The following is a 229,312-nucleotide window of genomic DNA, read 5'->3' on the forward strand; positions in this document are numbered from 1 at the left end:
ACGGCAAGGCGGTGCGCTGCCAGGTAGGCGCTCACGGCACCGGCAGAGTTGTTGCTGACGACCGCCACGGGGAGGCCGGCTTGCCGGGCAGCGACGACGACTTCCCGGCCGTATGGCGTCGGTTCGGCGGTCTCGACGGCCTGGCGCTCAGCCGCGCACAGTGCATCCTCTACCGCCTGCGTGACCTTCTGGTCGCCGGCGGCCCCGATGCGGCGTAGTACCTCAAGCGGGTCCGGTTCGCTGGCGAGATCCGGCGGGACTTCGATGCCGCGCCGGTGCAACACCTCGACCAGTTCCGCGGCGACCCTCGGCGCTGGATAGCCCGCGAAGACGCTGCACACCGGCCCGTCGAAGTCGAGGAGCACGGCACCGACTTCGTCGAACAGCCGGCCAAGGTCGGCGTTCATGCGTCGTACCGGTAGGCGATGGTCGACCACACCGAGTCGAACCACTGGCGCGACGCTTCCACGAACTGCGTGCCGTGGGAGGCATCGTCGTCGGTGACCGCGTAGTGGAAGAGCGGCACATCCTTGCCCATCAGGTCATAGATCGCCATCGGTTCACCCTTGATCGACACGGTGCGCTCAACGACCGGATAGAAGCCGTAGAAGACTTCGTCGCCGTTGAGGATGTAGAGCTTGAACAGCGGGGATGCCCGGTGCATCCGTACCTCGACCGTGGTTGAGCGGATGAGCCCGAGGTCGCCCAGCTCGGTGACCTGGTCGATGATGCCGTCCGCTGCCCGGCGGGTGATCCGTTCCGCTCGCTCGCGTACGGCCGGATCGTCGACCTGGGTCTCGGCTCGTGCGGGGAGTGCCATGGGGACGGTCATGTCGGAGATCAGGACGCGCACGGTGATCGTCTCTGGTGTCAGTCGCCCGACCCGGACCTTGTCGAGCGCCTCAGCGAGCGCGTCCCTCAGCGTCTCCCCGGAGAACCCGGCGAAGTCGATGCTGACGTGAGGTCGCTCGAATGCGGCTTCGATGTGGGGGCGCAGCTCGACGGCCCGCTGTGTCTGAGCGCGGACGAAGGCGCCGCTTCCCTGCCGGGTAACGATCAGTCGTTCTGCCCGGAGCAGGTCCAAGGCTCGCTTGACGGTTTCTCGTGCGACGCCGTAGCGCGCTGCTAGGTCGGGCTGTGACGGCAGCTTGTCGCCGGGGGAGAGCCGGCGCGTGAGGATGGCGGCTCGCAGCTTGTTCGCGATCTGTTGCGACGCCTGCTTCGGGTCATCAGGGTCCAGCTCACCGAGGAAATCAAGGTTCTCGCTCACAGGTTCAGACTAGCCCTGACTAGCCAAGTAGGGAAACTTCCTCGCCGCGCCCTTGACTTGGCTAGCCAGGCACAGCTACCTTCTAGACCTTGCTTGACTAGCCAGGTGCGACAAGCTGGCGAACGTCGAGTCAGGCGGGCAACTCCGTTGGATTCGCGCTACGCGCGGTGAGACCGATCAAGATCAAAGGAGACCAGAGATGCGGAACATCCCGGTGAACCTGGCTGGCTTCAAGCTGCGGGTGGTGGAGGAGCCGTCGATCAAGGCGGATCAGGACGGCAAGGTGATCACGGCTTACGGCACGAGTGACCCGCTGTACACGGTGGCGGTGTTCGCGAAGCCCCTTGCGACCGAGGACGGCTACCGGGGCAAGGGCGAGGAGCTTCGGATCACGCTCTCGGCGGACCCGGGGCAGGTGGAGGAAGGCGACCTGGTGGAACTGGTCGGGGCCACGGTGTCGCACTGGGAGCGGGACGGGCGGTCCGGCTTGACGTGGAAGGCGCAGGGCCTCAAGCCGGTCATGCGCTGAGGTAGAAAGCCTCGCCGCCCCGCCCCTGTCTGGTGGGCGACCCGTTCGAGTCGGGTCGGGGCACTTTCGTTCGGGAATGCGGTCCTTGCCGTCCTCATTTCCGGGCGTCTCGTTCGTTGAGAATTCCACAGTGGATACAGCCTTGCCTGAAACAGGTTGAATGACGCTATTCGAGAATCGAAAGGAGGTTGTCATGTCGGACTTCGAGTTGATCCTTGTCGGATTGCTGATGCTGTCAGTTTCCATCAACGTCGGATTGGTTCGCCGCGAAACGCGTCGGTGGAGGCGGGTATGGCGGCTGACCGGTCGGGAGTGACCGCCGGCCGGTGGTTTCTATCCGTCCCTCGGGTTCGTGCTTCCCGGGGGCGGGTGGTGTCCACCGATCGTGTGGGCTCCCGGGCGGAAAGGGGCAGGGGATGGATTTGGTGCCGGAGGTCGTGAAGTCGTGGACCGGCAGGGCTCGGTATGAGGCGCTGGTCGGCAACGTGCAGGGGCTGGCGCTGCTGCTGGACGGGGTGAACAGCCTGATCAAGGCGTGTGAACCGCCGCCGGGGACGCTGTACCAGTTCGCGGCCCGGATCGAGGACCTGGAGGACGCGCACAAGCAGGCCGTGGAGACGCTGCGGGCGTTCCACCTGCGGGTCAAGACGTACGAGGCGGACCTGATCGCCAAGCCGTGGAAGGTGAGTTGATGTCGTACCGGATCAGTGACACCTACGACGGCGTCGACCAGGCTATGCGGCTGCTGCGACGGTCGATGAAGGGAATGCCGGAGCGGTACCGCTACATGAAGCACTACGACGAACTGCGGCGGGCGGTGGCGGTGCTGTTGATCCTCCTGGAAGACGCGACCCCGTGGATGGAGGAGACGGAGAAGGCGAAGCGGGCAACGACGCTCGCGCGGAAGATGCTCGACACGGTCCGCTGACCGTAATTGTTCGACGGGAAGGCCCGGATTGGTGATCCGATCCGGGCCTTTCCTTGTCCCGAAACACAACTTGACGAAATTGCATTCGGACTGGTGAGAGAAGGTGCGAGAGATGGGTAAGCGCGTTCAGGGTTGGGAATGGCGTGTGGCGGGTTGGGCTGCTCGGCACCCGGGGTTCGTAGCGACTCCGGCCGCTGCGGCTGCCTCCCTGGTCGAGTTCGGGCCGGCGGCGACCGGTGGTGTGGTCGCGGGTGCGGTGGCGGCCGGTGTGGGCTGGTACCGCGGTCACCCGGACTCGTGGTCCCGGTGGGCCGCTCCTCGGCTGCGGGCTGTGCGTCGGCGGTGGCTGTCGCGGGCCTACCTCGGCCCGTGGTGGGGTCGAGTGACGGAAGCGTGCAACCTGGTGACCGTCCACCGGACGACCGGCGTGATCAACCATCCTCGGATCATTCGGGTGCGGTCGCACTCCCCGTCCACTGAGACGGTCTACGTGCGGCTGCTGCTCGGGCAGACGCCGACGATGTGGGAGGAAGCCGCTGACGCTCTTGCCGTGGCGTTGCGGGCTGAGCGGGTCGGCGTCGAGCGGGTGCGTCCCCAGGTCATCGCGCTGGTCGTGCAGCGGTCGGAGCCGTTCACCGAGGCGATCATCCCGCCGGACCTGCTGGCTGACTCCGAGGCGGTCGACCTGTCGCGGGTGTACCTGGGCGAGACCGAGCACGGCACCGACTGGTACGCGCCGCTGATCGGGCAACACTGGCTGATCGGCGGGGCCACCGGCTCGGGGAAGAACTCGGTGACCTGGATGGCGCTGCGGGCGTGCGCTCCGCTGATCCGTGACGGCCTGGTGCGCGTGCACGTGGTCAACCCCAAGGGCACCGAACTCAACGCCCTCCAGCCGGTGTCGCACCGGTACGCCGAATCCGACGGCGACATCGTGGAGGTCATCCAGGGCTTCTGGGCCACGATGCAGGCACGCAAGAAGGTTCTTGCGGAGCAGGGCCAGCGGACCTTCACCATGTCGCGGGAGACTCCGCTTGACGTCCTGGTCGTCGACGAGCTGGGCGCGGTGACCGGGTACGGCGACCGGTCCCTCACCAAGGGCGCACAGGCGGCGTTGCCGCTGATCCTGTCGCAGGCTCGGGCGCTGGGCGGCAGCGTGATCGGCGCGCTTCAGGAACCCACCAAGGACGTCATCCCACAGCGTGACCTGTTCTCCCTGCGGGTTTGCCTGCGGACCACCTCGGCCGGACACGTCGACATGGTCCTCGGTGAGGACATGCGGCGCCGGGGTGCGCTGGCCGACGAGATCCCCAACCACCCGAGCACGGCCGGCATCGGCTTCGTCGTCAAGCAGCGTTCCCGTACCCCGGTGCGGGTCAGGGCCGCCTACTGCGACGACACCGACATTGCCGACCTCGTCCGGGTCGCCGGCTGGCCGGTCTCGGAACTGGCCACGGCGGGGAAGCGGTGAGCGACATGGGGCGCGACGACAAACCGGCTCGGCTGCCTCGTCCGGTCCGCCGGCTCAGTAAGCGTCTGGATGTGGCGCGGCAGCTTCACGACCTGGAGCAGGACGCCGCGCTTGACATCGTGGACATCGAACGGCTCCGGGTGTCCGTGACCCGCTCGCTGTGGATCTTCCTGGCGGTCGGGTCGGTGTTCACCACCACCGGCGTTCAGGACTTCCTCGCCGGGCACCTCACCCCGGCCGACCCGGTCTGGTGGGGCTGCTGGGGCGTCGAACCGTGCCTCGTCGGCATCCTCATCACCGTGCTCCGGTGGGAAGCCGCGATGATCGCACGCGGCATCGACATCGACTCCGGGGCCGTCGACTGGCTGAAACGGTTCCTCCTCGGCTCGACCCTCGTCATGAACGTCGTTCCGGCGCTGTGGCCTCGGGAAGGCGGCATCAGCGCGGGCATGCTCGCGGCGCACATCATGGTGCCGGTCCTGGTGTTCTTCCTGGCCGAAGTCATGCCCATCGTGCAAGCACGCTGCACCCAGGCACGCCGCGCGATCACGCTCACCAAGCCTGAGGCCAGCGCGACCGACACCGTCGACCAGGTCCCGGCCGTCGCGGTTGAGACCCCGACTCCTCCGGTGGAAGCTCCGGCCGTCTCCGCGTCCGTGGTTCCGCCACCGATCACCCCGGTCGAGCGCGTGGCCGTCTCGGTGATGCCGGAGGCCGTGATCTCCTCCAACCCGATCACCCAGGCCGTACCGGAGCAGACCCCGGCACCGGTCCCGGCTCCGGCTGTCGAGCTGGATGGGCTGGGCATCCCGGCCGGCATGCAAGCGCAGATCCGGCAGCTCGTCGCGGACTCCACCGACCCGGTCACGGCCGTCGACGTCCAACGCGCCACCCGGCTGCCGCTGCCGATCGCGGCGCGGGTCGTCGACCGGCTTACCCCGGTCACCGCCAACGGCTACGCGCACTGACTCGCGCCTCTTCTCTCACTCGCTCCGGCCCGCCGTGCTCCACACCTCGGGGCACGGCGGGCCTGTCTCTGGAGGGATTCCATGCCATCACCACCGCACGCACCTCGACCGGCGCACGGCTACGACGCTGAGGCTGCGCTCACCCGGTGGATGCGCTCGCCGGCCTACAAGGAATGGCGGGCCGGCGTCGAGAGCGTCAAGGGCTGCCTCCAGCCTGTCCGGCTCACCGGCAAGTGGGAAGTCCGGCACCTCGGCACCGGTGACCTGATCGCATCCCGATACGGCCGGGTGTGGGCCTCCTGCGGCACCCGCCGCGCCGCCGTCTGCCCCACCTGCGCCGACCGGTACGCCGCCGACGCCTGGCACCTCATCCACGCGGGCATGAACGGCGGCAAGGGCGTGCCCGACACCGTGGCCCGATCGACCCGGCTCTTCGTCACCCTCACCGCCCCGTCCTTCGGCGCGGTGCACAACCGGCCCGGCAAGCGGCCCTGCTCTTGCGGGCGCTGGCACCCGGAAGGGCATCGACTGCTGGGCAGCCCGATCGATTCGGGCGCCTACGACTACACGGGCGCGGTGCTGTGGCAGGCGCACAGCGGCCAACTCTGGCACCGGTTCACCATCGCCCTACGCCGGGCCGTCGCCGCCGCTGGCGGGCTCACCGTCCGCGCATCCGGGGCACACCTGCGGATCTCCTACGCCAAGGTCGCCGAGTATCAGGGCCGGGGCCTGGTCCACTTCCACGCGGTCATCCGTGCGGACGGCCCATCCGGCCCGGACTCGTCACCCCCTGCCTGGCTCACCCCTGACGTCCTGGCCGACGCGGTCCGTTCCGCGGCTTCCTCCGTCGAGCTGGACACCGCCCGACCCGACGGGACCACCCTTCCCCTGCGGTGGGGAAAACAGGTCGACGTCAAGGACATCACCGCCACCGACATCGACGTCCTCAACGGCGACGACGACGGCGACCAGGTGGTCAACGACACCCGGCTTGCCGGCTACATCGCCAAGTACGCCACCAAGGGCACCGGCGCGACCGAGACCGGAGACCGGCGCATCCGCTCACAGGGGCACATCGATCAACTGCGGGTGTCCGGCCATCACCGAGCCATGATCCAAACCGCGTGGGACCTCGGCGGCCTCGACCAGTACGCCGATCTCAAGCTGCGCCACTGGGCGCACATGCTCGGCTTCCGGGGCCACTTCCTCACCAAGTCCCGCATCTACAGCACGACCTTCAAGAACCTGCGCGCTGAGCGCCGCGCGCACCAGCTTCAGACCGCGCTCACCGAAGCGGGCCTACCCGCCGATGCCGAGGTCCTGGTCGTCAACGACTGGCACATCCTCGGCATCGGCTACGACTCCCGCGAGCAACTCGAACTCGCCGAAGCCATCGGTGACCGCATCCGCGCCGCACGGAAGAAGCACGCACCAGAAAGGGGAGGGGATTCCGATGGCTGAGGTCTGGTCGGTGGAGGACGTGGCTCAGTTCCTGCGGGTCCCAGTGGCGACCGTCTACCGCTGGCGGAAGGTCAACTACGGTCCGCCGGCTGCCCGAGTGGGGAAGTACCTGCGGTACGACGCGGCCGACGTGCGGGCCTGGTTCAAAGCTCAGGCGGCGGCATAGATGGCACACATCGAAGATCGCTGGTACAAGACCATCCGGCACCCCACCGGGCGGACCGAGCGGGTCAAGTCGGAGCTGTTCGGTACGGGCCACCGCTACCGGGTCCGGTACATCGCACCGGACGGCCGGGAGCGCAGCAAGTCGTTTCCCGACCGGGCCAAGCGGGACGCTGAGGCGTTCCTTGTCTCGACCGAGACGGACAAGCTCCGGGGCTCTTACGTCGACCCGGTTGCCGGGCGGATGACCTTCATGGAGTACGCCGAAACCTGGCTCCGGACGCGCTCGTTCGACGAGTCGACCCGGGAGAGCACGGAGTTCCGGGTACGGAAGCACCTGCTGCCGTTCTTCGGGTCTAAGCAGCTGGCGGCGATCAAACCGGGCCACGTTCGGGAGTGGGATGCCGCGATGGTCGGGAAGCTGGCTCCGGCGACCCGGGCCGTCGTGTTCGCGCACCTTCGGACCATCCTCGGCGCGGCAGTCGACGACGAACGGATCGCGAAGAATCCGTGTTCGGCAAAGTCGGTGAAGCCGCCGCGACCGGTTCAGCGTCGGGTGGTGCCGTGGCGGTATGACCAGGTTTCGGCAATCCGCGGTGGCCTCGCTGAGCGGTATCGGCCGATGGTCGACCTGGGCGCCGGATGCGGGCTGCGTCAGGGGGAGATCCTGGGGCTCGGCGTCGACGACATCGACTTCGAAGCGGGCTGGGTGCACGTCTCGCGTCAGGTCAAGCTCGTCCGGTCCCGGCTGGTCTTCGGGCTACCCAAGAACGATCGTGACCGCCGGGTGCCGCTGCCTGATTCCGTCGCCCTGGTCCTGCGGCAGCACGTCGACGACTTCGCCCCGATGAAGCTCACCCTGCCGTGGGAGAACCCGGCCAGCGACGAACGGGCCACGGTGCCGCTGCTGTTCACCACTACCCGGCGGGGTGCGATCAACCGGCGCACCTTCGACGACAAGAGCTGGCGACCGGCTGTCGTGGCGGCCGGCATCACGCCGACCCGGGCCACCGGGATGCACGCGCTTCGCCACTTCTACGCCTCGTCGCTGCTCGACGCGGGGGAGAGCATCAAGGCCCTCGCGTCGTACCTCGGCCACGCCGACCCCGGCTTCACGCTCCGGGTCTACACACACCTGATGCCGGCCAGCGAGGAACGCACCCGGAACGCGATCGACAACCTCTTCGCGTCGGGAGAGAAGCCCTGACGGCCTGGCGACGGCCTACAGCGGTTGTCGCCAGGCTCCGCCCCAGGTCAGCGGATGTCTCACCGTCATAATCCGGCGTACAGGTCGACTCGTCCGTCACCCACCAGCTCAGAGCCTCGATCAAGGTTCTGAGCTGGTCTTGTTGGCGCCGTTGGTTGACTTCGGTCATCGTCGGGTGGCTGGTTGACGGCCTGGAGGCGGCCTGAGCGGGGGTGCCCTCGTCCTGGCGCGCGCTGTCCCACCGTGAAGGCTCCCGGGACGGACGTGATGGGGCTCTGGCGCGTTGCCGGCGGCGGTAGGGCTGTTGCTTTACACCTGATTCCCACCAGATGCTTGACGTGATCAGAGCGAGAGGGCGGGCCGCTTGCTTGCGATCATCCGAGTTCTGTCATGCGCCGTGTCGGCTCGGCTTTGGCCAGTGCCTTCCACTGTGCGAGTTCCTGTTCGTGCGAGCCCTCGCTGGTCGCCTGGCTGACCACAGCAGCGGCGTTCGGGCCGACGGTGCTGCCACGTGTCAGGAGGGTCAGAGGCCAGGCAGGGGTGCTGGGCTCGCCCCGGTCGAACGCGTACCAGTCCAGGGGCCGTTGAAGCTCCATGCCCGCTCGTGCTGGTCGACCAGCTCGTCACCGGGATGAAGGAATGAGTAGGGGCGGAAGATGAGGTCGATCTGGATCGGGATGTCGTCGTCGGGTCGATCTCGTACCCCCGCTCTTCGCGCGTCGGATCCTGCGACTGGCCCTCGCGGAGGACCACGACGTAGGTACGCGGCCGTGGGAGTCGTCCTGTCTCCAGCGGCGGGTCGAAGTCCTGGACCTCCGTGACGTGCACCAGGGTCGGCGGTATCCCGACGCGGCAGTGGTCGCCGGGCTGGAGGCCCTCGGCCGGCGGGTCTGTCCGGAAAAGCTCGTTCGTCCACTCGTGGCTCTCCGGGCTAGGTGGGATGGCCACATCGCCTGGCTGTGGGTGCACTCGCAATCTGCTATCTACCGTTGCCCTGGTCTCGGCGCATAGGACGCGGGTCAGGTACGCGCGTGAGATGCGATCATCCGCGCAGAACCACGAGCAGCCCTGAAGCAACACCGGGGCATCCAGAATCGCAGTAGAGCCGCCACGTCTGAGTTGACTCGGGCACCAAACCGGGCCTGGCCCGTGTCCAGCACGCTGCTTTCAGCGGATGGCTGGACTCGGAGCAGGTGGTCACGTCTGGAAATGGCTGGTGATGCCGTCCAGGGTGGTGATCAGGTTGTGCTGGAAGGTCTCCTCGGCGTTGAGATGGGCGCCGTCGACGACGAGCCGGGCGATGGTGGGGTAGCGACCTGTTTCGAGCATGCGTGTCAGGTAGGGCCCGAGGGCGGCCTGCCAGGCGGACACGTCGGTGCCAGTGGAACGGGCGGTGCGTCGTTCGGTGACCTCGCTGCGGAGCGCCCCGATGACGAACGCGTTGAGGGCGCCCATGGCCCGCTGGAGGTCGTCGATGCCGCGTACGCCATGGGCCCGGCTGAGCGCCGCTGCGGTCGACTCGCCCACGGCGAGCGCATGAGGTCCCAGGTGCGGCCTTGCGCCGAGCAGGTCGGCGAACCACTCATGCTCAAGAGCGGCTGCGCGGGTCCGGTGGACGATGGCCAGTACCGTGGCGCGCCACTCGGAGTGCTGACCGGCCTCGGCGATCTGGGCATACACGGCGTCGACCATCAGGTCGAGCAGTTCGGATCTGTTGGTCACGTAGTCGTAGAGCCGCATCGGACCGACACCGAGCTCTTTGGCGATCTTGCGAACCGACAGGCCGTCGAGACCGTGTGCGTCGGCGAGCCGGATAGCCGTGGCGGCGATCTTTGCGCGGCTCAGCGGCACCGGCGCCGCTCGCGGCTGAGGCTCGGGCCGTTCCCAGACGGGCAATGGCGCGCTACCGTACGGCGTATCCATGAGGTACAGCGTACGGTAACGGAGATGATGATGCGGATCGCGATCGCCGGCGGTGGTCTGGGCGGCCTGACACTGGCTCGAATCCTGTACCGGCACGGCATCGACGCGGTGGTGTACGAACGCGATCCGATCCGATCCGTGCGATCGCAGGGCGGATCGCTCGACCTGCACCCGGAGTCCGGGCAGCGGGCCCTGGCCCAGGCGGGCCTCGCCGGCCGGTTCCGGTCCGAGGCGCGGCCGGAGGGCGAGGAACATCGCATCCTCGACCCGGCCGGACGCACCCTCGTGCACCACACGCCACAACCCGGCTCATTCTCCGGACGCCCCGAGATCGACCGCGCCGCACTGCGCGATCTTCTGCTCGATTCGCTCCCCGGTGACACGGTGGCCTGGCAGCACCGGCTCGTCGCGGCGGCGCCGCGACCCGACGGAGGCTTCGGGCTGACGTTCGACGGTGGCCGCCGTGCCGACTGCGACGTCCTCATCGGCGCGGACGGCGCGCGCTCGGTCGTCCGGCCGCTGCTCACCGACGCGAAACTGTCCTACGTGGCCACGTTGGTGGAGCTGAGCATCAGCGATGCCGACCGGCGCCACCCGGATCTCGCCGAGTTGGTCGGCCCCGGGAACCTGTGGTGCATCGGCGTGAACCAGATCCTTGCCGCGCAACGCCTCGGCGATGGCGGCATCCGAGTCGGCATCTCCCTCCGCGCGGACGATCGGCACCTGGACACCTACCGCAGCAAGCGCGCTCTGCTGGACATGTTCGACGGCTGGGACTCGAATCTCACCGCACTCATCGAAGCCGGCGACAGCGCGCCGACGCCTCGGAGGATCGAGGTGCTGCCCATCGGCACACGTTGGGCACACCAGGCGGGCGTCACCCTCATCGGTGATGCCGCGCACCTCATGCCACCGGTTGGCGAGGGTGCCAATCAGGCCATGCTCGACGCTGCCGAACTCGCCGGCGAACTCGCCGCCAACCCCGCCGGCCCGGACTCGGCGATCCAGGCGTACGAGGAGGCAATGTTCACCAGAATCCACCCCATCGCCGAAATGTCCGCGCGAGTCCAGGCAATGATGCTGTCCCCCACCGCGGCCGACGACATCATCCGCTTCTTTACGCCACGGTCCACCGAGCCGGCACCCGCGGATTGACAACGCGCAACGCAGTCGGCCACGCCCTTGTAGACGCTCCTGCCGTGGAGGGTCGGAGCTCGCTCATCCGCTATCTGTCAATTGACCTACAACCGTGGCCCGGCCAGGCCCTGGACGGATTCAGCGAACTCGCCGCCCACCTGCGCCGCGCGGCAGGCCGCGCCCGAGCCCGGACAGACCCTGCGCGCTGTCTGCCTCGCCTACCTGTAGTTCGCGACTGAGGGCCCTGCCCTGCACCAGGCCGTGCGTTCCGTTTGGCGCGGTCGGAGGTGCCGCTGCCCTGGCGGGTGACGATCAGGCGCTCGTCTCGCAACTCTCGTAGGGCGGCCTTGATCGCCCGCGGGCGACGTTGAACCGCTGGACGAGGTCGTGTTGCGACGGCAACTCTCTCGCGAGCGTGAACTTCCTGTCTTGGCCTCCTCGAGGTGTCACACACCCGATGCGCGACATGATCTTCAAAGAAGCCGCGGAGGCCCTCCGGTTCGGAGACCGAGGCGCGCAGCGCGGCCCCCGGAAATGAGGAAGCGGGCAGGTGCGTCCGGCCTCTAGGCTCGCTCGGATGGCGACCCCGGTGCGTTATCGATCCCCGGAGGAGGACAGCGGCAGGTGGCTCGCTTTCCCGTTCCGGCGCGGCGACATCGTCATCAGCACCCGATCGAAGAGCGGCACCACCTGGATGCAGATGATCTGCGCGCTGCTGATCTTCCAGACCGCCGACCTGCCGGCGCCGTTGGCGCAGTTGTCCCCCTGGCTCGACTGGCTGACCGCTCCGCAGCGGCAGGTGTACGACCATCTCGCCGCCCAGGAGCATCGGCGTTTCATCAAGACGCACACGCCGCTGGACGGGGTGCCGATCGAGCCGCACGTGTCGTACATCGTGGTGGCGCGGCATCCGTTGGACATGGCGGTGTCGTTGTACCACCAGGGCGAGAACATCGACCGGGAACGACTGCGTCAGATCACCGGCGAACCGCAGTCCGGCGATGCACCGCCGGCACGGCTTCCCCTGCGTTCCTGGTTGGTGCGGTGGACCGAGCGTGACAGCGATCCGCAGGAGGCGTTGGACTCGCTGCCCGGTGTGCTCTGGCATCTGACTGATGCCTGGCGACGCCGGGAGGAGCCGAACGTGCTGCTGGTGCACTACGACGATCTCCTGGCCGACCTGGGTGGATAGATGCGGCGGATCGCCGCGTGGCTGGGTGTCGAGGTGCCAGCCGAGCGGTGGGCGACACTGGTGGAGGCCGCCACGTTCGGCGCGATGCGCGAGCGGTCCCAGGCCCTGGTGCCCGATGCCATGGGGGTGCTCAAAGACCATCAGGCCTTCTTCCGAAGGGGCCGGTCGGGTGCGGGACGAGCACTGTTGAGCACCGACGAACTCAGCCATTACCACCGGCGCGCGGCCGAGATGGCCCCACCGGACCTGTTGGCCTGGCTGCACCGGGAACGTTAACCCGAGGGCTGGCTGGCCGGTGCGGGGCTTGGCCCGGTGCGGCAGTCGGAAGCCCGGACCTCGATGGCGCTCGGCTTCCGGGCCGCTTCCGCGATCCGCGGAGCAGAACCGCCGCGACGGGCAGCAGGCATAAGCATTGCGTCGTAACGTCGGTTGATGCGTGACACGAGGCCGGCCGGGGTGGCTGACCGCTGCGAACATCCGACCCCTCTGGCGTCGGGCCGAGACGCCGACGTCTTCGTCATCGACGACCGACGCGTCCTTCGCCGCTACCGGGAAGGTGGAGACGTGGCGGCAGAGGCCGCAGTCATGGCCCACGTGGCGAGTCACGGTTTCCCGGTGCCCAGGGTGTACCAGGCGCGGGGAGCCGATCTCGTCATGGAAAGACTGGACGGGCCCACCATGCTGTCGGCATTCCTCGCCGGTGAGCTCGACGCCACGGAAACGGCCACCTGCCTGGCGGATCTGCACCGTCGGCTCCACGCGCTGCCGCCCCGGCTCGGTCAAGGCGAGGACGACCGGATCCTGCACCTGGACCTGCACCCGGAGAACGTCATGCTGACGTCACGGGGGCCGGTCGTCATCGACTGGCGCAACGCCACCGAGGGACCGGCGGACCTCGATGTCGCGCTCTCCGCGATCATCATCGCCCAGGTGGCCGTCGAGGAGGCGCATCCGCTGGCGTCGCCGGCCGCAACGCTGCTGGCCGCCTTCGTCGACCGCGTCGGCGGCCGCGTGCTGACCACGCTGGACCAGGCCGTGGCGATGCGGCGCGACGACCCGGCGCTCACCAGCGGCGAGCGGGAGCGGCTCGACGCCGCTGCCGCCCTCATCACCGGTCGCTGCTGGAGCCGGCAGCCGAGAGGCGCTGCCCGTCCGGGCGCATAGGATCCGGCGATGACCGATGAGCCGTCGGAACCCGGCCCGCCGCCCGCCGGTCGGGAGCCGATGCGGCGGCCGCCCAGCATCGTCATCAGCATGGTGCTGCTCGCGCTCTGGTGGGCGTACACCATCGTCGTGGCCGTCGCGTTGCTCGGCGAGGTCGGCGGCGCGGGAAACTGGCTCGCCCTGGCCTGTTGCACGGCGGGGGCCGCAGCCGTGCTCCGGGGGCTCTGGCACGGCGGCCCGACGGCGTGGCGGGTGGTGCACGGGTTCGCCGCGACGGTCGCGGTCGCGTTCCTGGTCGGGGCCGGCATCATGCTGCTCTACGGGCCGCGCCTCGGGTCGCTGATCACGCCCCCGGTCGACCCGGCCTTCGTCGCGGCGACGACGGGCGGGCTGCTGGCGGTGCTGGCGCTGTTGGTCAGCGGGATCCTGGTCCGTACCCCGCCGGCCCGCGCCTGGTGCGGCCGCCGCTGAGCCCTCACCCCCGCTGGCGAGGGCGTCCGTGCCGACGGGTGGAGCGCGGCGCGAGATCCACGACGCCGCCGGCACGACACCGGTGGGAGCGTTAGTGCCCTCGTACGACGGGTAGTCGGCGAGCGCTCCTGACAAGTGGCGGGGAGGTCGTATGACGGCGACCAGTGCCTTCTTCGAGCAGTTGGCGGATGTCGGTCACGATCCGCGGTTGTGCAAGGTCCGTGGCACAGTCCGGTTCGACATCCGGGAGGGGGACCGGATGGAGCAGTGGCTACTGGACATCGATCATGGACGCCTCCGGGTGACGCAGAGCGACGGTCCGGCGGAAACGGTCATCACGGTCACCGCCGACGTCGCGGAGGCGATGTCGCGGGGTGAGATGAACGGCCTGGCCGGGATCGCCCGGGGGGAGATCATGGTCGACGGGAACCTCGCGTTGGCGATGCGGATCGGGCGGCTGTTCCCGGTGCCCCCCGCCTCACGGCAGCAGGCCGTCTCCGGTCGCGGGGAGTGACCCGGTGAAGGACATCCCGGGCACCGTGTCGTGCATCGACGGCAGCACCTTCATAGTCTCGGATTCCAGCGGTGACGTGGAGTCGTCACCCGCGACCCCGGTCGGCTTGTTCGCCGCCGATTCGCGTTTCCTGTCCCGATGGGTGCTCACCGTCAACGGCGAGCGGCTGACCGCCCTGTCGGTGGACGACAGCCAGTACTACGAGGCGGCGTTCTTCGTGGTGCCGGGCGGGCAGACCGACTACGTGGAGGCCGACGTGTCGGCGATCCGGCGGCGGCGGATCGGACCGGACCTGACCGAGTCGCTGACGCTGTTCAACTACGGCGAGAAGGAGATGGACCTCGACGTGCGGCTGGAGGTGGCGGCCGACTTCGCCGACATCTTCGACATCAAGTTCGACGTCCGCCAGAAGGCCGGCAGCCACTACCTCCACGTGGGTCCGGACGAGTTGCGTCTGGGCTACCGGCGCGGCACGTTCCAGCGCGAGGTGTCCGTCTCGGCCAGTGAGCCCGCCGACTTCGACGAGGGCGGCGTTCGCTTCACGCTCCGGCTGCCGCCCGGCGCCCGCTGGTCGACGGAGCTGCGGGTGGTCATGCGGGCGCTGCGTCCGGACGGTGTCGACCTCCGTGCCGCGGTGCGCGCGCTGCGCCCGGACCCCGCCACCCTGCCGACGAGCGTGCGGGAGTGGCTCGCGGAGGCCCCGAAGCTGGACACCGACAGCAGCGCACTGCAACAGGTGTACCACCGCAGCCTGGTGGACCTGGCGGCGCTGCGCTTCGCCCCGCTCTCGCTCGGCGGCGCGGCCGTACCGGCGGCGGGGCTGCCCTGGTTCATGACCCTGTTCGGTCGGGACAGCCTGTTGACCTGCCTGCAGACCCTGCCCTTCACCCCGTCGCTGACCCCGCCGACGCTGCGGATCCTCGCCTCGTTGCAGGGCGCCCGGACCGACAACGTCCTGGAGGAGGACCCCGGCCGGATCCTGCACGAACTGCGCTACGGCGAGTCGGCCGCGTTCGAGGAGCAGCCCCACTCGCCGTACTACGGCACCGTAGACGCCTCGCCGCTGTTCGTGGTGCTGCTCGACGAGTACGAACGGTGGAGCGGCGACACGGCGCTGGTGATGGAGCTGGAGCAGGAGGCCCGGGCGGCCCTGGCGTGGATCGACCAGTACGCCGACCTGACGTCCACCGGTTACCTCTGGTACGAGCGGCGCAACCGGCTCACCGGCCTGGAGAACCAGTGCTGGAAGGACTCCTGGGACAGCATCTCCTACGCCGACGGCCGGCTGCCGGGCTTCCCCAGGGCCACCTGCGAGGCACAGGGCTACGCCTACGACGCCAAGAAGCGGGCGGCGCGGCTGGCCCGTACGTTCTGGAACGACCCGGCCTACGCGGACCGGCTGGAGAGCGAGGCGGCGGCGCTGTACGACCGCTTCAACCGGGACTTCTGGCTCGACGACCGGGGTTACTACGCGCTCGCCCTCGACGGCGACGGCACTCCCGTCGACAGCCTCTCCTCCAACATCGGGCACCTGCTGTGGAGCGGCATCGTGCCGCCGGAGCGGGCGGCGCGGGTCGCCGAGCACCTGATGGGGCCGGCGCTCTTCTCCGGCTGGGGAGTGCGGACCCTCGCCGAGGGGCAGGGCCGCTACAACCCGCTCGGATACCACCGCGGCACCGTCTGGCCCTTCGACAACTCGTTCATCGCCTGGGGTCTGCGCCGCTACGGATTCGCCGACGAGGCGGGACGCATCGCCGAGGGCGTCATCGACGCCGCCACCTACTTCCAGGGCCGGCTGCCCGAAGCCTTCGGCGGATTCGACCGCCACACCACGCGGTACCCGGTCCGGTACCCCACCGCCGGCAGCCCGCAGGCGTGGTCAAGCGGAGCGTCCCTGCTGCTCATCCGGATCATGCTCGGCATCGAGCCGCACGAGGACCATCTCGCCGTGGCCCCGGCGCTGCCGCCCGGTTTCGACCGGCTCGCACTGCTGGACATCCCGGGCCGCTGGGGCAGGGTGGACGCGTTCGCCCGGCACCGCTTCGACCAGCCACGAACCAACGGCGGCGGGCCCGATCCGGGTCTTTCCTGAGCCATGATGCCCGTGCCGCAACCGGGGCGACCGATCCGGGCACAGCATGTCGGGTGCGCCAACCTCCCGCGCGCCTAGCGTTGCTGTTCGGAACGGGAAGGAGAACCGGGTGCTGGAGCGGCTCAACCAGGCCATGGAGCACATCGAGCGGCACCTCGACCAACAGATCGAGGTGGCCGAACTGGCGCGGATCGCGGTGACGTCGGAGTACCACTTCCGTCGGATCTTCTCCGCGCTGGCGGGCGTCGGCCTGTCCGAGTACATCCGGCGGCGGCGGCTCACGGTCGCGGGCGCGGAGGTGCTCGCGGGGGAGCGGACGCTGCTCGACGTCGCGGTTCGCTACGGCTACGGCTCCACCGAGGCGTTCGCCCGGGCGTTCCACGCCGTGCACGGCGTGGGCCCCGGCGAGGCCCGGCGTACGGGGGCGGCGTTGCAGTCCCAGCCCCGGATGTCCTTCCGACTCGTCGTCGAAGGGAGCAGCAGCATGCGATACCGGATCGTGCACAAGGACGGGTTCCAGCTGGTGGGTCGCAAGGCCCGGGTGCCGCTGGTGCACGAGGGGATGAACCCGGCGATCGTCGCCTTCGTCAAGGGCATCCCGCCGGAGACGGTACGCCGGATCGAGGCCCTGTCCGACCAGGAGCCGCAGGGCGTCGTCAACGTCAGCGCCGACGTGGCCGACAGCCGCGCGGAGGGCACCGAACTGGACTACTGGTACGGCGTGGTGACGGGCGCGGACGCGCCGGAGGACCTGGACGCGCTGCCCGTGCCGGCGGGCGCCTGGGCGGTCTTCGAGACCTCGGGGGCGTTCCCGCAGGCGGTGCAGTACCTGTGGCGGGACGTGTTCACCCAGTGGTTCCCGTCCAACCCGTACCGCAGCCGGCCGGGACCGGAGATCTCGCGTACCCGGCTGTCGGCGGACGGCACGCAGGCGGACGCCGAACTCTGGATCCCGGTCGAGCCCGTCACCGACTGACACCGGGGGCCCTGTCGGAGACCGGCAGGGCCCCCACCTATGTAGATTTTCGATATAGTCCGGCCGTGCGCATCACCATCCCGGTCGCGCGGGTGCTCGCCGCGCTGCTGGCCGAACCGGACGTCGAGCGCTACGGCCTGGACCTGATCGCCATGACGGGCCTGCCCAGCGGCACCCTCTACCCGGTGCTGCACCGGCTCCGGTCGGCCGGGTGGCTCACCGCCGAGTGGGAGGCGGTCGACCCGTCCAGCGTGGGCCGGCCGGCGCGGCGCTACTACCGGCTGACGGTGGAGGGGGTGGCCGCCGCCCGGCGCGCACTGGCCGAGCTGCGGGCCCTGGCCCCCGACCCCCGCCCGTCCAGGGGCGGCATCGAGCCCACCGGGGCGCCGGCATGGTGAGCCGTCGCGTGGCCGCGATGCTGCTCGCGGTCGCACGGCGCCGCTGGCCGATCGAGCTTCGCGCCGACCTCGGCCAGGAGTGGGCCGCCGAGCTGCAGGTCCTCGCCGAGCGGGGACAGCGGGTGCGGATGTTGCGCTTCGCCGCCAGCCTGGCCGTACGCCGCTCCGGCGTCGACGCCCCCGACCGCGCGCCGATCGCCCGCCGACTGCTCCGGACGACCCTTCCGCTGCTGCTCGCCCCGTCGGCTTGCGTGGGGGTGGTCCTCGTCAGCCTGTTCGCGATGAACGTCGTGGTCGAGTGGCTGAGCTGGCGGGTCGGGTGGGCGTTCGACCTGCAACTGCCGATCGCCACCGTACTGACCCTCGGCGGAGCGGTGGGGCTGGCCGTGTGCGCGGAACGGCTGGCTCGCGGCGGCGCGCCCGCCGGAGGCTGGCGCGTGTCCGTCGGCATCGTGGTCCCCGTCGCGCTGACCCTCGCGGCGGCCGGGCGAGCCGTGATCGAGGACGCCGACGCGCTGGCCCGCGTCGCGCCCGGGCTGGTGCTCTGGCTCGCCGGGCTGGCCCTGGTCCTACGGGTGACGACCAGGCTGGCCGGGCGCGGCCGGGTTCGGCTCGCGTGGTGCGTCGGCGTGCTCGGCGCGATCGTCGTGGCCGACCTGGCGACGGTCGTCGCCGTGTTGAGCCACGTTCCGGTGGGCACGGGGACCGTCGTCGACGGGGTGCCGCAGGGCGTGGACCCCACCTTCGCGCCGCTGTGGCTCCTCGCCTGCTACACCGACTCGGCGCTCGGTCTGCCCGGACCGATCGAACAGGAGATCTTCCTGATCACCGACGCGGTCCTCCTGGAGCCCCTGCTCTACCTCGCCTGCACTCCCTACGCGCTGGCCTGGGCGATCCGCGTCGCCCGAGGCGGGCCGGAGCCGGCCGCCGACCACGCCGTCCCCGAACCGGTCGTCCGTCCGTCCTGACCCGACCGCGAGGCGGGGCGACCGGTCGCGGCCGGCCGCTGCCAAGCCCGGCCCGGCCCGGGCCGCAGGTCACACCGCCGCCGCGCGGATCTCGTCCAGCACGCCGCGTTGGAAGGCGCGGGCCTCGGGACCGCTCGGTGGCGGCCCGCCAGCCCGCGCCGCGATCGACCGTTCGATCAGGTCGGCGGTCGCGCCGCCGGTCGGGTCGGCAGCCGCGTCGCCGTCGGTCGCGTCGACCGGCCGGCCGCCGCCGGCGAGCAGCCGGCGGCCGGCGTCGACCTTCGCCAGCCAGACGCCGTGGCGGACCTTGACCAGGGAGCGGCAGGCGCCGAGCACCGCGTCCTCGGCCCCGGGGGCGGGACCGTCGCCGGGCGGGGTCGGCAGGGCCAGCCACCAGCGCAGCGCGTCGGTCAGCAGGCGGCGCAGGTCGGCGGGCGAGAGGTCGGCGAAGGCCTCGGCGGCCGGCGGCCCGAGCAGGGCGTACCCGCACTGGTGCAGGATGCTGCGGTCCAGGCCGTACCAGAACAGGCCGTCCTCGGCAGGCCGGTCGGCGGCGGCCCACGTCGCCCGGAACGGCATCCGCGCCCCGGTGTTCAGCTCGACCTCGAACCCCGGTTCCGGCGTGCCGGAGCGGGCGACCTCCCGGCGGTACACGACCAGCTCCAGCCCGCGCGCGGGGCACGGCAGCGCCTCGTGCCGCAGCCGCGCCACCAGCTCCTGCCTGCGACCGAGGTCGAGGGCGTCGGCGCAGACCAGCGCCACGTCGACGTCGCTGCGTCCCGGCTGGTACGCGCCCAGCCCGACCGAGCCGGCCGCGTACGCCCCGACGAGGTCGTCGCCGAGGACGTCGCGGGCGGCGGCGACCAGATCGGCGAGGTAGCGGCGCAGGGGCGGGTCGAGGTCAGTCATCGGACTCGGCCCAGGCCGTCCCGGCGGGCAGGAACCACGCGCTCGCCCCGGTGTCGAGGGCGTGCGCGACGGTCAACCGGGCGTGCCGGTCGAGCGCGGGCAGCCGGTCCGGCGGGAACCACTCCACCGCCACAGACTCGTCGTCGTTGACCCGGGCGGTGCCGGCGACCAGCCGGCAGTGGAAGCCGAGGTTGAAGAACTCGCAGCGGTCGCCGTTGGGGTAGGTGTGCGGGTGCGACACGACGCTGCTCAGGCGGACCGGCTCGACCTCCAGGCCCGTCTCCTCCCGCACCTCGCGGACCACCGCCGTGGCCGGCTGCTCGCCCGGCTCGACGATGCCGCTGACCACCGACCAGCGCCCGTCGTCGGCGCGCCTGCCGAGCAGCAACTCGCCGGCGTCGTTGCGCACCACCGCGCTCACGCTCGGTAGCTGGAGCAGGTCGTGGCCGACGCGCTCGCGCAGCCGCAGGATGTGGTCCGGAACGCCCATCCGGCGACCTTAACCCGCCCCTCGTCCGGCGGATCGCCCCGCGTCACCCCGACAGGCTGATCTCCCGGGCCACCCGGGCGTACTCCCTGGCCAACTCGGCGTCGATGCGGGCCATCCGCTCCTCGGTGAGCACCACCGCCGCGTCGCGCGCGGGCCGGCTCTCCAGCATCCGCCGCCGCAGGCCGGTGGGCGGGTGGCTGGAGAAGAGCGATGCCTCGTCGCGGACGGAGAGCTGACGCAGCCGCGGCAGCCGGTCGGCCGCCGCCGACCGGGCCTCGGCCGCCGCCGCCCGCCAACGGTCCGCGCCGTGCCCGGCCCGCGCCTCCCGGCGTACGGCGAGTGCCGTCGACCCGCTCGCCAGCGCGACGTCCAGCAGGCCGGTCGCGCCGACCGACCCGGCCACCCGGGCCGACAGTTCGTCGGCCAGGTACTCGGCGCGCTGGCTGTCCCGCAGCGCGACGCTGAGCAGGACCAGGTGCGCGCCGAACAGCAGCCGGGACAGCACCCAGCCGAACGCCTTGCCCAGCGCCTCGCCGACCATCTCCACCAAACCGACGGCGGAGACGGTGTCCACCGGGCGGACCAGGTCCGCCGCCGAACCGAGCATGGTGAAGGCGGGCTGGCTGAGCAGCATCCGCCGGGGGTCGCCGTTGACGAAGTGGCCCAACTCGTGGCCGAGCAGCGCCACCCGCTCCTGCGGGCCGAGCACGCCGAAGTACGGCAGGCCCAGGCAGAGCACCCGCCGCCGGCGTACCCCGACCAGACCCGCGTACGCGTTCAGGTCGCCGTCCACCCCGACGACGTCCGGCACGGGCGCGCCCACCGCCGCCGCCACCTCGTCGATCAGGGCGTGCAGCTGCGGTGCCCGCTCCCGGGTGACGACCTCCAGGTCCGGGTCGAGCCGGCCGAACCGGGGCCGCAGCGCCACGGCCAGGCCGAGCAGCGCGACGCCGGGCAGGACCGCCAGGTTCGGGAACGGGAACGCCACGATCAGCCAGATGCCGGTGACCGCGAGCGCGCCCACGCCGCCGATCAGCACCAGCGACGCGGCGGCGGTCAGCAGCCCGGCGCGCCCCCGTCCGTTCGCGTCGAGCGGTCGCCCGACGAGTCGGACGTACTGGCCGCGGGTCATCCGGAACGCGAGCCGGTAGGTCCACCTGTCCACCCAGGCCCAGCCGAACTCGGGGCGCCGCCGGCGGTCGTCGTACGCGTCGAGGTTCCACTCGCAGTCGGGGCACCAGGGCGCGGCGTCGCCCAGCGACACCGTGCCGGACCCGCACGCCGGGCAGTCCGTACCGGACATCGTGTCGATCACGACGCCCGATCCTGCCCACGGCTGCCGCCCGCCGGAACCGGCCGTTCAGCCGATGCCCACCGGACGCGGGTGCGACGGCTGTCGGTTGCCGTGCGGGGCCGTGCGGTGTGCGGCCCGGCCCTGTCGCATCGGGTCAGTCGGGGCACGACAGCCGTTCGAGGGCGACCGGGCCGGCGTCGGCGGGCACGGCCAGCGCGAAGCACGCCGCCGAGTCGGCCCGCTGCCAACCGAAGACGGACGCCGCCGTCTTGGCGACCCGGACGCGGAAGACCAGCCGGACGGTCGCCTCCGCGCGGGGCCCGTCGCTGCGTACGGTCAGCACCTCGACCCCGTCCACCGCGTCGGCGGCCTGCCGCAGCGTCGACTCCCCGGCCGTCGGGTCGGCGAGCAACCGCGCGCGGGCGAGTTGTGCGGTGGCGGTCACCTCCCGCTCGGCCCGTTGCTCCAGCCGCTGCTGCGACCGGTCCCGCAGCAGCGGCAGCCCGATGGCCGTCCCGACCACCGCCAGCCCGATCGCCGGCACCGCCACCGTCAGTACGCGCCGCAGCCACACCGATGTCCCACCCCCGTGTCGCACGGGGCGATTGTGCGGCACGGGCCCGCCCCGCGGCTGCCCCGTCGCGGGCCGGCGGGGTGGGCACCGCGCACCCGACCGGCCCTGTTTTCGCAGTTCCAGCCCCTGACGGCGGGAGCACGTCTACTGTGGAGAACGTCGGCGACTTGTGGTGTTCCGGTGGCGGCCGGGTGGTTCGCGGTGCACAGTGATCCCATGAGCGACAGCGGAAGCGGTGGGCACTTCTACTGGTGCACCCGGCACCACCGGGTCGAGACCGACGCCGACGTGTGCCCCGCCAGGCACGTTCTGGGGCCGTACGCCTCAGCCGCCGACGCGGAGAACGCCCTGCAGACGGTGCGGGAGCGCAACGACGCGTGGGAGGCCGAGGACGCCCGCTGGGCCGGGGAGGACAGATAGGCGGCGCGGGATGGCCCGCGCCGAGGTACTTGGTGCTCCGCGAGGGCGAGAGCACGTCCCCAGGAAGGGAACCGAGATGGCCGAAGCACAGCAGGCCACCACCCGCCCGGCCGCCAGACGTACGACCGCCAGGAAGACCGCCGCGGCGGAGCGGACCGCGGGTGGTACGCGGACCGCGCGCCCGTCCGCCACGACCACGGCGGCGAAGAAGGCACCGGCCAAGAAGGCGACGGGCGGCGCGGGACGGGCCCCGGCGAAGAAGACCACCGCCGCCAAGGCCCCCGCGAAGAAGGCCCCCGCAGCCAAGGCGCCCGCGAAGAAGGCCCCCGCGAAGAAGGCGGCGACCGGGGTCGCCGCCGCGGCGAAGAAGACGACGGCCGCGGCGAAGAAGACGACCGCCACCGCCGCGAAGAAGGCTCCCGCCGCGGCGAAGCGGACGACGGCGGCGACCAGGAGCACGGCGGCGAAGAAGGCGACCTCGGCGAAGACACCCGCCCGGCAGGCGGCGACGAAGGCCGCCACCACGGCGAGGAAGGCGACCGCGCCGGCGAAGAAGGCCCCCGCTGGCGGAACCGCCCCCGCCCGCAAGGTGACCTCGGCGGCGAAGAAGACCACGACGGCGGCGAGGAAGACCACCACCTCGGCGGCGAGGAAGACCACGACGGCGGCGAAGGCCCCGGCGAAGAAGGCGACCGCCAAGAAGACGACGCCGGCCAGGAAGACGGCCGCGACCCGGCCCACCGGCGGCGCCCGCAAGGCCGCCGCGACGAAGGCCCCCGCCAGAAAGGCCACCGCGACCTCCTCGGCCACCACCCGCAAGGCGGCGGCGAAGCAGGCCCCGGCGAAGAAGACGACCGTCGCCAAGGCGCCTGCCAAGAAGGTCACCGCCCGCAAGGCGCCCGCCCCGACGACCGCTGCCCGGGCCACCGCTCCCCGTGGCGTGCGGGCGAACGCGCGCAGGGCGACCGGCTGACCGCGACGCGGTGAACGGCGCTCGCCGGGAAGCGGATCATCCGCCACACTGTCAGGATTGACCCCGTGGTGATCCGACGCGTACTCGCACCCCGCATCGACTTCGGCGCGCTGCGCCGCGAACTGGGACTGCCCGAGGGGTTCCCGGCCGCGGCGCAGCGCGAGGCCGACGCCGCGGCGGCCGCGCCGCCCCGGCCCGCCGCGGACCGCACCGACATCCCGTTCGTCACCGTCGACCCCGCCACCTCGCGCGACCTCGACCAGGCGATGCACCTCGCCCGCCGCCCCGGCGGCGGCTACCGGGTGTCGTACGCGATCGCCGACGTCGCCGCGCACGTCCGCCCCGGCGGCGCGCTGGAGGAGGAGACCTGGCGGCGCGGACAGACCGTCTACCTGCCCGACGGCACCGTGCCGTTGCACCCCGAGACCCTCAGCGAGGGCGCGGCCAGCCTCCTGCCGGACGTCGACCGGGCCGCCGTGGTGTGGACGATCGACCTGGACGCCGACGGCGACACCGTCGGGGTCACGCTGGAGCGCGCGCTGGTGCGCAGCCGGGCCAAGCTGGACTACGTCGGGGTCCAGGCGGCCGCCGACGCCGGCCGGCTGCCCGACCCGATCGCCCTGCTGCCCGAGATCGGGGCCCGGCTCACCGCGCGCGGTCTGCGCCGGGGAGCGATCAACCTGCCGCTGCCCGAGCAGGACGTGGAGGCGGAGGGGGACGGCTGGCGGCTGGTGCTGCGCGGGCCGGTGCCGATGGAGGAGCACAACGCCCAGATCTCGCTGCTGACCGGGATGGCCGCCGCCGACCTCATGCTCGCCGGGGGCATCGGCCTGCTGCGTACGATGCCGGCGCCGAAGTCCGAGGCGGTGACGCGGCTGCGGGCCGCCGCCGCCCCGCTGGGCGTGCACTGGCCGGACGGGGCCGGCGCCGGCGAGGTGATCGCCGGGCTGGACCCGTCGCAGCCCCGGGCCGCCGCCTTCGTCGACCAGGCCGCCGAGCTGATGCGGGGCGCCGCGTACACGGCCTTCGACGGCGCGCCGCCCGAGCAGCGGGAGCACGGCGGGGTCGCGGCCGCGTACGCCCACGTCACCGCGCCGCTGCGGCGACTGGCCGACCGCTACGCCACGGAGGTCTGCCTGGCGCTGCACGAGGGCCGGGCGGTGCCCGACTGGGTCCGCGCGGCGCTGCCCCGGCTGCCCGAGGTGATGGCCACGACCGACCGGACCGCCTCGGCGGCCACCCGGGGCGCGATCGAGCTGGCCGAGGCGGTGCTGCTCCAGCACCGGGTGGGGGAGACCTTCGACGCGGCGGTGCTGGACGTCGACGCGGCCCCGGACGGGAAGGCCCGCCCGGGCCGGCGGCCCGGCGGCACCGTGGCGCTGGACGACCCGCCGGTGCGCGCCCGCTGCCTCGGCGAACTGCCGCTGGGCGAGCGGGTGCGGGTCCGGCTGGTCACCGCCGACCCGGTCGCCCGCACGGTGGCATTCGAACTGGCCTGACGCTCCGTCCCGCCGCGCTCCCGCCCCGTCGTTCCGGGCTCCCGTCCTGCCGCGCCACGCTTCCGTCCCGCCGGCCGGTGCCGCCGCGCCGCGCTCCCGCCCTGCGGCGCCCGTGCCGCCGTGCCATGTTGGGCCGGGCGGCGGCGTGTGCAGCGGGGATTGTCACAGCGCCCACCGGTGCTGGCGGGCCGCACGGTTTGCGAGGATGGCGGCATGGCTTACGACGCGAGCACGCTGCCCGACGTGTCCGGGCTGACCGTCGGCATCATCGGCGGCACCGGCGACCAGGGGCGGGGACTCGCCTACCGGTTCGCCCGGGCGGGCCAGACCGTGCTGATCGGGTCCCGATCCGCCGAGCGGGCCGCGCAGTCCGCCGAGGAGATCTCGGCCCTGCCCGGCGTGCCCGCCGAAGCCCGGGTGACCGGCGCCGACAACGAGGAGGTGGCCCGGAGCAGCGACGTGGTGATCATCGCGGTGCCGTGGGACGGGCACGCCGCCACCGTCGCCGCGCTCGCCGAGCCGCTCGCCGGCAAGATCGTCGTCGACTGCGTCAACCCGCTGGGCTTCGACAAGCAGGGCCCGTACGCGCTCACGGTCGCCGAGGGCAGCGCCGTGCAGCAGGCCGCCGCGCTGCTGCCCGACTCCCGGGTCTGCGCCGCGTTCAACCACGTCAGCGCGCCGCTGCTGGCCGACCCGGAGATCGACCGGATCGACCTCGACGTGCTGATCTGCACCGAGGACCGCGAAGTGGTGGGCGTGGTCGCCGCGCTCGCCGCGCGGATCCCCGGCATGCGCGGCATCTACGCCGGCCGGCTGCGCAACGCCCACCAGATCGAGGCGTTCACCGCCAACCTGATCGCCATCAACAAGCGCTACAAGGCGCACGCGGGCATCCGCGTCACCGACCTCTGACGGCGGGCCGCGTCCGTCGCTTCAGATCTTGGTGGGAAACGGCCCCTCCAGGGGCCTGTTCCTGCCAAGATCGGCAGCCCCGCCTGGTGGGACAGGAGCCAACGGCCTGTTCGCGCGTCTCAGCGGGTGGCGGCGGTAGCGGGGGTCCGGAGGACCGACGGTGAGGGCGTTCTCGTCGAGGCCGTTGTAGACGACCAGATCGGTGTCGGCGAACGCGAAGCCGAGTGCGAGGCTGCCGTTGGCCAGGTCGCCCGTCGCGCCCCGCCACTCCAACAGCGCGACCTCGCGCAACCGGCGGCCCGGCAGGGCGGCCAACCCGGGCAGCGGCTCGGCACGCCAGGCCAGCCGGAAGTCGTCGGAGGCGGGCCAGGCGACCGGGCCGCCCGGGGAGACCGAGTTCCAGGTGATCGAGAGATCATCGAACTTCTGGTGGTTGACCTCCACCTGCTCGCCGGCGAAGTCCAGCAGCACCGGACAGTCCGCGAACCACTCGTCCTCGTCCAGGTCCCAGACCAGCCAGACGCGGGTGAGCGTACGGCCGACCAGCGCGGCGAGCCGGGCGCCGTGCGCCGTCTCGATGTCGGGCCGCGCGTGCAACCAGGTCGGCTGGTAGCCGGGGATGCCGAAGTCGAACACCGGACGATTGTGGGCCACGAGGCAGGCGGGTGGGAGGGGCGGTGGGCGCCGGTGCCGCGTACCGCCCCTCCCACCCGGACGCCGGTCCCGCGGCGTCCGGGCGGAAGTCGGCCGGCCGGTGTCAGAAGGTGTGCTCGGCGGCGGGGAAGTCGCCGCCCCGGACCTCGTCGGCGAACCGCCGGGTCGCGTCGGTCAGGGCACCCGCCAGGTCGGCGTAGCGCTTCACGAAGCGCGGGGCCCGGCCGGTACGCAGACCGGCCATGTCCTGCCAGACGAGCACCTGGGCGTCGGTGTCCGCGCCGGCGCCGATGCCCACGGTCGGGATCGGCAGCTCCGCCGTGATCCGCTTGGCCACCTGCCCCGGCACCATCTCCAGCACCACGGCGAACGCGCCCGCCTCGGCCACCGCACGGGCGTCGGCGATCACGTCGTCGGCCGCGTCGCCGCGCCCCTGCACCCGGTAGCCGCCGATGGCGTGCTCGCTCTGCGGGGTGAAGCCGATGTGCGCCATCACCGGGATTCCGGCGCCGGTGATCGCGGCGATCTGCGCCGCGCAGCGCCGGCCGCCCTCCAGCTTCACCGCGTGGCAGCCACCCTCCTTCATGAACCGCACGGCGGTGCGCAGCGCCTGCGTCGGGCCCTCCTCGTAGGAGCCGAACGGCAGGTCGCCGACGACCAGCGCGTGCCGGGTCGCCCGGACCACCGCGCGGACCAGCGGGAGCAGCTCCTCGGCGGTCACCGGCACCGTCGTCTCGTAGCCGAAGACGTTGTTCGCGGCCGAGTCGCCGACCAGCAGCACCGGGATGCCGGCCTGGTCGAAGATCGAGGCCGTGTACTGGTCGTACGAGGTGAGCATCGGCCACCGCTCGCCGCGCTCCTTGGCGGCGACCAGGTCGCGGGTGCGTACCCGCCGGGTGGCCGGGCCGCCGTAGAGGGCGGTCACCTCGGGCGGGGTGGACTCCACCATGACTCTCTCCTTCCTCGAGGCCGCGTGCGCGGTCCCCGGGTTCCGCCGCGATCGTCGCACCCGACGACCGGCCCGCGGCAGAGCGCAGTGGAGGATGTCACTCCCGGGCCGCCGCCGGCCCGGGAGCGACCGGCTCAGCCGTCCTCGCGCCACCGGTTCGTGATCGGCAACCGCCGGTCCCGCCCGAAGGCCTTCATCGAGATCTTCGCCCCTGGCGCGGACTGGCGGCGCTTGTACTCGGCGGTATCCACCATCCGCAGCACCCGGTCGACGACGGCCGGGTCGTGGCCGGACGCGACCAGCCCGTCGCGGCCCAGGTCGCCGTCGACGTAGCCGATCAGGATCGGGTCCAGCACGTCGTAGTCGGGCAGCGTGTCGCTGTCCAGCTGGCCCGGGCTCAGCTCGGCGCTCGGCGGCTTGCCGATGGAGTTCTCCGGGATGGGTGGGGTCTCGCCCCGGCGGGCGGCATCGGCGTTGCGCCACTTCGCCAGCCGCCAGACCAGCGTCTTCCAGACGTCCTTGACCGGGTTGAAGCCGCCGACCGAGTCGCCGTAGAGGGTGGAGTAGCCGACCGCCAGCTCGCTCTTGTTGCCGGTGGTCAGCACCAGGTGCCCCTCCTGGTTCGACAGCGCCATCAGGATCACCCCGCGTACCCGCGCCTGGAGGTTCTCCACGGAGACCCCGGAGAGCGACATGTTCGCCAGGAAGGTGTCCACCATCGGCTGGATCGGCTCGACCCGGTAGTCCAGCCCGGTCCGCTTCGCCAGCTCGGCCGCGTCCTCCCGGCTGTGCTCGGAGGAGTGCTGGCTGGGCAGCGACACGCCGACCACCCGGTCGGGCCCGAGGGCGTCGACGGCCAGCGCGGCCACGACCGCCGAGTCGATGCCGCCGGAGAGGCCCAGCACCACCGAGGGGAACCGGTTCTTGTTGACGTAGTCGCGCAGGCCCAGCACGAGCGCCTGCCACACCTCGGCCTCGTCGGCCACCGGGGCGATCGTGCCGCCGGTGGCGGCCGGCCCGGCGGGCGTCGGCGGGATGTCCCCGGCCTCGGCCCGCACCACGCGCATCCCGTCCGCCAGCACCTGCTCCGGTCCGGCCGGCTCGCCGGCGGCGGGCAGCTCCACGTCGTGCACCAGCAGGTGCTCGACGAACTGCGGGGCCCGGGCGAGCAACGCGCCGTCGGCGCCCACGATCATCGAGTCGCCCTCGAAGACCAGCTCGTCCTGCCCGCCGACCATGTTGACGTACGCGATCAGCGCCCCGGCCTCGGCGGCCCGGCGCTGGACCAGCGGCAGCCGGACGTCGTCCTTGTTCAGCTCGTACGGCGAGCCGTTGACGCAGAGGACCAGGCCGACCCCGGCCTGACGGGCGGCGGCGAACGGACCGCCGGCCTGCCACAGGTCCTCGCAGATGGTCAGCGCCACGTCCACCCCGCCGACGCGGACGACGGTCAGCGCGTCGCCGGAGACGAAGTAGCGGTCCTCGTCGAAGACACCGTAGTTGGGCAGGTGGTGCTTGAAGTAGGTGGCGACGATCCGACCGTGGTGCAGCAGGGCCGCCGCGTTGCGGGCGCCCCGACCGGGCTCCGCGTCGCCGCTCACCTGCGGCGGGCCGTCGGCGTCCAGGTAGCCGACCAGCACCGGCAGCGCGCCCGACCCGTCGGCGTCGAGATCGGCGGCGAGGCGTTCCAGCGCGGCCTTCGACGCGGCGACGAAGGACCGGCGGAAGACCAGGTCCTCGACCGGATAGCCGGTCAGCATCATCTCCGGGAACGCGACGATCTGGGCGCCGCTGTCGGCGGCCCGGCGGGTCCACTCACGGACCAGGCCGGAGTTGCCGGCGAGGTCGCCGACGGTCGGGTTGACCTGGCACAGGGCGAGACGCAGGGTGGGCATGTCCTCATCTTGCCCCAGCCGTGCGGGCCCGACACGCGGGGCGGGGCGAGATCACGGGAGCCACGGGACAGGACGGGACGCCCGCCGGCCGGTCGCGTAACGTCGGCGTAACGAGGCCGGTGGAGACTGGTCGGTCAGGCCGGGTCGACCCCCCGGTCGCAGGTGCGCAAGGTGTCGCGAGGGGTGGAAGTGGACCGTCAGCAGGAGTTCGTCCTCCGTACGCTGGAAGAGCGGGACATCCGGTTCGTCCGGCTGTGGTTCACCGACGTGCTGGGCACGCTCAAGAGCGTGTCGGTGGCCCCCGCCGAGCTGGAGGCGGCCTTCGAGGAGGGCATCGGGTTCGACGGCTCGGCGATCGAGGGCTTCGCCCGGGTCTTCGAGTCCGACATGGTGGCCATGCCCGACCCGACGACCTTCCAGGTCTTCCCGTTCGAGGGCGGGGTCAGCGGCGAGAGCGCCCGGATGTTCTGCGACATCCTGCTCCCCGACGGCGGCCCGTCCTGGGCCGACCCGCGGCACGTGCTGCGCCGGGCGCTGTCGAAGGCCGCCGAGAAGGGCTTCACCTTCTACACCCACCCCGAGATCGAGTTCTTCCTGCTGGAGAACGGCCCGCTGGACGGCTCGGTGCCGATCCCGGTCGACACCGGCGGCTACTTCGAGCACACCACGCACGCCGTGGCCCGCGACTTCCGCCGGCAGGCCGTGCTGGCGCTGGAGCGGATCGGCATCTCCGTGGAGTTCAGCCACCACGAGGTGGCCCCCGGCCAGCAGGAGATCGACCTGCGCTACGCCGACGCGCTCACCACGGCCGACAACATCATGACCTTCCGGCACGTGGTCAAGGAGGTGGCGCTCTCCACCGGCGTGCAGGCCACCTTCATGCCCAAGCCGTTCACCGACCAGCCGGGCAGCGGCATGCACACCCACCTGTCGCTGTTCGAGGGGGAGCGCAACGCGTTCCACGACGCCGGCGACCCGATGAAGCTGTCCAAGGTGGCCCGGGCGTTCATCGCCGGGCTGCTGGTGCACGCCCGGGAGTACACGGCCGTCACCAACCAGTGGGTCAACTCCTACAAGCGGCTGTTCCCGCAGGCGTTGCCGGACCGGGTCACCGAGAGTCCCGCGTACGTCTGCTGGGGTCACCTGAACCGGTCCGCGCTGGTCCGGGTCCCCGCCTACGGCAAGCCGAACTCGGCCCGGGTGGAGGTCCGCTCGCCGGACTCGGCGGCCAACCCCTACCTCGCCTTCGCGGTGCTGCTCGGCGCCGGGATGAAGGGCATCGAGGAGGGCTACGAGCTGCCGCCGGGCGCCGAGGACGACGTGTGGTCGCTGACCAGCGCCGAGCGGCGGGCGATGGGCTACGAGCCGCTGCCGGAGAACCTGTCCGAGGCGATCGACGTGATGGCCGGCTCCGAACTGGTCGCCGAGGTGCTCGGCGAGCACGTCTTCGACTTCTTCCTGCGCAACAAGCGGGCCGAGTGGGAGCAGTACCGCCGCGAGGTCACCCCCTACGAGCGGCAGCGCTACCTGTCGCTGTAGGTCTGTCCTCCCGGGCCGGAGCGGGCTCCCGCCGCTGGCGCGGTGCCGCTATCGTCTCGGTCACCGCGCCGGCATCCCCGCCGGGCGCAGAGTTCGGGAGGCAGTCGGTGCTGGAAGACCTGCTCAGCGGAGCCTGGCAGAGCGTGGTGTTCGGGGTCGTCGGGGTGGCCCTGATGGCGGCCGGGTTCGGGCTGGTCGACATGCTCACCCCGGGCAGGTTGCGGGAGCTGATCTGGGTGCGGCGCAACGGCAACGCCGCGCTGCTGCTCGCCGCCAACCAGCTCGGCATCGCCGGGATCGTGTTCACCGCGATCCTGACCAGCTACAGCGACTTCGCCAAGGGGCTCGCCTCGACTGTCGTCTTCGGCCTGGTCGGGCTGGTCATCATGGCGCTGGCGTTCTTCGTGCTGGACCTGCTCACCCCCGGCAAGCTCGGCGAGATCATCTGCTCGGACGAGCCGCACCCGGCGGCGCGGGTCAGCGCCGCCACGCACTTCGGCGCCGCGCTGATCGTCTGCGCCTGCATCGCCTGAGCCACTCCGTCACACCCCCGTCGTAGGTTGCGGGGGTGAACCGGACGGACCGTCTCTACGCCCTGGTCGAGGAGCTGCGCGCCGTGTCGCCACGGCCGCGCAGCGCCCGCTGGCTCGCCGACCGCTTCGAGGTGAGCACCCGCACCATCGAGCGGGACATCGGCGCCCTCCAGGAGTCGGGCGTGCCGATCTGGGCCGAGCCGGGCCGCACCGGCGGCTACGCGCTCGACCGGGCACGCACCCTGCCGCCGGTCAACCTCACCCCCGTCGAGGCGGTCGCCATGGCGGTGGCCCTGCACCGGATGCGCGGCACCCCGTTCGGCGCCGCGGCCGGCACCGCCCTGCGCAAGCTGATCTCCGTGATGCCCGCCGCCGACGCCACCGAGGCGCACCGGCTCGCCGCCCGGGTGCACCTGATCGGCGACGGGCCGGTGACGCCCGTCCCGGCCGCCGTCGCCGACGCGGTGCGCGCGCGGCGCGTGCTGCGCATCCGCTACGCCGACCGCGCGGGCGCCGGCTCGCTGCGTGACGTGGAGCCGCTGGGCTACCTCGGCAACCCCCGGCACTGGTACCTGCTGGGCTGGTGCCGGCTGCGCGACGGCATCCGGGCCTTTCGCGTCGACCGGATCACCTCGGTCACCGCCCTGGCCGAGCGGGTGCCGGAGCGCGAGCTGGCCGCCGACGACCTGGACATCCCCACGGAGCGGGTCCGCCGGCTCAGCCTGGTCTGACACGGGACAGCGCGGTCCTCCCGTGCACGGCATGCTGGCTCTTCCGTATGTTCCGCAGGAGGTCACCACGTGCCCGACGCGCTCAGCTACGCCGACGCCGTACGCCTGTTGGGCGGGGAGAAGAGCAGGTTCGTCGACTGGTTCGACAAGCTGACCGGCTGGTCGCTGCTCGGCGCCTCCGCAGCCGGCGCGCCGGACGCGTTGGGCATCTTCGACGCGAAGGCGGAGTTCGTCCGGCTCGGCCACGAACTGGTGCGCGGCGTGTCCGAGAAGCGCTCCGGGCTGTCCCGGTACGGCCGCACGCAGCGCCTGGAGGCGGCGCACGCCGTCGTCGCGGTGACCGCCTTCTTCGAGGTGCTGAGCGAGATCGACCTGCCCTTCGACGTGGCGAGCGCCCGGATCAGCAAGGCCGAGCAGTTGTCGTTGGCCGGCTCAGGAGCGGTGCACGAGGCGGCCCTCACCGACGCGTTCTTTGCCACCGCGGCGCCGCTGCCCGGGCCGCAACTGCCCTATCCCGCGTTCCGTCAGGCCCTGGTCGCCTACTACGACGGGCTCGTCGGCCGGCTGCTGCACCTCCTGCGCGGCCTGGCGGTGTGGGAGGCCGCCGACGGGTGGCGGCGACAGGCGACGGAGGAGGGGCTGCTCGGGCTGCCCCGCGCCGCCGTCGACCGGCACCGCGATCTGCTGACCCAGCTTGCGGTGGACTTCGTCGAGGTGTCGTTCTGGATCGGTCTGTACGAGCACGAGGCGACCCGGACGCAGGTCCGTGCCCTCTCGGTGGGGCTGGACGAGATGCGGCGGACCCTTCGCGCCCTCTCCACGGGACGCCCGCCCGACGACCGCCGGGCGGCGCTCGCCGCGGCGTACACGGGCGAGTTGGGACGGCCCATCATCTCGTCCGGGGACGTGCCGACCGGGCTCACGGTGCCGACGCTCGGCCAGGCGTACGTGCCACCGCTGTGTCGGATCGAGGAGTTGCCCGCCCACGCGCGACCGAGTGACGAGGCGTGGTGGGATGGGCGGAGGCTGCGTGACGACCTGTGGCAGTCCCTGGTCGTGCACCTCACCTCGCCGAACGCCACCCGCGCCCCGCTGCTGGTGCTCGGCCAGCCGGGCTCCGGCAAGTCGGTGCTGACCCGGGTCCTCGCCGCGCAGCTGCCGGCCGCCGACTTCATGGTGGTGCGGGTGGTGCTGCGGGACGTCTACGCCGCCGGGGAGCTCCAGGACCAGATCGAGCAGGCGGTCCGCAACGACACCGGCGAGCGGGTGGACTGGCCCGGCCTGTCCAGGTCGGCCGGTGACGCGCTGCCGGTCGTGCTGCTCGACGGCTTCGACGAGCTGCTCCAGGCCACCGGGGTCAACCAGTCCGACTACCTGCGCCGGGTGGCGGCCTTCCAGCGGCGCGAGGCCGACCAGGGGCGGCCGGTGGCGGTGCTGGTGACCAGCCGCACCAGCGTCGCGGACCGGGCGCAGCCGCCGCCCGGCACGGTGGCGGTTCGGCTGGAGCCGTTCGACGGCGAGCGGGTACGGGCCTGGACTGCCACCTGGAACCGGGTCAACGACGGGGCGTTCCGCGCGCTCGGCGTGCAGCCGCTGGAGCCGGCGACGGTGCTGGCCCACCGTGAGCTGGCCGAACAGCCGCTGTTGCTGCTGATGCTGGCGCTCTACGACGCCGAGGGCAACGACCTGCGATCGGCCGGCGAGCTGCGCCGGGGCGAGCTCTACGAGCGCCTGCTGCGCAGCTTCGCCCGCCGGGAGGTCATGAAGCACCGGCCGGGCCTGTCCGAGCGGGACCTGGACCGGGCGACGGAGGACGAGCTGCGCAGGTTGTCGATCGTGGCGTTCGGCATGTTCAACCGGGGCGTCCAGTGGGTCACCGAGAACGACTTCGAGTCGGATCTCGCCGCGCTGCCGTTCCTGGGCAGCCGTCCGGCGGCCGTCGCGACCGACGGACACCTGCGTACCCCGCTGCGACCTGCCGAGATCGTCCTGGGCCGCTTCTTCTTCGTGCACCGCTCACAGGCGATGCGAGACGAGGCCCGGGCCAGCACCTACGAGTTCCTGCACGCCACCTTCGGTGAGTTCCTGATCGCCCGGACGACCGCGCTGGTGCTCGACGACCTGGCGGCCCGGGAGGCGAGCGCCCTGCTGGGAGCCACGCCGCCGGACGACGACCCGCTCCACGCCCTGCTGTCCTTCGCGACACTGACCGGACGCACCCCGATCGTCACCTTCCTCGTCGAGATCCTGACGTCGTGGGGCGAAAGCCGGCGGGACGCCCTGGTCGACATGCTGCTGCGCCTGTTCCGGGCGGCGCCTGGTCGGCGACCGGCTCGGCACTTCGAGTCGTATGAGCCTCGGCAGTTGTCGGTTCCGGCACGCCACGCGGTGTACGGCGTGAACCTGCTCGTGCTGCTGCTCGCCGCGAGCGGGCAGCTGCGGGGGACCCAGCTCCATCCGGACGGCGACGACGGGGTGTCCGGGTGGAACCGACAGGCTCTCTTCTGGCGTTCCCAGCTCAGCCACGGCGAGTACGACAGCCTCCTGAGCGTCGTGCGGGTCAGCCGGACGTGGACAGGGACCCGACGAGATTTCGTCCTCTCTCTCGGGGAAGGCCGGGACGAGTCACCGCCGCCGGCGGACGATCCTCGCTGGTTCATCGCCGGCTCCAGGGACGACAGCCCCGCGGAGGACGCGGCGAGCTACTACCTGACGACCGGAACCGACTTCGCCCTGCTCGCCCGGGCCGCGCACTTCGAGTGCGACCCGGTCCTCGACACGGCGCTGCACGCGCTGGGGCCGCTGGGCGATCCGCTCGATACGGTCGACGGCTTCTGGACGTTCGCGGACGGCGACCGGTCGGGAGCCCGGCTCCTGCTCGACGTGTCGCTCCTTCCGATCCTCGGCGCACGGGTTCCGCAGCGGGAGCGGGAGCGGGCCTACGAACGCCTGCTGGCCACGGTGGACGAGGAGGACGAAGTACCGCAGCCGCCGGTGGCGAGGTTCGTGCTGGATCGGATCTCGACCGACCACGAGTTGTCCGCCGAGTTCGTCGTCGATGTGCTGCGTCGTCTCCAACGGGACGCGACGATCGTCGGCTCCCTGCTGACGTCGGCGGCCCGCTGCGTCCTTGCCTTCCTCGGCCGCGACCCGCAGACCGACCTCGGGCTCGGTGAGCAGGTCGACGGCCTGATCGCCGGCGCGCAGTGGTTCGCCGCCGCCGGCGGCCGTCGGCTCGACTGGCTGAGCATCGACACCGCGGAGCTGGTGGTCCGCACCTACGAGGCGGGCGTGCGGCGGTATCCCGTGTCGGTGGCCGAGGTGGAGAGCTTCCGCACCCGGCACGGTTCCCGCCGCCCCGACCTGGTCGACCGGTTGCGTCCGCTCACCGACCCGACCGGGTAACGGTCGGCTCCGTCGGAAACACCGACAGGACGCTGTCGCGGACGGGGCGGAGGCTGACTCCTGACGGCGCCGGCCGGACGGCCGGCGTGCGAACGGGAGGCGACACATGTCCACGATCACCAGCGGGGTCAACTGGTTCGAGGTCGGCACCGACCGGCCGGAGGAGACCGGGCGCTTCTACACCGACCTGTTCGGCTGGGCGTTCAGCGAGCAGGGGACGCCGGAGGCGTCGTACCGGGTGGCGGAGCCGGGACCGGAGGGATCCTTCCAGGGGGCGGTCCGGGACACCGGCGGGACGAGCCCGAACTACGCGATCTTCTATGTGCAGGTGGCTGACGTGGCCGACGCCGTCCGGCGGGCGGAGGGGGCGGGCGGCAAGGTGCTGGTGCCGCCGAAGTCCAACGACGACGGGCTCACCTTCGCCCACCTGGCCGACCCGGCCGGCAACCACTTCGGCGTCTACGCCCCGCCGCCGGGGGCCTGAGCCGCACCGGCCGGGGCCGCCTGACCGGCCGCGCCGTCCGCCGGAGGTGCCGTCGACGTACGCCTGACGGTCGACGTCCCAGCCCGACGCGGTCGACGGCACGGTCAGGACGGGCCCGGCCGACAGCACGGGCGGTGGCACCGTCCGCCCCGGCCGGGTCGCCGGGGCGGACGGCGTACGTCACTTGCCGGCCGGTCCGCCGTGGCCGCCCCGGCCGCCCGGGCCGGGCAGGACGCCGGCCTCGGCGGCGGCGGTGACGGCGTCGGCCTGCTCCTGGGTGAGCTTGCCGTCCTCGACGGCCTGCGCCAGGCGCTCCTTCATCGCGGCCTGCCGGTCGGCGGGGTCGCCCTTGCCGGGCCGGTCGCCCTTCTCGGGACGGTCGGCCGGCTTGTGCTCCTCGCGCAGCTTCTCCAGTGCGGCCGTCACCTTGTCGGTGTCGACGCCCAGCTCCGCGGCCAGCTTCCCGGCGAACTCCGCCTGCCGGTCGGCCCGCTGCTGCTGGCGGTCGCCGTCCTCGGCGGCGCCGGTGCTGGCAGCCGGCGTCGGGGTGTCGCCGTCCGCGGCGAACGCGACCGTCGGGGCGGCGAGGCCCACGCCGAGTACGCCGGCCGCGGCCAGCCCGGCCAGCAGGTGCTTCTTCCTCGTGGTGCGGGGCATGTCGTCCTCCAGCTCGTCGATGGGTGGTGCGATGACCTCACCGACGGTGACCGGCAGGGCTGAGGGGATGCCGTGGCGACCCTGTCAGCGAGCTGGCAATCCGGGCCGACCGACCGGACAAACGGGTTGCATCGGCGTGCGCGGGCGGCGAGGGTAGGCGGTCGGCAGGGCCCCGCCGGGGCGGAGCAGGTGACGGAAGGTGACCCTCGTGACGACGTCCGCGAAGATCAGGGAAGTCCCGCTGACCGGGGCGGGCGGCGGCCCGTACGGCATCACGGTCGGCCCCGACGGCGCGCTCTGGCTGACGCTGGTCCATGCCGGCGGCATCGCCCGGATGGACGCGGGCGGCGAGCTGCGCACCTGGTCGGTGGCGGCCGACAGCCGACCGTTGATCATCACGCCGGGCCCCGACGGCGCCCTCTGGTTCACCCGCTCCGGCGACGACCGGATCGGCCGGATCACCACCGACGGCGAGCTGAGCGCCGTCGAGCTTCCGGCCGGGACCGGCCCCTGCGGCATCGCCGCCGGTCCCGACGGCGCCCTCTGGTACGCGGCCATGAGCGCTGACGCGATCGGCCGGGTGACCGTCGACGGGGAGCAGACGCGGTTCCCGTTGCCGGTGAGCGGCGGCTTCGCCTCGATGGTCGCCGCCGGGCCGGACGAGGCCGTCTGGTTCACGCTCAACCAGGCGAACGCGGTGGGCCGGATCGGCATGGACGGCGCGGTGACCCTGCACGCGCTGCCGACCGAGGGGGCCGCGCCGGTCGGCATCACCGCCGGCATCGACGGGGCGCTCTGGTTCGTCGAGATCGGCGCCGGTCAGCTCGGCCGGATCACCCCGGACGGGCGGATCACCGAGTACCCGCTGCCGGACCGGTCAGCCCGGCCGCACGCGATCGTCGCCGACCCGGCCGGCGGCTGCTGGTACACCGAGTGGGGCGGCAACCGCATCGGCCACGTCGCCCCGGGCGGCGCGATCACCACCCACGACCTGCCGACCCCGGCCTCCGAACCCCACGGCCTCACGGTCGCCCCGGACGCCACGGTCTGGGCCGCCCTGGAAACGGGCGCCCTCGCCCACCTGACCCCCGGCCCCTGACCCCCCGCCCCTGACCCCCCGGCCCTGACCCCGGCCCCTGACCCCCGCCCTGACCCGGTGATCATGAGGTTGGCGGTGCGGAATGTCGGTATCGCTGCTGCCAACCCCATGATCGCCGGGGCATGCGGGGGCGCGGGGGCGCGGGGCATGCGGGGGGCGCGGGAGGGAGTGGGCGGGTCAGCGGACGGCGGGGGTGACCGTGAGGGTGCCGGTTTCCGTGTCGAGGGTGGCCTCGGTGCCCACGGGGACGGTGAGCTGGCCGGGGCCGTGACCGATCGGGAGGCCGCCGAGGACGGGCACCCCGAGGTCGCCGAGGCGCTCGGAGAGCACGTCGGCGACGCCGACCGACCAGCCGTCCGCGCAGTCGGTGAACTGGCCCACCGCCACGCCGGCCAGCCCGTCGAGGGCACCGGCGCGGCGGAGCTGGGTGAGCATCCGGTCGACCTTGTAGGGCGGCTCCTGCACGTCCTCGACGAGCAGGATCGCGCCGGTCAGGTCCGGCATGTCGGGGGTGCCCAGCGACGCCACGACCAGGCAGAGGTTGCCGCCCAGCAGCGGGCCGGTGGCCCGGCCGGGCACGCGTACCGCGAAGGTCTCCTCCTCGGCGACGGCGCTCACCGCGACCGGCTCGGTGGTCATCAGGGCGGCGTGCAGCGACTCGGCCGAGCGCAGCGGCGTGCGCTCGTCCAGCCAGGCCGCCCCCGGGCCGTGCACGCCGGCCAGCCGGGCGCCCCGCCAGAGCGCGAACTGCAACGCCGTGATGTCGGAGAACCCGGCGACCACCTTCGGGTCGCGGCGTACGGCGGCCATGTCGATCGCGTCGACGATCCGCTGCGCGCCGTAGCCGCCCCGGGTGCAGATCACCCCGCGCACCTCGGGATCGGCGAACGCGGCGTTCAGGTCGGCGGCGCGCAGTTCGTCCGCGCCGGCGAGGTAGCCCTGCCGGGCGTACGCGTTCGGCGCCAGCACCGGCCGCAGTCCCCAGCCGGTGAGCAGCTCGACGCCCCGGGCCACCCGTTCCGGCCGGGTCGGCCCGGAGGGCGACACCAGCATCACCGTGTCGCCGGGGCGCAGCGCCGGCGGTCGTACGGCGGTGGCGGGCGTCGTGCGGGCGGGGTCGGACACAGCGGCAGAGCCTAGTCGCGTACGTGCGGCGGCGGGCACGCACCGGGCCACCCGTCGCCGCCGCGCCGGTGGAGGCGTTCCGGGTCCGTCCGGGCCACCGGCTAGCCTCGACGTCGTGGCTACCGCGTTGGTGATCGAAAATGACCCGACCGACGACGTCCGCCGGCTGGGTGAGTGGCTGACCGAGGCGGGCCTCGACCTGTGGGTGGTCCGCGCCCACGCCGGTGACGAGATCCCCGCCGACCTGGAGGGGTACGCCGCGCTGGTGGTGCTCGGCGGCGGGCTGCCGCCGTACCCGCTGCCGGACGGGTCGCCCGCCGCGTCCTGGCTCCCGGCGGTGGAGGGGCTGCTGCGCAAGGCCGTCCGGCACCGGGTGCCGACGCTGGGCATCTGCCTCGGCGCGCAGTTGCTCGCCACCGCGCACGCCGGCGAGGTCGTGCGCAGTCCGAGCGGCCCGGAGGTCGGCCCCTGCGTGGTCGGCAAGCGGGACGCCGCCGACACCGACCCGCTGTTCCGTTACGTCCCGCTGATCCCCGACGTGTTCCAGTGGCACTCCGACGAGATCACCGAGCTGCCCCGCGGCGCCACCCTGCTGGCGGCCTCCACCCGCTATCCCCACCAGGCGTTCCGCCTCGGCGACCGGGCCTGGGGATTGCAGTTCCACATCGAGTGCGACACCGCCATGATCGCCGACTGGGCCGCCGACTCGAGGCTGCTGGCCGAGCTGGGTTACGACCCCGACCTGGTGGTGGCGGCCTGCCACGACGTGATGGTCGACGTCGAGGAGGTCTGGCAGCCGTTCGCGGCCCGGTTCGCCGCGCTGGCCCTGGGCGAGCTGGACGACGCCGAGCCCCGCCGCAGCCTGCCCCTGCTCGGGCAGTGATGAGCCGGCCGGCCAGGGCCGCGGGACGGCTCGCCCGCTACGGCTTCGGCACCGACGGCGGTGCCGGCGCCACCCGCGCCGCCGACCTGCTCGGCCCGGACGGGCTGGGGCTGTGGCGGCCGGACGTGCAGGAGCCCACCGACGACCGCGCTTCGGAGCTGCTCGCCGCGCTCTCCCGGGCCGCCGATCCGGACCTGGCGCTGCGCCAGCTGCACCGCATCGTCGAGGCCGAGCGCCGCACCGCCCCGGAACAGGCCGCGTCGGCGCTGCTGGCGGCGCTCGCCGACGATCCCGGCCTGCGCCGGCGGCTGGTCGCCGTCCTCGGCGCCTCCTCCGCGCTCGGCGACCACCTGGTCGCCAACTCCGATCAGTGGCCGGCCCTGCGCACCGCCCCGGACGGGCTGGCGCCGACCGCCGAGGGACGGCTCGACCTGTCCGGCGACGGGCAGCCGGTGGCGGTGCTGCGCAGGGCGTACCGGCTGGCGCTGTTGCGGATCGCGGCGGCCGACCTGACCGGCGGCCGGGGCCTGGAGCAGACCATGGCCGCGCTCTCCGCGCTGGCCGACGCGACCCTGGCGGCGGCGTACGAGATCGCGGTCGGCGAGCTGCCGGAGGGCACCCCCCGGCCCCGGCTCGCCGTCGTGGCGATGGGCAAGTGCGGCGGCGACGAGCTGAACTACGTCTCCGACGTCGACGTGATCTTCGTGGCCGCCGAGGACGACGACCTGGCCGCGGCCACCACGGTCGCCACCCGGCTGATCCACGTCTGCGGGCTGGTCGCCTGGCCGGTCGACGCGGCCCTGCGGCCGGAGGGCAACCGGGGGCCGCTGGTGCGGACGCTGGCCAGCCACCTCGCCTACTACCGGCGCTGGGCGCGCACCTGGGAGTTCCAGGCGCTGCTCAAGGCGCGGCCGGCGGCCGGCGACCTGGCGCTGGGCCGGGAGTGGATCGACCAGCTCGCCCCGCTGGTGTGGCGGGCCGCCGAGCGGCCCGAGGCGGTCGAGGACGTCCGCGCCATGCGGCGCAAGATCATCGACAACATCCCGCCGAAGGAGCTGGAGCGCGAGATCAAGCGCGGCCCTGGTGGGTTGCGCGACATCGAGTTCGCCGTGCAGCTGCTGCAACTGGTGCACGGCCGGGGCGACGAGTCGCTGCGGGTGCCCGGCACCATCCCGGCGCTGCGCGCGCTGGTCGCCGGCGGCTACGTCGGCCGGGCCGACGGCGAGGCGCTGCTGCGCGGCTACCGCTTCCTGCGCGGCGTCGAGCACCGCCTCCAGCTCCAGGGCCTGCGCCGCACCCACACCGTGCCGACCGAGCCGGCCGCGCTGCGCTGGCTGGCCGCCGCGCTGGGCCACACCGCCACGCCGGGCCGCAGCGCCGTCGAGGAGTTCCGCGCCGAGTGGGTCACCCACGCCGCCGAGGTACGCCGCCTGCACGCCAAGCTGCTCTACCGGCCGCTGCTGGAGTCGGTGGCCCGGGTGCCGGCCGACGGGCTGCGGCTGACCCCCGAGGCGGCCCGGCACCGGCTGGAGATCCTCGGCTTCGCCGACCCCGCCGGGGCGCTGCGTCACCTCCAGGCCCTCACCGGCGGGGTGAGCCGCACCGCCGCCATCCAGCGCACCCTGCTGCCGGTGCTGCTCAGCGAGTTCGCCGACGCCCCCGAGCCGGACCGCGGCCTGCTCAACTACCGGCAGGTCTCCGACTCCCTCGGCAGCACCCCCTGGTACCTGCGCCTGCTGCGCGACTCGGGGCCGGTGGCCCGCCGGCTGGCCCGGGTGCTCTCCTCCTCCCGGTACGCCGCCGACCTGCTGGCCCGCGAGCCGGAGGCGCTGCGGCTGCTGGCCGAGGAGAGCGAGCTGACCCCCCGGCCCAGCGCGGTCCTCTGCGAGGGCTTCGCCGCCGCCGCGGCCCGGCACGCCGACCCGGTCGAGGCCACCCGGGCCATCCGCGCGCTGCGCCGCCGCGAACTGGTCCGGATCGCCTGCGCCGACCTGCTGAGCCGGGCCGGCTCGCTGGCCCCGTCGCCACCCCGGCCCGACGGCGGGCGCGCGGCGTTGGGCCTGACCGACGTGACCGCCGTCGGCACCGCCCTGGCGGACGTCACGGACGCCACCCTGGCCGCCGCGCTGCGGGCCGCCCGCGCGGCCCAGCCGCCCGTGCCGGGGCTGCGCTTCGCCGTCATCGGCATGGGCCGGCTCGGCGGGTACGAGTCGAACTACCTCTCCGACGCCGACGTGCTCTTCGTCTACGACGCCCCGGCCGGCGCGGGCGACGGCGCGGCCGGCGCCGCCCGCGCGATCGCCGAGGAGCTGCGCCGGCTGCTCGGCATGCCCGCGCCCGACCCGCCGCTCGGCGTCGACGCCGACCTGCGCCCGGAGGGCCGGCAGGGTCCGCTGGTGCGCAGCCTCGCCGCGTACGCGCAGTACTACGCCCGCTGGTCGAAGGTGTGGGAGGCGCAGGCGCTGCTGCGCGCCCGGTTCGTCTGCGGCGACGCCGACCTCGGCGCCGAGTTCGCGGCGATGGTCGACCCGGTGCGCTACCCGGCGGAGGGGCTGACCCGCGAGCAGGTGGTGGAGATCCGCCGGATCAAGGCGCGGGTGGAGCACGAGCGGCTGCCCCGGGGCGCCGATCCGACCACCCACACCAAGCTCGGCCGGGGTGGCCTCGCCGACGTCGAGTGGGCCGTGCAGCTGCTCCAGCTCCGGCACGCGGGGGCGATCCCGGCGCTGCGCGGCACGCGTACGCTCGACGCCCTCGCGGCGGCCCAGGACGCGGGCCTGGTCGATCCGACGGACGCCGTCGAGATGGCGGCCGGCTGGACGCTGGCCGCGCAGGTCCGCAACGCGCTGATGCTGGTCCGCGGCCGGGAGGGCGACCAACTGCCCCGGCACGGCGTCGAGCTGGCCGGGGTGGTCCGGCTGCTCGGCCGGGACGACCCCGGCGAGTTCCTCGACGAGTACCTGCGCACCGGCCGCCGCTCCCGCGCGGCGATGGAACGGGTGCTCGACTCCTGAGCCCGCCGCCCGGCCGAGCGGGCCCGGCCGGGGCGCTCGCCCCGCCGGTCGGCTCCGGGGCGGGGGCGGGTCCCGCCGCCGGCGCGGACCTCAGACGCGGCGGTGCACCAACACCACGTGGTCGACCAGCTCGCCGGTCTCACCGTTCGGGCCGGTGGCCTGCCGGCGCGGGGCGTCGAGCCGCTCGGTGTCCCACCGGTCGGGGTCGAGGTCGAGCGCGGCCAGGGTCTCCTGCGGGGTGGAGAAGCGGGCGTGCGCGTGGTCGTGCCGCCCCCACGGCGGGGCCTCGCCGTGCTCGACGACGAGCAGCCGGCCGCCGGGGCCCACGGCCCGGGCCGCCGACCGCAGCAGCTCCGCCCGGGGGAACTCCAGCGGCGACTGGAGGAACTGCGCGGAGACCAGGTCGTACTCGCCCGGCGGGAAGGTCCGGGTGAGGTCGTGCCGGCGGAACTCGATGCGGGAGACGACCCCGGCGGCGGTCGCCTCCTCGGCCGCCCGGGCCAGGGCGGTCTCGGAGACGTCGACGGCGGTCACCCGCCAGCCCCGCCCGGCCAGCCAGATCGCGTCGCCGCCCTCACCGCAACCGAGGTCCAGCACGGTGCCGGCCGGCAGCGAGCTGGCGACATCGACCAGGATCGGGTTCGCCCGGCCGCTCCAGACCCGCTCGTGCCGCCCGTAGTGCTCCTCCCAGAACCGCGCGGTCTCCTCGTCCACGTCGGGGTGCTGCCGCCCGTCGTGTCCGGTGGCCGCCGGGGTGTCGTCGTGCCGGTGCTCGCCGGTCGTCGCGTCGTGGTGCACGTCGTCCTCCTGCTGCGCTGCCTGCGTACCTGCCACGTCGATCGTGGCGCGGCGGCGGCGCGGGAGCAAAGAATGTTGCCGGATCGGCAAAAGTTGGGCAGCCGTCCCCGGTGCCGCAGGTGGGTGACTGGTCAGCTGCCGAGCCGGTACTGCCCGGCGCGCGGCACGGTCACCGCCGTCCAGTCGCCGGCGGCGGCGACCGTGGCCCCGCCCGAGGCGGTCAGCCAGCGGCTGTGCCGCACCCGGACCGGCACCGTGCCGGCGGCCGGCGCCCGGAACGTCACCGAGGCGCCGTCGTGCGCGACCAGCTCGGCCGGCGCCCCGACGATCGGGGCCGGGTCCGTCACCGCCCAGACCCGCCAGTGCGGGCCGGACCAGACGGGCGTCAGGTAGGGCAGCCCGCCCGCGACCAGTTCGGCCTCGGCCCGCCCCACCCAGGACAGCGGGGCGCCCGGCACCGCGACGAACTGCACCGCGTTGTCGGTGAGCCAGTCCCGGTAGCTCGCGGCGGTCAGTGGCACCCCGGTGCCCGCGGCCCCCGGCACGGTGGTGAAGAAGAGCGGGTTGCGGTCGATGTCGGCCTGCCGCAGCCAGCCCCGGGCCAGGGGCACCTCGCCCAGCCTCGCCGCCTCCCAGTAGTTGCGGGTCGGCGGCACCTCCACCCGGCCGGTGAGCCGCTGCCCGTCGAGGAACGCCCGCAGCGGCGCGAAGTAGGCCGCCCGGCTGGTCGGGTCGTCGACGCTGCGCAGGTCGGCGGGGGGCACCGGCGGCTGCCACCAGCACACCGCCGCCAGCAGCGCGGCCAGCGCGACGCCACCCCGGACCCGCGTGCCGCCCCCGACTCCGGTCCGCCCGCCCCCGACGGGGCGCGGAGCGGACGACGCGGCGAACCGGGCCAGCCACGCGGTCGTCCGGGCCGGGGGGCGGGCGGCGGCGGCCAGCAGGGGCAGGGCGAACATGACGGCCAGCCGGGTGGCGTTCAGCCCGACCGGGGTGTGCACCAGCGCCGCCGCCAGCACCCCGGCCGCCGAGAGCAACGCCCCGACCCGCACCGGCCGGTAGCCCACGAGCGCGGCCACGAGCAGGCTGGTCAGCACGGCGCGGACCGTGTCGGTGCGGCTGATGTTCATCCAGCCGCCGTCGCCGAAGAGCAGGGCGGTCAGCCCGAGCGGCAGCGCGGCGGCGACGCCGAGCACCAGCCCGTCGGCGTACCTGCGGGTCAGCAGGAGCGCCGCCCCGGCCAGGCCGACGAAGAGGCCCGCGACCGGGCTCGTCGCGGAGGCCAGCAGCGCACCGGCCGCCGCCAGCCCGAGCCGCCCGAACCGCGCCCCCCGCTCCGGGCCGGCGTCTGCCTCAGCGTCGGCGGGGCCCCGGGGGAGGGTGAGGGCGAGCAGTGCGCCGAGGCCGAAGGCCACCCCGAGGCCGTACGTCACCCGGCCCGAGACCAGGTTGCCGGCGATGGTGAGCACCCCGACGAGGCTGCCGAGCAGCGGGCGGGGCACCCCGGTACGCACCAGCAGCGCCGCGAGCGCGGTCGTCGCCGCCACCAGGGCCAGGGCGCCGGTGACCCGCACCCCGAGCAGCGCCATCACCGGCTGCGAGAGCAGGCTGTAGCCGAACTGCTGCACGCCGCCGTACCAGCGCAGGTCCACCGGGGCGAGGCCGTGCGCGGTGAAGAAGTCGGCCCGCGCGACCTGCGCGGCGAGGTCGGAGCCGGTCGGCGGGAGGGCGACGAGGACCACGCCGAGGAGCACGGCGGAGACGGCGGCCACCGCCACCACCCGACTGCGCCGCATGCCCACCTCCGTACCGCGACCACCGTACTGGCAGCATGTCGGGCGTGCCTCACCACCTCGCGCGCTGGCTCGGCCTCGCCGGCTCGACGCTGCTCGCCGTGGCCGCGTTCCTCGGCGGCGCGTTCCCCGACGGCGACCTGCGCCCCACCCCGGTCAGCATCTGGCAGGGCCCGTACGGCCCGCTGATCATCGCCACCTGGGCGGTCGGCACCGGCGCGATGGCGTACGCCTGGTGGGCGCTGCGCGACCGGGTGCCGTCGACCCGCTGGGCGCTGCTCACCGTCGGGCTCTGGCTGCTGCCGCTGCTTCTCACGCCCCCGCTGGGCAGCCGGGACGTGTACGCGTACGCGTGCCAGGGGGCCAGCTACTCCGCCGGTCTCAACCCGTACGAGCAGGGTGTCTCGGCGCTGCCGTGCCCGTGGCTGGACACCATCTCCTACATCTGGCGGGACACCTCGGCGCCGTACGGGCCGCTGTTCGTGCTGCTCGCCGGGGCGGTGGTGAAGGCGACCGGGTCGCTGGTCGGCAGCATCGTGCTGTTCCGGCTGCTCGCCCTGGCCGGAGTGGGGCTGACCGCGGCCTGCCTGCCGGTGCTGGCCCGCCGCTGCGGCGTACCGGCCGGCCGGGCGGTCTGGCTGGCGATGGGCTCGCCGCTGATCGGGGTGCACCTGATCTCGGGGGCGCACAACGACGCGTTGATGGTGGGGCTGCTCGTCGCCGGGCTGGCCGTGGTGGTGTCCCGCCCCGGCCGCCCCGGGCCGCTGCTCGGCGGGGGAGTGCTGCTCGGCCTCGCCGTCGCGATCAAGGTGACCGCGCTGGTCGTGGTGCCGTTCGCGGCGCTGGCCGCGATCGTCGGGGCGTACTCGATCAGGGCGCTGGTGCGCGACGGAGGGTGGGTGGTCGGCGGCGCGGTCGCCGCCGTGGTCGGCGCGACCCTCGCCACCGGCCTCGGCTTCGGCTGGGTGACCGGGCTGGAGCAGGGCGGCCTGGTGATCGCCTGGACCTCGCCGCCGACGGCGGTGGGGCAGACCGTCGCCTACCTCGCCGCGCCGTTCGGCTGGCACGGCGACCCGCTGCCGGCCACCCGGGGGATCGGCATGGCGGCGCTGGCGCTGGTGCTGCTCTGGCTGTGGTGGCGGGCGCGCACCCGGGAGCCGATCTGGCACGCGGGCCTGGCGCTCGCCGCCACCGTCGCGCTCGCCCCGCTCTACCACCCCTGGTACTGGACGTGGCCACTGGCCGTGCTCGCGGCCACGGCCCGGCGCACCGGGTGGTTTGCCGTCGTCGCGATCGTCTCGTCGTTCCTGGTGCTCGCCGACGGCACGGGGCTGCCCCGGTACACCAAGACCGTCGGGGCGCCGCTGATGACGCTGTTCGTGATCGTGGTGGTGGTCCGCTTGGTACGGTCGGCCCGGGCGGCCCGCCGGCCGGCCGCCGTGGACTGAGGAGAGGGACGCCGGTGACCGCTCCCGGCGCTCCGCCGGTCCCGCCCGGCACCCCGCAGCCGCCCGGACCCCCGCCGCCGCCCGAGGGCCCGCCACTCCGGCCTCTGCCGCCGTCCCCCGGTGCCGCCCGGTCCGCCCGCTGGGCCGGCCTGGCCGGGGCGGTGCTGCTGACCGTCGCCGGCTGGCTCGGCGGCGCGCTGCCCCGGGCCACCGGTGTTCCGGGCCCCGGCGGGGGGCCGTGGGCGGTCGCGCTGTGGCTCGTCGGCACCGCCCTGCTGGTCGGCGCCTGGTGGGCGCTGCGCCGGGGCGCGCCGTCGACGCGCTGGGCGTACCTGACGGCCGGGCTGTGGGCGCTGCCGCTGCTGGCCGCCCCACCGCTGGGCAGCCGGGACGTCTACTCGTACGCCTGCCAGGGCTGGGCGTACGCGCACGGCGTCGACCCGTACGCTACCGGCGTCGCCGAGGCCGGCTGTCCCTGGGTGGAGTCGGTCGCGCCGATCTGGCGGGACACGCCCGCGCCGTACGGGCCGTTCTTCGTGCTGCTCGCCGCGCTCGCGGTGACTCTCGGCGGCGGCCTGGTGGGCGCGATCGTGGCGTTCCGGCTGTTGGCGGTCGCCGGGGTGCTGCTGGCCGCCCTCTGCCTGGTCGGGCTGGCCGGGGCCGCCGGCGTGCCGACCCGCCGGGCGGCCTGGCTGGCGCTGGCCAGCCCGCTGGTCGGGGTGCACCTGATCGCCGGCGCGCACAACGACGCGGTGATGCTCGGCCTGCTGATGCCGGGCCTGCTGGTGCTCGTCCGCCGCCCCGGCAGGCCGGGGCCGCTGCTGCTGGCGGGGGCGCTGCTCGGGCTGGCGGTGACCGTGAAGGCGACCGCCGTGGTGGTGCTCCCGTTCGCGGCGCTGGCGGCGGTGCTCGGCCGCTACACCGTCCGGGCGCTGCTGCGCGACGCCGGCTGGCTGGCCGGCGGGGCGCTCGGCGCGGTGGCGGTCACCTCGCTGCTGTCCGGCCTCGGGCTGGGCTGGGCGGGCGGGCTGAGCCGCAGCGGTGACTCCGAGCAGTGGACGTCCCCGCCGACGGCGGTGGGCTTCGTCGTCGACTACGCGGGCGGGCTCGCCGGCCGGGAGCCGGGCGCGGTGCCGGCGACCCGCGCGGCGGCGCTGCTGCTGCTCGCGGTGCTGGTGGCGGCGCTGTGGTGGCGGGCCTGGTCGGGGCTGCGCCGCCTCAACGACGTCCGGCAGCGGGTGGCCCGCCTGGACGCCGCCCGCCCCCGGGCCGCCCTGCTCGGCGCCGGCCTGGCGCTGGCCGCCACGGTCGTGCTGGCCCCGGTCTTCCACCCCTGGTACGCCACCTGGCCACTGGCGCTGCTCGCGGTCGCCGCGAGGCGGACCACCTGGATCGTGGCGCCCTGCGCGGCGGCGGCCTTCCTCGCCCTGCCCGACGGCACCAACCTGGCCCGGTTCACCAAGGCCCCGGGCGCGCTGGTGATGACCGCGCTGGCGCTCGGGCTGGCGGTGTGGGGCCTGCTCCGGCTGCGCCGCACCGGTGCCGCGCGTCCGGGCTGAGGACCCCGTTCCGGCCGGCGGGGCCGTGCCGGCGGTGGCGGGGCCGTGCGGCGCCGCCCCCGCCGGGCGGGTTCGTGCGCGCGTTCCGGCCGGTGGGGCCGCGCGGCGTGCTTCGGCCGGCGGGCCGCGCCGCGTGCTTCGGCCGGCGGGCCGTGCGGTGTGCCTCGGCCGGTGGGTCCATGATCAGGGGATGAGCGCAGCCGAGGAACCGTTGCCGGGCAACGCCACCGCCGGCGTGGTGCGCGTCGGCGACACCGTGCGCCGCCCGGTCGGCCCCTGGAGCGACGCGGTGGACGCCCTGCTGGAGCACCTGCACGCGGTGGGATTCTCCGGGGCTCCCCGACCGCTGGGCCGGGACGCGCGGGGCCGGCAGGTGCTGGAGTACGTCCCCGGCGAGGTCGGCGCGGCGTCGGGCACGTACCCGGCGGAGGACCTGTTCACGATCGGCCGGATGCTGGCCGAGCTGCACGAGGCGCTGGCCGGGTTCGTCCCGCCGGCCGGCGCGGCGTGGCAGCGGCTCATCCCGCCGGACCGGGAGGAACTCGTCTGCCACAACGACGTGGCCCCGTGGAACCTGATCAGGGCGGACCGGGGCTGGGTGCTGATCGACTGGGACGCCGCCGCGCCGGGCTCCCGGCTCTGGGACGTCGCGTACGCCGCGCAGAGCATGGCCGGCCTGCGCCCGGACCGGCCGGTGGCCGAGTCGGCGGCCCGGCTGCGCGCCTTCGCCGACGGCTACCGCCTGGACGAGGCGTCCCGCCCGGCCCTGGCCGCTCTGCTGGGCCGTCGCGCCCGGGCGATGTACGACCTGCTGCGCGAGGGCGCGGAGGAGCGGCGCGAGCCGTGGGCCCGGATCTGGACCGAGGACGGCCCGTACTGGCTGGCCACCGCCGACCACCTCGACGCCCACGTTGAGACGTGGGAGACCGCCCTCCGCTGACCGCCCTCCCACCACCGCGGCTGCGCCTCGCCCACTGCGGAGGCCGGGCTTCGCCACTCACCGCCGAGGCGGTGGCGGGTGGAACGCCATGGTTGTCAAAACTCTCCGATGACAGCCATGGCGTTCCACCCGCCGCGCGGGTGCCGCTGCCGCTGGTCTAAGGGGCACGCTCGGCGGTGCGCCCGCAGGTCGGGCAGCGGTCGCCGCTCGCGACCGGCCCCGGTCCGCGCCGGCGCTTGCGCAGGGCGATCGTCAGGGGCAGCAGCGCGGGGCCGGCCAGGCAGACCACGACGGCCGTCGCGGCGAGCACGGGCCAGCCCGGGTTGGGCGCACCGCGCATGTTGCCGTCGACCGCGCCGCCCAGCGGTCGCAGGAAGAGCAGGCCGACCGGGGTCAGCAGCACCAGCAGCGCCCAACCGCCCCGATGGTCGGCCCGCAGGGCCAGCCCCGCCCCGAGCAGCAGCACCACGAGGAGCAGAACCACGGCGGCACCGGGCAGGATCTGACTCGCCGTCCAGCTGTAGTAGCTGAGAAAGAGGTCGTTCCGGGGCAGGACGTTGACGCTCGCGAGGCCGGTGGCGGCGATGGCGATCAGGGGCGCCGCCCGTACCGACGCCGGCAGCCGGTCGGGCAGGCCCAGCGCCACCAGCCCCAGCCCGACCTGCGGCAGCAGCACGAACAGCGGCGGGCGGGGCAGGCCGGCGAGGGCGGCGACCGGCACGACCGCGACGGTGGACAGCAGGGCGAGAGCCACGGCACGGCGGGTCCAGCGGCCCGGCGCCACCGCGTGCGCCACCGCGGCGAGCAGCCAGGCGGCCCACACGCCGATCCCCAGCGAGACGAACGGCCCGGCGTTCGGCACGCCCCACTCCGCTCGCGGCGGGTGCAGTTCCAGCACCGACCAGACCGCCGCCAGGGCGGTCGCGGTGAAGAAGGCGAGGACGGCGGCGAGGCGTACGCCCGGGATCAGGTCGGCGGCCCCGGCGGCCCGCAGCCGCTGGCGGAGGCCGCCGCGCAGCAGGTCCGCGGCGTCCGCGGGCGAGGGCCAGCGCCGCTCCGGGCCGGCCAGGTCGAGGTACGTGCCGACGATCTCCGCGCCGCGCGCCCGGCGGTACTCGGCCGGGTAGGCGCGCAGCAGGCGGTGGTAGCGCCGCTCCAGCTCGCTCATGCCAACCCCCCGGCGGTACGCGGGGCGAGCGGCCGGGCCGCGCGGGCGCGCAGGCGGACGGTGGCCGCCTCGACGTTGCGGCGCATGCGCTCGGTCTCGGCGGTCAGCGTGGCGTCGCCGGTGGGGGAGAGGCGGTAGTAGCGGCGCAGCCGGCCGTCCACCACCTCCTCGCGGTCGACCTCCACCAGGCCGGCGTCGACCAGCCGGTCGAGCGCGCCGTAGAGGGTGCCCGGCCGCAGCGACACGCGCCCGTCGGAGAGGGCGGTGACCTCGCGGATCAGGCCGTATCCGTGCATCGGCTGGCCGGCCAGTGCGGTGAGGATCAGGAAGGTGGGTTCGCGCAGTGGTGTGTCCACGCCCCGCAATATAATGGACACGAAGGTATGTCGGCGTCCGTTACACGCCGAGCGGAGGAACGTTCCGGCCCGCACCGCCCGGCGGAGGGTCGGTGCGGCGGGCGCACAGACGGAAAGGCCCCGGGCGGACCCGGGGCCTTCCTGTGGTTCTCCTGCCGCGTCAGCAGTCGAAGTGCGTCAGCAGTCGAAGTACATGGCGAACTCGTGCGGGGTCGGGCGCAGGCGCACCGGGTCGACCTCGTTGGCCCGCTTCCACTCGATCCAGGTCGAGATCAGGTCGGGCGTGAACACGCCACCGTCGAGCAGGTAGTCGTGGTCGGCCTCCAGCGAGTCGAGCACCGCCGACAGCGAGCCCGGCACCTGCTTGACGTCGCCCCACTCCTCCGGCGGCAGGTCGTAGAGGTCCTTGTCGATCGGCGCCGGCGGCTCGATCTTGCTCTTGATGCCGTCCAGGCCGGCCATCATCATCGCCGAGAAGGCCAGGTAGACGTTGGCCGACGGGTCCGGCACGCGGAACTCGACGCGCTTGGCCTTCGGGTTGCTGCCGGTCACCGGGATGCGGGTGCAGGCGGAGCGGTTGCGCTGCGAGTAGACCAGGTTGACCGGCGCCTCGAAGCCCGGCACCAGCCGGCGGTACGAGTTGACCGTCGGGTTGGTGAAGGCCAGCAGCGACGGGGCGTGGTGCAGCAGGCCGCCGATGTACCAGCGGGCCATGTCCGACAGGCCGGCGTAGCCGGTCTCGTCGTAGAACAGCGGCTCGCCGTTCAGCCACAGGCTCTGGTGGGTGTGCATGCCGGAGCCGTTGTCGCCGAAGAGCGGCTTCGGCATGAACGTCGCGGTCTTGCCGTTGGCCCAGGTCTCGTTCTTCACGATGTACTTGAAGAGCTGGAGCTGGTCGGCCGCGTGCAGCAGCGTCGAGAACCGGTAGTTGATCTCGGACTGGCCGGCGGTGCCCACCTCGTGGTGCGAGCGCTCCACGGTGAATCCGCTGTCGACCAGCCGGCGCACGATGCTGTCGCGCAGGTCGGCGAGGTGGTCGACCGGCGGCACCGGGAAGTAGCCGCCCTTGTACGCGGTCTTGTAGCCGCGGTTGCCGCCCGGCTCCTCGCGGCCGGTGTTCCAGGCGCCCTCGATCGAGTCGATGTAGTAGAACGACTGGTGCGCCGAGGTCTCGTGGCGGATGGAGTCGAAGATGTAGAACTCCGCCTCCGCGCCGAAGTACGCGGTGTCGGCGATGCCGCTGGCGGCCAGGTAGGCCTCGGCCTTCTTCGCCACGTTGCGCGGGTCCCGGCTGTAGGCCTCGCGGGTGAACGGGTCGTGGATGAAGAAGTTGAGCGCGAGGGTCTTCTGCGCCCGGAAGGGGTCGATGAAGGCGGTGGCGACGTCCGGGAGCAGGAGCATGTCCGACTCGTGGATCGCCTGGAAACCGCGGATCGACGAACCGTCGAAGGCCAGGCCCTCGGTGAAGAAGGCATCGTCGACAGACTCGACCGGCAGGTTGAAGTGCTGCATCACGCCGGGCAGGTCACAGAAACGTACGTCGACGAACTTCACGTCCTCGTTCTTGAGGTATCGCAGGAGTTCCTCGGGATTGGCGAACACACGTCCTCCTGGCACGTCCACGGGTGGCTAGGCTCTTGGCGACGCTATGGCGGCGCGGTTGCCCGGCCATGTCTTGAGTGTTTCTGCCGTGTTACGTCCCTCGCGGAGCGTCATCCGCGCCGCTCGGGCGGGCCGGACCGTGCGACGGGACACCCCCGGCTGTGCCATTCTATTGACACTTGCTCGCTTTCGCCCCTTTTTGCTGCCCGGTTGCGGGCGACCGTCCCCGATCCGTCCGTACGCCCTGGATACCCTTGACCGTTGTGACCAAGCCGCATGATCGCCCCGTACCGCCCGCGACGGATCCCGCCTTCACCCCGCCCAGCCTGGGGCGCCGGTTCGGCGCGCTGGTGATCGACTGGGTGCTCTGCCTGCTCGTCGCCGGTGGGTTCGCCGACCCGGTCCGCGACGGATGGGCGCCCGTGCTGGTGCTGATCGTCGAGTACGGCTTCTTCCTCGGGCTCTTCGCGCAGACGCCGGGCATGTTCATCACGAAGATCCGCTGCGTCGCCTGGGTCGACGGCGGTCGCATCGGGGTGGCCCGGGCCCTGCTGCGCGGCCTGCTGCTCGCCCTGGTCGTCCCGGCCCTGCTGATGGACGGCCACCGTCGCGGCCTGCACGACCGGCTGGCGGGCTCCGTCGTCACCGACGCCCCCCGCCCCTGACAGACGGCAAGAGCCGGGCCCTTCGCACGGGCCCGGCTCTTCGCGTACGCGTCGGGGGTCAGCGACCGCGCGTCTGGCGGAACGCGCCCCGCGCGGGTCGCATGTTCTTCGGGATCGCGCCCTTGGGCATCTGCGGGCGGGCGGTGAGCGCCTTGAGCCGCTTGTCCAGCGAGTTGACGTCCTTGCCGCTGAGGTTGCGCGGCAGCCGCATCAGCGTCATCCGCAGCTTGCGGATCGGCAGCTCGCCCTCCTCCTGGCCGATGACGTAGTCGAAGAGCGGGGCGGAGCCGATCACCTTCGCCAGCCGCCGCTTCTCCTGGCCGAGCAGCCCGCGCACCCGCTGCGGGTTGCCCTCGGCCAGCAGGATCACGCCGGGCCGGCCGATGACCAGGTGGACCATGTCCATCTGCGTGGTGGAGCTGACCGCCGGGGTGACCCGCCAGTCGCCCCGCATGCTCTCCATGATCTGGGCCGCCGCGCCGGGCTGCCCCTCGGCGGCGTTCATCATCGCCTTGTTGGACCGCAGGTTGAGCACGATCAGCAGGCAGAGCAGGGCGAACAGGATGCCCAGCGGCAGCCATAGCCAGCCCCAGATCAGGACCGCGACCACGGTGAGCGCGAGCGGGATCAGCACCGCGGCGGCGGCCAACGGCGCGAACCACCGGTCCTGCTTGGCGGTGAACTTGAACACCATCCCGATCTGCTTCAGCCGCTGGCCGAACGAGACCTTCTCCTGGGGCTTTGCCATGCCGCAGAGTCTAGTGGTCGCCGCACGTCGCGTTGTCCGCGGCCGGGCTGAGTACCTTACGCCGCCGTACCGCCGACGAGGGGCGGGAGTAAGGAGGGCAGGCGGGCGAAGATCGGGCGGCGGACCCATGCCCCCGGGGCGCCTTCGCGCGCAGAGTCGGAGTCGACAGCCGAAGACGACCGCAGGGAGCCCCACATGTTCGGCAACGACGCAGACTTCATCCTCTCGATCCACCGTACGCACGCCGCCGAGCTGCACGCCGAGGCCGCGGTCGACCGGCTCGCCCGGGCCCTGCCGCGCCGCACCACGCGCGACTGGCTCAGTCGGCGGCATCACCCGGGACGCGCCGGCGACGCGCGTCGGTGAGCGGCCCCGCGCCCCCGGCGGTCGCCACCGACCCGCCGGGGGCCGACGGCGTGCGGGCCGGCCGTGGACGGGACGACGGCGTGCGGGCCGGCCAGCGACAGGCCCGAGCGTGCCGATCACCCGCCCCGCGCCCCGCGCCAGGTGCGCTCCGCTGACCGCCCGGTCAGCGGAGCCGGCGGCGGCGAGGGCCGTGGCATGCTCGGAGCCGTGACCGTACGCGCCGCCAGCACCGTCCTCGTGGGCCGTCAGCGGGAGATCGCGGCCCTGCGCGACGCCCTGGGCCGGGCCCGCGCCGGGGAACCGACCACGGTCCTGGTCGGCGGCGAGGCCGGGGTGGGCAAGACCCGGCTGCTGGAGGAGTTCGGCCGGTCGGCCACCGAGGCCGGGGCGCGGCTGCTGGTCGGCCAGTGCCTCGAACTCGGCGAGGCCGGGCTGCCCTTCGCGCCGTTCGCCGCCGCGCTGCGGGCGGTGCTGCGCCGCGACGGCCCCGGCGTCTTCGACGGGTACGAGGCCGAGTTCGCCCGCCTCCTGCCGGAGCTCGCCCGGGGGTCGGCCGGCGTCGCCGCGCCCGCCGTCGCACTCGTCCCGGACGCTCCGCGCGGTTACCTGTTCGACCTGGTCGCCGAGCTGTTCCAGCGGCTCGCCGCCGGGCAGCCCCTGGTGCTGGTGATCGAGGACCTGCACTGGGCCGACCGGTCCACCCGCGACCTGATCGCCTTCCTCGTGCGCGCCGCCCGCCCCGCCCGGCTGCTGCTGGTCTGCACCTACCGCACCGACGAGCTGCACCGTGGTCACCCGCTGCGGCCCTTCCTCGCCGAGCTGGACCGGGCCCGTGGTGTCGAGCGGATCGAGCTGGGCCGCCTCGACCGGGACGGCACCGGGGCGATCCTCGCGGACCTGCTCGGCGTCGAGCCGCTCGCCCGCGCGGTCGACGACATCCACCAGCGCACCCAGGGCAACCCGTTCTTCATCGAGGAGCTGGCCGCGGCCGGCGGCCCGGTCGGCTGCGGCACCCTGCCCGAGACACTGCGCGACCTGCTGCTGGCCCGGGTGGACCGGCTGCCCGACGCCGCCCAGCGGGTGCTGCGGATGGCCGCCGCCGGGGGCACCCGGTTCGCCCACCAACTGCTCGCCGAGGTCGCCGGGCTGCCCGAGCCGGAGCTGGAGGACGCGCTGCGCGCCGCCGTCGCCGCCCAGCTCGTGGTGGCCGACCCGGAGGGCGACTACGAGTTCCGGCACGCGCTGGTCCGCGAGGCCGTCCACGACGAGCTGCTGCCCGGCGAGCACGCCCGGCTGCACGCCCGCTGGGCGGCGGCCATCGAAGCCCAGCCGCACCTGGTCGCCGCCGGCCGTGCCCCCGCCGAGACGGCCCACCACTGGTACGCCGCGCACGACCACCCCCGGGCCCTGGTGACCGCCCGCACCGCGGCGCGCGCCGCCGCCGACCGGTACGCGTACGCGGAGCAGAGCCGGCTGCTGGAACGGGTGCTGGAGCTGTGGGAGCTGGTGTCCGACGCGGCCGACCGGCTCGACATGGACCACCTCGCGGTGCTGGAGGAGACCATCGCCGCCGCCACCACCGCCGGTGACTACCAGCGCGCGCTCACCCTCACCCGGGCCGCCCTCGCCGAGGTGGACGTCGAGACGGAGCCGCTGCGCGCCGCGCGGCTGCTGGACCGGCGCGGCCGGATGCTCGCCATGCTCGGCAAGAGCGACGGCGCGGCCGAGCTGCGGGAGGCGTACCGGCTGTCCAGCGGGGCGCCGGACGGGCCGGAACGGGTCCGGCTGCTCGCCGACATCGCGGCGCAGCTGTTCCGGCTCGACCCCGAGCAGGCCGGGACGCTCGCGGCGGAGGCGGCGCAGGCGGTGGACGCGCTCGGCGACGACCTGGAACTGCTGCCGACCCGGATCGCCATCCTCTGCCGTACCGAGCCGTCACCCGAGCGCCGCCTGGCCGGGCTGCGCCTGGCCGAGGACCGGGCCCGCGCCGCCGGCTCGGCGCCGGCGTTGGTGAGCGCGCTGGTCCACCTCTCCGACGTGCTGTTCGAGCTGGGCCGGTACGCCGAGTCGGCCGACGCGGCCGCCGCCGGGGCGACCGAGGCGCGCCGGGTCGGCGTCAGCCGCTCCACCGGCGCGTACCTGCTGTCGAACCAGGCCGAGGCGCTGATCGCCCTGGGCCGCTGGGACGAGGCCGACGCCGCCTGCGCGGAGGCGGCCCGGATCGACCTGCCGGGCGTGTCCGGCCTGCACTGGCTCCAGCTCCGCGCGGGGCTGCGGCTGGCCCGGGCCCACCCCACCGCCGAGGAACTGGTGGACCGTGCCCTGGCCTTCCTGGCCCGGCCCTACCTGTGGCCGAACCACCGGCTGCCGCTGCGGGAGCTGCGGATCGAGGCGGCGCTGGCGGCCGACGACCCGGCCGGCGCGGTACGCGCGGCACACGCCGCGCTGGCCGACGAGCGCCTGCCGCAGCTTCCCCGGGAGGGCTGGCCGGTGCTCAGCGCCGTCGCCCGGACCGCCGAGCGGACCGGGGACGCCGAACTGGCCGGCGCGGTGTCCGCACTCGCCGCCGGCCTGCCGGCCCGCCACCCGGCCGAGCGGGCGCACGCCGCCCAGGTGGCGGCCCTCCTGGCCGTCGGCGGCGAAGCACTTGCGGCGTGGCGTACGGCGGTCGCCGCGTGGCGCACCGACGGGCAGCCGTACCCCCTCGGGCGGGCGCTGCTGTCGCTCGCCGAGTCGGCGGCCGCGGCGGGGGAGCGGGACGAGGTGGCGGCGGCGGTCGCCGAGGCCGCCGCGATCGCCGACGGGCTGGGCGCGGCACCGCTCGCGGCGCAGGCCGCCACCCTGGCCCGCCGGGTCGGCCTGCGCGGGGCGACCCGGGGGCGTCCCGGCGCGGACCGGCTCACCCTGCGCGAGCGGGAGGTGCTGCGGCTGGTCGCCGAGGGCCACAGCAACAGCCGCATCGCCGAGCGGCTCTTCATCTCGCCGAAGACGGCCAGCGTGCACGTCTCCCGGATCATCGCCAAGCTCGACGTGAGCAACCGCGTCGAGGCCGCCGCGTTGGCCCACCGCCTCGGCCTGCTCGGCGAGCCCACCACGCCCCGCTGATCCTGTCCCCCGGCGGGTGCCAGTCGAGGGCGACCGGCCCGGTGGGGCGTGGGACCAGGGCGAAGGAGCCGGTCAGGGGCGGGGCAGGTAGATCCGCCAGCCCGGGACGGTGACCAGGTCGAGCGCCGCCGGGTCGGCGCGCCGGCGCTCGTCCAGGTGGGCCGCCAGCGGTGAACCGGCCGGCGCGACCCAGCCCGGCGCCGCCGACTGCCGCACCGCCCGGCGGTACGGCAGGTACCGGTCGTGTCCCGGGCGCAGGTCGTCGTCGACGACCGCGCAGAGCACGTCCTCGCGGGTGGCGAAGGTGAGCCGGTTGCAGGTCCAGTAGCCGCCGTACACGTGCCGGACGCCCCGCTGGCGCAGCGCGGCGACCAGTTCGGCGTGCCGGGCCTCGGCGGCGCGGGCGGTCGGCGCGGCGTCGACCGCGCCGGCGGTGGCCACGGCGGCGGTGCCCAGCGTGGCCGCGAGCAACACGGCCGCCGCGATGCCCGGCATGCCCCGCCACCGCGCTCCGGCCCCGGCGCCACCGCGTGTCCGGACGCTGTCCGCCCCGGCAATTCCTGCCCCGGCAATGCCTGCCCCGGCCGTGCCCGTTTCGGCCAGGCCTGGCCCCGCCGTGTCCGTGCCGGCCGTGACCGTGCCGGCCGTGTCCGTGCCGGCCGTGTCCGTGCCGGTCGTGTCCGTGCCGGCCGTGCGCGGTCGGAGTGCGCGGCGGGCGGCCGACCAGAGCGGCCAGAGCAGGGCCGGAACGGAGATGAGCAGGCAGGACAGGTACCGGGAGCTTTCCACCGGGGTGCGGCCGGCGGCGCTGCTGACGGTGTAGACGGCGAGCGTCGCGACGGCGGCGGCCACCAGGGCGAGCCGGACCGCCCCGCCCACCGGGGCCGTCGCCACGATGGATCTTGGACAGTTGTCGTCGGCCCTGAACGGTAACTGTCCAAGATCCCCGACGGGTGGGCGCAACGCGCGCCAGGCCGAGAGGGCGGCCGCGAACAGCAGCAGCGGGAGGGCGACCGCCCACCACAACTGGCCGGGCGTGCAGTGGCTCGGGGAGCAGAAACCCATGCCCAGGGGCGGGCCGAGCACCAGCCCTCCGTGCAGCCGGTCCGTCCAGCCGGCGGGCTGCCCGGAGCCTCCGGCGGCGAGCACCGCCGCGATCGGGTTGCGCCCCGCCGCCAGGCTGTGCGCCAGCAACGGCCCGGCCCCGACGAGCGCGGCGGCACCGAGCAGCGCACCGGCCCGGCCGCGCAGCTCCCGCCGGCCGTACGCGAGAAGCACCGCGCCGGTCGCCGCCACGTACGGCAGCACCAGCGGGTCCACCCAGACCATCAGCCCGGCCAGGAAGCCCCACGCCGCCCAGCGCGGCAGTCGGCGCCCCGGCCGGCCGGCCGCCAGGTCGTACGCCAGCACGGCGAGCGCCACCCCGGCCGCGTTCATCTCCGGGTACCCGCCTCCGGCGATGAGCTGGTTCTTCACCACCCGGTCCGAGCCCAGCGCCAGCAGCGCCACGACGAGCAGGGCGAACCAGTGGTCCCCGGTCAGCCGCAGCGTCAGCCGCCAGGCGAGCACGACGAAGACCGCGTACAGGGCGAGGGTGGGCAGGCGCAGCCCGAGCGTCGACGGGCCGACCAGCGCGAACACCGGTGCGGCCAGGTACGCCTCCAGCGTGCCCATGTAATTCTGGCCGTAGAACCAGACGGGGAACTCCCGCCCCTGGGCGATGTGCAGCGCGGCCAGCCCCATGGTGGCCTCGTCGCTGTTGGTCGGCGGCGCGTCGTGCAGCAGCAGGCCGAGGCGGTAGCCGGTCCCGGCCACGACGGCGAGCACGGCGAGGACCGTCGGCAGTACGGGTCGCCGGTCGGGCGGGAGCGCGGGACGCGCGGCGCGCCACCGCTGGCGTACGCCGACGGTCATCAGCCGATCATGGCAGTTGACCGCCGGCCCGTGGCCGAACGACCCCGGCGCGTCGCCGGGTGGATCAGCCGGCGGTGACCGGAAGGCCCTCGCGGGCCTCCAGCGCCTGCCGGTAGAGCCGTCCGGCCCGGTACGACGAGCGCACCAGCGGCCCGCTCATCACGCCCGCGAAGCCGATCTCCTCGGCCTCCTCGCGCAGCTCGACGAACTCCTCCGGCTTGACCCAGCGGGTGACGGGGTGGTGCCGGGGGGTGGGGCGCAGGTACTGCGTGATGGTGATCAGCTCGCACCCGGCGTCGTGCAGGTCGCGCAGCGCCTGGGAGATCTCGGCGCGCTCCTCGCCCATGCCCAGGATCAGGTTGGACTTGGTGACCAGCCCGTCGGCGCGGGCCTGCCGGATCACGTCCAGCGACCGCTCGTAGCGGAAGGCCGGCCGGATCCGCTTGAAGATCCGCGGCACGGTCTCGACGTTGTGGGCGAGCACCTCCGGCCGGGCGCCGAAGACCTCGGCGAGCTGCTCGGGGACCGCGTTGAAGTCGGGGATCAGCAGTTCGACGCCGCAGCCGGGCTGGAGGGCGTGGATCTGCCGGACGGTCTCGGCGTAGAGCCAGGCGCCACCGTCGGGCAGGTCGTCGCGGGCCACCCCGGTGATGGTCGCGTAGCGCAGGCCCATCGCGACCACCGACTCGGCGACCCGGCGCGGCTCGTCGGCGTCGAACTCGGCCGGCTTGCCGGTGTCGATCTGGCAGAAGTCGCAGCGCCGGGTGCACTGGTCGCCGCCGATGAGGAAGGTGGCCTCCCGGTCCTCCCAGCACTCGTAGATGTTGGGGCAGCCGGCCTCCTGGCAGACGGTGTGCAGCCCCTCGCGCGAGACGAGCCCGCGCAGCTGGGTGTACTCCGGCCCCATCTTGGCCTTGACCTTGATCCACGGCGGTTTGCGCTCGATCGGCGTCTCGGCGTTGCGCGCCTCGATCCGCAGGAGACGCCGCCCCTCGGGGGCGGGCGTCGTCGTGCGCGCTGCCTGGCCGGTCGTCGGCGCGGAGTGCTCGATCGTCACAAAACCGAGCCTACGCCCGACGGCCGCCGTCGATGTAGCGCGGGCGACCGGCGTCACCCCACCAGTCTTGTGACGCCGGACACCGAGGCCGGGAAAACCCCGTCACAGGAGCCTGGTGGGGCTGCTAGCGTGCCGGGCAGAGCTGTGACGGAGCCGAGTAGCGCCCCGACCCGCCAGTTGAAGAGAGCCGCCGGTTGCTGCGAGGCGGTCTGGCACCGGGCGCGCGAAGACCCTCCCGAGCTGCGGGAAGAACGGCGGGTGGCCGGCGCCGCGCGACTGCGCGGACGGGCCGCTCCCCGCCCAGTAGAGCCCGCCCGGCTGGCCCCGGTGAAAAGGCGACGAACGAGGCCCCCGCACGCGGGGGCGAAGGTGTGGTGGCACCGCGAGGTTTCCCGCTCGCCCACACCTCCCGGGGCTGAGGCGATGCTTCGCCGCCCCAGGGCGGCGCAGGCGTTGCGATCGATCGAGGAGCAGCCCGCTGTGCAACGCATCCTTTCCACCCAACTCTCCGCCCATGTCGGCGTGCCCGTCCGGATCGCCGGCTGGGTGCACCGCCGCCGGCTGCTCAAGTCGGTGGCCTTCCTGATCGTGCGGGACGCCGCCGGTCTCGCCCAGGTGGTGGTCACCGACCCGGCCGTGCGCGCCGAGGTGGAGCAACTCACCGAGGAGACGGTCGTCGAGGTCACCGGCACGGTGGTCGCGAACCCGACGGCCCCCGCCGGGGTCGAGCTGACCGCGCCGGCGGTACGACCGCTCGGCCCGCCCGCCGTACCGCCGCCGTTCGACCTGTACCGGCCGGCGCTCACCGCGAGCCTGCCCACGCAGCTCGACCACGCGCCCGTCGCGTTGCGTCACCCGACCCGGGCGGCGGCGCTGCGCGTCTCGGCGGCGGCGGTGGCCGGGTTCCGGGCCACGCTCGACGCCCGCGACTTCGTGGAGATCCACACCCCGAAGGTGGTCGGCTCGTCCACCGAGAGCGGGGCGAACGTCTTCGCGCTGGACTGGTTCGGCCGGCCCGCGTACCTGGCGCAGTCGCCGCAGTTCTACAAGCAGCTCATGGTCGGCGTCTTCGAGCGGGTCTACGAGGTGGGTCCGGTGTTCCGGGCCGAGCCGCACGACACCGTCCGGCACCTGGCGCAGTACACCTCGCTCGACGCCGAGCTGGGCTTCGTCACCGACCACCGGGACGTGATGGCCGTGCTGCGGCACACCGTGGCCGGCATGCTCGACGCGGTACGCGAGCGGGCCGGGGCCGCGCTCGCCACCCTCGGGGTGTCGGCCCCGGACGTGCCGGCCGAGATCCCCGCCGTGCACTTCACCGAGGCGCTCAGGATCGGGGGAGCGCCGGTGGACGAGCCGGACCTGGCCCCGGCGCACGAGCGGGCGCTGGGGGAGTGGGCGCGGCGGGAGCACGGCTCGGAGTTCCTCTTCGTCACCGGCTACCCGATGGCGAAGCGACCCTTCTACACCCACCCGGACCCGGCGCGGCCCGCGTACTCCAACGGGTTCGACCTGCTCTTCCGAGGGTTGGAGCTGGTGACGGGCGGGCAGCGGCTGCACCGGCACGCCGACTACCTGGCGGCGCTCGCCGCCCGGGGCGAGCCGGTCGAGCCGTACGCCGGCTACGTCGACGCGTTCCGGCACGGGATGCCGCCGCACGGCGGTTTCGCCATCGGCCTGGAACGCTTCGTGGCCCGCCTGACCGGCGCGACCAACGTCCGGGAGGTCACGGCCTTCCCCCGCGACCTCCACCGCCTGACCCCCTGACCCCCACCCCCCTCACCCCCGGTCCCCACCCGTCGATCATGAGGTTGACGGCGAAGTCGATCTCCTTCAGTGCCGCCAACCTCATGATCGACGGCGGATCCGGGGGTGGGGCGGGCCGGGGTGGGGTGGGGTGGGGGTCAGGTCGGGCCGAGGAGGTCCCAGAGGTTGCCGGCGATGTCTCGGAAGACGGCGACCCGGCCGTACGGCTCGGTGCGCGGCGGCTTCACGAACTCGACGCCCGCCTCGACCATCCGCCGGTGGACGGCGTCGAAGTCGTCGACCTGGAGGAAGAAGCCGACCCGGCCGGCGACCTGGTCGCCGACCGATCGAGCCTGCCGGTCGCCGTCGGCGCGGGCCAGCAGCAGCCCCGTCTGCGCGCCCGGCGGCCGGACGACCACCCAGCGCTTCGGCCGGCCGTCGTTGGTCAGCGACGGGGAGTCCTCCACCAGCTCGAAGCCGAGCACCTCGGTGAAGAAGTCGATGGCCGGGTCGTACTCGGCCACGACGATCGTGACCAGGTCGATCCGCACCGGTCAGGCCGTGACGAGGGTGGGCAGGTGGCGCTCGACGACCGGCAGCACGTCGGCCACGGTGACCGGGCGGCCCAGCTCGGCGGTCAGCGAGGTGACCCCGGCGTCGCGGATGCCGCAGGGCACGATCCGGTCGAAGTGGCCCAGGTCGCAGTCGCAGTTGATGGAGAAGCCGTGCAGGGTCACCCCGCGGGCCACCCGGATGCCGATGGCCGCCACCTTGCGGGCCGGGCCCCGGTCGTCCTCCGGCACCCAGACCCCGCTGCGCCCCTCGACCCGGCCGGCGGTCAGCCCGAACTCGGCGCAGACGTCGATCAGCAGCTGCTCGGTGCGGCGGACGTAGGCGACCACGTCGACCGGGTCGGGCAGCCGCACGATGGGGTAGCCGACCAGCTGCCCCGGGCCGTGCCAGGTGATCTTGCCGCCCCGGTCCACGTCGACGACCGGGGTGCCGTCCATGGGGCGGTCCCACGGCTCCGTGCGCTTGCCGGCGGTGTAGACGCTCGGGTGCTCCAGCAGCAGCACGGTGTCGCCGCGCTCGCCGGCCACCACCGACTCGTGCAGCCGGCGCTGCTCGTCCCAGGCGGCCTGGTAGTCGAGGACACCGGCGCGGACGGCCGTGAGGCCGGAGGTCGTCGTGGTCACGCCGCCAAGCCTAGACCCGTACCGGCCGGTCACCATCGGTGACGCGGCTCACGGCGGGACCCGGCGGCGGGTGGGCGCCCGCGCTCGGCCGGGGCGACGACTCAGCCCTGCGGGACCCGCCACAGCCACACGTCGTCCACCCGCTCGGGCGGGCCGAGCAGCGCTGTCACGGTCCGCCGGATCGCCTCCTCGTCGACCGGCCACTTCGCCCCGTGCACCTCGTCGGGCAGCACGATCGTCTCGATCCGCCAGTGCCGCAGGTCGGCGCGGACCTCTTGGACGCTGCCCTCGGTGATGATCGGCACGAGCCCGGTCCGGCCGGCCTGGTCCACCAGCGCGCCGAACGGGCGCGGCGGCGGGCCGATCCGCCCCCGGCCGTCGGGGCCGCCGGGGCCGAGGAAGAAACCGGAGGGGATGGCGAACTCGCCCTGCCGGTGCGCCAGGGCGTACGCCTGCCAGCGCTGGCCGTCGGGGTAGACGTCGAGGGTCAGCGGCACCGGGGTCAGCACGCCGCCGGGGGAGACGTGTTCCCGCCACGTCCCGGCGGTGATGAAGCGCGGGACCGGTTCGCGTTCGATGGTCAGCAGCGGCGTCGGCACCAGCGGCAGCAGCGCCAGCGCGAACCCCGCCCACCAGGCCAGCCGCGCGGGTCGGCGCCGGGGCGGATCGGCGCGGAGCTGGTCCACGGCGTACGCGAGCAGCACCCCGATCACCGGCGCCACGACCAGCGCCAGCCGGGCGGGCAGGGCGGCGTTCACCACCGGCAGGTGCCCGAGCAGGTCGAACGGCATCGGCAGGTCGAAACGACGCCCGTCGACCTTGGCCACGGGCCCGAACGACAGCACGGTGAAGACGACGGCCGTCACGCCCAGCGCCCAGAGCGTCGCCCGGCGGGCCGCGTCGGCCCGGCGCCACAGCGCCACGAAGCAGGCGACGGCGAGCAGCAGCAGCGGAATGCCGAAGAACGAGTTCTCCTCGGTCGGGTTCGGCGCGAGCTGGGTGCCCAGCCCCACCTCCCCGGCGATCGACCGGCGCGGGTACGCCGCGTACGCGACGACGTCCTCGGAGTGGATGATCGCGTCGAAGCCGGTGCCGTGGAAGCGCTGCGGGCCGGCGAAGTGCAGCCACAGCGGGTACGCCAGCAGCACCCCCGCGACGACGGCGGTCACCCCGAGGCCGCGCAGGAAGGTCGGCAGCACGGCGCGGGCCTCGGCGCGGTGCACCGGGTGCAGCGCCCAGGCGGCGACGAAGACGCCGAGCGCCAGCGCGGTGAAGAAGAGCCCCTCGGCGGCGATGGAGAAGGAGACGGCGACGAGCACGCCGAGGATCGCGCCGTCGCGCAGCGGGTGCCGGGAGCGGCGCAGCGCGAAGGTCCGCCAGATCAGCAGCGGCACCAGCCAGCCCGCCGTCCAGTTCAGATGGGCGTTGGCATGCGAGACCATGCCGGGGGAGAAGCCGACGAACAGTCCGCCGACGGCGGCGGCGAGCGGGCTGCGGAGCAGGTGCCGGGAGAGCAGCCAGTACCAGGCGAACGCGGTGGCGGCCAGGTTGAGCGTGAGGATCACCAGGAACGTGGCCGGCGGCCCGATCAGGTACGTCAGCGGCGCGAAGACCACCGCGTACACGGTGATCGAGGTGTTGACCGCGAGGTTCACCCCGTCGGGGACGTTGACCAGGTAGGTGAAGAGCGGGTTGTCGCCGTGGGTCACCGCGTGGCCGCCGAAGGCCAGCAGCCACTCGAAGAGCGCCTGGTCGCTGGAGTTGACCGTGATGGCGCGGGTGTTCGGGCCCTGCCACAGCCCGCTGGTCACCCAGACGGCGAGTGTCAGCGCGACCAGCGCCACGATCAGGTCGGCCCGCCGGTGGCGGACGACGCGGGGCGGCGAGGCCGGCGAAGGCGCCAGGGACGGGGAGGTCGGCACGCAGCGGACGTTACCAACCGCACCGGGGCAGGCCGGTCAGGACGCACATCCTCCGGACGCGGAATGTGTGACCGTGCCCCATGTCACAGCATCGACACATCGACGTAACGTCGCGGCAATTCGCGGGTGACCCAGTTCACACCCCGTCCCCAGGAGGCCCCCGTGCGCCGCTCCCCGTCCCTGCTCTCCCGGCTGACCGGCGCGGTCGCCGGGATGGTCCTCGCCGCCGCCGCGGTGGCGACCGTCGCCGCCCCCGCCCAGGCCGCCACCCTCACCCAGGTCACCAACTTCGGCTCCAACCCCGGCAACCTCGCCATGTACGCGTACCGGCCGGACAACCTGCCGGCAGGAGCCCCGGCCGTCGTGCTGCTGCACGGCTGCACCCAGAACGCCGCCGGCTACTTCGCCAACTCCGGCTGGCAGAAGTTCGCCGACCAGTGGAAGTTCACCCTGATCGTGCCGCAGCAGTCCAGCGCCAACCAGCCGCTGAGCTGCTTCAACTGGTTCGTCGAGCAGGACATCGCCCGGGGCTCCGGCGAGGCGCTGTCGATCAAGCAGATGGTCGACCACGCCAGGAACAACTACGGCACCGACGCCCGCCGGGTGTTCGTCAGCGGGCTCTCCGCCGGCGGGGGAATGAGCGCGGTCATGCTGGCCACCTACCCGGACGTCTTCGCCGCCGGCTCGGTCGTCGCCGGCCTGCCGTACCGCTGCTCGCCGCCCGCCTCCACCAGCACCTGCCAGTACAGCGGGGTGAACAAGACCCCGCAGGAGTGGGGCAACCTGGTCCGGGCCGCGTACCCCGGGCACACCGGCCCGCGCCCCCGGGTCGCCATCTGGCACGGCACCTCGGACTCCACCGTCGTACCGGCCAACGCCACCGAGCTGCGCGACCAGTGGACCAACGTCCGGGGCGTCTCGCAGACCCCCACCAGCACCGCGTCGCTGCCCGCCAACACCAGCCTGGAGGTGTACGGCAACAACGACGTCCGCCTCTACCGGGTCTCCGGCATGGGCCACGGCACCCCGGTCGACCCGGGCCCGGGGGCCGAGCAGTGCGGCACCGCCGCCGCGTACATGCTGGACACCATCTGCTCGGCGTACCACGACGCGGTCTTCTTCGGCCTGAACGGCGGAACGGGCCCCAGCCCCACCCCCACGGCGAGCCCCACCGTCTCCCCCACGGCGAGCCCCACCGTCTCCCCCACGGCGAGCCCCACCGCCTCCCCGACCGCGAGCCCGACCCCGGCACCGACCTGCGTGACGGCCAGCAACTACGCGCACGTCGCCGCCGGCCGTGCCTACCAGTCCGGCGGCTACGCCTACGCCAACGGCTCGAACCAGCGGATGGGCCTCTACAACACCTTCTACAGCAGCACCCTCAAGCAGACCGGCCCCAACCACTGGGTGATCGGCTGCTGATCCCGCACCTGCGCGCCGCTACTCGGTGAGGGCGGCGCGCAGGGCGGTGGCCAGGGTCGGATGGCGGTAGGTGAAGCCGGCCCCGGTGAGCACGCCCGGGAGGACGCGGGTGCTGGTCAGCGCCTCGTGCGCGAAGCCACCCAGCGCCACCTTCAGCGCCAGCGCCGGGATCGGGACGATCGCCGGTCGGCGCAGCTGCCGGGCCAGCTCCCGGGTGAACTCGGCGTTGGTCACCGGGGCCGGTCCGACCAGGTTGACCGGCCCCACGAGGTCGTCGCGGTCCAGCACGAACCGCGTGGCGTCCAGCCAGTCCGCCATGGAGATCCACGGCAGCCACTGCCGGCCGCTGCCGAGCCGGCCGGCGATGCCCAGCCGGAACGGCAGCAGTTGCGGCTTGAGCAGCCCGCCGTCGCGGTGCAGCGGCAGCCCGATGCGCAGCCGCACGACGCGTACGCCCGCGTCCTCGGCCGGCCGGGTCGCCGCCTCCCACACCCGGCAGACGTCGGCCAGGAAGCCCTCGCCCGCCGGGGCGTCCTCCTCGACGGCCCGGTCGCCGGTGTTGCCGTACCAGCCGACCGCCGAGGAGTTCAGCAGCGCCCGCGGCCGGTCGGCCTGGGGCAGCCCGGCGATGGTGATCGCCAGCGTGGTGGTGGTGTCGACCCGGCTGGACCGGATCAGCTGGCGGTACCCGTCGTTCCACCGTTTGTCGCCCACGCCCGCGCCGGCCAGGTTGACCACCGCGTCCGCCTCCGCCACCACCGCCGGGTCGAGCTGCGCGGCGGACGGGTTCCACCGCCGCTCGTCGCGGCCGCGCGGCGGCCGGCGGACCAGCCGGGTGACCTGGTGCCCGTCCGCCGTGAGCCGGTCGACCAGCCGGGTGCCGAGGAAGCCGGACGCGCCGGCCATGAGGATCCGCATGCCCCATCTTCGGGTACGCAGCCCGGCGCGGCTGCGCCGAGCGGTCATCCCTCGGCCGGGACCGGGCGGAGGTCGGCCATGAGTCGTTCGACCTCCGCGAAGGCGTCCTCGGGCAGCGGGCCGAGGGCGAGGGTGTCGAAGTTCTCCTCGGCCTGGGCCACCGTCCGGCAGCCCGGGATCGGCACCGTCCGGGGACTGCGGGCGAGCAGCCAGCCGAGCGCGCCCTGGGCGAGCGTACGGCCGTCGGCGGTGAGCGCCGCCCGGATCCCCTCCACCCGGGCCGCCCACTGCGGAGTGGGCCGGCCGTCGGTGAACCAGACCAGCCACTCCGGGGCCATCCCGCGCACGTCGTCCCGGCCGACGGCCCGCGTCGCGCCCGTGAGCAGCCCCATCGCCAGCGGCCCCCGGTTGAGGGCGGCCACGTCGGCCGCGTCGCACACCGCCAGCATCCGGGCGTTGTCCCGCAGCACCGACTGGTCGTGCTGGATCGCGGCGCAGTGCGGCCCGGCCGCCGCGAACGCCTCGGCCGACGCCGGGTCGTCGGTGCTCCAGCCGTACGCCCGGATCTTGCCCTGGGCGACCAGGTCCTCCAGTGTGCCGACCAGGTCGAGCGCGGCGGGCACCGGCAGGTCGTTGATGTGCAGCTGGTAGAGGTCGACGTGGTCGGTGCCGAGCCGGCGCAGCGACTCCTCGAGGCTGGACACCGCGTAGTCGGGGCTGGGGTCGGTGCCGGTCCACCGCCTGGTCGCCTCGTCGGCACGGTTGCCGAACTTGGTGGCGATCACCGCCCGGTCGCGGCGCCCGGCGAGGGCCCGGCCGAGGACGCGCTCGCTGTGCCCGGCACCGTAGTTGCTGGCCGTGTCGAAGAGGGTCACCCCGAGATCCAGCGCGGCGTGGACGGTGCGGACCGACTCGTCGTCGTCGACCTCGCCCCAGCCGAACGGCTGCCCTCCGTCGCCCCACAGTGGCCCGCCGATCGCCCAGCAGCCCATGCCGAGCGCGCCGACCTCGATCCCGCTGCGACCCAGAGTTCGTGTCGTCGTCATGCCCCACAGCGTTCAACCTGGAGTGCGCTCCAGGTCAAGTACGCTGCCGCAATGAGCGGGTACGCACCCTCCGAGGCGGCGCGGCGCAGCGGCTTCAGCCTCGACACCCTCCGGTACTACGAAAAGATCGGGCTGCTCAGCGGGGTCGGGCGCACCTCGGGCGGGCGGCGGATCTTCACCGACGACGATCTCAGCTGGCTGGTGCTGTTCCGCTGCCTGCGCGACACCGGCATGCCGATCGCCGAGATGTCCCGCTACGCCGAGCTGGCCCGCGACGGCGACCACACCGCCGGCGAGCGGAAGGCACTGCTGGAACGGCACGCGGAGCGGGTCGAGGAGCAGATGCGCCTGCTCCAACGCCAGTACGACCACCTCCGCGAGAAGATCCGCTTCTACGAGCGGCTGCCGGGAGCGTCCTAGCCGGCGGCGGCCACGCGGGCCAGCACCGGCGTGAGCGCATCCAGCGCGTCCTCGCGTACGACGAAGCGGGTGACGCCCCAGCGGCGCCGGTGCGCGGCGACCGCCGCGACGATCTCGTCCTCGGTGCCGATCAGCACGAACGGCGTCGCGAGCAGCTCGGCGACGCTCAGCCCGATCCGCTCGGCGGTCGGCGCGGCGGCGGCCTCGGCGTCGTCGGTGACGACGACGTGCTGCACGAGCGACTCCAGCACCGGCGGCTCGGCCCGCCCTACCGCCCCGGCGGCGACGCAGGCCAGTTGCGCCTCGATGTCCGCCTCGTGCCAGCGCACGTCGTGCCGGTGGCCGTCAGGCAGCGTGCGCCCCAGGCCGGACAGCCCGACCACGTCGGCGTGCGCGCCGGCCCAGCGCAGCATCGCCGAGTTCGCCGTGCCGAGGGTGAACGGGATCCGCCGCTGCACCGGGCGCGGGGCCTCCAGCCGTGCGCCCCGCACGACCAGGTCGGGGGAGTCGACGGTGACCTCCTCGCCGTCGAGCAGGGCGCGGACGGCCTCGGCCACGGCCAGGCAGCGGCGCACCCGCCCGGCGACGTCGGGGCGCTCCCGGCCGACCGCGAGCCACTCGGCCGGGGTGTGGCCGGCGCCGAGGCCGAACCGGGCCCGCCCTCCGGAGAGCAGGTCGAGGGAGGCCACGTCCGAGGCGAGCAGCATCGGCTCGCGGACACCGGCGTTGGAGACGTACGAGCCCAGGCCGATCGTCGAGGTCACCGCCGCCGCGGCGGCCAGCGAGACGAAGGGGGACGCCGCCGAACCCGGATGGTCGGCGGTGAACAGGGTGTCGAAGCCGGCCGCCTCGGCCCGCCGGGCCAGGTCCAGCCAGCCCGGGCCGTCGGACGGGACCGCCTGGAGAGAGAAGATCGCCATGCGCCCACCCTGCCGGGCCCGGGCCCGCCGACAAAGCCCGACGGCGGCGATTCTGCTACCGGCAGACCTACCCGTCCTGCGGCGGGAGGGGGACCCCGAGGAGCCCCTCGGTGCTGCCCGCGGTCAGCGCGTTGAGCGCGTGCACGAGCTTCTTCTCCTCGTAGACGAAGTGCGTCTCGAGCAGCGCGGCGAGAGTGTCCAGCTCGGCCCGCACCTCGTCGGGCGGCGCGGCACCGCCCGACAGTTCCTCGATGCGGCGCAGGGCCTCGGCCACGATGTGGTGGTCGGCCTCAAGCTCGCGCAGCACCGGGGCCAGCTCGGGCACCTGCTCGGCCAGCACCCGGAACGCCCCGGCGTCCTCGCCGGTGTGGTGCCGGGTCAGCGCCGCGCAGAAGGCCAGGCAGTGGGTCCGCAGGTCCCTCGGCCGTACGTCGGGGTCGCCCACCCCGTCACGCAGGCGGGCGAGCTCCTCGCGGAGCCAGAGGTGGATCTCGATCAGTTGGTTGCCGAAGGCCCGCAGGCGCTCGTCGGGCGTGAACGGAGGCATGTGTTTTCCATGCTGTCCCGCGCCTCCATGCCCTCGGCGGTCTCCTGGCCGGGTGCACCGCGACGCTGCGGCCAGCCTACGACAGCAGGCGCGAGGACACGTGCCCGTCAGGGCCGACGGACGGGCCGGATGGTGACCAACTCCTCCAGCCCGACGAAGTCGGTCGGATTCGTGGTGTAGAGCGACAGGCCGTTCGCGTGCGCGATGGAGGCGATCATCAGGTCCGCCAGCCGGCGGCGGGTGGTGCACCCTGCGTCCAGGACCGCACTGGTGACCAGGCCGAAGGCCCGCGCGGCCTCGGCGTCGAAGGGCAGCGGCTCGAACACGGCCTCGGCATGCTGGAGGACGCTGGTCCGCCGGGCCCGTTCGGCGCGGTCGTCGGTGTGGTTCGGGCCGGCCGAGAGCTCGGCGAGCGTCACTGCGCTGATCACCATCTCCTCTGGCAGGTCCTCCGGGCCGAGGGCGCCGAGATGGATCACGACGTTCGTGTCGATCAGGCCACGGACCGGTGCCTCACCACTCACGGCTGAACGGGTCCTGCTCGACCGACGAGTCGATGTCGGCGCGGAACCTCTCGCCGTCGAGCACGGGGGCCGTCGCGAAGGCGGCGAGCACCTCCGCCCGCGGGACGAACGTGCGCCGGCGGAGCGGGATGAGCTTTCCGACGGGGGTGCCGTTGCGCGTGATGACGAAGGACTCGCCGGACTCGACGTGCCGCATGATCGCGCCCGAGTCGTTGCGCAGCTCGCGCTGCGTTATCTCCCGGTGAGCGTGCTCTGTCACGGCGTAATCCTAGTCGGCTGTGCTACGAGGTGCTACACGACCGACGCCGCGGGCCGAGGGGCGTGACATCGGGGTGGGCTGGCAGGTCATGTCGACGGCTCGTCCGGGGTGGGCTCGCGCCAGCGGCCGCGCCAGGCGGCCTCGTGCGCCTCGTGGCTGGTCTTCTCCTCGAAGACCATCTCGCGCAGGGCGCGCCGGGAGTCCGCCATGACCACCGCCTCGACGGCCACCAGCCCGATGCAGATCGCGGTGAGCAGGGCGAGGGCGGCCAGCCCGGGCAGCCGTTGGCCGACGGGGATCCCGGCGGCGAGCACGAGCACCGTGCCGACCCTCGTCCAGGAGACGGTGCCCAACGTACGGAACTGGAAGAGCATGTTCGCGCCCAGGTAGCAGATCACCCCGCCGAAGAGGAGCAGGACGCCGGGGCCGTGCGTCGGGTCCCCGACCGGCACCTCGGGGTCGGCGACCTGGTGCACGATCTCCTCGGCGCCGAGGGCGAACAGGATGATCCCGGCGATCATCGGCAGGTGCATGTAGGCGTACGCGTCCCGGGCCATCGAGACCCGGGGCCGGCCCTCGGCGGCGTGCAGGGCGATCCGGGCGGCCGGTGCGATCACGTCGTAGTGCGCCCACCAGAGCGCGGCCGTGAAGAAGATGCCGAGCACGGCCGCGGCGACCGCCGGCCACGTCGGAGGCTGACCCAGCAGGTTGCTGCCGACGCCGACGGAGATGACCGACTCGCCCAGGGCGATGATCAGGATGAGGTCGTACCGCTCGGTCCAGTGCTCGGCGGAGGTCACCATCCAGCCCCAGGCGCCGGCGACCAGGCCCATGCCGTACTGGAGCACGACGACGCTGACCCAGAGCCCGTCGCGCAGCATCGCGGCCCGCTCCGGGTCTTCGACCTGCGGCGGGATCAACGCGGCGGCCATGAGCAGCAGGGTGCTGACCGCCATCTCCGGGGAGTACTTCAGCAGCAGCCGCCGCTCCCCGGGTCTCTCCCGCGCGACGTGCCAGTACAGCGCCAGGTGCACGCCCCGGATCACCACATAGCTGAGCGCGACCACCATCGGCCCGGCGGCGACGTCGGTCGCGTCGCTGAACGCCTGGGGGAGCGACAGCGCGAAGCAGAACAGCGCGGCCATGCCGATCACCATCAGCACCGGGACGAAGCCCTCACCGAGCCGGACCCGGGTGGCGACCACGCAGTGCACCACCCAGCACCACCAGAGCACGGCGAGCACGAGTAGGGCGTGCCCGAGCTGCCAACCGGAGATGTTGGCGGCGGTGGCCCGGGTGATGATGAAGAACGAGAAGACGAAGACGAGGTCGAAGAAGACCTCGAACCGGTCGACCCGGGCGCCGGGGGCGATCGCGACGGCCGGTCCCAGCCGCTCGCGCCACCGGATGACACCCACCCAACCACTCTGGCAGCGCCCCGTCCCCGCCGGGCCGGAATCGCGCCAGCCCGGCGGCGCGCGGGCCGGGCGGCGGGCGAACCAGGCGACGGGCGGGCCGGACGGGCGGCGGGAACCAGAACGGCGTGCAGCCCGGCCGGCCGGGCGGGCCGGACGGCGAAGGGCGCCCCGGTCGGTGACCGGGGCGCCCTTCGTGCCGTCGCGCGGGACTACAGGCCGAGCTCGGCCTCGAAGTTGCCCGACTCCAGCCGCTCCTTGACCGCGACCAGGAAGCGGGCGGCGTCCGCGCCGTCGATCAGCCGGTGGTCGTACGACAGGGCCAGGTAGACCATCGACCGGACGGCGACGACCTCACCCAGCTCCGGGTCGTTGACCACGACCGGACGCTTGACCACGGCACCCGTGCCGAGCATCGCCGACTGCGGCGACGGCACGATCGGGGTGTCGAAGAGGGCGCCGCGGCTGCCGGTGTTGGTCAGCGTGAAGGTCGCCCCGGCGATCTCGTCCGGGCTGATCTTGTTGGTCCGGGTGCGCTCGGCCAGGTCGGCGATCCGCTTGGCGATGCCGCCCAGGTTCAGGTCGCCGGCACCGTGGATCACCGGCACCATCAGACCCCGCTCGGTGTCCACGGCGATGCCGAGGTGCTCCGAGTCCGGGTAGGTGATCGTGCCGGCGTCGAGGTCCATGCTGGCGTTGACGATCGGGTACGCCTGCAGCGCCTCGACCGCCGCGAGGGCGAAGAACGGCAGGAACGACAGCTTGACGCCGTGCCGCTGCTGGAACGACTCCTTGGCCCGCGCCCGCAGCTTGGCGACCTTGGTGACGTCCACCTCGACCACGGTGGTCAGCTGCGCCATCTCGTGCAGCGACTGCTGCATCCGCTTGGCGATCGTCGCGCGGATCCGGGGGAGCTTCTCGGTGGTGCCGCGCTTGGCGCTCGGCTGCGGCTTGGCGGCCGGCTTGGCCGGGGCCGCCGCCGCGGCGGGCTGCTGCGCCGGGGCCGGCGCGGCCTTGGCGGCCTTCGCCTTCTCCGCCGCCTCCAGCACGTCCTGCTTGCGAATCCGGCCGCCGACGCCGGTGCCGTTGACCGAGGAGAGGTCGACGCCGTGCTCGCTGGCCAGCTTGCGCACCAGCGGGGTCACGTAGCCGGCGGCCTCCTCGCCGCCCTGGGCGGGCGCCGACGGGCGCTGCGGGGCCGCAGCCGACGGCACGGCCTTCTGCTCGGCCTGCGCGGGCTGCGCCGAGGTCTCGGCCTCCGCCGACGGCTCGTTGTACGACATGCCCGGGGTCGGCTCCTCGACCTTGGGCTCCGGCTTGGCCTCGGCCTTCGGCTCGGGCTTCGGTTCCGGCTTGGCCTCGGGCTTGGCCTCCGCCTTCGGGTCGGGCTTCGGCTTCGCCTCGGCCGGGGCGGCGCCGGCGGCACCGATCACGGCCAGGTCGGCGCCGACCGCGGCGGTCTCGTCCTCGGGAACCTTGATCTCCAGGACCGTGCCGGCCACCGGCGACGGGATCTCGGTGTCGACCTTGTCGGTGGAGACCTCCAGCAGCGGCTCGTCCACCTCGACGGTGTCGCCGACCTGCTTGAGCCAGCGGGTGACCGTGCCCTCGGTGACGCTCTCGCCGAGGGCCGGCATCTTGACCGGGGTGCCCTCGCCCGACGGCGCCGGCGCGGCCTTCTCCTGCGGCTCCTCGACGGCCGGCTGCTCCGCCTCGGCCTGCGGCTCCTCGGCGGCCTCGGCGGCCTCCTCGGCCGGCTCCTCCTGCTGCGGGGCGGTCTCGCCGCCGCCGGTGGACTCGCCCTCGCCCGCGATCACGGCCAGCTCGCTGCCGACCTCGGCGGTCTCGTCCTCGCCGACCACGATCCGGCTCAGCACGCCCGCCGCCGGGGACGGGATCTCGGTGTCGACCTTGTCGGTCGACACCTCGAGCAGGGGCTCGTCGACCTCGACGGTGTCGCCCTCCTGCTTGAGCCAGCGCGTGACGGTGCCCTCGGTGACGCTCTCACCGAGCCGGGGCATGGTGACCGATACCGGCATCTTCAAAGACTCCTTCATTCCCCTGGTGGGATCATCGCCCGTCGCCGGACGCCGCGGTTGTCGTGATCAGGCGTGTGCGTGCAGCGGCTTACCGGCGAGCGCCAGGTGCGCCTCGCCCAGGGCCTCGTTCTGCGTCGGGTGGGCGTGCACGAGCTGCGCCACCTCGGCCGGGTACGCCTCCCAGTTGTAGATGAGCTGCGCCTCGCCGACCATCTCGCCGACCCGGGCGCCGACCATGTGCACGCCGACGACGGGGCCGTCCTCCACCCGGACGAGCTTGACGAAGCCGGCCGTCTTGAGGATCTGGCTCTTGCCGTTGCCGCCCAGGTTGTAGTTGTAGGTCTTGACCTTGTCGGCGCCGTACTGCTCCTTGGCCTTCGTCTCGGTCAGGCCGACCGACGCCAGCTCCGGGTCGGAGTAGGTGACCCGCGGGATGCCGACCTCGTCGATGACGGCCGGGTTCTGGCCGGCGATCTCCTCGGCCACGAAGATGCCCTGCTGGAAGCCCCGGTGGGCGAGCTGGAGGCCGGGCACGATGTCACCGACGGCGTAGACGTTCGGCACGCTGGTGCGCAGCCGCTCGTCGGTCAGCACGTAGCCGCGGTCCATCTTGACGCCCTGCTCCTCGTAACCGAGGTCGGCGGTGTTCGGGCCGCGGCCGACGGCGACCAGCAGCAGCTCCGCCTCGACGGTGTCACCGCCGGCGATGGTGACCTTGACGCCCTTGTCGGTCTTCTCGACCTTCTCGAACGGCTTGCCGACCTTGAAGTTGATCTTCCGCTTGCGGAACGCCCGCTCCAGCGCCTTCGAGGACTCCTCGTCCTCGGCCGCGACCAGCCGGGGGAGCGCCTCGATGATCGTGACGTCCACCCCGAAGGACTTCCACACGCTGGCGAACTCGACGCCGATCACGCCGCCGCCGAGCACGATCGCCGAGGCCGGGACCCGGTCGAGGGTGAGCGCGTGGTCGCTGGTGATGACCCGCTCGCCGTCGACCTCCAGGCCGGGCAGGCTCTTGGCGTACGAACCGGAGGCCAGCACGACGTTGCGGCCGGTGTAGCGCTTGCCGTCGACCTCGACGACGTTCTTGCCGACCAGCTTGCCGTGGCCCTCGACGATGGTGATCGACTTGTTGCCCTTGAGCATGCCCTGCAGGCCCTTGTAGAGCCGCGAGATCACGCCGTCCTTGTAGGCGTTGACCCCCGCCATGTCGATGCCGACCAGCTCGGCCTTCACGCCGAACTGCTCCGACTCGCGGGTCTGGTCGGCGATCTCGGCCGCGTGCAGCAGCGCCTTGGTCGGGATGCAACCGTTGTGCAGGCAGGTGCCGCCGAGCTTGCCCTTCTCGACCAGCGCGACCTTCAGGCCCAGCTGGACGGCGCGCAGGGCGGTCGCGTAGCCGCCGCTGCCACCTCCGAGGATGACGATGTCGAAGGTTGCGTCGTTCGGCTCGCTCACGTCCAACTCCCAGGTCGCGTCGCTGCTTCGGGGGTCACGGCGGGGCAACACGGGCACACCCCACCTCGGTCATCTTGTCACCACCGCCCGCCGCCCGCGTAGTGAGGTGCCCAACGACACGTCCGTGACACGTACGCTTGGCACTGGCTTCGATGACGTACCTGAGGGGGAGACGCTCGGTGGGACTGTTCCGGCGACGCAAGAAGACCCGGGCGGTCAGCCTCGACCGGGCCGCCGACCGCGCCGACCTGGAGCACCTCGAGGGCTTCGTCCGCAGCCGGCGCGGGGTCGAGGCGTACATCGAGCCGCGGACCACCGTCACCGAGACCACGGTCATGCTGATCGCCGACGACGGGGAGTGGACCCGCCGCCGCATCGACGGCCCCGACGGCGCCCGCCGCTTCGCGTACCGGATGGGCATCCCGGTCTACGACGTGCGGCTGATGGGCTACCCGCAGCGGATGCGCGACTACAACGAGCGCCGCAAGCGCCGCCCCGAGCTGTTCTGACAGTGAGGATGTATGTGAGTCAGTGAGGATGTATGTGAGTCCCGTACCGGTTGGTCTGACCCTTGCTCTGACTGACTTCGGGTCTTTAACCGGATCTGTCGACCGTGCCGGTACGGGACTCACGTGCACTCACCGGACGCGGCGGTTGTGACCTCATAGGAGCCTGGCCAGAGGCCCCGTCACTGTCTTGTCCATCCTCGCCCGGCTGGTGCGTGCCGCCCCACCCGGTCGACGGAACAGGACGGACACCCCCACCATGACACAGCAACTCCTCAAGGTCACCGGCGGTGTGGACACCCACCGCGACACGCACACGGCGGCGGCGGTCGATTCTGTGGGCCGGGTGCTCGGCTCCGCTCAGTTCGAAGCCACCACGGCCGGATACTCGGCGTTGCTGGGGTGGCTGCGCTCGTTCGGCACTCTGGTGCTGGTCGGCGTCGAGGGCACCGGCGCCTACGGCGCGGGCCTGGCGCGGCACCTGCGTACCGCAGGCGTGCGCCTGGTCGAGGTCGACCGGCCGGACCGTAAAGCCCGCCGCTGGCAGGGCAAGAGCGACCCCGTCGACGCCGAGGCCGCCGCCCGCACCGCCTTGGCCGCCCGCCGCACCGGGGTGCCAAAGGACCGCGACGGGCAGGTCGAGGCGCTGCGGAACCTGCGCGTGGCCCGACGCAGCGCCGTCACGGCCCGCGCCGACACGCAGCGGCAGATGAAGACCCTGATCGTCACCGCGACCGAGTCGGTTCGGGCTCGGCTGCGCCGGCTACCGGTTCGCGAGCTCGTGGCCACCTGCGCGCAGGCCGCCCCGCAGCTCAACCAGGCCGGCGACCCAGGCACCGCCGTCATGATCGCGCTGCGCAGCCTCGCCCGCCGTCACCAACAGCTCACCACCGAGATCACCGAACTGGACGCGTTGATCGCACCACTGGTCACGGCGATCAACCCACGGCTGCTCGCGGCCAAGGGCATCGGCCCTGAGGTCGCCGGTCAACTTCTGGTCACCGCCGGCGACAACCCCGACCGGCTGCGCAGCGAGGCCGCGTTCGCCATGCTCTGCGGCGCCGCACCACTCCCAGCATCCTCCGGCCGCACCCACCGGCACCGCCTCAACCGCGGCGGCGACCGCCAAGCCAACAGCGCCCTCTGGCGCATCGTGATCACCCGCATGGCCACCGACCCCGACACCCGCGCCTACGTCGAACGCCGCACCAAGGACGGCCTAAGCAAGAAAGAGATCATCCGCTGTCTCAAGCGCTACGTCGCCCGCGACGTCTACGTCCTGCTCACCCAATCAGATGATCTTAAACTGGCCGCTTGACAACCATAGGAGCATCCGGAAGCGTCCCGGCGTCCGCGCCGGCCGGGTGGAAACGGCGGAGGGCCCCTCGTCGCACGAGGGGCCCTCCGCCGCGTACGTCAGCCGTTGGCGGCGACGTCCTCCACGAGGTGCAGCAGCGTGCGCACCGGCACGCCCGTGCCGCCCTTGGTCCAGTAGCCGGTCGGCTCGCCCGAGTGGTAGCTCGGGCCGGCGATGTCGATGTGTGCCCAGTCGACGTCGGAGCTGACGAACTCCCGCAGGAACACCCCGCCCTGGAGCATGTGCCCGGCCCGGTCCATGCCGGCGTTGACCTGGGAGATGTCGGCCACGTCGGAGTCCATGCCCTTGCGCACGTCGTCCGGCAGCGGCATCAGCCAGGCCGGCTCGCCGACCGCGTCGCCGGCGGTGCGCACCCGCTCGCACAGCTCGGGGCTGCCCATCACGCCGGCGATCCGCTTGCCCAGCGCGACGACCTGCCCGCCCGTGAGGGTGGAGGTCTCGAAGAGGTAGTCGCAGCCGTCCTCGCAGGCCCGCGCCATCGCGTCGGCCAGGATCATCCGGCCCTCGGCGTCGGTGTTGAGCACCTCCACCTTCTTGCCGTTGTACATGCTGATCACGTCACCCGGCCGGTACGACCGCCCGGACGGCATGTTCTCCGCCATCGGCAGGTACGCCGTCACGGCCACCGACGGCTTGAGCGCGGCGACCGCCAGCATGGTCGCGGCCACCGCGGCGGCGCCGCCCATGTCGGACTTCATCTCCCACATGCCCTGCGCCGGCTTGATCGAGATGCCGCCGGTGTCGAAGGTGATGCCCTTGCCGACCAGCGCGACCCGCTTGCCGTTGCCGCCGCCGGCCGGGGTGTAGCTCAGCTTGACCAGCCGCGGCGGGGCCTCCGAGCCCTGCCCGACGGCGATGATGCCGCCGTACCCACCGGCGGCCAGGGCCGCCTCGTCGAGCACCTCGACCGCCAGGCCGGCCTCCCGGGCGGAGTCCGCCACCGAGTCGGCGAAGGACGGCGGGCGCAGCTCGTTCGGGGCGGTGTTGACCCAGTCCCGGCTGCGCCGGACCGCGTCGCACACCACCTGGGCGCGGGCGATCTCGGCCCGGGCACCGGCGTCACCGGCGTCCGGCACGGCGACGAGCACCTCGGCCACCGGCTCACGCCGGGACGGCTGCGGCCGGGTCTTGTAGCCGGCGAAGCGGTAGCCGCCGAGCAGCGCGCCCTCCGCCACCGCGCGCAGCGCCGCAGGCGCGTCGGCGTCGTCGGGCAGCGGCAGCGCGAGCGCCACCCGCGGCGCGCCCGCGAGGGCCCGTACGGCCCCGCCGGCGGCCCGGCGCAGGGTCTCCGGGGCCGGGGCGGCGCCGGTCGGCTCCGGGCCGAGCCCGACGGCGGCGACCACCGGGGCGGTCACGGTGCCCAGCGTGGCCAGCTTGATCACCTCGCCGGGGGCGCCGGTCGCGCCGAGCAGGGCCAGCGTCTCGGTCAGCTTTCCGTCGAAGGCGGCCGCGATGCTCTCCGCGCCGCTGGCGAGCAGCAGGGTTCCGGCCAGGCCGGTGGTGGCGTCCTGCTCGCCGGTCTGGCTGTGCAGGCCGATCACGATCGCGTCGACGGCGAGTTCGGCGGGGTCGGTGTCGACCAGGCTCAGGGTGGTGCTGGGCGATGTCACTGAAGCTACTCCGGGCGGGCCGGGCCGGTCGCGTCGTCGCGTACCGGCGATGGAGGTCTCCGGCGGAACGTACCCGTCGGAGGTCGGGGCTGTCCCGCCGACGGCTCCGACGGGTCCCGCCGATGCTAACCAGCCGCCCAGCTCCCGGTAAGTTCCCACCCATGACCGACGTGACCTCCGACGCCGCCGCGACCCGGCTGCGCCGTTCTCCGCTGCACGAGCGGCACACCGCTCGCGGCGCCAAGTTCGCCCCGTTCGGTGGCTGGGAAATGCCGCTGGAGTACGCCGGGGGCGGGGTGCTGAAGGAACACACCTCGGTGCGGACCGGGGTGGGCGTGTTCGACGTCTCCCACCTGGGCAAGGCTCGGGTGACCGGGCCGGGCGCGGCGGAGTTCGTCAACGCCTGCCTCAGCAACGACCTGGGCCGGATCGGGCCGGGCCGGGCGCAATACACCCTCTGCTGCGACGACGCCACCGGCGGCGTGGTGGACGACATCATCGCCTACCTGCACGCCGACGACCACGTCTTCCTCATCCCGAACGCCGCGAACACCGCCGAGGTGGTGCGCCGGCTCCGCGCCGCCGCCCCGGCGTCGGTCACGGTCACCGACGAACACGAGGCGTACGCCGTCCTCGCCGTGCAGGGCCCCCGCTCGGCCGAGCTGCTCGGCGCGCTGGGCCTGCCGACCGGGCACGACTACATGAGCTTCTCCACCGCGACGCTCGACGGGGTGGAGCTGACCGTGTGCCGCACCGGCTACACCGGGGAGCTGGGCTACGAGCTGGTGGTGCCGGCGGCCGACGCGGTCGCGGTCTGGGACGCGCTCTTCGCGGCGGGCGCCGACCTGCGCGCCTGCGGGCTGGCCGCCCGGGACACCCTGCGCACCGAGATGGGCTACCCGCTGCACGGTCAGGACCTGTCGCTGGAGATCACCCCGGTGCAGGCCCGCTCCGGCTGGGCGGTCGGCTGGGACAAGCCGGCCTTCTGGGGCCGCGACGCGCTGCTCGCGGAGAAGGCCGCCGGTGCGGGGCGTACGCTGCGCGGCCTGGAGGCGGTCGACCGGGCGATCCCGCGCCCCGGCATGACGGTGCACGTCGGCGACGCGCAGGTCGGCACGATCACCAGCGGCACGTTCTCGCCCACCCGCAAGCAGGGCGTCGCGCTGGCGCTGCTGGACACCGCCGCGAAGCTCGCCGACGGCGACGTGGTGGAGGTCGACATCCGTGGTCGCCGCGCCCGGATGCGCCTCACCCGTCCCCCGTTCGTGACCCCCTCGGTCAGGTGACCCCGCCCCGGCCCTCCGGTCAGACCGGGGGGTGGGGGCGTTCACCGGCGTCGAGGACGGCCTGGGTCCAGCCGCCCTCGATGACGCCGGTGCCGTCGAGCACGGCCCAGTCGACGACGTCGGTGGCCTCCACGACGACCGGTGAGCCGATGCGCACGGTCGGGTCGGTGTTGGCGTCGCAGGCGCTGGCGGCCACGATCCGCTCCGGGGTGTCCCACGAGGTCACCCCGGCCCAGACCAGCTCCGGGCCGTCGTCGCCGGGCAGGCCGTACTTCACCACGAGCTGTGTCTCCGGCGGGAGCTGGCCGGCGAGGAACCGGGCCCGGATGTCGCCCAGCCCGGCCCGGGCGGTGGCGACCGCCCTGCTCATCGCGTCGCCCGCCCGGGCGTAGCGCACGTCCGGCTGGATGCCGGCGAAGAGGGTGGCGCAGGCGGCGGCGTAGTAGCGGCCGTCCGGCCCCGGATGGCCGGCGGGCGGGCGCAGGCTGAGGAACGAGTCGGCGTCGGGGTCGGTGGCCGGGTCCAGCTCCAGGCGCAGCAGCACCGGCGCCGTCGCGCCGTGCTGTTCCGGATTGCCGTACGCCACGGCGATGTCGTGCCCGGTCACGGTGGCCAGCACCGGCAGCTGCACGAACGCCGGCACCTCCTCGCCGGAGAGCCCGTCGGTCCAGTCCCGCAGCAGCCGCCGGGCGGCCCCGGTCATCACCGCGCCCCAGGCCCGGGTCAGGTGGTCCGGCACGCCCTGGGTCTGCAACTCCAGCAGCCCGAAGCGGCGCAGCCCCTTCGTGGTGAACCAGAGCCCCTCGGCGTCTGAGGAGTAGGGCACCAGCACCCAGTCGACCAGCCGGATCCGCCCCTGGGCGTCGGGCAGCGAGCGCAGGGCCGTCGCCGGGTCGAGGAACTGCAGGCCGAACACGTCCACGACGTCGCCGTCGACGGACTCGGCGACGGCGGCGGCCACCGCCCGGGCCGCCCACTCGTGGGCCGGCGGCCAGCCGGGCCGGTACTCGGCCTGCACCACGACCAGGTGGCTCGCGGCGGCCAGCCGGGCCAGCTGCGCCTCGGTGGCGCCGAACGCGGTGAGCAGGTCCGGCGGCAGCTCGGGGAACTCGGCGATCGGCCGGGTGTCCACGCTCATCAGCGGGCTGTCGAGCATGTGCCGCGCCAGCCCGTGCACCGGCTCCGCCAGCCGGCCGGTGAGCCGCGCCACCGCCGTCTTCGCGCTCACCTTCGGCAGCCCCGTCATGGGCACCAGGTAGGTCGCGCTCAGCGACTCCGGAACCGGTACGGGCAGGAAGTCGTCCGTGATGAGCATGTCGTCCCCCGGTTGGCCGCGCCGGTGCTGTCGTGGGAGAACGCTACCCGTCGCGGTGTGCCCCGTTCAGCCGGACAGCACCACTCCCAGGTAGACCAGCGTGGTGACCACCTCCACGGTCGCGCCGAGCACGTCGCCGGTGACGCCGCCGAGCCGGCGTACCACGTGTCGCAGCAGCCCCACCGCGACGGCGAGGGCGACGGCGACGGCGAGCGGCCCCTGCCACGGGCGGCCCGGCACGGCCGCGAGCGCCGGCAGCGCGACGGCGACCGCCCCGGCGGCCAGGGCGACCGGCCCGACGGTGCCCGCGACCAGCGCGCCGAGCCCTTCCGGGCGGGCGGCCGGCACCCCACGCCGGCAGGCCACCGCCACCCCGAGACGGCCGGCGGCGGTCGCCGCGACCACCGCCGCGAGCGCCGCAGGCCACGACCGTCCCGCCAGCTCCGCGAGGGCGGCCGTCTGCACCAGGAGTACGACCACCAGCGCGACCACCCCGAACGGGCCCACGTCCGGCTTCTTCATGATCTCCAGCGCGGCCGTTCCCCGCCGGTAGGACCCCAGCGCGTCCACGGTGTCGGCCAGCCCGTCGAGGTGCAGCCCCCGGGTGAGCAGCGCCCCGGCGCCGACGGTCACCGCCGCCGCGACCAGCGGGGGCGCGAGCGCACCCGGGAGCAGCAGGACGCCGGCGAGGACGACGCCGAGCAGTACGCCGACCGCCGGGGCGAGTGCCATCGCCGTACCCGCCACCGACCGGTCGATGCGGCCGGCGCGCACCGGCAGGGTGGTGAAGGTGGTCAGCGCCAGCCGCGCCCCGTCGGCGAGCCGCGACTCAGCCGGCACGCCGGCCGGACGGGTCCACCGGCTCCGTGTCCGGCCCGGTGCCGTCCGGCGCACGGAAGTCGGGTTCCGTGCTGGTCGGTCCGGGGCCGGCGGGCTCCGGCTCGCGGAAGTCGGGTTCGGTGCTGGTCGGTCCGGGGCCGGCGGGCTCCGGCTCGCGGAAGTCGGGCTCGTCGGTGTCCGGCTCGTCGTCCTCGCCGCCGCCGAGCGACGGGTGGGCCGGCAGCGCGGCGGCCAGCGCCAGCACCGAGCGCAGCAGCGGCAGCGCGGCCAGCGCGTTCGCGCCCTCACCCAGGTCGAGCCGCAGGTCGAGCAGCGGTGTCAGGCCGAGCACGTCGGCACCGAGCCGCACGGCGGGGTGCCCACCGTCGTCGGCCAGCAGGCACCAGTGCCGGGCCTGCCCGGCCAGGTCGCGGGTGACCATGGCGGCGGCCACCCCGACCGGCCCGTCGAGCATGACCGGCAGCCGGCGGGCGGTGGCGCCGAGCAGGACGCCGGTGGCCACTGCGACGTCCCCGCCGCCCAGCTCGGCCAGCACGTCCTTGGCGCTGCGCGGCGAGTTCCGGGTGCGGTGCAGGGCGTCGCGTACCGCCGCGCACCGCCGCATCCAGGCCGCGTCGTCGATCTCGCCCGAGTCGGTGACCACCCGCTTGAGCACCGCCGGCGCCTCGGCGCCCGCCGTCGCCACCAGCACCGCCGCCGCGGCGGCCTCGGTGCCGGCGCCGCACGCCCCGAGCACCAGCAGTCGTACGCCCGCGTCGGCGGCCTCCTCGGCGAGCCGCCAGCCGTACCGCAGGGCGGCCTCGACCTGCTCTCCGGTCAGCGTCGGCTCGGCCTCCATGGGCGCGGACGCCGGGGCCTGGACCACCTGGAGCTCGGCGCCGCTCTCGGCGGCCAGCCGGGCCAGCGCCCCCCGGCCGGCGCGGGCCTGCCGGGCCCGCCGCGCCGATTCGCCCGCCACGGTGCCGGCGGCGGCGTCGCCGAAGTGGTCGCCGTGCAGCAGCAGCACCCGCACCTGGCCCCACGGGGCCGGCGTGGCGGTGCCCTGGGTGGCGGCGGCGAACCCGACCGCCCGCTCCAGCACGCCCAGCCCCGATCCGGGCAGGTCCAGGGTGGCGAGCCGCTCGATCGCCTGCGGGCCCGCGTACTCGTCGGGCATGGGCAGTTCCATGCCGGGCTGGATGACCAGGCCCGTGGCGACCATCGGCAGCGCCATGGTCGGGGCGGCCCAGGCGGTGCCGTCCGGCTCGGCGCCGCCGGCGGCCCCGGGGGCGGCCGGGGGCGGCGTGCCGGGGGTGAACACGGCGGGGGAGGGCTCCGGCTCGGCCCGGCCGACGGCGGGGGCGACCATGGCTGGGTCGGCCTGCGCGGGACCGGCCTGCGCGGGCACGGTGGCCGGCTGCGGGGCGCCCGGCTTCAGCCAGGCCGCCTGGCCGGCGACCACGAGGACCACGGCGTCGCAGGCGTCGGCGACCGCCCGGTTGGCCGCCCCGAGCGCGTCGGTGAAGGCCCGGCCGAGCGGGGTGGTGGGCACCAGGGAGAGCCCGACCTCGGGGCTGACCAGCACCAGCCGGGCCGCGCAGGAGCGGACCGCCGCCGCCAGCTCGGCGATGGTGGCGGTGTCGTCCGCCGGCTGGTGGGCCGGGTCGAGCAGCACGGTCGCCCAGCCGCCGAGGTCGTCGACGAGCAGCGTCTCGTTCGGCCCGGCGGAGGCGATCACGTCCGCGAGGCGGCGCGGATCGTCCGCGGTCTCCTCGGTGGTCCAGGTCTCCGGCCGGCGGGCGCGGTGCGCCGCCAGCCGGGCCGCCCACTCCGCGTCGTCGGCGGGCGCGTCGGCGGCGGTGGCCACGTAGCGGACCGTCGGCGCGTCGGCGACCAGGGACTCGGCGAACTCGGACTTTCCGGACCGGATACCGCCGAGCACCAGGACCGTGTTCCACCCGTCAACGGACATGCCCGTACTTTAAAGCCAGCACCCGGGCGCGGCCCCCCCGGAGGTGCGTGGTGCGGCCGGCTCTCACCGGGTGAGCGGTTCCGACCGGCCGGCCAGCAGCCGGACGCCGGCCCAGACCGACCAGCCGGCGAAGGACGGGACCAGCACGAGCAGCGACAGCGCGCTGACCAGGGCGCCGAGCCACCCCAGCGCGGGCGCGACCATGCCGAGGTAAAGGCCGACGGGCACCCCGAGCAGGCCGGCCCCGGCGGCGGCGCCGAGGGCCCCGAGTGCGGTCGGGCCGCGCCCACGGAGCAGCGCCCCCGCGCCGCTGTGCAGCAGCCAGCCGCCCGGGGCGAGGCCGGCGACGAGGGCGACCGCGACGGCGAGCCGGTCACCGGCTCCCGTGGCGCCGACGCCCAGGCCCAGCGCTCCGGCGGCGACCGGCCCGGTGCCGGCGAAGAGGGCGACCAGGGCCGCCAGCAGGTGGCGCCGGGCGCCGCCGCCGCGCTGGCGGGCCCGGTGGAAGCAACTCGCCGCGACCGCCGGCAGCATGCCGCAGGGGGAGACCAGGAAGAAGAACTCGGCGCCGTCCTCGCCGATCACGGGCTCCAGCGCGAGCGCGGCCACCATGACGACCGGTACGGCGAGCAGCCCGGCCCCCGCGCACGCCGAGACCGGCCAGCTCAGCGGCGGGTGCGCCGCCCGGGCGGCCAGCCGTTGCTGCCAGGCCAGCACGGGCAGCTTGACCAGGGTGTCGAGGGCGTACCGGTAGCGCAGCGGCGGCGGCGTGTCGAGCAGCACGGCGAGCGCCTCCTCGCGCCAGCGGGCCCGGTCGGCGCGGGGGAGCAGCGTGGCGGCGGCGGCCAGTACGCCCGCCAGGAGCCGGTTCGTCAGCCCGCGCACGACACGCTCCCGGCGGCGCTCGCGGGACCGGCCAGCCGGCGGCCGCGGCGGGCCCGCTGCCGCGCGTCGGCCTCGGCGAGTGCGGCGCGTGCCTGCCCGACCCCCTCGCCGGCCGGGTGCGCCGGCCCGCCGGTCAGCCGGTAGTAGCGGCGGCGGGGGCGGCCCTCGGCGCGCTGGTCGATGAGCTCCCACCGGCTGTCGACCCAGCCGGCCGCCTCCAGCCGGGCCATGATCGGGTAGATGGTGCCGGGCGGCAGGCCCGTCGCCTCCACGATCTCCAGCCCGTAGCACTCGCGCCCGGGGTCGGCGAGCAGGGCGCGCAGCACCAGCTGCACCTGCAGGGTCAGCCTCATACTCGTACTCTATATAGGGTCGGCGCGCCTGTCAGCCCCCGTCCGGTCGAAGGGCGGGCACCACGGCCCCGGAGGCCGGGGCCGGTCGATCAGCCGGCGCCGACCCCGCGGCGGGCGGGGCCTACCGGGGGGTCTGGTACTGGAAGTCGTTGGGGTTGACCGCCGCCGGCTTCGGGTCCTCCTGCCAGGCGCCCTCCCCGGGCCGGGCCACGAGGGCGTCCAGCAGGTCCTCCCGTTCCATGTGCGCGGCCCCCACGATGCCGCCGCGTACCGCCATCGCCCGCAGCGCCTCGGTGTCCTTGTCGTGCAGCGGTTCGTCCATCGTCGCCTCCTCCAGGCCCGTCGGCGGTCGGCGACCGCCCCGTCGCGCGTCAGGAGGCCCATACCCGGACAGGAGCCAAGGAACCCTGCGCCGCCCGGGCGGCGGTGCCCGCCGGACGGATGTCGGGCCGCCCCGCGCGCGGCCGACTACGCTGGCGGGGGTTCGTCCCACGGGACATCAGCGGCGAGGGGAGACGCGGCATGGCGTGGAGCTGGCGGTACGAGGGCGCGAACGGTGAGTCGGTCGAGGGGCCGGCGGAGTCGTTCAGCAGCCAGGCGGACGCCGAGTCCTGGATCGGTCAGGCCTGGCGGGAGCTCGCGGCGTCCGGCGTCACCTCGGTCGCGCTCGTCGAGGACGACCGGGTGGAATACCGCATGAGCCTGCTGCCTCCGGCGGAGTGATGGCCGGCGACCGCCCGGGGGGCGAGCCGCTGGTGCTCGGCGTGCCCCGGGCGGCGTTCCGGCCGAGCCCGGTCTTCCTCGCCCTGGTCGCGCTCTTCGTGACCAGCGGGGTGCTCACCTGGAACGGGTTCGGCAACGTCCGGCTCGACGTGTTCCTCTTCGTCGTGTCCGGCTGGCTGGTCTCGCTCTGCCTGCACGAGTACGCCCACGCCGTCGTCGCGTTCCGGGCCGGCGACCGCAGCGTCGCCCACCGGGGCTACCTGACGCTCAACCCGCTGAAGTACAGCCACCCGCTGCTGTCGATCGCGCTGCCGGTGGCGGTCGTGCTGCTCGGCGGCATCGGCCTGCCCGGCGGGGCGGTCTGGGTGGACCGGCACGCCATCCCGGGGCGGCTGCGGCACACCCTGGTCAGCCTCGCCGGCCCGGCCACCAACGTGCTGTTCACGCTGGTCCTGGTGCTCGCCGTACGCCTCGGGGCGGTCGACGGCGGGCCCGTCGAGTTCTGGGCGGCCGTGGCGCTGCTGGCGTTCCTCCAGCTCACCGCGAGCGTGCTCAACCTGCTCCCGGTGCCCGGCCTCGACGGCGGCAACATGATCCAGCCGTGGCTGAACCCGCAGTGGCGCAGGATGTACGACCTGTTCGCCCCGTTCGGCTTCATCCTGCTGTTCGCGCTGCTGTGGAACCCGCGGATCGGCGGCTGGTTCTTCGACGCGGTGTTCGCCGTCGGCGACTTCCTCGGCCTGCCCCCGTGGCTCTACGCCCTCGGCCTGGACCTGATCCGCTTCTGGCAGGGCTGATCCGCGCCCCCCGCCGGCACGATCCGGTGGCGGTCCGGCCCGACGGTCCGGCCCGACGGTCCGGCCTGGCGGCGCGGCCGCTGCCAACGTGGTCCGGTGGCGTGGGTGGTGCGGTCGCGGCCCGGCCGGCCGTGTTGCGGGCCGGCCGGGCCGCGACGCGTCACGGACGCTCGGCGGGAGACTCCGTGCGGGCCGGGTCGCGCTCGATGATCGGGTCGATGATCTCGTCGATCGCCTTGAGCAGCTCGGCGTCGAGCTTCACGCCGGCCGCCTTGACGTTGTCGTGCACCTGCTCCGGGCGGGAGGCGCCGACGATCGCCGAGGAGACGTTCGGGTTCTGCAACACCCAGGCGACGGCGAGCTGCGCCATGCTCAGCCCGGCCTGCTCGGCCAGCGGCTTGAGCCGCTGCACCCGGGTGAGGACCTCGTCGGTCATGAACCGGGAGATGAAGCCCGCGCCCGACTTCTCGTCGGTGGCCCGGGAGCCGGCCGGCGGCGGCTGGCCCGGCAGGTACTTGCCCGACAGCACGCCCTGCGCGATCGGCGACCAGACGATCTGCCCGATGCCCAGCTCCTCGCTGGTGGGGACGACCTCGGACTCGATGACCCGCCAGAGCATCGAGTACTGCGGCTGGTTGGAGACCAGCGGGATGCGCAGCTCGCGGGCGAGCCGGTGGGCCTCGCGGATCTCCGACGCCTTCCACTCGGAGACGCCGATGTAGAGCGCCTTGCCGGAGTGCACGACGTCGGCGAAGGCCTCCATCGTCTCCTCCAGCGGGGTGCTGTGGTCGTACCGGTGGGCCTGGTAGAGGTCCACGTAGTCGGTGCGCAGCCGGCGCAGCGAGCCGTTGATCGACTCCATGATGTGCTTGCGGGACAGGCCCCGGTCGTTGCGGCCCGGCCCCGTGGGCCAGTACACCTTGGTGAAGATCTCCAGCCCTTCGCGCCGCTCGCCCTCCAGCGCGCGGCCCAGCACGTCCTCGGCGCGGGTGCCCGCGTACACGTCGGCCGTGTCGAAGGTGGTGATGCCGACGTCCAGGGCGGCCCGGACGCAGGCGAACGCCGCGTCCTCCTCGACCTGCGAGCCGTGGGTGATCCAGTTGCCGTACGAGATCTCGCTGACCATCAGGCCGGAACGGCCCAGGTGACGGAATTCCATGAGTCGACCCTAGCCCGTTCGGATCATGCCCACCCCTCATGGCGGACCTCGGTGTCGCTCAGAGCACGGGGCTGGTGTCGACGAGCAGCCGCTCGATCTCGGCGACGACCTCGTCGCGGTCGCGGTGCACCGGCTCGATCAGCGGCTCCCCCCGGCGGTCGAGCGCGCCCCAGCGGCCGGTGCCGTCGCCGACCAGGAACGCGACCGGGTGGACGACCAGCGCCGGATAGGTCGGCGCGACCAGCACCTTCCCGGCCCGGTTCACCACGCCGCGCCGGCCGGCCACCTCCACCACGGCCAGCCCCTCCTCGGTGAAGCCGTCGACGTACCGGCCGTCGGCCAGGACGGTGGCGAACCCGTGGTGCCGGGTGGGCACCACGATGCGGCCGTTGCGGTCGACCGCACCCCAGCCGTCGCGGCGGACCACGGCCACGCCGCGCTGGAACGGGCGTACGTCCGCGAAGCCGTGCGGCACCACCACCTCGCCGGTGGCGTCGATCGCCACCCAGCCGGCGTCGCCGCCGTCGGACACCCAGGCCAGCCCGTCGGAGAACGAGCGGACCACCGGGTACGACGGTTCGAGCACCGTGGCGCCGGTGCGGTCGACCAGCGACCACCGCTCGGTCTCGGGGCGCCGCACCCAGGCCAGCCCGTCGCGGAACGGCTGCGCCTCCGCGTACTCGGCCGCGATGACCATGTCGCCGTCCGGGTCGGAGAAACCCCACAGGTCGCCGTCGCGGGCCGGCGCCGGGGGCCGGTCACGCTCCAGCACCTCCTCGCGGCTGCGGGGGTACGGCCCGAAGCCCGTCTCCGCGACCCGCTCCGCCACCGCGTCCAGGCTCAGCCGGATCCGGGCCTGCAACTCGGGGTCCTGGGTGCCGCGCAGGTCCAGGGCCCGCTCGAAGTGGTGGCAGGCCTCCATCAGCCGGCCCTGGTCGTAGCAGGACCGTCCGGCGTGCTCGTGCAGCACCGCGCGTAGCCGCTCGGGCAACTCCGTGGAGTTCGCCTCGGCGAAGAGCCGGTCGGCCTCGACGAACTCGCCGCGCCAGCGCAACACGTGCGCCAGCCGCGCCTGGGCCACCGCCGTACGCCGTAGCTCCCCGGTCGCCTCGGCGTAGGTGAGCGCGAGCCGACCGTCCGCGAGGGCGTCGTCCAGCTCGCCGAGGATCCGGGACGCCACCGCCCGCAGGCTGAGCAGCCGGGCGCGCGACTTGTTGTCCACGGCGGCGCCCAGCTTCTCGGTCAGCCGCCGCCGGATCGTCCGGAACTCGTCCGGCTCCTCCACGATCTCCCGCAGGGTGGCCGGATCGAGCCGCCACCGGTAGCTCGCCAGAACCTGCTCCGGGTCACCCTGCGCCGCACTCTCGCGCCCGGCGTCCCGCGACCCGCCGGGCACCTCGGCGCCCCGCGGCTCACCGGTGCTCGTCCCGACGGCCCGTGGCGCGGCGGCAGGTGGTCCGGCGGTGCCCGTTTCGGTGGCCTGTGATCCGGCGGCGCTCGTTCGGGCGGTGTGGTGCTCGGCGGTGCTCGGTTCGGTGGCTCGTGATTCGGTGGTGCTCGTTCCCGCGGTGTGGCGCTCGGCGGTGCTCGTTCCCGCGGTGTCTGACTCGGCGGTGCGGGGCGCGGAGGTCCGCACCGCGCTCGTCGACGGCACCTGACCACCGAGCGGCGTGGCGGCGGACGGCGTGGCGCTGGATGGCGCGGCGGCGGGCGAAGCGGCGTCCGGTGGCGCGGACACCGGCCGTTCTTCCTCGTCCGTGGTCGGTGCCGAGGTGGCCCACGCCGATGGCTGTGGCATGGCCGGTGCGGACACCGGCTGCGCTGGCACGGTGCCCTCGGGAAGGGCGGAGACCTCGTGTGCCGACGGCGACGGGACAGGAGGTGCCCAGGGCGCGGACGACACCGGCTGCGTCGGTGGCGTCGAGATGGGCGGCGCGGACACCGATTGCGTCGACGGCTCGGCGGCGGGCGGGACCGGCAAGGCGTCCGTGGGAGGCGCTGAGGTTGCCGGCAGCGCGGAAACGGCCTGGGCCGCCACGAGGTCTGAGGCGGGTGCGGAGACAGGCTGCGGTGCCTGCGACAACGCGCCAGCGACGATGGACGAGGGCGGCGCCGATGCGGCGGGCGGCGCGAAGACCGGCTCGCCCGGCAGGGCGGACACCGGTTCGGCCTGTGGCGCGGCAGCGGCGGACGTGTCCTGCGCAGGCGCGTACGAATCGGACGCGACGGACGGCCCGGGAACGGACGGGGCCGGCGGCATGGCAATGGCCTGGACCGGTGGCGCGGAGACAGGCTGGGCCGGCGGCGCGGCGATGGGCTCAGCCGGTGGCGTGGAGACAGGCTGGACCGGCGGCATGGCAATGGCCTGGACCGGTGGCGCGGCGACCGGACGCGGCGCCGGTGCGGCCGGGGCCGGCGCGCTCGTCCCGGCCAACGGCTCGACGGCAGAACCGTTCCGGGGCACCTCCGCCGGTTCCGCCGGAGGGCCGGAGACGGGGGAGACCGGTGGTGCGGACACCGGTGCCGCAGCGCCAACGGGTGGAGCGGACACGGGACGCGGATCGGCCGTGGCGGGTGGAACACCATGGACGTCAAAAGTCTTCGGTGACAACCATGGTGTTCCACCGGCGGGCTCAGCCCGGTCGTTCGGTACCCGCTCGACCGGTTCGTGCGTGGTGGTCGTGGCGCGCGGGTCCGCGGGTGTGGCCGAGGTGTCCGTGTCGGCCGCGCGCGGGGAGGTCGACGGCACTGATTCGGGCTGTGCCGCTGCTTCCGGGGCGGTTCCATTCGCCGCCACCGGATCGGGCACGGCCGGCTGTGCCTGGGCTGCCTCCGCCGATGCTTCCGACATCGGGCGTACGACCGGCGCCGCAACGTCCGGGACCGACGGTGGTGCCGACAGGGGCCGGACATGAGGTGCGGAGGCCGGGCGCGGCTCGGGTGACGCGGAGTTGGTCTCCCCGGGAGGTGCGGAGACGGGCGCTGCGGGGACGGGCGGCACGGGCGGTGCGGGGGCGAGCGGCGTGGACGGTGCGGGGACGGGCGGCGCGGGCGCGGCGGAGACCGGCTGCTGCGGCGGTGCGGCGATCGGCGGCAGGTCCGCCGGCGCCGGTTCCTGATCGACCGGGGGGACCGGGACGGAAGGCGCATGGGGCGCCGGCGCAGGCCCGGAGGCCGGGCCGGCGGGCGGACCGGCGGGCGGACCGGCGGGCGGACCGGCGGGCGGACCGGACACCGGGACGGACACGGAAGGCGCCGGCCCAGCGGGCGAACCGTGTACCGGCTCGGGAAGGGCGGGCGCAGGCGATGCCGGCCCAGCGGGTGAGCCGTACACCGGCTCGGAAAGGGGAGATGCGAGCGGTGCCGGCGCTGTGTGCGGGGCCGGTACGACCGGTGGGCCGGACGCCGGTGGGGTGGCCGGCGAGACCGGTGCGGGGCCTTCGGAGGCGGCCCCGGTCCGCGGTTCGGGGTGGTCGTGAGCGGGCTCGGACGGTGCGGCACCGTCGTCGGCAGGCTTCGGCGTCGACGCGTCGCCGTCCCGGGTCGGCACGGCGTCGACGCCCGACCTGCCGCCGGGAGTCGACGCGCCGTCTGGAGCCACCGTGCCACTCGGTGCCGCCGTGCTGCTCGAAGTCGACACGCCACTCGGTGCCGCCGTGTCGCTGGGAGCCGACGCGCCATTCCGCGCCGCCACGTTGCTGGGAGTCGGCGTGCCGTTCGGCGTCTCCGTGCCGTTCGGGGCCTCCGTGCCGTTCGGGGTCTGCGTGGCGGCCGGGGTCTGCGTGGCGGCCGGGGGAGCGTCAGCCTGACCGGTGGGCCGCGCCTCGTCCGGCGTGACCGGGGGAGGGGGCACGGGCCGGGACGGTCGGAACCAGGCGTCCGGCCCGCTCGGCGTGGGTGCCTGGGGAGGCGGCGGGGCGGCCGGTGTGGGCGGGCCGCTCGGCGGTGGCGGGACGTACCGCCTGGGCCTGTCGGGCGCGATGGGCGCCTGCGTTGCCGGGACGTCCTGCCTGGCCGTGCCCGCGGCTGTCTGCTCTTCCGGCGAGCGGTGCGGCGCGGTCGGAGGGGTGGCGGACGGCCGCCCGGACGGCGTGGGGGTCGCGGGCTGTGTCACGGACCGGGCTTCGCCGTGCCCGCCGCCCGGGTGCGGCGTCGGTGCGTCCGGGCGGGCCGGTCCTGGGCCTGCCGGAGCCGGACCGGACACGGAGCTGGCTGTCGCCTGACCGGCCGTGTCGGCGGTCGTTTTCGAGGCCGGACCGGGCACCGCGCTGGCTGTCGCCTGCCGGGCCGGGTCGGCGGTCGTCGCCGGGGTCGGGCCGGACACCCTGCTGGCGGTCGCCTCCGGTGCCGGCAGGAACTCCAGGCGCAGTCGGCCGGCGGGAGGCGCCGAGACCGGCGTGGCGTCGTCCTCGGGGGCCGGGCGGGGCGTGCGGCCGGCGGGCGGGAGCGGTTCCCCGGGGGCAGGTCGGGCGCCGGCAGCCGGCGGCCCCTGTACCGGCACCGGCGGGGGCACGGGCACGCCGGACACGGGGGCCGACGGGATCGGGGCGGGTGAGCCAGGCGCCGACGTTCCGGGCCGCCCGGCGGTCGGGCCGGCGGGTGACACCGGGCGGCCGGTGGCCGGAGCCGTCGGGGCCGTCGGGCGGCCGGCGGCCGGAGCGGCGGGCGGCACCGGCCGCCCGACCACCTGGTCCGCCGGACTCGCCGGCGATGCCGGATGGCGGGCGTCCGGGCCTGCCGGCGATGCGGGGTGGCGGGCGTCGGGACCTGCCGGCGACACCGGGCGGCTGACGGCCGGGCCTGCCGGCGACACCGGGGCCGGGGCGGCACCCGTCGGCGGCGTCCGCCCGGCGAGGGGGCCTGCGGGTGATACCGGTCCGGTGACCGGACCCGCAGGCGAGACAGGTCCGGCGGGGGGACCGGCGGGCGACACCGGCCGGCTGCGGACCGGCGCGGTCGGGTCGGGCCGGTCGGAGCGCGGCAGGTCGCGGGCCGGCGCGGGGGAGACGGGGCGGCCCGGGAGCGGAACGTCCCCGGCCCGGGCCCGGAAGCCCGCCGGTCCGGGGGCCGGCGGCCCGGAGGTCGGCGCACCGTAGGTGGGGGATTGCGGTCGCTGGTCGTGGCCGGGCGGGAACGGCGGAGTCGCGGCGTCCTGGGGGCGGTCGGCCGGTCGCCGGTGCTCGGGGCGGGGTTCGGCGCGGCGCGCCGCGTCCCGGTCGTGGCCGGGCCGCAGGGGACCGGGCGGCGGCCAGGGCAGGCCGCCGTCCTGCTGGGGGTGCCCCCGGAACGCCTCGGCCTCCCGATGGGCGTCCGGCCGGGCGACCCCGCGTGGACCCCGTTCCGGGTACGTCTCGGCACGCGCCGCCTCGTGCGCCCGCCGGCGCTCGTCCGGCTCCTGCTGACGCCGTTGCCCGTCCGGAGGCGGCTGCTGCCGTTGGCCGTCCGGCGGCGGCTGCTGCCCGGCGGGGGCCCGGTCGGGGCGCGGCCACCCGTCGGCGGGTACGCCGGTCTCGCGGCCCCGCCCGCCGGAGCCGCGGTCCCACTGCGGGTCGGCGGAGCGCTCCGACTGCGGGACGGTCGGGCGCCCCCACTGGGAGTCGGCCGGACGCTTCCACTGCGGGCCGGAAGGGCGCTCCCACTGCCCGCCGGAGGAGTGCTCCCGTTGGCCGTCGAAAGGGCGCTCCCGTTGGCTGTCGGAGGGGCGGGGCTCCGGGGCCGGGGTCGCCCACTGGTAGCGGGGCCGGCGCCCGTCGCCGTCCGCCTGGCGGTCGTCCACGGTCTCGGGGCGACGGTCGTGGCCGGAGGCGGCCGGACGGTCGTGAGCGCGCCCGGTCCGGTGGTCGTGGCCCGGATCCGGCCGGCGGTCGTAGCCGGCGTCCGGGCGCTCGTACGCCGGGGGGCGGCGGGGCGGCGCGTCCTCGTCGGGCTCCGGGAGCCAGCCCGGATCGGGTCGGCCGGCGGGGGAGACGGGACGGTCCCGCCCGGCCGGCTCGTACCGGGGGGTGCGGCTGTCGTAGCGGTCGGGACCGGCGTGGTCGCGCTGCCGGGGAGAGTCGACGGGCCGGCCGGGGGCGTCGAACCCGCCCCGGTCGTTGCGGTGCGGCGGCTCCTGCCGGGGCGGCCACTGCCGGTCGTCCGGCCGGCGCGGCTCGGCGTGCGGGCGGCGGTACGACTCGTCGCCGTGCCGCCGCGCGTCGAGGCCGTCCGGGCGGCCGTTCCACGCGTCCTGCCGACCGGGCCGCCCGTCGGGCAGGTCGTCCCACGACCGGCCGATGTAGGTCCCGTCCGGTTTGGTGGGCGCGAGCGGGGGCACCTCGGCCCGGCCCACGGCGGAGCGGCCCCGGGGCGCGGACGGCGCGTGTTCGACGCCCATGTCGCCCGCGTAGCGCTGGCCGGGGAACTGCGGGTGCCACTCGGTGGTGGGCTCGATCATCCAGGCCGGTTCGGCGGAGTCGTGCCAGTGGTCGGAGTAGCGGCTCATCCGGTGGCCCCGTCGCCACGGAGGGTAGGCGGAACGCCCCGAAACCGCCGTCCGCGGGCGGGCGCGCCCGGGTGCCCGGCTGGCGTCCGTCCGCTCACGGCGGCGCCCCGGTGGCCGGCCCGCGTCCGCTCGCTCACGGCGATGTCACCTCGTTGCAAAATTGTCGCGCTGGGCGCTCCACGTGCCGGTAGAGTCGCCCCTCCGGTACGGCGTGGCTGCGGAAGGAGGGTAGCGGCGTGGGCTCGCTCACCGCCACTGTGGCACCGCCCACCGCCCCAAACGTTATCCTATGGTTCCGGACATTTAAGGCTATAACCGGATCAGGCTTCCGACGTTACGCCACGTACCGGCAGGCGTCGGTGGCGGGCGTCGTCACCAACACGGTCTTCGGCTTCCTGCGGTGCTACGTCCTGCTCGCGGCGGTCGGCGCGACCGGCACGGTGGCCGGGTACGACCGGGGGCAGCTCGCCACCTTCGTCTGGGTGGGCCAGGGCCTGCTGGCGGTCGTCCTCCTCTGGGGCTGGACCGAGCTGGCCGACCGGATCCGCACCGGCGACATCGCCAGCGACCTGCTCCGGCCCGTGCACCCCGTGACCAGCCATCTCGCCGCCGACCTGGGCCGTGCCGGCCACGCCGCGCTGGTCCGGTTCCTGCCACCGGTGCTGGTCGGGCCGCTCTTCTTCGAGGTCCACGTGCCCCGCCGCTGGTCCACCCTGCCGATCTTCGCGTTCTCCGCCGTCGTCGCCGTGGTCCTCTGCTTCGGCTGCCGCTTCCTGGTCAACGCGACCGCGTACTGGTTGCAGGACGTCCGGGGACCGGTGATCCTCTGGACCCTCGCCTCGGGGGTGCTCGCGGGGCTCTACTTCCCGCTGCGCTTCCTGCCGGAGTGGCTCCAACTCGTCCTCTGGTGGGGCACCCCCTTCCCGAGCCTGCTCCAGACCCCGCTCGACGTGCTGGTCGAGCGCGACCCGACCGGCGACCAGGTCGGGCTGGTCGGCCTCCAGGTCGCCTGGGCGGTGCTGATCCTGGCCGTCTGCCGGCTGGTGCAGCGCCGCGCGGAACGCCGCCTGGTGGTCCAGGGTGGCTGACTCGTCGGGCGGGACGCTGGCCGCGTACCGGGCGCTGCTCGGCGCGCAGGCGCGGGCGCAGACGGCGTACCGGACCTCGTTCGCGATCGACCTGGTCGGCAACGTCGGGTCCACCGTCTTCGACGTGCTCACCGTGCTGGTGATCTTCGGGGTGACGCGGGAGCTGGGCGGCTTCACGCTGCGCGAGACGATGGTGATGGTCGGCCTCTCGACCTGCGCCTTCGCCGTCGCCGACCTGCTTGTGGGCAACATCGAGCGGCTGCCCCGGTACGTGCGCACCGGGCTCTTCGACGCCGTGCTGGTCCGCCCGCTGGGCGCCCTGCCCCAGCTGCTGCTGATGGACCTGCCGCTGCGCAAGGTGTCGCGCGCGGTCTTCGGCCTCGCCGTGCTGGTCGTCGCCGTCGGCTCGGCCGGTGTCGGGTGGACCCCGGCGCGGGCGCTGCTGGTGGTCCTCGCCCCGCTGGCCGGCGTGGTCTTCTTCGGGTCGGTCTTCGTGGCCACCGCCACCGTCTCGTTCTGGTGGGTCGACTCGGGGGAGCTGGCCAACTCGGTGACCTACGGCGGTCGGGACTTCACCTCGTACCCGGTCACCGTCTTCGAGGGCTGGTTCCGCGCGGTGTTCGCGTACGGCCTGGGCTTCGCCTTCGTCAGCTACCACCCGGCGCTGACGCTGCTCGGCCGCGCCGACCCGCTCGGCCTGCCGGCGTGGGTCGGCTGGGCCGCGCCGGCCGTCGCGCTGGTCGCGGCCGCGGGGGCGGCGGCGGCCTGGCGCACCGGGGTCCGCCACTACCGGAGTACGGGGTCATGAGCGACGACGTGATCGTGGCCGACGGGCTGCGCAAGGAGTTCACCGTCCGGGTGCGGGCCGGCCGGCTGCGGCGGGAGAAGCGGCGGGTCACCGCCGTCGACGGGATCGACCTGCGGGTGCCCCGCGGCGAGATGCTCGGCTACATCGGGCCCAACGGCGCCGGCAAGTCGACGACGCTCAAGATGTTCACCGGCGTGCTGACGCCCTCCGCCGGCGAGGTACGCGTGTGCGGGCTGCGTCCGGTGGCCCAGCGGACCCGGCTCGCGCTGCGCGTCGGCGTGGTCTTCGGCCAGCGCTCGCAGCTCTGGTGGGACCTGCCGCTGGGCGACTCGTTCGCGCTGCTTCGGCACGTCTACCGGGTGCCGGCCGCCGCGCACGCCGCCCGGCTGCGCCGCTGCCGGAGCCTGCTCGACCTGGATCCGTTCCTGGACACCCCGGTTCGGCAGCTCTCCCTCGGGCAACGCATGCGCGGCGAGCTGACCGCCGCCCTGCTGCACGGCCCGGAGGTGCTCTTCCTCGACGAGCCCACCATCGGCCTCGACGTGGTCAGCAAGCAGGCGGTCCGCGGCTTCCTCGCCGAGCTGGGCCGGGCCGGGGACACGACGCTGGTGCTCACCACGCACGACCTGGCCGACATCGAGCGGCTCTGCCGGCGCCTCGTGGTGGTCGACCACGGGCGGGTGGTGCACGACGGGTCGATCGCCGCGCTGCACGAGCGGTACGGGTCGCGCCGGCTGCTCGTCGCCGACCTCGACGCCCCGCTGCCCGAGCCGCCGGCGCTGCCCGGCGCGCCGCTGCAGCGGCAGGAGGCCGACGGGCACCGGCTGGTCTTCGCGCTGGAGTCGGCGGGGGTGGCCGAGGTGGTGGCTGCCCTGGCCGGGCTGGGCGCGCTGCGGGACGTCTCGATCGTCGAGCCGGACATCGAGGACGTGGTGGCCCGGCTCTACCGCAGCCGCTGACGCCGTGACGGCGACGGCCCCTCACCGCGTGCGGGAGGGGCCGTCGGTGCGGCAGGCTCAGACCGGGTCGCCGATGTCGACCCGGGGCGCGGGGGCGCGCATCCGGCGGAACGTGATCGACCGCATGATGGCGTAGAGGTAGAGCGAGCCCATCCGCTGCCCGGTGTTCGGGAAACGCTCCCGGACCAGCTTGCGGATCTTGCGCGAGATCAGGATCGAGTCGACCACCACGCCCAGGGCGAGCGCGCCCCAGAGGATGTTGGAGACCAGGCGGACGACCGGCGGCATCGCGGCGTTCGAGCCGATCAGCACGATCAGCGCCCCACCGAAGAACCAGGTGCCGATCGTACGCCGGGAGTCGACCACGTTGCGGGCCAGCAGCCGCTCCGGGCCGCGGTCGCGGGGGCCACCCTCACGGCGGAACTCCTCCGCCGCCTCGGCGCGCAGTTGGCGCTTGCGCTCCCGCTGCTCCTCCTTGGTCAACGGCTTGGTGGCCGCGGCCGGCCGGCGGCCGGCGGTCGGCCGCTTCGGGGTGGCCTTGCCCAGTTCCTTCTTGCTCGGGGTGTAGCCCCGGGGCTGGGCGGGCGTGGACTCCTCGTCGGGGGTCACCGGGGTGACGGCCTCGTCGACGAGGTCGGAGGACTTGCGGCGAAACAGCGACGGCACGCGGAAAGGGTAGCCAAACGACGGCGCCCGGTGCACATCGCGGTGCACCGGGCGCGTACGGGAGTGGTCGACGTTACGGACGCTCGACGTGCGCGCCCAGGTCCGCCAGCTTCGCCTCGAAGTCCTCGTAGCCCCGGTTGATCAGGTCCACGCCGTAGACCCGGGAGGTGCCCTCGGCGGCCAGCGCGGCGATCAGGTGGCTGAAACCGGCCCGCAGGTCGGGGATGACCAGGTCGGCGGCGTGCAGCTTGCTCGGCCCCGCGATCACCGCCGAGTGCTTGAAGTTGCGCCGGCCGAAGCGGCACGGCGTGCCGCCCAGGCAGTCCCGGTAGACCTGGATGTTGGCGCCCATCGAGTTGAGCGCCTCGGTGTAGCCCAGCCGCTGCTCGTAGACCGTCTCGTGGACGATGGACAGGCCCCGGGCCTGGGTGAGCGCCACCACCAGCGGCTGCTGCCAGTCGGTCATGAAGCCCGGGTGCACGTCGGTCTCCAGCGCCACCGACCGCAGCTCGCCGCCCGGGTGCCAGAACCGGATCCCGCCCTCCTGGCCCGGGTCGCCCAGCTTCGGCGGCCGGGCGTCGGTGACCTCGTACTCGCCGCCGACGGAGCGGAAGATGTTCAGGAAGGTCATCATGTCGGCCTGCTGCGCGCCGAGCACCTCGACGTGGCCGCGGGTGGCCAGCGCCGCCGCCGCCCAGCTCGCGGCCTCGATCCGGTCCGGGATCGGCCGGTGCGTGTAGCCGTGCAGCTTCGGCACGCCCTGGATCTCGATGACCCGGTCGGTGTGCACCTTGATGATCGCGCCCATCTTCTGCAGGATGCAGATCAGGTCGATGATCTCCGGCTCCACCGCGGCGTTGCGCAGCTCGGTGACGCCCTCGGCCATCACGGCCGTGAGCAGCACCTGCTCGGTCGCGCCGACGCTCGGGTACGGCAGGGCGAACTTGGTGCCGTGCAGCCCGTTCGGCGCCGACAGGTGCAGCCCCTCCGGGGTCTTCTCGACCGTCGCGCCGAACTCCCGCAGCGCCTGGAGGTGGAAGTCGATCGGGCGCGGCCCGATGTGGCAGCCGCCCAGGTCGGGGATGAACGCGTGGCCGAGGCGGTGCAGCAGCGGCCCGCAGAACAGGATCGGGATCCGGCTGGAGCCCGCGTGCACGTTGATCTGGTCCGTGCTGGCGCTCTCCACGTTCGCCGGGTCGAAGACGAGCTCGCCGTCCTCCCCGCCGTCGGTGACCTTGACCCCGTGCAGGCCGAGCAGGCCCCGGACCACCTCGACGTCGCGGATCTTCGGCACGTCGAACAGTCGGCTCGGGCTGTCACCCAGCAGGGCGGCGACCATCGCCTTCGAAACCAGGTTCTTCGCGCCGCGCACGCGGATCCGCCCTTCGAGCGGAGTACCTCCGTGTACGACCAGGACGTCGTCGGTCAACGCAACCTCCAGCGCGTCGGTGCTGCCGTGTTGATGGTGGGGCTCGCGATTGTCATCGCTACCCAGAATGCGGCCATGTCGAAACGGCCCGCGTGAGTCGTCGCACCGGCAGCATAGCCCTCGGTGACGATCATGGACCCGGTCACATCGCCCCTGAGGGTACTTATCGGCGATCCGACCCTTTTCCGTGCCAATGCCGCTACGGACGGTGATTAGCTCGCTGCCGGCGGCGGGGTGTCGGCGCCGGGCAGGGCCAGCATCTTCTCCAGCGCGACCCGGGCGTGGTGCGCGGTGTCCGGGTCGACGGTGATCTGGTTGACCAGCCGGCCGCCCGCCAGCTCCTCCAGCGCCCAGACCAGGTGGGGCAGGTCGATCCGGTTCATGGTCGAGCAGTAGCAGACGGCCTTGTCCAGGAACATGATCTGCTTGTCCGGGTGGGCCAGCGCGAGCCGGCGGACCAGGTTCAGCTCGGTGCCCACCGCCCAGGCCGAGCCGGCCGGGGCCGCCTCGATGGCCTTGATGATGTATTCCGTCGAACCGACGAAGTCGGCGGCGGTGACCACCTCGTGCCGGCACTCCGGGTGGACCAGCACGTTCACCCCCGGCACCCGCTCCCGCACGTCGTTGACGCTGTCCAGCGTGAAGCGGCCGTGCACCGAGCAGTGCCCGCGCCACAGGATCATCCGCGCGTCGCGCAGCTGCTCCGGGGTGAGCCCGCCGTTCGGCTTGTGCGGGTCGTAGAGGACGCAGTCGTCCAGCGAGAAGCCCATCTCCAGCACCGCCGTGTTGCGGCCCAGGTGCTGGTCGGGGAAGAAGAAGACCTTCGACCCCTGCTGGTACGCCCACTCCAGCGCCCGCTTCGCGTTCGACGAGGTGCAGACCACGCCGCCGTTGCGCCCGACGAAGCCCTTGATGTCCGCCGAGGAGTTCATGTAGGTCACCGGGACGGTCTCCGCCGCGATGCCCAGTTCGCTGAGCACGTCCCAGGCGGTCTCGACCTGCGACAGCACCGCCATGTCCGCCATCGAGCAGCCGGCGGCCAGGTCGGGCAGGATGACCTTCTGCGCGTCCGAGGTGAGGATGTCGGCGCTCTCGGCCATGAAGTGCACGCCGCAGAAGACGATGTACTCCGCGTCGGGCCGGGCCGCCGCCTCGCGGGCCAGCTTGAACGAGTCGCCTGTCACGTCGGCGAACTGGATCACCTCGTCGCGCTGGTAGTGGTGCCCCAGCACGAAGACCTTGCTGCCCAGCGCCGCCTTCGCCGCCGTCGCCCGGGCCACCAGGTCCGGGTCGCTGGGCGCCGGCAGGTCACCCGGACACTCGACGCCGCGCTCCGTGGCGGGGTCGCTGCCCCGGCCGAGCAGCAGCAGTGCCGTCGCGGTGTTGGAGGGTTCCACCCAGGTCGAAGTCACGTGCCCCATGGTCCCACAGTGCGGCCTCGGCGCAGCCTCCACCGGTGTGTGCTGCCACACTGCTCGACATGCGCGTGCTGCTCTGTCCGGACAAGTTCGCCGGTACCCTGCCGGCCCCGCAGGTCGCCGAGGCCGTGGCCACCGGCTGGCGGGAGGTCGCGCCCGCCGACGACCTGCTCGTCCGGCCCCTGTCGGACGGTGGGCCGGGCTTCCTCGACGTGCTCTCCGACGCCCTCGGCGGGCGCCGGATCCCGGTGCCGACCGTCGACCCGCTGGGCCGCCCGGCGGCCGGTGAGATCCTGCTCACCGACGACGGTGCGACCGCCTGGCTGGAGAGCGCCCAGGCGTGCGGGCTGCACCTGCTCGGCGCGGACGAGCGGGACCCGAAGACCACCTCCTCGTACGGGCTGGGGGTGCTGGTGGCCGCCGCCGTGGAGGCCGGCGCCCGGACGGTCGTGATCGGGCTGGGCGGCTCCGGCACCAACGACGGCGGCGCGGGCATGCTCACCGCGCTCGGCGCGACCCCGCTGGACGCCACCGGCCAGGCACTGCCGTACGGCGGGGCCGCGCTCGGCGCGGTGGACGCCCTCGACGGCGCGCCCCGGCTGCGCGACGCCCGCCTGGTGGCCGCCACCGACGTGGACAACCCGCTGCTCGGGCTGCACGGGGCCAGCAATGTGTTCGGCCCGCAGAAGGGCGCCGACCGGGCCGACGTGCTGCTGCTCGACGCCGCGCTGGAGCGCTTCGCCGCCGTGCTGGAGCGGGACCTGCCCGGCTGCCCCGAACGACTGGGCGCGCTGCCCGGCGGTGGCGCGGCCGGCGGGCTGGGCGCGGCCGTCCTGGCGCTGGGCGGGCACTGCGAGTCGGGCATCGGCCTGGTCACCCGGGCGATCGGGCTGGACGTCACGCTCGACGCGGTCGACCTGGTGATCACCGGGGAGGGCTCGTTCGACCACCAGTCGCTGCGCGGCAAGGTGGTGGCCGGGGTGGCCGGCGCCGCCCGGGACCGGGGCGTGCCCTGCGTGGTGGTCGCGGGCCGGGTGAGCACCGGGCGGCGCGAGGCCGGGGCGGCCGGAGTGACCGACGCGTACAGCCTGGTGGAGCACTTCGGGGGCGAGGAACGCGGCGGGCTGGCCGCCGCGATGGAACGCCCGGCCGAGGGGCTGCGGGCGCTCGGCACCCGGCTCGCCCGGCAGTGGAGCCGCTGACCACGCCCGGTGCCCGGGCGCACCGGGCGGCGGCCCTGGTCACGCCGAACAGGTGGGGTCGGCCGTGGCGGCGTACCATCGGATCTGGACCACACCGGGAATGGCTGGGCGACAGGAGATGTTGGCCAGTGCGTCCGGACCCAACCGCGCAGGGAGATTTCACGTGACCACGCCAGCGCAGACCGAGTCGACCGAGGCCAAGGCCCCCACGTCCGTCGTCCTCACCGACGTCGCGGCGCAGAAGGTCAAGGCCCTGATCGAGCAGGAAGGCCGCGACGACCTGCGGCTCCGGGTCGCCGTGCAGCCGGGTGGCTGCTCCGGCCTGCGGTACCAGCTCTTCTTCGACGAGCGGTCGCTCGACGGTGACGTCGTGACCGACTACGACGGGGTCGAGGTCGTCGTCGACCGGATGAGCGCCCCCTACCTGGCCGGCGCCACCATCGACTTCGCCGACCGGATCGACGCCCAGGGCTTCACCATCGACAACCCCAACGCGGGCAGCTCCTGCGCCTGCGGTGACTCGTTCAGCTGAGCCAGACCTCCGCTGACCACGGCGGGGCCGTCCCACGGGGCGGCCCCGCCGTCGTCTTCCGGTCGGGAATGGGCCGTCGGGAAGGTGAACCGGGGCCGACCGACAGGTCATCCTGAGGGGGCCGGGCCGGTAGGCTGACCGGCGCCCTGCTCCCGACCCCGAGGTTGACATGAAGATCGCCGTGACCGGCTCGATCGCCACCGACCATCTGATGAGCTTCCCCGGTCGCTTCGCCGACCAGTTCCTCGCCGACCAGCTGCACAAGGTCTCGCTCTCCTTCCTGGTGGACGACCTGGTGCTGCGGCGCGGCGGGGTGGCGGCCAACATCGCCTTCGGCATGGGGCAGCTCGGCCTGCGCCCGGTGCTGGTCGGCGCGGTCGGCGCGGACTTCGCCGACTACCGCTCCTGGCTGGAGCGGCACGGCGTCGACTGCGACTCGGTGCACGTCAGCGAGGTGGCGCACACCGCCCGGTTCGTCTGCACCACGGACACCGACATGTGCCAGATCGCCTCGTTCTACGCCGGGGCGATGAGCGAGGCCCGCAACATCGAGCTGGCGCCGGTGGCCCGCCGCCTCGACGGGCTGGACCTGGTCCTGGTCGGCGCGAACGACCCGGAGGCGATGCTGCGGCACTCCGCCGAGTGCCGGGAGCGCGGCTACCGGTTCGCCGCCGACCCGTCCCAGCAGCTCGCCCGCATGGACGGCGGGGACGTCGTCGCGCTGATCGAGGGCGCCGAGTACCTGATGACCAACGACTACGAGAAGTCGCTGCTGCAGAGCAAGGCCGGGCTGACCGACGCGCAGCTGCTCGACCGGGTCAAGGTGCGGGTCACCACGCTGGGCAAGCACGGGGTGGAGATCGCCGGGCGGGACTTCGACCCGATCCACGTGCCGATCGCGCGGGAGACCGAGGCGGTCGACCCGACCGGCGTCGGCGACGGGTTCCGGGCCGGCTTCTTCACCGCGCTCTCCTGGGGCCTCGGGCTGGAGCGCGCCGCCCAGGTCGGCTCGCTGCTCGCCACGCTGGTGCTGGAGACCGTCGGCACGCAGGAGTACGAGGTCCGCCGCGACCTGTTCGTCAAGCGCCTGGCGGAGTCGTACGGCGACGTCGCGGCCGAGGAAGTCCGCCCGCACCTCGTGCCGTAACACCGGCGCCGGTCGTGTCCGCCGGGCCGCCGGGAGTGGGCAGGAACACCCCTGGCGGCCCGGGGCGGCGCGGCCTGTCCGCCCCGGGCCCGCCGCCCCGCGCACCGTGGTCAGTGGCGGCGGCGGACGTCGAAGGCGGGGCCGTCGGGGCCGGTGACCGTGCCGAGGAACTCGTGGCCGCGCATCCGGCACCAGGCCGGGATGTCCACCGCCGCGGCCGGGTCGTCGGCGAGCACCCGCAGCACCGTGCCGACGGGCAGCTCGGGCAGCCGCCGGGCCGCCGCGATCACCGGCAGCGGGCAGCGCTGACCGCGGCAGTCGAGGATCTCCGCCGGCGCCGTCACAGCCCCACCACCCCCGCCTCGGCGCGCAGTTCCGCCACGACGCCGGGCAGCTCGGCGAGGAACCTCTCGACGTCGGCCTCCGTCGTCTCCCGGTGCAGCGAGACCCGTACGTTGCCGTGCGAGAGCACCCCCATCGCCTCCAGCACGTGCGACGGCCGCAGCGTCGACGACGTGCACGAGGAGCCCGAGGAGACGGCGAACCCGCGCCGGTCGAGCGCGTGCAGCAGGGCCTCGCCGTCGACGTAGAGGCAGGAGAAGGTCACCAGGTGCGGCAGGCGGTGGTCGGGATCACCCACCACCTCCACGTCGGGCACCTCGGCCGCCACCCGGGCCCGGATCCGGGCCACCAGCGGCGCCAGCCGGGCCGCCTCGGCTCCGGCGTCGGCCGCCGCCGCGCGCAGGCTCGCCGCCGCCGCCACCACCGCCGGCAGGTTGAGCGTTCCCGGCGTACGCCCCGCTTCCCGCTCGTCGGCCGGCCAGGGCGACTCCCAGCGGGTGCCCTTGCGGACGACCAGCAGCCCCACCCCGGGCGGCCCGCCCCACTTGTGCGCGCTGGCGGTCAGCACCGACCAGCCCGCCGGCACCGGGGCCCGGCCCACCACCTGGGCGGCGTCCACGTACAGCGGCACCCCGGCCTCGGCGCACTCCCGCGCGGCCCCGGCCACCGGCTGGAGCGTGCCGACCTCGTGGCTGGCGGCGATCAACGCGGCCAGCGCCACCCCCGGCGCCCGGACGGCCGCCGCCCAGCGGTCCAGGTCGAGCCGGCCGAGCCGGTCCACCGGCACGGACGTCGCCGTGCGGCCCGCCGCGACGTGCTGCTCGGCGGCGTGCAGCACCGCCGAGTGCTCGATCGCGGAGTGCACCAGGGCCGGACCGACCCGACGCCGGCCGGTCAGGCCCCCCAGCACGGCGGAGTGCGCGGCCGTCGTACCGCTGGGGGTGAAGGACAGCTCGTCGGCGCGGACGCCGAGCGTCTGCGCGCAGGCCTCGCGGGCGGCGTCGAGAAGTTGACGGGCGCGACGGGCCTGCGTGTAGAGCCGGCCGGGGTCGGCCCAGCCGTCGTCGAGGGCGGCCAGCAGCGCCTGCCGGGCGACCGGATGCAGCGGCGCGGCGGTGGCCGCGTCCAGGTAGACCGGGGATGCGCTCACGCAAGCCAACGTATCGCGCCGGTATGCCCAAGATCCCCCCGATGGGGGCCGACAGCGACCCCAACACGGTCCAGCCCGTCATGGTCGAGTAATCTGCGACCGTCGGTGACGCCTTTGCCGCTGGTGCTGTCGCTCCGCAGGCGGAGGGCAGGGACAAGACACCGCGGCGCGCTAGGGAGGCAGGACCAGGTGGTCGCAAGGAGTTCGGAGGTACGGCCGTCGGCCGTACGGCACAGCGCTTCCCCAGGAGCCGGTGGGCGCCGGGGACGTGGTGCCGGTCGGATCGCCGGGCTCGGTCTCGGCGGAGCGGCGCTGCTGGTCCTGCTCACGGGCTGCGACGTCGGCGCGGCGTTCGGCGGCTTCGGCTGGCCGCAGGGCGGCATCACGCCCGAGTCGCACCGGATGTACGACCTGTGGATCGCCTCGTGCATCGCGGCGCTCGCGGTCGGCGTCTTCGTGTGGGGCCTGATCTTCTGGTGCGTCGTGCGTTACCGCAAGCGGGGCAACGAGCTGCCGGTGCAGACCCGTTACAACATGCCGATGGAGTTCCTCTACACCATCGCGCCGATCCTGATCGTCTCCGTGCTCTTCTACTACACGGCGATCGTGCAGACCGACGTGGTGCGGACGACCAAGAACCCCGACGTCACGGTCGAGGTGGTCGCGTTCAAGTGGAACTGGCAGTTCAACTACCGCGACGGTCAGGGCCAGGACGCCAACACGGTCGCCTCCGTGCTCGGCACCAGCGAGGTCATCCCGATCCTGGTGCTGCCGACCGACCGGTCCATCCGGTTCGAGGAGACCAGCCGCGACGTCATCCACTCGTTCTGGGTGCCGGAGCTGCTGTTCAAGCGCGACGTCATGCCGGGCAAGATCCGCAACGTCTTCGAGGTCTCGAAGCTGGAGTCCGAGGGCGCCTACGTCGGCCGCTGCGCGGAGCTCTGCGGCAGCTACCACGCCTTCATGAACTTCGAGCTGCGGGTCGTCTCCCCGGAGAAGTACGAGCAGTTCCTGGCGGCCAAGCGGGACGGCAGGTCCACCCAGGAGGCGCTGACGGCCATCGGCGAGGACCCGTACGCGAAGACGACGAAGCCGTTCGAGACCCGTCGCACCGAGGCCAACTTCAACCCGGACGACGCGCCGGCCGGCGCGGGAAGCTGAGGGATCGGGCATGAAGACCGAGTGGCGCATCTTCCTGGTCATCGCCGGGTTCCTGCTCTTCGCCACCTTCCTCTACGGCGGGTGGACCGCCGCCGACTCCGGTGGCCAGGTCGAGTGGGTCGGTACGGTCGCCCTGCTGCTGAGCTTCCTGCTCTGCTCGATGTGCGGCGGCTTCTTCTGGTTCGTCTCCCGCCGGATCGACCTCCGGCCGGAGGACCGGCCGGACGGCGAGATCGCCGACGGCGCGGGCGAGATCGGCTTCTTCAGCCCCGGCAGCTACTGGCCGCTGGGTCTGGCCATCGCCGTCGGGATCGCCGGCTTCGGCCTCGCGTTCTGGCAGTTCTGGCTGCTCGGCCTGGGCATGGTGGCGGTCACGTTCTCCGTCTGCGGCCTGCTGTTCGAGTACTACAGCGGCACCCGGCGCACCGCCGAGCACTGATCGGCCGGTCACCCGCGAACGTCCCGAAGGCCCGCCTCCCCGGGGAGGCGGGCCTTCGGCGTGGGACGGGCTGTGCGGGCGCGGGACGTGCTCGGCAGGGGCTGCTCGGACGCCGCGTGCCCGCCGTCGCGGGCGGTGTCAGGCGGTGCTGTCAGGCGGCGGTGGCGGTGCTGTCAGGCGGCGGTGGCGGTGCTGTCAGGCGGCGCGGCGGCGGGCCGGCGGGCGGCGCCGGCCGTTCGCGCGCGCCAGGTGGAACGCGAAGGTGGTGACGAGCACGGCCGCGCCGCAACCCGTGCAGACCAGTTCGGGGCAGTCGGCGCCGTGGCCGTCGGCGCACGGCGGCGCCTCGAACGGCTCGACGCCCTCGCAGGTGTCGCAGTAGAGCTCGCGCTCCGACACGGGCGTCTCCTCTCGCTCCGGTCCCGTGGGGTGTCGCACACGCCCGACGGGGATCGCCGCGCTCGACGGCGCAGGACGGATGTGGGAACTACTCAGCTGTAGTTTCCCACGGGGGTCCGACAACCTTCGGGCGGCACCCGGTGGCGACCGGTGCTCACTGGGAGCGCGCGACCTCGATCCAGCGGTCGAGGACGCGGGCGGCGGCCCCGGAGTCGACGGACTCGGCGGCCCGGTCGATCCCGGCCCGCAGGGCCTCGGTGAGGTCGCCGTCGAGCGGACCCTGCGTGGCCAGCGCCGCCGCCGCGTTGACCAGGACCGCGTCGCGCACCGGGCCGGTCTCGCCGGCCAGCAGCCGACGGACCACGTCGGCGTTGAAGGCGGCGTCACCGCCGCGCAGGTCGGCCAGGGTGGCCCGGGGTACGCCGAGGTCGGCCGCGTCCAGCAGCGACTCCCTGACGACGCCGCCCTGGGCCGCCCAGACGCGGGTCGGCGCGGCGGTGGTGAACTCGTCCAGCCCGTCCTCGCCGCGCATCACCAGCACCGAGTCGCCGCGGGCGGCGAAGACGCCGGCCATCACCGGGGCCATCCGGGCGTCGAAGCAGCCGACCGCTCCGGCGCGGGGCCGCGCCGGGTTGGTCAGCGGGCCGAGGAAGTTGAACACCGTGGGCACGCCCAGCTCCCGGCGTACCGGGCCGGTGTGCCGCATCCCGGGGTGGAACCGGGCCGCGAAGCAGAAGCCCATGCCGGCCTCGGCGACGCACCGGGCCACCCCCTCGGGGCCCAGGTCGAGCGGCACGCCGAGGAACTCCAGCACGTCGGCGGTGCCGCACGTGGAGGAGGCCGCCCGGTTGCCGTGCTTGACCACCCGGACACCGGCGCCGGCCACCACCAGCGAGGCCATGGTCGAGATGTTGACCGTGTGCGCGAGGTCACCGCCGGTGCCGACCACGTCGAGGGCGGTGGCGCGCAGCTCGTCGGGCAGCTCGACCGGGACCGCCCGGCCGAGCATCGCCTCCACCAGCCCGGCCAGCTCGGCCGAGGTCTCGCCCTTGGCGCGCAGCGCGACGACGAAGCCCGCCATCTGCGCCGGGGCGGCCGAGCCGGCCATGATCTCGCCCATCGCCCAGGCGGTGTCGGCGGTGGCGAGTTCCTCGCCGCGCAGCAGCGCGTTGAGCAGGTGCGGCCAGGTCCGATCGCCCATGGCGGGCCTCCCGAGCGTGCGAGATGCGGGTGGGATGGAACCGGCACCGGTCGGCCCGGCGCCGCGGCGGGCCGGAACGGGGGACGTCAGGCGGGTGCGTGCGTCCGCAGCAGCTCGGCCACCGTGGTGCCGGTGGTCACCGGGTCGAGCGGGTGCACCAGGGTGGCGTCGACCTCGGCGTACGCCGCGAGCCACCGGTCGGCGGCGCGGGCGATCACCACGCAGGTCGGGGGGGCGTCGGCCCGGTCGTCCTTGATCTGCCGGGCGATGCCGATGCCGCCGCCCGGGCTCGCCTCGCCGTCGAGCACCAGCAGGTCGATCTCGTAGTCGTCGACGAGCCGGACGCACTCGGCGTAGTCGGACGCCTCGACGAACTCGATCCGCAGGCCGGGCGCGGGGCGCGGCCCGACGGCGAGCCGCATCCGGTCGCGGACCTGCGGGTCGTCGCTGTAGAGCAGGACGGTGCAAAGACGATCGCTCATGCCGGCACTCCGCTTCGCTCCGTGCCGTCGTGCGGCACCATCACACTGAGCTTGATGATTCGTTCGCTGTGCGCGCTCATCGGTCGGACTGGCTCCCACCTCGTAGCCGCCCGCTGATCGTACCGGTCGGTGTGAGGTGTGCGACGTCCGGCCGGTGGCGGTGTGCAGGGCGTACCGTCGGCCCGGCTCAGGCGGTGGACTCCGCGGCGCGCTGACGGGCCTCCTGGCGGTCCAGGTCGCGGTCGACGCGGCGGGCCTCCCGCTCGGCGTGGCGCATCCACTGCACGACCAGCACGGCCAGCATGGTCACGCTGACGAACTCGCCGCCGGCCCAGAGGATGCCGCCCGCGACCACCTGGTCCTGCCACGGGTCCGACCAGGTGAGGCCCAGCGACGGGTACCAGTCGCCGCCGAACAGCGTGCTGCTCTGCATGATGGTGAGCCCGAGCACGGTGTGGAACGGCACGGAGAGCAGCATCAGCAGCGCCCGCGCCGGGTACGGCCAGCGGCCCGGCAGCGGGTCGAGGCCGAGCAGCGGCCAGAAGAACACGCAGCCGGTCATGATGAAGTGCGCGTGCACGACCTCGTGCGCCCACACATGCTCCAGCGTGTAGCGGTACAGGTCGGTGAAGTAGAGCGCGAACGGGTTCACCACGAAGACGGCGAACGCCACCAGGGGGAAGCTGTAGATCCGGGCGATCCGGCTGTGCACGACCGCCAGCAGCCGCTTGCGCGGTCGTGGCGGCAGGGTGCGCAGGGCCAGCGTCACCGGCGCGCCCAGCGCGAGGAAGATCGGCGAGATCATGGAGAGCACCATGTGCTGGACCATGTGCACCGACAGCAGCGCCGTGTCGTACGCGTGCAGGCCGCTGACGGTGACCGCCGCGATGCCGCCGAGGCCGGGGCCGAGGAAGAAGATCGTCCTGGCGACCGGCCACCGGTCGCCCCGGACCCGCAGCCGGTGCACCCCGTAGAGGTAGACGCCGGCTGCCAGCACCAGGCCGACGGCGAGCCAGCTGTCCAGCTTCGTCTCGGTGAACACCGAGGTCACGGTGAACGGCGGCGGGGTGGCCGCGGTCGCCGCCGGCGCGGCGACGGCGGCTGCGGCGGAGATCGGATCGGCGTGCAGCACGCTTTTCAGCCTAGGTCAGGCGAACCGGACTGCCCCGATCGGGCTGTGGATGCCACGGGTTTGGCCCCCCGCTGATCGGCGGCCCCGGTCAAGGGCAATAATGACCGCGTGACTGCGGCCCCAGCCATTGACAAGAGCCGGATCCACTCCCTGACCCGACCAAACATGGTCAGCGTCGGGACGATCGTGTGGCTCTCCAGCGAACTCATGTTCTTCGCGGCGCTGTTCGCGATGTACTTCTCCATCCGCGCGGCGGCGCCGGAGCAGTGGGCGAAGCACACCGAGCACCTCAACATCCCCTACGCGACCACCTTCACGGTGATCCTGGTGTTGTCCTCGGTGACCTGCCAGCTCGGTGTGTTCGCCGCCGAGAAGGGTGACGTCCACGCGCTGCGGCGCTGGTTCACGGTCACCTTCGTGATGGGCCTGATCTTCGTCCTCGGCCAGCTCAACGAGTACCGCGAGCTGGTGCACGCGGGCATCAAGATCAACGAAGACGGTTACGGGTCGATGTTCTACCTGACCACCGGCTTCCACGGCCTGCACGTGGCCGGCGGTCTGGTCGCCTTCGTCATCTTCATGATCCGCACCACCATGGGCCGGTTCACACCGGCGCAGGCCACGTCGGCCATCGTCGTGTCCTACTACTGGCACTTCGTCGACGTCGTGTGGATCGGGCTCTACGCCATGATCTACTGGCTTCAGTGATCTTGGCGCGTCACGAACCGCGCCGCTGCTCCGTCCCCTGAGACAAGGTCCAACCGGTTAAGGACACAGGTCATGACTTCTGACAACGACCGCCGACGCGGTCTGCTCGCGCGGCTGCGCGAGCGGCCCGCGGCGCGCAGCAGGGGCCGCCGCCGGCTGGGTGCCGCGGTCCGGCTGTTCGCCGCGCTGATGCTGGCCGGCGGCGCCTACACCGTCTTCGCCCCCGGCGCGCAGGCGCAGGACACCCCGCTCACCGGTGCCGCCGCGGAGGGCAAGGCGCTGTTCGACGTGAGCTGTGTGACCTGTCACGGTCGCAACGCGCAGGGCGTCGAGGGGCGCGGGCCGAGCCTGATCGGCGTCGGCGCGGCCTCGGTCGAGTTCCAGGTCGGCTCCGGCCGCATGCCGATGGCCCGGCAGGAGGCCCAGGCCCAGCGCAAGCCGGAGCTCTTCACCGACGAGGAGACCCGCCAGCTCGCGCAGTACGTCCAGGAGCTCGGCGGCGGCCCGGTGGTGCCCGACGGTGACAACCTGCACGCCGACGGCAACATCGCCGCCGGTGGCGAGCTGTTCCGGATCAACTGCGCGCAGTGCCACGCCTTCGGCGGCGGCGGCGGCGCCCTGTCCTCCGGCAAGTACGCGCCGAGCCTGCGCCCGGCCACCGACCGGCAGATCTACGCCGCGATGCTCAGCGGCCCGCAGAACATGCCGGTCTTCGGCGACAACCAGATCTCCCCGGACCAGAAGGCGGACCTCATCGCCTACATCCAGGAGACCCTGAAGCACGACCAGGACCCGGGCGGCTTCAACCTCGGTCGGTACGGGCCGTCCACCGAGGGCCTGGCGATCTTCCTGGTGGGCATCGTCGCGCTCGTCTTCGCGAGCCTGTGGATTGCGGGCAAGTCGTGACCGGGCGGCTCATCCGATTCAGTGCCGTGGTGCCGCAGCGCGGCACCGCCCGTAGCGAGGTGACGGCATGACCACGCACACCGAGCACCAGGCCCAGCAGGGCCGGGAGCCGCTCGACGTGAACACCCCCGGGCTCAGCCAGTTCGACATCGTCCGCGAGGGCGCGCGCCGGGACGACATCGAGATCGTCCACTACGAGCCGCAGGTGGCGCCGGGCAGCAAGGCCGAGCGCCGGCTGACCCGTACCGTCGCGTCGTTCTTCCTGCTGACCGGCCTGGCGGCGACCGCCTTCCTGGTCGTCTACATCTGGTGGCCGTGGGAATACCACGCCGGTAGCGGCGGCGACAAGTGGTACACCCCGCTGCTCGGCGTCACCCTCGGCGTGGCCCTGCTCGGCATCGGCTTCGGCATCCTGACCTGGGGCAAGAAGCTGCTGCCGAAGGAGGTCTCGATCCAGGACCGGCACGAGGGCGCCGTCGCCTCCGACGACCGGATCATCACCGGCCAGACCATGCTCTACATGGCCGACGAGCTGGGCGTGAAGCGCCGGCCGCTGCTCGGCATCTCGCTGCTGGCCGGTCTCGCGCCGGTCGGCGCGGTCGCCGCGGCGCCCCTGGTCGGCGGCCTGATCTCGCAGCCGCACAAGAACAACCAGATGTTCACGACCGGGTTCGCCCCGGCCGAGGGCGGCCAGAAGGTCCGGCTGGTCCGCGAGGACGGCCGGCCGGTGCGCCCGGCGGACGTCAGCACGGGCGGCCAGATCACCGTCTTCCCCGGCATCGACCACGGCGTGAGCAACCTGCACGCGGACTCGCCGACCCTGCTGATCCACCTGCGGGACTCCGACGCGCAGGAGTCGCGCCGGGCCAACGAGCGGGTCGGGCACGGCGACTACATGTGGGGCAACTACGCCGCCTACTCGAAGATCTGCACGCACGCCGGCTGCCCGGCGAGCCTGTACGAGCAGCAGACCAACCGCCTGCTCTGCCCGTGCCACCAGTCGCAGTTCCTGATCACCGACAACGCCCGGCCCATCTTCGGCCCGGCCAGCCGACGGCTGCCGCAGCTGCCGATCGAGGTGGACTCCGAGGGCTACTTCGTGGCCAAGTCCGACTACACCGAGACCGTCGGGCCCGACTTCTGGGAGCGGCCGTGAAGCGGCGCAAGTTTGACAAGGCAGCGGTGCCGGGGAACGTCGCCCGGGGAGTGGACGACCGCTTCCAGGTGGCCACCCCGCTGCGCCGGCTGCTGAACAAGGTCTTCCCGGACCACTGGTCCTTCCTGCTCGGCGAGATCGCGCTGTTCTCGTTCGTCATCCTGCTGCTGACCGGCGTCTTCCTGACGTTCTTCTACGAGCCGGCGATGACCGAGGTGGTCTACAACGGCAGCTACGCCCCGCTGCGGGGCACGCCGATGTCGGCCGCGTACGCCTCCAGCCTGGACATCTCGTTCGACGTCCGCGGTGGCCTGATCATGCGGCAGATGCACCACTGGTCGGCGCTGCTGTTCATGGCCGCCATCGTGGTGCACATGCTCCGGGTCTTCTTCACCGGCGCGTTCCGCAAGCCGCGTGAGACCAACTGGATCATCGGTTCGCTGCTGTTCTGGGTCGGCTTCCTCGCCGGCTTCACCGGCTACTCGCTGCCGGACGACGGCCTCTCCGGCACCGGCCTGCGGATCGCCTCGGCGATCATGCTGTCCATCCCGGTGATCGGCTCCTGGGTGACCTCGTCGATCTTCGGCGGGGAGTTCCCGGGCACCATCATCATCAGCCGGTTCTACATCGCCCACGTGCTGCTCGTCCCGGGCCTGCTGCTCGCGCTGATCGGCGCCCACCTGGGCCTGGTCTTCAAGCAGAAGCACACCCAGTGGCCCGGCCCCGGCCGGACCAACGGCAACGTGGTCGGCGAGCGGATGTTCCCCCGCTACGCCATCAAGCAGGGCGGCTTCTTCATGGTCGTCTTCGGCGTGATCGCGCTGATGGGCGGCCTGTTCCAGATCAACCCGATCTGGCTGTTCGGCCCGTACGAGGCGTGGGTGGTCTCGGCCGCCAGCCAGCCCGACTGGTACGTCATGTTCCTCGACGGCTCGACCCGCCTGATGCCCGCCTGGGAGATCAACATCCCGATCGGCGACGGGTACGTGATCCCGCCGCTGTTCTGGCCGACGGTCGTGCTGCCGGGCATCCTGGTCGGCCTGTCGACGCTCTACCCGTTCCTGGAGGCCCGGCGCCTCAAGGACACCAGGAGCCACAACCTGCTCCAGCGTCCGCGGGACGTGCCGGCCCGGACCGGCCTGGGCGCCATGGCGGTTACGTTCTTCATCGTGCTGACCCTCTCCGGCGCCAACGACGTCATCGCCGACAAGTTCCAGATCAGCCTGAACGCGATGACCTGGGCCGGCCGGATCGGCCTGCTCGTCCTGCCGCCGCTGGCGTACTACGTCACCTACCGGATCTGCCTGGGTCTCCAGCAGCACGACCGGGAGGTGCTCGCCCACGGTGTCGAGACCGGCATCATCCGGCGCCTGCCGGACGGCCGGTTCGAAGAGGTGCACCAGCCGCTCGCGGCGGCCGACGGGCACGGCGACGGCCACGGCGCGCTGCCGTACGCCGGCTGGGTCGTGCCGAAGAAGATGAACCGGCTCGGCGCCCTCGGCCCGGCCATCCGGGGCTTCTTCTACCCGATCGAGAAGCCGGCCGAGGCGCCGGTCTCGCCGGGGCACCCGCCGGTCGAGCCCCGACCGGAGCGGGAGGAGATCGGCAGCGGCGAGAGCCGCCGCTGACCCCGCGACACCTCGACGTGGCGCCCGCCGGAGTCCTTCGGCGGGCGCCACGTCCGTTTCCGTCCTCCGACGGTCCGACACGGGCGTGTCGGTCGGTCGCCTCCCCGACGGGGGATCGTAGGAATAACCCCGGTCAGCCGGGTATCCGTGCGATCCAACGTCTCAAGGGGGGAAGCATGTTGGGTATCAAACGCCTCGGCCTGCTGGCCGCGCTGGTGCTGGTGGGGATCGCGCCGGCCGCGGCGGCACAGGCCGCGGTGCAGCCGTCGCAGCAGGACACCCAGTACCTGCAGGCCGTGCACCAGGTCAATCTGTTCGAGATCACCGCGGGTGACCTGGCCCAGCAGAAGGGCCAGAGCCAGGGGGTCAAGGACCTGGGCGCCCGGTTGAAGACGGACCACACGCAGCTCGACCAGACGGTGCAGCAGACCGCGTCCCAGCTGGGCGTGGAGCTGCCGAGCGAGCCGACGGCGGATCAGCAGTCCGTCATCGACCAGCTGAACAACGCCAGCGGCGAGGAGTTCGACCGGCTCTGGGTGACCAGCGAGTTGGCCGGCCACGTCCAGGCCATCCAGGCCACCCAGACGGAGATCTCGCAGGGCTCCGAACAGTCGGTGGTCCAGCTGGCCCAGACCGCCCTGCCGACCCTGCAGGCGCACTACGACGCGCTGGTGCAGCTGGCGGAGCAGCTGGGCATCCCGGTGCCGCAGGCCACCGCCAGCGGCACCCCGAGCCCGGGCGGCACGACGCCGGCTCCGGGTGGCACCACCGAGACCCCGGCTCCGGGCGGCACCACCGAGTCGCCGGCTCCGGGTGGCACCTTCGAGACGCCCGCTCCCACGCAGAGCTGACGTCCGCGCCACGACGGCCGGTCCATCCCCGAGGGGTGGGCCGGCCGTCCGGCGTCCCCGGCGGGCCGCGTCGCGCGGCCGCCGCCCGTACCGCTGCGCCGGTGGCGGCCCTCGGCGCCCGCGTCAGTCGGCGTTCGCGAGGCCGATCGCGAACGCCTCCTCCAGATCGTGCTGGGAGTACGCCCGGAAGGCGATGTGCGACTCGGTGTTGAGCACCCCCGGCACCTTGGAGATGCTGCCGGCGATCACCTGGGCGATCTGCTCGAACTCCCGGACCCGGACCATCGCGATCAGGTCGACGTGGCCGGCCACCGAGTAGACCTCGCTGACGCCGGGCAGGTTGGCCAGGTTCTCGGCCACCTCGGGGATCGAGTCGGTGGCGCAGTCGATCAGCACGATCGCGGTGATCACGGGGCATTTCTCCGTTCGTCGGCGTCGTCGCCCATGCTAAATGTTTCCGCGGCCCGGGGACGGCGGTGTGCCGGGGACGGTGAGGGCGGTGCCGGAGCGTACGGCGTCGCGCAGGTGCTCGCCGGGGCCGACGGTGGCGCCGGGCCAGACGACCGCCCGCTCCACCTCGCCGTGGACGACGGCGCCCGCGCCGACCACCGCCGAGCGGCAGCGGCCGGTCACCGTGGCCGTGGGGTCCACCAGGTTGCCGCCGCCGGCCGCGTGCAGGTTGGCCGCCAGGTAGTCGGCCGGCGTGCCGGTGTCGTAGAACGTGCCGGGGTAGGGCACGACGGTCAGCGCGCCGGCCGCCTCCGCCGGGCGCCAGAGCGCCCGGACGAGGTCGCCGAACCCGACCGGCAGCTCCCGCACCAGCCGCCACGGCAGCAGGGAGAAGCCGGTGAACACGTGGCCGTCGAAGGTGCCGGGCGCCGCCGGGTCGGCGGCGGGCTGGCCGAGCAGGCGTACGGAGTCGCCGTCCCAGTCGCGCAGCAGCGCGGCGATGTCGGGGCCCGGGGGTCGTGCCGGGTCAGCGAGGTAGGCGTCGGCGTTGCCGACGAGGACCCCGCGCCCGGCGATCCACTCCCGCAGGTTAGCCACCCCGCCGGCGGTGCCGAGCGGGTCGCCCGGCTCCACCGAGAGGTGGGCGCGGTCCCCGACGTGCGCGACGACCTGGTCGGCGAGGTAGCAGGCGTTGACGGCGACCCGGTCGGGCCCGACCAGGCCGAGCCCGGCCAGCCGGTCCAGCGCCCGGTCGAGCAGCGGCACGTTGCCCACCGGGCAGAGCGCCTTTGGCAGCCGCTCGGTCAGCGGCCGCAGTCGGGTGCCCTCGCCGGCGGCGAGCACCACCGCGCAGAGCCCGGCCCCGCCGGCGGCCGGCGTCGTGCCGTGGCCGGTGTGGGCGGCGCCGGCCCCGCCGTCGGCGGCGCGGCCGGGGTTCACGGCTTCGTGTCGGGCACCGGTGGCGGGAACTGCCCGGCCAGCGGCCCGATGTCGTAGTACGCGAGCAGCCGGGCCGTCGGCCAGGTCAGCTTGGGCAGGTCGTCCAGCGGGTGCCAGGCGGCCTCGTAGACCTCGGCGCCGTCGACCTTCAGCTCGGTGGTCGACGCCGGTACCTCGGCGGTGAACACGACGTCCACCCAGCCCTTGGCGTGCACCACGGCGTTCGGGACGGCGGGGCTCAGTTGCCGGGGCGAGAGCCGGATGCCGGACTCCTCGTGCAGCTCCCGGGCGGCGCCCACCACCGGTGCCTCGCCCTTCTGCAACAGGCCGGCGGGCAGGCCCCAGCCCTTGCCGGGCGGCTGGCGCAGCAGCAGCAGCCGGCCCGCGCCCTCGGCCTCGCTGTCCCGGACCAGGGTGACCGCGCCGACGATGTACTTCGGTACGGCCAGCCGGACCAGGCGGCGGCGTACCGGCAACGGCAGCCGGTAGAAGACCTGGTAGGCGACGGCCCGGCCGGTGGCGCGCGAGCGGGGGATCATGCGTCCAGGCTAGTGGCCGCGAGGAACGTTCGGACCACCCGGGCCCGGAGCGGTCACTGCCGGTGGTCCACCAGGTCGATGAGCTGGCGTACGACCGTGTCCGGTTCGATCACCCGGTCGAACACCGCGACCAGCAGCGTCTCCAGGTCGGGGTAGCCCAGCTCCTCCGACAGCCGCAGCAGCGGCAGGTCGCTGGCGAGGCCCCGGTCGTGCTTGCGCAGGGCCAGCCCGATGGTGGCCCGGCCGAGACGGACCTTGTCGGTGATGGAGATGCCGGGCTCGGTGTGCTCGGCGAACCAGCGGCTGATCTGCATCTGCGCCTGCGGCGACTTGACGAAGCCGAGCCACTCCCGGCGGGGGCCACGCGGGGCGACGTCGGCGTCGAAGCCGTTCGCCGCGTCGGTCTCGGTGAAGATCTCCACCACGTCGCCCTCGTCCAGTTCGGAGGAGAGGGGGGCCAGCCGGCCGTTGATCCGCGCCGCGAGGCAGTGGTCGCCCCGCTCGGTGCCCAACTCGTACGCGAGGTCCACCGGGGTCGCCCCGGCGGGCAGCACGACCTGTCGCCCGTCGGCGAAGACCTGGACCTGCGCCTCGGCGAGGTCGCAGCGCAGCGATTCGAGGAACTGGGCGGGGTCGGCCGTGTCCTGCTCCCAGTCGAGCACCCGGCGCAGCCAGTCGAGCTGCTCCGCCCGGGCCGTGGCCGTGCCGCCGCCGGAGCGCGGGAAGCGGAAGTCGGCGGCGACGCCGTACTCCGCCGAGCGGTGCATCTCCTCGGTGCGGATCAGCACCTCCACGGTGCGGTTTTTGGGCCCGCAGACGCTGGTGTGCAGGGAGCGGTAGAGGTTGTTCTTGGGGGAGGCGATGAAGTCCTTGAACCGGCCGGGAATCGGCCGCCACAGGCCGTGGACCGCGCCGAGCGCCGCGTAGCAGTCGGTCGCCGGGCCGTCCACCACGATCGCGATGCGGGGCAGGTCGAAGGGGGCGCTGTGGCCTCCGGCCACGGTGTCCTTCCAGATCGAGTAGAGGTGCCGGGGGCGGGGGGTCACCGCCGCGTCCACCCGGCTGCGGCGCAGGGCCGACTTCGCCCGGGCGACCACCTCGTCGAGGTACGCGTCCCAGCCGGGCCGGTCGTGCACGTGCCGGGCGATCCGGGCGTGCTCGTCGGGCTCCAGGTGCAGCAGCACCACGTCGTCGAGTTCGCGCTTGAGCGTCTGGATGCCGAGCCGGTCGCAGAGCGGGACCAGCACCTCCTGCGTCTTGCGGGCGATGCGCTCCCGGGACGCCGCGGACCGGACGCCCAGGGTGCGCATGTTGTGCAGCCGGTCGGCCAACTTGATGATCAGGACCCGGACGTCCTTGCCGGCCGCGATGATCATCTTGCGGATCGTCTCGGCCTCGGCGGCCTTGCCGTAGAAGGCCTTGTCGAACTTGGTCACCCCGTCGACCAGGTGCGCCACCTCCGGCCCGAAGTCCTCGGCGAGCGCCTGGAGGGTGTAGCGGGTGTCCTCCACGGTGTCGTGCAGCAGCGCGGCGACCAGCGTGATGGCGTCCATGCCGATCTCGGCGCAGATCTGGGCCACGGCCAGCGGGTGCGTGATGTAGGGCTCGCCGCTCTTGCGGAACTGCCCGCGGTGCATGTTCTCCGCGATGGTGTAGGCCCGGCGCAGCACGGAGGGCTCGGTGCCGGGGTGGATCGTCCGGTGGGTCCGGACGAGTTGGCTGACCGGGTCGGTGTCGGCGGTGGGCCAGCTCAGCAGCGCGCGCAGCCGGCGGGCCAGCGGCAGCTCGCCCGGTTGGGTCGGAAGGGCGCCCCCCAGGGCGGCGCCGCGTCCGGCGTCGACGTCCACGTGGGACACCTCCTCACCCCGGCTCCACGGCCGCCGACACCCGGCAACCGGGAGCAGGCCCACGAAACGGGCAGGACTGCACTTCTCTAACAGCCTAAGGGAGTGGAGGTAGTCCGATCGGTCACTTGGTCATGGGCGTTCGGTCGAGCTTTGGTGGGACGCGGCGTTCTCGGCCTTGCGCAGCAGGTCGCGGAAGCGGGCCGCGCCGGCCACCGGGGACGCCCAACCGGACGACATCTCCACCAGCCTGGTCTCCGGTCGCTCCAACCAGGACAGGATGCGTTCGGTCTCCTCGGCCGAGGCGCGCGGGACCGGGCCGTGGCCGGGCAGGACGGTCTCGGCGGTCGCCCGGATCGCGGCGATCGTCGGTCGGGGATGGACACCGGGAGGTGAGACCCCCGCCCCGGCCAGCCGGCCGTGCCGCACCAGCGCCAGCTCCCAGCCGCCGTTGGCCGCCGGACGCGCGGCGGCCAGCTCGGCGATCCCGGTCAGCGCCGTCAGCCGTTGCATCCGCACGGTCGCCCGCAGCACCGCCGCCAGCCGGGACCGGGCCACCGCCGCCTCCTCGTAGCGCCGGGCGTCCGAGAGCGTGTCGATCCGGGCGAGCAGGGCGTCGACCACCGGCCCGGGGTCGCTGGCGGTGGCGGTGCGGAACGGCGCGACCGCGCGGGCGTCGTACTCCTCGGGGGAGATCCGGTGCTCGCAGGGCGCCGGGCAGCGACCCAGCTCGGCCAGCGCGCAGGCCGGCGTGAGCGTGCGCAGCGAGAGCCGGTGGGTGCACTGACGCAGCGGCACGGCGTCGTAGAAGCCGGCGGCGGCCAGCTCCGCCGCCCGCCGGGAGCTGAACGGCCCGAGGTAGGCGGCGTCGCCGGGGGAGATGGCCCGGACCACCGACAGCCGGGGGTACGGCCCGTCGGTCAGCTTCAGCCAGAGCATCCGCTCCGGAAACTTCGACCGCCGGTTGTACGGCGGGGCGTGCGCCCCGATCAGCCGCAGCTCCCGGACCTCCGCCTCCAGCGAGTGGGCGCACTCCACCGCCTCCACCCGCTCCGCCGCGGCGAGCATCTCGGAGATGCGGGCCCGCTTCTCCGCCGCCGTGAAGTAGCTGCGCACCCGGGTGGCGATGTCGCCGGAGGTGCCGACGTAGAGCGGCCGGTCGTCGGCGGCCCGGAAGATGTAGACCCCCGGCGCCTTCGGCAGCCCCTCGGCCAGGTGCCGCTTGCGCCGCTGGGTGGGGGTGACCGCCCGGGCGAACTCGATGGCGTCGCCGACGGTGTCGACCCGGTGCCCGCCCAGGCGGGCGATCAGCCCGTGCAGCACGTCGACGGTGGCCTTGGCGTCGTCGAGGGCCCGGTGGGTCGGCTGGGTGGCGGTGCGGAAGTAGGCCGCGAGGGTGCCGAGCTTGCGGTTGGGCACCTCGTCGCGGGTGAGCACCCGGCGGGCCAGCGCGGCGGTGTCGAGCACCCGCGGGTTGGGCCAGCGGTAGCCGTGCTTCGCGCACGCGGCCTTGAGGAAGCCCACGTCGTAGGGGGCGTTGTGGGCGACCAGCACGGCGTCGGTGATGAACTCCAGGAAGCTCGGCAGCACCTGCTCGATCGGCGGGGCCGGCACCAGCATGGCCTGGGTGATGCCGGTGAGCACGGTGATGAACGGGGGGATGGGCACGCCGGGGTTGACCAGGGTGGCCAGCACGCCCAGCTCCTCGCCGCCGCGCACCTTGACCGCGCCGATCTCGGTGATCCCGCCGCCGTCCGGCGCGCCGCCGGTGGTCTCCAGGTCGACCACCACGAACGTCGTCGCGTACAGCGGCAGCGCCGGGTCGATCCCGCCCGCGCCGGGGTCGAAACCGGCCAGCGGCTCCTGGACGTACTCGGTCTGTGCCATCGGCGGCACGCTAACGGTCCGGTCCGACACTCCCGTCCCAACGGCATCAGACGTCACCACCGGTCTAGGATGAGAGATCGGCTCACTCACCGGGCGGTGGGCCCGGCAGCGGTGGGAGACTTGCCACATGCCCCTCACCGAGCCGCACGACGACCGCCTCCGGCAGGAGGATCCGGTCGACGCTGCGCGCGACGCCGGTGGGGGCGCCTCCGACGAGACCGCCCCGCCCGGGGCCGCCGCGCCGGAGGCGTCGGCTCCGGCGGCCGGGCCTGAGGCGTCCGAGGCTGGGGAGTCCGTGCCCGAGGCCGAGGCGGCCGGGCCCGAGGCGCCCGAGGCTGAGGCCTCTGGGCGTGAGGAGTCCGGGCCCGAGGCGTCCGAGGGCGAGGCGTCGGCGCCCGAGCCGGAGCCCGTGCTGCCCGAGCCGGTCCGGCAGCGCATCGTGGCGCTCACCGCGACGGTGCTGCCCGGGCTGCCCGCCGACGAGGTGCCGGTGCCGCTGCGTCGGGTCGCCAAGTTCGCCCCCAACCGCCGCGCGCGGCTCGGCGCCCCGGCCATCGCCGCCCAGCTCACCGCGGACCCGCTGTTCCGCCAGCGGATCACCGCCCGGGTCCTCGCCGACACCGGCGACCTGGGCGCCGCCGTGCTGGAGGGCACCGCGCCGGCCGCCGCCGACCCGGTCGAGGTGGCCGCGCTGGCCTACCTGGCCCGCCCCCGGGGCTGGCGGGAGCTGATCGAGGCCAGCGGCGCGGCGGTCCGCGCCGAGGCCGACAGCGCGGTGGTCGCCGAGCTGGTCCGCGAGGCCGAGCAGCGGGCCACCCGCGCCGAGCACGACCGGGCGGTGGCCCGGGTCGAGGCGGAGAAGCTCCGCGACGAGCTGGCCCGGGTCCGCGAGGAGCTCGGCCAGCTGCGCGAGGAGAGCCGGCAGCTGACCCGGTCGCTGCGCGAGACGCAGGCCCGCGAGCGCAAGGCCAGCGAGCTGCTCGCCACCGAGCGGGGTCGGGCCACCCGCGCGGCGGCGGACGCCGACGCCGAGCTGCGCCGGGTCCGGGCCCGGCTGGCCGAGGCCGAGGCGGCGGCGGGGGTCGCCCGAGCCAGCGCCAAGGAGGCCCGCTCGGTCGACGACGCCCGGCTCTGGCTGCTGCTGGAGACCATCGGGCAGGCCGCGGTCGGGCTGCGCCGCGAGCTGGCGCTCGACCCGGTCGACAAGCTGCCCGCGGATTTCGTCGCCGACGCCTTCGCCGACCAGACCGCCGCCCCGGCGGCCGGCGCCGCGACGCGCGCCCGGGACACCGACGACCCGGCCCGCCTCGACCAGCTGCTCGCCCTGCCCAGGGCGCACCTCGTCGTCGACGGCTACAACGTGACCAAGCGCGGCTTCGGCGAGATGTCCCTGGAACAGCAGCGCAAGCGGCTGATCACCGGCCTGGGCGGGATCGCCGCGCAGACCGGCGACGAGGTCACGGTGGTCTTCGACGGCGCCGAACGGATGCACGGGCTGCCGCCGACGCCGCGCGGCGTACGGGTGCTCTTCTCCCGCAAGGGGGAGACCGCCGACGAGCTGATCCGGCGCCTGGTCCGCGCCGAGCCGCCGGGACGGCCGGTGGTGGTGGTCTCCTCCGACCGCGAGGTCGCCGACGGCGTACGCCGGCACGGGGCGTACCCGCTCGGCGCCGACTCCCTGCTGCGCCGCCTGGCCCGCTCCTGATCCGGGGTGCTTGATCGCTTTCGGGCCGTCCGCGACCGCTTGTCCCTTTTCTGTCGTACCCCGCGCCTACCGTCGTGGTGACCGACGGTGCTCGGGTGGCGACGGTGACGCCGCGCCCGGTCGCCGCAGCGCATCAGGAGGCGAGATGCTCATCGACTGCGCGGGGTGCGGTATCCGGGGCGACGGCTGCGCCGACTGCCTGGTGACCGCCCTGCTCGACGATTCGTCCCCGGCCGCCGGGCTCGACGGCGCGGAGGCCCGGGCGATCGAGGTGTTCGCCCGAGCCGGGTTCGAGGTGGAGGTGCTGCCCGCGCCCCGGCCGGCCGGGCGGTCCACCAGACGCCGGCGCGTCGCGTGACGGGCCACGGCGACGCCCGCTCCCCGGGGCCGGTGGCGCGGGGAACGGGCGTCGGGGGGTGACGGTCAGCGGGACGGGTCCCGGTTGAACAGCTTCTTCGCCCAGAGATAGCCGACCAGCGCGATGGCGGCGCACCAGGCCGCCGCGAGAGCGGCGTTCGTCCCCACCGGTCCGCCGGTCAACAGGCCGCGCAGGGTCTCGATGATGGGGGTGAAGGGCTGATACTCGGCGAACTGGCGCAGCCCGTCGGGCATCGAGTCGGTGGGCACGAACCCGCTGCCGATGAAGGGCAGGTAGGTCAGCGGCATGGGGAGGTTGCTCGCCGTCTCGACGCTCTTGGAGACCAGCCCCAGCGCGACCGAGAGCCAGGTGAAGGCGAAGGCGGTCATGGCCAGCACGCCGGCGGCCGCCAGCCAGGCCGGCGCGCCCGTGGTGGGCCGGAATCCGATCAGCAGGGCGACCCCGGTGACCACCGCCAGGCTGAGCATGGTCTGCGTCAGGCTGCCCAGCACGTGGCCGGTCAGCACCGACGCCCGGGCGATCGCCATGGTCCGGAACCGGGCGATGATGCCCTCGGTCATGTCCATCGCGACCGACACCGCCGTCCCGGTGGCCGCCAGGCCGGCGGTTATCAGCAGGATCCCGGGGGTGACGTAGTTGACGTAGTCGCCCCGGTCGCCCGAACCGCCGCCCAGCCCCGCGCCGAGGGTGGCGCCGAAGACGTAGACGAACAGCAGCAGCAGCATGATGGGCATGCCGACGAGCAGCACCGTCATCGACGGGTAGCGCACCCAGCGGCGCAGGTTGCGGCGCAGCATCGTGCCGGAGTCACGTACGGCGTACGTCAGGGTGCTCATCGGGGGGTTCCCACCTTTTCGGGCTGGCCGGTGAGGGCCAGGAAGACGTCGTCGAGATCGGGCGTGTGCACCGACAGCGACTCCACGGCGATCGACTCGCTGTCCAGCAGGTCGAGCAGGCTCCGCAGCGACCGGACATCGCCGTCGCCGGGCACGTGCAGGGTGAGGTCGGCGGCGTCGCGGGACTGCCCGGGCAGCAACCGGACGGCCGTGTCGAACGCGGCCCGGTCGGCGAAACGCAGGCTGACGTGTCCACCGGGGACGAGCCGCTTGAGTTCCGCCGGGCTGCCCTCCGCCACCAGGCGACCGTGGTCGAGCACGGCGATCCGGTCGGCGAGCTGGTCCGCCTCCTCGAGGTACTGGGTGGTGAGGAAGATGGTGACGCCGTCCGCCACCAGGTCCCTGACGATCTGCCACATGGCCTGCCGGCTGCGCGGGTCGAGGCCGGTGGTGGGCTCGTCGAGGAAGACGACGCGGGGGCGGCCGACCAGACCCATCGCCAGGTCGAGTCGCCGGCGCATCCCGCCCGAGTAGCTGGCGGCGGGCTTGCCGGCCGCCTCGACCAGGTCGAACATCCTGAGCAGGCCCTGCGCCCGCTGCCGCCCCTCGGCCCGGGGCAGGTGGTGCAGGTCGGCCATGAGCCGCAGGTTCTCCTCGCCGGTGAGCAGCCCGTCGACGGCGGAGAACTGGCCGGTCACGCCGATCGCGGCGCGTACCGCGTCGGGCTCCCGGGCGACGTCGTGGCCGGCGACCCGCGCCTGGCCGGAGTCGGCGCCGATCAGGGTGGACAGGATCTGCACGGTGGTGGTCTTGCCGGCGCCGTTGGGGCCGAGCAGGGCGAAGATCGTCCCCGCGGCGACGGTGAGGTCGATCCCGTCGAGCACGACGTGATCGCCGAAGGACTTCCGCAGGGCGGTGACCGTGATGGCCGCCGGGGCCGAACTGGGTGGCATGTCATCTCCTTGACGCCGGCCGTCGGGCCGGTCGAGGGCTGGCCGGCCGTCGGGCCGGGGCGGGGGGACGGGGGCGGTCAGCAACGGCGGATCACGATGTCGCCGAAGGAGGTCCGGGCGGTCACCCGCACGGCGCCCTCGGGCTCGACGGGCGGTTCGTACGCCTCCAGGTGGTTGTCCACGCGGCCGAACTGGGTGTGCAGGTCGAGCAGGGCGGCGGTGCCGGAGCGGACGCCGATGTCGAGCCCGCCGGCCGCGGTGCGGACCGACACCGTGCCCGCCGAGACCTCGCCGATCCGGATGTCGCCGTTGGCGGCCGTGACGGTGACCGGGCCGTCCGCGCGGTCCACGGTGGTCTCGCCGTTGGCGCTCTTGACCCGCACCTCGCCGGTGACCGTGCCGAGCCAGCTGTCGCCGTTGGAGTTCCTGACCACCGCGTCGCCGTCGACCTGCTGCACGCGGATCCGGCCTGACCCGGTGCTGATCCGGGCCGGACCGGCCACGTGCTCGACGCGGACGCCGCCGGCGGAGGTGTCGAGGTCCACGTCGGCGGCGTGGTCCAGTCCGATGTCGCCGGTCGCGATCCGGACCCGGCAGCTGCCGAGCCGGCCGCTGCCGTGGAACGCCGCCACGGAGGCCTCGCCGTGCAGGTGCGAGCCGGTGGGCAACCCGATCGTCACGTCGACCGAGCCGGGCTTGCCGAACAGCCCGAACCCGCGCTGCCGGGGGGACCTGACCACGAGCCGGCCGTCGGCGTACTCCACCCGGGTCTGTTCGGCCGCCCGTACGTCGGCCTCGAGGGCGGCGTTGCTCGGGCGGATCTCGACGTTCGTGTCGGTGCGGTCGGTGGCGGTGACCCGGACGTCACCGACGACGAGGTCGACGGTGGCCGAGATAGGAGCCGGGGTGACGAATGTGGGCACGACGCAGTCCCTTCTGACGGGTGGACGTCCCGGACCGGGACGGGTGGTGGGAGGGGTGACGCGGACCGGCGGGCGGCTCAGCGGGCCCAGCCGGTGTAGCGCTGCCCGCTGAGCGGGGCGCGTCGCTGCGGGTGCCGGTCCGCCCCGCCGGACGACACGGCGGCCGTGGCCGCCCGGACCAGCCAGGCGTTGACCGAGAGGCCGTCGCGGGCGGCCGCCTCCTCGATGCGGCTCTTGAGGTGTTCGGAGAGGCGGAAGCTGATCCGCGAGGTGGCTCCCTCCTCGGCGTCCGCCGGCGGCGGGACGGCCGGCTCGGGGGCCCCGGCTTCGCCCTGCGACTCGGGGCCGGCCGGCGGTGGCGTCACGACGAAGCTCGGCTCCCGCCCGCGCAGGCGCAGCTCGACCGAGCCGGGTGCCAGGTCGCGGGTGATTTCGGCCGCCGCCGCGGTCAGCGCGTCCAGGAGCGCCAGCCGGAGCGCCGAGTCGAGCGGCCCCGCCAGTCGCTCGGCGAGGGCGCGGGCCTCGTCGCCGCCGAGTTCGGCGACGCCGGCGAGTTCCTGCCGGAGGTTGTCGACATACGACGTCAGGTCCATGACGCCACTATGGCATCAACGTGGCGTCATGGCAAGCCATGATGACTTCGGATGGCGTCACGATGGCGAACGGTGACGCCAGGAGGGGTGGATCGGCCGCCGGGAAGGTGCATCGGCTGCCGGGACCGCAGCGTGCCGGGCCCTCCGGGCGGCGGCGCGGCGGGCAATAGGATGGGCGGTCACGGCGGAGGGAGCGGCGGCATGACGCGGGTACGGATGCGCACTGCTCGCGGCGACGCGGCGCCAGGACGGCGGCGGTGACCCCGCGCGGCTGGGCCCTGCTCACCCTCGCCGGGCTGACCCTCGCCCTCCTCGTCGCGGCGGCGCTGCTGATCCCCTGGCACCGGCCGCCGGCCCCCCGGGCCGACCAGCTCGCCGCGCTGGGCGACCTCCCCGCCGAGCAGGTGGCCCGCAGCCGGGAGTTCCGGTCCGCGCTGCGCCCCGCCGGCTGGGCCGCGATCGCGATCGGCCTGCTGGTGGCCCTGCTGCTCGGCCTGACCCCGCTGGGCAGCCGGCTCGTCGAACTGGCCGGGCGCCCGTTCGGCGACCACTGGGCCGCCCAGGCCGTCCTCGGCGGGCTCGCCGTGGTGCTCGTCGCCGACCTGGTGACCCTCCCGTTCGCCGCCTGGCGGCAGGCCGTGCTCACCCGCTACGGACTGAGCACCAACGGCTGGAGCGGCTGGACCGTCGACCTGCTCAAGTCGTACGCGGTCAGCGCGGTGATCGGCGCGGTGGCGCTGCTCGGCTTCTACACCGTCATCCGGCTGTCGCCGCGCTGGTGGTGGGCGTTCGGCGCGGCCGGTGCGGCGACCCTGGTGGTGCTGCTCTCCTTCGTGCTGCCGGTGCTCGTGGAGCCGGTCTTCAACCGGTTCACCCCGATGGAACAGGGCCCGCTGCGCACCCAGCTGATGCAGCTGGCGGACCGCGACGGCGTCCCGGTGCGCGACGTGCTGGTCGCCGACGCCTCGCGCCGCACCCGGGCGGTCAACGCGTACGTCTCCGGGCTCGGGCCGACGCGGCGGGTGGTGGTCTACGACACGCTGCTGCGCGAGGCGACGCCGGCCGAGGTGACCGCCGTCGTGGCCCACGAGCTGGGGCACGCCAGGGACCGGGACGTCGCGGTCGGCACGCTGACCGGGGCGCTGGGCGCCGCCGCCGCGGTGGTCGCGCTCTACCTGCTCGGCTCCTCCGGCCCGCTGCTGCGGCTGGCCGGCGTCGACTCGGTCGCCCAGCCGCGCGCGTTCCCCCTGCTGGTCGCCCTGGTGACGGTGGCCGGGCTGGTCTCCGCGCCGGCGCAGGCGCTGATGTCGCGGCGGGTGGAGGCGCGCGCCGACGCGCACGCGCTCGCCCTGACCGGCGACCCGGCCGCGTTCGAGGCGATGCAGCGGCGGCTCGCCGGCATCAACCTCGCGGACCCCGATCCGCCACGCTGGGAGTACCTCTACTCCGCCACGCACCCGTCCACGGTCGAGCGGATGGCCGCCGCCCGCGCCCACGCCAGGGAGACCGGCCGATGAGCCGTACGCTGCTGATCACCAACGACTTCCCGCCCCGTCCCGGCGGGATCCAGTCCTTCGTGCACAACCTCGCGGTGCGCCAGCCCGCCGGGTCGGTGGTCGTCTACGCCTCGACGTGGCGGGGCGCGGAGAAGTTCGACGCCGACCAGCCGTTCGAGGTGGTCCGGGACCGCACCCGGGTGCTGCTGCCCACGCCGCTCGTGGCCCGCCGGGCCGCCCGCCTGGCGCGCGCGTACGACTGCGACACGGTGTGGTTCGGCGCGGCGGCCCCCCTCGGGCTGCTCGCCGCGGGCCTGCGCCGCCGGACGGGCATCCGTCGGGCGGTGGCGCAGACCCACGGGCACGAGGTCGGCTGGGCCGCGCTGCCGGCCGCCCGGGCCGCGTTGCGGCGGATCGGGCGCGGCGTCGACGTGACGACCTACCTGGGCGAGTACACCCGGGTGCGGCTGGAGCGGGCGCTGCACGGGGTGACCGAGCTGCACCGGCTCGCCCCCGGGGTGGACGTGGACGCCTACCACCCGTCGGTCGACGGCGAACCGGTCCGGCTCCGGCTCGGGCTGGCCGACCGCCCGGTGGTGGTCTGCGTGTCCCGGCTGGTGCCGCGCAAGGGGCAGGACATGCTGATCCGGGCGATGCCCGAGATCCGTCGCCGGGTGCCCGACGCCGCGCTCCTCGTGGTCGGGGGCGGGCCCTACCGGGCCACGTTGGAGAAGCTGGCCCGCCAGACGGGCGTCGACCGCGACGTGGTCTTCACCGGCTCGGTGCCGTCGGCGGAGCTGCCGGCCCACTACGCCGCCGGCGACGTCTACGCCATGCCCTGCCGCACCCGCAACCGGGGTCTCGACGTCGAGGGGCTCGGGATCGTCTACCTGGAGGCCTCCGCGACCGGCCTGCCGGTGGTCGCCGGCGACTCCGGCGGCGCGCCGGACGCGGTCCGCGAGGGCGAGACCGGTTTCGTGGTCCGTGGCCGCGACGTCGCCCAGCTCGCCGACCGGGTGGCCACGCTGCTCGCCGACCGGGACCTGGCCCGCCAGTTCGGCGCGGCCGGTCGCGCGTGGGTGGAGCGGGAGTGGCGCTGGGAGGCGCAGGCGCAGCGGATGGCCGCCCTGCTCGCCGGCTGACGGCGCCGCGGTCCTGGTGGTTTCCGGCGGTGGGGCCCGTCAGCGCAGGCGGGCCAGGACGCGCTCGGCGGAGCCCGGGCGGCCGAAGTGCCAGCCCTGGCCGGCGTCGCAGCCGATCGCCCGCAGCCGCTCGGCCTGCCCGGCGGTCTCCACGCCCTCGGCGGTGACGGTCAGGTCCAGCGCGTGGGCCAGCGAGACGAGCGAGGCGAGAATCCGCTCGTCGGCCCGGGCCTCCGGTGCCTGCAGCCCGGCCACGAACTGCCCGGCCACCTTCAGCTCGGTCACCGGCAGGTCCCGCAGGTACGCGAGGTTGCAGTAGCCGGTGCCGAAGTCGTCGATGGCGATCCGGACGCCCAGGTCGGCGAGCACCCGCAGCGCCCGGACCGGCTCCTCGGCGGTGCTCATCATGGTGCTCTCGGTGATCTCCAGCTGAAGCCGCTCCGGCGACAGCCCGGTGTGCCGCAGCAGCGCGCGTACCTCCTGGACGAGACCGGCGCGGCGCACCTGCCGTACGGCCAGGTTGACACTGACGAACGGGGCGGGCCCGGCGTCGACGGCCCAGCTCTCGGCCTGCCGGCACGCCTCGGCCAGCACCCAGCCGCCGAGCGGGACGATCAACCCGGTCTCCTCGGCCAGCCCGATGAAGCTGTCGGGCCGCAGGACGCCCAGCTGCGGGTGCCGCCAGCGCACCAGGGCCTCCATGCCGAGCACCCGGCCGTCGCGCAGCGACGTCAGCGGCTGGAAGTCGAGGTAGAACTCGCCCCGCTCCAGCGCCGCGGGGATGGCCGCGGAGAGCGCGTAGCGGGCCAGGTCCTGGCGGTCCCGGTCGGCGTCGTAGAGCGCCCAGCGGTCGCCACCGGCGGCCTTCGCCCAGTGCAGCGTGCTGTCGGCCGCCCGCATCAGGTCACCGGGGGAGGTGCCGGCGACCTCCCGCTCGACGATGCCGATGCTCGCCGAGACGCTCAGCTCGTGCCCGTCCACCAGCACCGGCTCGCGTACCGCCGCGAGTGCGGCCTCGGCCACGGCGACGGCGTCGTCGGTGCCGGTGGTGCCCTCGACCAGGACGACGAACTCGTCCCCGCCGAGACGGGCGACCAGGTGCCCGTCGAGGGCCCGGCGGAGCCGGTCCGCCACGGCCACCAACAGCCCGTCGCCGACCTGGTGCCCGTGCGAGTCGTTGACCACCTTGAACCGGTCGAGGTCGAGGAAGCAGACCCCGAGGCGCGCCGCGCCCCCGGTGGGCGAGTCGATGGCCGCGCGGAGGCGCTCCGTCAACAGCGTGCGGTTGGGCAGGTCGGTCAGCGGGTCGTGGGTGGCCTGGTGGCGGAAGCGCGCCTCGCTGCTGCGCAGCGCCCGCTCGGCCTCCGCCCGGGCGGTCATCGCGGCCCGGCGGATCGTCTCCTGCTCGTCCAGCGTCCGGTCCCGCAGCGCGCGGGCGTACCCGGTGGTCACGGCGGCCAGCAGCCGGGCCAGCCGGTCCTCGACCTCCTCCTCGACCAGCCCCAGGTCGCGGGCCAGCCGGAGCTGGACGACCTCGACCGTGCGGCCCAGCGCCTCGGCCGAGGCGATGTGGGCGGCCACCAGCTCGGTGCCCACCCGGTGCCCGACCCGCAGGTCGATCGGCTCGGCCAGCAGCGCCGCCGCGAGTTCCTCGGTGAGGCGTTGCAGCAGCGCCTCGAGCTGGGCCTGGGTCATCGGCAGGTAGCTGGTGCCGGAGACGGCCTTGGCCCATGCCCGGGCGAAGATCCCCGGGCGGGACGGGTGGCCCACGGTGGTGCCGGTCGGGGCGACCGCGGTCGCCCCGGGCGGCTCACCCACCGAGTCGCCCGACGCCGCCGATGAAGGCCGCCCGCTCGGCGTCCTCGGCGCTGTCGGGGGACTCCGGGCGCCACTGCGGCACCCAGACCACGCCGGGGTCGACCAGCTCGAAGCCGTCGAAGAGGGCGGTCAGCTCGCCACGGCTGCGGATCCACAGCGGATTGTCGGTCCGCCGGTAGACCCGCTCGGCGTCGGCCCGCTCGTCGTCGCCACGGCCGTCGCCGCTGGCCTGCGAGAGCACCAGGTAGCTGCCCGGCGCCAGCGCCTCGCGCAGCGTCCGCAGCAGCTCGGCCGGCCGGTCGTCGTCCGGCACGAAGTGCAGCACCGCCACGATCATCACGGCGATCGGCTGGTCGAAGTCGAGCAGCCGGCGGACGTCGGGGTGGGCGACGATGCGCTCGGGATGGCGCAGGTCCTCCTGCACCACGACGGCGCGGTCGTTGCCCTCCAGGATCTCCCGGCTGTGGGCCACCGCCACCGGGTCCACGTCGACGTAGACCACGCGGGCGTCGGGGGCGTCGCGCTGGGCGATCTCGTGCACGTTGCCGACGGTCGGGATGCCCGAGCCGACGTCCAGGAACTGCCGGACGCCGGCGTCGAGGAGGAACTGCACCGCCCGGCGGAGGAACGCCCGGTTCGCCTGTGCCATCAGCGGGGCCTCCGGCACCGCCGCCACCATCGCCTGGGCCGCCGCCCGGTCGACCGCGAAGTTGTGTGAGCCGCCGAGGTAGTAGTCGTACATGCGGGCCACGCTGGGGCGTTCGATGTCGATCTCGTCGGGTGCCCAGTCCGGCCGCTGCATGCGCTCACCCCTCCTGTCGGCGTGCGGGACACCGTTGCCCGCGCCGGTATTCTGCCGGTTGCCCGCCCGGGAGACCATAGCGCGCGGCGAACCCTTCGACGCCGCCGCTCGAGGCGACGACGAAGGGTCCGCGCCGCCCGTCGGCGGTCGCGGACCCGTCGGTGGTACGTCGTCGGGCTCCCGGCGGGAGCGGTCAGAACTTCGGGGCGTCCGGCGCCTCGAGCAGACCGAGCCGCAGCGCGGTCATCAGCGCCTGGGCCCGGTTGGCCGCGCCCAGCTTCTCGTAGAGCTTCGAGATGTGGGTCTTGGCGGTGGACTCGCTGACGAAGAGCTGCTTCGCGATGCCCGCCACGCTCATCCCGTCGGCGAGCAGCCGCAGCACCTGCCCCTCGCGGGGGGAGAGCTGCGGACCGGACGGGGCCAGCCGGCGCTTCATCGCCTCGGCCAGGTCGGCGGCCGTGAAGGCGCTGGGGGAGGAGGCGGCGTGCCGGGCGGCGGCGACCACCTCGTCGGCCGGCGCGGTCTTGGGCACGAAGGCGCTGGCCCCGGCCTCCAGGGCGCCGAAGAGCTGGTCGTCGCCGGCGTACATGGTGAGCACGACGATGCCCATCGAGGCGCTCGACTTGCGGAGCGCCCGGGTGGCCTCCAGGCCGCTGCCGTCGGGCAGCCGCAGGTCCATGATCACCACGTCCGGCTGCAGCGCACCCGCCTGGCGTACCCCCTCCGCCGCCGTGGCGGCCTCCCCGACGACCTCGAACTGCCGGTCGCGCTCGAACGCGTGCCGCAGGCCCTTGCGGATCAGGTCGTGATCGTCGACAAGGAGGACCTTGGTACGGGTGGCCGGTGTCGGACTTGTGGTCATCCTCGGGTTACTCCCCTTCTACTGCCGCTGCGCTACCGCGCACGTTATCGCGCCGGGGCGAGGAGCCGAGCACCACCGCCACGGTCGTGCCGCTCGGTTGCCGCGGCCTGATCTCCAACCGGCCCCGGATACGTTCCGCCCTCTCGGCCATGATCGCAAGACCGTAGTGCCCGTCGGACCGCTGGTCAGCGATCCCCTGACCGTCATCCGACACTTCGATCTGCGCGTACGGCGGGTCGACCTCACAGGTGACCCAGAGATTCGACGCGCCCGCGTGCTTGCGCGCGTTGGTGACCGCCTCCTGGGCGATGCGCAGCAACTCGGCCTCGGTGGCGGCGGGCAGCCGCGCGGTGGACTCGTCCAGGGACAGGTGCACCCGCAGCCCGCCGGAGGCGCCGACCGTGCGGGCGTACTCGGCGATCGCGGCGGCCAGGCCGCCGTGCCGGTCCACCTCGCTGCGCAGCTCGAAGAGGCTCAGCCGCAGCTCGGTGATGACCCGGGTCACCTCGCCGCGCAGCGTGCGCAGCGCCTCGGCGGTCTCCTGCGGGTCCTCGTCGACGTACGCCAGGGCGTTGTCGATCCCGTAGCCGACCATCACCAGTTCCTGCGCCACCCCGTCGTGGATCTCCCGGGCCAGCCGCTGCCGTTCCTCGTTGGTGGCCAGCGAGCGGACCTCGTCGAAGAGTAGCGCCGCCTCCAGCCGCAGCGCGGCCGGGCGGGTCAGCCCGGTCACCCGGGACACCACGCCGGGCGGGTACGCCTGCGCCGCGTCCGCCTCCAGCACCACCAGCCCGACGGTGCGCACCCCGGCCACCAGCGGCACGATCAGGGCGGACACGTCGCCGCCGCGGTGCGACCGGGCCTGCGACCGGGCCGCGGTGTGCGGCTGCTGGCTGGCCCACGCGTCGGCGATGGCCGAGTCCGCGTCCAGCGTCGTCTCCCAGTCGACCCGTTCCACGCCCACCTGGGCGAGCACCACCAGCCGGCCGCCGCCGCTGGCCGACAGCACGGCCGCCCGGTCCGCCCGGGCCACCGTGCGCAGCTCCTCCAGCAGGTGCTCGGAGATGCCGCCCGGGTCCAGGGTGGCCCCGGGCAGCTGCCGGGCCACGGTGCGCAGCTGGGTGAGCAGCCGGGTCGCCTCGGCGTACGGCTGGGGCTTGCCCTCGTTGCGGACCTGCATGACCCGGTGCAGGCCGCTGGCGGCGGCGAGGCCGAGCCCGGCCAGGATCAGCCACTGGGCGCAGACCACCAGGTAGCCGAGCTCGCCGATCTGCCGCTCGCCGTCGACCTCGGTGAGGGCACCCGCCACCAGCAGGGTGGCCGCGGCGACGGCCAGCAGGGCCACGCCCTCGCGGAACCGGCGGCGCAGCGCGGTGACGGTCACCGGGACCGCCAGGTAGGGCAGCACCGCCGAGGCGCCCAGCCCGCCCACGTCCCCGCCGAGGGTGGCGACGGCGGCGACCTGACTCGCGGCCAGCCCCAGCACCAGCACCTCGGCCACCCGGCTGAGCGGGCCGACCGGCCGGTGCTCGGGCGCCAGCAGGGCGGGCAGCCCGGCGGCCGCCAGCAAGGCGATCCACCAGAGCTGGCCGGGGTCGTGCGTGGCGTACAGGGTCAGGACGGCGACGAGCGCCAGCATGACCACGCGCGCGGCGGCGGCGAGGGGATGCGGCTGGGGCCGGGGGGGCGTCGAGGCGGGCACGTGACGGATGGTAGTCAGCCCCCGTAGATGTCGGCGATCTCCGCCGCGTACGACTTGTGCACCACCTGCCGCTTGACCTTCAGCGACGGGGTCAGCTCGCCCGTCGCCTCGGTGAAGTCGCGGGGCAGGATCCGGAACACCTTGATCGCCTCGGCCTTGGAGACCGCCTGGTTCGCGGCGTCGACGGCGCCCTGGATCTCGGCGCGCAGCCCCTCGTGGTCGCGCAGCTTCTCGACGCGGGTGTCCTCGGGCAGGCCGGCCGAGGCGAGCCAGCGCGGCAGCGCCTCCTCGTCGATGGTGACCAGCGCGGCGATGAACGGCGCGCGGTCACCGACCACCACGCACTGGCTGATCAGGGGGTGGGCCCGGACCTGGTCCTCCAGCACGGCCGGGGCGACGTTCTTGCCGCCGGCCGTCACGATGATCTCCTTCTTGCGGCCGGTGATGCTCAGGAAGCCGTCGTCGTCGAGTTGGCCCAGGTCGCCGGTGCGGAACCAGCCGTCCGCGCTGAGCGCCTCGGCGGTCGCCTCGTCGTTGCGCCAGTAGCCCTGGAAGATCAGATCGCCGGCGATCAGGATCTCGCCGTCGTCGTCGATCCGGATGGTGACCCCCGGCAGCGGCCGGCCGACCGAGCCGATCCGGGTGGCGTCGGGCAGGTTCGCGGCGGCGGCGGGGGAGGTCTCGGTCAGGCCGTAGCCCTCGCACACGTTCACGCCGATGCCGCGGAAGAAGTGGCCCAGCCGCGCGCCGAGCGGGGCGCCGCCGGAGATGGCGTCCCGGCACCGGCCGCCGAGCGCCGCCCGCAGCTTGCGGTAGACCAGCTTGTCGAAGAGCGCGTGCTGGGCGCGCAGCGCCAGGCCGGGCCCGCCGGAGGTCTCCAGCGCCTCGCTGTACGCGATGGCGACCCGCTCCGCGCGGGCGAAGATCTTGCCCTTGCCGTCGGCCTCGGCCTTCTGCTTGGCGCCGTTGTAGACCTTCTCGAACACCCGGGGGACCGAGAGCACGAAGGTGGGGCGGAACTCCTGCAACTCGCCGACCAGGTTCTTGGGGTCCGCGCAGTGCCGCATGGTGGCCCGCGCCTGCACCACGCCGATCTGGATGAGCCGGGCGAAGGCGTGCGCCAGCGGGAGGAAGAGCAGGGTCGAGGCGCCCGGCCGGAACAGGTTCGGCAGCACCGGCACCGCGTTGGCGATGTCGGCGTACATGTTGCGGTGGGTCAGCACGCAGCCCTTGGGGCGGCCGGTGGTGCCGCTGGTGTAGATGATGGTGGCGAGGTCGTCGGCGCGGACGGCGGCCCGCCGCCGGTCGATCTCCGTCGGGTCGACCGCCTCGCCGGCGCGGACCAGCTCGGCCACGGCGTCGAGGTCGATCTGCCAGACGTGCCGCAGGTCGGGCAGCCGGTCCCGGACGCCGGCGACCAGGGTGGCGTGGGCGTTGCTCTCCACCACGCAGGCCACCGCGCCGGAGTCGGACAGGATCCAGGCGGCCTGGTCGGCGCTGGAGGTCTCGTAGATCGGCACGGTGACCGCGCCGGCCGCCCAGATCGCGTAGTCCAGCAGGGTCCACTCGTAGCGGGTGCGGCTCATCAGGCCGACCCGCTCGCCGGGCTGGACGCCGGCCGCGACCAGGCCCCTGGCCGCCGCGACGACCTCGTCGCGGAACTGCCGGCAGGTGACGTCGGACCAGGTGCCCCCCGCGCCGGTGGGACGGACGAACTGGACCGTGTCCGGGGCGACCTCGGCGTTGTCCCAGACCGGGTCGGTGAGGTTGGCCGCGTCGCCGACGGTGACGATCGGCGGGACGGAGAACTCGCGCACCTGCACTCCCTCGTGCTCACTGGCCGGGCCGGCCGCCACCACGGGTCGGCTCTGTCGAAACCTACCCGCCCCGGTGACCGGGGCGAAAAGGCAGGTCGCCCAGGCTGCCCGCGGGTCGCCGCCGGACGCTTCGATCCGGCGTGCCCGGGGGCGGCGCGGCGTGGGCGCCGCCGGTGCCGGGTAGCCTCCCCCCATGGCGGACACCTCCACCCAGTCGATCATCGTCGGCGCGTCACCGGAGCGGGTGGCGGCGGTCATCTGCGACTTCCCGAGCTACCCGGAGTGGACCGAGGCGATGCGGCGGGTGGAGGTGATCGAGGAGTACGAGGACGGCTACGCCAGCCAGGTCCGGTTCACCATCGACGCCGGCGTGCTGGCCGACGAGTACGTGCTGGCCTACGAGTACGCCGAGGACCTCTCCCGGATCGAGTGGCACCTGGTGGAGCCCTCGAAGATGCAGAAGTTCCAGCGCGGCTCGTACGACCTGGACGGCAACCCGGACGGCAGTACGACGGTGACCTACACCCTGGAGGTCGAGCTCTCCGTCGGGATGCTCGGCATGTTCCGCCGCAAGGCCGAAAAAATGATCATGGATACCGCGTTGAAGCAGCTCAAGCGCCGGGTAGAAGCATCCGGTGCGACGCAGTGACGCGTCGGGCGGCACGGTAGGGGAGCCGACCATGGGTGCAACGGATCCGGGTTCGGCCCGGGAAGAGGCCGAACGTCTGGTCGCCACGGCGCTGGCCGCCGCCCGGCTGGCCGCGGCCGGTTCGAAGGGCGGCCAGTGGGGTCCGCTCGGTGGGATCGTGTCGAGTGTCCTCGGTCACAGCGGCGGCCCGGGTGGGTCGGCCGGGCAACCCACGGGTGGTTTCGCCACCGGCGCGGCCGAGTGCTGCGTCTGCCCGGTCTGTCGGGGCATCGCCGCCCTGCGCGACCCGAGTCCCGAATTCGCCGAGCGCCTCGCCACCGGCGCGGGCGACCTGGCTGCCGGTGTGGCCAGCCTGCTGCGCGCCTTCACCCCGCCCGAGCCCTCCGCCGACGCCCCCGCCGGGCCGGCGGCCACCCCCGGGTCGGGTGGCGCCGACGACCACGTGTGGCGCGAGGCCACCCGTAGCGGGCATGATTCTCAGCCGGCACCGGAGCGGGACGTCTGGTCCGCCGCCACGCGGGCGGAGGACGAGGCCGCCCCGGCCGCCGTACCGCCCGTCGACGTCGCCGGGCAGGCCACCACGGTGACCGTCCGGACGTCCACCGACGGGCCCGTGGTCCCCACGTCCCGGGCACCGGGGGACGAGGGCGAGCAATCCCCGGGCGACGGGGCCTGACCACCGCACATCCCGACCACGCGCCGGCCGTCCGCCGGCGCCGGTGCGGGCAGCACAGCAGAGGGGAGTGGCAGCGGTGACGCTGACCATCGGAGTCGACGTCGGTGGCACGAAGGTGGCCGGTGGTGTCGTGGACGCCGCCGGCACGGTCCTCGTGCAGGCCCGACGGGACACCCCCGCCGACGACGTCGCCAAGACCCGTGACGTCATCACCGAACTGGTCCGCGAGCTGGCCTCCGGGCACGCCATCGAGGCGGTCGGCATCGGCGCGGCCGGCTGGATCGACGCCAGCCGCTCGACCGTGCTGTTCGCCCCGAACCTGGCGTGGCGGGACGAGCCGCTGCGCGACTACGTCAGCGCCGCCACCAACCTGCCGGTGATCGTGGAGAACGACGGCAACGTGGCGGCCTGGGCGGAGTTCCGCCACGGCGCCGCCCGCGACGCCGACGACTCGATGGTCATGTTCACCATCGGCACCGGCGTCGGCGGCGGCATCGTGCTCGGCGGGGAACTGCTGCGCGGCGCCAACGGCATCGCCGCCGAGCTGGGCCACATGCTGACGGTGCCGGACGGCCACCAGTGCGGCTGCGGCCGGCTCGGCTGCATCGAGCAGTACGCCAGCGGCAGCGCCCTGGTGCGGTTCGCCCGCGCCGCCGCCCGGCAGGAGCCGCACCGCGCCACCGGCCTGCTGGAACTGGCCGACGGCGAGGCCGAGGCGGTCACCGGGCCCATGGTCACCGCCGCCGCGCAGGCCGGCGACCCGGTCTCCACCGAGGCGTTCGCGCAGGTCGGCCGGTGGCTCGGCACCAGCCTCGCCGACATGGCGCAGATCCTCGACCCGCAGGTGCTCGTCGTCGGCGGTGGGGTGATCGACGCCGGGGACCTGCTGCTCGGCCCGACCCGCCGGTCGTTCGCCGACGCCCTGGCCCAGCGCAGCCGCCTCCCGGTCGCCGAGATCCGCCCGGCCGAGCTGGGCAACACCGCCGGCGTCATCGGCGCCGCCGACCTGGCCCGCCGGATCTGAGGTGGTGGCCGTGACGCAGAGCCCGGGCGTGCCGCTGCGCGTCGTGTCGTACAACATCCACAGCCAGCGGGACGACACGGCCGCGCTGGCGGCGGTGGTCCGCGACGCCAGGCCGGACGTGGTGATCGTGCAGGAGGGGCCGCGCCGGTTCCGGTGGCGGCAGAAGTCCGCGGCGCTGGCGGAGTCCTTCGGCCTGGTGGTGGCCGCCGGCGGGCTGCCCGCGCTGGGCAACCTGCTGCTGACCAGCCTGCGGGTGCGGGTGGTGGCCGACCGCTGCCAGCGCTTCCCGCTCACCCCCGGCCGGCACCTGCGCGGCGCCGCGTACGCCGAGTGCGTGGTCGCCGGCGCGGCCCGGTTCACCCTGGCCGGGTCGCACCTGTCCACCGACCCGGCCGAGCGGCCCGCGCAGGCCGCGCTGTTCAAGCGCGAACTGGACGCCGCCACCACGCCGGTGGTCGCCGCGGCCGACCTGAACGAGGGGCCGGACGGGCCGGCCTGGGCCACCGTGGCGCGCGGGCTGACCGACGCCGCCGTGGCCATGGACCGGGCCGACCGGCTCACCTACTCCTGCACGAACCCGCGGCGGCGCATCGACGCCCTCTTCGTCGATCCCCGGATCACCGTGGTCGACTACGACGTGGTGGACACCCCGCAGACCCGCCGCGCCAGCGACCACTTCCCGGTCCTGGTCGACCTGCTGCTGCCGGCCGCCGACTGACCGCCCGGCGCGGCCGGGGCTGGACAACGCGCTCCGTAGTGGAGAGGATGCTGCGCGACCCGGCACTCGTGCCGCACAAAAGGAGATCCCGGTGTCCACCTCCACCGACCACGGCCAGCCCGACCCGGAGGCGAGCACTCTCGCCCTGACCCGCGACGGCCGGCCGGTCTCCGACCGGGGCGACACCGTCTGCGTCGTCGGCGCGGGGGCCAGCGGTCTCACGGCCATCAAGAACCTGAAGGAACACGGCTTCGGCGTCGACTGCTACGAGCGGGAGACCGGCGTCGGCGGCGCCTGGAACTGGCGGCACGACCGCAGCCCGGTGTACGCGAGCACGCACCTGATCTCTTCGCGGCCGTTCACCCAGTTCCCCGACTTCCCGATGCCGGACGACTGGCCGGACTACCCGCACCACAGCCGGCTGCTGTCGTACTTCGAGCGGTACGCCGACCACTTCGACCTGCGCGGGCACATCTGGTTCGGCACCGAGGTCGTCCGGGTGGAGCCCGTGGCCGGCGACCGCTGGGACGTGACCACCCGCAGCACCGGCGGCTACGGCCCGGAACGCACCTCCCGCTACGCGGCCGTCGTGGTCGCCAACGGCCACAACTGGTCGCCGAAGCTGCCCCGCTACGAGGGGCTGGAGGAGTTCCGGGGCGAGGTCATGCACGCCTCGTCCTACAAGGACCCGGCGCAGCTGCGCGGCAAGCGGGTGCTGGTGGTGGGCGCCGGCAACACCGGCTGCGACATCGCCGTCGAGGCCGCCCAGCAGGCGTCGCGCTGCTGGCACTCGACCCGCCGGGGCTACTGGTACGCCCCGAAGTACGTCCTCGGCCGCCCCGCCGACCAGGTCAACGACGCGCTGCTGGCGCTGCGCGTGCCGCTGCGGGTGCGGCAGTGGCTCTACCACTGGACCCTGCGGCTGACCGTCGGCGACCTGACCCGCTTCGGCCTGCCGAAGCCCGACCACCGGGTCTACGAGACGCACCCGATCGCCAACAGCCAGCTCGTCTACTACGTGGGCCACGGCGGGATCGCGCCGGTGCCGGACGTCGTCCGCTTCCACCCGTACGCCGTCGAGCTCTCCGACGGCCGGGAGATCGACCCGGACCTGGTCGTCTTCGCCACCGGGTACCTGCCGCGCTTCGAGTTCCTCGACCCGAAGGTGCTCGGCGACGACGCGGGGGAGGGCCGCCCGAAGCTCTGGCTGAACGCCTTCGTCCCCGGTCGCCCCACGCTGGCCGTGGCCGGGCTGGTGCAGCCGGACTCGGGCATCTTCCCCCTGTCGCACTGGCAGTCGGTGCTCTTCGCCCGGCTGCTGCGGCTGCGCGTGACCCGTCCCGACCGGGCGGCCGCCTTCGCCGCCCGGGTGTCGGCGAAGGCGGGGGAGCGGTACGCCGGGCCCGTCAAGGACAGCAGCCGGCACTGGTTCGAGGTGGGCCACGCCGACTACCTGCGCGCCGTCCAGCGCGCGCTGCACGACCTGGAGGAGGCCCGGTGAGCGCGAGGAGTGCAGCGCAGCGGAGCCCCGCAGTCGCGAACGAAAGGCTGGACCGGTGAGCGCGAGGAGTGCAGCGCAGCGGAGCCCCGCAGTCGCGAACGAAAGGCTGGACCGGTGAGGGCGAGGAGTGCAGCGCAGCGGAGCCCCGCAGTCGCGAACGAAAGGCTGGACCGGTGAGGGCGAGGAGTGCAGCGCAGCGGAGCCCCGCAGTCGCGAACGAAAGGCTGGACCGGTGAGGGCGAGGAGTGCAGCGCAGCGGAGCCCCGCAGTCGCGAACGAAAGGCCGGAACAGTGAGTCACGTGCGGATCATGCGGGGGCGGGAGTGGGCCCGTCCGGTCCGCCCGGTCCGGCGTGAGGTGCTCGGCGCGGCCCCCGAGGTGGAACAGGGACGCCCGCCGCTGCTCTTCGTACCGGGCTTCGGGCACGGCGCCTGGGCGTTCGCCGAGCACTGGCTCGGCCACGCCGCGTCCCGGGGCTTCCCGGCGTACGCGCTGAGCCTGCGCGGGCACGGCGACAGCGGGCCGGCGCCGGAGGCGACGCTGCGGGCGTACGCCCACGACGTGACCCAGGTGGCGGCGGGCCTGCCGCGCCAGGCGGTGCTGGTGGGGCACGGCGCCGGGGCGCTCGTGGTGGCCCACGCGTTGGCCCGCTACCCGGCCCGGGCTGCGGTGCTGGTCGCGCCGGTGTTCGGCGGCTGGGCGACGTTCGGGGCGGCGCTGCGCCGCAACCCGGTCGGCACGCTGCCGGCGGTGTTCGGCGGGCCGCTGCGGCTGCACCGCCGCCAGTTGTTCAGCCGGGAGCTGCCCGAGGCGGAGGCCCGCAGCTACGCGGGCCGGCTGGGGCGGGCCGGTCGGCGCGCCCAGTGGCAGTTGTTGACCGGGCGGGCCGCCGAGCCGGCGGTGGGCGACCCGCCGGTGCTGGTGCTGGGCAGCCCCGACGACCGGGTCGTCCCGGCGACGGCGCTGACCCGGGCGGCCCGGCGGTACGGCTCCGCCCCGTTGCTCTTCCCCGGCATGGGGCACGACATGATGCTCGACGTGCGGTGGCGGGAGCCGGTCGACGCGATCCTGGACTGGCTGGAGAAGGACCCGGCGCCGACCGGCCGGCCCTGACCGATCCGGGCCGCGCCGCCGGCCTCAGCCGGCGCCCAGCCGGGTCAGCAGCGAGCCGCTGTCGTCGAGGGCGGAGAGGTAGGAGCGGGCCCACGTCCGGATGTCGTGCCGGTGCAGGTGCGCCCGCATGGCCCGCATCCGCGCGCCGAGGTCGTCCGGGCCCGCCCGCAGCGCCGCGAGCAGCCCCTGCTTGAGCCCCTCCAGGTCGTGCGGGTTGACCAGGTACGCCTGCGGCAGCTCGGCGGCGGCGCCGGCGAACTCGCTGAGCAGCAGCGCGCCGGTGTCGTCGACGCGGGCGGCCACGTACTCCTTGGCGACGAGGTTCATCCCGTCGCGCAGCGGGGTCACCGCCATCACGTCGGCGACCCGGTAGAGCGCGGCCAGTTCGGCCCGGTCGAACGGCTGGGTCAGGTAGTGGATCGCCGGCTCGCCGACCCGGCCGTACTCGCCGTTGATCCGCCCCACCTCGCGTTCCACCCGTTCGCGGAGGATCTGGTACTGCCCGACCCGTTCCCGGCTGGGCACCGCCACCTGCACGAGCACCGTGTCGCGCACCTTGACGTGCCCGTTGGCGAGCAGCTCGCTGTACGCCTTGAGCCGCTGCTCGATGCCCTTGGTGTAGTCCATCCGGTCGACGCTGAGGATCACCTGCTCGGGACTGCCGAGGTCGCGGCGCAGCCGGGCGGCCCGGTCGGCCACGTCGGGCCGGGTGGCCAGCGCGGCCATCTCGACGGTGTCGATGGAGACGGGGAAGGCGCCGATCCGGACCACCCGGTCGTCGACGGCGATCCGCCGGTCGGTGGCGGGGACGTCCAGCACCTTCGCCACCAGTTGGGCGAAGTTGTGCGCGGCCTGGGAGCGCTGGAAGCCGATCAGGTCGGCGCCGAGCATCCCGCGCAGCAACTCGGCCCGGCGGGGGAGCTGCATGAACAGCTCGGGTGGCGGGAACGGCACGTGCAGGAAGAAGCCGATCCGCAGGTCGGGCCGTAGTTGGCGGAGCAGGCCGGGCACCAGTTGCAGGTGGTAGTCCTGCACCCACACGACCGCGCCGGGCTCGGCCATGTCGGCCGTGGCCTCGGCGAACCGCTGGTTGACCCGCTGGTACGCCTCCCACCAGCTGCGGTGGTACTCCGGTTGCTCCACCGAGTCGTGGTAGAGCGGCCAGAGGGTGGCGTTGGCGAAGCCCTCGTAGTGGTCGCGCAGGTCTTCGGCGCTCAGCGGAACGGAGTGCATGCGGACGCCGTCCACGTCGGGCAGCGCCGGCGCCGGGCCGGTGCCGCCGGCCCACCCGACCCACGTCGCCGGGGTGTGCCGCAGGAGGGGATGGAGGGCGCTGACCAGGCCGCCGGGGCTGCGGCGCCATTCGCAGGCCCCGTCGGGCGCCACACTGTCGTCGATGGGCAGGCGGTTGGCCACCACCACGAGGGAACTCTGTCGCATCTCGGGCATTCCGATCAGCAGGGGAGCGACCGCCGCAGCGGAGGAACAACCGGGCAGTCAGCGAGGGATGTGACGGACAGCGGTATTCCTACTGACAGTAAGTTACACCAGTGTTGCGTCCCCGGCGCGGGGCGTCCGTCGTCCCGGGATGCGGGCAGGAGTGCCGGTGGTCAGACGACCGCGCCGTCGTCCGGGTCGCGGTCCTCGTCGTCACCGGGTCGCAGCCGCCAGATCAGCGCGACGAAGCCGGCCAGGATGCCGGTGAAGCCGAACAGGTTGACCACCGAGGGGTCGGCCACGGGGAAGACCGACGGGAAGAGGAAGAGCACGAAGCCGAGCACGATGGCGAGCACACCGACCACCGCGTACTTCGAGAAGCGCGGCAGGGGCGGGGGCGGTGGCGGGGTGTAGCGCTCGTCCTCCGCCTCGTCGTCGGGCAGGTCCGCGCCGAAGGTGTCCAGCCCGTCGAGCAACGACGGCTCGTCCTGCCGGCCACGGGAGAGGGAGACGCCCGAGATGTCGGCCGCGTACGGCAGCCGGCGCACGTCGGTGGCGGTCGGCCCGGCGGGCTCGTCGGGCGTGCCGAGGGCCACCGGTCCGCCGGCGGGCCCGGGCGCGTCGTCCACGTCTTCGGCGGCGGGCCACGGGTTGTCGCCACCGCGCGGGGCGGTGGTGTGGAAGCCGGCGACGATACGGGCCCACTCGGCCTCGATGTCCGGCTCGTCGTCGCGGGGCTTCTCGGGGGCCGTCTCGTCCGCGAGCTGGGTCAGGTAGTCCCGCGCGGTCCTCAGGTGGGACCGGTCGACGTAGAGCCGGTCGACGGGGCGGGACGGGACGGTGGTGGTGCGGGTGACCGGGTTCAGGTCGGCCGAGGGCTGGAGGTAGGCGGCGATCCCGCCGGCGGCCAGGACGTCGAGCAGGTGCTCGCCGACGCGCGGATCCACGTCGCCGGCGATGGCGTACTCGCTCGCGTCGAGCCCGTTGTCCCGCCGTCCCCGGCGGGCCCCACCCGCTGACACCGGACATCCTCCTCATCACGCGCCCGCGGCGCGGCCGCCTGAGCCCCCTCGGCGCCGACCGCACGCCGTGCCTTGAATCGTGACACGTCCGGACCCGGTTCCGGGAGTGCCTTGTGGCGCGGCGTACGAAGTCAGAGGCCCTGTCGCAGGTCGCGCCCGGGGATTTATGTCCGTTCTTGCTGAATGTTTTTCAACGGAGCCCCGCCGACGGTGCCGCCCGGGGAGCCTCCGGCGCTGGTGAACGCGCCGAGCGCCGGTCAGCCCGGGTCGGACGGTGAGCCGGGCCGCACCAGGCCGCTCTCGTACGCCGCCACGACGAGCTGCGAGCGGTCCCGGGCGTGCAGCTTGGCCAGCAGCCGGCTCACGTACGTGCGGGCGGTCGCCGGGCTGATGTGCAGGACCGCGCCGATCTCGTCGTTCGACCGGCCGGCGGCGACCTCGGCCAGCACCTCCCGCTCCCGGGCGGTCAACGAGGCCAGCCGGGCCGGGTCCGGCTCCCGCCCGCCGGCGCGCACCGCCGCCATGACCCGCCGCGTGACCGCGGGGGAGAGCAGGGCCTCCCCGGCCCGGACGATCCGCACCGCTCCCCGCAGCTCGTCGGGGCCGGTGTCCTTGAGCAGGAAGCCGGACGCGCCGGCCCGGATCGCCTCGAAGACGTACTCGTCGGTGTCGAAGGTGGTGAGCACGACGACCCGTACGCCGGTGAGCCGCTCGTCGGCGACGATGCGGCGGGTGGCCTCGATGCCGTCCGTGCCCGGCATCCGGACGTCCATCAGCAGGACGTCGGGCCGCTCGGTGACCGCCAGCCGGTACGCCGCGTCGCCGTCGCCCGCCTCGCCGACGATCTCGATGTCCGGCGCCCGGTTCAGCAGCGCGCGCAGCCCCGCGCGGACCAGGTGCTGGTCGTCGACGAGTCCCACCCGGATCACGTGGTCCCTCCCAGGGGTAGTTCGGCGCGTACCTCGAAGCCGCCGCCGGGTCGGTTGCCGGCGGTGACGGTGCCCCCGAGCAGGGCGGTGCGCTCCCGCATGCCGCCGAGCCCGTACCCGCGCGGGGCGTCCTCGCGTCGCCCACGGCCGTCGTCGCGGACGGCGACGGCGAGGGTGCGGGGGCCGCGGACGACGTCGATCTCGACGGTGCGCGCGCCGGCGTGGCGCAGGGTGTTGGTCAGCGCCTCCTGGATCAGCCGGTGGGCGGTCGAGTCGACCGCGGCGGGCAGACCGGTCAGCTCGCCCTGCCGGTGGACGGCGACCCGCAGCCCGGTGGCCCGCGCGCCGGTGGCCAGGGCGTCCAGCCCGGCCAGCCCCGCCACCGGTTGCCGGGGCTCGGCCACGGCCGGGTCGCGCAGGAGACCGAGGGTGGTGCGCAGTTCCCGGGCGACCTGGGTGGTGGCCGAGCGGACGTGCCCCAGGGCGGCCCGGGCGGCCGCCGGGTCGTCGTCGAGTGCCTCGTCGGCCACGCCGGCGTGCAGCGAGATGACGGAGATGTGGTGGGCGATCACGTCGTGCAGGTCCCGGGCGATCCGGAGCCGTTCCTCCTCGACCCGGCGCGCCGCCTCCCGGGTGTGGTCGCGTTCCAGCTGCCGCAGCCGCCACCGTTGCTCCCGGCGCCGCAACCGCCGGGACCGGACCCCGTCGCCGAGGGCGACCGCGGCGGCCATGATGGCGACGCTGGAGGCCAGCTCGAAGCCGATGAGGTACGCGACGCTCGCGCCCCCCGCCGCGCGGAACGCGGTGGAGACGACGAGCAGGCCGAGCCCCACGAGCACCGCCCAGCGCAGCTGCCCGGCCTCGGCCGCCGAGTAGAGCGCCGCGGCGAGGGGGAGGGCCAACCCGACCGGCGGGTAGCCGGCCACGTAGTAGGCGACCAGGCCGGCGGCGCTGACCACCAGCACGGCGGTCGGCGCGCGGCGGCGCAGGAGCACGAGCGCGCCGAGCCCGACGGCGAACAGGTAGGCGGGGACGTCGCGGCCCCGGTCGCCGCCCACGTTCGCGGTGATCGCCATCGCCACGACGGCCGAGACGGCGACGCCGATGAGCAGGTCCAACACGGTGGCCCGGGGCAGCCGGACCAGCCGGCCCGCCGCCCGGCCCGCCCCCCGCTGCGCCTCGGCCACCCGCACACCCCCGAGCGTAGGTGCCGCCGGCCCTCCCGCGGGGCCGACGGGTGTCCCGACCGACCGTCGCCCTGCGCGGTATCCGTGGCGGCCGGCGGTACGTCGACAGGCGACACCGCCCGCCTGCCGGCACGGCCGCCTGCCGCCGTCCGGGATGGACGCTCACGCCGCGCGGGCCGGATCACGTTGTGGCCGCCGGCATCGGGTTCGTAGGCTCATGCCCACGACGACCCGCGGCGATCGCGGCGGCGTCGCGACCACCCCTGGAAAGGACGCCGGTGCTGTACTGGCTGATGAAGTACGTGCTCCTCGGCCCGCTGCTGAGGCTGGTCTTCCGCCCACAGGTCGAGGGGCTGCACCACGTGCCCGACACCGGACCGGTGATCCTCGCCAGCAACCACCTGTCGTTCTCCGACTCGATCTTCACGCCGCTGGTGGTGAAGCGGCGGGTGACGTTCATCGCCAAGGCCGAGTACTTCACCGGCAGGGGCCTCAAGGGCTGGCTGACGAAGATGTTCTTCGTCGGCTCCGGCACCATCCCGGTCGACCGCTCGGGCGGCCGCGCGGCCAGGGCGGCCCTGGACACCCAGCTGCGGGTGCTGCGCGCCGGTGGCATCGCGGGCATCTATCCCGAGGGCACCCGCTCGCCGGACGGGCGGCTCTACCGGGGCAAGACCGGCGTGGCCCGGCTGGCCCTGGAGAGCGGCGCCCCGGTGATCCCGACGGCGATGCTCAACGCCGACGAGATCCAGCCGCCCGGCAAGCTGATCCCCAAGATCGCCCGGGTGCGGATCCGGTTCGGCCCGCCGCTGGACTTCTCGCGCTACGCCGGGCTGGCCGGTGACCGGTACGTCGAGCGCGCGGTGACCGACGAGATCATGTACGAGCTGATGGAGCTCTCCGGTCGCGAGTACGTCGACATGTACGCCCAGAAGGCCAAGAACCCGCCCGCCGGCCCGGCCCCCCGCGAGCCGGTCCCCGCCTGACGGGCCGCCCGCCCGCGTAACCCGATCAGCAGGCCAGGGCGGTGTCGGCGGTGGTCGTCGGGGGGCGGGCCAGGTCCAGCAGGACGGGGGCGTCGTTGCGCAGCGCGAACGCGCGCAGCTCGGCCAGCTCCGGGCGGCCCGCCGTCGACTCGCCGGCGCGCTCCAGCTCCACCGTCGCGAAGGTCAGCGCCAGCATCCGGTCGGTCACGTCCGGGATGCCGGCGTAGATCTCGGCGCCGGCCAGGTGCAGCTCCGCGGCCCGCCGGTGGTCGCCGTCCGCGGCGGCCAGCGCGCCGGTCACCGTCCGCCGCGCCGCCTCCGACCAGGGCGTGCGGTGACCCACCCGGTCCAGCATCGCGCGTACCCGGGCCGCCGAGTCCCGCCCGGCGAGGCTGGCCGCGTACCCGGCCGCCGCGATCCACTCGCCGCTGGCCAGGGCCGGCACCGCCGACCAGGAGTCGGCCAGCTCGTCGATCAGCGTCGCCGCCTCCTCCCGGTGCCCCTGCAACGCGCGGCACAGCGCGCCTATCCCCAGCATCGTCCAGTGCAGCCGGTGGAAGCCGCTGCGCCGCGCGGCGTCGAGCGCGGCCGCCACGTCGTCGCGGAACGCGGTGGCGCCGTCCTGGGAGCGGGCCGGCGGCACCCGCCCGCCCCGCAGCACCAGCAGGCAGGAGCGCAGGCCACGCACCTGCATGTCCCAGCTGCCGGTCGGGGTGTCCACGAAGGCCTCGGCGGCGGACAGCAGCCGGTCGAAGTCGCCCTCGAACCAGGCGCGCATCGCCTCCGCCGAGTAGCTCGTGGTCAGCGTCTGCCCACTGGCCTTGCGCGTCGGCAGCGACGAGAGCAGGGCGTCGGAGCGCAGCCAGTCGCCCTCCTCGCAGACGGCGTAGACGAGGTTCTGGATGGCCCGGGGCAGGGCGATCAGCTGGTTGGCGCGGCTGACCTCGACGATCGCGTGCAGCTCGTCCAGGCCGGACCGGTCGCCCGCCTGGTAGCGGGCGATGGCCGAGGTGATCTGGGCGTTGGTGCGGGTCTCGGTCAGCCCCAGCCGCTCGCCGATCTCCGCCGCCCGTTCGGCCGCGGCGACCGCCGGATCCCGTTCGTAGTTCAGCATGTGCAGCCGGCCCAGCTCGGCGTAGGCGTCCGCCTTCTGAGGGCTGTCCGGCAGCGGGGCGAAGAGCTGCACGGCCCGGTCCAGGCAGGCCAGGGCGGCGGCCCGGTCGGCGCGCAGCCACGCGGCCTGACCCAGCAGCGTCCAGGCGCGCGCCGCGCAGGCGTCGTCGCCGTGCGCCAGCAGCCGTTCGGCGAGCGCCTGCACCTGCTCGGGGCCGCCCCCGGAGAGGAAGCCGTTGCCGTCCCGGTAGAAGGAGATCTCCGTGCTGAGCAGCTCCAGTTGGAGCCGGCCGACCGGGTCGGTGTCGTCGGCCAGCCCGAGCGCCCGGCCCGCGTGGCTCGCCGCGACGTCGAGACTGTGCAGCGCGTACGCCCGGCGGGCCGCCCGGTGCAGCGCGGCCCGGGCGGGGCCGGCGAACCGACCGATCTCCATGCCCAGCGACCGGGCGATCTCGTGGGCCGCCCACCGGTGGTGGGCCAGCACCTCGGCCAGGTCGGTGTCCCGGCTCTGCGAGAGCATGTCCAGCCACTGCGCCGTCCGCTCGTGCCGCGCCACCCGCTCGGTGCGGGGCAGTCGCTGGTAGCAGACGTCGCGCACCAGCACGTGCCGGAACCGGTACTCCGGCTGCCCGGCCATCGTGGAGGCGGCCTGCTCGTGCACGAAGTCGCGCTGCTCCAGCCGGCGCAGCGCGCGCTCCACCGACTCGACGGGCTGCCCGAGCGCGGCGGCCACGGCCCCCGGCCAGAACTGCACGCCGACCACGGCGGCGGCCAGCAGCACCGTGCGCTCCTTGGCGTCGAGCAGGTCGATGCGGTTGGCGATGACGGCGTGCACGCTCTCCGGCATCGGCAGGTCGAGGTGCTTCTCCAGCGACCAGCCTCGTACGGACTGGCGCAGCGCGCCCTGCTCGATCAGCATCCGGACGTACTCGTGGGCGTAGAGCGGGTTGCCGCCGGCCACCTCGATCAGCGGGGTGAGCATGTCGGCGGAGAAGGCCGCCCGGCCGAACATGTGGGCGTAGAGCGCGGCGATGCCCGTGTCCCGCAGCGGGGGCAGGGTGATGGTCACCGAGCCGGTGATCGTCCCCGCCCAGCTCGGGTCCCGGTCGACGAGTTCCGGCCGGGCGGTGCAGAGCAGCAGCAGCGGCACCTCCCGGGCGGCGGTGCCGAGCAGCTCCACGAAACGCAGCATCGCGTCGTCGGCCCAGTGCAGGTCCTCGAAGACCAGCACGGTCGGCCGGCGGGCGGCCAGGGCGAGCAGGAAACGTCGCCACGCCGACTCGGTCTCCTCGGCCGGCAGCGCGGTCCCCGGCAGGCCCACCAGCGGCCGCAGGGCGTCGACGAGGCGCTGCCGCTCGCCCGGGCCGACCAGCTCGCCGACGGCCGAGGCGAGCCGCTGCGCGGCGCTCGACGCCGGGTCGGTGTCCAGGATGCCGGCCTCGGACTTGACGATGTCGGCCAACGCCGCGAACGTCACGTTCTCGCCGAACGGCGGGCACCGCCCGATCCGCCAGGTCAGCGGCTCGTCGACCAGCCGGTCCACGTGCCGGTACAGCTCCCGGACCAGCCGGCTCTTGCCCAGCCCGGCCCGGCCGAAGACGGTCACCACCTGCGGGCGCCGGTCGCGCAACGACCGGTGCAGGGCGTTGACCAGCATCCCCAGCTCGTGCTCCCGGTCGATCAGCGGCGTGACGTCCGGCTGCCGGTCGGTCGACTGCCGGCGCACCGGGGACAGGGCCAGCCACACCTCGGTCGTCGTCGACCGCCCGCGCAGGGTGACCGGCGGCTGCTCCGAATAGCGGATCGCGTCCCGGGTGAGGGCGTGCGTCACGCCGCAGACCAGCACCCCGCCGGGCGGCGCGACGGACTGCATCCGGGAGGCCGTGTTGACCACGTCGCCGGCCACGATCGCCTGGCCGCCGTCGCGGGCGGCGGCCACGTCGACAAGCGCCTCGCCGGTGGCCACCCCGACCCGGAAGCGCAGCGCGTCCGCGCCGGTGGGGGCGAAGCGGGTCAGCACCCGTTGCAGCTCCAGGCCGGCCCGCACGCAGCGCAGCGCGTCGGTCTCGGTCGCCACGGGCGCGCCGAACAGGGCCATCACCGCGTCGCCGATGTATTTCTCCACCACCCCGCCGTACTGCCCGACGACGCGGCGGGCGGCGGAGAAGAACCCGGTCTGCATGCCGCGGACCAGCTCCGGGTCCGCCCGTTCGACGTACGGGGTGAAGTCGATCAGGTCGACGAAGAGCACGCTGACCCGGCGGCGGTCCTCCTGCGGGGCCGCCTGTCGCCCGCTGCCCGGCCGGGCGGCGCCGCAGGAGGTGCAGAACGCCACGTCCTGGGCGAGCGGGCGCAGGCAGTGCGGACAGACGGCGCCCAGCTCGTTGCCGCAGCCGCCGCAGAAGCGGTCGCCCGCGGCGGCCGTGCGTCCACAGCGGTCACACTGCGTGGCGATGACACCCTCCACTCGCGATCCCGCCGGTGCCGGAGGCGGCACCGTTCCGGTGTCAGTATCGCCGTCTGTCCAGCTGTCGGGTACCGGGCTGTTGGCTTGTGGACAGTCCACCGGCCGGTCCTGCGGTTACAGTCAGGCGGCTGAATGTCGACCATTGACCACAGGGGGATTCCCGATGGTGTACGTGATGTTGCAGAGCGACTGGACCGACGGCAACGGGGTGAGCCACCTCGCGGGCGACTCCGTCGACGTGGACGCCGCCACGTTGGCCGCGCTCCAGGCGCAGGGGATCGTCAGCGAGCAGTCCGGTGGCGGCAAGGACGGCACGGAGTGGGTCGGGCCGGGCAGCACCAACTGGGTCGGGCCGGGCAGCAACACTCCCTGACACCCCGCACGAAGGGGCCGGAGCAGCCGCTCCGGCCCTTTTTCGCGTACGCCTCAGCGCTCGCTCATGCCGGCGCGGCGGCGCAGCGCCGCCACGTCGGTGACCACGATCCGCCGGCCCTCGGTGCGCAGCCAACCCCGGTTGGCGAACGACCCGATCGCCTGGTTGACGCTCTGCCGCGAGCCGCCGGCCATCTCCGCGAGCTGGCTCTGGTTGAGCTCGATGGTGATCATCGGGGCCTGGCTCTCGCCGGCCAGCCGGACCAGGGTCTTGGCCACCCGGCCGGGCAGGTCCAGGAAGACGTGGTCGGCGTTCTGCTCGGTCAGCCGGCGGATCAGCCCGCCGAGCGAGCGCATCACCGCGTCGAGGATGCGCGGGTTGGAGTGCACCAGCTCCATGAACGCGCCCCGGGACAGCGCGAGCGCGGCGCAGTCCTCGATCGCCTCGGCCGAGGCGGAGCGGGTGGAGGCGTCGAGCAGGGAGACCTCGCCCAGCACGTCCGGCGGACGGATCACCGACAGCACCGCGCGCTCGCCGGTCGGCGCGGTGCGGAAGACCGCGACCGCGCCCCGACGCAGGACGATGAGGGACTCGCCGGGGTCGTTCTCGACGAAGAGCAGCTGACCCTTGCGGTACGTGCGGGGGACCGCCGCGGCGATCACCCGCTGCCGGACCTCCGGCTCCAGCCCGGCGAACATCTCCACACCCGTGAGCGCGTCACCCGGCTCCGGAAGGCGCATCTCCACGGCCCAACCCCTCCCCCGGTCAAGGACCACAACTCGCTCACCGGGTGAACCTGAAGGCCCTCGACGAGGTGAACTGACACCGGTTCGGCGTCCGGTAGCGGTACACATCAGATCATGACGGTCCGGTCGCTTGCTGTACACCCCTCAAATCACTTCCGTGACACTCCCGAGCTGCGGCGATCGGCGTGGTGGGCGGCATCCGGCCGCCCCGGTGGCCCGGCGGCGACGGGCGTGGGCGAGGATGACCGGTGATGGTCTACCGCTATTTCTACGACTGCGAGTTCATCGAGGACGGCCGGCTCGTCGACCTGGTGTCGATCGGCGTCGTCGACGAGTACGGCCGCGAGTTCTACGCCGTCTCGACCGAGTTCGACGACTCGCGGGCCGTGCCCTGGGTGCGCCGCAACGTGCTCGACAAGCTGCCCTCCCCGGCGAACCGCGCCTGGCGTTCCCGGGAGCGCATCCGCGACGAGCTGTACGACTTCCTCGTCGAGCCGGTCCGCGACCGCCCGGGCGAGCAGTTGGAGCTCTGGGCCTGGTACGCCGCGTACGACCACGTCGCCCTGGCCCAGCTGTGGGGCGCCATGCCGGCGCTGCCCCGGGAGATCCCCCGGTTCACGAAGGACCTGCGCCAGCTCTGGGACGACCGGGGCCGGCCGCCGCTGCCGGACGCCGACGCGGCGCGCCACGACGCGCTGGTCGACGCCCGGCACAACCTGGCCCGGTGGCGGGCGATGACCGGTTCGTAGGTTTGGTCGGTTCTGTCCCGGGCACCGGTGCGACGTCGAGCCGATGTGAGGGAGAGTCCCATGAGCAACGAACCGACTAACGCCGCCGAGGCCCGGCGCCGGGTGACCGAGCTGGTCCGGGAGGCGCGCATCTGCATGCTCACCACGACGGCCGTGGACGGCCGGATGGTGAGCCGTCCGATGGGCCTGCAGGAGGCGGAGTTCGACGGCGACCTGTGGTTCTTCGCGTACGCCGACTCCGCCAAGGTCCGGCAGATCCGCGTGAACCCGGAGGTCAACGTCTCCTTCTCCGACTCCCGGCGCAACGCCTGGGTGTCGGTCTCGGGCACCGCCCGCGAGGGGTACGACCGGGCGAAGGCCGAACAGCTGTGGAACCCGGTGCTCAAGGCCTGGTTCCCGGACGGGCTGGAGACTCCCGGGCTCACCCTGGTCAAGGTCCACGCCAGCTCCGCGGAGTACTGGGACTCCCCGTCGAGCACCGTGGTCAACCTGTTCGGCTACGCCAAGGCGGCGGTGACCGGCAAGCCGCCGAAGGTGGGGGAGAACCACGAGGTCAGCTACTGACCGGTAGGCCGACCGGCCCGTGGGACCGGCCCGGGGCGCGGTGTCGACGTGCGCCAGCGACGACTACAGTGCGCACTGACGGCCCGCCCCGGGCCGGCAACGGCGCCGATGGTCTGATTCGACACATATCCTGGGGCAAATCGGGCTACACCTGATGCTCCAGGAGGATGAGCAGATCATGCGTATCGGCGTGCTCACCGGCGGCGGCGACTGCCCAGGTCTCAACGCGGTCATCCGGGCGGTGGTCCGCAAGGGCGTCGCCAGCTACGGCCACGAGTTCGTGGGTTTCCGGGACGGCTGGAAGGGCCCGTTGGAGGGCCTGTCCCGCCCCCTGGGCATCGCGGAGGTCCGCGGCATCCTGCCGCGCGGCGGCACCATCCTCGGTTCGTCCCGGACGAACCCCTTCAAGATCGAGAACGGCGTCGAGCGGATCAAGGAGAACCTCGCCGCGCAGGGCGTGGACGCGCTCATCGCGATCGGCGGCGAGGACACCCTCGGCGTGGCCACGAAGCTGCACGAGCTCGGGGTCCACGTGATCGGCGTGCCGAAGACGATCGACAACGACCTCGGCGCCACCGACTACACCTTCGGCTTCGACACCGCCGTCAACATCGCGATGGAGGCGATCGACCGGCTGCACACCACCGCCGAGAGCCACCACCGCACCCTGGTGGTCGAGGTGATGGGCCGGCACGCCGGCTGGATCGCCCTGCACGCCGGCCTGGCCGGCGGCGCCAACGTGATCCTGCTGCCGGAGCGGCAGTTCGACGTCGAGCAGGTCGCCGGCTACGTCGAGAAGCGCTTCCAGCACCAGTACGCCCCGATCGTCGTGGTCGCCGAGGGCGCCCAGCCGCTGGACGGCCAGATGGTCCTGCACAACCAGGAGCTCGACGCGTTCGGCCACGTCCGCCTCGGCGGCATCGGCCAGTGGCTCGCCGAGCAGCTGGAGGCCAAGACCGGCAAGGAGGCCCGCACGGTCGTGCTCGGGCACATCCAGCGCGGCGGCACCCCGAGCGCCTTCGACCGGGTGCTCGCCACCCGGCTCGGCCTCCAGGCGATCGACGCGGTCCACGAGGGCGACTGGGGCAAGATGGTCGCCATGCAGAGCACGGACATCGTCCGCGTCCCGCTGGCCGACGCCACCCGCGAGCTGAAGACCGTGCCGCTGGAGCGGTACGCCGAGGCCGAGGTCTTCTTCGGCAGCTGATCCATCCGCGGCGTCGTGGCGGGCCGTCCGGCCCGCCGCGACGCCGGCTCACGGCGAGGGGGTACGACGGCGATGGCGGGTTCGGTGCACACGGTCGCGGTGATCGGGGCCGGCAAGATCGGCGAGCTGATGCTCTCCGGGCTGCTGCGCTCGGGCTGGCCGGTGGGCCGGCTGCTGGCCACGGCCCGCCGACCCGCCCGTGCCGAGGAGCTGACCGCCCGTTACGGGGTACGGGTGGTCGACAACCTCACCGCCGTGGCCGAGGCGGAGGTGCTCGCCGTCTCGGTCAAGCCGCAGGACGCGGCGACGCTGCTGGAGGAGATCGGGCCGAAGGTGCCCGCCGACAAGCTGGTCATCTCGCTCTGCGCCGGCCTGCCGACCAGCTTCTTCAACCGCCGCCTGCCCGAGGGCACGCCCGTGGTGCGGGTGATGACCAACACCCCGGCCCTGGTCGACCAGGCGATGACGGCGATCTCCGCCGGCGCCCACGCCACCGGCACGCACCTCGCGCTGGCCGAGGAGATGTTCAAGCCGCTGGGCTCGACCGTCCGGGTGCCCGAGTCCCAGCAGGACGCGGTGACCGCGCTCTCCGGCTCCGGGCCGGCGTACTTCTACCTGCTCGTCGAGGCGATGATCGACGCCGGCATCCTGCTCGGCCTGCCCCGGCAGGTCGCGCACGAGCTGATCGTGCAGACCGCGATCGGCTCGGCCGTGATGCTGCGCGACTCCGGCGAGCACCCGGTGAAGCTGCGCGAGGCGGTCACCTCGCCGGCCGGCACCACCATCTCCGCCGTGCGCGAGCTGGAGAAGCACGGCGTACGCGCGGCGCTGCTCGCCGCGCTGGAAGCGGCCCGCGACCGCGCCCGCGAACTGGCCGCCCAGGCCGACTGACTCCGGCGAGCAGCCGCCCGTCCGTCATGTGGTCCGCAACGCCGGGATCGGGATCGTCTGCCATGCGCTCGACCTCGACGCCGACCCGGCCAGCCTGCTCGCCCGGGTCGGCGCCTTGGCCGGTGAGATCATCAGTAGAGCAGGTGGGGCTTGCGGCGGCGGTTGAAGTCCGCCAGCTCGTCGGCCCAGGCGCCTACCACGTCGTCCACGTCGGCGCCCGCGTCGATCATCGTGCGCAGTCGCGGCGACCCGGTCAGCTTGTCGATCCAGTACGGCCGCACGGCGTCCCACGAGTCGCGCCGCCACGCGAACGCCTCGTACTTGTGCGCCTCCACCAGCATCGCGACCGCCGTGCGGATCGGGTCGTACTTCGCGCGGTCGACGACCTTGACCTCGACCCCCGCGCAGAGCTTGTTGAGCAGCGCGGGCTTCTGCCCGGCGGACGTCGGCGTGAAGTACGCCTCGCGGAACTCGACGCCGGGCAGCTCGCGGGCGTTGAGCCGGTCGGACCAGTGGTAGTCGAAGTCCTCGGCCAGCCCGCCGATCAGCTCGAACGGCTTGCAGGTGCCCCGGCCCTCGGTGAGCGAGGCAACGCCCTCGAACAGGCCGGTGCCGGGGTAGACCAGCGCAGTGTCCGTGGTGGGCATGTTCGGGCTGGGCAGCACCCAGGGCAGGTCGGTGTCGGCGGCCAGCCTGTCGCGCTTCCAGTGCCGGCACTTCACGACGTGCAGGTCCACCTGGCGGCCGGCCTCGGCGGGCAGGAACTCGGCGTTGAAGAACCGGGCCAGCTCGCCGACGGTCATCCCGTGCTGCTGGACGATCTCCTTCAGCCCCACCCCGGAGGTGTAGCCGGCGGTCATCATCGGCCCGTAGGCCCGGCCGCCGACCGGGTTCGGCCGGTCCAGCACCACGTACCGCTTGCCGGTCCGGGCCGCGGCCATCATCGAGGTGTACATGGTCCAGATGTACGTGTAGAAGCGGGCGCCGACGTCCTGGATGTCGAAGACGACGGTGTCGACGCCGGCCTGGGTGAACATGGTCTCCCACTTGGCCAGCGAGGCGCCGTAAGCGTCGTAGACGGTGATCCCGGTGCGGGCGTCGATGCCGGTGCCCTCGCTGCCCCCGGCCTGCGCCGAGCCGCGGAAGCCGTGCTCGGGGCCGAACGCGGCGGCCAGCCGCACCGTGCCGGAGGCGTGCATCAGGTCGACCAGGTGCCGGTAGGCCGAGTCCACGCCGGTGGGGTTCGAGATCACCCCGACCCGCTGGCCGGCGAGTTCGGCGAAGTCGGACCGGACGAGCACGTCGAGCCCGGTCTCCACGCGGCGGATGCCGGGCGCGGCGTGACCGGCCGCACCGGGTGCCGTCGCCGCGACCGCGCCCGCGGTCACCGCACCCGCTCCGGCCAGGAACTTCCTTCGCTCCATGTCGACCCTCCCTCGGTTTGGTCGAAACTTAGCTACACGTTGATGCCCCGTCAAGGAAGGTTAGCTACAAAGCCGGGGTGGACGGGGTCGGCCGGCGGCGCTTTCTGAACCGCGGCCCGGCGGCGCGTGGTGCGGACCCACCGGTCGGACGGTGCTCCATACTGGCCCGGTGTTCACCCTCGCCCAGGCCCGCCACCTGATCGCCACCCTGCGCCCGCGCGTCGACGAACTGATCCGCCTGCGGGCCGACCTGGCCGAGCTGCGCGTCGACCTGGCCGAGCGGGGTGCGAGCCCGCTCGGCGGACTGGCCGAGGTCAAGGGGCTGGAGGCGCGGTTGCACGCCGTCGTCGAGGACTTGCACTCCCACGACATCCAGGTCAAGGGCATCGCGCCGGTGCTGCTCGACTTCCCCGGCGAGCGTGACGGCCGGCCGGTGCTCTGGTGCTGGCTGGAGGGGGACAGCGACGTGCGTTGGTACCACCGGGTGGAGTGCGGCTTCGCCGGCCGCCGCCCGGTCTGATCCGCCGCGGCGGGGTCGCCCTGCCCGGGGCGGTGGCGGGCAGCGGGCCGGGCCCGTCGCCCGCGCCGGTGGTGCTCAGGCCAGGGACGCGAGCATGGCCGGGGAGACGTTCCCGCCGCTGATGACGAGCACGGTACGGGTGCCCGACGCGGCGTCGACCAGGCCGGCCCGCAACGCGGCGAGGGTGACGGCGGCGGACGGCTCGACCAGGAGCTTCGTCGCGTCCAGCAGCTCCCACCAGGCGGCCCGGATGTCCTCCTCGGACACCTCGACCACCTCGTCCACCAGCGCGCGGACGTGCGCCAGGGTGTGCCGCCCGGCGAACGGCGCCGCCAGCCCGTCGGCGATGGAGGTCGGCCGTACCGCGAGGGCGTCGCCGTCGGTGCGCAGCGCGTGGCCGACCGCGTTGGCGGTGGCCGGCTCGACCCCGACGATTCGGGCGGTGGGGACGGCCGCCCGGACCGCCGACGCCACCCCGCTGATCAGCCCGCCGCCGCCCACCGGCACCAGGACCAGCTCCGGCGGCGGGCCGTCGGCCAGGATCTCCCTGCCGACGGTGGCCTGGCCGGCGATGACGTCCGGCTCGTCGAACGGGTGCAGGAGGTGGTAGCCGCGCTCCGCCGCGAGGGCCTGGCAGGTGCCCAGCAGGTCGTCGGTGAGGACGACCTCGCCGCCGTACCGCCGGACCGCCTCGATCTTGGTCGGCACCGCGTGCGGTGGCATGCAGACGACCGTCGGCAGGCCGAAGGCGCGACCGGCGAAGGCCACGGCCGCCGCGTGGTTGCCGGCGGAGAAGGCTGTCAGCCCGGCGGGCGCCCCCTCCCGTTCGACGCGGGCGAGCAGCGCGTTCAGCGCGCCCCGCACCTTGAAGCTGCCGGTGTGCTGGAGGTTCTCCGCCTTGACCGCGAGGTCGAGCCGGAGCGGGTCGCCGAGGCGGGGGCAGGGCAGCAGCGGCGTGCGGGCGACCCGCCCCCCGATGCGCCTCTCGGCCGTGATGATGTCGTCCACGGTGGTGAGCTGCACGGTCGCAGCTTAGCCCGGCCCCGGCCGGTCGCACCGCCCGTGGTGATGGCGACGCAGGACCCGATCGAACGGTGCGACCGGCGGGGCGGTGGCGCGACCGCTCAGCGGGTGGCTTCGGCCAGCGCGGCGCGCACCCTGGCGGCGTCAGCCGGCGCCTCGCGCTCCCAGTCCGCCGGGTCGGCCGAGTAGATGGTCCCGTATGCCGGGGTGTCCGGCTGGTAGCGCCAGCTCTCGGCGAGCGTCCCGGCGTCCACGGCGTCGTAGCCGATCCGGTCGAGGAAGGCCGCGGCCTCCGCCTTCGCGCCCGCGTCGTCGCCGGCGACGGGCAGCGCGCTGCGGTCGTCGGCGCCGGCCGGCCGGGCCAGCGCGTGCAGGTGCTTGAAGAAGATGTTGTTGAACACCTTGACCACCCGCGACTGTGGCAGGTGCCGTTGCAGCAGCTCGCTGCTGGTGGTGGAGCCCGAGTCCAGCTCGGGGAACCGGCCGTCCCGCTCCGGGTAGTAGTTGTTGGTGTCCAGCACCAGCTTGCCGGCGAGCGGCTCGACCGGCACGTCCCGGTACGCCTTCAGCGGGATGGTGACGACCACCAGATCGCCGGCCTCCGCGGCCTCCCGGACCGTGGCCGCCCGGGCGCGCGGGCCCAGCTCCTCGACGAGATCCTTGAGGGTCTCCGGGCCGCGCGAGTTGCTCAGCACCACCTCGTAGCCGGCGGCCACCGCCAGCCGCGCCACCGTGCCGCCGATGTGTCCACTGCCGATCAGTCCCACAGTTGTCATGTCGCTTCCCAACCTCGTCCGCGGTGGCGGTATTCCCCACCGGCGTGGTCGACAATTCCGCCCGGTGCCCGGTGCCCGGTGCCCGGTGCCCGGTGCCCGGTGCCCGGTGCCCGGTGCCCGGTGCCCGGTGGGCCGGTCGACGGCGTCGGACCGGGTGCGGGTCGGGCGGCCGGCGGGGGCGGTCCGCGCGCCCGTCCGCCCAACGTACTGCCGGCCGGGGTGCGGGGGGCCGGCTTCGGGACAACGCCTGCCGGGCGGCCCGCATCGCCGTCGCGGGGGGACCGGTGTCGGCCCTGGCGGCTAGCCTGCCTCCACTTGCGAACACGGATTGGGGAGTGCGATGGGCACGTGGGCGGCGGGGCCATTCGACAACGACGTGGCGGCGGACTGGTGCGCCGGCCTCGACGAGGCGTCGCCGGAGCGGCGGCCCCTGCTGGTCGAGCAGGCGCTGCGCGAGGCGGCGGGGGAGGACGACTTCCTGGACTCGTGGCCCGGCGCCAAGGCGGTCGCGGCGTCGGCGGTGGTCGCCGCGCACCTTCCCGGCGGCCCGCCGGTCGACTCGGCGTACGCGCCGGACTTCCTCACCGCCGGCGGGCGCCTCACGCTCTCCGCGGAGCTGCCGGCGCTGGCCCTGCGGGCGCTGGAGCGGGTGCTCGCCGACGGGTCCGAGCTGGCCGAGCTCTGGGACGAGGCCGGTGAGCTAGACGAGTTCGCCGCCGCGCTCGCCCCGATCCGGGCCGCGCTGGCCGACCCGACCGGGGCCGCCGCCGTCGGGGGCTGAGGCGCGGGGTTCACCGCCGGCGGGGACCGGGCAGGGGGCGCCCGGCCGGACCGCCCGGATCGCCGTCGCGCCGGACCGCCGCCACCACCCGCTCGACCCGTACGCCGGTCGTCGGGTCGGTCCAGACGAACACCACCGGCCTGGCCGCCGCGAAGAGCTCCCAGACGAACGGCGGCAGGTCCTCGGGCGACATCCGGATGTAGGGCGTCGCGTCGTCGACCCGACCGAGCAGGTGCTCCAACGCGAAGCGGTGCCGTCCCGAGCCGTCGAGGTGCTCGGGAGCCGGCGGGACGTGGCGCAGGCTCCCCTGGTCGCGCAGCACGTCGTCCGGCACGGCGGCGTCGAGCACCACCCGGCCGGCGTCGAGCGGGCGCTGGATGCTGACGTGGTGGTCGGGCGGGACCTGGCCCGGCGCGAGCATCCCCTGCACCGCGAAGAACATCCCGACCCCCTCCGCCCGAATCGTCCCGGGTGTCGCCGATCGTAGTCCGCCCGACACGCAGCGGCTCGATCGAGGCGGGTGGCGTCAGACCGCTGGGGGCAGCACCTTCTCGATCGCGGCGCGCAGGTCGGTCGAGCCGGGCTCGACGGTGGGTGCGAACCGGGCCGCCACCGTGCCGTCCGGGGCGACGAGGAACTTCTCGAAGTTCCACCGCACGTCGCCGGCGTGGCCCTCCGCGTCGGCCGTGCCGACCAGCGCCGCATAGAGCGGGTGGCGGCCGGGGCCGTTCACGTCGACCTTCTCGGTGAGCGGGAAGGTCACCCCGTAGTTGACCTGGCAGAAGTCGCTGATCTCGGCGGCGGTGCCCGGCTCCTGGCCGGCGAACTGGTTGCAGGGCACGCCGAGCACCACCAGGCCGCGGTCGGCGTACTCGTCGTGCAGCGCCTGGAGGCCGGCGTACTGCGGGGTGAGGCCGCAGCGCGAGGCGACGTTGACCACCAGCAGCGCGCGTCCGCGGTACTGCGCGAGGTCGGCCGGGCCTCCGGCCAGGGCGTCGATCCGGGTGTCGAAGACGGTCATGGACCGAGGCTACGCGCCGCCACCGCGGCCGCCGCTCGCGCCGCCAGTGGGCCGCCGCTGAGGGAGCGGCCGGGAGGCTGGTCGCGCTCCCAGTCGAAATCGATACATGCACATCTTGACGAAGGGATGACGGCGTGAGTAGCGTCTCACCATCAATCTGGAAAGTTTCCTAACTGTTTAGGGAGACGCCGCATGAAGAGATCGCTCCGCCGGGCCCTCTGGGTCGGCGCCGTGATGGCGGTGACCGCCGCCACGGTCCCGATGGCCAGTGCGTTCGGCGCCGGCAGTGTGACCGCCGGGTTCGCCAAGGCGCAGGACTGGGGGACCGGTCACGAGACGCGGGTGACCGTCACCAACGGGACGAGCGCCCCGGTGAGCACCTGGCGCATCGAGTTCGACCTGCCGTCGGGCACCAGCATCAGCAGTTCCTGGGACGCCGACGTCACTCGCACCGGCGACCACTACGTCGCGGTCAAGAAGAGCTGGGCCGGCCCGATCGCGGCGGGCGCCTCGTTCAGCTGGGGCTACAACGGCACCGGCGCGTACAAGGCGCCGCTGAACTGCACGATCAACGGCGCGCCGTGCGGTGGCGGCACCCCGCCCCCCACCACCGCGCCGCCCACCACCACCCCGCCGACCACGGCGCCGCCCACGACCCCGCCGCCGAGCACGCCTCCGCCCACCACCCCGCCGCCGGGCCCGGGCGGCAAGAAGGTCGTCGGCTACTTCGCGCAGTGGGGCGTCTACGCCCGCAACTACCACGTGAAGAACATCCACACCAGCGGCTCGGCCGCCAAGCTGACCCACATCCTGTACGCCTTCGGCAACACCACCGGTGGCCGCTGCACCATCGGTGACAGCTACGCCGACTACGAGAAGGCCTACACCGCGGCGGACAGCGTCGACGGCGTCGCCGACACCTGGGACCAGCCGCTGCGCGGCAGCTTCAACCAGCTGCGCAAGCTCAAGAAGATGTACCCGAACCTGAAGGTGATCTGGTCCTTCGGCGGCTGGACCTGGTCGGGCGGCTTCACCCAGGCCGCGCAGAACCCGGCCGCGTTCGCCGAGAGCTGCCACAACCTGGTCGAGGACCCGCGCTGGGCGGACGTCTTCGACGGCATCGACGTCGACTGGGAGTACCCGAACGCCTGCGGGCTCACCTGCGACAGCAGCGGCCCGAACGCCTTCAAGAACGTGGTCAGCGCGCTGCGCTCGAAGTTCGGCTCGTCGGCGCTGGTCACCGCCGCGATCACGGCGGACGGCAGCAACGGCGGCAAGATCGACGCCACCGACTACGCCGGCGCCGCGACGCACCTCAACTGGATCATGCCGATGACGTACGACTACTTCGGCGCCTTCAACGCGCAGGGCCCCACCGCCCCGCACTCCCCGCTCACCTCGTACGCCGGCATCCCGCAGCAGGGCTTCTGGTCCGACGCGGCGATCCAGAAGCTCAAGAGCAAGGGCATCCCGTCGGACAAGCTGCTGCTCGGCATCGGCTTCTACGGCCGGGGTTGGACCGGGGTGACCCAGACCGCCCCGGGTGGCACCGCCACCGGCCCCGCCCCGGGCACCTACGAGCAGGGCATCGAGGACTACAAGGTCCTCAAGAACACCTGCCCGGCCACCGGCACCGTCGCCGGCACGGCGTACGCCAAGTGCGGCAGCAACTGGTGGAGCTACGACACCCCCTCCACGATCAACGGCAAGATGACGTACGCGAAGAACCAGGGCCTCGGTGGCGCCTTCTTCTGGGAGCTCTCCGGTGACACCGGTAACGGCGAGCTGATCGGCGCCATCAAGGGCGGTCTCGGCTGAGCCGAGTGCCGACGCACCACCCACACGGCGGGGAGGGACCACGCACCGGTCCCTCCCCGCCCGCTGTGCCCGGGTCGTGGGGAGCCTCCCGCGTCGGCCCGGTCGGGCGGCCGGTGGCGTTCGGTGACGGGCACGTCGGTGGCGGGGACCGGACGGTTCGGGCGCGGCGGCGTCCGGGCACATGTGTCGATGTGACAGACTCGCCGCTCAACGGGCTCGATGTCCACGGTGACGGAGGTGGCGATGCGCGCGACGCGCGGGAGGCTCGCGGCGGGCGCCGTGCTGCTCGGGACCTTTCCCCTCGTCCTGCTCGGCTGCGGCATCGGCGAGGAGGAGGACCCGGCGACCAAGCCCGGGCGGGCCCCGGCCGAGGAGGCCACCACGAAGTCGCGGGAACGGGTGCAGGCCTACCTCGACGCGATGACCGCCAAGGACGTCGCGGCCGGGCGCAGCCAGCTCTGCGCCGCCCTCCAGCAGAGCTTCGACACCGCCGCGACCGGCCCCAACGGCGACTTCGCCGACCACTTCACGGTGCCGCGGGCCGAGATCACCGACATCCGCTCCGGTCCCCGGGGCCAGGAGGTGAGCACGTCGATCTCGGTCGCCGCCGGCTCCCGCACGCTCACCCGGCCGCTGCTGTTCACGGTCACCCGCGACGGCGCCGACTGGTGCATCGCCGCCGAGGCGCCGGGCGGCAACACCCCGGCCCCCGCCGCCACCGGCTGACCCTGCCTCCGGGTGAGTCCGCTCTCACCTGCCGGAACCATCCCCCTCGCCGGTCGGTCGCCGGGCCGCTCGCCGTAGGCTTTCGTCATGCGCCATGAGTGGCATCAGCTGAGCCATCCCGCGGTGGGCAGCCCTGGGCTGCAGACCAGCCGTCCGACCGTCGACTCCGCCGAGGACGCGGCCCTCGGCCTCGACCGCTGGCGGGAGCTGCCGCGTGCGCAGACCCCGCCCTGGCCGGACCCGGCGGGCGTCGCCGAGGTCTGCAAGGTGCTCGACACCGTGCCCTCGGTGGTGGCGCCCTACGAGGTCGACCAGCTGCGGCAGCGGCTGGCGCTGGTGTGCGAGGGCAAGGCGTTCCTGCTCCAGGGCGGCGACTGCGCGGAGACCTTCGTCGACAACACCGAGAGCCACCTGCTGGCCAACGCCCGCACCCTGCTCCAGATGGCGATCGTGCTCACCTACGGTGCCTCGCTGCCGGTGGTCAAGGTGGCCCGGGTCGCCGGGCAGTACACCAAGCCCCGGTCGCTGCCGACCGACGCGCGCGGCCTGCCCGCCTACCGCGGTGACATGATCAACTCGCTGGAGGCGACGCCGGAGGCGCGGGCCGCCGACCCGCAGCGCATGATCCGGGCGTACGCGAACTCGGCCGCCGCGATGAACATGCTCCGCGCCTACCTGGCCGGCGGGCTGGCCGACCTGCACGCCGTGCACGACTGGAACAAGGGCTTCGTCAAGAACTCCCCGGCCGGCGAGCGCTACGAGGCGATCGCCCGGGAGATCGACCGGGCGTTGGCCTTCATCCGGGCCTGCGGGATGACCGACGACGAGGCGCTGCGCACCGTCACCCTCTACTGCTCGCACGAGGCCCTCGCCCTGGAGTACGACCGGGCGCTGACCCGGGTCTCCGACCGCCGGGCGTACGGCCTGTCCGGGCACTTCCTGTGGATCGGCGAGCGCACCCGGCAGATCGACGGGGCGCACATCGACTTCATCTCCCGCATCGCCAACCCCATTGGCGTGAAGCTCGGCCCGACGACGACCCCGGACGAGGCGATCGAGCTCTGCGAGAAGCTCAACCCGGAGAACGTCCCCGGCCGGCTCACCCTGATCAGCCGGATGGGCAACCACCGGGTCCGCGACGCCCTGCCGCCGATCGTGGCGAAGGTGACCGCCGCCGGCGCCAAGGTGGTCTGGCAGTGCGACCCGATGCACGGCAACACGCACGAGTCGTCCAACGGCTACAAGACCCGGCACTTCGACCGCATCGTCGACGAGGTGCTCGGCTACTTCGAGGTGCACCGGGGCCTGGAGACCCACCCGGGCGGGCTGCACGTGGAACTGACCGGCGAGGACGTCACCGAGTGCCTCGGCGGCGCCCAGGGCATCGAGGACCTCGACCTGCCCGGCCGGTACGAGACCGCCTGCGACCCGCGACTGAACACCCAGCAGTCGCTGGAGCTGGCCTTCCTCGTGGCGGAGATGCTCCGTGGCTGACGCGAGGAGTGAGCTTGCGAGCCCCGCAGTCGGCGGCCGGAGGGATGACAGTGGCTGACGCGAGGAGTGAGCTTGCGAGCCCCGCAGTCGGCAGCCGGAAGGACGACCGTGCCTGATCAGTTCGTGGACCTGCGTTCGGACACCGTGACCCGGCCGACGCCGGGGATGCGGGAGGCGATGGCCACCGCCGACGTCGGCGACGACGTCTACGGCGAGGACCCGACCGTCAACGCGCTGGAGGCCGAGGTCGCCGCGCTGTTCGGGCACGAGGCGGCGCTGTTCGCCCCGAGCGGGTCGATGGCCAACCAGATCGCCCTGCAACTGGTGGTGCCGCCGGGCAACGAACTGCTCTGCGACGCCGACGCGCACGTGGTGACGTACGAGATCGGGGCCGCCGCGGCGTACGGCGGGATCTCCTCGCGGACCTGGCCGGCGGTCGGCGCGGACATCGACCCGGACGCGGTCGCCGCCATGGTCCGCCCGGACGGCTACTGGGCGGTGCCCACCCGGGCGATCGCCGTCGAGCAGACCCACAACCGGGGCGGCGGCGGGGTGATCCCGCTGGCCACCCTGCGCGAGCTGCGCCGGGTCGCCGACGACGCGCAGGCCGCGCTGCACTGCGACGGCGCCCGGATCTGGCACGCGCACGTCGCCGACGGCGTGCCGCTGGCCGACTACGGCGCCCTCTTCGACACCCTGTCGGTCTGCCTCTCCAAGGGCCTCGGCGCGCCGGTCGGCTCGCTGGTCGTCGGCAGCGCCGACAAGATCGAGCGGGCCCGGTTCGTCCGCAAGCGGATGGGCGGCGGGATGCGGCAGGCCGGCATCCTGGCCGCCGCCGGCCGGTACGCCCTCGCCCACCACGTCGACCGGCTCGCCGCCGACCACGCCCGGGCGGCCCGGCTCGCCGAGGCGATCGCCCCGTTCGGGGTGCTGGCCACGACCGTCCGGACCAACCTGGTGCCGCTGGACCTGACCAAGGCGCCGCTGGACGCGCACGCCCTGGCCGCCGCCGCCCGCGCCGAGGGCGTCCTGGTCTCGGTGCTCGGCCCCCGCACGGCCCGCCTGGTCACCCACATGGACGTCGACGACGCCGGCATCGACCGCGCCGTGGACGTCCTCACCCGCATCCTGCGGGGCTGACCGCCCCGCCGGCCCGCGTCAGGGGTGCAGGCGCCTGAGGGTGGCGATGTCGGCGGCGTGGCCGACGTGCTTCTCCGTCGGCGTCTCCACCACGACCGGGACGCCGGCGGTGGCCGGATGCGCCATCAGCTCGGCGAACGCCGGCTCGCCGATGGTGCCCTTGCCGATGTTCTCGTGCCGGTCCCGGGTGGAGCCGCAGAGGTCCTTCGAGTCGTTCGCGTGCACCAGCCGCAGCCGGTCGGCCCCGACCGTCGCCACGAGCGTGTCGAGCGTCGCGGTCATGCCGCCCTCGACGGCCAGGTCGTGCCCGGCGGCCCAGGCGTGGCACGTGTCGAAGCAGACCCCGAGCCAGGGGTGCCGTTCCACCGCGTCGAGGTAGGGCCCGAGCTGCTCCACCCGGGAGGCGAGCGAGCGACCGCCGCCCGCGCTCGGCTCGACCAGCAGCCGAGGGCCCTCCGCTGCCGCCGCCTCGTCGAGCAGCGGCAGCAACGTCTCGCGTACCTGCCGCATGGCGGCCTCGGCGTACCCCTCGTCGACCGCGCTGCCGGCGTGGAAGACGACACCCTCGGCGCCGATCGCCCGGCCCCGGCGCAGCGCGTGGGCGAGCGTCTCCGCCGAACGCTCGACCGTGTTCGCGGTGGGGGAGCCGAGGTTGACCAGCAGCGACGCGTGGATGAAGACGGGCACGCCCCGCTCGCCGCAGCCGTCGCGGAACAACGTGTCCTGGGCCGGGTCGCCCGCCGGCAGCGCCCAGCCCCGCGAGTTGGACACGTAGACCTGCACGACCTGTGAGCCGGCCGCGTCGACGTACGGCAGGGCGGCCCGCGCCAGGCCGCCGGAGGTGGGCGTGTGCGAGCCGACCAGCCGCTGCGGTGCCGGCATCGCTACATGCATCCGAGGGTGACCGGGGTGGCCGGCGGCACCTGCGTGTTCTCCGGCGGGTTCTGGAACCGGGTGACGCCGTTCGGGTTGAACTGGATCGCCACCGGGAAGCCCTGGCTCTCCAGCAGCTGCTTGGCCTGCTGACAGGGCAGGTCGATGACCCGGGGCACGGCGACCAGCGGCGGGCCCTTGCTGAGTTCCAGCTTGACCTTCGCTCCCCGCTCCACCCCGGTGCCGTCGGCCGGGCTCTGCCCGAGGATCTCGTCCCTGGGCTTGTCGGAGTCCTTGTAGGTGGGCTCCACCAGCTCCAGGCCCAGTTGGGCGAGGATCGTCCGGGCCTCACCCAGGCTCTTGCCGACCAGGTTGGGCACGGAGATCGGGGCCTTGCCCTTGCTCAGGACGACCGTGACCTTGTCGCCCGGCTTCACCTCGGTGCCGACCTTGGGGTTGGTCTCCAACACGACGCCCGCGGGCAGGTTGTCGTCGTAGCGGGCGGTGCCCTTGGCCACCACCAGCTTCGCGTCGAGCAGGTCCGCCTCGGCGAGCTCGAACTCCTTGCCCACCACGTCGGGCACCGGGAAACGCTCCGGCCCGAGCGAGAGGGTCAGCGTGATCGTGCCGCCCTTGACGATCCGCGTGGCCGAGACGGGATCCTGCGCCAGCACGGCGTCCTTCGGGACCTTCTCGTCGTAGCGCGGTTCGGCGTAGCTGAGGACGATCCCGGCGCGGGCGGCCTGCGCCTCCGCGTCGGCCTTGGTCATCGCCACCAGCTGCGGGGCCTCCGTGTAGCGCCCGGCCGCGAACCACCAGCCGCCGCCGGCGACCAGCAGGACCAGCACCACCGCGGCGGCGATGGCCGCCGTGCGGCCCCGCGGGTCGCCCATCACCCGGGTGCGCAGCGCGGCCAGCCGCGACCACAGGCTCTCGTCCTCCTCGGGCTCGGCCCGGCGACGGCCCGTCCGGGGGCCGCCGCCCTCGGGTAGCCGGGCCCAGGCGGGCCGCTCGGCCGGCCGGACCGCCGCGACCATCATGGTCGGCCCGGCCATCGGCTCGTCGGACACCCGGCGCAGCACGGCGGTACGCGTGTTCGCGTCGCCCAGGTCGTCCCGGACCGCCTGCACCTCGGCCAGCAACGCGCCGGCGTCGGTCGGCCGGGCGCCCGGATCACGCCGGGTGGCCCGGGCGATGAGTTCGTCGAGCGCCTTGGGCAGGCCGGGCACCAGGGTCGACGGCGCCGGGACGTCGTTGTCGACGTGCTGCCAGGCGACGTCGACCGGGCGGTCCCCGTCGTAGGGCACCCGACCGGTGAGCATCTCGAACAGCACGATGCCGGCGGAGTAGACGTCGGTGCGGGGGTCGGCGTGCCCCTCGGTGACCAGTTCCGGGGCCACGTACGCGACCGTGGCCATCAACTGGTTGCCGTTCTCGTCGTCGGCGCTCGCCTCGACCGCCTGGGCCAGCCCGAAGTCGGCGACCTTGACCACGCTGTCGACCAGGTTGGCCGGGCCGCCGGTGGGGGCCTCGGCGACCAGCACGTTCTCCGGCTTCACGTCGCGGTGCACCAGCCCCGCCCGGTGCGCGGCGGCGATCGCGGCGAGCATCTGCTCGGCGATGGCCAGCGCCTCGTCGGGGTTGAGCCGGCGCCGCTCGGCGAGCACGTCACGCAGGGTGCGACCGCGGACGTACTCCATCACGAGGTAGGGCAGGCCGGAGTGGGTGCCCTGGTCGTAGACCGCGACGACGTTGGGGTGGGTCAACCGGGCGATGGTCTTCGCCTCGTCGGTGAACCGCTCCACGAAGCCCGCCGCCCGCGCCCCTGGTTCCGGGGCCTGGGACGGATGAATGATCTTGAGTGCGACGGTGCGCTCGAGGCGCTCGTCGGTGGCGGTGTACACGGTCGCCATGCCGCCACGGGCCACGCGACCGCGGATGCGGTAGCGCCCGTCGATCAGCGAGCCCAGCAACGTGTCGGCGACCTGTGTGTCCATCGGCAGGGAGTCTATGTGTCCAGGAGGTGAAGGTTGAACAGGATGCTACAGATGGGGTGCGACAAGGACCGCTCCGCCGCACTCGCTCGCCCCGCCGGCCCTGCTCAGCCGGCTCGTGGGGGTGCCGTTGGCTCCGACCGGGCGGGACATGGCAGGGTGGTCCGGTGACCGACTCAGTACCCGCCGACCGGGCCGTGCCCGGCGCCGAATCCGCCGGCCCCGCCGATGCCGCCGACTGGCTGACCCTGCCGGACGTGGCCGAGCGCCTCGACGTGTCGATCAGCAAGGTCCACCAGATGATCCGGGACCGGGAGCTGATCGCGGTACGCCGCGACGGCGTCCGCCGGACGCCGGCCGACCTGGTGGCCAACCAGACGGTGCTGAAGCACCTGCCCGGCGTGCTCAACCTGCTGGCCGACGGGGGCTACGACGACGAGGGCGCGCTGCGCTGGCTCTACGAGCCGGACGACACCCTGCCCGGCGGCAGCCCCGCGAAGGCGCTCGCCGGCGACCAGGCCCGCGAGGTGAAGCGCCGGGCCCAGGCCTTGGGCTTCTGACCCGCCCCTGACCCGCGCGCCCCGCGCGCCCCGCGCGCCCCGCGCGCCCCGCGCGCCCCGCGCGGGGCGCGCGGGTCAGTCGGCGCGGCGGGTGGCGGCGATGGCCAGGTCGACCAGGGCCTGCCGGGCCTCGGTGTCCAGGTCGACGGCGGCCAGCGCGGCCAGCGCGGTGTCGGTCAGCACGCCGATCCGCTGCTCCGTACGCGCCAGCGCCCCGCTGCCGTCGATCAGCTCGCGCAGCTGGGTGACCCCGGCCTCGTCCAGCCCGGGGTCGCCGAGCCCACCGAGCAGCAGTTCCCGGCCCGCTCCGTCGGTCGTCTCCAGGGCCGCCGCCACCAGGTAGGTCCGCTTGCCCTCACGCAGGTCGTCACCGGCCGGCTTGCCGGTCTGGGCGGGATCGCCGAAGACCCCCAGCACGTCGTCGCGGAGCTGGAACGCCTCGCCCAGCGGCAGCCCGTACGCCGAGTACGCCGCCCGGACCTCCGCCGACGCGTCGGCCAGCGCGGCCCCGAGCAGCAGCGGCCGTTCGACCGTGTACTTCGCCGACTTGTAGCGGGCGACCTTGCCGGCCCGCTCCACCGAGGTGTCCCCGGTCACCTGGGTCAGCACGTCCAGGTACTGGCCGACGGTGACCTCGGTGCGCATGGCGTCGAAGACCGGCCGGGCCCGGGCCACCGTGCGCGGGTCCAGCCCGGCGGAGTGCAGCAACTCGTCCGACCAGACCAGGGACAGGTCGCCCAGCAGGATCGCCGCGGCGTCGCCGAAGCCGTCCGCGTCGCCGCCCCAGCCGGACGCCCGGTGCCGCGCGGCGAACCGCCGGTGCACCGCCGGCTCGCCGCGCCGCGTGTCGGACCGGTCCATCAGGTCGTCGTGGATCAGCGCGCTGGCCTGCACGAACTCCAACGCGGCCAGGGCGGTGACCACCTGGTCGGTGTCCACCCCGCCGGCTCCCCGGAACCCCCAGTAGGCGAACGCCGGCCGCAGTCGCTTGCCGCCGCCGAGGACGAACGCCTCGATCGCCTCGGCGAGCGGAGCCAGGGCGTCGTCGACCCCGGCCATCCAGGCGCGCTGGCCGGCCAGGAACTCGGTCAGGGCCTTGTCGATCCGTTGACGCAGCCCGGCGCGGTCGACGGGGGAAACAGGAGCAGCGTGGGTCACCCCACGACGCTAGCCGGTCGGGGCGGACCCCGTCGCGCCACCGGGGGGCCGACGCGCCGCACGCCCCGTGTGAGCCCGCCGGCCGGCCGGCCCAGGTGGCGGCCCCGGACGGGGCAGGTACGGAGCGGCCGCGGCGGCGAGCGCCCGGTACCGCCGTACGGCCGGCTCGCCGCCGTGCCCGGCCAGCCGCCGGCGTACCTCCGCCAGTTGGCCCAGTGCGCGGGGCGACCCGGCACGGACCGCGTCGAGCAGCGCCTCGCCGGCGACCGCACAGGCCCGCTCCACCTCGCCGAGTTGCAGGTAGCCCCGGGCCAGCCAGCCGCCGTAGATCGCGGAGGTGCGGGGGCCGCGCCGCCGGACGGCGTGCAGCGGCGCCTCGGCCGGGAGCGGTCGGCCCAGTGCGACCAGCGCGCGCCCCGTCATCGCGGCCAACTCCGGCCCGTCGAGCCAGTAGAGCCACGGCGGCTCGCGGCCCGGCTCCGGCGCGTCGGTCACCCGGCGGGCCGCGTCGAGCGCCTGCCGGGCCGCCCCCGCCCGGCCGCCGAGCGCCGCGGCCAGGGCCACCCGGTGCAGCAGCAGGGCGCGCAGGCCGGGGCTGGCCGACCGCCGTGCCCCGGCGTACGCGGTGCGGGCCAGCACCAGCGCGCCCTCCGGGTCGCCGACGCCGGTGAGCAGGTGGCTGGCCGAGCCGAGCACGTGCCCGCCGAGCGCCGGGTCGCCGGCCGTCGCGGCGGCGCGCAGCGCCAGCCGGTACGCGTGCAGGGCGCCCGCGGCGTCCCCCGCGTCCGCGGCGAGCCAGCCGGCGAGCTGGGCGGACTCGGCCAGCTCGGGCAGCAGCCGAGGGCGTGCGGAGGGGGTGCACCCGGACAGCGCCCGCACCGCCCGTCCCAGCCGGTACGCCCCGAGCCCGGCCAGGTCGGCCCCGCCGACGAGGTCGTCGAGCCGGCGCAGCTCCGCCAGCCGTACCGGCCCCGTGCCGTCGCCCCGGTCGGCGGGCCGGGTGGGCGCGCCGGGCAGCAGCACGGCGCGCGGGTCGGCGAGCCAGCGCTGGGCCAGGGCGAGCAGCGCCGCCCGGGGCCGGGACCCGCCGAAGGCCGGCGGCGGACCGAGGTCGCGGGTGCGGGCCGCGGCGGTGACCAGCAGGTCGACCGGCACCGCGAGGACGACGGCGAGCCAGCCGAGCCAGAACTCGCCGGGGACGCGCAGCTGCCGCTCCCACCGGGAGACCTCGTGCCGGCTGAGGGTCGGCACCCCGGACGCGGCGCAGAGTTCGGCCGCGACCCGTAGCTGGCTCCAGCCCCGGGCCAGCCGGAGCTGGGCGAGCAGCGGCCCGAGCAGTTGCGGGCCGGGCGGCGGGGGCGGCGTCATCGGTCCTCCGGGCGGGTGTCGGCGCGGCGGCGGCGCGGGCCCCGGAACGGGACCGGTGCGCCACCGGTGGATGCTGACCCCCGCGCGTGCCCCCGGCAGGTCGGCCTCCGGCCGGGCCCACCCCGCGCAACCCCATGACTACTCCGGGGGTACGACGCTTTCCGGCCCCGGCGGATCCGCGTTCGTGCGGTCCTGCGTCCGCCAGTGTGGGAAGGTCTCGGCCCGGCGGGCCCGGCCCGCTAGAGTCGGGACGTGGCGCTCGGTCTTCCATCGGTCCTCCCCAATCCGCAGCCGGCGATCGGGGAGCTGATCCGTGACCGCCAGCCGACCTTCTCCTTCGAGTTCTTCCCGCCCAAGACCACGCAGGGCGAGCGGCTGCTGTGGCAGGCGATCCGCGAGCTGGAGTCGCTGCGCCCGTCGTTCGTCTCGATCACCTACGGCGCGGGCGGGTCGACCCGCGACACCACCGTCGCGGTCACCGAGCGGATCGCCACCGAGACCACCCTGCTGCCGATGGCCCACCTGACCGCGGTCAACCACTCCGTGGCCGAGCTGCGCCACGTCATCGGCCGGCTCGCCGGGGTCGGGGTGCGCAACGTGCTCGCCGTGCGGGGCGACCCGCCGGGCGACCCGGGCGGCGACTGGGTGCGCCACCCCGAGGGGGTGCTCTACGCCGAGGACCTGGTCCGCCTGGTGCGCGACGCCGGCGACTTCAGCGTCGGGGTGGCGGCCTTCCCCTACAAGCACCCGCGTTCACCCGACGTGGCCAGCGACACGGAGCACTTCGTGCGCAAGTGCCAGGCCGGCGCCGACTTCGCGATCACCCAGATGTTCTTCGACGCCGACGACTACCTGCGGCTGCGCGACCGGGTCGCCGCCACCGGCTGCGACACCCCGATCCTGGCCGGCGTGATGCCGGTGACCCAGATCGGCACCATCGAGCGCTCCACGCAGCTCTCGGGGGCGCCCTTCCCGCCGGCCCTGGCCGACCAGTTCGCGAAGGTCGCCGACGACCCGGAGGCGGTACGCCGGCTCGGCGTCGAGCAGGCCAGCGAGATGTGCCGGCGGCTGCTCGACGAGGGCGTGCCGGGGATCCACTTCATCACCCTCAACCGTTCCACCGCCACCCGCGAGGTGTGGCAGAACCTCCAGGTCGCCGCACGGATGTGACCCCGCTGCCGCGACACCTGAGCGGCGGTGCGACGGTTGTTCCGTGGTGGGCACACAGCTGAACTGGGACGAGTACGCCACGGCCTGGGCACGGCTGCACGGGGGCTTCGACCCCCGGGCGGCGGCCCCGGTCGTCCGCGCCTGGCTGCGGTTCGCCTACCACGTCGGGTTCGTGCTGGGCCGGCTGCGGGTCGGCCCGACCCCGGTCACCGTGGTCGGCGTGCTGCTCTGCGCCTGCGTGCCGCTGTTCGCCGTACGGCCGCAGGACGGTCCCTTCCTCGCGGCGCTGTTCGTGCTGCTCGCCGCGGTGGCGGACAGCGTCGACGGCGCGGTGGCGGTGGCCACGAACCGAACCACCCGGCTCGGCTACGTCTACGACTCGCTGGCGGACCGGCTCGGCGAGGTCGCCTGGCTGGCCGCGTTCTGGCTGATCGGCGCGCCGGGGGCGCTCGTCGTGACCGCCGGTGCGCTCTCCTGGCTGCACGAGTACGTCCGCGCCCGGGCGGTCTCCGCCGGCATGCGGGAACTCGGCGCGGTGACCGTGGGGGAGCGCCCCACCCGGGTCTCGGTGGCCCTGGCCGGGCTGCTGCTGGCCGGGCTGACCGGGCTGATCGAGCCGGACCTGGCCGCCGGCACGATCACCATGGCGACCGCCGTGTGGGTGCTGCTGGCCGGCTTCGGCCTCGGCCAGTTGCTCTCCGCCGTCCGCCGCGCCCTGATCGACGCCGGCTGACCGCGCCGGCCCGCACCGGGCCGTCCCGGCGGTCGACGCGGTGCCCCCGCCCGTCGGCAGCTACCAGGCGGGGCCGATGTCGTCGGCGACGATCTGGGCGGAGAGGGTCACCATCGGCAGGCCGCCGCCCGGGTGGCTGGAGCCGCCGACCAGCCACAGCCCGTGCGCCGGGCCCCGGTTGGCCGGGCGCAGCAGGCCGCCGGCGGTGCCGTAGATCGACCCGCCGGGCGCGCCGGTCGCGTCGTCCAGGTCGGCCGGGGTGCGGACCTCCCGGAACACCAGCCGGTCCCGCACGTCGACGCCGCGCCCGGCCAGCACCTCGAGGACCCGGTCGGCGTACGCCTCGGCGAGGCCGGGCCGGCGCCAGTCGACGGCACCGGTGGCGGTGCCGTGCCGGGGCGCGTTGACCAGCACGAACCACGCCTCGTGACCGGCGGGCCGGACCATCGGGTCGTCGGCCACGGTGACGAAGACGGTGGGATCGGCCGCCGGTCGGGCCCGCACGCCGCGCCCCGGGCGGCCGAAGACCGCGTCGAACTCGGCGTCGTAGTCGCGGGGGAAGAACACGTTGTGGTGGGCCAGCCCGGAGTCGCCGGCGACGCCGAGCAGCAGCACGAAACCGGCCAGGCTGCGGTCGGTCAGCCCGGCCAGCCGGCGCGGGCTGGGCAGCAGGTCCCGGTAGAGGGCGAGCGCGTCGACGTTGGCCACCACCACGTCGGCGGGGACCGGGGCGGTGACGCCGCGCAGGCGTACGCCGTGCACCCGCCCGCCCGCGGCGTCGATCCGGGTGACGGTGGCGCCGGTCTGCACGACCACGCCGAGGTCCAGGCAGCGGGTGAGCAGCGCGTCGGCGAGCGTGCCCAGCCCGCCGCGCAGGTACCAGCCGCCGAAGGTCAGCTCGGCGTAGGGCACGGCGACCAGCGCGGCCGGCGCCCGGCGCGGGTCGGCGCCGGTGTAGGTGGCGTACCGGTCCAGCAGCATCCGCAGCCGGGGGTCGGACAGGTGCCGTCGGCCCAGCCCGCGCAGCGTCCGGCCCGGGCCGATGGCGGCCAGGTCGCCCAGCCGCCAGGCCAGCGCGGCCAGGTCCAGCGGGGAGTCGATCGGGCGGCACAGGATGTCCCGGTGCGACGCCTGCCACACCCGCGCGGCCCGGCGCCACAGCCGCTGCCAGTCCGTGGCGGCCCGGTCGCCGAAGGCCGCGCCGATCCGGGCGGCGAACTCGGCCGGGTCGGCGCAGGAGTCGAGGGCCGGGCCGCCGCCGGGGAAGACGTGCCGCACGATCGGGTCCACTGGCGCCAGGTCCAGGTACTCGTCGAGCTTCGCGCCGGTCGCCTCGAACAGGTCGTGGAAGACGTCGGGCAGGGTGAGCAGGCTCGGCCCGGTGTCGAAGTGGAACGGGCCCGCCGGGGTGTCGCGCACGTACCGGCCGAGCTTGCCGCCGACGGTGCCCGCGCGTTCGAGCACGGTGACCTGGTGCCCGGTGGCGGCCAGCCGGGCGGCGGTGGCCAGCCCTCCCACCCCGGCGCCGACGACCACGATCCGCGCCATGCCGCGCCTCCCTAGGTGACGGGGCGGCCGCGCCAGGACAGGCGACGCCGCTTCCGCAGATGGTACGACCGCAGGGTCAGCCAACCGAGGACCACGACCGACACGGGGTGTGCCAGCGCGTCGGGCCACCACCGGCCGCCGGTCGCCCGGGCGCTGACCGCCCGCCCGGCCACCCCGAGCAGGTAGGCGGCGAGCGCCGCCGCGGCCACCGTCGGCGCGCCGGCGGCCAGGGCGACGACCGCCAGCAGCGGGGGAGCGGTGTAGAGCAGGAGCAGCAGGGCCACCACGACGGCCGCCGCCCCCGGGTGCCCGAAGGTCGCCCAGAGCGACTTCGAGTAGCCGTCGCGCAGCTGCGGCCAGTCCTCGTACATCCGGCAGGCGGCCAGCCGCGAGCCGTCGGCGAGGGCGATCCGGCCGCCGGCCCGCTTGACCGCGCGGGCCAGCTCGACGTCCTCCAGGATCTTCCCGGCCACCACGGCGTGCCCGCCGGCGGCCTCGTAGCCGGCCCGGTCCACCACCAGGAACTGCCCGCCGGCGGCGGCCAGCGACGGCCGCCGCGAACGCTCCATCGCCCGCAGCGGCAGGAAGGTGAGCCACAGCCACTGCAACAGCGGCTGGACCAGCCGGTCGGCCACCGTCGCCACCAGGATCCGGGGGTACGGCGACAGCAGCGTCACCCGCGCGGCACGCAGCTCGGTGACGGCCGCCGCGACCGCGTCCGGGGCGAGCACCACGTCGGCGTCGACGAAGACCAGCGCGGTCGCCGCGGGGTCGGCCCGGGTGGCCAGCTGCCAGCAGGCGTGCGGCTTGCCCAGCCAGCCCGGCGGCGGGGCGACCCCGTGGAGCAGGGTGACCCGGGGGTCGTCGCCCGCCACCGCGCGGACCACGTCCGCGGTGCCGTCGGTCGACCCGTCGTCGAGCACCACCACACGCAGCCGCGGCACGCCCCGCTGGGTGAGCAGCGCGCGCAGGCACGGGGTGACCCGCGCGGCCTCGTCGCGCAGCGGCAGCAGCACCGCCACGGGCTCGGTGACCGGCGCCGGCCGCTCGGCCGGTCGGCGCAGCCAGCGGCCGGCGTTGACCAGGGTGTGCGCGGTCAGCGCGGCCACGCCGAGCAGCAGCGCCAGGACGGCGGTCATGCCGTCGCGTCGACGCCGGGGCGCTGCGGCTGACGGGACCGGTGCCGGTCGTCGCGGCGGGAACGGAGCAGCGTGACCGCCAGCGGCACGGTGGCCACCGACATGCCGACCGCGCCCCAGAGCGCCGAGGCGGGCAGGTCTAGGAAGACCGCGTGGGCCAGCACGCTGGAGAAGTACGTCCACAGCCAGAGCGCGAACATCGGGCCGTCCCGCCCGTCGGTGGTGGCCACGGCGGGCCCGGCCAGCGGACGCAGCGCGCTCATCATCAGCACGGCGAAGAGCAGCCAGCCCAGGTAGTTGCTCACCGGGATGCCGGGCAGACCGGGCAGCGCGGGGGTGGCGTCCCGCCAGACCCAGTAGCCCTCGGCCACCATCTGCGGGTCGAGGAAGAGGTCCCAGGCGGCCAGCCCGACGGCGGCCAGCGCGATCCGCCGGACGACGTACGCGCCGCCCCGCCGCCCCGCCCGGCCGCCGGCGTCGCCCCCGGTCAGCCGGGTGGCGGCCAGCCAGGCCGGCCAGGCCATCCAGGTCCAGGCCAGCGGGATGATCAGCGGCACCCCGGCCAGCTTCGGCCCCAGCTCGCCGGAGTAGTCGTAGCTGCCGAACGGGAAGCCGGTGGCCACGCCGAGCGCCTCGATGGCGAACCCGCCGCCCGTGGCCACCGCGACCAGCGCCGCCGCCGTACGCGGGCCCCGGCTGAGCAGCGCGTGGCCGACCGAGAGCAGGTAGCCGAGCACGACGGTGGCGACGGTCAGCCGGGCCCGGGTCTCCCCGGTGGTCAGCGGGTAGCAGATCTGCGCCAGCACCAGCACGGCCAGCAGCGCCCAGGACAGCCGTCGGGTCACGCGGCGCCCCGGTCGGGCGGGGTGGGTGTCGGCGGCTCCAGCGGCAGGTCCCGGCCGAGCACACCGAACGGGCGCTCGTCGCCGGGGAAGTGGAAGTGGCGCAGGACGTCGACGAAGCCGAACCGGCGGTACAGCCGCCAGGCCCGGGACCGCTGTTCGTCGGCCTCGGGGGTGGAGAGCAGCGTGGTCGTGCCCTCCGCCAGGCTGAGCAGGGCCCGCAGCTGCCGCGCGCCCAGGCCGTGCCCCTGCGCGGGCGGGCGGACGTGCAGCTCGACCACCTCGAAGCAGTGGGTCAGCCAGCGCTGCCGGGTCGGGGCGTCCAGCGCCCGCCAGACCTGGTCGTGCCACCACTGCCCGGAGCCGCCCAGGTAGCCGTAGCCGAAGCCGGCCAGGTGGCCCTCGCTGGTCAGGCTGGCGACGGCGCGGAAGCCGGGTCGGCGTACGTGGGTGGCGATGTAGCCGCGCCGGGACTCCAGCAGCTCCGGGCGGTACCCCATCGCCTCGCCGTAGACGGCCACCACGTCGTCCAGCCGTCGGACGAGATCGTCCGGCGTCCACCGCACCAACCTCATGCCCGTACACCCTCCACCGCTCCCGGATCGCCGTCCGCGACCCACCCCAGCACCGCCCGGTCACCCACCACGTCGCGCACCTCGAACCGCGCGAAGAGCTCCTCCGCGTACCACCCTTCGGTGGGGGTCCGCATGATCGCCGCCCGGTGCTCCGGGTGACGGTACGCGAACGCCACGAGGTCCGTCGGCTCGCGCCACACGCTCACCGTGCCCTGCCAGCCCAGCGGGGCCTCGCCGACGCCGAAGCGGGCCAGCAGGCCGGGTGCGGCGTGCAGCGCGGCGGCCACCGGGGGGATCGCCCGCCAGAAGGTGGCCGCCCGCCGTGGCCGCAGCCGGGCCCGGGTCAGCGCCAGCACCGGGCCGGTGACCCGGCCGCCGGGCGGCTCCCCGAACGGCCGGCGCCCCGACCACTCGCCCCGGCTGCTCAGCGGGCGCAGGTCGACCCGGACGGACGCGCGGGCGATCCGCGCCCAGGCCCGCCCCACCGGCGAGCCGTCGAAGCCGGCCGCGGCGGCGGGGGAGTCCCACACGGTCAGCGCCGCCCACCGGGTGAGGTCGGCGTCGCCCGGCCCGAAGCCGGTGCCGGTCCCGGTGCCGAGCAGCTTGCCGAACCGCACGCCGGGCACGGCGCGCAGCCGGCGGGGGTCGACCGCCATCCGGGTCAACGCCCGGGGCAGCGCGGCGCGGGAGGTGCGCCACACGTGCAGCGTGACCAGCTCCGGGACGTCGGTCCCCATGGTTCGCTCGCTCCGCTCGCTCACGCCACCGCCTCGCTCCGCTCGACGGCGGCGCGAGGCGCCACGCTGCTGAGCCTCATGGTTCGCTCGCTCCGCTCGCTCACGCCACCCCGGTCGGGACGCCGCCGGTGACCCGCAGCAGCTCCGGGTACGTGGTGGGGAAGACCGCCCGCGGCACGCCGCCGGCCGCCCAGATCTCGTCGTACGACTCCAGGGCGGTGTCGACCAGGGTGCGCAGCGGGCGGGGGTGGCCGACCGGGGCGACCCCGCCGATCACCTGCCCGGTGTGCGTGCGGACGAACTCGGGGGTGGCCCGGCGCAGCCGGCCGACCCCGATGGACGCGGCCAGGCCGGCGGCGTCCACCCGGTGCGCGCCGGAGGTGAGCACCAGCAGCGGCGCGCCGTCCGCCTCGAAGACGAGCGAGTTGGCGATCTGGCCGACCGCGACGCCGAGCGCCTCGGCGGCGGCAGCGGCGGTGTGGACCGCGTCGGGCAGCAGGCGGACGAGGCTCGCGGCGCCGGACCCGTCCCGGGCGCCCGCGGCGTCGAGCACGTCCTGCACCGCCCGCACGTTCGGGTGTGGCTGCATGTCGACCATTCTTCCCGGTACGCCGGTCGGCGGCTCAGTCGGCCGTGCCGGGCCCCGACCGGGCGGTGCGGTGCGCCGTCCGGCCGGCTCCGGGCGGGACGGTGACGGCGTCCGGGGCGGGCGGCGCGGCGGTCCGGGCCGGGGCGACCCGGGCCGTCTCGGCCAGCGCGACGCCGACCAGCACCAGGAGCCCGCCGGTGAGCTGGGCGGTGTTGAGCGCTTCACCGGGGCCGAGCACGACCCAGGCGACCGCCGAGGCGAGCACCGGCTCGGCCATGCCGATGATCCCGACGCTGGTCGCGGGGAGGTGCCGCATCGCCCCGGCCACCAGCAGGTACGGCGCGATCGAGCCGAGCACCACCGTGTACGCGCAGAGCAGCGCCACGGGCACGCCACCCTCGGTGTCGGCGGCCAGCGGCTCCCAGCCGCCGGTGCCGACGGTGACCGCGCGGGTGAGCAGGCCCGCCACGGCGGCGGCGCCGAACGCCCAGGTGCACAGCGACAAGGTGTCCCGACACGCCGTGCCGTGGGCGCCGAGCACGTAGTACACGGCGAGGAAGACCGCGGCGCCGAAACCGGCGAGCACGCCGAGGCCGTCCAGCTTCAGCTCGCCCCACACCTCGGCCACGCAGCCGAGGCCGACCAGGCTCAACGCCAGGCCGGCCCAGAGCCGCGGGCGTACCCGGTTGCGCTGGCCGAACCGGGCCCAGAGGGCGACCAGCAGCGGGGCGGTGTACTCGAACAGCAGCCCGATCCCGACCGGCAGCCGGGAGATGGCGACGAAGTAGAGCATCGGTACGGCGAAGAACCCGGCCAGCCCGTACCCGATCAGCAGCGGCAGCTGGCCGGGGGTGGCCCGGAGCCGGCGGGCCCCCGGACGCAGCAGCACGCTCAGGGCCAGCAGCCCGGTGACGGCCCCGGCGGCGCGCAGCAGGGTGAGCTGTGGGGCGTCCAGGCCGGCGCGGAGCACCAGCTTGGAGACGGTGCCGTTGACGGCGAAGAGCCCGGCCGAGGCGAGCACCATGGCGACCCCGAGGACGGGGCGGGGGGTTGTCACGAGCGGAGGCTACTGCCGTGGTCCATTGCCGGCGCCCACCACGGCCGCGGCGACGGGCGCCGGGGCCGGCACCTGCCGGGACGTCGACCGACGCCCGCGCGCCACACGTTGCGTTTTCGTCGGTGGGAGGGTGTACTGTCAGCAGCAGTTAGAACGAGTGTTCGATTGCCTCGAACGCCCGTTCCAACAGACCCGGGGCGGTGTTTCGCGGCGCGGCTCCGGGCGGTGCGGCTCCGCGGGCCGCACCTGGGTCCCGGGCAGTCGCGAGTCCGGGCCCGTCAGGCAGGAGCGTCGCCCGCCGCCCACGACCCCCGGGCGGCGGGCGACGAACCCGCCGGTAACGCCGGCCGGGTGTGGTGTGGGGAAGCGTCCACACCCGGCCGGCCACCCACCGGTGCGTCTTCCTCCGCACCACTCGACCCGGCGTCCCGCCGGCGGCCCAGGGCCGTCTCCGGGGCGGCGCCTCGGCCACGTGGAGGAGACAGTCCCATGCCGACCAACCCGGCTCAGGCACCGACGGTGCCGGCGCACGTGCTGCCGCACCGCACCCCCGCCCAGCTTCTCGCGGTGGCCCGGCGCGGGCTGGCCGAGGCCGCCCAGACCCGTCCCGACGGCCTCCGTTACGCCGCCGCCCACCTGGCCGCGCTCCGGGCGGCCGCGGCGGTGCTCGCCGCCCGGGCGCGTCCCGCCCCCGCCCGACGCCACCGGGTCACCAGCGTCTGGGTCCTGCTCTCCGGTGTCGCCCCCGAGCTCGACGAGTGGGCCCGGTTCTTCGCCCTCGGCGCCGGCAAGCGGGCTGCCGCCGAGGCCGGCATCCCACGGGTCGTGACCGCCCGGGAGGCCGACGACCTGCTGCGCTCCGCCGAGCAGTTCGTCACGGTCGTGGAGGCCGCGCTCGGCGTGGCCCACCAACCGGCGCTCGACGGCCTCGCGGCCTGACCCGGGCACCGGGCACCCGGCCGTCCGGCGGCGACCGGTGCCCGGCGCGCCACGCGCACGTCTGATCCGACAGCACGACGGGGGGTAGGTCCGATGGCGGGCCGGATGGTGGTCGGTTCCGCCGCACTGGCCGGTCTGGTGCGCCCGGCGAGCGCGCCGGACCCGGCGGCTGGTCACCGACTGTTGCCGGTGGCCCCCGAGCTGACCGGGCTGCTGCCCAACCGGGGGTTGCGACGGGGCAGCACGATCGCGGTCGCCACCGGCCAGCCCCGGCGCAGCGGCGGCACCTCGCTGGTCCTGGCGCTGCTCGCCGAGGCGTCCCGGGCCGGCTCGTGGTGTGCCGTGGTCGGGGTCCCGACGTTCGGGGCGGGCGCCGCCGCCGAGTTGGGCATCTCCCTGGACCGGCTCGCCCTGGTGCCCCACCCGGGCCCGGAGTGGGCCACCGTCATCGCCGCGCTGATCGACGGGGTGGACGTCGTGGTCACCGCCGTGCCGACGGCGGTCTCCGCCTCGGTCGCCAACCGGCTGGCCGCCCGGGCCCGGCAGCGCGGCAGCGTCCTCGTCCCGTACGGGCGGTGGGACGGCGCGGACGTGACCCTCCAGGTGGTCCGGGGCGCCTGGGAGGGGCTCGGGCAGGGGCGGGGCCGGCTGCGTCGCCGCGAGGTCACCGTCTCCGCGCGGGGCCGCGGGGCCGCCGCCCGCCCCAAGGAGATCAAGGTCTGGCTGCCCGGGGACGGGCTCACCCGGGTCATTCCCCGCTCCGCTCCCGCCGCCGCCGTCTCCGCCACCGGCCGGTCGACCGCCGGCCGGCTCCGCCAGGTCGGCCCGGCCGTCGCCTCCGCGCCCACCGGCCCGTCGCGTCGTGCCGCGCTCACCCTGGTCGGTCCGACGTGACCGCCGCGCTCGCCCTGGACCCGACGTGACCGCCGCGCCCGTGCGGACCCTGCTGCTCTGGTGCCCGGACTGGCCGGTGCTCGCCGCGGAGATCGTCGACGGGGTGCCGGCCACCGACCCGGTCGCCGTGCTGCACGCCAACCGGGTGGTCGCCTGCTCCGAGCGGGCCCGCGCCGAGGGGGTGCGTCGAGGGCTGCGCAGACGGGAGGCCCAGGGCCGGTGCCCGCAGCTCACCGCCGTCGAGTACGACCCCGGGCGGGACGCCCGGGCGTTCGAACCGGTGGTCGCCGCCGTCGAGGAACTGGTCGCCGGCGTCGAGGTGGTACGCCCTGGCGCGTGCGCGGTGGCGGCCCGTGGGCCGAGCCGCTACCTCGGGGGCGAGGAGGCGGCCGCCGAGCGGATCGTCGAGCACGTCGCCCAGGCCTGCGCGGTGGAGAGCCAGGTCGGCATCGCTGACGGGGTGTTCGCCGCCGGGCTGGCCGCCCGTGACGGACGGGTCGTTCCGCCCGGCGGGACGCCGGAGTTCCTCGCCGACCTGCCGGTCGAGGCGCTCGGCCGCCCGGCCCTGGCCGACCTGCTGCGCCGGCTCGGCGTACGCACCCTGGGCGACTTCGCCGCGCTGCCCGCCGGCGACGTGCTGGCCCGGTTCGGCTTCGACGGTGCGCTGGCCCACCGGTTGGCGGCCGGGCGGGACCACCGTCAGCTCGCGGTCCGGCGACCCCCGGTCGACCTCGCGGTCACCGCCGACCACGACGAGCCGCTCGACCGGGTCGACGCGGCGGCCTTCGCCGCCCGGGCGCTGGCCGAACGGCTGCACGACCGGCTCGCCGCGCACGGGCTGGCCTGCACCCGTCTCGGCATCGAGGCGGTCACCGCGCACGGCCAGGAACTGCACCGGGTCTGGCGGCACGACGGGCTGCTCACCGCCGCGGCCATCGCCGACCGGGTGCGCTGGCAGCTCGACGGCTGGCTGTCCGGCAGCACCGGCCGGGCCGGCACCCGCCCGACCCGCCCGACGGCGGGCATCATCCGGCTGCGGCTGGTCCCGGACGGGGTGGTCGCGCAAGCCGGCCTGCAACCCGGCCTGTGGGGGGAGACCGGCGAGGAGCGGGAGCGGGCGCACCGGGCGTTGAGCCGGGTGCAGGGCATCCTCGGTCCCGAGGCGGTGGTCACCGCGGTGCTCGGTGGCGGGCGCTCGCCGGCGGACCAGGTGCGCCTGGTGCCGTGGGGCGACGAACGCCTGCCGGCCTGGCCCGTCCCGCCGCCGTGGCCGGGCCGACTGCCGCCACCCGCGCCGGCCGTGGTGCTGCCCGACCCGCTCGCCGCGGTCGTGCACGACGCCGCCGGCGAGCCGGTCGAGGTCAGCGCGCGACTCCAGGTCAGCGCCGAGCCGGCCCGACTGACCGTGGGCGCCGCCCGGCCGGTCGAGATCGTCGGCTGGGCGGGTCCGTGGCCGGTCGACGAGCGCTGGTGGGCACCGGCCGAGGCCCGCCGCCGGGCCCGGTTCCAGGTCTGTCTGGCCGACGGTACGGCCCTGCTGCTCGCCGTCGAGGCCGGGCGGTGGCTGGTGGAGGCGATCTATGACTGAGCGCCCGCCCACGGTCACCGACCGACACCCGCCCCGCCCCCGCCGCCCCGCGCGACCCGACGCCCTGCCGGTGCGTCGGCTCGCGCGGGGTGAAGCTGTGCCGGCGTGCCGGTCCGGTCGGTCCGGTGCGCTGCCGGCGCGTCGGCTCGGGCGGGATGAAGCCTTTCCGACGCTGTCGAGCTGCCCCGTTGACAGGACCGCCGGACGCTGGCTTTCGGATCTTGGAGAGTTTCGGCCCCTCCAGGGGCCGAAACTCCCCAAGATCTCTCCGGCTGCTGGCACGGAGGGGCTCTGATGAGCTTCCACAACCCGAAGCTGCCCTGGTCGGAGTTGGAGCGCGTGCTCTCCGGCCGGGAGTCCGGCACCGGCCGGTCGGGTGCGGGTCGGTCGGGTGTGGGCCGAGTGGGTGCGGGCGGGCCGGGGGAGGGGCGGGCCGGCGGGGAGGGCGGTCGGGTGCGCGACCAGCGGCACCTGCACGTGGTCGACCCGTTGGCCGTGGACGCCGACGGCGGCGACTCTCCCGCCTGGAGCCGCAGGCGGGAGCAGTACCAGCCGCCCGAGGTGGCCCGCCCCGACGATGCGGTGCCGTACGCCGAGCTGCACGCGCACACCAACTTCAGCTTCCTCGACGGCGCCAGCCACCCGGAGGAACTGGCCGAGGAGGCGGCCCGGCTGGGCCTCACCGCGCTCGCCGTCACCGACCACGACGGCTTCTACGGGGTGGTGCGCTTCGCCGAGGCGGCCCGCGCGCTGCACCTGCCGACGATCTTCGGCGCCGAGCTCTCCCTGGACCTGCCCGGCCCGCAGAACGGTGAGCCCGACCCGCTCGGGCGGCACCTGCTGCTGCTCGCCCACGGCCACGAGGGGTACGCCCGGCTGGCCTCGATGATCGCCCGCGCCCAGCTGCGCGGCGGGGAGAAGGGCCGCCCGGTCTACGGCGGGCTGGAGGAGATCGCCGCGCAGCTACGCGACCACGTGCTGGTGCTCACCGGCTGCCGCAAGGGGCACGTGCCGTCGGCACTGCTCACCGAGGGGGTGGACGCGGCGGCTCGCGAGCTGGACCGGCTGACCGCCCTGTTCGGCGCGGAGACGGTGGCGGTGGAGCTGACCGACCACGGGCACCCGGTGGACGCCGACCGTAACGACGCGCTCGCCGAGCTGGCGGCGACGGCCGGGCTGCCCACGGTGGCCACCAACAACGTGCACTACGCCACCCCGGGCCGCCGTCGGCTGGCCACCACCGTGGCCGCCGTACGGGCCCGGCGCAGCCTGGACGAGATCGACGGCTGGCTGCCCGCCGCCGGCACCGCCCACCTGCGCGGCGGCGCCGAGATGGCGGCCCGGTTCGCCGCGTACCCCGGCGCGGTGGCCCGGGCCGCCGAGTTCGGCGCCGAGCTGGCCTTCGACCTCCAGCTCGTCGCGCCGCGGCTGCCGGCGTACCCGGTGCCGCCCGGGCACACCGAGATGAGCTGGCTGCGCCACCTGACCCACGCCGGCGCCCGCGAGCGCTACGGCCCGCCCGAGGCGCACCCGAGGGCGTACGCGCAGCTCGAACACGAGCTGAACATGATCGAGGAGCTGGGCTTCCCCGGCTACTTCCTGGTGGTCTACGACATCGTCACGTTCTGCCGTGAGCAGGACATCTACTGCCAGGGTCGGGGCTCGGCGGCCAACTCGGCGGTCTGCTACGCGCTGCGGATCACCAACGTGGACGCCGTCCGGCACCGGCTGCTCTTCGAGCGTTTCCTCGCCCCGGAACGCGACGGCCCGCCGGACATCGACGTCGACATCGAGTCCGACCGCCGGGAGGAGGTGATCCAGCACGTCTACGCCCGCTACGGCCGGGAGCACACCGCGCAGGTCGCCAACGTCATCTCCTATCGGCCCCGCTCGGCGGTGCGCGACGTGGCCAAGGCGTTCGGGTTCTCGCCCGGCCAGCAGGACGCCTGGAGCAAGCAGATCGACCGCTGGGGCTCCGTGGCGTCCGTCGACGTGGCGGACATCCCCGAGCAGGTGGTCGCGTACGCCAACGAGTTGCAGACGTTCCCCCGGCACCTGGGCATCCACTCCGGCGGCATGGTGATCTGCGACCGGCCGGTGATCGAGGTGTGCCCGGTGGAGTGGGGGCGGATGCCGGGCCGCAGCGTGCTCCAGTGGGACAAGGACGACTGCGCCGCCGTCGGCCTGGTCAAGTTCGACCTGCTCGGGCTCGGCATGCTCTCCGCGCTGCACTACGGCTACGACATGATCGGGATGAGCCTGGACCTCGGCGACATGACGCTGGACGACCCCGAGGTCTACGACATGCTCTGCCGGGCCGACTCGGTCGGGGTGTTCCAGGTGGAGAGCCGCGCCCAGATGGCCACCCTGCCCCGGCTGAAGCCCCGCGAGTTCTACGACCTGGTGGTCGAGGTGGCGCTGATCCGGCCCGGCCCGATCCAGGGCGGCTCGGTGCACCCGTACATCCGGCGCAAGAACGGCCAGGAGCCGGTGACCTACCCGCACCCGCTGATGCGCAACGCGCTGGAGAAGACCCTCGGCGTGCCGCTGTTCCAGGAGCAGCTGATGCAGCTCGCCATCGACCTGGCCGGCTTCGACGCGGCGGGGGCCGACCAGCTGCGCCGGGCGATGGGCGCGAAGCGTTCCGCCGAGCGGATGGCCCGCATCGCCGACCGGCTCTACGCGGGGATGGCCGCGCGGGGCATCACCGGCGAACTGGCCGACGACGTCTACCGCAAGCTCTCCGCGTTCGCCAGCTACGGCTTCCCGGAGAGCCACGCGATGAGCTTCGCCTACCTGGTCTACGCCAGCTCCTGGCTCAAGCGCTACCACCCGGGTCCGTTCCTGGCCGCGCTGCTCAACGCCCAGCCGATGGGCTTCTACTCGCCGCAGACGCTTGTCGACGACGCCCGCCGGCACGGGGTGGAGGTGCGCCGGCCGGACATCAACGCCAGCGGCGCCCTGGCGGTGCTGGAGTCCACCCCGCAGACCCGGTGGGGCAGCGCGCCGGGGGAGCCGCCGCACGCCTGGGGGTTGAACGGGCCCGCCGTCCGGCTCGGGCTCTCCGGCGTGCGTACCCTCGGCGACGGGGTGGCCGAGCGGATCGAGGCGGAGCGGGTGGCGCGCGGGCCGTACCGCGACATGCCGGACCTGGCCCGGCGCGTGGGTCTCACCGCCGCGCAGCTGGAGGCGCTGGCCACCGCGGACGCCTTCGCCTGTTTCGGGCTGTCCCGGCGGCAGGCCCTCTGGGCCGCCGGCGCGGCGGCCCAGGACCGGCCGGGCCGGCTGCCGGGCACGGTGACGGGCGCGACCGCGCCCACCCTGCCCGGGATGGAGGCGGTGGAGCGGCTGGTCGCCGACGTGTGGGCGACCGGGTTGTCACCGGAGAGCCACCCGGCCCGCTTCATCCGCCCCCGGCTCGACGCGCTCGGCGCGGTGCCGATCGCCCGGCTCGGCCAGGTGGAGCCGGGGCGGCGCATCCGGGTCGGCGGGATCGTCACCCACCGGCAGCGGCCCGCGACCGCCGGCGGGGTCACCTTCCTCAACCTGGAGGACGAGACGGGGATGCTCAACGTCACCTGCTCTCCGGGCCTGTGGCAGCGCCACCGGCGGGTGGCCCGCACGAGCGCCGCGCTGGTGGTGCGGGGACGGCTGCAGCGGCACGAGGGAGTGATCAACCTCACCGCCGACCGGCTGGACGCCATCGAACCGCCGGTCAGCCCGCCCTCGCGCGACTTCCGCTGACGGCAGTGATCCACATTACGGTTTTCCGCGCCCGATGGAGGGACACTCCAGCTCGCGCGGGCAGAGTGGCCCGCGCGAGCACGAGGGGACAACGATCATGGGAAACAACGAGCGTAGCGGTGGGGTGGCGAACTCCCGGCGGACCCGGCTCGGCGCCGGTTGGACCCCGAGCCACCACACGGAGCCGCGCGAGTACGAGATCGTCGAGGGCCCGGTGGCCAACGCCCTGCGGTCGCGGGCCGAGGACGACGCCGTCACCGGCGAGTCCTGATCTCCCACCCCGGAGCCGGCCGGGCCGCCACAGGTGCGGCTCGGTGCGGCTGGACCGGGTGACTAGGCTCGACCGGGTGGAGCAGACCCCAGGCCGGCTCGCCGGGCCGCCGCTGACCCCCCGTACCGCCGTGATCTGGTCGGTGCTGCGCGCCGAGCTGGAGCGTCGCGCCGGCAGCGCGCTGACCGTGCTCGACGTCGGCGGCGGCACGGGCGGCTTCGCCGTGCCGCTGGCCCAGGCCGGGCACCGGGTCACCGTGGTCGACGCCAGTCCCGACGCGCTCGCCGCGCTGACCCGCCGGGCCTCCGAGGCCGGCGTGGCCGAGCGGGTCCGCGCCGTGCAGGGCGACGGCGACGCGCTCGCCGGCCTGGTCGAGCCGGGCAGCGCCGACCTGGTGCTCTGCCACGCCGTGCTGGAGGTCGTCGACGACCCGGCGGCGGTGGTGGCGGCGTTGGCCGCCGCGCTGCGGCCGGGCGGCGCCGCGAGCGTGCTGGTCGCCGGCCGGGCCGCCGCCGTGCTCGGCCGGGCCGTCAACGGGCACCTGGACGTCGCCGCCGCGCTGGCCGCCGATCCGGCCGGCACCGCCGGCACCCGGGACACCCTGCGTCGCCGCTACGACGCCGACGGCGCCGCCGCGCTGCTCGCCGCCGCCGGGCTCGTGGTCGAGCAGATCCACGGCGTACGCGTGCTCGCCGACCTGCTCCCCGCCGCCGTCGCCGACGGCCAGCCCGCCGCCCTGGTCGAGTTGGAGCGGGCGCTCGCCGCCCGGGCGCCCTGGCGGGACCTCGCCGCCCAGCTGCACCTGTTCGCCCGCCGCCCGTGACCGACCCGCTGGAGATCGTCGGGCCGCGCTACGGCGACGCCAGTCTCGCCGACATCCTGCCCGGCGCGCTCGCCGTGCTCGGCGTGCCCGGCGCCGCCGACCCGCTCGGGCTGGTCACCGCGCTGCCCGGGGTGCGCCGGATCGCGGTGCTGCTCGTCGACGGCCTCGGCTGGCACCAGATCCCGACCGCCGCGCCGTACGCGCCGACCCTGGCGGGGCTGGCCGCGACCGCCGGCCGGCCGCTGACCTGTGGCTTCCCGTCGACCACGCCGACCAGCCTGGTGACCCTGGGCACCGGCGCCGCGCCCGGCGGGCACGGCGTACTCGGCTTCACCGTGCGGGTGCCGGGGACCGACCGGGTGCTCAACCACGTCGAGTGGGCGGCCGACCCGGCGCCGCTGCGCTGGCAGCCCGTCCGTACCCAGCTGGAACGCGCCCGCGCCGCCGGGGTCGCGGTGACCGCGGTGAGTCGGCCGGAGTTCGGCGGCAGCGGGTTGACGCTGGCCGCCAACCGGGGCGGCGACTACCGCGGCGCGGCCGGCGTCGACGCGCTCGCGGAGCGGATGCTCGCCGCCCTGGCCGCCGGGTCGGGGCCCACGCTGGTCTCCGGCTACCACCCCGACCTGGACCGGCACGGCCACCTCACGGGCGTCGACTCGGCGCCCTGGCGGATCGCCGCGGCCGAGGTGGACCGGCTGCTGGCCCGGCTCGTCGACGGGCTGCCGCCCGACGCCGCGCTGCTGGTCACCGCCGACCACGGCCAGCTCGACATCCCGGCCGGACACCGCTTCGACCTGGACACCGACCCCCGGCTGCGCGCCGGGCTGGAGGTGGTCGCCGGGGAACCCCGGGTCCGCTACCTGCACGTCACCCCCGGCGCCCTGGACGACGTGGTGGCCGCCTGGTCGGCGGTGCTCGCAGACGCGGCCCGGGTGCGTACCCGCGACGAGGTGGTGGCCGCCGGCTGGTTCGGCCCGGTGGCGGAGGAACACCTGGCGCGCATCGGCGACGTGGTGGTGATCTGCAACGGCACGTACGCGGTGACCGCCTCCCGCTCCGAGCCGCCGGCGGTCTCCCGGCTGGTGGCGTACCACGGGGCGGACACGGCGGCCGAGATGACGATCCCGCTGCTGGTCGTACGCGGCTGACCGCGCCGGCCCGACCGTGGCGGGTCGCCGGCCCGGGGCGTCCCGTCCGGGCGGGATGTCGCAGGTCCGGGCTAGCCTGCGGGGATGGGCCGCAGCCAGTCGTTGCCCGGGGGCGCCGATCCCCGGTTCGGGCCGGACTCCGACGACTCCGGCTGCCCGATCCTGCACGTCGACATGGACGCCTTCTTCGCCTCGGTGGAGGTCCGCCGCCGGCCGGAGCTGCGCGGTCGGCCCGTCGTGGTCGGCGGGACCGGCCCGCGCGGGGTGGTGAGCTCCGCCAGCTACGAGGCCCGGCGCTACGGCGTACGCAGCGCGATGCCCACCGCGCGGGCCCGGGCGCTCTGCCCGCAGGCGGTCTACCTGCCGCCGGACTTCCCGCAGTACTCGGCGGCCTCCGCCGCGGTGATGCAGATCTTCCGCGACGTCACCCCCCTGGTCGAGCCGCTCTCCCTGGACGAGGCGTTCCTCGACGTGGCCGGCGCCCGGCGGCTCTTCGGCCCGCCCGCCGCCATCGCCCGGCGCATCCGCGAGCGGGTCGCCGCCGAGCAGGGGCTGACCTGTTCGGTCGGCGTCGCCCCGAGCAAGTTCGTGGCCAAGCTCGGCTCAACCCGCGCCAAGCCCGACGGCCTGCTCGTCGTCCCGGCCGCCCGGGTGCTCGACTTCCTGCACCCGCTGCCGGTGTCGGCGCTGTGGGGGGTGGGGGAGCGTTCCACCGAGACGCTGCGGCGGCTGGGCCTGGCCACGATCGGCGATCTCGCCGAGGCGCCGGTCGGCATGCTGCGCAAGGCGCTCGGCGAGGCGTCCGCCGCCCACCTGCACGAGCTTGCCTGGGGGCGCGACCCGCGCCGGGTCAGTCCCGAGCAGGCGGAGAAGTCGATCGGCGCCGAGGTGACCTTCGACGTCGACGTCACCGACCCGCTGGAGATCCGCCGGGCGCTGCTCGCCCTCGCCGAGAAGGTGGGCATCCGGCTGCGTCGGGCCGGGCAGGTCGGGCGCACCGTGTCGCTCAAGGTGCGACTGGCCGACTTCCGCACCGTCAGCCGCTCCCGCACGGCGGGCGTGCCGACCGACGTCGCCAGGGAGATCTTCGACACCGTGTGGGCGCTCTACACCGTGCTCGACCCGGGTGAGCCCGTCCGTCTGGTCGGCGTACGGGTCGAGGGGCTCGCCGCCGCGCGGGAGACTCCGCGACAGCTGACCCTCGGCGCGCCCGAGCGGGGGTGGCGGGAGGCGGAGGCCGCAGCCGACGCCGCGGCTGCCCGTTTCGGGCGGTCCGTCATAGGTCCGGCCAGTCTGCTCGGGGCCCGCGAGGGGCGACGAAATGAAAATCCACCCCGGCCGTAGGTCGTCCCGCTTTCCGACGCGCGAGGGCCCTCGTAGACTTGCGGGTAAGCAGCCGGTTGGCTGCCACGGTCTGTCGGCCCGACCGGGCCGACCAACGTGACCGGGGAGGAGTGCCGTGCCGCTCTCGGAGCACGAGCAGCGGCTGTTCGAGCAGATCGAGCGGTCGCTTGCCGAGGACCCCAAATTCGCCTCGGCCGTGCGCGCCAGCGATCCGCGCTTCCACGCGCGGCGTCGCCTGCTCGTCGCTGCCGGCGTGATGATCGCTGGGCTGGCCCTGTTGGTCTACGGCGCGGTGATCAAGACTCCGCCGCTGGCAGTGGCGGGTTTCGTCGTCATGCTGGCCTCGGCCGCGTTCGCGGTGCAGTCGCACCGTCGGGCGCAGTCACCGGACCTGCACGTCGTGGGCGGGACGACGAGTCGTCGTCGCCCCCGCGGTCGTTCGGGTCGTCGGCCCTCGATCCTGGATCGGATGGAGGACCGGTGGCGGCAGCGCCCGGAGGGGCACCGCTGAGCCCGACCCGCCCCTGAGGCGGGCCGCGCGACGACCAGTCGCCCGCCGGGACGCCCCGGCGGCAACCGACGATTCCGCACGCCCTCCGGGCGTGCGTCCTCGTATGTCCCGATGTCCGGCGTCCGGCCGGCCACCGCCCGCCCCTGATCCCCGTCGGCCCTGACGGCTGCTCCGTCGATTGTCGGCCCCGGCGGCTCCGTCGGGCCGGCACCCGGGCATCCGGTTTCACGACGCCAGTCCCGCGAACGCGACGGGCCGGTGGGGGCGATGCCCCTACCGGCCCGTTCGTCTGTCGATCTTCGTCCGTCGGTCAGCGGGCCATGCGGCCGGCCATCAGGCGACGTGGGTTCCAGCGCAGCAACCGGTGCCGGGCCCGACCGCCCGCCGCCACCAGCCGGGACGACGCCTCGGCCGTGCCCGTGCGCCAGCGCAACAGCACCGACGGCGGCAGCACCGCCGCCACCAGGCGGGTACGCCGGTCGGCCTGCGCGGCGAGCGCGGCGCGTACGGCGCGCAGGGCCGGCAGGAGTTGCTCGCCGGTCAGCGGATCGCGGGCGTAGCGGGCACGTTCCTCGGCGCGGCCGAGCAGGCGTACCGCCGTGGTCGCCCCCGCGTCGGCGGTGAGCGCCTCCCGGGACAGCCGGTCGGCGGTCGCCCGGGGGGTCTCCGTCCGGTCCACCCGGACCCGGTAGTCCACCAGCGTGTCCAGCAGTTCGTCCCAGGCGGCGTGCGCGTCCGCCCGTGCCCGCTCCGCGTCCGCCACCACCACCATGCGTCGCCCGTCCGCGGGCGCCTCGCCGGCGGCCCCGGGGCGCACCGCCGTCGCGGCCGGTTTCGCCGGGCCGCTGCGCTTGCGGCGCAGGGCCGTGCGGCGCAGCGCCGGCAGGGCGAGCAGAGCGAGCAGGGCCAGCGCCGCCGCGGCGGCGTACCAGGGCCAGACCGGGCCCTGGTCGGTCGGGGCCGCGCCGTTGATGGCCAGGCCGGAGTCGATGTCCTCCTCGGGGCCCTCCGGCCCCGTCGGGCCGGCCGACGGGTCGACGCCACCGGGGGCACTCGACGGGCCGGAAGTCGGCGTCTCCTCCTCCGGGGCGTCGATGTCCGGCGCCCAGGCCGACCGGGTCGAACCCTGCACGCCGTACGCCGGGGTGGGGTCGAAGGGCACCCAACCGACCTCGTTGAAGTAGACCTCCGTCCAGGCGTGCAGGTTCCGGTTGGTCAGGGTGTACGTGCCGTCGCCGGAGTTGCTGCCGTTGGCGAAGCCGAACGCCACCCGGGCCGGGACGCCGGCGGCCCGGACCAGCCACGTCATCGCGGCGGCGTACTGCTGGCAGAAGCCGACCTTGTTGTCGAGGAAGTCGACGATCTCCCGCCCGCTGGTGCCGCCCTTGGTGCTCAGCGAGTAGGTGAAGCCGTTGTCCGCGGAGAAGTGGTCGTAGATCGCGCGGACCTTGTCGTACTCGGTGTCCTTGCCCCGCACCAGGGTGGAGACCAACTCCTCGACCTCGGGCACCGGCGGCGGCGCGGGATGCAGGCGCCGTACGGCGTGGTCGGCCGGCAGCGGCTGGGACCGGCGCAGGGCGGCCGGCGTGTACGTCGAGCGCACGTAGTCGAACGCGTAGCGCTTCTCGCGGGAGTTGTCCCGGTGGGAGAAGACCACCTGGAGGCTGGGGTCGTACGCCCAGTTGCCGTTGAGGTCCTCGGCGCGCACTGGTTCGGTGTAGACCGGCAGCAGCGGCATGGTGAGGTTCTTCGTCACCTCGACCGTGGCCCGGTACGTCCGCTGCTCGACCCCCTTCGCGGACGGCGCCGGCAGGTCCGAGACGGGGCGGCCCGCGGGGGTGCCCTCCCGGAAGCCGGTCGACGTGAGCTTGTCGGCCACGCCGAAGCGCAGGTAGAACGGGCTGGGCTCGTTCGTGGTGACCTTGACCAGGTCGGCGACCTCCGACTGGTTGAGCTGCCCGCTCAACGCCGCGAACAGGTCGATCCGGCCGGTGCCGCCCTGCCCGGGGCGCCCGTTGCCGCTGCCGTTGCCCGAACCGCCCAGCGTGTCCAGCAGCCCGCCCGTCATCCCCGGTACGGCCAGCGGCAGCACCACGGCCAGTGCGACACCCACCGCCGCCAGCCGTCGGCCGGCGGCGGCCAGCGGCGAGGCCTCCCAGACGTCGACGTCGCGCCCGTCGCCGGTGAACCGCCGGCCGAACCGGCGGACCCGGTCGACGTTGTCGGTCACCAGCAGCCAGAGGAACCCGGCAGCGCCGACGACGAACGGCACCGCCGGGACGCTGTCCACGTAGACCGCGACGGGCACCGAGTAGATCGCCAGCATCGGCAGGCCGGCCAGCGCCGGCCGGCGCAGCCCGACGGCGAGCACGTCGACCACCGCGGCCACCCCGCCGATCCCGAGCACCGTGACGAACAGCAGCGGGTCGGTGTCGGGAACCTTGACGCCGTACGAGCGCATGTCCTCCAGCGAGCCGTCGAGCAGTTCGCCGAAGTGCGTGAAGGTCGACGGGGTGGGCACGATGCCCAGCAGTTCGGTGCCGCCGGGGAAGAGCCAGGTCAGGGCCAGCGTCAGGCCGGCCAGCATGCCCAGCGCCTGGCCCCAGAGCGGGACCCGCGCCAGCCGGGCGAGCGCGGCCACGGCGGCGACCACGGCCACCGCGATCGTCGCCTGGATCAGCCATGTCCAGCGTTCGAAGATGGCCGACAGCGGCGCGGCGGCGAGCAGCGTCGCCGCGGCGGCCACGAAGCCCAGGTTCCGGTGGGCGATCATGAGGGGACCCTTCCGTTCATCGCATGCCGCCGGCCACCGTCTCGGCCATGGCCGCCCGCAGCGCGAAGCCCTGCGAGCCGCGGGCCGCCTGCGGCCACAGCGCGGGCAACTGCGTGCCGTGGTCGACACCGATGACCCGCCAACCGCTCTGCAACATGGCCAGCGCGGCGGCGCCGTGGGCGTGGTCGGCCTCGGCCCGGGCCTTGGTGGGCAGGTTGAGCCAGGTGGAGCTGTCGAGCAGGAAACCGACGCAGGTGGCGCCGTTGCCCCGCAGCCCGGCCAGCAGTTCGGCCTCGGCCGTGCTCACGGAGCCGAACAGGCCGATGATCAGGCCGCCGTCCGCCCGTTGCCGGACCCGCTGCACCAGCGTGGTCAGCTCGCCGAACTTGTCGAGCCGGACCTCGGCGAGGTGGTCGAGGAGCACCCCGTCGCCGGCCGCCTCGGACGCGTCCACGTCCGCGCCGGAACCGGTGACCAGACGCAGCTTGTAGCCGGCCTGCCGCAGGTGCACCGCGATGCTGGCCGCGGCGGAGACCGCCCACTCGAAGGAGGCCGTCGGCCCGTCGCCGCGGTGGCCGTACGCGCGGGTGTCCAGCACGACGGTGGCGCGGCTCTCCCAGGGCTGCTCCTCCCGGCGCACCATCAGCTCGCCGGTGCGCGCGGTGGACTTCCAGTGCACCCGGCGCAGGTCGTCGCCCACCCGGTACTCCCGGGTGGCGGCGTCGTCCTCGCCGTGCACCGCCACCGAGCGGGCCCGGCTGTCGCCGCTGCCGGCGTACTCGCCGGGCAGGCGCACCGAGGGCAGCAGGGTGACCTGCGGGATGACGGTCAGGTGATCGGTGCTCGGGAAGGCGCGGCTCAGCTCGCACAACCCGAACGGGTCGGTCATCCGGACCACCAGCGGGCCCACCTCGTAGCGGCCACGCACGTCGGCGCGCACCGTGTAGGCCACCGAGCTGGCCTGGTGGGCGCCGAGGCGCTCCAGCACCACCCGGGGCCGGCTGCCCAGCGCGTACGGCAGCCGGTCCTCCAGCAGCAGGGTGCCGGTGGGCAGGCGGGACATGTTCTGCAACCGCAGCACCACCCGGGAGCTGGCCCCGACGGGCACCCGGTGCGGGTCCAGCGACCGGTTGCAGGCCAGCTTGTAGCGGCTGCGCCCGACGTAGGCCGCGGCGAGCAGCGGCAGGATGGCCAGCAGCACGGCCACCCGGAGCAGGTCCTTCTCGCCGAGGATGCCGGCCGAGACCGCCGCCGCGACCGCGGCCGCCAGGAACGAACGGCCGCGGGTGGTCAGCCCGCGCAGCCCGTCGCGCACGTCACCGCCTCCGCGGCTCGTACGTGGCTCGGCCGTTGCCCTCGCCCGTGGGGCGGGTGTCGTACGGGGAGCGCCCGCGGTCGTGCGGCAGCGGCAGCCGGTGCACCAGCTCGGAGACGATCGCGTCGGTCGTACGCCGGGCGAGCTGGGCGTCGGCGGTCGGGATGATCCGGTGCGCGAGCACCGGCACGGCCAGCACCTGGAGGTCGTCGGGGAGGACGTAGTCGCGCCCCTCCAGGGCGGCCACCGCGCGGGCGGTGCGCAGGAGCTGGAGGGTCGCCCGGGGGGAGGCGCCCAGGCGCAGGTCGGAGGATTCGCGGGTGGCGGTGACCAGGTCGATCGCGTACTGCTTGACGGCGTCGGCGACGTGCACCTGCCGGACGTGACCGATCAGCTGCCGCACCGTGTTGGCGTCGGAGACCGGACGCAGCTCGTCCAGCGGGTCCGTCGCGCCGTGCCCGTCGAGCATCGCCAGCTCTGCGCTCGGGTCCGGGTAGCCCATCGCGATGCGGGCGGTGAACCGGTCGCGCTGCGCCTCGGGGAGGGGGTAGGTGCCCTCCATCTCGATCGGGTTCTGGGTCGCGATGACCATGAACGGCGTCTGGAGGTGGTAGGTGACGCCGTCGACGGTGACCTGGCGCTCCTCCATGCACTCCAGCAGCGCCGACTGCGTCTTCGGCGAGGCGCGGTTGATCTCGTCGCCGACGACCAGGTTGGCGAAGACCGCACCCGGGCGGAACTCGAAGTCGTGCGTCTCCTGGTTGTAGACGCTGACCCCCGTGACGTCGCTGGGCAGCAGGTCGGGGGTGAACTGGATGCGGCGCACGGAGCAGTCGATCGACCGGGCCATCGCCTTGGCGAGCTTGGTCTTGCCGACCCCGGGCACGTCCTCGATGAGCAGGTGGCCCTCGGCGAGCAGGACGGCCAGGGCGAGCCGCACGGTGGCTGTCTTGCCCTCGATGACCTGCTCGATGTTCGACACGATGGCTTCGCTGGCGGCACGGAACTCGTCGTGCGGCAACGCGCCGCCCACCTCGTCCCAGGTCTGTTGTGTCACGGGCCTCCTCCTCGTCGCCGGACGGCAGCTCTGTATAGAGCAGCTGGACCCGCCGTAGGGTTCGCGACGCCGAGCCTCGTCTGCCGCAGAAATCTCACTGGTCTCTCAGGCTAACCATGTTTGTCGCTGTCGCCGACCCCTGCCGGTAGTCCGTCGATTACGCCCCCAAAGTTTCGCCGGTCGGGGTACGCATGAGCCCGTGCCAAGCGGGTAGTCGCCGCTCCTGTTCCGGACGGGAGCGAACATGACGGACTCGACGCTGCCGATCAACATCGGCTACTGGCTGCTGGCGTTCAGTCCCATCGTGCTGCTGTTGGTCCTGCTGGCGGTGCTGCGCTGGAAGGCGCCGGAGGCCGGTCCCGTCGGGATGCTCCTGGCCGCCGTGGTCGCGCTCGTGTTCTTCCGTACGCCGTTCGAGACCCTCGCCGTGGGTGTCGGCAAGGGCATCTGGGACGCGGTGTTCATCCTGTTGGTGATCTGGCCGGCGTTGCTGCTCTACCGGGTGGGCACGGCTGCTGGCGCCTTCGACGCGCTACGCCGGGGACTGTCCCGGTACAGCCGTAACCACGTCTTCCTGGTCCTCGGGTTCGGCTGGGTGTTCGCCTCCTTCATGCAGGGCATCGCCGGCTTCGGCGCACCGATCGCAATCGTGGCGCCGTTGCTGCTGGCCGTCGGGGTGCGACCCGTCTACGCCGTCGCCATCCCGCTGATCGGGCACGCCTGGGCGAACATGTTCGGCACCTTGGCGGTCGGCTGGATCGCCACCTTGCAAGTGGTCGACCTGGACGACGAAATCAGCACCGCACTCATCACCGCGGTGCTGCTCGCCCCGGTGACGTTGATGGCCGGGGTCACCATCGCCTGGATGGCCGGGAAGGGGCGCGGGGTGCGGGTCGCCTGGCCGCTCATCCTGATCATCTCGGCGCTGCACGCCGGACTGCAGTTCGTGATCATGTACTGGGAGCCGCTGCTGTCCGCCTTCCTCGCCAGCACCGTCGCGCTGGCGGCGCTCTACCCGCTGTCGCGCTGGTCGCGCTACCGGGAGCCGGCCCGCGACGTCCGGGAACGCCCCGCCATGCGCGACGACGCCGGTGAGGGCGACGAGGCGGAGAGCGAGCCGACCATGGGACTCGGTTGGGCATTGCTGCCGTACGCCGTGCTGACCCTGGTGGCCGTCGTCACCCTCGCCGTACCGCCGGTGGTGGACCTGCTCGACCAGATCGAGTTCGGTCCGCCCTTCCCGGGGGCGGACACCGGATTCGACGTGGTGAACGAAGGTGAGCGGCCCTACTCGCCGATCGCCCCGTTCACCCACCCGGGCTTCCCGTTGGCTGTCGCGGTGCTGACCACCTGGCTGGTCTACCGGGCGCGAGGCTTCTACGCGGCACGCCGGAGGCAGGAGGGAAGCCAGCCGATCTGGTCGAGCCTCGCCACCGACGCCACCCCGGCGTCGGTGGCCATCCTGTCGTTCCTGGTGCTCGCCGCCGTCATGGAGCATTCGGGGCAGACCGACGTGCTGGCCCAGGGGCTGGAACAGGTCTCGCCCCCGCTCGTATACGCGTTCCTGGCAAATGTCGTCGGGCTGATCGGCGCCTTCATGACCTCCAGCAACACCGCCTCCAACGTGCTCTTCGCCCAGTTGCAGCAGGGCGTCGCCGCCGGAACCGGGCTCTCCGGTAACGCCGTGGTGGCCGCGCAGAGCGCCGGCGGCGCGATCGGCAACGCCGTCGCCCCAGCCAACATCGTCCTCGGCACCGGCACCGCCGGCATCGTCGGGCAGGAAGGCGCCGTGCTGCGCAAGACCCTGCCCTGGACGGTGGCCGCCGCGGTGGTGATCGGTCTGCTGACTCTGCTCTTCGTCTGACGAAAGGGAGACCGCCGTGAACGAACTGCGTTGGCTGCTGCTGGCCTTGATGCTCTTCCTCGTCGCGCTGCCGGCGCTCAGCGCGGGCACCGAGACCGACGTGCCACCGCTGTGGTGGTCTGGCCTGGCGCTGGTCACGGCGGCCGGGCTCATCCCGGTGGCGCTGCGCTACACGCCCTCCGGCGACGACGGGGAGGACTGACCGGTGTCGCGCTTCCACGAGATCTACGCCGACACCGGCGACGGCGGAGTCCAGCTCGGCGCCAGCGCCGACCGCTGGCATCTGTACGAGGACTTCGTCCACCTGTCACCCCATCACACCGAGGGGAGGCTGGTCCGCTTTGAGGCGGAGCTGCTGCCGTTCGTCGACAACCTGAACCGGGGCGCGCTGGCGGTGGTGGACATGCAGAACGACTTCTGCGCCCCCGGCGGATGGACCGAGCGCTCGGGGTTCGACCACGAGGCGTGCCGGGCCGCGATCCCCGGCGTGCGGCGGGCGGTCGAGGCAGCGCGGCAGCACGGCATGTTCGTCATCTGGATCTATTGGCATAACCGCCCCGACCTGCGCAATCTCGGTGCTCCCACATTGCATTCGTTCAAGCACCGGCTGGATCAGCGGGGCATCGGCGAGGAACTGGAACACGGCCGGGTGCTGACCGCCGGCTCGTGGGGTGCCCGGATGGTCGACGAACTGCAGGACTGCATCGACGACGACGACATCCACGTGGAGAAGGTGCGGATGAGCGGCTTCTACGGCACCCACCTCGACCAGGTGCTGCGTACCCAGGGCATCCAGACCCTCTTCGTCTGCGGCGTCAACGCCGACCAGTGCGTCAGCACCACGCTGGAGGACGCCTACTTCCGCGACTACAACCCGGTGCTCATCGCCGACGCCACCGCCACCTCCAGTCCCGCGTACTGCAAGGAAGCCGTGGTCTTCAACACCAAGCAGTGCTGGGGCTTCGTCACCACCACCGACGGGTTCGCCAACCCGCGGCCGTACTCACCGGAGGGCACGACATGACGGCACCGCACGGACCCCGCACCGGCCGGCCGCCAACCCGGGCCGACCGTGGGGCGGTCTCCTCACCGCACGTGCTGGCCAGCGGCGCCGGACTGGCCGTGCTGCGCCGGGGCGGCAGCGCGGTGGACGCCGCGATCGCGGTCAACGCACTGCTCTGCGTGGCCTACCCGCACATGGCCGGTCTCGGCGGCGACGGATTCTGGCTGATCGCCGGCCCGAACGGCGCGGTGCAGGCGCTCAACGCCTCCGGGCCGGCCGCCGCCGCCGCGACCCGCGACTGGTACGCCGAGCGCGGCCACACCGAGCAGGTGCCGGTGCGGGGACCGCTGTCCGCGCTGACCGTCCCGGGCGCCGTGGACGGCTGGCGGCTGGCCCACGAACGGCACGGCCGGCTGGCCTGGGCCGATCTCTTCGACGACGCAGTGCACTACGCCCGGCACGGGATACCGGTGTCCCGTTCGCTCAGCGACTGGCTGGTCGAGGATCTGGAGCTGCTCTGTGCGGAGGAGAGCACCCGGCGCCTCGTGCCCGCCGGACGGGCGCTGCGCGAGGGGGACCGTCTGCGCCAGCCGGAGCTGGCCACCTCGCTCGAGGCCGTCGCCGCACACGGCGCCCGCGGTGGGTTCTACGAGGGCGAGCTCGGACGGCGGTTCTGCCAGGCATTGGCGGCGGGCGGATCCCCGCTGCACCCCGACGACCTGGCCGCCTACCACGCCCAGTGGGAGGAGCCGATCAGCACCGACTACCGCGGTCACACCGTGTACGAGCTGCACCCCAACACGCAGGGCTTCGCCGCTCTGCAGATCCTCAACCTGGTCGAGGGCTTCGACGTGGCGGCCTGGGGCGACGGCACGCCCGACTACTACCACCACCTCGCCGAGGCGGTGAAGCTCGCCTTCGCCGACCGGGACGAGTGGCTGACCGACCGGCATTGGGTGGACATCCCGCTGCCCGAGCTGCTCGACAAGGAGTACGCGGCCCGCCGCCGCGCCCTGATCCGCCCCGATCGGGCCATGGTGATGGACGAGGTGGAGCCAGGGCTCCGGTTCTCCCCCCACGGGCACCGCCGCGACGCACCCGGCGGCGACACCTGCGCGTTCACCGCCGTCGACCGGGACGGGCTGGTCGTCTCGGTCATCCAGTCCATCTACCACGACTTCGGCAGCGCGGTCACCGCCGGCGACACTGGGATCATCCCGCAGAACCGGGGTTCGTTCTTCTCCCTCGACGAGACGCACCCCAACCGGATGGAACCCGGCAAACGCACCTTCCACACGCTGATCCCCGGGCTCGTCTGCCGGGACGGACAGCCCTGGCTCGCCTTCGGCAGCATGGGCGGCGAGGGTCAACCGCAGACCCACGCCGCCCTGCTGACCCGCCTGATCGACTTCGGCTACGACGTCCAGCAGGCCATCGAGGCGCCGCGTTGGCTGATGGGGCACACCTGGGGAACCACGATCAAGGACCTCTCCCTGGAGGGCCGGATCGGCGACGAGGTCGCCCGGGAACTGCAACGCCGCCGACAGCCGGTGCGGATGCTGCCCAGCTGGGACGACAACATGGGCCACGCGCACGCCATCCTGATCGACACCGAACGGGGGCTGCTGGAGGCCGGCGCCGACCCGCGCGGCGACGGCGCCGCCCTCGGCTACTGACCGCCGCCGGCATGATCCTGGCGGTTGCCCTCGTCTGGCAGTTCGCACTCGCGGCCTGCGTTCCCCTGCTGACCCGTCGGCTGGGCCGCGACGCCGGATATCCGTTGGCCGCCGGGTTCCTGCTCACGGCCGGGCTGCTGCTGCTTCCACTCCCGATGCTCCTCGCCGACGCGACGGTCACGGTGGACTGGAGGTGGTTGCCCTCGCTGGACGTCTCGGCCGCCCTGCGAATGGACGCCCTCGCCCTCGTGTTCGCTCTGCTGGTGCTCGGGGTGGGCGTCCTCATCATGGCCTACTGCCCGCGCTACCTGGGTCGCGAGGCGTCGCACACACGGATCTACCTGCTGCTGACCCTCTTCGCGACCGCGATGCTCGGCCTGGTCCTCGCCAACGACCTGCTGGTCCTGTTCGTCTTCTGGGAACTGACGTCGGTGCTGTCCTTCGTGCTGATCGGGCAGGGCCGGCCTGCCGCCGGGCCACCGGCGGTACAGGCGTTGCTGGTCACCTCGGGAGGCGGCCTGGCCCTGTTGACCGCCGTCGTGATCCTCACGCTCGACCTCGGCACCAGCGACCTCGGCCGTATCCTCGCCGATCCGGGGCGGCTGGACGGCGGGCCCGCCTGGGCCGTCGGCGCGCTTGTACTGGTCGCGGCCTTCACCAAGTCGGCGCAGGTGCCGTTCCACTTCTGGCTGCCCGGCGCCATGGTCGCCATCACGCCGGTCAGCGCCTACCTGCACGCGGCTACCATGGTCAAGGCCGGCATCTACCTGCTGATGCGGTTCTCCGCCCTGTTCGGCGGTCGACCCGCGTGGAACCTGACGCTGCTTGCGGTCGGCCTGCTGACCGCCGTGCTCGGGGCTTTCCTGGCGTTGCGCCAGTACGATCTCAAGGCGCTGCTCGCGTATTCCACGGTGAGTCAGCTCGGGCTGATCGTCGGGGTCGTCGGGGTGGGCACCCCCGCCTCGGACGCGGCCGCGATCCTGTACACCGTCGCGCACGCGCTGTTCAAGGCGACGCTGTTCATGCTGGTCGGCATCATCGACCACGAGGCCGGCAGCCGGGACATCCGGGAGCTGTCCGGACTCCACCGGGTCATGCCCACGACGGCGGTGTTCACCGTCATCGCCGCCGCCACCATGGCCGGCCTGCCGCCGACGATCGGGTTCGTCGGCAAGGAGGCGATCTTCGAGGCGCTGGCCGAGGCTCACCAGCTACCCGGGTCCGGCCAGTTGGCGGCCGGGCTCGGGGTACTGGCCTCGGTGCTGACCTTCGCGTACGCGGCCCGACTGGTGCACGGCGTCTTCACCGGCCCGCTACGCCAGCAGGAACTGCGACCGCCACGGCGTTCGTTCGTGGCCCCCGCCGGGGTGGCCGCCGTACTGGCCGTCGCGCTGGGACCCCTTGTCGCCCTGCTCAGTCCGCTCGTCCAGCGCGCCGCGAACGACGCCCGACCTCAGGGCGAACCGCCGTACCTGGTGTTCTGGCACGGCTTCACCCTGGCTCTCGGGCTCTCCGCGCTCACCGTCGGGCTCGGGGCGCTGCTCTTCGTCCTGCACGCCCGGGTCGACCGGCTGCTGCGCCGCCTGCCCACCACGGTGCCCTTCGCCGTCTGGTTCGAGGCCGGCCGGGTGCGACTGTTGCACCTCGGCGCCCTGGTCGCCCGACCGGCCCGGGCCGCCAGCCCGGCGACGTTCCTGCTCCGGCCGGTGCTCGCGGTGCCGCTGCTGGCCGTGGTGGCCGCGGTCGGTCTCGGCCCGCTGCCAGCGCCCGTGGGCGAAGCGATCCGCCCCGGCGACGTGGTGCTGCTGGTCCTGCTCGTGGTGAGCCTGGCCGGGTTGGTCACGGTGCGCTCGGCACTGGGGGCGGTCGGCCTCACCGGCACGGTCGGACTCCTGCTGTCCGTCTGGTTCGTGACCGCGGGGGCGCCCGACGTCGCGCTGACGCTGATGCTGGTCGAGGTGCTCACCACCATCGTGGTGATGCTGGTGCTGCGCCGCCGCTCGCCGCGCCTGCCCCCGGGCGGCGCACCTCGTGCCTTGCTGCTCGGCGCCGTGCTCGCCGGTGCGACCGGACTGGCCGCGGCGGCCGGCACCGCGGCGCTGACCGGCCGGCGTGACCTGTCCGCGCCCGGCCGGTTCCTGCTGGCCGAGGCGACACCGACCACCGGCGGGAGCAACGTGGTCAACACGATCCTGGTGGAGTTCCGCGCGCTGGACACGCTCGGCGAATCGGTGGTCCTGGCGGTCGTGGCGCTGGGGCTGGTCTCGCTCTCCGACCGGATCACCCGACCCGGACGGGGCACCCGGGCCGGTTCCCCCGTCGACCCGGTGCTCGTGTTCGCCCACCGGTTACTCGCTCCGGTGATGCTGGTGGTGTCGGGCTTCCTCTTCGTACGCGGCCACGAGGAGATCGGGGGCGGGTTCATCGGTGCCCTGCTGGCCGGGACCGCGGTCGGGCTGGGCCACCTCGCCCACGCCGGTGCCCCGGCACCCCTGCTCGGCCGGTTGCGGAGCGGCCCGCTGCTGGTGGCGGGGCTACTGCTCTGTGTCGGTGTGGGATTGGCGGCGTTGCCGCTGGGCCGTCCGTTTCTCAGTCTCGGCAAGGTGGGTCTGCCCGGTGGGACGACCCTGCCGTTCTCCAGCAGCCTGCTGTTCGACCTCGGGATCTACCTGATCGTCCTCGGATTGATCGTGGCAGCGGTCCGCCGGCTCGACCTGCCGACCCGACCGGCCCCGACGGGACGGCCGAGGTGACGGCCGCCGTCATGGTCGGCGTGCTGGTCGCCGCCGCCGTGCACCTGCTGCTCCAGCGTGGCCAGCTCCGGGTGATTCTCGGGTTCCTCCTGCTCGGCCACGCGGTCAACGTGCTGCTGCTCTCCGCTGGCGGGCTGGATCGCCGCACGCCCGCCTTCGAAGGCGGCGGCGAGGAGATGGCCGACCCGCTGCCGCAGGCATTCGCGCTGACCGCCATCGTGATCAGCTTCGGTATCACGCTCTACCTGCTCGGACTGCTCAGCGTGGACGGACCGACCGGAGGTGGCGAGCAGGGGACCGCCGAGGACCCTTGCGCCACCGAGGACGGGCAGGACGACGTGGGCGCCGAGGGCGGGGACGAACGGTGAGCCGGCTGCTGGTCCTGCCGTTCGCCGGTCCGCTGCTGACCGCCGCGGTACTGCTCGCCGCGCCACGCCGCCGGACGGCGCACCGGGTGGCGGGCCTCGCCGTGACCGCCGCCGTCCTCTTCCTGGCCGTGGCGCTGCTGGTGGCCACGCGGGACGGCACGGTCGTGGCCGAGCGGATCGGCGGCTGGCACCCCCTGGTGGCGATCGGCTTCGCGGCCGACGCGTTCGGCGCGCTGATGGTCACCGTCTGCGCGGCGGTGGTGCTGGCCTGCCTCGCCACGGCCGCCGCATCCGGCGACGACAACGATCCACTCTTCGTGCCGCTGGTTCTCGTGCTGTCGGCCGGCGCCTACGGCGCCTTCCTCACCGCCGACCTGTTCAACCTGTTCGTGCTGGTCGAGGTCATGCTGGTGCCGTCCTACGCGCTCGTCGCGCTGGGCGGCGGCGCCACCCGGCTCGGCGCCGCCCGGGTCTACGTGGCGATGAACCTGCTCGCCTCCACCATCCTGCTGGCCGGGGTGGGGCTGGTCTACGGGGTGACCGGGACGGTGCGGTTCGGCGACCTGGCGGCTGCCGCGCGCACCTCGCCCACGGTGGCCGTGGCCGCCGCCGTCGTGCTGTTGGCGCTGGCGGTCAAGAGCGCCGTCGTGCCCTGGCACGACTGGCTGCCCAGGACCTACCCCGAGGCGCCGCCCGTGGTGCTCGCGCTCTTCTCCGGGTTGCTCACCAAGGTCGGCCTCTACGCCCTGATCCGGGTCTACGCGCTCGTGTACGACGGCGATCCGGCGTACCACTGGGTGATCGGCGCCGCCGCGCTGCTCAGCATGGTGGTCGGGGTGCTTGGCGCGCTCGGTGAGGCCACCATGCGCCGCGTGCTCACCTTCCACATGGTCAGCCAGATCGGGTACGTCCTGCTGGGACTGGCTCTGTTCACGGCCGCGAGCCTGGCTGCGGCGGTCTTCTACCTCGTGCAGTACATCCTGGTGAAGACGGCGCTGTTCCTCTGCGCCGCGGCGGTGCACGCCAACCACGGCACTGACCGGCTGGATCGGCTCGGTGGCCTGTCCAGCCTGCATCCCGTGCTGGCGCTGGCCTTCGCCGGTGCCGCCCTCTCCCTGGCTGGACTTCCCCCGTTCTCCGGATTCGTGGCGAAGTTCCTGCTGATCAGGGCGGTGGCCGACGCCGGGCAATGGGTGGCGGTGGCGGTGGCCGTCGGCGTCAGCCTGCTCACGTTGGCCTCGATGCTCAAGATCTGGGGCTCGGCGTTCTGGGGGGAGCCCCTCGGCCGAGAGGAGGCCGCCGGGCCCCGCCCGCTGGCCCGGACGGTGCTGCCGGCGTTGACCCTGGCAGTCGTGTCGTTGCTGCTCGGCCCGGTGGCCGAACCCCTCCTCGGGCTGGCCGACACGGCGGCGGCCGGTCTGCTCGATCCCGACGCCTACCTGGAGGCGGTGAACGGCCGATGAGCGTGGGCGCGGGACGGCGGGCGGTGGTGCGGGCCGGGCGGATACTGCGTTTCCTCGGATGGTTCGGGGCCCGCGTGGTGGTGGCCAACCTGGTGGTCGCCCGGGAGATCCTGACCCCGGGTTGGCGGCTGTGCCCGGCGATCGTGCGGGTGCCGCTGATCGAGGCGAGCAGCACCGAGCTGGCGCTGACGGCGCTCTGCGTCGGGCTGGTCCCGGGCACTCTCACGGTGGCCGTCCGGACGGCCCCACCAGTGCTCTTCGTGCACGGCATGTACGCCGACGATCCGGACGAGTTCCGCCGCGAGATCGTCGAACTTGAGCGGAAGCTGCTGCTGGCCGTGCGGCCCGTCGGCCGGGAGCCGACGACGTCCGCGCCCACGGTCGGCGACGTGGATGGGAGGTGAGGACGTGTTCCTGCTCGACGTGGCGCTCGTCGTCCTCGGGCTGTCGGCGTTGCCGGTGATCTGGCGACTGACCGTCGGCCCGACGGATGCGGACCGGGCGGCTGCCCTGGACCTGGCCTTCTTCGTCATCCTGGCCGCGGTGGCCGTGCTGTCCGCCCGGCTGGATTTCCCGGCCCTGCTGGACCTGGTGCTGACCGGCACCCTGGTGGCCTTCCTGGCCACGGTCGCCCTGGCCCGTCTGGTGCACCGGCGGTCGCGCTGATGCGTACCGTGCTGGCGGCGATTCCGCTGCTCGTGGGCACGGGGCTGATCGCGGTGAGCGCTTTCGGTCTGCTCCGGTTGCCGGATGTCTACCACCGGATGAACGCGGTGGCCAAGGCGGCGAGCCTTGGCCTGGTGTGCGTCCTGTTGGGGGTGCTGGTGCTGGTCTTCGACGCCCGCAGCGCGGTGGTGGTCGCCGTGGCGATCGGACTGCAACTGGTCAGCGCGCCGGTGGGCGGCTACGCGCTGACTGTGGCGTCCTACCGGGCGGGCAGTCCTTTGGCGGCACTGACCCGATACGACGACCTCGCCGACGTCGAGCCCGGCCCACGTCCCGGGGGTGAGCGGCCGGGCGGCGAGACGACCGGCGGGCCAACGGGTGGGTAACCGCGTCGCCGTCGCGTTCCCGCCGACGGTAGACTGCGGGTATGTCCGTGGCCGGTCTGCTCCTTACCGAGCCGTGCTGACGCGCTGATCCGCGACAGCACGGCCGCCCCTCCTGCGCGAGGGGTTTTTTTGTGCCTACCGGACGAGACCGACCCGCATCCCGCGGTACGACGAACAGCGGATCGAGGAGAGACGCCATGAGTGAGGCAGCCGCACCGGCCAGCGACGTGCCGCCGTTCCGGTACACCGCGGCCCTGGCCGAGGAGATCGAACAGCGCTGGCAGGACGTCTGGGCGCGGGAGGGGACGTTCCACGCCCCCAACCCGACCGGCCCGCTGGCCGACCCCGGTCACCCCCGCGCCGGGGCGGAGAAGCTGTACGTCCTGGACATGTTCCCCTACCCGTCGGGCGCCGGCCTGCACGTCGGGCACCCGCTGGGCTACATCGGCACCGACTGCTTCGCCCGCTACCAGCGGATGGCGGGGCGCAACGTGCTGCACGCGATGGGCTTCGACGCGTTCGGCCTGCCCGCCGAGCAGTACGCGGTGCAGACCGGCACCCACCCGCGGACCACGACCGTGGCCAACATCGAGCGCTACAAGGCGCAGCTGCGCCGGCTGGGCCTGGCCCACGACGAGCGCCGCTCGGTGGCCACCATCGACACCGACTTCTACCGCTGGACGCAGTGGATCTTCCTGCAGGTCTTCAACTCCTGGTACGACACCGGGGCGAAGCGCGCCCGCCCGATCGCCGAGCTGATCGCCGAGTTCGAGGGCGGCAACAGGCCCACGCCCGACGGGCGACCGTGGGCGGAGCTGTCCGTGGCCGAGCGCCGGGCCGTCGTCGACGACCACCGGCTGGCGTACGTCTCGCAGGCGCCCGTCAACTGGTGCCCGGGGCTGGGCACCGTGCTGGCCAACGAGGAGGTCACCGCCGACGGCCGCTCCGAGCGCGGCAACTTCCCGGTCTTCAAGCGCAACCTGAAGCAGTGGATGATGCGCATCACCGCGTACGGCGACCGGCTGCTGGACGACCTGGACGCGCTGGACTGGCCCGAGCCGATCAAGCTGATGCAGCGCAACTGGATCGGCCGCTCCACCGGCGCGCACGTCGACTTCCCGACCACGGTCGCGCCGATCCGGGTGTTCACGACCCGGCCGGACACCGTCTTCGGCGCCACGTACATGGTGCTGGCCCCCGAGCACGAGCTGGTCGACGCGCTGACGCCGGCCGCCTGGCCCGAGGGGACGAAGGACGCGTGGACCGGCGGGCACGCCAACCCGCGCGCGGCCGTGGAGGCGTACCGCAAGGCGGCGGCGGCCAAGACCGACGTCGAGCGGCAGGCCGACACGAAGGAGAAGACCGGCGTCTTCGTCGGGGCGTACGCCACCAACCCGGTCACCGGTGGGCGGATCCCGGTCTTCGTCGCCGACTACGTGCTGGCCGGCTACGGCACCGGCGCGATCATGGCGGTGCCCGGCCAGGACGAGCGGGACTGGGCGTTCGCCGAGGTCTTCGAGCTGCCGATCGTGCGTACCGTGCAGCCGACGGAGGGCTTCGACGGCAAGGCGTACACCGGGGACGGTCCGGCGATCAACAGCGCCGCGCCCGAGCGCGGCCTGGACCTGAACGGCCTGGGGGTGGCCGACGCGAAGGCCCGGATCATCGAGTGGCTGGAGGCCAACGGGCACGGCACCGGCGCGGTGACCTACCGGCTGCGCGACTGGCTGTTCTCCCGGCAGCGTTACTGGGGCGAGCCGTTCCCCATCGTGTACGACGAGACCGGAGCGGCCATCGCCCTGCCGGAGGAGATGCTGCCGGTCGAGCTGCCCGAGGTGGACGACTTCTCGCCGCGCACGTTCGACCCGGAGGACGCCGACAGCAACCCGGAGACCCCGCTGTCGCGCCGGCGCGACTGGGTCGAGGTGGAGCTGGACCTGGGCGACGGCCCGAAGCGCTACACCCGCGAGACCAACGTGATGCCGCAGTGGGCCGGCTCGTGCTGGTACGAGCTGCGCTACCTGGACCCGACCAACTCGCAGCGCTTCGTCGACGCGGAGAACGAGGCGTACTGGATGGGGCCGCGCGGCGAGGGCGACTGCGGTGGCACCGACCTGTACGTCGGCGGCGCCGAGCACGCCGTGCTGCACCTGCTGTACGCGCGGTTCTGGCACAAGGTGCTGTACGACCTGGGGCACGTCTCGTCGTTCGAGCCGTTCCGCAAGCTGTTCAACCAGGGCTACATCCAGGCGTACGCGTACACCGACGCCCGGGGCGCCTACGTGCCGGCCGAGGAGGTCACCGAGCGCGACGGCGGCTTCTACCTGGGCGACACCCGGGTCGACCGCGAGTACGGCAAGATGGGCAAGTCCCTGAAGAACGTGGTCACGCCAGACGAGATGTGCGCCGCGTACGGGGCGGACACGTTCCGCGTCTACGAGATGTCGATGGGTCCGCTGGAGGTGTCCCGTCCGTGGGAGACCCGGGCGGTCGTCGGGTCGTACCGGTTCCTGCAGCGGGTCTGGCGGGCGGTCGTCGACGAGCAGACCGGCGCGCTGCGGGTCACCGACGCGCCCGCCGACGAGGCGACCCGGCGGCTGCTGCACAAGGTGGTCGACGGGGTCCGCGGCGACATGGAGGCGATCCGGTTCAACACCGCGATCGCCAAGCTGATCGAGCTGACCAACGGGCTGACCCGGCTGGCGCAGACCCCGCGCGAGGTGGCCGAGCCGCTGGTGCTGATGCTGGCGCCGTTCGCCCCGCACGTCGCCGAGGAGCTGTGGCGCCGGCTGGGGCACGACACCTCCCTGACGTACGCGGACTTCCCGACCGCCGACCCGGCGCTGCTGGTGGCGGAGACGGTGACCTACCCGGTGCAGATCAACGGCAAGGTGCGGGGCCGCGTCGAGGTCCCCGCCGACGCGTCCGAGGAGACCGTCCGCGCGGCGGCCCTGGAGGCGGTGGCCGGTTCGCTGGCCGGCAAGGAACCCCGCAAGGTCATCGTCATCAAGGGCCGCATGGTCTCCGTAGTGGCCTGACCCGCCCTCTGACCCGCGCGTCGATCATGCAGTTGTGGTGGGGGACGAAGTCCCCGGGCCGGGATGAACCGGCCACCGGAACTGCATGATCGACGCGCCGGGCGGGGCGGGGCGGGTCAGGGGTCGCGGTGGTGGGTGAGGGTGATCGCCGTGAGGGTGGCCGTGAGGGACCAGGTGGCCAGGGTCAGCCAGGAGCCGGTGACGGTGGCCGGGTACGGGTCCGGGTTGAGCACGTCGGGGTGCACCTCGATCAGGCGCAGCCAGGCGGTCAGCGGCAGGGCGTTGTACAGCTCGGCGATCCACCGGTGCTCGTCGCTGTCCACCGCCATCGGCACCAGCACGAGTACCGACGTGGCCGCGGCCACGGCCCCGGCGGCGTGTCGGGTGAGCGCGCCCAGACCCATTCCGACCAGCGCGCACACGGGCACCAGCACGGCGCTCGCCGCGACGGCGCGCAGCACGCCCGGCTCGCCGATCGACCAGCCGGCGCCCCGGTCGGCGAGGATCGCCTGGGACACCCAGAACGAGGTCGCCGCGGTGACCGTGCCGAACACGAGCATGACCCCGGCAAGTACGGCGGCCTTCGCCGCGACCACCGCGCGGCGGGCCGGGACGGCGGCGAACGTGGCCCGGATCAGCCCGCTCTGGTGCTCGCCGACGATCGTCAGTGCGCCGATGGTGGCCGAGGCGAGGATCAGCAGCAGGTAGCCGGCCTCGGGGAAGGCGTCGCGCACCGGCCCGTACAGGCGGAACATCTCCCGGCGCCCCTCGGGGTACGCCGGCCAGTTCCGGTGGTCGGCGAGGCTGGCGTTGACGCTGACCCCGACCACGAACAGGTGGACCAGCGGCAGCGTCCAGCGGGTCGAGCGCAGCGACCAGAGTTTGATCCACTCGGCGGCCAGCAGGTCGCGGAAGCGGGCCGGCGCCCCGGTCACAATCGGTCGGCGGGTCGGCCCGGTCACGGCGGTCATCGGGTCCCCTCCCCGGCGAGATACTCGACGCTGTCGGCGGTGAGCGCCATGAAGGCCTCCTCCAGCGAGGCGGTACGGGTGGTCAGCTCGTGCAGTCCGACGCCGTGGGCGAGCGCGAGGTCGCCGATCCGCGCGGCCGTCAGGCCGGTCACGACGAGCGCCCCGGCGTCGTCCGGCCGGACGTGCGCGCCCTCGGCCGTGAGCACGGCGGACAGCGTCGCCCGGTCGGGCGTACGGACGGTCACGGCGGCCCGGGTGTTCCCGGCGGCGAACTCGGCGAGGCTCTGCTCGGCGATCAGCCGGCCCCGCCCGATCACCACGAGCCGGTCGACGCAGTTCTGCATCTCGCTCATCAGGTGGCTGGAGACGAAGACCGTGCGCCCCTCGGCCGCCAGCCGCCGGAACAGGTCCCGTACCCATCGCACCCCCTCCGGGTCGAGGCCGTTGAACGGCTCGTCGAAGAGCAGTACGGGCGGGTCCCCGAGCAGCGCGGCGGCGATCCCGAGCCGCTGCCGCATCCCGAGCGAGAAGCCGCCGATGCGCCGCCGTGTGACGGCGGACAGGCCTACCTCCCGCAGCACCTCGTCGACCCGGGCGCGCCCGATGCCGTTGCTGCGGGCCAGGGCCGACAGGTGGGCGACGGCGCTGCGCCCGCCGTGCACGTCCCCGGCGTCGAGCAGCGCGCCGGCGTGGCGCAGCCCGCGCGGCCGGTCGGCGAACCGGACCCCGTCCACGGTGACGGTGCCGCTGGTCGGCGCGGTGAGCCCGATGATCATCCGTAGCGTGGTGGACTTGCCGGCCCCGTTGGGGCCCAGGAACCCGGTCACGTGGCCGGGGCGCACGGTCAGGGTGAGGTCGTCGACGGCCGTCGTGCGGCCGTACCGTCTCGTCAGGGCGTTCAGTTCGATCACTCCACCCACGCTGCCCGGCGGCGGGCGGCGGGGCGTCGCCCCGGCGGCCACACCCGGCCGCCGGTGACCCGCCCCGGGGCGTACGCCCGTGGGCCGATGCCGGGCGACGGCGGGCTGGCTACCGTGTGCGGCATGGATGCGACCGCACCGCCGCCGCGCCGCGCCCCGGCGCTGGCGCGGGCGGCGCTGCCCTGGATCGGCGTCGCGGTGCTGCCGGTCGCCGTGCTCATGGCCCCGGTCGTGGCGTCGAGCCGCAACGGCGTGGGGTTCGGCGACTGGTGGCTCTCCGAGCGCTATCTGGTGCCGCTGCTGGCCCTGGCCCCGCCCGCCGGCCTGCTGCGGCGCCGGCCGGTGCTGGCCCTGGCGCTGATGCTCGTCGCGGCGTGCGTGGTCACCGTGGTCGTCAACGTCCCGGAGGACGGCTACCTCGCCGACATCTGGTACGCGCAGTTCCTGGCGGTGGACACGGTGGCGGGGCTGATCGCGGCGAGGAGGTCCCGCCGCGTCTCGGTGCCGGTGGCCGTCGTGGTGCTCGCCGTGCAGATCACTGCGAGCTTCGTGAACCCCTCGACCGACCCGGTGAGCCGCGCCATGATTTCCGTGCTGGCGGTCGTCACCGCGTGGACGGTCGGCAACTCGGTGCGGGCCCGGCGCGGCTACGCCGAGGCGCTGCGGTCGCACGCCGCCGCCGAGGCGGTCACCGCCGAGCGGCTGCGCATCGCCCGCGAGCTGCACGACATGGTCGCGCACAGCATCGGGGTGATCGCCATCCAGGCCGGCGTGGGGGCCCGGGTCATCGACACCCAGCCGGCGCAGGCGCGCGCCGCGCTGGCCACCATCGAGGCGACCAGCCGCGACACCCTGGCCGGCCTGCGGCGTACGCTCGGCGCGCTGCGCCGCCCGCAGTCGGAGTCGGCGTCGCTGGATCCGACGCCCGGGCTGGACGACCTCGACCGGCTGGTCGCCGCCGCGGCCGACGCCGGGGTGCGGGTGGACCTGCGGCGCGACGGCGAACGACGGCCGGTCCCGGCCGAGGTCGACCTCGCCGCGTTCCGGATCGTGCAGGAGGCGCTCACCAACGTGGTACGACACGCGGGCAGCGACCGGTGCCGGGTCACCGTCACGCACTCCCCCGACGAGGTCGCCGTGGAGGTCGTCGACGACGGTCGGGGCGGCGCGGTCGGCGGCGAGGGGCACGGCATCGTGGGTATGCGGGAACGCGTCGCCCTGGCCGGCGGCCGGTTCCACGCCGGACCGCGCCCGGAGGGCGGCTTCCGGGTGGCGGCGTCGCTGCCGGTGCCACCGTCGACGGCGGTGTCACCGGTGTCGCCGGCGGCGGTGGAGCCGGCCAGGGCGGGGGAGCGGTGAGCGTCCGGGTGCTGCTCGTCGACGACCAGCCACTGGTCCGCGCCGGCCTGCGGGTGCTCATCGCCGACGCCCCCGACATCGACGTCGTCGGCGAGGCGGGCACGGGGGCCGAGGCGGTGCGGCTGACCCGCGAGGTCGTGCCGGACGTGGTGCTGATGGACCTGCGGATGCCCGGCATGGACGGCATCCAGGCCACCCGCGCGATCACCGCGCACGGCGGCCTCACCCGCGTCCTCGTGCTCACCACCTTCGACGACGACGAACACGTGCACGCCGCGCTGCGCGCCGGCGCGAGCGGGTTCCTGGTCAAGGACATGGCGCTGGACGACATCCTGGGCGCGGTCCGGGTGGTCGCCGCCGGGGACGCGCTGATCGCCCCCGGGGTCACCCGCCGGCTCATCGCCGAGTTCGCCCGGCGGCCGGCCGCCGCCGCCCCGACCCGGGCCCTCGACGGCGTCACCGAGCGGGAGCGCGAGGTGCTGACGCTCGTCGGCCGCGGCCTGTCCAACGGCGAGATCGCCGCCGAGCTGGTGATCAGCGCGGCCACCGCCAAGGCGCACGTGGCCCGGCTGTTCAGCAAGCTGGGCGCCCGCGACCGGGTGCACCTCGTCATCGCCGCCTACGAGGCGGGGCTGGTCTCCCCGGCGGGATGAGGCGCGCGACCGGGTGGGGCGGGCGCGCTCCGGGCGGTCAGCGCAGCATGGCCGTCGGTCAGTGCGGCGCGGAGCCGGTCAGCGAAGCGTGGCCGCCGTGCGGCGCGGAGCGGGTCGGCGCAGCGCGGCCGTGACCACCCGGCGGTGCTCGGCCAGCCAGTCGTACCAGCCGTGCACCATGTCGGCGACCCCCGCCTCGCGGAGCTGGCACATGGCCGGGTCGCCCCGCTCCGCGCCGGCCGCGATCCCGCGCCAGGTCCCGTCGATCTGGGCGAGCATCACGTCGACCAGTTCGGCGCGGGGCAGCGCGAGCGACCCCGTGCCGGCCGCCTCGTAGGCGTCGCAGAGCAGCCGGGCGCGCCGGCCCAGCTCCACCGGGTCGGCTCCCGGCCCCGGCGCCGCCCAGTGCCAGGCGGCGAAGGCGACATCCTCGACCCGCCGGCCGGGCGCGGCGAGGTCCCAGTCGATCAGCGCCACGGGCAGCGGGCCGGCGGGGGAGTCCCGGTACACCGTGTTCTTCGGGGACAGGTCGCGGTGGCAGACCGTCTCGGCGTCCCCGGCCAGCGGGCTGCCCGCGCAGGCGTCGTGCAGCCGCCGGACCAGCTGGGCCAGCCGGGTCAGCGCCGGGTCGGCGAAGTACGCCGGATCCTCCCGGTCCCGCCACGGCACCCGGCCGTCGACGTGGCTGAGCACCTGCCGACCCTGCTCGTCCGCGCCGAGGTGGCGGGGCGCGACGTCCGCGCCCACCCGCTCCAGGTGCCGCAGCAGCGCGGCGACGAACTCGGCGTTCTCCGGCGGCGTACGCCGGACGGTGTCGCCGACCCGGACCACCTCGGCGATGAAGCCGCCGCGCAGCCGCTCCTCGGCGACGGTCGGGTCGACGCGGCCGGTGGGGCCGCTCGGCTGCCGCCCCTCGTGTTCCGGCCCGGTGCCCTCGCCCGCTCCGGGCGACCCGCTGCGCACGCCGGCCTCAGCTCGGCCCGAGCCGGCGCTGCCGCTCGGCGCGCCACCAGCGGCGGATCAGCACCACGCTGGCGACGAGGCCGAGCGCGGCCGGAGCGGCGCCGAACCAGTTGACGTCGCCCGGGGAGGTGACCGCCGCGCCCACCGCCGCGTAGCCGAACGCGGTGGGCGCGGAGGCGATCACGCTGCCGGCGAGGAACGGCAGCACCCGGGCGCCGGTGGTGCCGTAGCCGTAGCTGACCAGCCCGAAGCCGGCGATCGGCAGCAGCCGTACGGTGATCACGCCGAGGACGCTCTGCCGGGCGAACCAGCCGTCCAACCGGGCCAGCCGGCCGCGTACCCGGTCGGCGACGAACTCCCGCCCGAGCAGGCGGCCGACCGCGAAGCCCAGCGCCGCGGCGAGCAGCGCGGCGCCCAGCGCGTACGCGGCGCCCTCCAGCGCACCGAAGATCGCCCCCGAGGCGAGCGTGATGAAGGTCCGGGGGACCAGCGCGACCAGCAGCAGCGCCCCGCCGAGGACCGCCGCCACGGGGGCGAGGCCGCCCAGCCGGTCGGCCAGCCGGGGCAGCTCGTGCGCCTCGGGCAGGTCGACGACGAGCAGCACCGCCCCGAAGGTGACGAGCAGGAGCAGCAGCAGGGCGAACCGGACGGCCGACGGCTGCCGCAGCAGCCGCCGGACGGCGGGGATCATGCCCGGGCGGCGGCGGCCACCGCGGCGCGGCGCTCGGCGCGCAGCCGGTCCGGCCAGGTGTCGTCCAGCGGCGGGAGCTGGTGCGCCCCCGTGGCCCAGCGCAGCAGCAGGTCCGCCAGGGCGGGATTGCGGGCCAGGGCCGGGCCGTGCGAATACGTGCCGAGCAGCTTGCCCCGCCACGCCCCCTCGGTGGCGCCGTCGTTGCCGACCCCGGCGGTGACCCGGGCCAGCGGGGAGACGCCCGGGCCGAGGTGGGTGCGCCCGCCGTGGTTCTCGAACCCGGTCAGCGCCGGCACGCCCAGCCGCGGGTCGATCTCGCCGGCCAGCTCGCCGACGGCGCGGGTCGGCCCCCGGTCGGAGGAGAGGTCGAGCAGCTCCAGCCCGGCGCAGAGGGTGCCCTTGGCGAAGAACGAGGTGCCGAGGAGCTGGTAGCCGGCGCAGACCCCGAACACGACCGAGCCCTGGGCGACCGCCCGGTGCAGGCCGCCGTCGGCGAGCAGCCGCTGCGCGCCGAGCGCCTGCGGGCCGTCCTCGCCGCCACCGATGAGGTAGATGTCGGCGGTGGAGGGCAGGCGCTGGTCGGAACGCACCTCCAGCACCTCGACCGGGAAACCGCGCTGCCGTGCCCGACGGGCGAGGATCAGGGCGTTGCCCCGGTCGCCGTAGGTGGAGAGCAGGTCGGGGTAGATCCAGACGATGCGCAGGCTCTCAGTTGACACGGTCCAACTCCGCTCGGATGTCCTGGAACGCGGTGTAGTTCGCGATGACCTCCAGGCGCCCCGGGGGCACCGACCGGACGGCGTCGGCGAATGTCCGCACATGCTGGAAGGGCACGTCGTTGACCTCCAGCCGGACCGCGAGGTCGTACGCGCGGTCGCCGGTGATCAGCACCTGCCGGCCCCGGAGCGGGGCGAAGTCGACGTCGAAGAGCCACGAGGTGTCCAGCCCGTCGGGGTCCCGGGCGTTGATGGAGAGCAGTGTCGGGGCGACGTCGGCCATGTCGAAGGCCTCCAGCCAGCTGGCCGGGTTCTTCGCCAGCAACAGCCGGATGTTGCGCCCGTCCCGGTCGACCTGCGCGTAGCGGCCCGCCACGGAGGTGACGGTGCCGAGCTGGAGCACCGCGTCCACGGGCCGGACGCCGAACTCGGCGGCGACGGCCAGCGCGGTCGCGGCGTTGCCGACGTTGACCTTGCCGGGGAGCTGGAGCTTGACCTTGTGCCAGGCGCCCGTCGGGTCGAGCACGCCGTCGTCCTCCACCGTCCACTGCGGCTCGGGCCGGCGCAGCGGGCAGCCGCTGCACCACCACTGGTCGCCGGAGCGCTGGATGGTGGAGCCGCACTCGGGGCAGACCCAGGAGTCGTCGTGCCAGCGCTGCCCGGCGCTGAACCAGGTGACGTGCGGCGGGGCGATGCGGTGGTCGTGGTTGGGCGGCGGGGTGGCGGCCCACACCACCATCGGGTCGTCGGCGTTGGCGACGACGCGCACGTTGGTGTGCCGGACCAGCGCGGCGCGCCAGAGCTGCGCCATCATGGCGACCTCCTTGGCCCGGTCGAGCTGGTCGCGGGAGAGGTTGAGCAGCGCCACCACGTGCGGCTCGGTGGCGTCCAGCACCTGGGCGAGGTAGTGCTCGTCCACCTCCAGCACCGCGTAGGGCGTGCTGCCGGCCTTGGCGAGCGCCGAGGTGTGCCCGGTCGGCATGTTGGCGCCGAACGAGTTGGTGGCGACACGGCCGAGCACCCCGACCGCCGCCGCGGTGAGCCGCGTGGTGGTGGTCTTGCCGTTGGTGCCGGAGATCAGGGCGATGGCACGCCCGGCCGACAGGTGGGCCAGCAGGTCCGGGTCGATCTTCAGGCCGATCCAGCCGCCGATCACGGAGCCGTCACCGCGCCCCGCGGCCCGCGACAGCGCCGCGGCGGTCCGCGACACCGAGCTGGCCACCTTTGCCCGCAGGGGCATCTTCGCGTCCGTCACCCGAGCGAGGTTACCGGACCGGCGCCCCCGCCAGATCGCCGCCGACGGCGAACCGTTCGGCCGGGGTGACCCGACGGGGTGGTCGGAACGCGCTCAGCCGGACGGAGTCGATCTATGTCGGAAAGCGGACCGGCCCGGCGGGCCCCGCGGCCCTCCACTCCGCTCCACCCCCGTTGACGTGCGGTTTTGCGCGCCAAAAGGCCGCGCCACGCGGGCGATTCTGGTTGCGGGTGGAGGGAAGTGGAGTAGAGTGGGGCGCAGTGGTGAGGCCGGGAGGGCCCACCGGCCCGGGGGGTCAGCGGCGCCGCGAACGCCGCTCAAGGGCGAGGGGGTTGGGCCGATGTTTCTCGGCACCCACACCCCGCGCCTGGACGACAAAGGCCGGTTGATCCTCCCGGCGAAGTTCCGGGACGAGTTGGCGGGGGGTGTCGTGATCACCAAAGGGCAGGATCGCTGCCTCTACGCCTTCCCGATGCCCGAGTTCCAGCGGATCGCGGAGCAGTTGCGCGCGCAACCGATGACGAACAAGGCGGCCCGAGCCTACAGCCGGGTCTTCTTCGCCAGCGCGCACGACGAGGTGCCCGACAAGCAGGGCCGGGTGACGATCCCGGCCCACCTGCGGGCCTACGCCGCCCTCGACCGGGATCTGGTCGTGATCGGCGCGAGCACCCGGGTGGAGATCTGGGACAAGGCTGCCTGGGAGACCTATCTCGCGGAGAGCGAAGACGACTTCGCCGACATCGAGGAGGGGGTGCTGCCCGGCGGTCTGTAGGGCGTGACGGCGCCCGACGTACTGCGAGATCTCCACCCGCTTTCGAGTTCCTGGCACCCCTTCCCCGGTGCCAGGCGCACGATCCGATCGGAGGGCCGCGGCCTCCGACGGGCGGGAGCGGATGGGGATCTGGCGGTACGACGGCACGGCGTCGTCCGACGACAGACGCGTGAAGGACGAAGGTTTCACACCAGTGGGGGTCGACATGGGGGAGCTACGCGGCACGCACGTGCCGGTGCTGCTCGAGCGGTGTCTCGAGTTGCTGGCCCCCGCGCTGGGCCGGGGCGCGCGGACGGTCCACGTCGACGCGACGCTGGGCCTGGCCGGGCACGCCGAGGCGGTGCTCGAGGCGCACCCGGAGACGGTGCTGATCGGGCTGGACCGGGACACCGAGGCGCTCGCCCACGCACGCGTCCGGCTGGCCCGCTTCGCCGACCGCGTCCACCTGGAGCACGCCGTCTACGACGAGCTGCCGGAGGTGCTCGGTCGGCTGGGCTACCCGGCGATTGACGGGATCCTGTTCGACCTGGGCGTCTCCTCCCTGCAACTCGACGCACCCGACCGCGGGTTCGCCTACGCGCAGGACGCCCCGCTGGACATGCGGATGGACCAGACCCGGGGGGTGACCGCCGAGGAGGTGGTCAACACGTACGCCCATCCGGACCTGGCCCGCGTGCTGCGGGTCTACGGCGAGGAGAAGTTCGCGGGCCGGATCGCCTCGGCGATCATCCGCGAGCGCGAGCGGAGCCGGATCACCTCGTCGGCGCGGCTGGCCGAACTGGTCAGGGAGTCGATTCCGGCACCCGCCCGACGAACCGGGGGACACCCGGCCAAGAGAACGTTTCAGGCTTTACGGATCGAGGTAAACAAGGAGCTGGCAGCGCTGGAGACGGCGCTGCCGGCCGCGCTCGACAAGCTCAACGTGGGCGGCCGCATGGTGGTCCTGTCCTACCACTCGCTGGAGGACCGGCTCACCAAGGCGGCGCTCAGCGACCGGGTCCGCAGCAAGGGCCCGGTCGACCTCCCGGTCGAACTGCCCGGGTCCGGTCCGACGTTCCGGCTGCTCAGCCGGGGCGCCGAACTGCCCGGGGAGGCGGAGGTCGCCGCGAACCCGCGGGCCGCGTCCGTGCGGCTGCGGGCCGCGGAGCGACTCGACCCGGACGCGGCGCAGCAGGGGGGTACCGACCGCGAACGGTACCGCCGGCGGGTCAAGGCGATGCACCAACCAGGGGCGGGGTCCGGAGGATCCGACACGGATCCGACGGACCCCGGGGGACGGGACAGGGACGGACGAAGAGGGGGAGGGACATGACTATTGACAAGCGCGACCGCCGGGACATCGCCGGCGGCGGGCAGCGCGCACCGCGGTCGGGGGGCCGGACCGCGGCGGAGCGGGCCACGCGCATCGGGACCGGCGCGCCGCGGGCGGACCGCGCGAACCGGCAGGGGGAGACTCGCGCCCGGGGGGCGCGCGAGTTCCCGACCCAGGGCAGCGCCGCGCTGCGGCCGGCCGAGCGGGACGCCGCCGTCACGGCACGTCCGCCCCGGCTGCGGGTGGCCCCGCCGCCGCCGGTGAAGGTGCCGCGGGCGCCCTTCGCCGCCCTGGTCGTGGTGCTGGTGGTCGGCGGGGTGCTCGGCATCCTGCTGGTCAACACGAAGATCAACGAGAACGCCTTCCGGCTGGAGAAGCTCCAGGAGCAGCAGGCCAAGCTCGACGTGGAGCAGCAGCAGCTGAACAAGCAGATCGCCGACGCGGAGGCCCCGGGCAACCTGGAGGCCCGGGCCCGCAAGCTCGGTCTGGTGGAGGCGGGCGAGCCGGCCTACATCCGGCTGCCCGACGGCAAGGTCATCGGCGTGCCGCAGCCGGCCGGTGGCCAGCCCTCGATCACCAGCCAGCAGGGCGCGGGAGGCTGACGACCGTGCCGCCGAGATCGGAGGAACCGCGCCGGGACGCCACAGGCTCCCGGCGCGGTTCGTCGCGTAACGCCGGTGGCCGGGGCGGCGAGCCGCGCTCCGGCGAGCCGGGGGTCGGTGGCATCTCCGACGCCCGGGCGTACACCCCGCGCGGGCGCACCGTGCGCGAGCAGCGCGCCGGCGGTCGCGCCGAGCGGGACGCCGACGCCGGCCCCGCCGAGCAGCGCAGGACGCCGCGCAGTACCCGCTCGGGCGACCCGTTCCGCCCCGCCCTCCAGGTCCTCGACGGCGGGCGCGCGGGCGCCGGCCGGGCCGGCCGCCGGGAGGCGGCGGGCCGCTCCGGCGTCGTCCGCACCGTCACGCCGCGCGCCCCGCGCCACGACGACGAGCCGCCGGCGCCGCGCCGCCGCACCGCGCCGCGCCCCGCGCGCCGGCCGGACCGTCCCGCCGCCCGGCGGCCGTCGCGCAAGCCGCCGAAGCCGCCCCGGCTGGCCGATCCCCGGCGTCGGCTGCGGCTGGGCACCGTGCTCACCCTGACGCTCTTCGCCGTCATCGGCATCCGGCTGGTCGTCCTCCAGGCCGTGGAGACTCCGGCGTACGCCGGCGGTGGCCTCACCGACCGGCTGCGCACCGTCACCCTGCCGGCGGCGCGCGGCGCCATCTACGACCGGGACGGTGCCCCGCTGGCGCACAGCGTCGAGGCCCGCTACGTCTACGCCGACCCCACCCAGATCGAGGACCAGCAGGCCACCGCCAAGGCGCTGTCCCCGCTGCTCGGCATGCCGGCGTCGGAGCTGGCCGAGAAGATGAAGCCCCGCAAGCGGGTCAACGGCGTCGACTCGCAGTTCGAGTACCTCGCCCGGGGGGTGGACATCGACCGGGCCCGGCAGATCACGGCGCTGGAGCTCCCCGGCATTTACACCCACCGCGACGAGCGGCGCGAGGTGCCCGGCGGGGACCTTGCGGCCAACCTGCTCGGCTTCACCAGCCAGGACATGGTCGGGTTGGAAGGGTTGGAGGCCCGCTACGACGACGTGCTGCGGGGCAAGGACGGCAAGCGGGTCTACGAGGTCGGCCTCGGCGACCTGGCCGCCCCGATCCCCGGCGGCTACAGCGAGACGACGAAGGCCAAGCCGGGCAGCTCGCTCCAGCTCACCATCGACCGCGACCTGCAGTTCATGGTGCAGCGGATGCTGAGCCGGCACATGGCGCAGAGCAAGGGCAGCACCGGCGCCGCCGTGGTGATCGAGATCCCCTCCGGCGAGGTGCTGGCCCAGGCCAGCCACCCCACCTACAACGCCGCGAAGCCCGTGCCGAGCGAGCCGACCGACCGGGAGGACGCGGCCACCAGCTTCGTGGTCGACCCCGGCTCGGTGCACAAGGCGATCACCTTCGGCGCCGCGCTCCAGGAACGCGTGATCACCCCGGACACGACGATGCCGATCGCGAACGTGATCATGAAGGGCGACACCCCGTTCACCGACACCCACAAGGCGCACGGGAAGCGGATGAGCCTGCCCGGCATGATGGCGTACTCGTCGAACGTCGGCACCATCCAGATCGCCGACAAGCTCGGCCCGGAGCGGCTCATCGACTACCAGAAGCGCTTCGGCCTCGGCGAGCCGACGCGGGTGGGCATGCCCGGGGAGGCCAGCGGGCGGCTGCTGCCGGCCGACGAGTGGAGCGGGTCGTCGGCCGGGTCGGTGCCGATCGGGCACAGCGTGGACGCCACGCCGCTGCAGATGGCCGCCGTCTACGCGACGATCGCCAACAACGGCACGTACGTGCAGCCGCGCCTGGTCAAGGAGGTGATCGGGCCGGACGGGAAGCGTACGCCGACCGAAGCACCGGTCACCCGGTCGGTGCTCAGCCCGGAGAACGCCGCCGCGTTGCGGCACATCCTGGAGGCGGTCACCACGGTCGAGGACGCGACCGGCAGGGCCGCGGCGATCCCCGAGTGGCGGGTCGCCGGCAAGACCGGCACCGGCTGGCGGCTGGTCGACGGGCGTAAGCAGCTCGGCGAGGTGGCCTCGTTCATCGGGATGGCCCCGGCCGAGAAGCCGCGCTACGTGATCGCGGTCTTCGCGCACACCCCCTCCGGCGGGGGTGGGGACATCGCGGCCCCCGCGTTCCGGGACATGATGCAGTTCACGCTGCGTCACTACGGGGTGCCGCCGAGTGGGGAGAAGGCCCCGAAGTTCACGGTCTATCCGCGTTGAGCGGCCACGCCGCGACATCATCGGTGAGTGCGGACGAACCACCGGGGCGGCAGTGCGGCCGGAACCGGACGACCGGGTAGGGTCTGACGCCGTGCCCGGCAATCCTCGTCCCCGTACCGTGATCGGTGTCCGGCTCGGCGACCTCGCCGCCCGGCTCGCCGTCGAGCCCCCGGAGGGCGCCGCCGAGCTGGTGGTGACCGGGGTGACCCACGCCAGCCAGGAGGTCCGCCCCGGCGACCTGTACGCGGCCCTGCCGGGCGCCCGCCGCCACGGCGCGGAGTTCGCCGCTGGCGCGGCGGCCGCCGGCGCGGTGGCCGTGCTGACCGATCCGGCCGGTGCCGCCGCGGTGGCCGAGGCGGGCCTGCCGGCGCTGGTGGTGTCCGACCCGCGCGCGGCGCTGGGCACCCTCGCCGCAGCCGTCTACGGCGACCCGACCGAGGGCCTGACGGTGATCGGGGTGACCGGCACGGCCGGCAAGACCTCGACGGCCTACCTGGTCGAGTCCGGCCTGCGCGCCGCCGGCCACACCACCGGCCTGATCGGCACCGTCGAGACCCGCCTCGGCGACCTGGCGATCGACAGCGTGCGCACCACCCCCGAGGCCACCGACCTGCACGCCATGCTGGCCGCCGCCCGCGAGCGCGGCGTCACCGCCGTGGTCATGGAGGTCTCCAGCCACGCCCTGGCGATGGGCCGGGTCGGCGGGGTCCGGTTCACGGTCGGCGGCTACACCAACTTCGGCTCCGACCACCTGGACTTCCACGCCGACACGGCGGACTACTTCGCCGCGAAGGCTCAGCTGTTCGACGGGCGCTGCGCGGTCGAGGTGCTCAACCACGACGACCCGGCGCTGAAGTCGCTGTACGGCCCGGCGACGGTCAGCTACTCGGCGGCCGGCGACCCGACCGCCACCTGGTGGGCCGACGGGATCGGCGGCGAGGGGTACGCGCAGCGGTTCACCGCGCACGGCCCGGACGGGCTGACCCTGCCGGCCGGCGTGGCGCTGCCGGGCCGGCACAACGTGGCCAACGCCCTGCTGGCCATCGCCGCGCTGGTCGCCGCCGGGGTGGACCCGCGGACCGCCGCCGCCGGGGTCGCCGCGTGCGGCGGGGTCCCCGGCCGGCTGGAGCTGGTGGACGCCCCCGGCCCGGTCCGGGGCGTGGTCGACTACGCGCACAAGGCGGACGCGATCGTCGCCGCGCTGGCGGCGCTGCGGGAGTACGGCGCCGGCCGGCTGATCTGCGTGATCGGTGCCGGCGGGGACCGGGACCGGGGCAAGCGGCCGGTGATGGGCGCCGCCGCGGCGGAGGGAGCCGACGTGGTGCTGGTGACCGACGACAACCCGCGCACCGAGGATCCGGCGGCGATCCGGGCCGAGGTGCTCGCCGGCGCCCGGGGGGCCGGCACGGCGGCCCGCGTCGAGGAGGTGGCCGACCGCCGGACGGCGATCGACGCGGCGGTCCGACTGGCCGAGCCGGGCGACGTGGTCGCGGTGCTCGGCAAGGGTCACGAACGCGGGCAGGAGATCGGTGGCGAGGTGCTCCCGTTCGACGACCGCACCGAGCTGGCCGACGCGCTGCGGGCGCGCTTCGCCGACCCGGCGGGTCAGCGGTGATCCCGCTCAGCCTGGCCGAGGTCGCCTCGGCGGTCGACGGGCGGCTGGCCGGCGCCGACCCGCAGGCCCGGGTCACCGGTCCGGTCGAGTTCGACTCGCGCAAGGTGCGCCCGGGTGCGCTCTTCGTCGCCTTCCCGGGCGAGAAGGTGGACGGGCACGACTACGCCGCCGGCGCGGTGGCGGCCGGCGCGGTGGCCGTGCTCGGCACCCGCGCGGTGCCCGGCGTGCCGATGGTGCTGGTCGACGACGCGCTGGCCGCGCTGGGCCGGCTGGCCCGCGCGGTGGTCGACCGGCTGCCCGGGCTCACCGTCGTCGGGTTGACCGGCTCGTCGGGCAAGACCACCACCAAGGACCTGATCGCGCAGCTCACCGCCCGGCTCGGCCCGACCGTCGCCCCGCCCGGGTCGTTCAACAACGAGCTTGGGCACCCGTACACGGCGTTGCAGGCCGGGCCCGAGACCCGCTACCTGGTGATGGAGAAGGGCGCCCGGGGGGTGGGGCACGTGCGCTACCTCTGCGACGTGGTGCCGCCCCGGATCTCCGTGGTGCTCAACGTCGGGGTGGCGCACATCGGCGAGTTCGGCTCGGTGGAGACGATCGCGCTGGCGAAGGGCGAGCTGGTCGAGGCGTTGCCCACCGACGGCCTGGCCGTGCTGAACGCCGACGACCCGCTGGTCGACGCGATGGCCTCGCGTACGGTCGCCCGGGTGGTCCGCTACGGCGAGGCGCCGCACGCCGACGTGCGGGCCGAGGACGTGACGCTGGACGAGCGGGGACGGCCCGCGTACACCCTCGTCACCCCGGAGGGGACCGCGCCGGTGCGGCTCGGGTTGACCGGCCGGCACCAGGTGTCCAACTCGCTCGCCGCCGCCGCGGTGGCCCGCGAACTGGGCATGCCGCTGGCCGAGCTGGCCACCGCGCTGGGCGCCATGGGGCTGGTCTCCACCCGTCGGATGGACGTCTTCGAACGCGCCGACGGGGTGACCGTGATCGACGACTCGTACAACGCCAACCCCGCCTCGATGGCGGTCGCGCTGCGCGCGCTGACCGGCATCGGGCGGGAGCGGCGCACCGTCGCGGTGCTCGGCTACATGGCCGAGCTTGGCCCGTTCGAACGCGACGGGCACGCCGAGGTCGGCCGGCTCGCGGCCGAACTGGGCGTCGACCGGCTGCTCGTGGTGGGCGAGCCGGCCGCGCCGATCCACGAAGGCGCGACATCGGTAGGGGACTGGGGAGGAGAGTCGGTGCTGCTCACCGATCAGGCGGCGGCCGTCGAGGTGCTGCGCAGCGAGTTACGACCGGGCGACGTCGTCCTGGTGAAGGGCTCCCGGTACCGCACCTGGGAGGTGGCCGACGCGCTGCGCGCGGACGCCGCCGGGGACGGATCCGGCCCGACGGCGACGGGGGGCGGCGCCGCATGAGGGCGGTCATCGTCGCCATCGGGGTGGCCTTCCTGGTCTCGCTGTTCTGCACCCCGATCGCGATCAAGGTGTTCGCCCGGCTGAAGGCCGGCCAGCCGATCCGATCAAACCTCGGGCTCGCCAGCAACGAGGGCAAGAAGGGCACGCCGACGATGGGCGGCGTGGTGTTCATCCTCGCCACGGTCATCGCGTACGTGGCCGGTCACCTGGCCCTGACGACCCTGCCGGACGCGCAGATCGCCCAGGTCGAGCCGACCATCACCGCCCTGGTGCTGCTGGGACTGATGGTCTTCTCCGGCGCGGTCGGCTTCATCGACGACTTCCTCAAGGTGCGCAAGCGGCACAGCGGCGGTCTCAACAAGCGCGGCAAGCTGCTCGGGCAGATCCTGGTCGGCGCGGTCTTCGGCGTCGTGGCGCTCTACTTCCCGAGCACCATGACCGACGCCTCGGGGGCCGAGACCAACACCGAGACCGTGGGCAGCACGACGCTCAGCTTCATCCGGGACATCCCGGCGCTGGACGTCACCAAGATCGGTGCGGTGGTCATCTTCATCTTCGTGGTGATGGCCGCGACCAACGGCGTCAACCTCACCGACGGCCTCGACGGCCTGGCCACCGGCGCCTCGGTGATGGTCCTCGCCGCGTACGCGCTGATCGCCTTCTGGCAGTACCGGCACTGGTGCGCCGACCCGAACTACACCCAGGACTACTGCTACGCCGTCCGGGACCCGCTGGAGATCGCGCTGATCGCCGGCGCGGCGGCCGGGGCCTGCGTCGGCTTCCTGTGGTGGAACACCTCGCCGGCGCGGATCTTCATGGGCGACACCGGCGCGCTGGGCCTCGGCGGCCTCATCGCCGGCATGGCGATGTCCACCCGGACGATCCTGCTGCTGCCGATCATCGGTGGCCTCTTCGTGATCATCACGATGTCCGTGGTGATCCAGATCATCTCGTTCCGTACCACCGGCAAGCGGGTGTTCCGGATGTCGCCGTTGCAGCACCACTTCGAGCTCGCCGGGTGGAGCGAGGTCAACATCGTGGTCCGGTTCTGGATCATCGCCGGCATCGGCGTGGCCATCGCGCTGGGCCTGTTCTACAGCGAGTTCCTCGCCAACATGACCTGAGCCGGCCGGCCGTTCCCGCCGCGGGGCCCGGGCGCGTGTCGCCCGGGCCCCGCGGCGCGTCCGGCCGCCGGGGACGCTCCGCGCGCCCCGGCGCAAGCCCGACACGCCGACCGGGCGGTTGCGCCGGTGGCGACCCCGCGGAACCGCCATGATGGTCGGGTGGGGGAGGGACGAGGCATCGAGGTCACGGCGGAGGGGACGTCCGGGCGGTCGGCGGGAGGCAGGGGTGCGCGCGACGCGCCCGCCGCGACGCGGGGGCCGGACGACGCCGGTCCCCAGGTGCCGCGCGGGCTGGACCCGGCGGGCGGGCTGGCCGCGCTGCGCGGGCTGCTGGACCGGCCGCTGGCCTCCTACTACCTGCTGCTGTCCAGCGCCGGCCTGCTGCTGCTGATCGGCCTGACCATGGTCTTCTCCGCGACCAGCGTCCGGGACTACGCGGAGAGCGGCAACGCCTCGACGTCCCTGGTCAAGCAGGCGATCTTCGCGGTGATCGGCATCGTCGCGTTCTGGGCGTGCCAGCGGCTGCCGGCGACGACCTACCGGACGCTGGGCCGGCCGCTGCTGTTCACCGCCATCGGCCTGCTGCTGGTGCTCAACCTGTTGCTCGTGTACGCCCGGCTGACCAAGCAGGACTCGGCTCAGATCGGCCCGGTCGAGGCCCGGCTGCTCTGGCTCTTCGTCGGCGGCATCCAGGTGCAGCCCTCCGAGTTCGCGAAGTTCGCCCTGGTGCTCTGGGGGGCCCACGTGATCGCCCGCAAGGGCGCCGCGCTGGGCTGGTGGCGCGAGCTGGCCACCCCGCTCTTCCCGGTGGTGGGCCTGCTCTTCGTCCTCGTCGGCTACAACGACCTGGGCACGATGCTCTGCCTGCTGGCCCTGGTGGTGGGGCTGCTCTGGGCGGCCGGGGTGCGCAAGCGGGTCTTCGCCGCGCTCTCCGCGGTGGGCCTGCTCGGCATCGGCGTGCTGGTCGCGGTGGCCTCGCTCGGCGCCGGCTCGGGCGAGACGGGCGCGGAGAACTACCGGCTGGCCCGGCTGACCTCCTTCATCGACCCGCCCCCACTCGACGCGTGCAAGGACGCGGGCTGCTACCAGATCGCCCAGGCCCGGTACGCGATCGAGAACGGCGGGTGGTTCGGCGTCGGCCTCGGCAAGAGCATCGCCAAGTGGCAGTGGCTGCCGGCGGCGGAGAACGACTTCATCTTCGCCGTGGTCGCCGAGGAGCTGGGCGTCGTCGGGTGCGTCGTGGTGGTGGCGCTCTTCGCCGTGCTGGCGTACACGGGGCTGCGGATCGCCCGTCGGGTCGAGGACCCGTTCCGCCGGCTCGCCGCCGCGGCGGCGACCACCTGGCTGGTCGGCCAGGCGGTGATCAACATCGGCGGGGTGGTCGGCCTGCTGCCGCTGACCGGTGTGCCGCTGCCGTTCATCTCCGACGGCGGGAGCGCACTGGTCGTCACCCTCGCCGCCATCGGGATGCTCGCCTCCTTCGCCCGTGCCGAACCCGACGCCGCCAGAGCGCTGCATGCCCGTCCGCCGGCCCGATGGGTCCGACTACTCTGGGCCCCGTTGCCGCCGCTTCCCGGGCGGCGCCGCCGTCCGGCGGCGCCCCCGGCTGCCCGAGGGTCCGTACCCCGGTCGCGGGAGCGGCGGCCGGACGATGTGGCCGCACCGCGCGGCGTCCGGCTGG

210 protein-coding genes and 2 pseudogenes (2 of these 212 cut by a window edge) are annotated in these 229,312 nt (G+C 74.2%); 114 read left to right on the plus strand and 98 right to left on the minus strand.

The features are described from left to right. Both DER29_RS26500 and DER29_RS26505 read right to left on the minus strand, forming a co-directional pair. A protein-coding gene (locus tag DER29_RS26500; protein ID WP_121400388.1) for an HAD family hydrolase crosses the window boundary here: on the minus strand, positions 1-407 show its 5' portion. It extends 289 nt beyond the left edge of the window; only the first 407 of its 696 coding nucleotides appear in the window; the start codon lies at positions 405-407; its stop codon lies beyond the left edge, outside the window. Then, positions 404-1,270 carry a GntR family transcriptional regulator gene (locus DER29_RS26505; protein ID WP_121400389.1) on the minus strand — a complete coding sequence of 289 codons (867 nt, stop codon included), beginning with the start codon at positions 1,268-1,270 and terminating at the stop codon, positions 404-406. The genes DER29_RS26500 and DER29_RS26505 overlap by 4 nt, the downstream gene beginning before the upstream one ends. A 199-nt stretch (positions 1,271-1,469) precedes the next feature. On the opposite strand from DER29_RS26505, the gene DER29_RS26510 reads away from it, so the two are divergent. From DER29_RS26510 to DER29_RS26545, 9 genes are all read left to right on the plus strand, one after another. Next, entirely contained in the window at positions 1,470-1,799 is a 330-nt protein-coding gene (locus tag DER29_RS26510; protein WP_121400390.1) for a hypothetical protein, read from the plus strand. A 193-nt stretch (positions 1,800-1,992) separates the two neighbouring features. Beyond that, positions 1,993-2,115, plus strand: coding sequence for a hypothetical protein (locus DER29_RS35995; protein WP_255421077.1), 123 nt, complete (start codon positions 1,993-1,995; stop codon positions 2,113-2,115). 100 nt (positions 2,116-2,215) lie between these two features. Continuing rightward, positions 2,216-2,491, plus strand: a complete 276-nt coding sequence (locus DER29_RS26515) for a hypothetical protein (protein ID WP_121400391.1) — start codon at positions 2,216-2,218, stop codon at positions 2,489-2,491. Continuing rightward, positions 2,491-2,727 (plus strand): hypothetical protein, encoded by a 237-nt coding sequence (locus DER29_RS26520; RefSeq protein WP_121400392.1) that lies wholly within the window; start codon positions 2,491-2,493, stop codon positions 2,725-2,727. Before DER29_RS26515 ends, DER29_RS26520 begins: the two co-directional genes overlap by 1 nt. A 382-nt stretch (positions 2,728-3,109) precedes the next feature. Further along, positions 3,110-4,198: an FtsK/SpoIIIE domain-containing protein gene (locus tag DER29_RS26525; protein ID WP_121400393.1), complete on the plus strand. Its 1,089-nt coding sequence runs from the start codon at positions 3,110-3,112 to the stop codon at positions 4,196-4,198. A gap of 5 nt (positions 4,199-4,203) precedes the next feature. Next, positions 4,204-5,166 (plus strand): hypothetical protein, encoded by a 963-nt coding sequence (locus tag DER29_RS26530; RefSeq protein WP_121400394.1) that lies wholly within the window; start codon positions 4,204-4,206, stop codon positions 5,164-5,166. Positions 5,167-5,316: 150 nt separating this feature from the next. After that, entirely contained in the window at positions 5,317-6,627 is a 1,311-nt protein-coding gene (locus DER29_RS26535) for a replication initiator (protein ID WP_121400395.1), read from the plus strand. Further along, positions 6,620-6,793, plus strand: coding sequence for a helix-turn-helix domain-containing protein (locus DER29_RS26540; protein WP_121400396.1), 174 nt, complete (start codon positions 6,620-6,622; stop codon positions 6,791-6,793). Before DER29_RS26535 ends, DER29_RS26540 begins: the two co-directional genes overlap by 8 nt. Continuing rightward, positions 6,794-7,996 carry a site-specific integrase gene (locus DER29_RS26545; protein ID WP_121400397.1) on the plus strand — a complete coding sequence of 401 codons (1,203 nt, stop codon included), beginning with the start codon at positions 6,794-6,796 and terminating at the stop codon, positions 7,994-7,996. A gap of 374 nt (positions 7,997-8,370) precedes the next feature. Here the strand turns inward: DER29_RS26545 and DER29_RS26550 are convergent, their stop codons facing one another. Together DER29_RS26550 and DER29_RS26555 are read right to left on the minus strand one after the other, a co-directional pair. Continuing rightward, positions 8,371-8,592, minus strand: a complete 222-nt coding sequence (locus DER29_RS26550; RefSeq protein ID WP_121400398.1) for a hypothetical protein — start codon at positions 8,590-8,592, stop codon at positions 8,371-8,373. A gap of 601 nt (positions 8,593-9,193) precedes the next feature. Further along, positions 9,194-9,919, minus strand: a complete 726-nt coding sequence (locus tag DER29_RS26555) for a TetR/AcrR family transcriptional regulator (RefSeq protein WP_233600170.1) — start codon at positions 9,917-9,919, stop codon at positions 9,194-9,196. A 24-nt stretch (positions 9,920-9,943) separates the two neighbouring features. Between DER29_RS26555 and DER29_RS26560 the strand changes: the two genes are divergently transcribed. The 10 genes from DER29_RS26560 (at position 9,944) to DER29_RS26600 (ending at position 18,831) form a co-directional block, all read left to right on the plus strand. Next, positions 9,944-11,074: an NAD(P)/FAD-dependent oxidoreductase gene (locus tag DER29_RS26560; protein WP_233600171.1), complete on the plus strand. Its 1,131-nt coding sequence runs from the start codon at positions 9,944-9,946 to the stop codon at positions 11,072-11,074. 559 nt (positions 11,075-11,633) lie between these two features. Beyond that, complete coding sequence (locus tag DER29_RS26565; RefSeq protein WP_233600172.1) at positions 11,634-12,248, plus strand: sulfotransferase domain-containing protein; 615 nt, start codon at positions 11,634-11,636, stop codon at positions 12,246-12,248. Beyond that, positions 12,249-12,524, plus strand: a complete 276-nt coding sequence (locus DER29_RS35590) for a hypothetical protein (RefSeq protein ID WP_233600173.1) — start codon at positions 12,249-12,251, stop codon at positions 12,522-12,524. It abuts the gene before it with no gap. A gap of 156 nt (positions 12,525-12,680) precedes the next feature. Then, positions 12,681-13,412, plus strand: coding sequence for a phosphotransferase (locus DER29_RS26570; protein ID WP_121400399.1), 732 nt, complete (start codon positions 12,681-12,683; stop codon positions 13,410-13,412). A gap of 9 nt (positions 13,413-13,421) precedes the next feature. Next, a complete protein-coding gene (locus DER29_RS26575) occupies positions 13,422-13,883 on the plus strand; it encodes a hypothetical protein (protein WP_121400400.1) in 462 nt (153 codons plus the stop codon). 151 nt (positions 13,884-14,034) lie between these two features. Next, complete coding sequence (locus DER29_RS26580; protein ID WP_121400401.1) at positions 14,035-14,397, plus strand: SCP2 sterol-binding domain-containing protein; 363 nt, start codon at positions 14,035-14,037, stop codon at positions 14,395-14,397. Positions 14,398-14,410: 13 nt separating this feature from the next. After that, a complete protein-coding gene (locus DER29_RS26585) occupies positions 14,411-16,489 on the plus strand; it encodes a glycogen debranching N-terminal domain-containing protein (RefSeq protein ID WP_121400894.1) in 2,079 nt (692 codons plus the stop codon). A 109-nt stretch (positions 16,490-16,598) separates the two neighbouring features. After that, positions 16,599-17,465 carry an AraC family transcriptional regulator gene (locus DER29_RS26590; protein ID WP_121400402.1) on the plus strand — a complete coding sequence of 289 codons (867 nt, stop codon included), beginning with the start codon at positions 16,599-16,601 and terminating at the stop codon, positions 17,463-17,465. A 65-nt stretch (positions 17,466-17,530) separates the two neighbouring features. Further along, positions 17,531-17,863 carry a PadR family transcriptional regulator gene (locus DER29_RS26595; RefSeq protein WP_121400403.1) on the plus strand — a complete coding sequence of 111 codons (333 nt, stop codon included), beginning with the start codon at positions 17,531-17,533 and terminating at the stop codon, positions 17,861-17,863. Then, a complete protein-coding gene (locus tag DER29_RS26600) occupies positions 17,857-18,831 on the plus strand; it encodes a hypothetical protein (protein WP_233600174.1) in 975 nt (324 codons plus the stop codon). Before DER29_RS26595 ends, DER29_RS26600 begins: the two co-directional genes overlap by 7 nt. Positions 18,832-18,900: 69 nt before the next feature. Here DER29_RS26600 and DER29_RS26605 read toward each other — a convergent pair whose 3' ends face one another. The 5 genes from DER29_RS26605 to DER29_RS36125 form a co-directional block, all read right to left on the minus strand. Then, positions 18,901-19,740: a nucleotidyltransferase domain-containing protein gene (locus DER29_RS26605; protein WP_121400404.1), complete on the minus strand. Its 840-nt coding sequence runs from the start codon at positions 19,738-19,740 to the stop codon at positions 18,901-18,903. After that, positions 19,733-20,230 carry an NUDIX domain-containing protein gene (locus tag DER29_RS26610; protein WP_121400405.1) on the minus strand — a complete coding sequence of 166 codons (498 nt, stop codon included), beginning with the start codon at positions 20,228-20,230 and terminating at the stop codon, positions 19,733-19,735. The genes DER29_RS26605 and DER29_RS26610 overlap by 8 nt, the downstream gene beginning before the upstream one ends. 43 nt (positions 20,231-20,273) lie before the next feature. Next, positions 20,274-21,545, minus strand: a complete 1,272-nt coding sequence (locus DER29_RS26615) for a M48 family metallopeptidase (protein WP_199729559.1) — start codon at positions 21,543-21,545, stop codon at positions 20,274-20,276. A gap of 133 nt (positions 21,546-21,678) precedes the next feature. After that, positions 21,679-22,122 (minus strand): hypothetical protein, encoded by a 444-nt coding sequence (locus DER29_RS26620; protein WP_148710110.1) that lies wholly within the window; start codon positions 22,120-22,122, stop codon positions 21,679-21,681. A gap of 300 nt (positions 22,123-22,422) precedes the next feature. After that, positions 22,423-23,403 carry a hypothetical protein gene (locus DER29_RS36125; RefSeq protein WP_199729560.1) on the minus strand — a complete coding sequence of 327 codons (981 nt, stop codon included), beginning with the start codon at positions 23,401-23,403 and terminating at the stop codon, positions 22,423-22,425. A 153-nt stretch (positions 23,404-23,556) separates the two neighbouring features. On the opposite strand from DER29_RS36125, the gene DER29_RS26635 reads away from it, so the two are divergent. Together DER29_RS26635 and npdG are read left to right on the plus strand one after the other, a co-directional pair. Next, positions 23,557-24,990, plus strand: a complete 1,434-nt coding sequence (locus DER29_RS26635; protein WP_121400407.1) for an RNB domain-containing ribonuclease — start codon at positions 23,557-23,559, stop codon at positions 24,988-24,990. 213 nt (positions 24,991-25,203) lie between these two features. Continuing rightward, positions 25,204-25,902 (plus strand): NADPH-dependent F420 reductase, encoded by a 699-nt coding sequence (gene npdG, locus DER29_RS26640; protein WP_121400408.1) that lies wholly within the window; start codon positions 25,204-25,206, stop codon positions 25,900-25,902. A 21-nt stretch (positions 25,903-25,923) separates the two neighbouring features. On the opposite strand, the gene DER29_RS26645 is transcribed toward npdG, so the two are convergent. From DER29_RS26645 to DER29_RS26655, 3 genes are all read right to left on the minus strand, one after another. Next, the gene (locus DER29_RS26645; protein WP_233600175.1) at positions 25,924-26,538 is read right to left on the minus strand and encodes a hypothetical protein; all 615 of its coding nucleotides are present in this window, start codon (positions 26,536-26,538) and stop codon (positions 25,924-25,926) included. Positions 26,539-26,659: 121 nt separating this feature from the next. After that, positions 26,660-27,505, minus strand: a complete 846-nt coding sequence (gene panB / locus DER29_RS26650) for a 3-methyl-2-oxobutanoate hydroxymethyltransferase (RefSeq protein ID WP_121400409.1) — start codon at positions 27,503-27,505, stop codon at positions 26,660-26,662. 134 nt (positions 27,506-27,639) lie between these two features. Beyond that, positions 27,640-29,400, minus strand: coding sequence for an NAD+ synthase (locus DER29_RS26655; RefSeq protein ID WP_121400410.1), 1,761 nt, complete (start codon positions 29,398-29,400; stop codon positions 27,640-27,642). A 189-nt stretch (positions 29,401-29,589) separates the two neighbouring features. On the opposite strand from DER29_RS26655, the gene glnA (DER29_RS26660) reads away from it, so the two are divergent. The 5 genes from glnA (DER29_RS26660) to DER29_RS26680 all read left to right on the plus strand — a co-directional run bounded on the left by glnA (DER29_RS26660) (position 29,590) and on the right by DER29_RS26680 (position 36,092). Continuing rightward, the gene (gene glnA / locus DER29_RS26660) at positions 29,590-30,939 is read left to right on the plus strand and encodes a type I glutamate--ammonia ligase (protein ID WP_121400411.1); all 1,350 of its coding nucleotides are present in this window, start codon (positions 29,590-29,592) and stop codon (positions 30,937-30,939) included. A gap of 107 nt (positions 30,940-31,046) precedes the next feature. Next, positions 31,047-31,472: a DUF350 domain-containing protein gene (locus tag DER29_RS26665; protein WP_121400412.1), complete on the plus strand. Its 426-nt coding sequence runs from the start codon at positions 31,047-31,049 to the stop codon at positions 31,470-31,472. A gap of 35 nt (positions 31,473-31,507) precedes the next feature. Next, entirely contained in the window at positions 31,508-32,203 is a 696-nt protein-coding gene (locus tag DER29_RS26670; RefSeq protein ID WP_121400413.1) for a YafY family protein, read from the plus strand. A gap of 69 nt (positions 32,204-32,272) precedes the next feature. After that, positions 32,273-35,608, plus strand: a complete 3,336-nt coding sequence (locus DER29_RS26675) for an NACHT domain-containing NTPase (protein WP_121400414.1) — start codon at positions 32,273-32,275, stop codon at positions 35,606-35,608. A gap of 106 nt (positions 35,609-35,714) precedes the next feature. Beyond that, the gene (locus DER29_RS26680; RefSeq protein WP_121400415.1) at positions 35,715-36,092 is read left to right on the plus strand and encodes a VOC family protein; all 378 of its coding nucleotides are present in this window, start codon (positions 35,715-35,717) and stop codon (positions 36,090-36,092) included. Positions 36,093-36,272: 180 nt separating this feature from the next. Here the strand turns inward: DER29_RS26680 and DER29_RS26685 are convergent, their stop codons facing one another. Further along, the gene (locus DER29_RS26685; protein WP_121400416.1) at positions 36,273-36,749 is read right to left on the minus strand and encodes a hypothetical protein; all 477 of its coding nucleotides are present in this window, start codon (positions 36,747-36,749) and stop codon (positions 36,273-36,275) included. Positions 36,750-36,957: 208 nt separating this feature from the next. On the opposite strand from DER29_RS26685, the gene DER29_RS26690 reads away from it, so the two are divergent. Then, entirely contained in the window at positions 36,958-37,848 is an 891-nt protein-coding gene (locus DER29_RS26690) for a virginiamycin B lyase (protein WP_121400898.1), read from the plus strand. Positions 37,849-38,025: 177 nt separating this feature from the next. Here the strand turns inward: DER29_RS26690 and DER29_RS26695 are convergent, their stop codons facing one another. Then, positions 38,026-38,901: an LD-carboxypeptidase gene (locus DER29_RS26695; RefSeq protein ID WP_121400899.1), complete on the minus strand. Its 876-nt coding sequence runs from the start codon at positions 38,899-38,901 to the stop codon at positions 38,026-38,028. A gap of 187 nt (positions 38,902-39,088) precedes the next feature. Here DER29_RS26695 and DER29_RS26700 point away from each other — a divergent pair, with 187 nt between their 5' ends. Then, positions 39,089-39,856, plus strand: a complete 768-nt coding sequence (locus DER29_RS26700) for a type 1 glutamine amidotransferase (protein WP_121400417.1) — start codon at positions 39,089-39,091, stop codon at positions 39,854-39,856. Continuing rightward, a complete protein-coding gene (locus DER29_RS26705; protein WP_121400418.1) occupies positions 39,856-42,870 on the plus strand; it encodes a bifunctional [glutamine synthetase] adenylyltransferase/[glutamine synthetase]-adenylyl-L-tyrosine phosphorylase in 3,015 nt (1,004 codons plus the stop codon). The genes DER29_RS26700 and DER29_RS26705 overlap by 1 nt, the downstream gene beginning before the upstream one ends. A gap of 90 nt (positions 42,871-42,960) precedes the next feature. On the opposite strand, the gene DER29_RS26710 is transcribed toward DER29_RS26705, so the two are convergent. Further along, entirely contained in the window at positions 42,961-43,704 is a 744-nt protein-coding gene (locus DER29_RS26710; protein WP_233600176.1) for a bifunctional 2-polyprenyl-6-hydroxyphenol methylase/3-demethylubiquinol 3-O-methyltransferase UbiG, read from the minus strand. A gap of 95 nt (positions 43,705-43,799) precedes the next feature. Continuing rightward, positions 43,800-45,464, minus strand: coding sequence for a hypothetical protein (locus DER29_RS26715; protein WP_121400419.1), 1,665 nt, complete (start codon positions 45,462-45,464; stop codon positions 43,800-43,802). Positions 45,465-45,508: 44 nt separating this feature from the next. On the opposite strand from DER29_RS26715, the gene mptB (DER29_RS26720) reads away from it, so the two are divergent. The 3 genes from mptB (DER29_RS26720) (at position 45,509) to DER29_RS36130 (ending at position 49,408) form a co-directional block, all read left to right on the plus strand. Beyond that, entirely contained in the window at positions 45,509-46,909 is a 1,401-nt protein-coding gene (gene mptB, locus DER29_RS26720) for a polyprenol phosphomannose-dependent alpha 1,6 mannosyltransferase MptB (protein ID WP_199729561.1), read from the plus strand. A 104-nt stretch (positions 46,910-47,013) separates the two neighbouring features. Then, positions 47,014-48,468: a polyprenol phosphomannose-dependent alpha 1,6 mannosyltransferase MptB gene (gene mptB, locus DER29_RS26725; RefSeq protein WP_121400901.1), complete on the plus strand. Its 1,455-nt coding sequence runs from the start codon at positions 47,014-47,016 to the stop codon at positions 48,466-48,468. Between the two features lie 190 nt (positions 48,469-48,658). Next, complete coding sequence (locus DER29_RS36130; RefSeq protein ID WP_121400421.1) at positions 48,659-49,408, plus strand: phosphotransferase; 750 nt, start codon at positions 48,659-48,661, stop codon at positions 49,406-49,408. Between the two features lie 157 nt (positions 49,409-49,565). Here the strand turns inward: DER29_RS36130 and DER29_RS26735 are convergent, their stop codons facing one another. From DER29_RS26735 to glnA (DER29_RS26745), 3 genes are all read right to left on the minus strand, one after another. Then, positions 49,566-50,576: a hypothetical protein gene (locus tag DER29_RS26735; protein WP_121400422.1), complete on the minus strand. Its 1,011-nt coding sequence runs from the start codon at positions 50,574-50,576 to the stop codon at positions 49,566-49,568. Continuing rightward, positions 50,573-50,932 (minus strand): PadR family transcriptional regulator, encoded by a 360-nt coding sequence (locus tag DER29_RS26740; protein WP_121400423.1) that lies wholly within the window; start codon positions 50,930-50,932, stop codon positions 50,573-50,575. Before DER29_RS26740 ends, DER29_RS26735 begins: the two co-directional genes overlap by 4 nt. Positions 50,933-51,109: 177 nt before the next feature. Beyond that, entirely contained in the window at positions 51,110-52,534 is a 1,425-nt protein-coding gene (glnA, locus tag DER29_RS26745) for a type I glutamate--ammonia ligase (RefSeq protein ID WP_121400424.1), read from the minus strand. Positions 52,535-52,797: 263 nt separating this feature from the next. On the opposite strand from glnA (DER29_RS26745), the gene DER29_RS26750 reads away from it, so the two are divergent. Next, positions 52,798-53,199 carry an RDD family protein gene (locus tag DER29_RS26750; RefSeq protein ID WP_121400425.1) on the plus strand — a complete coding sequence of 134 codons (402 nt, stop codon included), beginning with the start codon at positions 52,798-52,800 and terminating at the stop codon, positions 53,197-53,199. Between the two features lie 58 nt (positions 53,200-53,257). Here the strand turns inward: DER29_RS26750 and DER29_RS26755 are convergent, their stop codons facing one another. Further along, entirely contained in the window at positions 53,258-53,947 is a 690-nt protein-coding gene (locus DER29_RS26755) for a DUF4191 domain-containing protein (protein WP_121400426.1), read from the minus strand. Positions 53,948-54,142: 195 nt separating this feature from the next. Here DER29_RS26755 and DER29_RS34725 point away from each other — a divergent pair, with 195 nt between their 5' ends. Beyond that, positions 54,143-54,313, plus strand: coding sequence for a hypothetical protein (locus DER29_RS34725; RefSeq protein ID WP_199729562.1), 171 nt, complete (start codon positions 54,143-54,145; stop codon positions 54,311-54,313). Between the two features lie 207 nt (positions 54,314-54,520). Beyond that, on the plus strand, positions 54,521-57,418 hold the full coding sequence (locus DER29_RS26760; RefSeq protein ID WP_233600177.1) for a helix-turn-helix transcriptional regulator: 2,898 nt from the start codon (positions 54,521-54,523) through the stop codon (positions 57,416-57,418). 72 nt (positions 57,419-57,490) lie between these two features. Here DER29_RS26760 and DER29_RS26765 read toward each other — a convergent pair whose 3' ends face one another. Both DER29_RS26765 and lipA read right to left on the minus strand, forming a co-directional pair. After that, complete coding sequence (locus tag DER29_RS26765) at positions 57,491-59,332, minus strand: hypothetical protein (protein WP_121400427.1); 1,842 nt, start codon at positions 59,330-59,332, stop codon at positions 57,491-57,493. Positions 59,333-59,396: 64 nt separating this feature from the next. After that, complete coding sequence (lipA, locus tag DER29_RS26770; protein WP_121400428.1) at positions 59,397-60,446, minus strand: lipoyl synthase; 1,050 nt, start codon at positions 60,444-60,446, stop codon at positions 59,397-59,399. Positions 60,447-60,869: 423 nt separating this feature from the next. On the opposite strand from lipA, the gene aspS reads away from it, so the two are divergent. Next, entirely contained in the window at positions 60,870-62,156 is a 1,287-nt protein-coding gene (aspS, locus tag DER29_RS26775; RefSeq protein WP_121400429.1) for an aspartate--tRNA(Asn) ligase, read from the plus strand. Between the two features lie 137 nt (positions 62,157-62,293). Here aspS and DER29_RS26780 read toward each other — a convergent pair whose 3' ends face one another. The 3 genes from DER29_RS26780 to DER29_RS26790 all read right to left on the minus strand — a co-directional run bounded on the left by DER29_RS26780 (position 62,294) and on the right by DER29_RS26790 (position 65,253). Continuing rightward, positions 62,294-62,686 (minus strand): VOC family protein, encoded by a 393-nt coding sequence (locus DER29_RS26780; RefSeq protein ID WP_121400430.1) that lies wholly within the window; start codon positions 62,684-62,686, stop codon positions 62,294-62,296. A 3-nt stretch (positions 62,687-62,689) separates the two neighbouring features. Then, positions 62,690-63,331, minus strand: a complete 642-nt coding sequence (gene lipB, locus DER29_RS26785) for a lipoyl(octanoyl) transferase LipB (RefSeq protein WP_121400431.1) — start codon at positions 63,329-63,331, stop codon at positions 62,690-62,692. 101 nt (positions 63,332-63,432) lie between these two features. Beyond that, on the minus strand, positions 63,433-65,253 hold the full coding sequence (locus DER29_RS26790; protein WP_121400432.1) for a DUF2079 domain-containing protein: 1,821 nt from the start codon (positions 65,251-65,253) through the stop codon (positions 63,433-63,435). 162 nt (positions 65,254-65,415) lie between these two features. Between DER29_RS26790 and DER29_RS26795 the strand changes: the two genes are divergently transcribed. Beyond that, positions 65,416-66,675, plus strand: coding sequence for a PHB depolymerase family esterase (locus DER29_RS26795; RefSeq protein ID WP_121400433.1), 1,260 nt, complete (start codon positions 65,416-65,418; stop codon positions 66,673-66,675). Between the two features lie 18 nt (positions 66,676-66,693). On the opposite strand, the gene DER29_RS26800 is transcribed toward DER29_RS26795, so the two are convergent. Both DER29_RS26800 and DER29_RS26805 read right to left on the minus strand, forming a co-directional pair. Continuing rightward, positions 66,694-67,593 (minus strand): TIGR01777 family oxidoreductase, encoded by a 900-nt coding sequence (locus DER29_RS26800; RefSeq protein WP_121400434.1) that lies wholly within the window; start codon positions 67,591-67,593, stop codon positions 66,694-66,696. Positions 67,594-67,637: 44 nt separating this feature from the next. Beyond that, a complete protein-coding gene (locus DER29_RS26805; RefSeq protein WP_121400435.1) occupies positions 67,638-68,639 on the minus strand; it encodes an aldo/keto reductase in 1,002 nt (333 codons plus the stop codon). A gap of 51 nt (positions 68,640-68,690) precedes the next feature. Here DER29_RS26805 and DER29_RS26810 point away from each other — a divergent pair, with 51 nt between their 5' ends. Beyond that, on the plus strand, positions 68,691-69,059 hold the full coding sequence (locus DER29_RS26810; protein ID WP_121400436.1) for a MerR family transcriptional regulator: 369 nt from the start codon (positions 68,691-68,693) through the stop codon (positions 69,057-69,059). Here DER29_RS26810 and DER29_RS26815 read toward each other — a convergent pair. From DER29_RS26815 to lpdA, 7 genes are all read right to left on the minus strand, one after another. Beyond that, the gene (locus DER29_RS26815) at positions 69,056-69,979 is read right to left on the minus strand and encodes an LLM class flavin-dependent oxidoreductase (RefSeq protein ID WP_121400437.1); all 924 of its coding nucleotides are present in this window, start codon (positions 69,977-69,979) and stop codon (positions 69,056-69,058) included. The two genes, DER29_RS26810 and DER29_RS26815, sit on opposite strands and share 4 nt — an antisense overlap. A 67-nt stretch (positions 69,980-70,046) precedes the next feature. Then, entirely contained in the window at positions 70,047-70,526 is a 480-nt protein-coding gene (locus tag DER29_RS26820) for a hemerythrin domain-containing protein (protein WP_121400438.1), read from the minus strand. 107 nt (positions 70,527-70,633) lie between these two features. Next, complete coding sequence (locus DER29_RS26825; protein ID WP_121400439.1) at positions 70,634-71,050, minus strand: type II toxin-antitoxin system VapC family toxin; 417 nt, start codon at positions 71,048-71,050, stop codon at positions 70,634-70,636. Continuing rightward, positions 71,040-71,309 carry a type II toxin-antitoxin system Phd/YefM family antitoxin gene (locus DER29_RS26830; RefSeq protein ID WP_121400440.1) on the minus strand — a complete coding sequence of 90 codons (270 nt, stop codon included), beginning with the start codon at positions 71,307-71,309 and terminating at the stop codon, positions 71,040-71,042. Before DER29_RS26830 ends, DER29_RS26825 begins: the two co-directional genes overlap by 11 nt. A gap of 86 nt (positions 71,310-71,395) precedes the next feature. Then, positions 71,396-72,727 (minus strand): low temperature requirement protein A, encoded by a 1,332-nt coding sequence (locus DER29_RS26835; protein ID WP_121400441.1) that lies wholly within the window; start codon positions 72,725-72,727, stop codon positions 71,396-71,398. Positions 72,728-72,936: 209 nt separating this feature from the next. After that, positions 72,937-74,763 carry a 2-oxoglutarate dehydrogenase, E2 component, dihydrolipoamide succinyltransferase gene (gene sucB / locus DER29_RS26840; RefSeq protein ID WP_121400442.1) on the minus strand — a complete coding sequence of 609 codons (1,827 nt, stop codon included), beginning with the start codon at positions 74,761-74,763 and terminating at the stop codon, positions 72,937-72,939. A gap of 66 nt (positions 74,764-74,829) precedes the next feature. Next, positions 74,830-76,221 (minus strand): dihydrolipoyl dehydrogenase, encoded by a 1,392-nt coding sequence (lpdA, locus tag DER29_RS26845; protein WP_121400903.1) that lies wholly within the window; start codon positions 76,219-76,221, stop codon positions 74,830-74,832. 179 nt (positions 76,222-76,400) lie between these two features. Between lpdA and DER29_RS26850 the strand changes: the two genes are divergently transcribed. Next, positions 76,401-76,730, plus strand: coding sequence for a hypothetical protein (locus DER29_RS26850; protein ID WP_121400443.1), 330 nt, complete (start codon positions 76,401-76,403; stop codon positions 76,728-76,730). A 256-nt stretch (positions 76,731-76,986) separates the two neighbouring features. Continuing rightward, positions 76,987-78,045 carry an IS110 family transposase gene (locus DER29_RS26855; protein WP_121400444.1) on the plus strand — a complete coding sequence of 353 codons (1,059 nt, stop codon included), beginning with the start codon at positions 76,987-76,989 and terminating at the stop codon, positions 78,043-78,045. Between the two features lie 98 nt (positions 78,046-78,143). Here DER29_RS26855 and DER29_RS26860 read toward each other — a convergent pair whose 3' ends face one another. Further along, positions 78,144-79,715, minus strand: a complete 1,572-nt coding sequence (locus DER29_RS26860; RefSeq protein WP_121400445.1) for a leucyl aminopeptidase — start codon at positions 79,713-79,715, stop codon at positions 78,144-78,146. 161 nt (positions 79,716-79,876) lie between these two features. On the opposite strand from DER29_RS26860, the gene gcvT reads away from it, so the two are divergent. Beyond that, positions 79,877-81,001 (plus strand): glycine cleavage system aminomethyltransferase GcvT, encoded by a 1,125-nt coding sequence (gene gcvT / locus DER29_RS26865; protein WP_121400446.1) that lies wholly within the window; start codon positions 79,877-79,879, stop codon positions 80,999-81,001. A 19-nt stretch (positions 81,002-81,020) separates the two neighbouring features. Here the strand turns inward: gcvT and DER29_RS26870 are convergent, their stop codons facing one another. The 6 genes from DER29_RS26870 to DER29_RS26895 all read right to left on the minus strand — a co-directional run bounded on the left by DER29_RS26870 (position 81,021) and on the right by DER29_RS26895 (position 86,667). After that, positions 81,021-82,316, minus strand: a complete 1,296-nt coding sequence (locus tag DER29_RS26870; protein WP_121400447.1) for a DUF2314 domain-containing protein — start codon at positions 82,314-82,316, stop codon at positions 81,021-81,023. A gap of 66 nt (positions 82,317-82,382) precedes the next feature. Further along, positions 82,383-83,156, minus strand: coding sequence for an adenosylcobinamide-GDP ribazoletransferase (cobS, locus tag DER29_RS26875; RefSeq protein WP_121400904.1), 774 nt, complete (start codon positions 83,154-83,156; stop codon positions 82,383-82,385). Beyond that, positions 83,146-85,107, minus strand: a complete 1,962-nt coding sequence (locus DER29_RS26880; protein WP_121400448.1) for a bifunctional adenosylcobinamide kinase/adenosylcobinamide-phosphate guanylyltransferase — start codon at positions 85,105-85,107, stop codon at positions 83,146-83,148. Before DER29_RS26880 ends, cobS begins: the two co-directional genes overlap by 11 nt. Before the next feature lie 63 nt (positions 85,108-85,170). Then, positions 85,171-85,992, minus strand: a complete 822-nt coding sequence (locus tag DER29_RS26885; protein ID WP_121400449.1) for a hypothetical protein — start codon at positions 85,990-85,992, stop codon at positions 85,171-85,173. Next, positions 85,980-86,345 carry a PadR family transcriptional regulator gene (locus DER29_RS26890; protein ID WP_199729563.1) on the minus strand — a complete coding sequence of 122 codons (366 nt, stop codon included), beginning with the start codon at positions 86,343-86,345 and terminating at the stop codon, positions 85,980-85,982. Before DER29_RS26890 ends, DER29_RS26885 begins: the two co-directional genes overlap by 13 nt. A gap of 121 nt (positions 86,346-86,466) precedes the next feature. Next, on the minus strand, positions 86,467-86,667 hold the full coding sequence (locus tag DER29_RS26895) for a hypothetical protein (RefSeq protein ID WP_121400450.1): 201 nt from the start codon (positions 86,665-86,667) through the stop codon (positions 86,467-86,469). Between the two features lie 200 nt (positions 86,668-86,867). Between DER29_RS26895 and DER29_RS26900 the strand changes: the two genes are divergently transcribed. Then, positions 86,868-87,068, plus strand: a complete 201-nt coding sequence (locus DER29_RS26900; RefSeq protein WP_121400451.1) for a hypothetical protein — start codon at positions 86,868-86,870, stop codon at positions 87,066-87,068. Further along, positions 87,068-87,865, plus strand: coding sequence for a site-2 protease family protein (locus DER29_RS26905; RefSeq protein ID WP_121400452.1), 798 nt, complete (start codon positions 87,068-87,070; stop codon positions 87,863-87,865). Before DER29_RS26900 ends, DER29_RS26905 begins: the two co-directional genes overlap by 1 nt. Positions 87,866-88,025: 160 nt before the next feature. Here DER29_RS26905 and DER29_RS26910 read toward each other — a convergent pair whose 3' ends face one another. Beyond that, positions 88,026-89,024, minus strand: a complete 999-nt coding sequence (locus DER29_RS26910; protein ID WP_121400453.1) for an aldo/keto reductase family protein — start codon at positions 89,022-89,024, stop codon at positions 88,026-88,028. A gap of 58 nt (positions 89,025-89,082) precedes the next feature. Next, a complete protein-coding gene (locus DER29_RS35610; protein ID WP_233600178.1) occupies positions 89,083-90,420 on the minus strand; it encodes a WG repeat-containing protein in 1,338 nt (445 codons plus the stop codon). 67 nt (positions 90,421-90,487) lie between these two features. On the opposite strand from DER29_RS35610, the gene DER29_RS35615 reads away from it, so the two are divergent. The 6 genes from DER29_RS35615 (at position 90,488) to DER29_RS26950 (ending at position 98,360) form a co-directional block, all read left to right on the plus strand. Continuing rightward, the gene (locus tag DER29_RS35615) at positions 90,488-90,682 is read left to right on the plus strand and encodes a hypothetical protein (RefSeq protein WP_233600179.1); all 195 of its coding nucleotides are present in this window, start codon (positions 90,488-90,490) and stop codon (positions 90,680-90,682) included. A 12-nt stretch (positions 90,683-90,694) separates the two neighbouring features. Then, a complete protein-coding gene (locus DER29_RS35620; protein ID WP_233600180.1) occupies positions 90,695-91,939 on the plus strand; it encodes a hypothetical protein in 1,245 nt (414 codons plus the stop codon). A 687-nt stretch (positions 91,940-92,626) separates the two neighbouring features. Further along, the gene (locus DER29_RS26925; RefSeq protein WP_121400455.1) at positions 92,627-92,833 is read left to right on the plus strand and encodes a hypothetical protein; all 207 of its coding nucleotides are present in this window, start codon (positions 92,627-92,629) and stop codon (positions 92,831-92,833) included. A gap of 2,908 nt (positions 92,834-95,741) precedes the next feature. Continuing rightward, complete coding sequence (locus tag DER29_RS26940; RefSeq protein ID WP_121400457.1) at positions 95,742-96,593, plus strand: ABC-2 family transporter protein; 852 nt, start codon at positions 95,742-95,744, stop codon at positions 96,591-96,593. Then, entirely contained in the window at positions 96,586-97,401 is an 816-nt protein-coding gene (locus DER29_RS26945; RefSeq protein ID WP_233600181.1) for an ABC transporter permease, read from the plus strand. The genes DER29_RS26940 and DER29_RS26945 overlap by 8 nt, the downstream gene beginning before the upstream one ends. After that, complete coding sequence (locus tag DER29_RS26950; RefSeq protein ID WP_121400458.1) at positions 97,398-98,360, plus strand: ATP-binding cassette domain-containing protein; 963 nt, start codon at positions 97,398-97,400, stop codon at positions 98,358-98,360. Before DER29_RS26945 ends, DER29_RS26950 begins: the two co-directional genes overlap by 4 nt. A 57-nt stretch (positions 98,361-98,417) precedes the next feature. Here the strand turns inward: DER29_RS26950 and DER29_RS26955 are convergent, their stop codons facing one another. From DER29_RS26955 to nadA, 4 genes are all read right to left on the minus strand, one after another. Continuing rightward, the gene (locus DER29_RS26955) at positions 98,418-99,026 is read right to left on the minus strand and encodes a DUF3043 domain-containing protein (RefSeq protein ID WP_121400459.1); all 609 of its coding nucleotides are present in this window, start codon (positions 99,024-99,026) and stop codon (positions 98,418-98,420) included. Positions 99,027-99,099: 73 nt separating this feature from the next. Further along, positions 99,100-100,455, minus strand: coding sequence for a UDP-N-acetylglucosamine 1-carboxyvinyltransferase (gene murA / locus DER29_RS26960; RefSeq protein ID WP_121400460.1), 1,356 nt, complete (start codon positions 100,453-100,455; stop codon positions 99,100-99,102). Continuing rightward, on the minus strand, positions 100,452-100,589 hold the full coding sequence (locus tag DER29_RS36380) for a hypothetical protein (protein ID WP_158619086.1): 138 nt from the start codon (positions 100,587-100,589) through the stop codon (positions 100,452-100,454). The genes murA and DER29_RS36380 overlap by 4 nt, the downstream gene beginning before the upstream one ends. A gap of 78 nt (positions 100,590-100,667) precedes the next feature. Further along, entirely contained in the window at positions 100,668-101,867 is a 1,200-nt protein-coding gene (gene nadA, locus DER29_RS26965; protein ID WP_121400907.1) for a quinolinate synthase NadA, read from the minus strand. Between the two features lie 68 nt (positions 101,868-101,935). Between nadA and DER29_RS26970 the strand changes: the two genes are divergently transcribed. From DER29_RS26970 to DER29_RS26980, 3 genes are all read left to right on the plus strand, one after another. Beyond that, positions 101,936-103,075 (plus strand): glycerate kinase, encoded by a 1,140-nt coding sequence (locus tag DER29_RS26970; protein WP_121400461.1) that lies wholly within the window; start codon positions 101,936-101,938, stop codon positions 103,073-103,075. A 163-nt stretch (positions 103,076-103,238) separates the two neighbouring features. Next, a complete protein-coding gene (gene erpA / locus DER29_RS26975) occupies positions 103,239-103,607 on the plus strand; it encodes an iron-sulfur cluster insertion protein ErpA (protein ID WP_111134233.1) in 369 nt (122 codons plus the stop codon). A gap of 169 nt (positions 103,608-103,776) precedes the next feature. Further along, the gene (locus DER29_RS26980; RefSeq protein WP_121400462.1) at positions 103,777-104,754 is read left to right on the plus strand and encodes a carbohydrate kinase family protein; all 978 of its coding nucleotides are present in this window, start codon (positions 103,777-103,779) and stop codon (positions 104,752-104,754) included. 110 nt (positions 104,755-104,864) lie between these two features. Here the strand turns inward: DER29_RS26980 and DER29_RS26985 are convergent, their stop codons facing one another. Both DER29_RS26985 and DER29_RS26990 read right to left on the minus strand, forming a co-directional pair. Then, entirely contained in the window at positions 104,865-105,098 is a 234-nt protein-coding gene (locus DER29_RS26985) for a sulfurtransferase TusA family protein (protein WP_121400463.1), read from the minus strand. After that, on the minus strand, positions 105,095-106,246 hold the full coding sequence (locus DER29_RS26990) for a cysteine desulfurase family protein (protein ID WP_121400464.1): 1,152 nt from the start codon (positions 106,244-106,246) through the stop codon (positions 105,095-105,097). Before DER29_RS26990 ends, DER29_RS26985 begins: the two co-directional genes overlap by 4 nt. Before the next feature lie 189 nt (positions 106,247-106,435). On the opposite strand from DER29_RS26990, the gene coxB reads away from it, so the two are divergent. Further along, entirely contained in the window at positions 106,436-107,407 is a 972-nt protein-coding gene (gene coxB, locus DER29_RS26995; protein ID WP_121400465.1) for a cytochrome c oxidase subunit II, read from the plus strand. Positions 107,408-107,417: 10 nt separating this feature from the next. Continuing rightward, positions 107,418-107,846, plus strand: coding sequence for a cytochrome c oxidase subunit 4 (locus DER29_RS27000; protein WP_121400466.1), 429 nt, complete (start codon positions 107,418-107,420; stop codon positions 107,844-107,846). Positions 107,847-108,041: 195 nt separating this feature from the next. Here the strand turns inward: DER29_RS27000 and DER29_RS27005 are convergent, their stop codons facing one another. From DER29_RS27005 to DER29_RS27020, 4 genes are all read right to left on the minus strand, one after another. Beyond that, the gene (locus DER29_RS27005; protein ID WP_121400467.1) at positions 108,042-108,245 is read right to left on the minus strand and encodes a hypothetical protein; all 204 of its coding nucleotides are present in this window, start codon (positions 108,243-108,245) and stop codon (positions 108,042-108,044) included. 154 nt (positions 108,246-108,399) lie between these two features. Beyond that, positions 108,400-109,446 (minus strand): anthranilate phosphoribosyltransferase, encoded by a 1,047-nt coding sequence (trpD, locus tag DER29_RS27010; RefSeq protein WP_121400468.1) that lies wholly within the window; start codon positions 109,444-109,446, stop codon positions 108,400-108,402. Positions 109,447-109,532: 86 nt separating this feature from the next. Further along, positions 109,533-109,928, minus strand: a complete 396-nt coding sequence (locus tag DER29_RS27015; protein ID WP_121400469.1) for a hypothetical protein — start codon at positions 109,926-109,928, stop codon at positions 109,533-109,535. A gap of 187 nt (positions 109,929-110,115) precedes the next feature. Then, positions 110,116-111,060, minus strand: coding sequence for a cytochrome c oxidase assembly protein (locus DER29_RS27020; protein ID WP_121400470.1), 945 nt, complete (start codon positions 111,058-111,060; stop codon positions 110,116-110,118). A gap of 108 nt (positions 111,061-111,168) precedes the next feature. On the opposite strand from DER29_RS27020, the gene DER29_RS27025 reads away from it, so the two are divergent. The 5 genes from DER29_RS27025 to DER29_RS27045 all read left to right on the plus strand — a co-directional run bounded on the left by DER29_RS27025 (position 111,169) and on the right by DER29_RS27045 (position 116,309). Further along, positions 111,169-111,768 (plus strand): heme-copper oxidase subunit III, encoded by a 600-nt coding sequence (locus DER29_RS27025; RefSeq protein ID WP_199729564.1) that lies wholly within the window; start codon positions 111,169-111,171, stop codon positions 111,766-111,768. A 72-nt stretch (positions 111,769-111,840) separates the two neighbouring features. Further along, the gene (locus tag DER29_RS27030; RefSeq protein ID WP_121400472.1) at positions 111,841-112,674 is read left to right on the plus strand and encodes a cytochrome c; all 834 of its coding nucleotides are present in this window, start codon (positions 111,841-111,843) and stop codon (positions 112,672-112,674) included. Positions 112,675-112,741: 67 nt separating this feature from the next. Next, on the plus strand, positions 112,742-113,830 hold the full coding sequence (locus tag DER29_RS27035; RefSeq protein ID WP_121400473.1) for a ubiquinol-cytochrome c reductase iron-sulfur subunit: 1,089 nt from the start codon (positions 112,742-112,744) through the stop codon (positions 113,828-113,830). Continuing rightward, positions 113,827-115,458 carry a cytochrome bc complex cytochrome b subunit gene (locus DER29_RS27040; RefSeq protein WP_121400474.1) on the plus strand — a complete coding sequence of 544 codons (1,632 nt, stop codon included), beginning with the start codon at positions 113,827-113,829 and terminating at the stop codon, positions 115,456-115,458. The genes DER29_RS27035 and DER29_RS27040 overlap by 4 nt, the downstream gene beginning before the upstream one ends. Before the next feature lie 176 nt (positions 115,459-115,634). Next, positions 115,635-116,309 carry a DUF4142 domain-containing protein gene (locus tag DER29_RS27045; protein WP_121400475.1) on the plus strand — a complete coding sequence of 225 codons (675 nt, stop codon included), beginning with the start codon at positions 115,635-115,637 and terminating at the stop codon, positions 116,307-116,309. 123 nt (positions 116,310-116,432) lie between these two features. Here DER29_RS27045 and DER29_RS27050 read toward each other — a convergent pair whose 3' ends face one another. The 5 genes from DER29_RS27050 to DER29_RS27070 all read right to left on the minus strand — a co-directional run bounded on the left by DER29_RS27050 (position 116,433) and on the right by DER29_RS27070 (position 121,968). After that, positions 116,433-116,720, minus strand: a complete 288-nt coding sequence (locus DER29_RS27050; RefSeq protein ID WP_088999172.1) for an Lrp/AsnC family transcriptional regulator — start codon at positions 116,718-116,720, stop codon at positions 116,433-116,435. A 36-nt stretch (positions 116,721-116,756) separates the two neighbouring features. Continuing rightward, positions 116,757-117,605, minus strand: a complete 849-nt coding sequence (locus DER29_RS27055) for a sugar phosphate nucleotidyltransferase (protein WP_233600224.1) — start codon at positions 117,603-117,605, stop codon at positions 116,757-116,759. 89 nt (positions 117,606-117,694) lie between these two features. Beyond that, on the minus strand, positions 117,695-118,237 hold the full coding sequence (locus DER29_RS27060) for an NUDIX domain-containing protein (protein WP_121400477.1): 543 nt from the start codon (positions 118,235-118,237) through the stop codon (positions 117,695-117,697). A 53-nt stretch (positions 118,238-118,290) separates the two neighbouring features. Beyond that, complete coding sequence (locus DER29_RS27065; protein ID WP_121400478.1) at positions 118,291-120,084, minus strand: bifunctional (p)ppGpp synthetase/guanosine-3',5'-bis(diphosphate) 3'-pyrophosphohydrolase; 1,794 nt, start codon at positions 120,082-120,084, stop codon at positions 118,291-118,293. A gap of 129 nt (positions 120,085-120,213) precedes the next feature. After that, positions 120,214-121,968 carry a DEDD exonuclease domain-containing protein gene (locus DER29_RS27070; protein WP_121400908.1) on the minus strand — a complete coding sequence of 585 codons (1,755 nt, stop codon included), beginning with the start codon at positions 121,966-121,968 and terminating at the stop codon, positions 120,214-120,216. A gap of 127 nt (positions 121,969-122,095) precedes the next feature. Here DER29_RS27070 and DER29_RS27075 point away from each other — a divergent pair, with 127 nt between their 5' ends. Together DER29_RS27075 and DER29_RS27080 are read left to right on the plus strand one after the other, a co-directional pair. Then, positions 122,096-123,673, plus strand: coding sequence for an NYN domain-containing protein (locus DER29_RS27075; RefSeq protein ID WP_121400479.1), 1,578 nt, complete (start codon positions 122,096-122,098; stop codon positions 123,671-123,673). A 145-nt stretch (positions 123,674-123,818) separates the two neighbouring features. Continuing rightward, complete coding sequence (locus DER29_RS27080) at positions 123,819-124,031, plus strand: hypothetical protein (RefSeq protein ID WP_121400480.1); 213 nt, start codon at positions 123,819-123,821, stop codon at positions 124,029-124,031. 65 nt (positions 124,032-124,096) lie between these two features. Here DER29_RS27080 and DER29_RS27085 read toward each other — a convergent pair whose 3' ends face one another. The 4 genes from DER29_RS27085 to DER29_RS27100 all read right to left on the minus strand — a co-directional run bounded on the left by DER29_RS27085 (position 124,097) and on the right by DER29_RS27100 (position 127,357). Continuing rightward, positions 124,097-124,888: an ABC transporter permease gene (locus DER29_RS27085; protein WP_121400481.1), complete on the minus strand. Its 792-nt coding sequence runs from the start codon at positions 124,886-124,888 to the stop codon at positions 124,097-124,099. Continuing rightward, positions 124,885-125,841, minus strand: coding sequence for an ATP-binding cassette domain-containing protein (locus DER29_RS27090; protein ID WP_121400482.1), 957 nt, complete (start codon positions 125,839-125,841; stop codon positions 124,885-124,887). Before DER29_RS27090 ends, DER29_RS27085 begins: the two co-directional genes overlap by 4 nt. Before the next feature lie 77 nt (positions 125,842-125,918). Next, a complete protein-coding gene (locus DER29_RS27095; protein WP_121400483.1) occupies positions 125,919-126,764 on the minus strand; it encodes a DUF4097 family beta strand repeat-containing protein in 846 nt (281 codons plus the stop codon). Between the two features lie 77 nt (positions 126,765-126,841). After that, complete coding sequence (locus DER29_RS27100; RefSeq protein ID WP_121400484.1) at positions 126,842-127,357, minus strand: hypothetical protein; 516 nt, start codon at positions 127,355-127,357, stop codon at positions 126,842-126,844. Positions 127,358-127,614: 257 nt separating this feature from the next. On the opposite strand from DER29_RS27100, the gene DER29_RS27105 reads away from it, so the two are divergent. Then, positions 127,615-128,874 carry a M48 family metallopeptidase gene (locus tag DER29_RS27105; protein ID WP_121400485.1) on the plus strand — a complete coding sequence of 420 codons (1,260 nt, stop codon included), beginning with the start codon at positions 127,615-127,617 and terminating at the stop codon, positions 128,872-128,874. Then, positions 128,871-129,995, plus strand: coding sequence for a glycosyltransferase family 4 protein (locus tag DER29_RS27110; RefSeq protein WP_121400486.1), 1,125 nt, complete (start codon positions 128,871-128,873; stop codon positions 129,993-129,995). The genes DER29_RS27105 and DER29_RS27110 overlap by 4 nt, the downstream gene beginning before the upstream one ends. A gap of 39 nt (positions 129,996-130,034) precedes the next feature. Here DER29_RS27110 and DER29_RS27115 read toward each other — a convergent pair whose 3' ends face one another. The 5 genes from DER29_RS27115 to DER29_RS27135 all read right to left on the minus strand — a co-directional run bounded on the left by DER29_RS27115 (position 130,035) and on the right by DER29_RS27135 (position 136,996). Continuing rightward, positions 130,035-131,690 carry a bifunctional diguanylate cyclase/phosphodiesterase gene (locus tag DER29_RS27115; RefSeq protein ID WP_121400909.1) on the minus strand — a complete coding sequence of 552 codons (1,656 nt, stop codon included), beginning with the start codon at positions 131,688-131,690 and terminating at the stop codon, positions 130,035-130,037. Between the two features lie 115 nt (positions 131,691-131,805). Further along, the gene (locus DER29_RS27120; RefSeq protein WP_121400487.1) at positions 131,806-132,615 is read right to left on the minus strand and encodes an SAM-dependent methyltransferase; all 810 of its coding nucleotides are present in this window, start codon (positions 132,613-132,615) and stop codon (positions 131,806-131,808) included. 193 nt (positions 132,616-132,808) lie between these two features. Beyond that, entirely contained in the window at positions 132,809-133,477 is a 669-nt protein-coding gene (locus tag DER29_RS27125) for a response regulator transcription factor (RefSeq protein ID WP_007072219.1), read from the minus strand. Between the two features lie 7 nt (positions 133,478-133,484). Next, on the minus strand, positions 133,485-135,179 hold the full coding sequence (locus DER29_RS27130) for a GAF domain-containing sensor histidine kinase (RefSeq protein WP_121400488.1): 1,695 nt from the start codon (positions 135,177-135,179) through the stop codon (positions 133,485-133,487). Positions 135,180-135,193: 14 nt separating this feature from the next. Then, a complete protein-coding gene (locus DER29_RS27135; protein WP_121400910.1) occupies positions 135,194-136,996 on the minus strand; it encodes a long-chain fatty acid--CoA ligase in 1,803 nt (600 codons plus the stop codon). A gap of 193 nt (positions 136,997-137,189) precedes the next feature. Between DER29_RS27135 and DER29_RS27140 the strand changes: the two genes are divergently transcribed. From DER29_RS27140 to DER29_RS27165, 6 genes are all read left to right on the plus strand, one after another. Next, a complete protein-coding gene (locus DER29_RS27140) occupies positions 137,190-137,645 on the plus strand; it encodes an SRPBCC family protein (RefSeq protein ID WP_121400489.1) in 456 nt (151 codons plus the stop codon). A 31-nt stretch (positions 137,646-137,676) separates the two neighbouring features. Beyond that, a complete protein-coding gene (locus DER29_RS27145) occupies positions 137,677-138,321 on the plus strand; it encodes a hypothetical protein (RefSeq protein WP_121400490.1) in 645 nt (214 codons plus the stop codon). A gap of 76 nt (positions 138,322-138,397) precedes the next feature. After that, positions 138,398-139,345, plus strand: a complete 948-nt coding sequence (locus tag DER29_RS27150) for an ROK family glucokinase (protein ID WP_121400491.1) — start codon at positions 138,398-138,400, stop codon at positions 139,343-139,345. 10 nt (positions 139,346-139,355) lie between these two features. Further along, complete coding sequence (locus tag DER29_RS27155; protein ID WP_370040661.1) at positions 139,356-140,063, plus strand: endonuclease/exonuclease/phosphatase family protein; 708 nt, start codon at positions 139,356-139,358, stop codon at positions 140,061-140,063. Between the two features lie 91 nt (positions 140,064-140,154). Continuing rightward, positions 140,155-141,564 carry an NAD(P)/FAD-dependent oxidoreductase gene (locus DER29_RS27160; protein WP_121400493.1) on the plus strand — a complete coding sequence of 470 codons (1,410 nt, stop codon included), beginning with the start codon at positions 140,155-140,157 and terminating at the stop codon, positions 141,562-141,564. A 309-nt stretch (positions 141,565-141,873) separates the two neighbouring features. Continuing rightward, positions 141,874-142,677: an alpha/beta hydrolase gene (locus DER29_RS27165; protein ID WP_121400911.1), complete on the plus strand. Its 804-nt coding sequence runs from the start codon at positions 141,874-141,876 to the stop codon at positions 142,675-142,677. Between the two features lie 24 nt (positions 142,678-142,701). Here the strand turns inward: DER29_RS27165 and DER29_RS27170 are convergent, their stop codons facing one another. The 4 genes from DER29_RS27170 to DER29_RS27185 form a co-directional block, all read right to left on the minus strand. Then, positions 142,702-144,117, minus strand: coding sequence for a trehalose-6-phosphate synthase (locus tag DER29_RS27170; RefSeq protein ID WP_121400912.1), 1,416 nt, complete (start codon positions 144,115-144,117; stop codon positions 142,702-142,704). Between the two features lie 170 nt (positions 144,118-144,287). Further along, the gene (locus tag DER29_RS27175) at positions 144,288-145,136 is read right to left on the minus strand and encodes a DUF308 domain-containing protein (protein WP_121400494.1); all 849 of its coding nucleotides are present in this window, start codon (positions 145,134-145,136) and stop codon (positions 144,288-144,290) included. Positions 145,137-145,393: 257 nt separating this feature from the next. Then, entirely contained in the window at positions 145,394-146,065 is a 672-nt protein-coding gene (locus DER29_RS27180) for a response regulator transcription factor (protein ID WP_121400495.1), read from the minus strand. Continuing rightward, positions 146,062-147,258, minus strand: a complete 1,197-nt coding sequence (locus tag DER29_RS27185) for a sensor histidine kinase (protein ID WP_199729566.1) — start codon at positions 147,256-147,258, stop codon at positions 146,062-146,064. Before DER29_RS27185 ends, DER29_RS27180 begins: the two co-directional genes overlap by 4 nt. Positions 147,259-147,530: 272 nt before the next feature. Between DER29_RS27185 and DER29_RS27190 the strand changes: the two genes are divergently transcribed. Continuing rightward, a complete protein-coding gene (locus DER29_RS27190; RefSeq protein ID WP_121400496.1) occupies positions 147,531-148,238 on the plus strand; it encodes a 1-acyl-sn-glycerol-3-phosphate acyltransferase in 708 nt (235 codons plus the stop codon). A 25-nt stretch (positions 148,239-148,263) separates the two neighbouring features. Here DER29_RS27190 and DER29_RS27195 read toward each other — a convergent pair whose 3' ends face one another. Then, positions 148,264-151,818 carry an adenylate/guanylate cyclase domain-containing protein gene (locus DER29_RS27195; protein WP_121400497.1) on the minus strand — a complete coding sequence of 1,185 codons (3,555 nt, stop codon included), beginning with the start codon at positions 151,816-151,818 and terminating at the stop codon, positions 148,264-148,266. A gap of 163 nt (positions 151,819-151,981) precedes the next feature. Between DER29_RS27195 and DER29_RS27200 the strand changes: the two genes are divergently transcribed. Next, positions 151,982-152,191: a hypothetical protein gene (locus DER29_RS27200; protein ID WP_088999193.1), complete on the plus strand. Its 210-nt coding sequence runs from the start codon at positions 151,982-151,984 to the stop codon at positions 152,189-152,191. A 53-nt stretch (positions 152,192-152,244) separates the two neighbouring features. Here DER29_RS27200 and DER29_RS27205 read toward each other — a convergent pair whose 3' ends face one another. Then, complete coding sequence (locus tag DER29_RS27205) at positions 152,245-152,937, minus strand: Crp/Fnr family transcriptional regulator (RefSeq protein ID WP_121400498.1); 693 nt, start codon at positions 152,935-152,937, stop codon at positions 152,245-152,247. A 251-nt stretch (positions 152,938-153,188) separates the two neighbouring features. Here DER29_RS27205 and DER29_RS27210 point away from each other — a divergent pair, with 251 nt between their 5' ends. The 4 genes from DER29_RS27210 to proC all read left to right on the plus strand — a co-directional run bounded on the left by DER29_RS27210 (position 153,189) and on the right by proC (position 156,348). Beyond that, the gene (locus tag DER29_RS27210; RefSeq protein WP_089003323.1) at positions 153,189-153,686 is read left to right on the plus strand and encodes a polyadenylate-specific 3'-exoribonuclease AS; all 498 of its coding nucleotides are present in this window, start codon (positions 153,189-153,191) and stop codon (positions 153,684-153,686) included. A 60-nt stretch (positions 153,687-153,746) separates the two neighbouring features. Beyond that, positions 153,747-154,250, plus strand: a complete 504-nt coding sequence (locus tag DER29_RS27215; RefSeq protein WP_121400499.1) for a pyridoxamine 5'-phosphate oxidase family protein — start codon at positions 153,747-153,749, stop codon at positions 154,248-154,250. A 178-nt stretch (positions 154,251-154,428) separates the two neighbouring features. Beyond that, entirely contained in the window at positions 154,429-155,457 is a 1,029-nt protein-coding gene (locus tag DER29_RS27220) for a 6-phosphofructokinase (protein WP_121400914.1), read from the plus strand. A gap of 72 nt (positions 155,458-155,529) precedes the next feature. After that, complete coding sequence (gene proC / locus DER29_RS27225; RefSeq protein WP_121400500.1) at positions 155,530-156,348, plus strand: pyrroline-5-carboxylate reductase; 819 nt, start codon at positions 155,530-155,532, stop codon at positions 156,346-156,348. 131 nt (positions 156,349-156,479) lie between these two features. Here the strand turns inward: proC and DER29_RS27230 are convergent, their stop codons facing one another. Then, positions 156,480-157,772 (minus strand): exo-beta-N-acetylmuramidase NamZ domain-containing protein, encoded by a 1,293-nt coding sequence (locus tag DER29_RS27230; RefSeq protein WP_121400501.1) that lies wholly within the window; start codon positions 157,770-157,772, stop codon positions 156,480-156,482. A 169-nt stretch (positions 157,773-157,941) separates the two neighbouring features. On the opposite strand from DER29_RS27230, the gene DER29_RS27235 reads away from it, so the two are divergent. After that, positions 157,942-158,292, plus strand: coding sequence for a DUF2203 domain-containing protein (locus DER29_RS27235; protein ID WP_121400502.1), 351 nt, complete (start codon positions 157,942-157,944; stop codon positions 158,290-158,292). 75 nt (positions 158,293-158,367) lie between these two features. Here the strand turns inward: DER29_RS27235 and DER29_RS27240 are convergent, their stop codons facing one another. Further along, a complete protein-coding gene (locus tag DER29_RS27240) occupies positions 158,368-159,315 on the minus strand; it encodes a threonine/serine dehydratase (RefSeq protein WP_121400503.1) in 948 nt (315 codons plus the stop codon). Positions 159,316-159,416: 101 nt separating this feature from the next. Further along, positions 159,417-160,133 (minus strand): annotated as a pseudogene (locus DER29_RS27245) (NADPH-dependent F420 reductase); the annotation flags it as partial. A gap of 298 nt (positions 160,134-160,431) precedes the next feature. Between DER29_RS27245 and DER29_RS27255 the strand changes: the two are divergent. After that, positions 160,432-160,872 (plus strand): DUF4259 domain-containing protein, encoded by a 441-nt coding sequence (locus DER29_RS27255; protein ID WP_121400506.1) that lies wholly within the window; start codon positions 160,432-160,434, stop codon positions 160,870-160,872. A gap of 10 nt (positions 160,873-160,882) precedes the next feature. Here DER29_RS27255 and DER29_RS27260 read toward each other — a convergent pair whose 3' ends face one another. Both DER29_RS27260 and DER29_RS27265 read right to left on the minus strand, forming a co-directional pair. After that, positions 160,883-161,314: a hypothetical protein gene (locus DER29_RS27260; RefSeq protein WP_121400507.1), complete on the minus strand. Its 432-nt coding sequence runs from the start codon at positions 161,312-161,314 to the stop codon at positions 160,883-160,885. A gap of 84 nt (positions 161,315-161,398) precedes the next feature. Next, positions 161,399-161,893 carry a glutathione peroxidase gene (locus DER29_RS27265; protein ID WP_121400508.1) on the minus strand — a complete coding sequence of 165 codons (495 nt, stop codon included), beginning with the start codon at positions 161,891-161,893 and terminating at the stop codon, positions 161,399-161,401. A 192-nt stretch (positions 161,894-162,085) separates the two neighbouring features. Here DER29_RS27265 and DER29_RS27270 point away from each other — a divergent pair, with 192 nt between their 5' ends. The 4 genes from DER29_RS27270 to DER29_RS27285 all read left to right on the plus strand — a co-directional run bounded on the left by DER29_RS27270 (position 162,086) and on the right by DER29_RS27285 (position 167,071). Then, positions 162,086-163,711 (plus strand): glycosyl hydrolase family 18 protein, encoded by a 1,626-nt coding sequence (locus DER29_RS27270; protein ID WP_121400509.1) that lies wholly within the window; start codon positions 162,086-162,088, stop codon positions 163,709-163,711. 243 nt (positions 163,712-163,954) lie between these two features. After that, entirely contained in the window at positions 163,955-164,437 is a 483-nt protein-coding gene (locus DER29_RS27275) for a hypothetical protein (RefSeq protein WP_121400915.1), read from the plus strand. A gap of 87 nt (positions 164,438-164,524) precedes the next feature. Continuing rightward, positions 164,525-165,931 carry a class II 3-deoxy-7-phosphoheptulonate synthase gene (locus DER29_RS27280; protein ID WP_121400510.1) on the plus strand — a complete coding sequence of 469 codons (1,407 nt, stop codon included), beginning with the start codon at positions 164,525-164,527 and terminating at the stop codon, positions 165,929-165,931. Positions 165,932-166,096: 165 nt separating this feature from the next. Beyond that, positions 166,097-167,071 (plus strand): low specificity L-threonine aldolase, encoded by a 975-nt coding sequence (locus DER29_RS27285; protein ID WP_370040773.1) that lies wholly within the window; start codon positions 166,097-166,099, stop codon positions 167,069-167,071. Between the two features lie 18 nt (positions 167,072-167,089). On the opposite strand, the gene DER29_RS27290 is transcribed toward DER29_RS27285, so the two are convergent. Continuing rightward, positions 167,090-167,953 carry a deoxyribonuclease IV gene (locus DER29_RS27290; protein WP_121400512.1) on the minus strand — a complete coding sequence of 288 codons (864 nt, stop codon included), beginning with the start codon at positions 167,951-167,953 and terminating at the stop codon, positions 167,090-167,092. Between the two features lie 2 nt (positions 167,954-167,955). After that, entirely contained in the window at positions 167,956-169,941 is a 1,986-nt protein-coding gene (gene pknB, locus DER29_RS27295; protein WP_121400513.1) for a Stk1 family PASTA domain-containing Ser/Thr kinase, read from the minus strand. A 164-nt stretch (positions 169,942-170,105) separates the two neighbouring features. Here pknB and DER29_RS27300 point away from each other — a divergent pair, with 164 nt between their 5' ends. Then, the gene (locus tag DER29_RS27300) at positions 170,106-170,498 is read left to right on the plus strand and encodes an Rv2175c family DNA-binding protein (RefSeq protein WP_121400514.1); all 393 of its coding nucleotides are present in this window, start codon (positions 170,106-170,108) and stop codon (positions 170,496-170,498) included. A gap of 75 nt (positions 170,499-170,573) precedes the next feature. Here DER29_RS27300 and DER29_RS27305 read toward each other — a convergent pair whose 3' ends face one another. Then, complete coding sequence (locus DER29_RS27305) at positions 170,574-171,656, minus strand: polyprenyl synthetase family protein (RefSeq protein ID WP_121400515.1); 1,083 nt, start codon at positions 171,654-171,656, stop codon at positions 170,574-170,576. Positions 171,657-171,665: 9 nt separating this feature from the next. Beyond that, on the minus strand, positions 171,666-173,024 hold the full coding sequence (locus DER29_RS27310) for a transcriptional regulator (RefSeq protein WP_121400516.1): 1,359 nt from the start codon (positions 173,022-173,024) through the stop codon (positions 171,666-171,668). Between the two features lie 252 nt (positions 173,025-173,276). Between DER29_RS27310 and metF the strand changes: the two genes are divergently transcribed. Further along, on the plus strand, positions 173,277-174,194 hold the full coding sequence (gene metF / locus DER29_RS27315) for a methylenetetrahydrofolate reductase [NAD(P)H] (RefSeq protein ID WP_121400517.1): 918 nt from the start codon (positions 173,277-173,279) through the stop codon (positions 174,192-174,194). Positions 174,195-174,237: 43 nt separating this feature from the next. Continuing rightward, complete coding sequence (locus tag DER29_RS27320) at positions 174,238-174,927, plus strand: CDP-alcohol phosphatidyltransferase family protein (protein WP_121400518.1); 690 nt, start codon at positions 174,238-174,240, stop codon at positions 174,925-174,927. 60 nt (positions 174,928-174,987) lie between these two features. Here the strand turns inward: DER29_RS27320 and DER29_RS27325 are convergent, their stop codons facing one another. The 7 genes from DER29_RS27325 to DER29_RS27355 form a co-directional block, all read right to left on the minus strand. Then, on the minus strand, positions 174,988-176,475 hold the full coding sequence (locus DER29_RS27325) for an NAD(P)/FAD-dependent oxidoreductase (protein WP_121400519.1): 1,488 nt from the start codon (positions 176,473-176,475) through the stop codon (positions 174,988-174,990). Positions 176,476-176,486: 11 nt separating this feature from the next. Next, positions 176,487-177,614, minus strand: coding sequence for a glycosyltransferase family 2 protein (locus tag DER29_RS27330; RefSeq protein ID WP_121400520.1), 1,128 nt, complete (start codon positions 177,612-177,614; stop codon positions 176,487-176,489). Further along, positions 177,611-178,459 (minus strand): carotenoid biosynthesis protein, encoded by an 849-nt coding sequence (locus DER29_RS27335; RefSeq protein ID WP_121400521.1) that lies wholly within the window; start codon positions 178,457-178,459, stop codon positions 177,611-177,613. Before DER29_RS27335 ends, DER29_RS27330 begins: the two co-directional genes overlap by 4 nt. Continuing rightward, a complete protein-coding gene (locus DER29_RS27340) occupies positions 178,456-179,031 on the minus strand; it encodes a GNAT family N-acetyltransferase (RefSeq protein ID WP_121400522.1) in 576 nt (191 codons plus the stop codon). Before DER29_RS27340 ends, DER29_RS27335 begins: the two co-directional genes overlap by 4 nt. Then, positions 179,028-179,768, minus strand: a complete 741-nt coding sequence (locus DER29_RS27345; protein ID WP_121400523.1) for a monooxygenase — start codon at positions 179,766-179,768, stop codon at positions 179,028-179,030. The genes DER29_RS27340 and DER29_RS27345 overlap by 4 nt, the downstream gene beginning before the upstream one ends. Before the next feature lie 100 nt (positions 179,769-179,868). Continuing rightward, the gene (locus DER29_RS27350) at positions 179,869-180,357 is read right to left on the minus strand and encodes a YbaK/EbsC family protein (protein ID WP_121400916.1); all 489 of its coding nucleotides are present in this window, start codon (positions 180,355-180,357) and stop codon (positions 179,869-179,871) included. A 34-nt stretch (positions 180,358-180,391) separates the two neighbouring features. Beyond that, entirely contained in the window at positions 180,392-181,414 is a 1,023-nt protein-coding gene (locus DER29_RS27355; RefSeq protein ID WP_199729567.1) for a DMT family transporter, read from the minus strand. Between the two features lie 489 nt (positions 181,415-181,903). On the opposite strand from DER29_RS27355, the gene DER29_RS27360 reads away from it, so the two are divergent. The 9 genes from DER29_RS27360 to DER29_RS27395 all read left to right on the plus strand — a co-directional run bounded on the left by DER29_RS27360 (position 181,904) and on the right by DER29_RS27395 (position 192,676). Further along, positions 181,904-182,353 (plus strand): SAV_6107 family HEPN domain-containing protein, encoded by a 450-nt coding sequence (locus DER29_RS27360; protein ID WP_121400525.1) that lies wholly within the window; start codon positions 181,904-181,906, stop codon positions 182,351-182,353. 93 nt (positions 182,354-182,446) lie between these two features. After that, positions 182,447-183,247, plus strand: a complete 801-nt coding sequence (locus DER29_RS27365) for a hypothetical protein (protein WP_121400526.1) — start codon at positions 182,447-182,449, stop codon at positions 183,245-183,247. A gap of 25 nt (positions 183,248-183,272) precedes the next feature. Next, positions 183,273-184,835 carry a DNA polymerase Y family protein gene (locus tag DER29_RS27370; protein WP_121400527.1) on the plus strand — a complete coding sequence of 521 codons (1,563 nt, stop codon included), beginning with the start codon at positions 183,273-183,275 and terminating at the stop codon, positions 184,833-184,835. Positions 184,836-185,129: 294 nt separating this feature from the next. Next, a complete protein-coding gene (locus tag DER29_RS27375; protein ID WP_121400528.1) occupies positions 185,130-188,579 on the plus strand; it encodes an error-prone DNA polymerase in 3,450 nt (1,149 codons plus the stop codon). A 97-nt stretch (positions 188,580-188,676) separates the two neighbouring features. Beyond that, positions 188,677-188,850: a hypothetical protein gene (locus DER29_RS34730; RefSeq protein ID WP_199729568.1), complete on the plus strand. Its 174-nt coding sequence runs from the start codon at positions 188,677-188,679 to the stop codon at positions 188,848-188,850. Between the two features lie 58 nt (positions 188,851-188,908). Next, positions 188,909-189,673: a bifunctional 2-polyprenyl-6-hydroxyphenol methylase/3-demethylubiquinol 3-O-methyltransferase UbiG gene (locus DER29_RS27380; protein ID WP_121400917.1), complete on the plus strand. Its 765-nt coding sequence runs from the start codon at positions 188,909-188,911 to the stop codon at positions 189,671-189,673. After that, positions 189,625-190,821, plus strand: a complete 1,197-nt coding sequence (locus DER29_RS27385; protein WP_121400529.1) for an alkaline phosphatase family protein — start codon at positions 189,625-189,627, stop codon at positions 190,819-190,821. Before DER29_RS27380 ends, DER29_RS27385 begins: the two co-directional genes overlap by 49 nt. An 84-nt stretch (positions 190,822-190,905) precedes the next feature. Continuing rightward, entirely contained in the window at positions 190,906-192,165 is a 1,260-nt protein-coding gene (locus tag DER29_RS27390; protein WP_121400530.1) for a DNA polymerase IV, read from the plus strand. Between the two features lie 115 nt (positions 192,166-192,280). Beyond that, a complete protein-coding gene (locus DER29_RS27395; RefSeq protein WP_121400531.1) occupies positions 192,281-192,676 on the plus strand; it encodes a DUF3040 domain-containing protein in 396 nt (131 codons plus the stop codon). 310 nt (positions 192,677-192,986) lie between these two features. Here the strand turns inward: DER29_RS27395 and DER29_RS27400 are convergent, their stop codons facing one another. Genes DER29_RS27400 through DER29_RS27410 form a run of 3 tightly spaced genes read right to left on the minus strand, consistent with a single transcriptional unit; the run spans position 192,987 to position 197,821 of the window. Continuing rightward, positions 192,987-195,449, minus strand: a complete 2,463-nt coding sequence (locus DER29_RS27400) for a DUF3488 and transglutaminase-like domain-containing protein (protein WP_121400532.1) — start codon at positions 195,447-195,449, stop codon at positions 192,987-192,989. 16 nt (positions 195,450-195,465) lie between these two features. After that, on the minus strand, positions 195,466-196,764 hold the full coding sequence (locus DER29_RS27405; RefSeq protein WP_121400533.1) for a DUF58 domain-containing protein: 1,299 nt from the start codon (positions 196,762-196,764) through the stop codon (positions 195,466-195,468). Between the two features lies 1 nt (position 196,765). Beyond that, positions 196,766-197,821 (minus strand): MoxR family ATPase, encoded by a 1,056-nt coding sequence (locus DER29_RS27410; RefSeq protein WP_121400534.1) that lies wholly within the window; start codon positions 197,819-197,821, stop codon positions 196,766-196,768. A gap of 244 nt (positions 197,822-198,065) precedes the next feature. On the opposite strand from DER29_RS27410, the gene DER29_RS27415 reads away from it, so the two are divergent. The 11 genes from DER29_RS27415 to leuS all read left to right on the plus strand — a co-directional run bounded on the left by DER29_RS27415 (position 198,066) and on the right by leuS (position 211,038). Next, on the plus strand, positions 198,066-199,685 hold the full coding sequence (locus DER29_RS27415) for an L-lactate permease (protein ID WP_121400535.1): 1,620 nt from the start codon (positions 198,066-198,068) through the stop codon (positions 199,683-199,685). Between the two features lie 16 nt (positions 199,686-199,701). Continuing rightward, positions 199,702-199,887: a hypothetical protein gene (locus tag DER29_RS27420; protein WP_121400536.1), complete on the plus strand. Its 186-nt coding sequence runs from the start codon at positions 199,702-199,704 to the stop codon at positions 199,885-199,887. A 3-nt stretch (positions 199,888-199,890) separates the two neighbouring features. Further along, positions 199,891-200,709, plus strand: coding sequence for a cysteine hydrolase family protein (locus DER29_RS27425; RefSeq protein ID WP_121400537.1), 819 nt, complete (start codon positions 199,891-199,893; stop codon positions 200,707-200,709). Continuing rightward, the gene (gene ggt / locus DER29_RS27430; protein WP_121400538.1) at positions 200,706-202,364 is read left to right on the plus strand and encodes a gamma-glutamyltransferase; all 1,659 of its coding nucleotides are present in this window, start codon (positions 200,706-200,708) and stop codon (positions 202,362-202,364) included. The genes DER29_RS27425 and ggt overlap by 4 nt, the downstream gene beginning before the upstream one ends. A gap of 11 nt (positions 202,365-202,375) precedes the next feature. Further along, a complete protein-coding gene (mbhE, locus tag DER29_RS27435) occupies positions 202,376-205,117 on the plus strand; it encodes a hydrogen gas-evolving membrane-bound hydrogenase subunit E (protein WP_121400539.1) in 2,742 nt (913 codons plus the stop codon). Between the two features lie 11 nt (positions 205,118-205,128). After that, the gene (locus DER29_RS27440; protein ID WP_370040775.1) at positions 205,129-205,485 is read left to right on the plus strand and encodes a sodium:proton antiporter; all 357 of its coding nucleotides are present in this window, start codon (positions 205,129-205,131) and stop codon (positions 205,483-205,485) included. Next, complete coding sequence (locus tag DER29_RS27445) at positions 205,482-206,948, plus strand: monovalent cation/H+ antiporter subunit D family protein (RefSeq protein WP_121400541.1); 1,467 nt, start codon at positions 205,482-205,484, stop codon at positions 206,946-206,948. The genes DER29_RS27440 and DER29_RS27445 overlap by 4 nt, the downstream gene beginning before the upstream one ends. After that, positions 206,945-207,352 carry a Na+/H+ antiporter subunit E gene (locus DER29_RS27450; protein WP_121400542.1) on the plus strand — a complete coding sequence of 136 codons (408 nt, stop codon included), beginning with the start codon at positions 206,945-206,947 and terminating at the stop codon, positions 207,350-207,352. Before DER29_RS27445 ends, DER29_RS27450 begins: the two co-directional genes overlap by 4 nt. Positions 207,353-207,356: 4 nt before the next feature. Continuing rightward, positions 207,357-207,614, plus strand: a complete 258-nt coding sequence (locus DER29_RS27455; protein WP_121400543.1) for a monovalent cation/H+ antiporter complex subunit F — start codon at positions 207,357-207,359, stop codon at positions 207,612-207,614. Continuing rightward, the gene (locus DER29_RS27460; RefSeq protein ID WP_121400544.1) at positions 207,611-208,000 is read left to right on the plus strand and encodes a monovalent cation/H(+) antiporter subunit G; all 390 of its coding nucleotides are present in this window, start codon (positions 207,611-207,613) and stop codon (positions 207,998-208,000) included. Before DER29_RS27455 ends, DER29_RS27460 begins: the two co-directional genes overlap by 4 nt. Positions 208,001-208,197: 197 nt before the next feature. Beyond that, the gene (gene leuS, locus DER29_RS27465; protein WP_121400545.1) at positions 208,198-211,038 is read left to right on the plus strand and encodes a leucine--tRNA ligase; all 2,841 of its coding nucleotides are present in this window, start codon (positions 208,198-208,200) and stop codon (positions 211,036-211,038) included. Between the two features lie 116 nt (positions 211,039-211,154). Here leuS and DER29_RS27470 read toward each other — a convergent pair whose 3' ends face one another. Both DER29_RS27470 and DER29_RS27475 read right to left on the minus strand, forming a co-directional pair. Continuing rightward, on the minus strand, positions 211,155-212,009 hold the full coding sequence (locus DER29_RS27470; RefSeq protein ID WP_121400546.1) for an ABC transporter permease: 855 nt from the start codon (positions 212,007-212,009) through the stop codon (positions 211,155-211,157). Further along, complete coding sequence (locus tag DER29_RS27475; RefSeq protein ID WP_370040675.1) at positions 212,006-212,920, minus strand: ABC transporter ATP-binding protein; 915 nt, start codon at positions 212,918-212,920, stop codon at positions 212,006-212,008. Before DER29_RS27475 ends, DER29_RS27470 begins: the two co-directional genes overlap by 4 nt. Positions 212,921-213,052: 132 nt before the next feature. Between DER29_RS27475 and DER29_RS27480 the strand changes: the two genes are divergently transcribed. Together DER29_RS27480 and DER29_RS27485 are read left to right on the plus strand one after the other, a co-directional pair. Beyond that, positions 213,053-214,288 carry a sensor histidine kinase gene (locus DER29_RS27480; RefSeq protein WP_121400918.1) on the plus strand — a complete coding sequence of 412 codons (1,236 nt, stop codon included), beginning with the start codon at positions 213,053-213,055 and terminating at the stop codon, positions 214,286-214,288. Further along, entirely contained in the window at positions 214,285-214,941 is a 657-nt protein-coding gene (locus DER29_RS27485) for a response regulator transcription factor (protein ID WP_121400548.1), read from the plus strand. The genes DER29_RS27480 and DER29_RS27485 overlap by 4 nt, the downstream gene beginning before the upstream one ends. Positions 214,942-215,019: 78 nt before the next feature. On the opposite strand, the gene DER29_RS27490 is transcribed toward DER29_RS27485, so the two are convergent. Genes DER29_RS27490 through DER29_RS27505 form a run of 4 tightly spaced genes read right to left on the minus strand, consistent with a single transcriptional unit; the run spans position 215,020 to position 218,551 of the window. Continuing rightward, positions 215,020-215,904 (minus strand): phosphotransferase, encoded by an 885-nt coding sequence (locus tag DER29_RS27490; protein WP_199729569.1) that lies wholly within the window; start codon positions 215,902-215,904, stop codon positions 215,020-215,022. 7 nt (positions 215,905-215,911) lie between these two features. Continuing rightward, positions 215,912-216,694, minus strand: coding sequence for a TVP38/TMEM64 family protein (locus DER29_RS27495; protein ID WP_370040777.1), 783 nt, complete (start codon positions 216,692-216,694; stop codon positions 215,912-215,914). After that, complete coding sequence (locus DER29_RS27500) at positions 216,592-217,314, minus strand: type 1 glutamine amidotransferase (RefSeq protein WP_121400550.1); 723 nt, start codon at positions 217,312-217,314, stop codon at positions 216,592-216,594. Before DER29_RS27500 ends, DER29_RS27495 begins: the two co-directional genes overlap by 103 nt. Next, entirely contained in the window at positions 217,304-218,551 is a 1,248-nt protein-coding gene (locus DER29_RS27505; protein ID WP_121400920.1) for a MurT ligase domain-containing protein, read from the minus strand. The genes DER29_RS27500 and DER29_RS27505 overlap by 11 nt, the downstream gene beginning before the upstream one ends. A 355-nt stretch (positions 218,552-218,906) precedes the next feature. Between DER29_RS27505 and mraZ the strand changes: the two genes are divergently transcribed. The 8 genes and pseudogenes from mraZ to DER29_RS27545 form a co-directional block, all read left to right on the plus strand. Next, positions 218,907-219,338, plus strand: coding sequence for a division/cell wall cluster transcriptional repressor MraZ (gene mraZ, locus DER29_RS27510; protein WP_121400551.1), 432 nt, complete (start codon positions 218,907-218,909; stop codon positions 219,336-219,338). Between the two features lie 205 nt (positions 219,339-219,543). Then, positions 219,544-220,657: pseudogene (gene rsmH / locus DER29_RS27515) on the plus strand (16S rRNA (cytosine(1402)-N(4))-methyltransferase RsmH). Further along, positions 220,647-221,252: a septum formation initiator family protein gene (locus DER29_RS27520; protein ID WP_121400552.1), complete on the plus strand. Its 606-nt coding sequence runs from the start codon at positions 220,647-220,649 to the stop codon at positions 221,250-221,252. Before rsmH ends, DER29_RS27520 begins: the two are co-directional and overlap by 11 nt. Positions 221,253-221,257: 5 nt before the next feature. Next, positions 221,258-223,471 carry a penicillin-binding protein 2 gene (locus DER29_RS27525; RefSeq protein ID WP_121400553.1) on the plus strand — a complete coding sequence of 738 codons (2,214 nt, stop codon included), beginning with the start codon at positions 221,258-221,260 and terminating at the stop codon, positions 223,469-223,471. Positions 223,472-223,523: 52 nt separating this feature from the next. Continuing rightward, complete coding sequence (locus tag DER29_RS27530; RefSeq protein ID WP_121400554.1) at positions 223,524-225,086, plus strand: UDP-N-acetylmuramoyl-L-alanyl-D-glutamate--2,6-diaminopimelate ligase; 1,563 nt, start codon at positions 223,524-223,526, stop codon at positions 225,084-225,086. Further along, complete coding sequence (gene murF / locus DER29_RS27535; RefSeq protein ID WP_121400555.1) at positions 225,083-226,507, plus strand: UDP-N-acetylmuramoyl-tripeptide--D-alanyl-D-alanine ligase; 1,425 nt, start codon at positions 225,083-225,085, stop codon at positions 226,505-226,507. The genes DER29_RS27530 and murF overlap by 4 nt, the downstream gene beginning before the upstream one ends. Next, positions 226,504-227,631 carry a phospho-N-acetylmuramoyl-pentapeptide-transferase gene (gene mraY, locus DER29_RS27540; protein WP_121400556.1) on the plus strand — a complete coding sequence of 376 codons (1,128 nt, stop codon included), beginning with the start codon at positions 226,504-226,506 and terminating at the stop codon, positions 227,629-227,631. The genes murF and mraY overlap by 4 nt, the downstream gene beginning before the upstream one ends. Before the next feature lie 309 nt (positions 227,632-227,940). Continuing rightward, positions 227,941-229,312, plus strand: the 5' portion of a protein-coding gene (locus DER29_RS27545; RefSeq protein WP_121400921.1) for an FtsW/RodA/SpoVE family cell cycle protein. 41 nt of this gene lie beyond the right edge of the window; 1,372 of the gene's 1,413 nt are visible here — the first part of the coding sequence; it begins with the start codon at positions 227,941-227,943; its stop codon lies beyond the right edge, outside the window.

The organism is Micromonospora sp. M71_S20, from assembly GCF_003664255.1.
Lineage (GTDB): Bacteria > Actinomycetota > Actinomycetes > Mycobacteriales > Micromonosporaceae > Micromonospora.

Bases quoted from the DNA above. Each gene is read 5' to 3' on its own strand.
- DER29_RS26510 (WP_121400390.1), top strand. From the start codon at position 1,470: ATGCGGAACATCCCGGTGAACCTGGCTGGCTTCAAGCTGCGGGTGGTG.
- DER29_RS35995 (WP_255421077.1), top strand. From the start codon at position 1,993: ATGTCGGACTTCGAGTTGATCCTTGTCGGATTGCTGATGCTGTCAGTT.
- DER29_RS26515 (WP_121400391.1), top strand. From the start codon at position 2,216: ATGGATTTGGTGCCGGAGGTCGTGAAGTCGTGGACCGGCAGGGCTCGG.
- DER29_RS26520 (WP_121400392.1), top strand. From the start codon at position 2,491: ATGTCGTACCGGATCAGTGACACCTACGACGGCGTCGACCAGGCTATG.
- DER29_RS26530 (WP_121400394.1), top strand. From the start codon at position 4,204: ATGGGGCGCGACGACAAACCGGCTCGGCTGCCTCGTCCGGTCCGCCGG.
- DER29_RS26535 (WP_121400395.1), top strand. From the start codon at position 5,317: ATGCGCTCGCCGGCCTACAAGGAATGGCGGGCCGGCGTCGAGAGCGTC.
- DER29_RS26540 (WP_121400396.1), top strand. From the start codon at position 6,620: ATGGCTGAGGTCTGGTCGGTGGAGGACGTGGCTCAGTTCCTGCGGGTC.
- DER29_RS26545 (WP_121400397.1), top strand. From the start codon at position 6,794: ATGGCACACATCGAAGATCGCTGGTACAAGACCATCCGGCACCCCACC.
- DER29_RS26550 (WP_121400398.1), bottom strand. From the start codon at position 8,592: ATGGAGCTTCAACGGCCCCTGGACTGGTACGCGTTCGACCGGGGCGAG.
- DER29_RS26555 (WP_233600170.1), bottom strand. From the start codon at position 9,919: ATGGATACGCCGTACGGTAGCGCGCCATTGCCCGTCTGGGAACGGCCC.
- DER29_RS26560 (WP_233600171.1), top strand. From the start codon at position 9,944: ATGATGATGCGGATCGCGATCGCCGGCGGTGGTCTGGGCGGCCTGACA.
- DER29_RS26565 (WP_233600172.1), top strand. From the start codon at position 11,634: ATGGCGACCCCGGTGCGTTATCGATCCCCGGAGGAGGACAGCGGCAGG.
- DER29_RS35590 (WP_233600173.1), top strand. From the start codon at position 12,249: ATGCGGCGGATCGCCGCGTGGCTGGGTGTCGAGGTGCCAGCCGAGCGG.
- DER29_RS26570 (WP_121400399.1), top strand. From the start codon at position 12,681: ATGCGTGACACGAGGCCGGCCGGGGTGGCTGACCGCTGCGAACATCCG.
- DER29_RS26575 (WP_121400400.1), top strand. From the start codon at position 13,422: ATGACCGATGAGCCGTCGGAACCCGGCCCGCCGCCCGCCGGTCGGGAG.
- DER29_RS26580 (WP_121400401.1), top strand. From the start codon at position 14,035: ATGACGGCGACCAGTGCCTTCTTCGAGCAGTTGGCGGATGTCGGTCAC.
- DER29_RS26600 (WP_233600174.1), top strand. From the start codon at position 17,857: ATGGTGAGCCGTCGCGTGGCCGCGATGCTGCTCGCGGTCGCACGGCGC.
- DER29_RS26605 (WP_121400404.1), bottom strand. From the start codon at position 19,740: ATGACTGACCTCGACCCGCCCCTGCGCCGCTACCTCGCCGATCTGGTC.
- DER29_RS26610 (WP_121400405.1), bottom strand. From the start codon at position 20,230: ATGGGCGTTCCGGACCACATCCTGCGGCTGCGCGAGCGCGTCGGCCAC.
- npdG (WP_121400408.1), top strand. From the start codon at position 25,204: ATGGCTTACGACGCGAGCACGCTGCCCGACGTGTCCGGGCTGACCGTC.
- panB (WP_121400409.1), bottom strand. From the start codon at position 27,505: ATGGTGGAGTCCACCCCGCCCGAGGTGACCGCCCTCTACGGCGGCCCG.
- DER29_RS26655 (WP_121400410.1), bottom strand. From the start codon at position 29,400: ATGCCCACCCTGCGTCTCGCCCTGTGCCAGGTCAACCCGACCGTCGGC.
- DER29_RS26680 (WP_121400415.1), top strand. From the start codon at position 35,715: ATGTCCACGATCACCAGCGGGGTCAACTGGTTCGAGGTCGGCACCGAC.
- DER29_RS26685 (WP_121400416.1), bottom strand. From the start codon at position 36,749: ATGCCCCGCACCACGAGGAAGAAGCACCTGCTGGCCGGGCTGGCCGCG.
- DER29_RS26695 (WP_121400899.1), bottom strand. From the start codon at position 38,901: ATGCTGGTGTCGCCCTCCGGGCCGACCCGGCCGGAACGGGTGGCCCGG.
- DER29_RS26705 (WP_121400418.1), top strand. From the start codon at position 39,856: ATGAGCCGGCCGGCCAGGGCCGCGGGACGGCTCGCCCGCTACGGCTTC.
- DER29_RS26715 (WP_121400419.1), bottom strand. From the start codon at position 45,464: ATGCGGCGCAGTCGGGTGGTGGCGGTGGCCGCCGTCTCCGCCGTGCTC.
- DER29_RS36130 (WP_121400421.1), top strand. From the start codon at position 48,659: ATGAGCGCAGCCGAGGAACCGTTGCCGGGCAACGCCACCGCCGGCGTG.
- DER29_RS26735 (WP_121400422.1), bottom strand. From the start codon at position 50,576: ATGAGCGAGCTGGAGCGGCGCTACCACCGCCTGCTGCGCGCCTACCCG.
- DER29_RS26755 (WP_121400426.1), bottom strand. From the start codon at position 53,947: ATGGCAAAGCCCCAGGAGAAGGTCTCGTTCGGCCAGCGGCTGAAGCAG.
- DER29_RS34725 (WP_199729562.1), top strand. From the start codon at position 54,143: ATGTTCGGCAACGACGCAGACTTCATCCTCTCGATCCACCGTACGCAC.
- DER29_RS26765 (WP_121400427.1), bottom strand. From the start codon at position 59,332: ATGACCGTCGGCGTACGCCAGCGGTGGCGCGCCGCGCGTCCCGCGCTC.
- DER29_RS26800 (WP_121400434.1), bottom strand. From the start codon at position 67,593: ATGCGGATCCTCATGGCCGGCGCGTCCGGCTTCCTCGGCACCCGGCTG.
- DER29_RS26805 (WP_121400435.1), bottom strand. From the start codon at position 68,639: ATGACGACGACACGAACTCTGGGTCGCAGCGGGATCGAGGTCGGCGCG.
- DER29_RS26810 (WP_121400436.1), top strand. From the start codon at position 68,691: ATGAGCGGGTACGCACCCTCCGAGGCGGCGCGGCGCAGCGGCTTCAGC.
- DER29_RS26815 (WP_121400437.1), bottom strand. From the start codon at position 69,979: ATGGCGATCTTCTCTCTCCAGGCGGTCCCGTCCGACGGCCCGGGCTGG.
- DER29_RS26820 (WP_121400438.1), bottom strand. From the start codon at position 70,526: ATGCCTCCGTTCACGCCCGACGAGCGCCTGCGGGCCTTCGGCAACCAA.
- sucB (WP_121400442.1), bottom strand. From the start codon at position 74,763: ATGCCGGTATCGGTCACCATGCCCCGGCTCGGTGAGAGCGTCACCGAG.
- DER29_RS26855 (WP_121400444.1), top strand. From the start codon at position 76,987: ATGACACAGCAACTCCTCAAGGTCACCGGCGGTGTGGACACCCACCGC.
- gcvT (WP_121400446.1), top strand. From the start codon at position 79,877: ATGACCGACGTGACCTCCGACGCCGCCGCGACCCGGCTGCGCCGTTCT.
- DER29_RS26870 (WP_121400447.1), bottom strand. From the start codon at position 82,316: ATGCTCATCACGGACGACTTCCTGCCCGTACCGGTTCCGGAGTCGCTG.
- DER29_RS26880 (WP_121400448.1), bottom strand. From the start codon at position 85,107: ATGTCCGTTGACGGGTGGAACACGGTCCTGGTGCTCGGCGGTATCCGG.
- DER29_RS26890 (WP_199729563.1), bottom strand. From the start codon at position 86,345: ATGAGGCTGACCCTGCAGGTGCAGCTGGTGCTGCGCGCCCTGCTCGCC.
- DER29_RS26895 (WP_121400450.1), bottom strand. From the start codon at position 86,667: ATGGACGAACCGCTGCACGACAAGGACACCGAGGCGCTGCGGGCGATG.
- DER29_RS26900 (WP_121400451.1), top strand. From the start codon at position 86,868: ATGGCGTGGAGCTGGCGGTACGAGGGCGCGAACGGTGAGTCGGTCGAG.
- DER29_RS26905 (WP_121400452.1), top strand. From the start codon at position 87,068: ATGGCCGGCGACCGCCCGGGGGGCGAGCCGCTGGTGCTCGGCGTGCCC.
- DER29_RS26910 (WP_121400453.1), bottom strand. From the start codon at position 89,024: ATGGAATTCCGTCACCTGGGCCGTTCCGGCCTGATGGTCAGCGAGATC.
- DER29_RS26950 (WP_121400458.1), top strand. From the start codon at position 97,398: ATGAGCGACGACGTGATCGTGGCCGACGGGCTGCGCAAGGAGTTCACC.
- DER29_RS36380 (WP_158619086.1), bottom strand. From the start codon at position 100,589: ATGATCGTCACCGAGGGCTATGCTGCCGGTGCGACGACTCACGCGGGC.
- DER29_RS26970 (WP_121400461.1), top strand. From the start codon at position 101,936: ATGCGCGTGCTGCTCTGTCCGGACAAGTTCGCCGGTACCCTGCCGGCC.
- DER29_RS26980 (WP_121400462.1), top strand. From the start codon at position 103,777: ATGAAGATCGCCGTGACCGGCTCGATCGCCACCGACCATCTGATGAGC.
- DER29_RS27000 (WP_121400466.1), top strand. From the start codon at position 107,418: ATGAAGACCGAGTGGCGCATCTTCCTGGTCATCGCCGGGTTCCTGCTC.
- trpD (WP_121400468.1), bottom strand. From the start codon at position 109,446: ATGGGCGATCGGACCTGGCCGCACCTGCTCAACGCGCTGCTGCGCGGC.
- DER29_RS27015 (WP_121400469.1), bottom strand. From the start codon at position 109,928: ATGAGCGATCGTCTTTGCACCGTCCTGCTCTACAGCGACGACCCGCAG.
- DER29_RS27030 (WP_121400472.1), top strand. From the start codon at position 111,841: ATGACTTCTGACAACGACCGCCGACGCGGTCTGCTCGCGCGGCTGCGC.
- DER29_RS27035 (WP_121400473.1), top strand. From the start codon at position 112,742: ATGACCACGCACACCGAGCACCAGGCCCAGCAGGGCCGGGAGCCGCTC.
- DER29_RS27045 (WP_121400475.1), top strand. From the start codon at position 115,635: ATGTTGGGTATCAAACGCCTCGGCCTGCTGGCCGCGCTGGTGCTGGTG.
- DER29_RS27060 (WP_121400477.1), bottom strand. From the start codon at position 118,237: ATGATCCCCCGCTCGCGCGCCACCGGCCGGGCCGTCGCCTACCAGGTC.
- DER29_RS27070 (WP_121400908.1), bottom strand. From the start codon at position 121,968: ATGGCACAGACCGAGTACGTCCAGGAGCCGCTGGCCGGTTTCGACCCC.
- DER29_RS27075 (WP_121400479.1), top strand. From the start codon at position 122,096: ATGCCCCTCACCGAGCCGCACGACGACCGCCTCCGGCAGGAGGATCCG.
- DER29_RS27080 (WP_121400480.1), top strand. From the start codon at position 123,819: ATGCTCATCGACTGCGCGGGGTGCGGTATCCGGGGCGACGGCTGCGCC.
- DER29_RS27085 (WP_121400481.1), bottom strand. From the start codon at position 124,888: ATGAGCACCCTGACGTACGCCGTACGTGACTCCGGCACGATGCTGCGC.
- DER29_RS27090 (WP_121400482.1), bottom strand. From the start codon at position 125,841: ATGCCACCCAGTTCGGCCCCGGCGGCCATCACGGTCACCGCCCTGCGG.
- DER29_RS27100 (WP_121400484.1), bottom strand. From the start codon at position 127,357: ATGGACCTGACGTCGTATGTCGACAACCTCCGGCAGGAACTCGCCGGC.
- DER29_RS27110 (WP_121400486.1), top strand. From the start codon at position 128,871: ATGAGCCGTACGCTGCTGATCACCAACGACTTCCCGCCCCGTCCCGGC.
- DER29_RS27115 (WP_121400909.1), bottom strand. From the start codon at position 131,690: ATGACCCAGGCCCAGCTCGAGGCGCTGCTGCAACGCCTCACCGAGGAA.
- DER29_RS27120 (WP_121400487.1), bottom strand. From the start codon at position 132,615: ATGCAGCGGCCGGACTGGGCACCCGACGAGATCGACATCGAACGCCCC.
- DER29_RS27125 (WP_007072219.1), bottom strand. From the start codon at position 133,477: ATGACCACAAGTCCGACACCGGCCACCCGTACCAAGGTCCTCCTTGTC.
- DER29_RS27140 (WP_121400489.1), top strand. From the start codon at position 137,190: ATGGCGGACACCTCCACCCAGTCGATCATCGTCGGCGCGTCACCGGAG.
- DER29_RS27145 (WP_121400490.1), top strand. From the start codon at position 137,677: ATGGGTGCAACGGATCCGGGTTCGGCCCGGGAAGAGGCCGAACGTCTG.
- DER29_RS27165 (WP_121400911.1), top strand. From the start codon at position 141,874: ATGCGGGGGCGGGAGTGGGCCCGTCCGGTCCGCCCGGTCCGGCGTGAG.
- DER29_RS27170 (WP_121400912.1), bottom strand. From the start codon at position 144,117: ATGCGACAGAGTTCCCTCGTGGTGGTGGCCAACCGCCTGCCCATCGAC.
- DER29_RS27200 (WP_088999193.1), top strand. From the start codon at position 151,982: ATGGTGTACGTGATGTTGCAGAGCGACTGGACCGACGGCAACGGGGTG.
- DER29_RS27210 (WP_089003323.1), top strand. From the start codon at position 153,189: ATGGTCTACCGCTATTTCTACGACTGCGAGTTCATCGAGGACGGCCGG.
- DER29_RS27215 (WP_121400499.1), top strand. From the start codon at position 153,747: ATGAGCAACGAACCGACTAACGCCGCCGAGGCCCGGCGCCGGGTGACC.
- DER29_RS27220 (WP_121400914.1), top strand. From the start codon at position 154,429: ATGCGTATCGGCGTGCTCACCGGCGGCGGCGACTGCCCAGGTCTCAAC.
- proC (WP_121400500.1), top strand. From the start codon at position 155,530: ATGGCGGGTTCGGTGCACACGGTCGCGGTGATCGGGGCCGGCAAGATC.
- DER29_RS27230 (WP_121400501.1), bottom strand. From the start codon at position 157,772: ATGGAGCGAAGGAAGTTCCTGGCCGGAGCGGGTGCGGTGACCGCGGGC.
- DER29_RS27255 (WP_121400506.1), top strand. From the start codon at position 160,432: ATGGGCACGTGGGCGGCGGGGCCATTCGACAACGACGTGGCGGCGGAC.
- DER29_RS27260 (WP_121400507.1), bottom strand. From the start codon at position 161,314: ATGTTCTTCGCGGTGCAGGGGATGCTCGCGCCGGGCCAGGTCCCGCCC.
- DER29_RS27265 (WP_121400508.1), bottom strand. From the start codon at position 161,893: ATGACCGTCTTCGACACCCGGATCGACGCCCTGGCCGGAGGCCCGGCC.
- DER29_RS27270 (WP_121400509.1), top strand. From the start codon at position 162,086: ATGAAGAGATCGCTCCGCCGGGCCCTCTGGGTCGGCGCCGTGATGGCG.
- DER29_RS27275 (WP_121400915.1), top strand. From the start codon at position 163,955: ATGCGCGCGACGCGCGGGAGGCTCGCGGCGGGCGCCGTGCTGCTCGGG.
- DER29_RS27280 (WP_121400510.1), top strand. From the start codon at position 164,525: ATGCGCCATGAGTGGCATCAGCTGAGCCATCCCGCGGTGGGCAGCCCT.
- DER29_RS27285 (WP_370040773.1), top strand. From the start codon at position 166,097: ATGCGGGAGGCGATGGCCACCGCCGACGTCGGCGACGACGTCTACGGC.
- DER29_RS27290 (WP_121400512.1), bottom strand. From the start codon at position 167,953: ATGCCGGCACCGCAGCGGCTGGTCGGCTCGCACACGCCCACCTCCGGC.
- pknB (WP_121400513.1), bottom strand. From the start codon at position 169,941: ATGGACACACAGGTCGCCGACACGTTGCTGGGCTCGCTGATCGACGGG.
- DER29_RS27310 (WP_121400516.1), bottom strand. From the start codon at position 173,024: ATGACGCCGCCCCCGCCGCCCGGCCCGCAACTGCTCGGGCCGCTGCTC.
- DER29_RS27325 (WP_121400519.1), bottom strand. From the start codon at position 176,475: ATGGCGCGGATCGTGGTCGTCGGCGCCGGGGTGGGAGGGCTGGCCACC.
- DER29_RS27330 (WP_121400520.1), bottom strand. From the start codon at position 177,614: ATGACCGCCGTCCTGGCGCTGCTGCTCGGCGTGGCCGCGCTGACCGCG.
- DER29_RS27340 (WP_121400522.1), bottom strand. From the start codon at position 179,031: ATGAGGTTGGTGCGGTGGACGCCGGACGATCTCGTCCGACGGCTGGAC.
- DER29_RS27345 (WP_121400523.1), bottom strand. From the start codon at position 179,768: ATGGGGACCGACGTCCCGGAGCTGGTCACGCTGCACGTGTGGCGCACC.
- DER29_RS27350 (WP_121400916.1), bottom strand. From the start codon at position 180,357: ATGCAGCCACACCCGAACGTGCGGGCGGTGCAGGACGTGCTCGACGCC.
- DER29_RS27360 (WP_121400525.1), top strand. From the start codon at position 181,904: ATGCCGACCAACCCGGCTCAGGCACCGACGGTGCCGGCGCACGTGCTG.
- DER29_RS27365 (WP_121400526.1), top strand. From the start codon at position 182,447: ATGGCGGGCCGGATGGTGGTCGGTTCCGCCGCACTGGCCGGTCTGGTG.
- DER29_RS27375 (WP_121400528.1), top strand. From the start codon at position 185,130: ATGAGCTTCCACAACCCGAAGCTGCCCTGGTCGGAGTTGGAGCGCGTG.
- DER29_RS34730 (WP_199729568.1), top strand. From the start codon at position 188,677: ATGGGAAACAACGAGCGTAGCGGTGGGGTGGCGAACTCCCGGCGGACC.
- DER29_RS27390 (WP_121400530.1), top strand. From the start codon at position 190,906: ATGGGCCGCAGCCAGTCGTTGCCCGGGGGCGCCGATCCCCGGTTCGGG.
- DER29_RS27400 (WP_121400532.1), bottom strand. From the start codon at position 195,449: ATGATCGCCCACCGGAACCTGGGCTTCGTGGCCGCCGCGGCGACGCTG.
- DER29_RS27415 (WP_121400535.1), top strand. From the start codon at position 198,066: ATGACGGACTCGACGCTGCCGATCAACATCGGCTACTGGCTGCTGGCG.
- ggt (WP_121400538.1), top strand. From the start codon at position 200,706: ATGACGGCACCGCACGGACCCCGCACCGGCCGGCCGCCAACCCGGGCC.
- mbhE (WP_121400539.1), top strand. From the start codon at position 202,376: ATGATCCTGGCGGTTGCCCTCGTCTGGCAGTTCGCACTCGCGGCCTGC.
- DER29_RS27440 (WP_370040775.1), top strand. From the start codon at position 205,129: ATGGTCGGCGTGCTGGTCGCCGCCGCCGTGCACCTGCTGCTCCAGCGT.
- DER29_RS27450 (WP_121400542.1), top strand. From the start codon at position 206,945: ATGAGCGTGGGCGCGGGACGGCGGGCGGTGGTGCGGGCCGGGCGGATA.
- leuS (WP_121400545.1), top strand. From the start codon at position 208,198: ATGAGTGAGGCAGCCGCACCGGCCAGCGACGTGCCGCCGTTCCGGTAC.
- DER29_RS27470 (WP_121400546.1), bottom strand. From the start codon at position 212,009: ATGACCGCCGTGACCGGGCCGACCCGCCGACCGATTGTGACCGGGGCG.
- DER29_RS27480 (WP_121400918.1), top strand. From the start codon at position 213,053: ATGGATGCGACCGCACCGCCGCCGCGCCGCGCCCCGGCGCTGGCGCGG.
- DER29_RS27505 (WP_121400920.1), bottom strand. From the start codon at position 218,551: ATGCCCCTGCGGGCAAAGGTGGCCAGCTCGGTGTCGCGGACCGCCGCG.
- mraZ (WP_121400551.1), top strand. From the start codon at position 218,907: ATGTTTCTCGGCACCCACACCCCGCGCCTGGACGACAAAGGCCGGTTG.
- DER29_RS27520 (WP_121400552.1), top strand. From the start codon at position 220,647: ATGACTATTGACAAGCGCGACCGCCGGGACATCGCCGGCGGCGGGCAG.
- mraY (WP_121400556.1), top strand. From the start codon at position 226,504: ATGAGGGCGGTCATCGTCGCCATCGGGGTGGCCTTCCTGGTCTCGCTG.